The sequence below is a fragment of the Jatrophihabitans fulvus genome (assembly GCF_054781375.1).
This window is the reverse complement of the sequence record NZ_BAAGUN010000003.1, coordinates 1-223970: the sequence shown is the minus strand read 5'-3', so window position 1 is coordinate 223970 and position 223970 is coordinate 1. Positions and strand designations below refer to the sequence as shown.

Annotated in this window: 218 protein-coding genes, 1 tRNA gene, 2 pseudogenes and 2 riboswitches (1 of these 223 running past the window's edge); of the genes and pseudogenes, 81 read left to right on the top strand and 140 right to left on the bottom strand. The window is 71.9% G+C overall.

What is annotated here, in order from left to right; translation table 11 throughout:
• The 5 genes in view from ACYVP9_RS12985 to ACYVP9_RS12965 are tightly spaced (at most 58 nt apart) and all read right to left on the bottom strand, a layout consistent with a single transcriptional unit that may run on beyond the window.
• On the bottom strand, positions 1 to 185 hold the beginning of the coding sequence (locus tag ACYVP9_RS12985; protein WP_460605293.1) for an amino acid permease. 1339 nt of this gene lie to the left of the window's left edge; the window shows 185 of its 1524 coding nt (coding positions 1–185); the start codon lies at positions 183 to 185; the stop codon falls past the left edge of the window.
• Positions 186 to 201: 16 nt separating this feature from the next.
• Positions 202 to 1671, bottom strand: a complete 1470-nt coding sequence (locus tag ACYVP9_RS12980) for an aldehyde dehydrogenase family protein (RefSeq protein WP_460605292.1) — start codon at positions 1669 to 1671, stop codon at positions 202 to 204.
• A complete protein-coding gene (gene betA, locus ACYVP9_RS12975) occupies positions 1668 to 3338 on the bottom strand; it encodes a choline dehydrogenase (RefSeq protein WP_460605291.1) in 1671 nt (556 codons plus the stop codon). The genes ACYVP9_RS12980 and betA overlap by 4 nt, the downstream gene beginning before the upstream one ends.
• 58 nt (positions 3339 to 3396) lie before the next feature.
• On the bottom strand, positions 3397 to 4419 hold the full coding sequence (locus tag ACYVP9_RS12970) for a 3-isopropylmalate dehydrogenase (RefSeq protein WP_460605290.1): 1023 nt from the start codon (positions 4417 to 4419) through the stop codon (positions 3397 to 3399).
• A gap of 21 nt (positions 4420 to 4440) precedes the next feature.
• The gene (locus ACYVP9_RS12965) at positions 4441 to 5739 is read right to left on the bottom strand and encodes an MFS transporter (RefSeq protein WP_460605289.1); all 1299 of its coding nucleotides are present in this window, start codon (positions 5737 to 5739) and stop codon (positions 4441 to 4443) included.
• Positions 5740 to 5792: 53 nt separating this feature from the next.
• Between ACYVP9_RS12965 and ACYVP9_RS12960 the strand changes: the two genes are divergently transcribed.
• The gene (locus ACYVP9_RS12960) at positions 5793 to 6296 is read left to right on the top strand and encodes an ArsR/SmtB family transcription factor (protein WP_460605288.1); all 504 of its coding nucleotides are present in this window, start codon (positions 5793 to 5795) and stop codon (positions 6294 to 6296) included.
• A 33-nt stretch (positions 6297 to 6329) separates the two neighbouring features.
• On the opposite strand, the gene ACYVP9_RS12955 is transcribed toward ACYVP9_RS12960, so the two are convergent.
• The 4 genes from ACYVP9_RS12955 to ACYVP9_RS12940 all read right to left on the bottom strand — a co-directional run bounded on the left by ACYVP9_RS12955 (position 6330) and on the right by ACYVP9_RS12940 (position 10737).
• The gene (locus ACYVP9_RS12955) at positions 6330 to 7208 is read right to left on the bottom strand and encodes an endonuclease domain-containing protein (RefSeq protein WP_460605287.1); all 879 of its coding nucleotides are present in this window, start codon (positions 7206 to 7208) and stop codon (positions 6330 to 6332) included.
• Positions 7209 to 7321: 113 nt separating this feature from the next.
• A complete protein-coding gene (ilvC, locus tag ACYVP9_RS12950; RefSeq protein ID WP_460605286.1) occupies positions 7322 to 8353 on the bottom strand; it encodes an NADP-dependent ketol-acid reductoisomerase in 1032 nt (343 codons plus the stop codon).
• A 36-nt stretch (positions 8354 to 8389) separates the two neighbouring features.
• Positions 8390 to 8914 carry an acetolactate synthase small subunit gene (gene ilvN, locus ACYVP9_RS12945; RefSeq protein WP_460605528.1) on the bottom strand — a complete coding sequence of 175 codons (525 nt, stop codon included), beginning with the start codon at positions 8912 to 8914 and terminating at the stop codon, positions 8390 to 8392.
• An 11-nt stretch (positions 8915 to 8925) separates the two neighbouring features.
• Positions 8926 to 10737 (bottom strand): acetolactate synthase large subunit, encoded by a 1812-nt coding sequence (locus ACYVP9_RS12940; RefSeq protein WP_460605285.1) that lies wholly within the window; start codon positions 10735 to 10737, stop codon positions 8926 to 8928.
• A gap of 693 nt (positions 10738 to 11430) precedes the next feature.
• Between ACYVP9_RS12940 and ACYVP9_RS12935 the strand changes: the two genes are divergently transcribed.
• On the top strand, positions 11431 to 12027 hold the full coding sequence (locus tag ACYVP9_RS12935) for a CAP domain-containing protein (protein ID WP_460605284.1): 597 nt from the start codon (positions 11431 to 11433) through the stop codon (positions 12025 to 12027).
• A gap of 145 nt (positions 12028 to 12172) precedes the next feature.
• On the opposite strand, the gene ilvD is transcribed toward ACYVP9_RS12935, so the two are convergent.
• Complete coding sequence (gene ilvD / locus ACYVP9_RS12930; protein WP_460605283.1) at positions 12173 to 13885, bottom strand: dihydroxy-acid dehydratase; 1713 nt, start codon at positions 13883 to 13885, stop codon at positions 12173 to 12175.
• 43 nt (positions 13886 to 13928) lie between these two features.
• Here ilvD and ACYVP9_RS12925 point away from each other — a divergent pair, with 43 nt between their 5' ends.
• On the top strand, positions 13929 to 14435 hold the full coding sequence (locus ACYVP9_RS12925; protein ID WP_460605282.1) for a PH domain-containing protein: 507 nt from the start codon (positions 13929 to 13931) through the stop codon (positions 14433 to 14435).
• Between the two features lie 16 nt (positions 14436 to 14451).
• Here ACYVP9_RS12925 and ACYVP9_RS12920 read toward each other — a convergent pair whose 3' ends face one another.
• Positions 14452 to 16191, bottom strand: coding sequence for a glycosyltransferase family 61 protein (locus ACYVP9_RS12920; protein ID WP_460605281.1), 1740 nt, complete (start codon positions 16189 to 16191; stop codon positions 14452 to 14454).
• Between the two features lie 97 nt (positions 16192 to 16288).
• Positions 16289 to 17266: a 2-hydroxyacid dehydrogenase gene (locus tag ACYVP9_RS12915; protein ID WP_460605280.1), complete on the bottom strand. Its 978-nt coding sequence runs from the start codon at positions 17264 to 17266 to the stop codon at positions 16289 to 16291.
• A 90-nt stretch (positions 17267 to 17356) separates the two neighbouring features.
• Here ACYVP9_RS12915 and ACYVP9_RS12910 point away from each other — a divergent pair, with 90 nt between their 5' ends.
• A complete protein-coding gene (locus ACYVP9_RS12910; protein WP_460605279.1) occupies positions 17357 to 18604 on the top strand; it encodes a PQQ-dependent sugar dehydrogenase in 1248 nt (415 codons plus the stop codon).
• On the opposite strand, the gene ACYVP9_RS12905 is transcribed toward ACYVP9_RS12910, so the two are convergent.
• From ACYVP9_RS12905 to gatC, 6 genes are read right to left on the bottom strand one after another with little or no spacing between them, the layout of a single operon-like run.
• Positions 18574 to 19149, bottom strand: a complete 576-nt coding sequence (locus ACYVP9_RS12905) for a hypothetical protein (protein ID WP_460605278.1) — start codon at positions 19147 to 19149, stop codon at positions 18574 to 18576. The genes ACYVP9_RS12910 and ACYVP9_RS12905 overlap by 31 nt on opposite strands.
• 42 nt (positions 19150 to 19191) lie before the next feature.
• On the bottom strand, positions 19192 to 20322 hold the full coding sequence (locus ACYVP9_RS12900) for a hypothetical protein (RefSeq protein WP_460605277.1): 1131 nt from the start codon (positions 20320 to 20322) through the stop codon (positions 19192 to 19194).
• A 9-nt stretch (positions 20323 to 20331) separates the two neighbouring features.
• Positions 20332 to 21318 carry a DUF2332 domain-containing protein gene (locus ACYVP9_RS12895; RefSeq protein ID WP_460605276.1) on the bottom strand — a complete coding sequence of 329 codons (987 nt, stop codon included), beginning with the start codon at positions 21316 to 21318 and terminating at the stop codon, positions 20332 to 20334.
• 2 nt (positions 21319 to 21320) lie between these two features.
• Positions 21321 to 22811 (bottom strand): Asp-tRNA(Asn)/Glu-tRNA(Gln) amidotransferase subunit GatB, encoded by a 1491-nt coding sequence (gene gatB, locus ACYVP9_RS12890; protein WP_460605275.1) that lies wholly within the window; start codon positions 22809 to 22811, stop codon positions 21321 to 21323.
• Positions 22812 to 22813: 2 nt separating this feature from the next.
• Positions 22814 to 24289 (bottom strand): Asp-tRNA(Asn)/Glu-tRNA(Gln) amidotransferase subunit GatA, encoded by a 1476-nt coding sequence (gatA, locus tag ACYVP9_RS12885; RefSeq protein WP_460605274.1) that lies wholly within the window; start codon positions 24287 to 24289, stop codon positions 22814 to 22816.
• Complete coding sequence (gene gatC, locus ACYVP9_RS12880; protein ID WP_460605273.1) at positions 24286 to 24603, bottom strand: Asp-tRNA(Asn)/Glu-tRNA(Gln) amidotransferase subunit GatC; 318 nt, start codon at positions 24601 to 24603, stop codon at positions 24286 to 24288. The genes gatA and gatC overlap by 4 nt, the downstream gene beginning before the upstream one ends.
• 82 nt (positions 24604 to 24685) lie before the next feature.
• Between gatC and ACYVP9_RS12875 the strand changes: the two genes are divergently transcribed.
• Both ACYVP9_RS12875 and ACYVP9_RS12870 read left to right on the top strand, forming a co-directional pair.
• Complete coding sequence (locus ACYVP9_RS12875) at positions 24686 to 25336, top strand: ACT domain-containing protein (protein WP_460605272.1); 651 nt, start codon at positions 24686 to 24688, stop codon at positions 25334 to 25336.
• Between the two features lie 23 nt (positions 25337 to 25359).
• Positions 25360 to 26268: an SDR family NAD(P)-dependent oxidoreductase gene (locus ACYVP9_RS12870; RefSeq protein ID WP_460605271.1), complete on the top strand. Its 909-nt coding sequence runs from the start codon at positions 25360 to 25362 to the stop codon at positions 26266 to 26268.
• Here the strand turns inward: ACYVP9_RS12870 and ACYVP9_RS12865 are convergent.
• The 17 genes from ACYVP9_RS12865 to ACYVP9_RS12785 form a co-directional block, all read right to left on the bottom strand.
• Positions 26224 to 27033: a phosphatase PAP2 family protein gene (locus ACYVP9_RS12865; RefSeq protein ID WP_460605270.1), complete on the bottom strand. Its 810-nt coding sequence runs from the start codon at positions 27031 to 27033 to the stop codon at positions 26224 to 26226. The two genes, ACYVP9_RS12870 and ACYVP9_RS12865, sit on opposite strands and share 45 nt — an antisense overlap.
• Before the next feature lie 87 nt (positions 27034 to 27120).
• Complete coding sequence (gene ligA / locus ACYVP9_RS12860) at positions 27121 to 29277, bottom strand: NAD-dependent DNA ligase LigA (RefSeq protein ID WP_460605269.1); 2157 nt, start codon at positions 29275 to 29277, stop codon at positions 27121 to 27123.
• Between the two features lie 40 nt (positions 29278 to 29317).
• The gene (locus ACYVP9_RS12855; protein WP_460605268.1) at positions 29318 to 30043 is read right to left on the bottom strand and encodes a hypothetical protein; all 726 of its coding nucleotides are present in this window, start codon (positions 30041 to 30043) and stop codon (positions 29318 to 29320) included.
• Positions 30044 to 30111: 68 nt separating this feature from the next.
• Positions 30112 to 31110 (bottom strand): methionine synthase, encoded by a 999-nt coding sequence (locus tag ACYVP9_RS12850; RefSeq protein WP_460605267.1) that lies wholly within the window; start codon positions 31108 to 31110, stop codon positions 30112 to 30114.
• A complete protein-coding gene (gene mnmA, locus ACYVP9_RS12845; RefSeq protein ID WP_460605265.1) occupies positions 31107 to 32207 on the bottom strand; it encodes a tRNA 2-thiouridine(34) synthase MnmA in 1101 nt (366 codons plus the stop codon). Before mnmA ends, ACYVP9_RS12850 begins: the two co-directional genes overlap by 4 nt.
• On the bottom strand, positions 32204 to 33379 hold the full coding sequence (locus ACYVP9_RS12840) for a cysteine desulfurase family protein (RefSeq protein ID WP_460605264.1): 1176 nt from the start codon (positions 33377 to 33379) through the stop codon (positions 32204 to 32206). The genes mnmA and ACYVP9_RS12840 overlap by 4 nt, the downstream gene beginning before the upstream one ends.
• 20 nt (positions 33380 to 33399) lie before the next feature.
• Positions 33400 to 34821 (bottom strand): MFS transporter, encoded by a 1422-nt coding sequence (locus ACYVP9_RS12835; protein ID WP_460605263.1) that lies wholly within the window; start codon positions 34819 to 34821, stop codon positions 33400 to 33402.
• 107 nt (positions 34822 to 34928) lie between these two features.
• On the bottom strand, positions 34929 to 35888 hold the full coding sequence (locus ACYVP9_RS12830) for an electron transfer flavoprotein subunit alpha/FixB family protein (protein ID WP_460605262.1): 960 nt from the start codon (positions 35886 to 35888) through the stop codon (positions 34929 to 34931).
• Between the two features lie 40 nt (positions 35889 to 35928).
• The gene (locus ACYVP9_RS12825; RefSeq protein WP_460605261.1) at positions 35929 to 36708 is read right to left on the bottom strand and encodes an electron transfer flavoprotein subunit beta/FixA family protein; all 780 of its coding nucleotides are present in this window, start codon (positions 36706 to 36708) and stop codon (positions 35929 to 35931) included.
• A gap of 194 nt (positions 36709 to 36902) precedes the next feature.
• Complete coding sequence (locus ACYVP9_RS12820; RefSeq protein ID WP_460605260.1) at positions 36903 to 37565, bottom strand: hypothetical protein; 663 nt, start codon at positions 37563 to 37565, stop codon at positions 36903 to 36905.
• Entirely contained in the window at positions 37552 to 38955 is a 1404-nt protein-coding gene (locus ACYVP9_RS12815; RefSeq protein WP_460605259.1) for an Ig-like domain-containing protein, read from the bottom strand. Before ACYVP9_RS12815 ends, ACYVP9_RS12820 begins: the two co-directional genes overlap by 14 nt.
• 130 nt (positions 38956 to 39085) lie before the next feature.
• Complete coding sequence (locus tag ACYVP9_RS12810) at positions 39086 to 40345, bottom strand: sigma-54-dependent transcriptional regulator family protein (RefSeq protein ID WP_460605258.1); 1260 nt, start codon at positions 40343 to 40345, stop codon at positions 39086 to 39088.
• A 100-nt stretch (positions 40346 to 40445) separates the two neighbouring features.
• Positions 40446 to 41318, bottom strand: coding sequence for an LLM class F420-dependent oxidoreductase (locus tag ACYVP9_RS12805; protein ID WP_460605257.1), 873 nt, complete (start codon positions 41316 to 41318; stop codon positions 40446 to 40448).
• A 40-nt stretch (positions 41319 to 41358) separates the two neighbouring features.
• Entirely contained in the window at positions 41359 to 42177 is an 819-nt protein-coding gene (locus tag ACYVP9_RS12800; RefSeq protein WP_460605256.1) for a DUF1206 domain-containing protein, read from the bottom strand.
• Positions 42178 to 42239: 62 nt separating this feature from the next.
• On the bottom strand, positions 42240 to 43271 hold the full coding sequence (locus ACYVP9_RS12795) for an LLM class oxidoreductase (RefSeq protein ID WP_460605255.1): 1032 nt from the start codon (positions 43269 to 43271) through the stop codon (positions 42240 to 42242).
• A complete protein-coding gene (locus ACYVP9_RS12790) occupies positions 43271 to 43768 on the bottom strand; it encodes an SRPBCC family protein (RefSeq protein WP_460605254.1) in 498 nt (165 codons plus the stop codon). The genes ACYVP9_RS12795 and ACYVP9_RS12790 overlap by 1 nt, the downstream gene beginning before the upstream one ends.
• On the bottom strand, positions 43768 to 44271 hold the full coding sequence (locus tag ACYVP9_RS12785; protein ID WP_460605253.1) for a glutathione peroxidase: 504 nt from the start codon (positions 44269 to 44271) through the stop codon (positions 43768 to 43770). The genes ACYVP9_RS12790 and ACYVP9_RS12785 overlap by 1 nt, the downstream gene beginning before the upstream one ends.
• Positions 44272 to 44372: 101 nt before the next feature.
• Between ACYVP9_RS12785 and ACYVP9_RS12780 the strand changes: the two genes are divergently transcribed.
• Positions 44373 to 45497, top strand: coding sequence for a magnesium and cobalt transport protein CorA (locus ACYVP9_RS12780; protein WP_460605252.1), 1125 nt, complete (start codon positions 44373 to 44375; stop codon positions 45495 to 45497).
• 3 nt (positions 45498 to 45500) lie between these two features.
• Here the strand turns inward: ACYVP9_RS12780 and ACYVP9_RS12775 are convergent, their stop codons facing one another.
• From ACYVP9_RS12775 to ACYVP9_RS12750, 6 genes are read right to left on the bottom strand one after another with little or no spacing between them, the layout of a single operon-like run.
• A complete protein-coding gene (locus tag ACYVP9_RS12775) occupies positions 45501 to 46436 on the bottom strand; it encodes a tetratricopeptide repeat protein (protein ID WP_460605251.1) in 936 nt (311 codons plus the stop codon).
• Complete coding sequence (locus ACYVP9_RS12770; protein WP_460605250.1) at positions 46433 to 46981, bottom strand: hypothetical protein; 549 nt, start codon at positions 46979 to 46981, stop codon at positions 46433 to 46435. The genes ACYVP9_RS12775 and ACYVP9_RS12770 overlap by 4 nt, the downstream gene beginning before the upstream one ends.
• Before the next feature lie 9 nt (positions 46982 to 46990).
• Positions 46991 to 47644 carry an HAD family hydrolase gene (locus tag ACYVP9_RS12765; RefSeq protein WP_460605249.1) on the bottom strand — a complete coding sequence of 218 codons (654 nt, stop codon included), beginning with the start codon at positions 47642 to 47644 and terminating at the stop codon, positions 46991 to 46993.
• On the bottom strand, positions 47641 to 48420 hold the full coding sequence (locus ACYVP9_RS12760) for an enoyl-CoA hydratase/isomerase family protein (RefSeq protein ID WP_460605248.1): 780 nt from the start codon (positions 48418 to 48420) through the stop codon (positions 47641 to 47643). Before ACYVP9_RS12760 ends, ACYVP9_RS12765 begins: the two co-directional genes overlap by 4 nt.
• Before the next feature lie 11 nt (positions 48421 to 48431).
• Entirely contained in the window at positions 48432 to 49247 is an 816-nt protein-coding gene (locus ACYVP9_RS12755; RefSeq protein WP_460605247.1) for an ABC transporter ATP-binding protein, read from the bottom strand.
• Positions 49248 to 49262: 15 nt separating this feature from the next.
• Positions 49263 to 50522: a S1C family serine protease gene (locus tag ACYVP9_RS12750; RefSeq protein ID WP_460605246.1), complete on the bottom strand. Its 1260-nt coding sequence runs from the start codon at positions 50520 to 50522 to the stop codon at positions 49263 to 49265.
• Between the two features lie 98 nt (positions 50523 to 50620).
• Between ACYVP9_RS12750 and glgX the strand changes: the two genes are divergently transcribed.
• From glgX to ACYVP9_RS12730, 4 genes are all read left to right on the top strand, one after another.
• Positions 50621 to 52735 (top strand): glycogen debranching protein, encoded by a 2115-nt coding sequence (glgX, locus tag ACYVP9_RS12745; RefSeq protein ID WP_460605245.1) that lies wholly within the window; start codon positions 50621 to 50623, stop codon positions 52733 to 52735.
• 12 nt (positions 52736 to 52747) lie between these two features.
• A complete protein-coding gene (locus tag ACYVP9_RS12740; protein WP_460605244.1) occupies positions 52748 to 53521 on the top strand; it encodes an HAD-IIA family hydrolase in 774 nt (257 codons plus the stop codon).
• Positions 53522 to 53685: 164 nt separating this feature from the next.
• Positions 53686 to 54693, top strand: coding sequence for a DrrA family ABC transporter ATP-binding protein (locus ACYVP9_RS12735; protein WP_460605243.1), 1008 nt, complete (start codon positions 53686 to 53688; stop codon positions 54691 to 54693).
• Complete coding sequence (locus ACYVP9_RS12730) at positions 54690 to 55520, top strand: ABC transporter permease (RefSeq protein ID WP_460605242.1); 831 nt, start codon at positions 54690 to 54692, stop codon at positions 55518 to 55520. Before ACYVP9_RS12735 ends, ACYVP9_RS12730 begins: the two co-directional genes overlap by 4 nt.
• Here the strand turns inward: ACYVP9_RS12730 and ACYVP9_RS12725 are convergent, their stop codons facing one another.
• Together ACYVP9_RS12725 and ACYVP9_RS12720 are read right to left on the bottom strand one after the other, a co-directional pair.
• Positions 55521 to 57017 carry a bifunctional phosphatase PAP2/diacylglycerol kinase family protein gene (locus tag ACYVP9_RS12725; protein WP_460605241.1) on the bottom strand — a complete coding sequence of 499 codons (1497 nt, stop codon included), beginning with the start codon at positions 57015 to 57017 and terminating at the stop codon, positions 55521 to 55523. It abuts the gene before it with no gap.
• Entirely contained in the window at positions 57014 to 58951 is a 1938-nt protein-coding gene (locus ACYVP9_RS12720; protein ID WP_460605240.1) for an acetoacetate--CoA ligase, read from the bottom strand. Before ACYVP9_RS12720 ends, ACYVP9_RS12725 begins: the two co-directional genes overlap by 4 nt.
• 93 nt (positions 58952 to 59044) lie before the next feature.
• Here ACYVP9_RS12720 and ACYVP9_RS12715 point away from each other — a divergent pair, with 93 nt between their 5' ends.
• Together ACYVP9_RS12715 and metX are read left to right on the top strand one after the other, a co-directional pair.
• On the top strand, positions 59045 to 60361 hold the full coding sequence (locus ACYVP9_RS12715) for an O-acetylhomoserine aminocarboxypropyltransferase/cysteine synthase family protein (RefSeq protein ID WP_460605239.1): 1317 nt from the start codon (positions 59045 to 59047) through the stop codon (positions 60359 to 60361).
• Positions 60358 to 61470, top strand: a complete 1113-nt coding sequence (gene metX / locus ACYVP9_RS12710) for a homoserine O-acetyltransferase family protein (RefSeq protein ID WP_460605238.1) — start codon at positions 60358 to 60360, stop codon at positions 61468 to 61470. Before ACYVP9_RS12715 ends, metX begins: the two co-directional genes overlap by 4 nt.
• A 2-nt stretch (positions 61471 to 61472) precedes the next feature.
• Here the strand turns inward: metX and glgP are convergent, their stop codons facing one another.
• From glgP to ACYVP9_RS12695, 3 genes are read right to left on the bottom strand one after another with little or no spacing between them, the layout of a single operon-like run.
• Positions 61473 to 64037 (bottom strand): alpha-glucan family phosphorylase, encoded by a 2565-nt coding sequence (gene glgP, locus ACYVP9_RS12705; protein WP_460605237.1) that lies wholly within the window; start codon positions 64035 to 64037, stop codon positions 61473 to 61475.
• A 51-nt stretch (positions 64038 to 64088) separates the two neighbouring features.
• Positions 64089 to 65468, bottom strand: a complete 1380-nt coding sequence (locus ACYVP9_RS12700; RefSeq protein ID WP_460605236.1) for a WXG100 family type VII secretion target — start codon at positions 65466 to 65468, stop codon at positions 64089 to 64091.
• Between the two features lie 3 nt (positions 65469 to 65471).
• Positions 65472 to 65732: a hypothetical protein gene (locus tag ACYVP9_RS12695; RefSeq protein WP_460605235.1), complete on the bottom strand. Its 261-nt coding sequence runs from the start codon at positions 65730 to 65732 to the stop codon at positions 65472 to 65474.
• 105 nt (positions 65733 to 65837) lie between these two features.
• Between ACYVP9_RS12695 and ACYVP9_RS12690 the strand changes: the two genes are divergently transcribed.
• From ACYVP9_RS12690 to ACYVP9_RS12670, 5 genes are all read left to right on the top strand, one after another.
• On the top strand, positions 65838 to 67850 hold the full coding sequence (locus ACYVP9_RS12690) for an alpha-1,4-glucan--maltose-1-phosphate maltosyltransferase (RefSeq protein WP_460605234.1): 2013 nt from the start codon (positions 65838 to 65840) through the stop codon (positions 67848 to 67850).
• The gene (gene treS / locus ACYVP9_RS12685) at positions 67847 to 69616 is read left to right on the top strand and encodes a maltose alpha-D-glucosyltransferase (RefSeq protein ID WP_460605233.1); all 1770 of its coding nucleotides are present in this window, start codon (positions 67847 to 67849) and stop codon (positions 69614 to 69616) included. Before ACYVP9_RS12690 ends, treS begins: the two co-directional genes overlap by 4 nt.
• Entirely contained in the window at positions 69613 to 71013 is a 1401-nt protein-coding gene (locus ACYVP9_RS12680; RefSeq protein WP_460605232.1) for a maltokinase N-terminal cap-like domain-containing protein, read from the top strand. The genes treS and ACYVP9_RS12680 overlap by 4 nt, the downstream gene beginning before the upstream one ends.
• Positions 71014 to 71073: 60 nt before the next feature.
• Positions 71074 to 73293: a 1,4-alpha-glucan-branching protein gene (gene glgB / locus ACYVP9_RS12675; protein ID WP_460605231.1), complete on the top strand. Its 2220-nt coding sequence runs from the start codon at positions 71074 to 71076 to the stop codon at positions 73291 to 73293.
• Positions 73294 to 74107: 814 nt separating this feature from the next.
• Positions 74108 to 75370 carry an SGNH/GDSL hydrolase family protein gene (locus ACYVP9_RS12670; RefSeq protein WP_460605230.1) on the top strand — a complete coding sequence of 421 codons (1263 nt, stop codon included), beginning with the start codon at positions 74108 to 74110 and terminating at the stop codon, positions 75368 to 75370.
• A gap of 1 nt (position 75371) precedes the next feature.
• Here ACYVP9_RS12670 and ACYVP9_RS12665 read toward each other — a convergent pair whose 3' ends face one another.
• Both ACYVP9_RS12665 and ACYVP9_RS12660 read right to left on the bottom strand, forming a co-directional pair.
• Positions 75372 to 76340 carry a co-chaperone YbbN gene (locus tag ACYVP9_RS12665; protein WP_460605229.1) on the bottom strand — a complete coding sequence of 323 codons (969 nt, stop codon included), beginning with the start codon at positions 76338 to 76340 and terminating at the stop codon, positions 75372 to 75374.
• Between the two features lie 21 nt (positions 76341 to 76361).
• Positions 76362 to 77225 carry a LysR family transcriptional regulator gene (locus ACYVP9_RS12660; protein WP_460605228.1) on the bottom strand — a complete coding sequence of 288 codons (864 nt, stop codon included), beginning with the start codon at positions 77223 to 77225 and terminating at the stop codon, positions 76362 to 76364.
• A gap of 69 nt (positions 77226 to 77294) precedes the next feature.
• Here ACYVP9_RS12660 and ACYVP9_RS12655 point away from each other — a divergent pair, with 69 nt between their 5' ends.
• Positions 77295 to 78209 carry an EamA family transporter gene (locus tag ACYVP9_RS12655; RefSeq protein WP_460605227.1) on the top strand — a complete coding sequence of 305 codons (915 nt, stop codon included), beginning with the start codon at positions 77295 to 77297 and terminating at the stop codon, positions 78207 to 78209.
• On the opposite strand, the gene ACYVP9_RS12650 is transcribed toward ACYVP9_RS12655, so the two are convergent.
• Positions 78206 to 79885 (bottom strand): acyl-CoA mutase large subunit family protein, encoded by a 1680-nt coding sequence (locus tag ACYVP9_RS12650; protein ID WP_460605226.1) that lies wholly within the window; start codon positions 79883 to 79885, stop codon positions 78206 to 78208. The two genes, ACYVP9_RS12655 and ACYVP9_RS12650, sit on opposite strands and share 4 nt — an antisense overlap.
• Before the next feature lie 181 nt (positions 79886 to 80066).
• Here ACYVP9_RS12650 and ACYVP9_RS12645 point away from each other — a divergent pair, with 181 nt between their 5' ends.
• On the top strand, positions 80067 to 80975 hold the full coding sequence (locus ACYVP9_RS12645) for a hypothetical protein (protein WP_460605225.1): 909 nt from the start codon (positions 80067 to 80069) through the stop codon (positions 80973 to 80975).
• A 9-nt stretch (positions 80976 to 80984) separates the two neighbouring features.
• On the opposite strand, the gene ACYVP9_RS12640 is transcribed toward ACYVP9_RS12645, so the two are convergent.
• Positions 80985 to 81500, bottom strand: coding sequence for a MarR family winged helix-turn-helix transcriptional regulator (locus ACYVP9_RS12640; protein WP_460605224.1), 516 nt, complete (start codon positions 81498 to 81500; stop codon positions 80985 to 80987).
• 40 nt (positions 81501 to 81540) lie between these two features.
• Here ACYVP9_RS12640 and ACYVP9_RS12635 point away from each other — a divergent pair, with 40 nt between their 5' ends.
• Complete coding sequence (locus ACYVP9_RS12635) at positions 81541 to 82284, top strand: M14 family metallopeptidase (protein WP_460605223.1); 744 nt, start codon at positions 81541 to 81543, stop codon at positions 82282 to 82284.
• Between the two features lie 35 nt (positions 82285 to 82319).
• On the top strand, positions 82320 to 83489 hold the full coding sequence (locus ACYVP9_RS12630) for an acyl-CoA dehydrogenase family protein (RefSeq protein ID WP_460605222.1): 1170 nt from the start codon (positions 82320 to 82322) through the stop codon (positions 83487 to 83489).
• A gap of 13 nt (positions 83490 to 83502) precedes the next feature.
• Here the strand turns inward: ACYVP9_RS12630 and ACYVP9_RS12625 are convergent, their stop codons facing one another.
• Positions 83503 to 84411: a LysR family transcriptional regulator gene (locus ACYVP9_RS12625; RefSeq protein WP_460605221.1), complete on the bottom strand. Its 909-nt coding sequence runs from the start codon at positions 84409 to 84411 to the stop codon at positions 83503 to 83505.
• 73 nt (positions 84412 to 84484) lie between these two features.
• Between ACYVP9_RS12625 and ACYVP9_RS12620 the strand changes: the two genes are divergently transcribed.
• Positions 84485 to 85438 (top strand): EamA family transporter, encoded by a 954-nt coding sequence (locus tag ACYVP9_RS12620; protein WP_460605220.1) that lies wholly within the window; start codon positions 84485 to 84487, stop codon positions 85436 to 85438.
• Here the strand turns inward: ACYVP9_RS12620 and ACYVP9_RS12615 are convergent.
• The 3 genes from ACYVP9_RS12615 to ACYVP9_RS12605 all read right to left on the bottom strand — a co-directional run bounded on the left by ACYVP9_RS12615 (position 85375) and on the right by ACYVP9_RS12605 (position 88434).
• On the bottom strand, positions 85375 to 86952 hold the full coding sequence (locus ACYVP9_RS12615; RefSeq protein WP_460605219.1) for a cation:proton antiporter family protein: 1578 nt from the start codon (positions 86950 to 86952) through the stop codon (positions 85375 to 85377). The genes ACYVP9_RS12620 and ACYVP9_RS12615 overlap by 64 nt on opposite strands.
• 92 nt (positions 86953 to 87044) lie before the next feature.
• A complete protein-coding gene (locus ACYVP9_RS12610; RefSeq protein ID WP_460605218.1) occupies positions 87045 to 88028 on the bottom strand; it encodes a glycoside hydrolase family 18 protein in 984 nt (327 codons plus the stop codon).
• A 19-nt stretch (positions 88029 to 88047) separates the two neighbouring features.
• Positions 88048 to 88434 (bottom strand): HNH endonuclease, encoded by a 387-nt coding sequence (locus tag ACYVP9_RS12605; protein ID WP_460605217.1) that lies wholly within the window; start codon positions 88432 to 88434, stop codon positions 88048 to 88050.
• A 108-nt stretch (positions 88435 to 88542) separates the two neighbouring features.
• On the opposite strand from ACYVP9_RS12605, the gene ACYVP9_RS12600 reads away from it, so the two are divergent.
• The 3 genes from ACYVP9_RS12600 (at position 88543) to ACYVP9_RS12590 (ending at position 91330) form a co-directional block, all read left to right on the top strand.
• On the top strand, positions 88543 to 89040 hold the full coding sequence (locus tag ACYVP9_RS12600; RefSeq protein ID WP_460605216.1) for a hypothetical protein: 498 nt from the start codon (positions 88543 to 88545) through the stop codon (positions 89038 to 89040).
• 75 nt (positions 89041 to 89115) lie between these two features.
• The gene (locus ACYVP9_RS12595; protein WP_460605215.1) at positions 89116 to 90351 is read left to right on the top strand and encodes an HNH endonuclease signature motif containing protein; all 1236 of its coding nucleotides are present in this window, start codon (positions 89116 to 89118) and stop codon (positions 90349 to 90351) included.
• Positions 90352 to 90469: 118 nt separating this feature from the next.
• Positions 90470 to 91330, top strand: coding sequence for a hypothetical protein (locus ACYVP9_RS12590; RefSeq protein ID WP_460605214.1), 861 nt, complete (start codon positions 90470 to 90472; stop codon positions 91328 to 91330).
• Position 91331: 1 nt separating this feature from the next.
• Here ACYVP9_RS12590 and ACYVP9_RS12585 read toward each other — a convergent pair whose 3' ends face one another.
• The gene (locus ACYVP9_RS12585; RefSeq protein WP_460605213.1) at positions 91332 to 92114 is read right to left on the bottom strand and encodes an ankyrin repeat domain-containing protein; all 783 of its coding nucleotides are present in this window, start codon (positions 92112 to 92114) and stop codon (positions 91332 to 91334) included.
• Positions 92111 to 92725: a GntR family transcriptional regulator gene (locus ACYVP9_RS12580; protein ID WP_460605212.1), complete on the bottom strand. Its 615-nt coding sequence runs from the start codon at positions 92723 to 92725 to the stop codon at positions 92111 to 92113. The genes ACYVP9_RS12585 and ACYVP9_RS12580 overlap by 4 nt, the downstream gene beginning before the upstream one ends.
• Positions 92726 to 92755: 30 nt before the next feature.
• On the opposite strand from ACYVP9_RS12580, the gene ACYVP9_RS12575 reads away from it, so the two are divergent.
• Positions 92756 to 93940, top strand: coding sequence for an amidohydrolase family protein (locus ACYVP9_RS12575; RefSeq protein WP_460605211.1), 1185 nt, complete (start codon positions 92756 to 92758; stop codon positions 93938 to 93940).
• On the opposite strand, the gene ACYVP9_RS12570 is transcribed toward ACYVP9_RS12575, so the two are convergent.
• The 4 genes from ACYVP9_RS12570 to ACYVP9_RS12555 are packed head-to-tail and all read right to left on the bottom strand — an operon-like array spanning position 93929 to position 96665.
• Positions 93929 to 94849, bottom strand: coding sequence for an acetamidase/formamidase family protein (locus tag ACYVP9_RS12570; protein ID WP_460605210.1), 921 nt, complete (start codon positions 94847 to 94849; stop codon positions 93929 to 93931). The genes ACYVP9_RS12575 and ACYVP9_RS12570 overlap by 12 nt on opposite strands.
• A 9-nt stretch (positions 94850 to 94858) precedes the next feature.
• Positions 94859 to 95473: a class I SAM-dependent methyltransferase gene (locus ACYVP9_RS12565; RefSeq protein WP_460605209.1), complete on the bottom strand. Its 615-nt coding sequence runs from the start codon at positions 95471 to 95473 to the stop codon at positions 94859 to 94861.
• Entirely contained in the window at positions 95470 to 95673 is a 204-nt protein-coding gene (locus ACYVP9_RS12560) for a CDGSH iron-sulfur domain-containing protein (RefSeq protein WP_460605208.1), read from the bottom strand. Before ACYVP9_RS12560 ends, ACYVP9_RS12565 begins: the two co-directional genes overlap by 4 nt.
• Entirely contained in the window at positions 95670 to 96665 is a 996-nt protein-coding gene (locus ACYVP9_RS12555) for an iron-containing redox enzyme family protein (RefSeq protein WP_460605207.1), read from the bottom strand. Before ACYVP9_RS12555 ends, ACYVP9_RS12560 begins: the two co-directional genes overlap by 4 nt.
• 225 nt (positions 96666 to 96890) lie before the next feature.
• Here ACYVP9_RS12555 and ACYVP9_RS12550 point away from each other — a divergent pair, with 225 nt between their 5' ends.
• Complete coding sequence (locus ACYVP9_RS12550; protein ID WP_460605206.1) at positions 96891 to 97598, top strand: GAF and ANTAR domain-containing protein; 708 nt, start codon at positions 96891 to 96893, stop codon at positions 97596 to 97598.
• 6 nt (positions 97599 to 97604) lie between these two features.
• Here the strand turns inward: ACYVP9_RS12550 and ACYVP9_RS12545 are convergent, their stop codons facing one another.
• The 4 genes from ACYVP9_RS12545 to ACYVP9_RS12530 form a co-directional block, all read right to left on the bottom strand.
• Complete coding sequence (locus ACYVP9_RS12545) at positions 97605 to 97892, bottom strand: hypothetical protein (RefSeq protein WP_460605205.1); 288 nt, start codon at positions 97890 to 97892, stop codon at positions 97605 to 97607.
• A gap of 265 nt (positions 97893 to 98157) precedes the next feature.
• A complete protein-coding gene (locus tag ACYVP9_RS12540) occupies positions 98158 to 98487 on the bottom strand; it encodes a hypothetical protein (protein ID WP_460605204.1) in 330 nt (109 codons plus the stop codon).
• 40 nt (positions 98488 to 98527) lie between these two features.
• Positions 98528 to 99781 carry an RNA polymerase sigma factor gene (locus tag ACYVP9_RS12535; protein WP_460605527.1) on the bottom strand — a complete coding sequence of 418 codons (1254 nt, stop codon included), beginning with the start codon at positions 99779 to 99781 and terminating at the stop codon, positions 98528 to 98530.
• Positions 99778 to 100116 (bottom strand): YciI family protein, encoded by a 339-nt coding sequence (locus ACYVP9_RS12530; RefSeq protein ID WP_460605203.1) that lies wholly within the window; start codon positions 100114 to 100116, stop codon positions 99778 to 99780. The genes ACYVP9_RS12535 and ACYVP9_RS12530 overlap by 4 nt, the downstream gene beginning before the upstream one ends.
• A gap of 144 nt (positions 100117 to 100260) precedes the next feature.
• On the opposite strand from ACYVP9_RS12530, the gene ACYVP9_RS12525 reads away from it, so the two are divergent.
• From ACYVP9_RS12525 to ACYVP9_RS12510, 4 genes are all read left to right on the top strand, one after another.
• Positions 100261 to 101049 carry a DUF2127 domain-containing protein gene (locus tag ACYVP9_RS12525; RefSeq protein WP_460605202.1) on the top strand — a complete coding sequence of 263 codons (789 nt, stop codon included), beginning with the start codon at positions 100261 to 100263 and terminating at the stop codon, positions 101047 to 101049.
• Positions 101050 to 101107: 58 nt separating this feature from the next.
• Entirely contained in the window at positions 101108 to 102319 is a 1212-nt protein-coding gene (locus ACYVP9_RS12520) for an alpha/beta fold hydrolase (RefSeq protein ID WP_460605201.1), read from the top strand.
• Positions 102320 to 102403: 84 nt separating this feature from the next.
• The gene (locus ACYVP9_RS12515; protein ID WP_460605200.1) at positions 102404 to 102709 is read left to right on the top strand and encodes an ArsR/SmtB family transcription factor; all 306 of its coding nucleotides are present in this window, start codon (positions 102404 to 102406) and stop codon (positions 102707 to 102709) included.
• Complete coding sequence (locus ACYVP9_RS12510; protein ID WP_460605199.1) at positions 102706 to 103188, top strand: SRPBCC family protein; 483 nt, start codon at positions 102706 to 102708, stop codon at positions 103186 to 103188. Before ACYVP9_RS12515 ends, ACYVP9_RS12510 begins: the two co-directional genes overlap by 4 nt.
• Here ACYVP9_RS12510 and meaB read toward each other — a convergent pair.
• A complete protein-coding gene (meaB, locus tag ACYVP9_RS12505) occupies positions 103185 to 104156 on the bottom strand; it encodes an ArgK/MeaB family GTPase (RefSeq protein WP_460605198.1) in 972 nt (323 codons plus the stop codon). The two genes, ACYVP9_RS12510 and meaB, sit on opposite strands and share 4 nt — an antisense overlap.
• 1 nt (position 104157) lies before the next feature.
• Positions 104158 to 105342 carry an acetyl-CoA C-acetyltransferase gene (locus tag ACYVP9_RS12500; RefSeq protein ID WP_460605197.1) on the bottom strand — a complete coding sequence of 395 codons (1185 nt, stop codon included), beginning with the start codon at positions 105340 to 105342 and terminating at the stop codon, positions 104158 to 104160.
• Between the two features lie 204 nt (positions 105343 to 105546).
• Here ACYVP9_RS12500 and mce point away from each other — a divergent pair, with 204 nt between their 5' ends.
• From mce to ACYVP9_RS12485, 3 genes are all read left to right on the top strand, one after another.
• Positions 105547 to 105978: a VOC family protein gene (gene mce, locus ACYVP9_RS12495; protein WP_460605196.1), complete on the top strand. Its 432-nt coding sequence runs from the start codon at positions 105547 to 105549 to the stop codon at positions 105976 to 105978.
• A gap of 60 nt (positions 105979 to 106038) precedes the next feature.
• Positions 106039 to 107379, top strand: coding sequence for a crotonyl-CoA carboxylase/reductase (gene ccrA / locus ACYVP9_RS12490; protein ID WP_460605195.1), 1341 nt, complete (start codon positions 106039 to 106041; stop codon positions 107377 to 107379).
• 78 nt (positions 107380 to 107457) lie between these two features.
• Positions 107458 to 108495 (top strand): coiled-coil domain-containing protein, encoded by a 1038-nt coding sequence (locus ACYVP9_RS12485; RefSeq protein ID WP_460605194.1) that lies wholly within the window; start codon positions 107458 to 107460, stop codon positions 108493 to 108495.
• A 23-nt stretch (positions 108496 to 108518) separates the two neighbouring features.
• On the opposite strand, the gene ACYVP9_RS12480 is transcribed toward ACYVP9_RS12485, so the two are convergent.
• On the bottom strand, positions 108519 to 108794 hold the full coding sequence (locus ACYVP9_RS12480) for an ATP/GTP-binding protein (RefSeq protein WP_460605193.1): 276 nt from the start codon (positions 108792 to 108794) through the stop codon (positions 108519 to 108521).
• A gap of 50 nt (positions 108795 to 108844) precedes the next feature.
• Here ACYVP9_RS12480 and ACYVP9_RS12475 point away from each other — a divergent pair, with 50 nt between their 5' ends.
• Positions 108845 to 109198 carry a hypothetical protein gene (locus ACYVP9_RS12475; RefSeq protein WP_460605192.1) on the top strand — a complete coding sequence of 118 codons (354 nt, stop codon included), beginning with the start codon at positions 108845 to 108847 and terminating at the stop codon, positions 109196 to 109198.
• Here ACYVP9_RS12475 and ACYVP9_RS12470 read toward each other — a convergent pair.
• Entirely contained in the window at positions 109195 to 110967 is a 1773-nt protein-coding gene (locus tag ACYVP9_RS12470) for a 3-hydroxyacyl-CoA dehydrogenase family protein (protein ID WP_460605191.1), read from the bottom strand. The two genes, ACYVP9_RS12475 and ACYVP9_RS12470, sit on opposite strands and share 4 nt — an antisense overlap.
• Between ACYVP9_RS12470 and ACYVP9_RS12465 the strand changes: the two are divergent.
• Positions 110909 to 111139, top strand: a pseudogene (locus ACYVP9_RS12465) (hypothetical protein); the annotation flags it as partial. The gene ACYVP9_RS12470 and the pseudogene ACYVP9_RS12465 sit on opposite strands and share 59 nt — an antisense overlap.
• Here the strand turns inward: ACYVP9_RS12465 and ACYVP9_RS12460 are convergent.
• The 4 genes from ACYVP9_RS12460 to nucS all read right to left on the bottom strand — a co-directional run bounded on the left by ACYVP9_RS12460 (position 111031) and on the right by nucS (position 115490).
• Positions 111031 to 111846: a hypothetical protein gene (locus ACYVP9_RS12460; RefSeq protein ID WP_460605526.1), complete on the bottom strand. Its 816-nt coding sequence runs from the start codon at positions 111844 to 111846 to the stop codon at positions 111031 to 111033. The pseudogene ACYVP9_RS12465 and the gene ACYVP9_RS12460 sit on opposite strands and share 109 nt — an antisense overlap.
• A gap of 529 nt (positions 111847 to 112375) precedes the next feature.
• Positions 112376 to 113974, bottom strand: a complete 1599-nt coding sequence (locus tag ACYVP9_RS12455) for an amidase (protein ID WP_460605190.1) — start codon at positions 113972 to 113974, stop codon at positions 112376 to 112378.
• A gap of 69 nt (positions 113975 to 114043) precedes the next feature.
• Positions 114044 to 114817 (bottom strand): Clp protease/crotonase-like domain-containing protein, encoded by a 774-nt coding sequence (locus ACYVP9_RS12450; RefSeq protein ID WP_460605189.1) that lies wholly within the window; start codon positions 114815 to 114817, stop codon positions 114044 to 114046.
• 13 nt (positions 114818 to 114830) lie between these two features.
• Complete coding sequence (nucS, locus tag ACYVP9_RS12445; RefSeq protein WP_460605188.1) at positions 114831 to 115490, bottom strand: endonuclease; 660 nt, start codon at positions 115488 to 115490, stop codon at positions 114831 to 114833.
• Between the two features lie 76 nt (positions 115491 to 115566).
• Between nucS and ACYVP9_RS12440 the strand changes: the two genes are divergently transcribed.
• Together ACYVP9_RS12440 and ACYVP9_RS12435 are read left to right on the top strand one after the other, a co-directional pair.
• Entirely contained in the window at positions 115567 to 116067 is a 501-nt protein-coding gene (locus ACYVP9_RS12440) for an LURP-one-related/scramblase family protein (RefSeq protein ID WP_460605187.1), read from the top strand.
• Positions 116067 to 116561 carry a hypothetical protein gene (locus ACYVP9_RS12435; protein ID WP_460605186.1) on the top strand — a complete coding sequence of 165 codons (495 nt, stop codon included), beginning with the start codon at positions 116067 to 116069 and terminating at the stop codon, positions 116559 to 116561. Before ACYVP9_RS12440 ends, ACYVP9_RS12435 begins: the two co-directional genes overlap by 1 nt.
• Positions 116562 to 116564: 3 nt before the next feature.
• Here the strand turns inward: ACYVP9_RS12435 and ACYVP9_RS12430 are convergent, their stop codons facing one another.
• A complete protein-coding gene (locus ACYVP9_RS12430) occupies positions 116565 to 118550 on the bottom strand; it encodes a protein meaA (RefSeq protein WP_460605185.1) in 1986 nt (661 codons plus the stop codon).
• A 125-nt stretch (positions 118551 to 118675) separates the two neighbouring features.
• Between ACYVP9_RS12430 and ACYVP9_RS12425 the strand changes: the two genes are divergently transcribed.
• Positions 118676 to 118990, top strand: coding sequence for a hypothetical protein (locus tag ACYVP9_RS12425; RefSeq protein WP_460605184.1), 315 nt, complete (start codon positions 118676 to 118678; stop codon positions 118988 to 118990).
• 26 nt (positions 118991 to 119016) lie between these two features.
• Complete coding sequence (locus ACYVP9_RS12420) at positions 119017 to 119844, top strand: CDP-alcohol phosphatidyltransferase family protein (protein ID WP_460605183.1); 828 nt, start codon at positions 119017 to 119019, stop codon at positions 119842 to 119844.
• Positions 119845 to 119859: 15 nt separating this feature from the next.
• On the opposite strand, the gene murA is transcribed toward ACYVP9_RS12420, so the two are convergent.
• Positions 119860 to 121140, bottom strand: coding sequence for a UDP-N-acetylglucosamine 1-carboxyvinyltransferase (gene murA, locus ACYVP9_RS12415; RefSeq protein WP_460605182.1), 1281 nt, complete (start codon positions 121138 to 121140; stop codon positions 119860 to 119862).
• 35 nt (positions 121141 to 121175) lie between these two features.
• Here murA and ACYVP9_RS12410 point away from each other — a divergent pair, with 35 nt between their 5' ends.
• Together ACYVP9_RS12410 and ACYVP9_RS12405 are read left to right on the top strand one after the other, a co-directional pair.
• The gene (locus ACYVP9_RS12410) at positions 121176 to 121745 is read left to right on the top strand and encodes an ATP:cob(I)alamin adenosyltransferase (RefSeq protein ID WP_460605180.1); all 570 of its coding nucleotides are present in this window, start codon (positions 121176 to 121178) and stop codon (positions 121743 to 121745) included.
• 74 nt (positions 121746 to 121819) lie between these two features.
• The gene (locus ACYVP9_RS12405) at positions 121820 to 122542 is read left to right on the top strand and encodes an exonuclease/endonuclease/phosphatase family protein (RefSeq protein WP_460605179.1); all 723 of its coding nucleotides are present in this window, start codon (positions 121820 to 121822) and stop codon (positions 122540 to 122542) included.
• A gap of 51 nt (positions 122543 to 122593) precedes the next feature.
• Here ACYVP9_RS12405 and ACYVP9_RS12400 read toward each other — a convergent pair whose 3' ends face one another.
• The 16 genes from ACYVP9_RS12400 to rpmE all read right to left on the bottom strand — a co-directional run bounded on the left by ACYVP9_RS12400 (position 122594) and on the right by rpmE (position 135111).
• Positions 122594 to 122998 (bottom strand): DUF2550 domain-containing protein, encoded by a 405-nt coding sequence (locus ACYVP9_RS12400; RefSeq protein WP_460605178.1) that lies wholly within the window; start codon positions 122996 to 122998, stop codon positions 122594 to 122596.
• Positions 122999 to 123041: 43 nt separating this feature from the next.
• Complete coding sequence (locus ACYVP9_RS12395; RefSeq protein WP_460605177.1) at positions 123042 to 123419, bottom strand: F0F1 ATP synthase subunit epsilon; 378 nt, start codon at positions 123417 to 123419, stop codon at positions 123042 to 123044.
• Positions 123420 to 123426: 7 nt separating this feature from the next.
• A complete protein-coding gene (gene atpD, locus ACYVP9_RS12390) occupies positions 123427 to 124878 on the bottom strand; it encodes a F0F1 ATP synthase subunit beta (protein WP_460605176.1) in 1452 nt (483 codons plus the stop codon).
• Complete coding sequence (locus ACYVP9_RS12385) at positions 124875 to 125858, bottom strand: F0F1 ATP synthase subunit gamma (protein WP_460605175.1); 984 nt, start codon at positions 125856 to 125858, stop codon at positions 124875 to 124877. Before ACYVP9_RS12385 ends, atpD begins: the two co-directional genes overlap by 4 nt.
• A 49-nt stretch (positions 125859 to 125907) precedes the next feature.
• Positions 125908 to 127509, bottom strand: coding sequence for a F0F1 ATP synthase subunit alpha (gene atpA / locus ACYVP9_RS12380; protein WP_460605174.1), 1602 nt, complete (start codon positions 127507 to 127509; stop codon positions 125908 to 125910).
• A gap of 55 nt (positions 127510 to 127564) precedes the next feature.
• Positions 127565 to 128386: a F0F1 ATP synthase subunit delta gene (locus tag ACYVP9_RS12375; RefSeq protein ID WP_460605173.1), complete on the bottom strand. Its 822-nt coding sequence runs from the start codon at positions 128384 to 128386 to the stop codon at positions 127565 to 127567.
• Between the two features lie 13 nt (positions 128387 to 128399).
• Positions 128400 to 128957: a F0F1 ATP synthase subunit B gene (locus tag ACYVP9_RS12370; RefSeq protein ID WP_460605172.1), complete on the bottom strand. Its 558-nt coding sequence runs from the start codon at positions 128955 to 128957 to the stop codon at positions 128400 to 128402.
• Between the two features lie 65 nt (positions 128958 to 129022).
• Entirely contained in the window at positions 129023 to 129244 is a 222-nt protein-coding gene (gene atpE / locus ACYVP9_RS12365) for an ATP synthase subunit c family protein (protein WP_460605171.1), read from the bottom strand.
• A gap of 79 nt (positions 129245 to 129323) precedes the next feature.
• Complete coding sequence (gene atpB, locus ACYVP9_RS12360; RefSeq protein WP_460605170.1) at positions 129324 to 130145, bottom strand: F0F1 ATP synthase subunit A; 822 nt, start codon at positions 130143 to 130145, stop codon at positions 129324 to 129326.
• Positions 130142 to 130525: an AtpZ/AtpI family protein gene (locus ACYVP9_RS12355; protein ID WP_460605169.1), complete on the bottom strand. Its 384-nt coding sequence runs from the start codon at positions 130523 to 130525 to the stop codon at positions 130142 to 130144. The genes atpB and ACYVP9_RS12355 overlap by 4 nt, the downstream gene beginning before the upstream one ends.
• 84 nt (positions 130526 to 130609) lie before the next feature.
• Positions 130610 to 131032 (bottom strand): hypothetical protein, encoded by a 423-nt coding sequence (locus ACYVP9_RS12350; protein WP_460605168.1) that lies wholly within the window; start codon positions 131030 to 131032, stop codon positions 130610 to 130612.
• Entirely contained in the window at positions 131029 to 132183 is a 1155-nt protein-coding gene (locus ACYVP9_RS12345; protein WP_460605167.1) for a glycosyltransferase family 4 protein, read from the bottom strand. Before ACYVP9_RS12345 ends, ACYVP9_RS12350 begins: the two co-directional genes overlap by 4 nt.
• On the bottom strand, positions 132183 to 132899 hold the full coding sequence (locus ACYVP9_RS12340; protein ID WP_460605166.1) for an L-threonylcarbamoyladenylate synthase: 717 nt from the start codon (positions 132897 to 132899) through the stop codon (positions 132183 to 132185). The genes ACYVP9_RS12345 and ACYVP9_RS12340 overlap by 1 nt, the downstream gene beginning before the upstream one ends.
• Before the next feature lie 15 nt (positions 132900 to 132914).
• Positions 132915 to 133736 (bottom strand): peptide chain release factor N(5)-glutamine methyltransferase, encoded by an 822-nt coding sequence (prmC, locus tag ACYVP9_RS12335; protein WP_460605525.1) that lies wholly within the window; start codon positions 133734 to 133736, stop codon positions 132915 to 132917.
• Positions 133737 to 133747: 11 nt separating this feature from the next.
• Positions 133748 to 134818: a peptide chain release factor 1 gene (gene prfA / locus ACYVP9_RS12330; RefSeq protein WP_460605165.1), complete on the bottom strand. Its 1071-nt coding sequence runs from the start codon at positions 134816 to 134818 to the stop codon at positions 133748 to 133750.
• 71 nt (positions 134819 to 134889) lie between these two features.
• Positions 134890 to 135111 carry a 50S ribosomal protein L31 gene (rpmE, locus tag ACYVP9_RS12325; RefSeq protein ID WP_460605164.1) on the bottom strand — a complete coding sequence of 74 codons (222 nt, stop codon included), beginning with the start codon at positions 135109 to 135111 and terminating at the stop codon, positions 134890 to 134892.
• Between the two features lie 167 nt (positions 135112 to 135278).
• Here rpmE and ACYVP9_RS12320 point away from each other — a divergent pair, with 167 nt between their 5' ends.
• Positions 135279 to 137195: an alpha-amylase family protein gene (locus ACYVP9_RS12320; RefSeq protein ID WP_460605163.1), complete on the top strand. Its 1917-nt coding sequence runs from the start codon at positions 135279 to 135281 to the stop codon at positions 137193 to 137195.
• Here the strand turns inward: ACYVP9_RS12320 and ACYVP9_RS12315 are convergent.
• From ACYVP9_RS12315 to argS, 14 genes are all read right to left on the bottom strand, one after another.
• Positions 137192 to 138451 (bottom strand): ABC transporter ATP-binding protein, encoded by a 1260-nt coding sequence (locus ACYVP9_RS12315; RefSeq protein ID WP_460605162.1) that lies wholly within the window; start codon positions 138449 to 138451, stop codon positions 137192 to 137194. The two genes, ACYVP9_RS12320 and ACYVP9_RS12315, sit on opposite strands and share 4 nt — an antisense overlap.
• 8 nt (positions 138452 to 138459) lie before the next feature.
• On the bottom strand, positions 138460 to 139326 hold the full coding sequence (locus tag ACYVP9_RS12310) for a carbohydrate ABC transporter permease (RefSeq protein WP_460605161.1): 867 nt from the start codon (positions 139324 to 139326) through the stop codon (positions 138460 to 138462).
• Position 139327: 1 nt separating this feature from the next.
• Positions 139328 to 140293, bottom strand: a complete 966-nt coding sequence (locus ACYVP9_RS12305) for a carbohydrate ABC transporter permease (protein WP_460605160.1) — start codon at positions 140291 to 140293, stop codon at positions 139328 to 139330.
• Complete coding sequence (locus ACYVP9_RS12300; RefSeq protein ID WP_460605159.1) at positions 140290 to 141573, bottom strand: extracellular solute-binding protein; 1284 nt, start codon at positions 141571 to 141573, stop codon at positions 140290 to 140292. Before ACYVP9_RS12300 ends, ACYVP9_RS12305 begins: the two co-directional genes overlap by 4 nt.
• 197 nt (positions 141574 to 141770) lie before the next feature.
• Positions 141771 to 142727, bottom strand: a complete 957-nt coding sequence (locus ACYVP9_RS12295) for a carbohydrate ABC transporter permease (protein WP_460605158.1) — start codon at positions 142725 to 142727, stop codon at positions 141771 to 141773.
• A gap of 52 nt (positions 142728 to 142779) precedes the next feature.
• Positions 142780 to 143847, bottom strand: a complete 1068-nt coding sequence (locus ACYVP9_RS12290) for a carbohydrate ABC transporter permease (RefSeq protein WP_460605157.1) — start codon at positions 143845 to 143847, stop codon at positions 142780 to 142782.
• Positions 143848 to 144019: 172 nt separating this feature from the next.
• On the bottom strand, positions 144020 to 145468 hold the full coding sequence (locus tag ACYVP9_RS12285) for an ABC transporter substrate-binding protein (protein WP_460605156.1): 1449 nt from the start codon (positions 145466 to 145468) through the stop codon (positions 144020 to 144022).
• Between the two features lie 230 nt (positions 145469 to 145698).
• On the bottom strand, positions 145699 to 147114 hold the full coding sequence (locus tag ACYVP9_RS12280) for a glycoside hydrolase family 1 protein (protein WP_460605155.1): 1416 nt from the start codon (positions 147112 to 147114) through the stop codon (positions 145699 to 145701).
• A gap of 10 nt (positions 147115 to 147124) precedes the next feature.
• Positions 147125 to 149206 carry a transcription termination factor Rho gene (rho, locus tag ACYVP9_RS12275; protein WP_460605154.1) on the bottom strand — a complete coding sequence of 694 codons (2082 nt, stop codon included), beginning with the start codon at positions 149204 to 149206 and terminating at the stop codon, positions 147125 to 147127.
• Between the two features lie 193 nt (positions 149207 to 149399).
• The gene (gene thrB / locus ACYVP9_RS12270; protein ID WP_460605153.1) at positions 149400 to 150362 is read right to left on the bottom strand and encodes a homoserine kinase; all 963 of its coding nucleotides are present in this window, start codon (positions 150360 to 150362) and stop codon (positions 149400 to 149402) included.
• Entirely contained in the window at positions 150359 to 151444 is a 1086-nt protein-coding gene (gene thrC, locus ACYVP9_RS12265; protein WP_460605152.1) for a threonine synthase, read from the bottom strand. Before thrC ends, thrB begins: the two co-directional genes overlap by 4 nt.
• Before the next feature lie 8 nt (positions 151445 to 151452).
• A complete protein-coding gene (locus ACYVP9_RS12260) occupies positions 151453 to 152754 on the bottom strand; it encodes a homoserine dehydrogenase (protein WP_460605151.1) in 1302 nt (433 codons plus the stop codon).
• A complete protein-coding gene (lysA, locus tag ACYVP9_RS12255) occupies positions 152747 to 154153 on the bottom strand; it encodes a diaminopimelate decarboxylase family protein (protein ID WP_460605150.1) in 1407 nt (468 codons plus the stop codon). Before lysA ends, ACYVP9_RS12260 begins: the two co-directional genes overlap by 8 nt.
• 7 nt (positions 154154 to 154160) lie before the next feature.
• Positions 154161 to 155816 (bottom strand): arginine--tRNA ligase, encoded by a 1656-nt coding sequence (argS, locus tag ACYVP9_RS12250; protein ID WP_460605149.1) that lies wholly within the window; start codon positions 155814 to 155816, stop codon positions 154161 to 154163.
• A gap of 233 nt (positions 155817 to 156049) precedes the next feature.
• On the opposite strand from argS, the gene ACYVP9_RS12245 reads away from it, so the two are divergent.
• From ACYVP9_RS12245 to ACYVP9_RS12225, 5 genes are all read left to right on the top strand, one after another.
• Positions 156050 to 156958, top strand: a complete 909-nt coding sequence (locus ACYVP9_RS12245) for a DUF3105 domain-containing protein (RefSeq protein ID WP_460605148.1) — start codon at positions 156050 to 156052, stop codon at positions 156956 to 156958.
• Positions 156955 to 157638, top strand: coding sequence for a DUF305 domain-containing protein (locus ACYVP9_RS12240; RefSeq protein ID WP_460605147.1), 684 nt, complete (start codon positions 156955 to 156957; stop codon positions 157636 to 157638). Before ACYVP9_RS12245 ends, ACYVP9_RS12240 begins: the two co-directional genes overlap by 4 nt.
• 43 nt (positions 157639 to 157681) lie before the next feature.
• Positions 157682 to 157753 (top strand) — tRNA-Arg (locus ACYVP9_RS12235).
• Positions 157754 to 158038: 285 nt separating this feature from the next.
• The gene (locus ACYVP9_RS12230; RefSeq protein WP_460605146.1) at positions 158039 to 158278 is read left to right on the top strand and encodes a hypothetical protein; all 240 of its coding nucleotides are present in this window, start codon (positions 158039 to 158041) and stop codon (positions 158276 to 158278) included.
• A 139-nt stretch (positions 158279 to 158417) separates the two neighbouring features.
• The gene (locus tag ACYVP9_RS12225) at positions 158418 to 158603 is read left to right on the top strand and encodes a hypothetical protein (RefSeq protein ID WP_460605145.1); all 186 of its coding nucleotides are present in this window, start codon (positions 158418 to 158420) and stop codon (positions 158601 to 158603) included.
• 57 nt (positions 158604 to 158660) lie between these two features.
• On the opposite strand, the gene ACYVP9_RS12220 is transcribed toward ACYVP9_RS12225, so the two are convergent.
• The 7 genes from ACYVP9_RS12220 to ACYVP9_RS12190 form a co-directional block, all read right to left on the bottom strand.
• The gene (locus ACYVP9_RS12220) at positions 158661 to 158927 is read right to left on the bottom strand and encodes a hypothetical protein (RefSeq protein WP_460605144.1); all 267 of its coding nucleotides are present in this window, start codon (positions 158925 to 158927) and stop codon (positions 158661 to 158663) included.
• A gap of 287 nt (positions 158928 to 159214) precedes the next feature.
• Positions 159215 to 159766, bottom strand: a complete 552-nt coding sequence (locus tag ACYVP9_RS12215; RefSeq protein WP_460605142.1) for a hypothetical protein — start codon at positions 159764 to 159766, stop codon at positions 159215 to 159217.
• 9 nt (positions 159767 to 159775) lie between these two features.
• Entirely contained in the window at positions 159776 to 160396 is a 621-nt protein-coding gene (locus tag ACYVP9_RS12210) for a DUF4145 domain-containing protein (protein WP_460605141.1), read from the bottom strand.
• Between the two features lie 231 nt (positions 160397 to 160627).
• Positions 160628 to 161209 (bottom strand): Cap15 family cyclic dinucleotide receptor domain-containing protein, encoded by a 582-nt coding sequence (locus tag ACYVP9_RS12205; protein WP_460605140.1) that lies wholly within the window; start codon positions 161207 to 161209, stop codon positions 160628 to 160630.
• 47 nt (positions 161210 to 161256) lie between these two features.
• Entirely contained in the window at positions 161257 to 162159 is a 903-nt protein-coding gene (locus ACYVP9_RS12200; RefSeq protein WP_460605139.1) for a nucleotidyltransferase domain-containing protein, read from the bottom strand.
• 104 nt (positions 162160 to 162263) lie between these two features.
• Positions 162264 to 163229 carry an IS481 family transposase gene (locus tag ACYVP9_RS12195; RefSeq protein WP_460605523.1) on the bottom strand — a complete coding sequence of 322 codons (966 nt, stop codon included), beginning with the start codon at positions 163227 to 163229 and terminating at the stop codon, positions 162264 to 162266.
• Between the two features lie 167 nt (positions 163230 to 163396).
• A complete protein-coding gene (locus ACYVP9_RS12190) occupies positions 163397 to 163984 on the bottom strand; it encodes a TetR/AcrR family transcriptional regulator (RefSeq protein WP_460605137.1) in 588 nt (195 codons plus the stop codon).
• Positions 163985 to 164141: 157 nt separating this feature from the next.
• Between ACYVP9_RS12190 and ACYVP9_RS12185 the strand changes: the two genes are divergently transcribed.
• Genes ACYVP9_RS12185 through ACYVP9_RS12175 form a run of 3 tightly spaced genes read left to right on the top strand, consistent with a single transcriptional unit; the run spans position 164142 to position 166534 of the window.
• On the top strand, positions 164142 to 164939 hold the full coding sequence (locus ACYVP9_RS12185) for an alpha/beta hydrolase (protein ID WP_460605136.1): 798 nt from the start codon (positions 164142 to 164144) through the stop codon (positions 164937 to 164939).
• A gap of 1 nt (position 164940) precedes the next feature.
• Positions 164941 to 165726 carry an SDR family NAD(P)-dependent oxidoreductase gene (locus tag ACYVP9_RS12180; RefSeq protein WP_460605135.1) on the top strand — a complete coding sequence of 262 codons (786 nt, stop codon included), beginning with the start codon at positions 164941 to 164943 and terminating at the stop codon, positions 165724 to 165726.
• Between the two features lie 55 nt (positions 165727 to 165781).
• Positions 165782 to 166534, top strand: a complete 753-nt coding sequence (locus ACYVP9_RS12175) for a hypothetical protein (protein ID WP_460605134.1) — start codon at positions 165782 to 165784, stop codon at positions 166532 to 166534.
• 18 nt (positions 166535 to 166552) lie between these two features.
• Here ACYVP9_RS12175 and ACYVP9_RS12170 read toward each other — a convergent pair whose 3' ends face one another.
• On the bottom strand, positions 166553 to 167158 hold the full coding sequence (locus ACYVP9_RS12170; RefSeq protein WP_460605133.1) for a TetR/AcrR family transcriptional regulator: 606 nt from the start codon (positions 167156 to 167158) through the stop codon (positions 166553 to 166555).
• A gap of 92 nt (positions 167159 to 167250) precedes the next feature.
• Here ACYVP9_RS12170 and ACYVP9_RS12165 point away from each other — a divergent pair, with 92 nt between their 5' ends.
• The gene (locus ACYVP9_RS12165) at positions 167251 to 167982 is read left to right on the top strand and encodes an SDR family oxidoreductase (protein ID WP_460605522.1); all 732 of its coding nucleotides are present in this window, start codon (positions 167251 to 167253) and stop codon (positions 167980 to 167982) included.
• 51 nt (positions 167983 to 168033) lie between these two features.
• A complete protein-coding gene (locus tag ACYVP9_RS12160) occupies positions 168034 to 168930 on the top strand; it encodes an NAD-dependent epimerase/dehydratase family protein (RefSeq protein ID WP_460605132.1) in 897 nt (298 codons plus the stop codon).
• Position 168931: 1 nt separating this feature from the next.
• Here ACYVP9_RS12160 and ACYVP9_RS12155 read toward each other — a convergent pair whose 3' ends face one another.
• The 5 genes and pseudogenes from ACYVP9_RS12155 to ACYVP9_RS12135 all read right to left on the bottom strand — a co-directional run.
• On the bottom strand, positions 168932 to 169408 hold the full coding sequence (locus tag ACYVP9_RS12155) for a (2Fe-2S)-binding protein (RefSeq protein WP_460605131.1): 477 nt from the start codon (positions 169406 to 169408) through the stop codon (positions 168932 to 168934).
• A gap of 11 nt (positions 169409 to 169419) precedes the next feature.
• Positions 169420 to 171819 (bottom strand): molybdopterin cofactor-binding domain-containing protein, encoded by a 2400-nt coding sequence (locus tag ACYVP9_RS12150; protein ID WP_460605130.1) that lies wholly within the window; start codon positions 171817 to 171819, stop codon positions 169420 to 169422.
• Between the two features lie 331 nt (positions 171820 to 172150).
• On the bottom strand, positions 172151 to 173134 hold the full coding sequence (locus ACYVP9_RS12145) for a Rossmann-fold NAD(P)-binding domain-containing protein (RefSeq protein ID WP_460605129.1): 984 nt from the start codon (positions 173132 to 173134) through the stop codon (positions 172151 to 172153).
• Positions 173131 to 173562, bottom strand: a complete 432-nt coding sequence (locus ACYVP9_RS12140) for a MerR family transcriptional regulator (RefSeq protein ID WP_460605128.1) — start codon at positions 173560 to 173562, stop codon at positions 173131 to 173133. The genes ACYVP9_RS12145 and ACYVP9_RS12140 overlap by 4 nt, the downstream gene beginning before the upstream one ends.
• 58 nt (positions 173563 to 173620) lie before the next feature.
• Positions 173621 to 174034: pseudogene (locus ACYVP9_RS12135) on the bottom strand (SDR family NAD(P)-dependent oxidoreductase); the annotation flags it as partial.
• A gap of 87 nt (positions 174035 to 174121) precedes the next feature.
• On the opposite strand from ACYVP9_RS12135, the gene ACYVP9_RS12130 reads away from it, so the two are divergent.
• Together ACYVP9_RS12130 and ACYVP9_RS12125 are read left to right on the top strand one after the other, a co-directional pair.
• Complete coding sequence (locus ACYVP9_RS12130; RefSeq protein ID WP_460605127.1) at positions 174122 to 174376, top strand: type II toxin-antitoxin system Phd/YefM family antitoxin; 255 nt, start codon at positions 174122 to 174124, stop codon at positions 174374 to 174376.
• Positions 174373 to 174801: a type II toxin-antitoxin system VapC family toxin gene (locus ACYVP9_RS12125; protein WP_460605126.1), complete on the top strand. Its 429-nt coding sequence runs from the start codon at positions 174373 to 174375 to the stop codon at positions 174799 to 174801. Before ACYVP9_RS12130 ends, ACYVP9_RS12125 begins: the two co-directional genes overlap by 4 nt.
• Before the next feature lies 1 nt (position 174802).
• On the opposite strand, the gene cobN is transcribed toward ACYVP9_RS12125, so the two are convergent.
• On the bottom strand, positions 174803 to 178342 hold the full coding sequence (gene cobN, locus ACYVP9_RS12120) for a cobaltochelatase subunit CobN (protein ID WP_460605521.1): 3540 nt from the start codon (positions 178340 to 178342) through the stop codon (positions 174803 to 174805).
• Positions 178343 to 178403: 61 nt separating this feature from the next.
• Positions 178404 to 178473: riboswitch (cobalamin riboswitch) on the bottom strand.
• A gap of 71 nt (positions 178474 to 178544) precedes the next feature.
• Between cobN and ACYVP9_RS12115 the strand changes: the two genes are divergently transcribed.
• The 3 genes from ACYVP9_RS12115 to cobJ are packed head-to-tail and all read left to right on the top strand — an operon-like array spanning position 178545 to position 181676.
• Entirely contained in the window at positions 178545 to 179537 is a 993-nt protein-coding gene (locus tag ACYVP9_RS12115) for a precorrin-3B synthase (RefSeq protein ID WP_460605125.1), read from the top strand.
• Positions 179530 to 180162 (top strand): precorrin-8X methylmutase, encoded by a 633-nt coding sequence (locus ACYVP9_RS12110; protein ID WP_460605124.1) that lies wholly within the window; start codon positions 179530 to 179532, stop codon positions 180160 to 180162. Before ACYVP9_RS12115 ends, ACYVP9_RS12110 begins: the two co-directional genes overlap by 8 nt.
• Entirely contained in the window at positions 180162 to 181676 is a 1515-nt protein-coding gene (gene cobJ / locus ACYVP9_RS12105) for a precorrin-3B C(17)-methyltransferase (RefSeq protein ID WP_460605123.1), read from the top strand. Before ACYVP9_RS12110 ends, cobJ begins: the two co-directional genes overlap by 1 nt.
• Here cobJ and ACYVP9_RS12100 read toward each other — a convergent pair.
• Positions 181645 to 182388 carry a cobalt-precorrin-6A reductase gene (locus ACYVP9_RS12100; protein ID WP_460605122.1) on the bottom strand — a complete coding sequence of 248 codons (744 nt, stop codon included), beginning with the start codon at positions 182386 to 182388 and terminating at the stop codon, positions 181645 to 181647. The genes cobJ and ACYVP9_RS12100 overlap by 32 nt on opposite strands.
• An 18-nt stretch (positions 182389 to 182406) precedes the next feature.
• Between ACYVP9_RS12100 and cobF the strand changes: the two genes are divergently transcribed.
• From cobF to ACYVP9_RS12085, 3 genes are read left to right on the top strand one after another with little or no spacing between them, the layout of a single operon-like run.
• Entirely contained in the window at positions 182407 to 183171 is a 765-nt protein-coding gene (gene cobF, locus ACYVP9_RS12095) for a precorrin 6A synthase (RefSeq protein WP_460605121.1), read from the top strand.
• A gap of 47 nt (positions 183172 to 183218) precedes the next feature.
• Positions 183219 to 183425, top strand: coding sequence for a type II toxin-antitoxin system VapB family antitoxin (locus ACYVP9_RS12090; protein WP_460605120.1), 207 nt, complete (start codon positions 183219 to 183221; stop codon positions 183423 to 183425).
• Complete coding sequence (locus ACYVP9_RS12085) at positions 183422 to 183787, top strand: type II toxin-antitoxin system VapC family toxin (RefSeq protein ID WP_460605119.1); 366 nt, start codon at positions 183422 to 183424, stop codon at positions 183785 to 183787. The genes ACYVP9_RS12090 and ACYVP9_RS12085 overlap by 4 nt, the downstream gene beginning before the upstream one ends.
• On the opposite strand, the gene cobM is transcribed toward ACYVP9_RS12085, so the two are convergent.
• Both cobM and cbiE read right to left on the bottom strand, forming a co-directional pair.
• Positions 183772 to 184527 (bottom strand): cobalt-precorrin-4/precorrin-4 C(11)-methyltransferase, encoded by a 756-nt coding sequence (gene cobM / locus ACYVP9_RS12080; RefSeq protein WP_460605118.1) that lies wholly within the window; start codon positions 184525 to 184527, stop codon positions 183772 to 183774. The genes ACYVP9_RS12085 and cobM overlap by 16 nt on opposite strands.
• The gene (gene cbiE / locus ACYVP9_RS12075) at positions 184524 to 185729 is read right to left on the bottom strand and encodes a precorrin-6y C5,15-methyltransferase (decarboxylating) subunit CbiE (protein WP_460605117.1); all 1206 of its coding nucleotides are present in this window, start codon (positions 185727 to 185729) and stop codon (positions 184524 to 184526) included. Before cbiE ends, cobM begins: the two co-directional genes overlap by 4 nt.
• A gap of 75 nt (positions 185730 to 185804) precedes the next feature.
• Positions 185805 to 185890: riboswitch (adenosylcobalamin (AdoCbl) riboswitch) on the top strand.
• A 47-nt stretch (positions 185891 to 185937) separates the two neighbouring features.
• On the opposite strand from cbiE, the gene ACYVP9_RS12070 reads away from it, so the two are divergent.
• Together ACYVP9_RS12070 and ACYVP9_RS12065 are read left to right on the top strand one after the other, a co-directional pair.
• On the top strand, positions 185938 to 186150 hold the full coding sequence (locus ACYVP9_RS12070; RefSeq protein ID WP_460605116.1) for a CbtB domain-containing protein: 213 nt from the start codon (positions 185938 to 185940) through the stop codon (positions 186148 to 186150).
• A 17-nt stretch (positions 186151 to 186167) separates the two neighbouring features.
• On the top strand, positions 186168 to 187034 hold the full coding sequence (locus tag ACYVP9_RS12065; RefSeq protein WP_460605115.1) for a CbtA family protein: 867 nt from the start codon (positions 186168 to 186170) through the stop codon (positions 187032 to 187034).
• 8 nt (positions 187035 to 187042) lie between these two features.
• Here ACYVP9_RS12065 and ACYVP9_RS12060 read toward each other — a convergent pair whose 3' ends face one another.
• Positions 187043 to 187795 (bottom strand): (2Fe-2S)-binding protein, encoded by a 753-nt coding sequence (locus tag ACYVP9_RS12060; protein WP_460605114.1) that lies wholly within the window; start codon positions 187793 to 187795, stop codon positions 187043 to 187045.
• A gap of 65 nt (positions 187796 to 187860) precedes the next feature.
• Between ACYVP9_RS12060 and ACYVP9_RS12055 the strand changes: the two genes are divergently transcribed.
• The 6 genes from ACYVP9_RS12055 to cobS are packed head-to-tail and all read left to right on the top strand — an operon-like array spanning position 187861 to position 194737.
• On the top strand, positions 187861 to 189762 hold the full coding sequence (locus tag ACYVP9_RS12055; RefSeq protein ID WP_460605520.1) for a VWA domain-containing protein: 1902 nt from the start codon (positions 187861 to 187863) through the stop codon (positions 189760 to 189762).
• Entirely contained in the window at positions 189762 to 190373 is a 612-nt protein-coding gene (gene cobO, locus ACYVP9_RS12050) for a cob(I)yrinic acid a,c-diamide adenosyltransferase (protein ID WP_460605113.1), read from the top strand. The genes ACYVP9_RS12055 and cobO overlap by 1 nt, the downstream gene beginning before the upstream one ends.
• Positions 190367 to 191746 (top strand): cobyrinate/hydrogenobyrinate a,c-diamide synthase, encoded by a 1380-nt coding sequence (locus ACYVP9_RS12045; RefSeq protein WP_460605112.1) that lies wholly within the window; start codon positions 190367 to 190369, stop codon positions 191744 to 191746. Before cobO ends, ACYVP9_RS12045 begins: the two co-directional genes overlap by 7 nt.
• Entirely contained in the window at positions 191743 to 192762 is a 1020-nt protein-coding gene (gene cobC, locus ACYVP9_RS12040) for an Rv2231c family pyridoxal phosphate-dependent protein CobC (RefSeq protein WP_460605111.1), read from the top strand. The genes ACYVP9_RS12045 and cobC overlap by 4 nt, the downstream gene beginning before the upstream one ends.
• Positions 192759 to 193997, top strand: coding sequence for a uroporphyrinogen-III C-methyltransferase (gene cobA, locus ACYVP9_RS12035; protein WP_460605109.1), 1239 nt, complete (start codon positions 192759 to 192761; stop codon positions 193995 to 193997). The genes cobC and cobA overlap by 4 nt, the downstream gene beginning before the upstream one ends.
• A complete protein-coding gene (cobS, locus tag ACYVP9_RS12030) occupies positions 193994 to 194737 on the top strand; it encodes an adenosylcobinamide-GDP ribazoletransferase (RefSeq protein WP_460605108.1) in 744 nt (247 codons plus the stop codon). The genes cobA and cobS overlap by 4 nt, the downstream gene beginning before the upstream one ends.
• Here cobS and ACYVP9_RS12025 read toward each other — a convergent pair.
• Positions 194709 to 195287 carry a histidine phosphatase family protein gene (locus ACYVP9_RS12025; protein ID WP_460605107.1) on the bottom strand — a complete coding sequence of 193 codons (579 nt, stop codon included), beginning with the start codon at positions 195285 to 195287 and terminating at the stop codon, positions 194709 to 194711. The two genes, cobS and ACYVP9_RS12025, sit on opposite strands and share 29 nt — an antisense overlap.
• A gap of 3 nt (positions 195288 to 195290) precedes the next feature.
• Here ACYVP9_RS12025 and bluB point away from each other — a divergent pair, with 3 nt between their 5' ends.
• From bluB to ACYVP9_RS12000, 5 genes are read left to right on the top strand one after another with little or no spacing between them, the layout of a single operon-like run.
• Positions 195291 to 196991 carry a 5,6-dimethylbenzimidazole synthase gene (gene bluB / locus ACYVP9_RS12020; protein WP_460605105.1) on the top strand — a complete coding sequence of 567 codons (1701 nt, stop codon included), beginning with the start codon at positions 195291 to 195293 and terminating at the stop codon, positions 196989 to 196991.
• Entirely contained in the window at positions 196988 to 197887 is a 900-nt protein-coding gene (locus ACYVP9_RS12015) for a CobD/CbiB family cobalamin biosynthesis protein (protein ID WP_460605103.1), read from the top strand. Before bluB ends, ACYVP9_RS12015 begins: the two co-directional genes overlap by 4 nt.
• Positions 197884 to 199392 carry a cobyric acid synthase gene (locus ACYVP9_RS12010; RefSeq protein WP_460605102.1) on the top strand — a complete coding sequence of 503 codons (1509 nt, stop codon included), beginning with the start codon at positions 197884 to 197886 and terminating at the stop codon, positions 199390 to 199392. The genes ACYVP9_RS12015 and ACYVP9_RS12010 overlap by 4 nt, the downstream gene beginning before the upstream one ends.
• Before the next feature lie 50 nt (positions 199393 to 199442).
• Positions 199443 to 201503, top strand: a complete 2061-nt coding sequence (locus ACYVP9_RS12005; protein ID WP_460605100.1) for a SpoIIE family protein phosphatase — start codon at positions 199443 to 199445, stop codon at positions 201501 to 201503.
• Between the two features lie 34 nt (positions 201504 to 201537).
• The gene (locus tag ACYVP9_RS12000; protein ID WP_460605099.1) at positions 201538 to 201924 is read left to right on the top strand and encodes an ATP-binding protein; all 387 of its coding nucleotides are present in this window, start codon (positions 201538 to 201540) and stop codon (positions 201922 to 201924) included.
• Between the two features lie 20 nt (positions 201925 to 201944).
• Here ACYVP9_RS12000 and ACYVP9_RS11995 read toward each other — a convergent pair whose 3' ends face one another.
• On the bottom strand, positions 201945 to 202871 hold the full coding sequence (locus tag ACYVP9_RS11995) for an aldose 1-epimerase family protein (RefSeq protein WP_460605098.1): 927 nt from the start codon (positions 202869 to 202871) through the stop codon (positions 201945 to 201947).
• Positions 202872 to 202919: 48 nt separating this feature from the next.
• On the opposite strand from ACYVP9_RS11995, the gene ACYVP9_RS11990 reads away from it, so the two are divergent.
• Positions 202920 to 203936 carry a LacI family DNA-binding transcriptional regulator gene (locus ACYVP9_RS11990; protein ID WP_460605096.1) on the top strand — a complete coding sequence of 339 codons (1017 nt, stop codon included), beginning with the start codon at positions 202920 to 202922 and terminating at the stop codon, positions 203934 to 203936.
• Here the strand turns inward: ACYVP9_RS11990 and ACYVP9_RS11985 are convergent.
• The 4 genes from ACYVP9_RS11985 to ACYVP9_RS11970 form a co-directional block, all read right to left on the bottom strand.
• The gene (locus ACYVP9_RS11985; RefSeq protein WP_460605095.1) at positions 203933 to 204982 is read right to left on the bottom strand and encodes an ABC transporter permease; all 1050 of its coding nucleotides are present in this window, start codon (positions 204980 to 204982) and stop codon (positions 203933 to 203935) included. The genes ACYVP9_RS11990 and ACYVP9_RS11985 overlap by 4 nt on opposite strands.
• Positions 204979 to 206022, bottom strand: a complete 1044-nt coding sequence (locus tag ACYVP9_RS11980) for an ABC transporter permease (protein WP_460605094.1) — start codon at positions 206020 to 206022, stop codon at positions 204979 to 204981. The genes ACYVP9_RS11985 and ACYVP9_RS11980 overlap by 4 nt, the downstream gene beginning before the upstream one ends.
• Positions 206019 to 207578 carry a sugar ABC transporter ATP-binding protein gene (locus tag ACYVP9_RS11975; RefSeq protein ID WP_460605093.1) on the bottom strand — a complete coding sequence of 520 codons (1560 nt, stop codon included), beginning with the start codon at positions 207576 to 207578 and terminating at the stop codon, positions 206019 to 206021. Before ACYVP9_RS11975 ends, ACYVP9_RS11980 begins: the two co-directional genes overlap by 4 nt.
• Before the next feature lie 150 nt (positions 207579 to 207728).
• Positions 207729 to 208913 carry a type 1 periplasmic-binding domain-containing protein gene (locus tag ACYVP9_RS11970; RefSeq protein ID WP_460605092.1) on the bottom strand — a complete coding sequence of 395 codons (1185 nt, stop codon included), beginning with the start codon at positions 208911 to 208913 and terminating at the stop codon, positions 207729 to 207731.
• A gap of 293 nt (positions 208914 to 209206) precedes the next feature.
• On the opposite strand from ACYVP9_RS11970, the gene araB reads away from it, so the two are divergent.
• From araB to araA, 3 genes are read left to right on the top strand one after another with little or no spacing between them, the layout of a single operon-like run.
• Positions 209207 to 210913 carry a ribulokinase gene (gene araB / locus ACYVP9_RS11965; RefSeq protein WP_460605091.1) on the top strand — a complete coding sequence of 569 codons (1707 nt, stop codon included), beginning with the start codon at positions 209207 to 209209 and terminating at the stop codon, positions 210911 to 210913.
• On the top strand, positions 210910 to 211581 hold the full coding sequence (locus ACYVP9_RS11960; RefSeq protein ID WP_460605090.1) for an L-ribulose-5-phosphate 4-epimerase: 672 nt from the start codon (positions 210910 to 210912) through the stop codon (positions 211579 to 211581). Before araB ends, ACYVP9_RS11960 begins: the two co-directional genes overlap by 4 nt.
• Before the next feature lie 17 nt (positions 211582 to 211598).
• A complete protein-coding gene (gene araA / locus ACYVP9_RS11955; RefSeq protein ID WP_460605089.1) occupies positions 211599 to 213101 on the top strand; it encodes an L-arabinose isomerase in 1503 nt (500 codons plus the stop codon).
• 3 nt (positions 213102 to 213104) lie between these two features.
• Here the strand turns inward: araA and ACYVP9_RS11950 are convergent, their stop codons facing one another.
• From ACYVP9_RS11950 to ACYVP9_RS11940, 3 genes are read right to left on the bottom strand one after another with little or no spacing between them, the layout of a single operon-like run.
• The gene (locus ACYVP9_RS11950; protein WP_460605088.1) at positions 213105 to 213812 is read right to left on the bottom strand and encodes a ferredoxin reductase domain-containing protein; all 708 of its coding nucleotides are present in this window, start codon (positions 213810 to 213812) and stop codon (positions 213105 to 213107) included.
• Entirely contained in the window at positions 213805 to 214410 is a 606-nt protein-coding gene (locus tag ACYVP9_RS11945; RefSeq protein ID WP_460605087.1) for a sulfite oxidase-like oxidoreductase, read from the bottom strand. The genes ACYVP9_RS11950 and ACYVP9_RS11945 overlap by 8 nt, the downstream gene beginning before the upstream one ends.
• 33 nt (positions 214411 to 214443) lie before the next feature.
• Positions 214444 to 215073 (bottom strand): nitroreductase family protein, encoded by a 630-nt coding sequence (locus ACYVP9_RS11940; protein ID WP_460605519.1) that lies wholly within the window; start codon positions 215071 to 215073, stop codon positions 214444 to 214446.
• 60 nt (positions 215074 to 215133) lie between these two features.
• On the opposite strand from ACYVP9_RS11940, the gene ACYVP9_RS11935 reads away from it, so the two are divergent.
• Entirely contained in the window at positions 215134 to 215610 is a 477-nt protein-coding gene (locus ACYVP9_RS11935; protein WP_460605086.1) for an SET domain-containing protein, read from the top strand.
• Positions 215611 to 215623: 13 nt separating this feature from the next.
• Here the strand turns inward: ACYVP9_RS11935 and ACYVP9_RS11930 are convergent, their stop codons facing one another.
• The 4 genes from ACYVP9_RS11930 to ACYVP9_RS11915 all read right to left on the bottom strand — a co-directional run bounded on the left by ACYVP9_RS11930 (position 215624) and on the right by ACYVP9_RS11915 (position 218924).
• A complete protein-coding gene (locus ACYVP9_RS11930; RefSeq protein WP_460605085.1) occupies positions 215624 to 216346 on the bottom strand; it encodes a S1 family peptidase in 723 nt (240 codons plus the stop codon).
• A 118-nt stretch (positions 216347 to 216464) separates the two neighbouring features.
• A complete protein-coding gene (locus ACYVP9_RS11925; RefSeq protein WP_460605084.1) occupies positions 216465 to 217463 on the bottom strand; it encodes a helix-turn-helix transcriptional regulator in 999 nt (332 codons plus the stop codon).
• A gap of 245 nt (positions 217464 to 217708) precedes the next feature.
• Entirely contained in the window at positions 217709 to 218044 is a 336-nt protein-coding gene (locus ACYVP9_RS11920) for a DUF6221 family protein (protein WP_460605083.1), read from the bottom strand.
• Between the two features lie 76 nt (positions 218045 to 218120).
• Positions 218121 to 218924, bottom strand: coding sequence for an ANTAR domain-containing protein (locus tag ACYVP9_RS11915; RefSeq protein ID WP_460605082.1), 804 nt, complete (start codon positions 218922 to 218924; stop codon positions 218121 to 218123).
• A gap of 95 nt (positions 218925 to 219019) precedes the next feature.
• On the opposite strand from ACYVP9_RS11915, the gene ACYVP9_RS11910 reads away from it, so the two are divergent.
• Positions 219020 to 219358 (top strand): hypothetical protein, encoded by a 339-nt coding sequence (locus ACYVP9_RS11910; protein WP_460605081.1) that lies wholly within the window; start codon positions 219020 to 219022, stop codon positions 219356 to 219358.
• Here the strand turns inward: ACYVP9_RS11910 and ACYVP9_RS11905 are convergent.
• The 5 genes from ACYVP9_RS11905 to ACYVP9_RS11885 are packed head-to-tail and all read right to left on the bottom strand — an operon-like array spanning position 219333 to position 223531.
• Positions 219333 to 219845, bottom strand: a complete 513-nt coding sequence (locus ACYVP9_RS11905; RefSeq protein ID WP_460605080.1) for a DinB family protein — start codon at positions 219843 to 219845, stop codon at positions 219333 to 219335. The two genes, ACYVP9_RS11910 and ACYVP9_RS11905, sit on opposite strands and share 26 nt — an antisense overlap.
• Positions 219842 to 220699 carry an alpha/beta fold hydrolase gene (locus tag ACYVP9_RS11900; RefSeq protein WP_460605079.1) on the bottom strand — a complete coding sequence of 286 codons (858 nt, stop codon included), beginning with the start codon at positions 220697 to 220699 and terminating at the stop codon, positions 219842 to 219844. Before ACYVP9_RS11900 ends, ACYVP9_RS11905 begins: the two co-directional genes overlap by 4 nt.
• Positions 220696 to 222381 (bottom strand): FAD-binding dehydrogenase, encoded by a 1686-nt coding sequence (locus tag ACYVP9_RS11895; RefSeq protein WP_460605078.1) that lies wholly within the window; start codon positions 222379 to 222381, stop codon positions 220696 to 220698. The genes ACYVP9_RS11900 and ACYVP9_RS11895 overlap by 4 nt, the downstream gene beginning before the upstream one ends.
• 21 nt (positions 222382 to 222402) lie before the next feature.
• Positions 222403 to 222633 carry a hypothetical protein gene (locus ACYVP9_RS11890; RefSeq protein WP_460605077.1) on the bottom strand — a complete coding sequence of 77 codons (231 nt, stop codon included), beginning with the start codon at positions 222631 to 222633 and terminating at the stop codon, positions 222403 to 222405.
• Positions 222634 to 222643: 10 nt separating this feature from the next.
• Entirely contained in the window at positions 222644 to 223531 is an 888-nt protein-coding gene (locus tag ACYVP9_RS11885) for an aldo/keto reductase family oxidoreductase (RefSeq protein WP_460605076.1), read from the bottom strand.
• Positions 223532 to 223970: the final 439 nt, after the last annotated feature.

Here is a 223970-nt window from a genome sequence, read left to right as displayed (position 1 = left end):
GTCCACCAGTAGGCGGGACCGCCGAAGCCGTAGCCGAAACCGAAGAGCTGGAAGACACCGGTCAGGATCGAGATGTAGCTGAACCCGGCGGCGAACGACGAGAACTTGCCCAACGAGCGGTCGAGCTCCTGCTTGTACCCGAACCCGGCGAGCTCGTCGTGGTCGGCGTTGTTCGTGGTGCTCACTGCTGCCTCCGCTGCGTCAGGGACGGGGGAACCAGTACTGCGGCTGTGGGTCGACGTTGTGCCAAATGTGCTTCGTCTCGCGGTACTCCGCCAGGCCCGAAGGGCCCAACTCGCGGCCGATGCCGGAGTGCCCGTAGCCACCCCACTCGGCCTGCGGGACGTACGGGTGGAAGTCGTTGATCCACACGGTGCCGTGGCGCAGCCGGCCCGCGACCCGCTGCGCCTTGCCGGCGTCCTGCGTGAAGACCCCGCCGGCGAGGCCGTAGTCGGTGTCGTTGGCGATGCGGACCGCGTCGTCCTCGTCGGTGAACGTCTCGACCGTCAGGACCGGTCCGAACGACTCGTCGTGCACGCAGGCCATCTGCTGTGTGCAGCGGTCGAGGATCGTCGGTAGGAAGTACCAACCGCTCTGCAGCGATTCGTCCGTCGGCGCGCGCCCGCCGCAACGGAGGGTGGCGCCGTCCGCGACCGCCTTCTGCACGTACGTGTCGACCTTGTCGCGATGGGCGGACGAGATCAGCGGTCCGGTCTGGGCGTGCTCGTCGAACGGGCCGCCGAGCACGATGTCACCGGCACGGCGGACGAGCTCGTCGACGAACTCGTCGTGGATCGTCTCCTCGACGACCAGGCGAGCGCCGGCGGAGCAGACCTGTCCGGAATGCAGGAAGACCGCGGTGAGGGCGTAGTCGAGTGCGAGCTCACGATCGGCGTCGGCGAACACGACGTTGGGGTTCTTGCCCCCGAGCTCCAGTGCCACCTTCTTGACCGTGGCGGCCGCGGCCGCGGCGATCGTCCGACCGGTGTCCAGCCCACCCGTGAACGACACGAGGTCGACGCGGGGGTCGTCTGCGAGTGGCGCGCCGACCACCGCACCCGCGCCGAGCACGAGGTTGGCGACCCCGTCGGGCAGCCCCGCCTCGGCCAGCGCCTTCATCAGCAGGATCGCGGTCGACGGCGTCAGCTCGCTGGGCTTGAGCACGAAGGTGTTGCCGGCGACGAGCGCGGGCGCGACCTTCCACGCCGTCTGCAGCAGGGGGTAGTTCCACGGGGTGATCAGCCCGCACACGCCCACGGGCTCGTGGACGATGCGGCTCACGACCGCGGGATTGCCCGTGTCGACGACGCGTCCGGCGTCGGATCCGGCGATGCCGCCGAACCAGCGGAAGCAGGCGGCGATGTCGGCCATGTCGTACTCGGACTCGACCAGCCGCTTGCCCGTGTCGAGCGACTCGGCCCGGGCGAACGCGTCCGCGTCGCGCTCGATGATGTCGCCGACGCGCGTGACGAGCGCGCCCCGCTCGCGCTCGGGCGTGCCCGGCCACGTGCCCTCGTCGAAGGCGGCGCGGGCGGCCGCGATCGCGGCACGGGCGTCGTCGCCCGTCCCCTCGGCCACGGTGGCCACCAGCGACCCGTCCGCCGGGCAACGGATCTCGCGCGTGCCGCCGTCGCCGGCGTCGCGCCACTCACCACCCAGGAACAGGGTCACGCGGGCTGCCCGGGGGTGGCGCGGTAGAAGTCCATGGGCTGGGGCGGCAGCGGCGTGTTGCCCAGGATGATGTCGGCGGCCTTCTCGGCCGACATCATGACCGGCGCGTAGATGTTGCCGTTCGGGATGTACGGGAAGACGGACGCGTCGACGACCTTGAGGTTGTCGATGCCGTGCACGCCCATGGTGAGCGGGTCGACGACGGACATCTCGTCCGTACCCATCTTCGCCGTGCAGGACGGGTGCAGCGCGGTCTCGCCGTCGTTGCGCACCCACTCGAGGATCTCCTCGTCGGTGCTGACCTTCTCCCCCGGCGAGATCTCCCCGCCGTTGAAGGCGGCCATCGCGGGCTGGTTGAGGATGTGCCGCGCGACGCGGATCGCCTCGACCCACTCGCGCCGGTCCTGGTCGGTCGAGAGGTAGTTGAAGCGCAGTGCCGGTTTGGCCTTCGGATCGGTCGAGGTGATCTTCACCGACCCGCGGGTGTCGGAGAACATCGGCCCGATGTGCACCTGGTAACCCTCGCCGCCGGCGGGCTGCGAGCCGTCGTAGCGCACCGCGATGGGCAGGAAGTGGAACATGAGGTTCGGGTAGCGCTCGTCGACGTTGCTGCGCGCGAAACCGCCGCCCTCGAAGTGGTTGGTGGCGCCGGGACCCGAGCGCAGGAACAACCACTGCGCACCGATCGGCAGCTTGTAGCGGTGCTTCATGTACTTCTGCATCGACACCGGCTGCGTGCAGGCGTACTGGATGTAGACCTCGAGGTGGTCCTGCATGTTCTCGCCGACGCCCGGCAGGTCGGCGCGGGCGGTGATGCCGAGCCGCTGCAGTTCCGACGCGTTGCCGATGCCCGACAGCTGCAGCAGCTGCGGGGTGTTGATCGCGCCCCCGCACAGCACGACGGTGTCGGCGTCGACGCGGATCTTCCTGCGGCGGTGCAGGTACTCGACCCCCGTCGCCCGCGTGCCGTCGAACAGCACCCGCGTCGCGTGCGCGCCCGTGACGAGGTCGAGGTTGGGGCGGTGCAGCACCGGGTGCAGGTAGGCGCGGGCGGCCGACCAGCGCCGTCCGCGCTTCACGTTGCGGTCGAAGGGCGCGAAACCCTCCTGCCGCTCACCGTTGACGTCGGTGGTGCGCGGATACCCGGCCTGGACGGTCGCCTCGAAGAACGCGTCGAACAGCGGGTTCGTGGCGGGTCCGCGTTCGAGGGTGAGCGGGCCGTCCTTGCCGCGGTAGGGGTCGTCCGGGTCGGCCGCGACGCACTCCTCCATGCGCTTGAAGTACGGCAGACAGTGCGCGTAGTCCCAGGTCTCCATGCCCGGGTCGGCGCCCCAACGCTCGTAGTCCATCGGGTTGCCGCGCTGGAAGATCATGCCGTTGATCGAGCTCGAGCCGCCGAGGACCTTGCCCCGGGCGTGATACACGCGCCGGCCGTTCATGTGCGGCTCGGGCTCGGACTCGTACTTCCAGTCGTAGAACCGGTTGCCGATCGGGTAGGTCAGCGCCGCCGGCATGTGGATGAAGACGTCGAACTTCCAGTCACGGCGGCCCGCCTCGAGCACCAGGACCCGGTTGCCCGGGTCGGCGGAGAGACGGTTCGCGAGGGCACACCCCGCGGACCCACCACCGACGACGACGTACGTGTACCGACCGGCTGCGGCTGTCACGCTCGGGAATGTAGACCCGAACGGGACGCCCGCGATACGTCCGAAGGACACCTACCGCTCAGGAGGCGGCGGCCTTCGCCAGGCGCTCGCCGACCTCCGAGGTCGAGCCGGGGTTCTTCGGGTCGCGCGAGGCCAGGTCGGCGGCGACGGCGCGCTCGATGCGCGACGCCTCGTCGGTGTGCCCGAGGTGGGCCAGCAACATCGACACCGACAGCACCGCGGCGGTCGGGTCGGCCTTGCCCTGGCCGGCGATGTCGGGAGCCGACCCGTGCACCGGCTCGAACATGGACGGATTGGTGTTGCTGACGTCGAGGTTGCCGCTCGCGGCGAGCCCGATGCCACCGGCGATCGCGGCCGCGAGGTCGGTGATGATGTCGCCGAACAGGTTGTCGGTGACGATCACGTCGTAGCGCGCCGGGTCGGTGACCAGGTAGATGGTCGCGGCGTCGACGTGGTTGTAGGCCACGCTGACGTCCGGGAACTCGTCGGCGACGGCCTGCACGGTGCGGAACCACAGGTCGCCGGCGTTGGTCAGCACGTTGTTCTTGTGCACGAGCGTGAGGTGCTTGCGCGGACGGGCCTGCGCCCGACCGAAGGCGTCGCGGACGACCCGCTCGACGCCGTAGGCGGTGTTGACGCTGACCTCGGTCGCGATCTCGTGCGGCGTGCCCTTGCGCAGCACGCCGCCGTTGCCCGCGTACGGACCTTCGGTGCCCTCGCGCACGACCACGAAGTCGATCGCCGGCTCGTTCGCCAGCGGCGTCGCCACCCCGGGGTAGAGCTTCGCCGGGCGCAGGTTCACGTGGTGGTCGAGCGCGAAGCGCAGCTTCAGCAGCAACCCGCGCTCGAGCACGCCGGACGGCACGGACGGGTCGCCCACCGCGCCGAGCAGGATCGCGTCGTGCCCGCGGATCTCGTCGAGCACCGAGTCGGGCAGCACCTCGCCGGTGTCGTGCCAGCGCTTCGCGCCGAGGTCGTAGTGGTCGGCGTCGACGTTCGGGTGCACCGCCGCGAGCACGCGCAACGCCTGCTCGGTGACCTCGACGCCGATCCCGTCCCCTGGTACGACCGCAAGTCTCATGCGCGGCAGCCTACCGGCGCATCATCCGCGACTCTCAACTGGTGGGCTGACCGTCTCACCATTCGGGACGTAGACCGGGAGCTCGCGCATCGTCCGCAACGGCGAGAGGAAGACGGGCAGGAACGCGAGACTGGCGCCCACCGCCACGACCAGCAGCGCCGGCCGCACGCCCAGCCACGACCCGATCAGCCCGCCGAGGACGCCGCCCAGCGGCATCGTCCCCCAGACGAAGAACCGCATCGTGGCGTTCATGCGGCCGAGCAGGTGCGGCGGGCAGAGCGACTGCCGGAAGCTGACCTGCGTGATGTTGTAGACGACAGCACCGGCGAACCACCCGAGCTCGGCGAGGGCGTAGAGCGCGAGCGTCCAGTCGCGATGCACGAACGGCAGCACGAAGGTGAGCGGCGCCGTGCACGCGGTCGACAGCCAGATGGCCGGTCCCTGCCCGACGCGGCGCGCGAACCGGGAGGCGAGCAATGCTCCGAGCAGCCCGCCGATCGCGGCGGTGGACGTGATGAGGCCGATGACCCCGGGTGAGAGGTGCAGCTCGCGGGCCAGCAGCAGCAGCGCGAGTCCGGTGCCCATCGAGCTGAACAGGTTGGACGTGCCCGTGCACGCGGCGATCGAGCGCAGCAGCCGGTTGCCGAAGACGAACGCGACACCTTCGCTGATCTCCCGGCCCAGGTGCCGGTCGGGTCTGCGCTCGGGCTTCGGCGGACGGGTGCGGATCGCGGTCAGCCACGACGCCGACCACAGGAAGCTCAGCGCGGTGACGAGCACGGCGTACGGCGCGGTGATGACCTGGATCAGGGCGCCGCCGAGGCTGGGTGCCGCGACCTGGCTGACCGACTGGCTGGCCTGCAGTTTCGCGTTGCCCTCGACCAGGTGCTCGCGGTCGACGAGGGCGGGCAGGAACGACTGGTACGTGACGTCGAAGAACACCGTGCTCGTGCCCACCACCAGCGCCACGGCGTAGAGCTGCTCGATCGTGAGGACGTCCGCCAGTTGCGCCGCGGGGATGGTCGCGAGCGCGACCGCGCGGATCACGTCGTTGACGATCATGACCCGCCGGTGGCGCATGCGGTCGACCCACGCGCCGGCAGGCAGGCCGACCAGTAGGAAGGCCAGCGTCTCGAACGTGGTGAGCAACCCGACCTCGAACGTGCTCGCGTCGACGGCGAGGATCGCGACCAGGGGCAGGGCGAGCTGGCCCACCATCACGCCGAACTGGCTGACGGTGTCGCCGATCCACAGCCGGCGGAAGTCGCGGTGGTGCCACAGCCCGCCCCTCCGCCCGGCCCGCCGTCGCGGTTCCCTCACGCCGCACAGCGTCCGCCACTGATTGGGAAGTGTCAATCGGTTAGGGTCGGCGCGTGCCCCGACCGGACCCTCGCCGCGAGGCGACCGCCGCCGAGGCGCGGGCCCTCGCCTCGCCGCTGCGGCTGCGCATCCTGCGCGTCTGCCTGCACGAGCCGCGCACGAACAAGGAGATCGCCGGCCTGCTCGACCGCGACCCGGCCAGCACGCTGCACCACGTGCGCACGCTCGTCGACACCGGATTCCTCGAGGCGCTGCCCGCCCGCCGCGGCACGCGCGGGTCCCGGGAGATCCCGTACCGCGCGACGGGCAAGTCGTGGACGGTCGCGAATCCGGGCGCGTCCCGCACCTTGCTGGACACGTTCCTCGACGAGGTTTCGGCGGTTCCGGCCGAACACCTCGACACCACCCGGCTCGGCTTGCGCCTCACCGAGGACGAGCACGCCGAGTTCGTCGACCGGCTGCGGGAGCTCTTCGAGGAGTTCCACGCCCGCACCAGCCCCGACGGCACCGCCTGGTCGGTCTTCTTCGCGATGCACCCCGACCCCAACAACCCCTGACCCGCGTTTGGCGCCTTTCCTTGGTATCCCGGGTCATGCGGCCACAAGCGACCGGACGGAGGCCGCGACGTAGTCGGGCCGGTCGACGATGTCGGTCCAGGTGAAGCGCAGCACCTGCCACCCGGCGGCCAGCAGCGCGTTCTGGCGCGTCCGATCGCTCTGGAACCGTCCCTCGCGCGAGTGGTACTCGTACCCGTCGACCTCGATGGCGAGGCGCAGGTGCTCGAATGCGACGTCGACGCGGAAGCGCCCCGCAGGGGTGTCGACGGGGAACTGCGGCCGCCAGCCCGTGAGACCCGCCCGGCGCAGCACGAGATGGAGCCGACGCTCGCTCTCGGCGTCCGCTCCGCGTTCGAGGATCGTCAGGATGCGGCGCAACTGCCGGTTGCCCCATCGGCCCGGCGCCTCGTCGAGCCGGGTCTCGATGTCACGCGGGCGCATCCACCCTTGTTGGACGGCACGGTCCGCGAACACCATCGCCTGGCCGAACGGCAGCCATCCGGCGCAGTCGAGCGCGGTGACCCGGCGGGTCGTCACGGGGAGCCCGCGCACCTCCGTCACGTCCCCGGCGTCGAGGGCGACCCGGTGCACCCGCACGCCCGCGGGCCAGGCGAGCCGCCGTCGGTCGAAGCGGGTGATGTGCAACAGGCCGTCGGCGGGGACGGTCATCCCGCACCACGCCGCAGCGGTCGTGTAACTGACGGGCGAGCGCGTGGACAGTGTGGCGAACCATGCCGGGGTGCGCTCGCTGTCGTCGGCGCCACCCACGCGGTAGACCCCGGCCGCCCGGGTGGGCTCGAGCCGGCGCGTGCTCAACCAGAGGTCGGCGGTGCCACCCGGCACCCCGGCGGCCACGAGCTGCCGACGCGTGATGAGCCCGGCCTGCGAGCGGGCCAGCGACGTCCACGACATCGCATCAGACTGCTGCGGTACCGCGCGGCGGAACGGGTTGTCCACAGCCCTAGACGCAATTGGCGCGATGACCCGGGATACCAGGTCATCGCGCCAGAAGCGGGTGGGTGGGGTCAGCGCGCGGCGGTGCCCTCGGTGTAGTCGTCGGCGCCGCTGTCGACCCAGGACATCAGCCCGCGGAGCTTGCGGCCGACCTCCTCGATGGGGTGCTTCTCGCCCTTGGCGCGCAGCTCGGCGAACTCGGGGCCGCCGGCGTCCTGGTCCTTGATGAACCGTTCGGCGAAGGCGCCGTTCTGGATGTCCTTGAGGACGTCCTGCATGTTCGCCTTCACGTGCTCGTCGATGACGCGCGGGCCGGACACGTAATCGCCGTACTCGGCGGTGTCGGACACCGACCAGCGCTGCTTGGCGATGCCGCCCTCGTACATCAGGTCGACGATGAGCTTGAGCTCGTGCAGGCACTCGAAGTACGCGATCTCGGGCGCGTACCCGGCCTCGGTGAGCACCTCGAAGCCGTACATGACCAGCTGCGACGCGCCGCCGCAGAGCACGGCCTGCTCACCGAACAGGTCGGTCTCGGTCTCCTCGGTGAACGTGGTCTCGATGGCGCCCGCGCGGGTGCCGCCGATGCCCTTGGCGTACGACAGGGCGAGAGCCTTGGCCGAGCCGGACGCGTCCTGCTCCACCGCGATCAGCACCGGCACGCCCTTGCCGTCGACGAACTGCCGGCGGACGAGGTGACCCGGACCCTTCGGCGCCACCATCGCGACGTCGACGTTCGCCGGCGGCTTGATGTAGCCGAAGCGGATGTTGAAGCCGTGGCCGAAGAAGATCGCGTCGCCGTCCTTGAGGTTCGGCTCGATCGACTCGGCGTAGAGCTTGCGCTGCGCGGGGTCGGGCGCCAGCACCATGATCACGTCGGCCTCGGCGGACGCCTCGGACGGCGTGAGCACGCGCAGTCCCTCGTCCTCGGCCTTCGCGCGGCTGCGCGAGCCCTCCGGCAGCCCGACGCGGACGTCGACGCCCGAGTCGCGCAGCGACAACGCGTGCGCGTGGCCCTGGCTGCCGTACCCGAGGACGGCGACCTTGCGTCGCTGGATGACCGACAGGTCGGCGTCGTCGTCGTAGTAGATGTCCACTGCCATGTGTTTCGTAGCCTTCTCTCTGGGAACGAACGGGGATCAGGCGCTGCGCTCGACGGAGCGCAGCGCGGCCTGGGTCATCGAGCGCGGGCCGCGGCCGAGCGCGACGGTGCCGGACTGCACCATCTCGCGGATGCCGTGCGGCTCGAGCATCTTGAGCATGGCCTCGAGCTTGTCGGGCCTGCCCGTGAGCTCGACGGTCAAGGCCTCGCTGCCGACGTCGGCGACCTTGGCCTTGAACAGTTCGACGACCTGCAGCACGTCGCGACGATTGGTGTCGTCGGCCCGCACCTTCACCAGCAGCAGTTCACGCTGCACGGCCTGCTTGTCCTCGAGTTCGACGATCTTGATGACGTTGATCAGCTTGTTGAGCTGCTTGGTCACCTGCTCGAGCGCGGCGCCCTCGACGCCGACCCGGATCGTGATGCGGGAGATCTCGTCGTGCTCCGTGGGTCCGACGGCGAGGGACTCAATGTTGAAGCCGCGACGGGCGAACAGCCCTGCGACCCGGGTCAGGACACCGGGCTTGTTCTCGACGAGCACGGACAGCGTGTGGGAGGTCATCGTCACGGCGCTCACTCCTCGCTGTCCCAGGTCGGACGGATGTCCCGCGCGGCCTGGATGTCGTCGTTGCTGGCCCCGGCGGCGACCATCGGCCACACCATCGCGTCCTTGCCGACGGTGAAGTCGATGACGACGGGCTGGTCGTCGATGGCCATGGCCTGCTCGATCACGGCGTCGACGTCCGCCTTGGCCTCGCACCGCAGACCGACGCAACCGTAGGCGTCCGCGAGCTTCACGAAGTCGGGGATGCGGTGCTTGTGGGTGCCGAGCTCGGTCTGGCTGTAGCGCTCGCCGTAGAACAGCGTCTGCCACTGCCGCACCATGCCGAGGTTGCCGTTGTTGATGACGGCGACCTTGATCGGGATGCCCTCGATCGCGCAGGTGGCGAGCTCCTGGTTGGTCATCTGGAAGCAGCCGTCGCCGTCGATCGCCCAGACCAGCTTGTCGGGGCAGGCGACCTTGGCGCCCATGGCGGCCGGCACCGAGTAGCCCATGGTCCCGGCGCCGCCGGAGTTGAGCCAGGTGTTCGGGTTCTCGTAGTTGATGAACTGCGCGGCCCACATCTGGTGCTGCCCCACGCCCGAGGCGTAGATCGCCTCGGGTCCGGCGATCTGCCCGAGCCGCTCGATGACGTACTGCGGGGCGAGGGTGCCGTCCGAGGGCTCGTCGTAGCCGAGCGGGTACGTGTCGCGCCACTGGTCGATCTGCTTCCACCACCCGGTGAGGTCGGCACGGTGGCCGGCGTCGAACTCGGCGGTGAGCGCGGGGACGAGGTCGGTCAGCACCTCGCGCACGTCGCCCACGATGGGGACGTCCGCGGCGCGGTTCTTGCCGATCTCGGCCGGGTCGATGTCGGCGTGGATGATCGCCGCACCGGGCGCGAAGGTGTCGAGCCGTCCGGTGACACGGTCGTCGAAGCGGGTGCCGAGCGCGATGAGCAGGTCGGCCTTCTGCAGTGCCGTGACCGCCGACACCGATCCGTGCATGCCGGGCATGCCGAGGTGCTGCCGGTGGCTGTCGGGGAACGCGCCCCGGGCCATCAGCGTGGTGACCACGGGGATGCCGGTGAGCTCGGCGAGCTGCCGCAGCTGCGCGGTCGCGCGCGCCTTCAGCACGCCGCCGCCGACGTACAGCACCGGACGGCGCGCGCCCGCGATGAGCCGGGCGGCCTCGCGGATCTGCTTGCCGTGCGGACGGGTCACCGGCCGGTAGCCGGGGAGGTCGAGCCGCGGCGGCCACGCGAACGTGGTGTCGGCCTGCAGCACGTCCTTGGGCAGGTCGACCAGCACCGGGCCCGGGCGCCCGGTGGACGCGAGGTGGAACGCCTCGGCGATGGCCCGCGGGATGTCGGCGGCGTCCTGCACCAGGAAGTTGTGCTTCGTGATCGGCAGCGTGATGCCGCTGATGTCGGCTTCCTGGAAGGCGTCGGTGCCGATCATCGGACGGCCGACCTGACCGGTGATGGCCACGATCGGGACGGAGTCCATGTAGGCGTCCGCGATCGGGGTGACGAGGTTGGTCGCGCCGGGGCCGGAGGTCGCCATGCAGACGCCGACGCGGCCGGACGCCTGCGCGTACCCCTCGGCCGCGTGGCCGGCGCCCTGCTCGTGCCGGACGAGGATGTGCCGGACCCGGGTGGAGTCGTAGAGCGGGTCGTAGGCCGGGAGGATCGCGCCGCCGGGGATGCCGAAGACGACCTCCGCCCCGACGTGCTCCAGGGAACGGACGAGCGACTGCGCGCCGGTGAGCCCGGCGGAGTCGGTGGCGGAGGCCGGCGCGGATGCGGCCGCCGGCCCTGGTGTCGGGCTCGAGGTCGTCGCCATGACCACGGTGCCTTTCGCTTGTCGGTGAACGGTCCTGCTACGGCGTCCGCACGGTCGGCCGGGCGTCGGTTGCAACAAAAAACCCCCCGTGCCAGGCACGAAGGGTCAGCGCGTCGTCGGGTCTGGTTCAGGCCCGAGCGACGCGCTCGGTAACGAGTACGAGGTGGTGGCTCGACACGCCCGCGACAGTACACGCCGCCCTGAACACCGACCAAGGCCACCTGCCCGTCCGGACGGACCGCTCGTCACCGTCCGTGACCGGACGGGCACCCGTTAGTAACGCCGAAACATCCATGCCATAGGCTTTCGCGACCCCCGGGACGATGGTCCCGGCGACCACGGACCGGAGCGCCGAAAGGCCCGCTGGTCCCGACCACGACATTCCGCCCGGAGGCCGCAGACCACCTCGAAACAACACATCGACATCACCTCGCGGCCGCTAGCGTGTCCGCTATGTCGAACTTCGAACGTCCTTCCTGAGCGCGTACCCCCAGCGTCCAGGGACGGAAGTCCTGACTTCTCGAAACTTTTGTCATCGCTGCACTTGTGAACCAAGCGTGAGGTGTGTTTACTCATGTGCAGCAGGCCCGCCTGGGGAGGTGGGCCACCCGCCCGAGGCGGGAGCACCACCACCTGCGGGGGAACGCAGTCCGACCGTCCGAATGACCGCTCCGTCCCCCCCGGAGGATCCCGATGGCCCCCACCGCGCTCCGCAGCTCGATCCGCACGCACGGCGTCCGCATCGCCCACCGCCTGTCGCGCCGCGTCGTCGTCACCCTTGCCGCGCTCGCCGCGATGCTCGCCCCGTTCGTCGTCTCGGCCGCCCCGGCCCAGGCCGCCGGCCTCTACATCAAGCCCCGTGTGGCGTACGAGGTCTCGGTGCAGAAGTCGGTGCTGAAGCTGATGAACCAGCAGCGCGCCGCGCACGGCCTGCCCAAGCTGGTGATGAACTGGCGGCTGCAGAAGTCCGCGCGCTACCACAACGCGATGATGGCCCGGTACAACACGATGTCCCACCAGCTGCGCGGCGAGGCCGACTTCAGCCGGCGCATCTCGGCCACCGGCTACAACTGGTCGTGGGTCGGCGAGAACATCGGCTGGAACGGCTCGCAGCGCAACCGCGCCGGCGTCCTGGCCCTGCAGAAGCTGATGTACAACGAGAAGGCCCCGTACGACGGGCACCGCCGCAACATCCTCAGCCGCAACTTCAAGAACGTCGGGGTCGACGTCTACTTCGACTCCCGCCACCACAAGGTGTGGCTGACGACCGACTTCGGCCGCTGGCGCTGACCGGCGCCCGATACCCGGACCCGCGTCCCGCGGTCTCCGCGAGGGCCATGGACGACACCTGACCGTCCCGGCCCCCGCAGGTGGGGGGAAACGGGGCCGCTGCGAATCTGCATTCGCAGCGGCCCCGTTTTCTTGTTCAGGGTTCTCAGTCGCAGACCGCGCCTTGCGCGGCACTGCCCACGAGCTTGGCGTACTTGCGCAGGACGCCGAAGTCGAACTGCGGCTCGACGGGCTTCCAGTCGGCGCGGCGCTGCTCGAGCACCTCGTCGGACACCAACAGGTCGAGGGTGCGGGCGGCGAGATCGAGGCGGATGCGGTCGCCGTCCTCGATGAGCCCGATCGTGCCGCCCGCGGCGGCCTCGGGGGCGATGTGGCCGATGCACGGCCCGGTGGTGCCGCCGGAGAACCGTCCGTCGGTCAACAGCAGGACGTCCTTGCCGAGGCCGGCGCCCTTGATGGCGCCGGTGATCTGCAGCATCTCGCGCATGCCGGGGCCACCCTTCGGACCCTCCCAGCGGATGACGATGACGTCGCCCTTGGTGAGGGTGCCGGCGGCGAGCGCGTCCATGGCGGCCTGCTCGCGCTCGAACACCTTGGCGGTGCCCTCGAACACGTCGTAGTCGAGCCCGGCGCTCTTCACCACGGCGCCGTCGGGAGCGACGGAGCCCTTGAGGACGGTGATGCCACCGGTGCGGTGGATCGGGTCGCTCATCGCCCGGATGATCTTGCCGTCCGGGTCGGGCGGCGCGATCTCGGCGAGGTTCTCGGCGAGCGTGCGGCCGGTGACGGTGAGGCAGTCGCCGTGCAGCAACCCGGCGTCCAGCAGCGCCTTCATGACGACGGGGACGCCGCCGATGGCGTCGACGTCGGTCATGACGTACTGCCCGAACGGCTTGACGTCGGCCAGGTGCGGCACCTTGTCGCCGATGCGGTTGAAGTCGTCGAGGGTCAGCTCGACCTTGGCCTCGTGCGCGATCGCGAGCAGGTGCAGCACGGCGTTGGTCGAACCGCCGAGCGCCATGACCACCGTGATCGCGTTCTCGAACGCCTCGCGGGTCAGGATGCGGCGGGCGGTGATGCCGGCGTCGACGAGCTCGACGGCGGCGCGTCCCGAGCGGATCGCGTACTCGTCGCGGCGGCGGTCGGGGGCGGGCGGCGCAGCGCTGCCGGGCAGCGACATGCCGAGCGCCTCGGCCGCGGACGCCATCGTGTTGGCGGTGTACATGCCGCCACAGGCGCCCTCGCCCGGGCAGATGGCCTTCTCGATCTCGGTGACCTCGTCGCGGGTCATGCGCCCGGCGAGGCAGGCGCCGACGGCCTCGAACGCGTCGATGATCGTGACGGTGCGGTCGTTGTACCTGCCGGGAAGCGTCGAGCCGGCGTAGAGGAACACGGCGGCGACGTCGAGACGGGCCGCGGCCATGAGCATGCCGGGCAGCGACTTGTCGCAGCCGGCGAGCAGCACGCCACCGTCGAGCTGCTCGGCGCGGAACACCGTCTCGACGGAGTCGGTGATGACCTCGCGGGACACCAGCGAGTAGTGCATGCCGCTGTGGCCCATCGAGATGCCGTCCGAGACGGAGATGGTGCCGAACTCGAGGGGGTAGCCGTCCGCCTCGTGCACGCCCTGCTTGCTGGCCTTGGCCAGCCGGGCGAGCGACAGGTTGCACGGGGTGATCTCGTTCCACGACGACGCGACGCCGATCTGCGGCTTGCGCCAGTCGTCGTCGCCCATGCCGACGGCTCGGAGCATGCCGCGGGCGGCGGCGCGCTCGAGACCGTCGGTGACGATCGAGCTGTGCGGTTTGCGGTGTTCCTTGGGTGCCGGGCTGGGCGTGTCGCCGGTCTCGCTGCTCACGGGCCAACCCTACGACCACGCGCCAGCGGCGTACGGTCGAGCCATGACCTCGGAGGCGGGGAAGGACGCCGCGGCCGCGCCGGCCGACGTGCCCGCCGAACCGGTCGCCATCCGCCTGCCGCGCACCAGCTACCTCATCGTGCTGTTCCTCGTGCTGGGCTGCATCCCGGTCGCGTTCGCGGGCAGTGGTCAGAGCGTCGCCGACAAGGTCACCTCGCCCGACGGCCAGGGCACCACCGTCGGACCGCAACTGCTCGTCCTGCTCGTGCCCGTGATCGTGGCGCTCTTCGTGGCGCGCACCGCGACGTTCGTGACGAAGGACGGTCTGCGGGTGCGGGCCGCGTTCGGGTCCCGTGATCTGCCGTGGTCCTCGATCCGCGGCCTCGCCGTGCGTGGCCGCTCGATCTACGCGGTGCAGGCCGACGGCAGCGTCCGGCTGCCGTGCGTGCGGCTCGCGCACCTCGGCCCGATCTCACGCCTGAGCGGTGGCGCGCTGCCGACGTTGCGCGACGCCGTGCCGAAGCCGGCACCGTCCAAGCGCCGCCGCTGACGTCACAGCGCCCGTTCTACAGCGCCCGCAGCACGTCCTCGAGGTCTGCGCGGTGTCGCGCGAAGTCGAACTCCCATTCCGACTGGAACGCGTCGAGGCGCCAGCCGTCCGCCGGCTGCGCGATGTCGGGACGCGACCAGAAGTAGTGCACCTCGTCGGCGCGCAGCAGCGCGTACAGCTGCTCGTTGCGCGCGGTGTACGCCTCGTGGTTCAGCACGATCACCGTCCGCACGTTCGCCGCGTACATCAGGTTGAACATCGCCGAGCCGCCGAAGCCGGCGACGACCCGGGCGCGCCCGAAGATCCCGGCCTGCTGTCCGAGCGACAGCGTCTCGGGGCGGACGACGGCGAAGCCGTGCGCGGCGAACAGCTCCTCCACCGCCCGCGCGTTGCGGCAGCGTCGCCGGGAGATCGAGTCCGGACGCGTGACGAAGACGCGCTCGTGCACGGGTGCGGACGGGTCGACGAGCGCGGCGGCGAGGCGGTCCCACACGCGGACGACGTCGGGGTGCGCGCACTGCGGCGTCCAGTTGTGCCACATGGGCGTGGCGGCCACGACCGACCGGAGGCGGACGGGTCCGCGCACCACGGCGACGTCGTCGTCGGCGATGCCGTAGGCGCGCAGGAACTGCCGTTCGAGCCGGGCCTGCCCCCGGTCGACGACGAGCAGCGCCTTCAGCCCGGGCAGCCGGGCCTTCGCCTCGTCCCACCCCCACAGCCGCGTGACCAGCTCGGTCATGATGTGGCCGAAGTGCGCCCGGTACTGCGGGTCGACGACGAAGAAGTCGCCGTCCAGGGTCGCCACCGGTTCGGCCTCGGGCCGGACCCGGACGAACCGTCCGCCGGCGTTGAGCACGAGCGGGTGCACCGGGTCGGGGGCGTTCCAGAACCGGAACGACTCGTTCAGCACCGAGTGCGGCGTGACCATCAGCGCCTGTCCGCCGTAGGCGACCGGGCCGCGGTAGTGCGTCAGCGTCATGGGCGGCACGTCCAGAGCCGTGGCGAGACCGGCAGGCGTGCCGCCGTGGGAGTGCACCACCGTCCGCGACTCGACCCGCTGCGCCGGCAGCCGCGCGAGCGTGCGCGCCGACACCTGCGGGTCGCGGGCGCGCAGCACGGTCGACGCCTCGCCGGGACGCAGCTTGACCCGGTGCTGCAACTGCTTGCGCACGACGAGCAGCTCGGGTCCCGCGACGAGGGCACCCACCGAGCGCCAGCGTTCCGCCTCCTCGATCGGGGCGTCGAACGTCTCCCCCGCCGCGGCCCGCAGCAGCCGCGCGAGCCAGTCGCGTTCGGTGCGGCGCAGATCGCCGGTGCCGAGCCGCGACACCACCCACGAACCCTCCGGGCGCAGCAACAGGAAGAGCCGGTGCCACCGCCGCTCGCGCGTCTCGTCGGCCACTCCCCGCACGTCGACGACGACGTCGAGCGGTCCGAGCGGCAGCAGCGTGTCGATCTCGTCCGCGGCCGACGGCGCGACGAGCAGGCGGCGGCCCCGCCCGGACGGTGCACCGCCGTCCGACAGCACGGTGACCGCGTCGTCGTGGCGCCACGACGCGAACCGCGACAGCAGCGCCGGAGGGGTGTGCCCGTCCGCCAGCACGACCACCGTGCGGCGGTGGCGGCGGGGCACGAGCGGCGCGATCGCGGCCAGGGGTCCCTCCGGCCTCGTGGCCGCCGACGAGGCGAGCATCGCGAGGCCGCGGCCGCGGACCCACGCGTCGGACGCGCGCCGCCTCAGCAGATGCGTCCCCATGCCGCCGGACGCTAGGAAGGTGCGGCTGGCAATCGGCTGCGCGTCGGCCCGGGAGGTCGGTGACTTCTCAGGCCGGCGTCCCGGGCCCGCCGCGCGCTCAGTAGTCGCCCACCTGGTTCACGAGCGACTCGCCCGCCAGGTAGCGGCGCACCTGGGCCACGAGCAGGTGGTGCACGCGCTGCTCCCACCCGTCCGTGCCGCCGCCGACGTGCGGTGTCAGCAGCAGGTTCGGCGCCGACCACAGCGGATGGCCCGCGGGCAGGGGTTCGGGCTCGGTGACGTCGAGGACGGCGTGCAGCCGGCGGGAACCCAGCTCGGCCGCCAGCGCGTCGGTGTCGACATGGCCACCGCGCGACACGTTCACCAGCACGGCCCCGTCGGGCATCGCGGCGAGGAAGTCGCGGTCGACCAGCCCCTGCGTCTCGGGCGTCAGCGGCAGCGCCAGCGCGACCACCCGGTGCCCCGGCAAAAGCTCGGGCAGGTCCGACAGCGGGCGGACGCCCTCGCGGGCGGTCCGGGCGACGTAGGTGACCTCGGCGTCGAGCAGCTCGGCGATGCCGCCGATGCGGCGCCCGATGTCGCCGGCGCCGACGACGAGGACCGCCGAACCGGCGAGGCCCGCGCTCCGGCGCGGCTGCCACACGCCGTCGCGCTGCTGGTCGCGGTAGCGCGGCAGGTCGCGCAGGGTCGCGAGCAGGCCGGCGACCGCCAGCTCGGCGGTGGAGCTGCCGTGCACGCCGCGCCCGTTGCACAGCTGGACGCCGGCGGGCACGACCGGCAACCAGGGCTCCACGCCAGCCGACATCACCTGCACCACCCGCAACCGCGGCAACCCGGCGAGAACCTCCGCGGGCGGCGGGGAGGCGTTGTAGCGGCCGACGAAGAACTCGATGCGGTCGGCGCCGTCCGGCGGGGTGCCGGAGCCGTCCCAGACGAGCACCTCCACGGCGCCGTCCGGGACTGCCTCGAGCAGCGCGTCGCGCGCGTCGTCGACGGGCACGCTGATCGTGACGGGGTCGGTGGTCGGGTCGGTGGTCGGGTCGGTGGTCGGGTCGTCGGTCGGGTCGGTGGTCAAGCTGCGAGCGTATCGACCGTCCGGCTGGGAGCCTGTTCAGTGATCACGCCCGGTACGGCGCGCCCGGGCGGCGGCAGGCACACTGGACGCGTGGTGCGAGCCGGACGACCGTGGCGGACCCGGCGTGCCCGGCTCGCCCTCCCCGTCCTCGGCGCCGTCGGCGCGGTCGTGCTCGCGAGTTGCTCGAGCTCGGCGGACGACCGCGCGCCGGACTACCGTCCGAGCCCACCGCCGAACGCGATCGCGCCCAGCCCGGGCGTCCGCATCTCGCCGATCCTGCCCGTCCCCTCGCTGTCCGGTCCGGACGAGAACGGCGGCGGGGGCGGCGGCGGACAGGGCGGACAGGGCGGCGGCGGCAGCAGCAGCTCGGGGTCCTCGAAGCAGGACCCGCTCGTCGTCGCGACCCGGCTGAGCTACCCCGTCGGGCTGACGCTGCTGCCCGACAACACCGCGCTGGTCGGCGAGCGGACGACCGGACGCATCGTGCGGGTGCAGCCGCGTGCCGGACAGCCCGTCCCCACCGTCCGGACGCTGCCTGGCATCGACGCCGCGGGCGGCGGGGGGCTGCTCGACCTCGCCCTGTCGCCGACCTACGACCAGGACCAGCTGATCTACGCCTACATCAGCACCCGCACCGACAACCGGGTGGTCGCCTTCACCTTGAACGGGCCCGTCACGCCGGTGCTCACGGGCATCCCCCGCGGCGACGGCGGCAACACCGGCCGGCTCACCGTGTCACCGACGGGCACGCTGCTGCTCGGCACCGGCGACGCCGGGCGGGCCTCGCTCGCCACCCGTCAGCGCAGCCTTGCCGGCAAGGTGCTGCGGTTCACCGACATCGGACAACCGGCGGCGGGCAACCCGTCCGCGTCCTCGCCCGTGTACGCGAGCGGCCTACGCCGTACCGACGGGCTGTGCGGCACGGCGGACAACAGCACGCTGTTCCAGCTCGAGACGTCACCCGACGGTGCCGGCGAGGTCAACCTCGTGCGCCGGGCGGGCAACTACGCCTCGACCCCGCCGTCGGCCACGACTCCCGCGAAGGCCGGTGCCGTCGGTGACTGCGCCGTGCTCGACAACACCCTGTACGTCACCTCCCTCGACGGCAGGCAGCTGCTGTCGGCGCCCGTCACCGGTTCGTCGTCGGCGCCGCGCATCGGCAAGTTCACCGCCACGCTGACGAACCGGTACGGACGGCTGCGCACGGTCGTCGCGGCCGCCGACGGCGCGCTGTGGCTCACGACCTCGAACAAGGACGGCAAGGGCAAACCGGTGCCGGCCGACGAGCGGGTGATCCGCTACGTGCCTCAGGGCGGCGGGGGCGGCTCGACGGCGTAGCGCGGGCTGGTCGGGTCCGGCGGGTCCGGTGGCGGCATGTTCTTGTACTCGCGCGAGCGCACCGTGGCCCGGATCTGGTCGATGTTGTCGCGCAGCACGTCGGAGAACAGCTCGTCGGTGCGCGGGTCGGCGAGCACCTCGAGGATCACGCGGATGGTCGTCTCGCACGCGTTCTCGATGAGCTTGTCGTGGAACGGCACGAGGCTGATGTGGCCGGCCGCCGGATCCTCCTTGATCTTCTCCGCCACCATGGCCTTGATCTCGGCGCGGTTCTCCTGGATGCCGGACGCGATGTTGCGCGTGTAGTGGCCGGTGCGCAGCACGTCGGCCACCTCGTCGAGCACCGCGATCGTGATCGGGCGCTTCACGATCTCGACCACGCCCTCGGACGCACGGTTGATGAGGCGGACGACGAACGGCTGCCGCTTGCCGCGTCGGATGAACGCGCGTCCGAGGAAGCCGGCGACGACGGCGAGGACGACCGACCCGCCGACGATCCACAGCGTGATCGTGGTGGCCGACCAGCCGGCGGCGTCGGTTCGCATGCGGTCATCCTGCCCACATCGGGGCCGGATGCACGGACCCGCCTAGGTGCGCCGGTTCCGGCGGTGCAGCCACGTGTAGCTCAGCCCGCCGAGCACGATGACCACACCCGCCCCGATCACGTAGCGCAGGTTCGACGGCCCCGTCGGGTCGTCGTCGGCGGGATCGTCGATCGTGCCCGACGAGGCCGGTGCGGACGACGGTGCAGACGGTGTTGTCGACGGTGCTGCCGACGGTGCTGTCGACGGCGCGCCCGTCCGGCTTGTGGGGACCGCCGCGATGCGCGGCAGCGGCACGGACCACACCGGTTCGGACGTCCCCTCGGAGTCGACGAGCAGGGTCGTGCCGGCCGCGTCCGCGAACGCGATCCCCTCGCCCTGCCGCTGGCGGGGCAGCGCCACCCGGACGGGTGCGCGGCGCAGCGCCGAGGCGAGATCGCCGCCGGAGACCGCCCACACGTAGGCGTCGGTGTACGTGCGCACCGCGAAGCGGCTACCGCCGGCGGAGAACGCGGCGCCCGTCACCGAGAGCTGCGCGAGCGCTCCCAACTCGGACGGCCCGCCGCGGGTGCCGCTGGGTCGCACCGTCAACTCGGCCACCCGGGCGAGGGTCCCCCTGCCGGCCGCCTTCGGCAGGCGGTAGACCACCGACGCGCCCAGGTAGCTCTTGGTGACGACGTACGCCGTGCCGCCCGGCGCGACGGCGAGGGCCTCGGCGTCGACCGGCCCGTCCGGGTAGGTGAGCCGCCACGTCACCGCCCGGGTGGTGACGTCCGCGGACGCGAGCCGCGGCTCGGGCACCCGGTAGACCCGCACGTCGCGGCGCTCGGCGTCGTTGTCGCCGGTGTCGGCGATCCAGACGGACGGCACACCCGCGGCGTCGCGGGCGACGGCGAGGTCCTCCCAGTCGACGTTCGTGGCACCGGCGACGGTGACGACGGCCCGCGTCCGTCCGGTGGCGCGCGACACGGCGAAGACGCGGTTGCCGTCACCGCTGTCGTTCTGCACGTAAACCACGCCGGGGTTGCGCAGACCCGGGGCGATGCCACTGGCCTCGGCGATGCGCGGGTCGTCGAGGGTGAACGCAACCGCCGGGCGATCGGCCGCCCGGGCGGGCGGGGCGACGAGCAGCACCGCGGCGCCCGCGGCCAGCGCGGCGGCGGCCCGGACGATCATCGCTCCTGCCTACCAGCCGGACGTGGGAGCGGCGAGCGTCCGGTACGAACCGCCGTGCGGCGCGGTCAGGGCGACGGGGTGTCCGTCGCGGCTGAGCACGAACTCGTGGTGCGCGGTCTCGACGTCCGCGGTGCCCGGTACGACGCCGCGACCCTCGTTCGCGAGCCACACCGTCGGCCGTCGCGCGGCGAGATCACGCACGGCGTCGACGAACGAGGTGCGGGCGTCGTCGGGTACGTAGGCGAGCACGGCGGTGTGGAACACGACCAGCGTCGCGTCGTCCGGTGCTTCGTCGGCGAGCGCGGTCAGGTCGCGGGTGAGGTCGCCCCGGACGATGCGGGGCGGGTCGGCCCGCGCGACCGCGACCGCCTGCGCGAGCGTCTCGAACCGGTGGGTGTGCTCGGGCCAGATCAGCGCCTCGAGCCAGCGGACGTCCTCGTCGGACGACACGTCGAGGGGGTTGAGGTCCAGCCCGGCCCGCCACACGACGTCGGGCAGCCGCGCCGGGGCAGCTGCACCGACGAGGTCGCAGGAGAACACCGGCGGACCGTCGCCGAGCCGGGTGCCGCCGTAGTCGTAGCCGTACCGGTCCGGGTACAGACACAACCCGGCGGACGTCCCCACCTCGAGCAGTGCGACCGGACCGTCGATCGTGGCGAGCTGCGGAAGCAGTGTGGCGCACCGGTGCGGTTCGTTGGTCTGCGTGGCGTGGGTGAGCACGACCTGCTCGACGTCCGCCCACGATTCGCGCACGAACGCGCGAAAGGCGGCGTAGTCGCCGACCGGCCCGCCGAGGTAACGCACCGCGCCGAGCACCAGGTTGGGCTGCCGCTTAGACCGCGGCAGGGTGTCGATCAGGGCGCAGAGCCCGGCGTCGTCGGAGATGCCCAGGCCGAGCACCTCGTACGACGCCGAGACGCCGGCGAACTGGTCGAGCGCCATGCGCCGGTAGGTCTCGGAGGTCGAGCGGCCGTCGCCGCCGATCCAGTCGGGCACGTCTACTTCGCGCCGAGGCGTTCCAGCAGGATGTCCTTGACCGCGGCAGCGTCCGCCTGGCCCCGCGTGGCCTTCATGACGGCTCCGACGAGCGCGCCGACTGCCGCGACCTTGCCGCCGCGCACCTTCTCGGCGACGTCCGGGTTGGCGGCGATGGCCTCGTCGGCCGCCTTCTCGAGCGCGCCGCTGTCGGACACGACCTTCAGCCCGCGCTCGGCGACCACCTCGTCGACGTCCTTGCCGGTCTCGAGCACCCCGTCGACCGCCTGCCGGGCGAGCCCCGTGGTGAGCGACCCGTCGGCGACGAGCGCGATCACGCGGGCCACCTGCACCGGCGTGATGCCGAGCTCGACCGCCTCGACGTCGCGCTCGTTCGCCTGCTGCGCCAGATAGCCCATCCACCAGTTGCGGGCCTCGCCCGCGGGCGCGCCCGCATCGGCGGTGGCACCCACGAGGTCGACGACGCCCGCGTTCGTCATCTTGGCGAGGTCGTCGTCCGACAGACCCAGCTCGTCGCGCAGCCGCGCGCGGCGGGCGGCGGGCAGCTCGGGCAGGCCGGCGCGCAACTGCTCGACCCAGGCCGGGTCGGGCGCCATGGGCACCAGGTCGGGCTCGGGGAAGTACCGGTAGTCGGTCGCCTCCTCCTTGCTGCGCCCGCTGCGGGTGTCGCCCGTCTGCTCCTGGAAGTGACGGGTCTCCTGCAGGATGCGCTGCCCGGCGTCGAGCAGCTCGGCCTGGCGCACCATCTCGCTGCGGACGGCCCGCTCGACGCTGCGCAGCGAGTTGACGTTCTTCGTCTCGGTGCGGGTACCCCACGGCTCGCCCGGCTTGTTCAGCGACGTGTTCACGTCGCAGCGCAGCGAGCCCTGCTCCATGCGCACGTCGCTGACGTCGAGCGAGCGCAGCAGGTCGCGCAGCGCGGTGACGTACGCCTTCGCGACCTCGGGCGCGAGCGCACCCGTGCCCGGCACCGGCTTGGTGACGATCTCGACGAGCGGGATGCCGGCGCGGTTGTAGTCGACGAGCGAGTAGTCGGCGCCGTGGATGCGTCCGGAGAGACCGACGTGCGTGTTCTTGCCGGTGTCCTCCTCGAGGTGCACCCGCTCGATGCCGATGCGGTGTGTGACCCCGTCGACGTCGACGTCCAGGTAACCCTCGACGCACAGCGGTTCGTCGTACTGCGACGTCTGGAAGTTCTTCGGCATGTCGGGATAGAAGTAGTTCTTGCGCGCGAAGCGGCACCACTCGGCGATGGAGCAGTTCAGCGCCAGCCCGATGCGGATGGTCGACTCGATCGCCTTCTCGTTGGCGACCGGCAGCGCGCCGGGCAGGCCGAGGCACACCGGGCAGGTGTGGGTGTTCGGCTCGGCACCGAACTCGGTCGAGCAGCCGCAGAACATCTTCGACACGGTGCCGAGCTCGACGTGCGTCTCGAGGCCGAACACCGGCTCGTAGCGGGCGACGACGTCCTCGTAGGTGACGGTGGCGGTCATGGTCACAGCTCCTGGGGGCCGGTGAGCACGGGGCCGGCGGCGGCCTCGAAGGCGGCCGCCACCCGGTAGCAGCGGTCGTCCGCCTGCGCGGGCGCCATGATCTGCAGGCCGACGGGCAGCCCGTCGGACAACCCGCTGGGCACGGAGATCGCGGGCGTGCCCGCCAACGAGGCCGGCAGCGTGCAGAGGTCGTTGCGGTACATGGTCAGCGGGTCGACGACCTCGCCGATGCCGAAGGCGGCCACCGGCGTGCTCGGCGACACCAGCACGTCGGCCTGCTCGAAGGCGGCGGCGAAGTCGCGGCTGATGAGCGTGCGCACCTTCTGGGCCTGGCCGTAGTAGGCGTCGTAGTAGCCGGACGACAGCGCGTACGTGCCGATCATGATGCGGCGCTTCACCTCGGGCCCGAAACCGGCCTCGCGAGTGCGGGACATGACGTCCTCGAGCGAGGTCGCCCCGTCGTCGCCGACCCGCAGGCCGTAACGGACGGCGTCGAAGCGCGCGAGGTTGGACGACGCCTCGCTGGGCGCGATCAGGTAGTACGCCGCGAGGGCGTAGTCGAAGTTCGGGCAACTCACCTCGACCACCTCGGCGCCGAGACCGCGCAGCGTCTCGACGGCGCCGTCGAACGAGGCGGTGACGCCCGCCTGGTACCCCTCGCCACCGAGCTCGCGGACGACGCCGACGCGCACGCCCTTCAGGTCACCGGACGCGCCCTCACGGGCGGCCGCGGCGAAGCCGCCGACGGGCGCCGCGATGGACGTGGAGTCGAGCGGGTCGTGGCCACCCATCACCTCGTGCAGCAGCGCGGCGTCGAGCACGGTGCGCGCGAAGGGGCCCGCCTGGTCCAGCGAGGACGAGAACGCGATGAGGCCGTAGCGCGACACGCTGCCGTACGTCGGCTTGTGGCCGACGATGCCGGTCACGGCGGCGGGCTGGCGGATCGAGCCACCGGTGTCGGTGCCGATCGACAGCGGCGCCTGGTAGGCCGCGACCGCCGCGGACGACCCGCCCGACGAGCCGCCCGGAGTGCGGGTGAGGTCCCACGGGTTGCGCGTCGGCCCGTAGGCGGAGTTCTCGGTCGAGCTGCCCATGGCGAACTCGTCCATGTTGGTCTTGCCCAGCATGACGACGCCGGCGTCCTTGATGCGGCGGGTGATGGTCGCGTCGTACGGCGGCCGCCAGCCCTCGAGGATCTTCGAGCCCGCCGTGGTGGGCAGGCCCTCGGTGACGACGACGTCCTTCATCGCGAGCGGGACGCCGGCCAGCGGGCCCAGCTCCTCACCCGCGACGCGACGGTCGTCGACCAGCTTGGCGGCGGCGAGCGCACCGTCGGTGTCGACGTGCAGGAACGCGTGGACGGCCGGGTCGGACGACGCGATGCGCTCGAGATGCTCCTGCGCGACCTCGACGGCACTCGCCTCACCGGACGCGACCAGACCGGCCAGGTCGGCGGCGGTCCTTCCGTACAGGCTCACGCCTCCTCCCCCAGGATCTGCGGCACGCGGAACTTGTCGTCCTCGACGGACGGCGCCCCGGCGAGCACGGCGTCGCGCGGCAGCGACGGGCGCACCTCGTCGGCGCGGTAGACGTTCGTCATCGGCACCGCGTGCGACGTCGGGGGGATGTCGTCGGCGGCGACCTCGGCCACCCGGGCGACCGAACCGAGGATCACCTCGAGCTGGCCGGCGAACACGTCCAGCTCGTCGTCGGTGACCGCGAGGCGGGCCAGCCGGGCCAGGTGCGCGACGTCGGCGCGCGTGATGCGGGGGTCGGGAACAGCGTGTGCCACGACCGACGAGTCTACGGGCCGCCGTGGCGGCCCCGCGGACCCCGTAACCGCTCGGTCACACGGGTGCGGCAGGCTGTGCGCCGTGGCATTCCTGCTCCGCGTCAGGCTGCCCGACCGCCCCGGCGCGTTGGGCGCCGTGGCGACCGCTCTCGGCACCGTCGAGGCCGACATCCTCAGCGTCGACGTGATCGAGCGCGGCGAGGCCCACGCGACCGACGACTTCGTCGTCGAGCTGCCGGTGGGCCGGCTCGCCGACACGCTCGTGTCCGCGGCGGCCACGGTGCCGGACGTCGTCGTCGAGTCGATCCGTCCGTACATCGAGCAGCCCGACCCGCACCGCGAGCTGGCGCTGCTCGACCAGCTCGGCCACGACGGGGCGACCCTCGACACGCTCGCCGACGGCGTGACCGACATCGTCCGGGCGAGCTGGGCCCTCGTGCTCGCGGAGCCCGTCTCGGGGCAGTCGGCGGTGATCGCGTCCGGTGGCGCCGCCCCCGAGATCGAGTCGCTGCCGGTGCCGTGGTGGCCGCCGCGCCCGAGCCGGTCCCTCGACCCGGACACCTCCTGGGCCCCGCCCGACTGGGGCCGGCTCGACACCGAGCTGTGCGTCACCGAACTCGGTCGGGCCGCACTGCTCGTCGGGCGTCCCGCACTGCGGTGGGTGCCGTCGGAGCTGGTGCGCCTGCAGTACTTCGCCACCATCGCGGCCGGGGTCGTCCCGCTGCCGGAGTGAGCCGCGGCCAATACGCTGCACACATGGCCTCTCCCACCGTCGACGCCCGCCGCTGGACCCCCGCCGACATCGCCGACCAGGACGGCCGGACGTTCGTCGTCACCGGCGCCAACAGCGGTCTCGGCGCGGCGGCCGCGCGACGGTTGGCCGAGCACGGCGCGCACGTCGTGCTCGCCTGCCGCAACACCGACAAGGGCGAGGCCGCGGCCGCACGCATGTCACCGCGGACGCCCGGCTCGGTCACCGTCCGCCGGCTGGACCTCGCCGATCTCGCCTCGGTGCGGGCGTTCGCCGACGACCTCGGCCCGGTCGACGTCCTGGTCAACAACGCCGGCATCATGGCCGTCCCGCAGGGCCGCACGGCCGACGGGTTCGAGTCGCAGGTCGGCACCAACTTCCTCGGCCACTTCGCGCTGACCGGTCTGCTGCTGCCGACCCTGCGCGACCGTGTCGTCACGCTGTCGTCCGGGGCGCACCGCATCGGACGGATCGCCCTCGACGACCTGAACTGGGAGCGCCGGCGGTACCGGCGGTGGGGTGCGTACGGGCAGTCGAAGCTGGCCGACCTGATGCTCGCCCTCGAGCTGGCGCGGCGGCTCGAGCGCGACGGCTCGCCGCTGCGGTCGGTGGCGGCCCACCCCGGCTACGCGGCGACCGAACTGCAGTCGCACACCGAGACGTTCCAGGACGCCGTCATGGGCCTGGCGAACCGCGTGATCGCCCAGGACGCCGATCACGGCGCGATACCGACGCTCTACGCGGCGACGTCGCCCGACGCCGCCAACGGCGGCTACTACGGTCCGTCCGGCCCGGGCGAGATCCGCGGCGCCCACCCGCGACCGGCCGCCACGAGCCGGGCCGCGCGCGACGAGCAGGTCGCCCGCCGGCTATGGGACCGGGCGTCGGAACTGACCGGCGTCACCGTCGGCTGAGGTACGCCCCGCGGCGATCGCGGACCGCAGCCGCCGCGGCACGATGCGTGCGCCGTAGCGGTCGTATGCGCGCACCGTGAGCCGTTCGACGGCCGGCACGACCCAGGGCAGCGCGAACAGCACCAACCCGCCGGCGAACCAGCCACCGACGATGTCGCTGAACCAGTGCGTGTTGATCATGACGGTGCCGATGCCGACCGAGAACGACACCCAGATCGCGATCGCCGTCCACACCCGTCGCCACTTCGGCGTGACCGACAGTGCGAGCAGGCCCCAGATGACCACGGCGTTCGACACGTGGCCGGACGGGTAGATGTTGCCGCCGTCGAACACGCGGAAGACGTCGGCCGTCTCCTTCGGACCGATGCGGCCGGTGCCGAGTTTGACCACGCCGACGCTGAGGTTCAGCAGCAGCTGCGCCACGACGAACGTGACGAGGGGCGTGATCGTTCGCCGCCGCCAGGTGATCCAGGCGAAGTAGGGAGCGAAGGCCAGCAGCACCGGAGCCCGCTGGCCGATGGTGAGGTACCAGTAGACGGTGCGGTACTCGCCGTGCGTCAGGTGGTCACGCTTGATGTGGACGTCGTAGATGACGCGGTCGAGGTCGCCCACCCACGACTTCGTGACGACGAATGCGCTGTAGACCGCGTACAGCACCAGCAGCATCGCGAACAGCACGGCGCGGCGGTCGTACCGGCCCCGCCGGGACGCCGGCGCCGCTGACGCGGACGCCGCCCCGGAGGTGCGTGGCCGTACCGAAGTCACCCGATCAACTTTCCCTACACAGCTGTGCGTCTCGTAGCCGATGGTGCCCGAATGCGGGCCGTGTCGCCCCTCGCGCTGGGATCGTCATCAGGTGGTCGCGTCGGGTTCACCCCCGGTCGCCGGCGGTTCATCCGCGGGCGGCGGACCGTCGGCGAGCAGGGCGCGGAACCCGTCCTCGTCGAGAATGGTGAGGCCGAGCTGCTCGGCCTTCTCGGCCTTGGTGCCGGCGTTCTCGCCGACCACGACGTAGTCGGTCTTCTTCGACACCGAGCCCGACGCCTTGCCGCCGCGCGAGACGATCGCCTCCTTGGCCCCGTCACGGGAGAAGCCCGCCAGGGAGCCGGTGACGACGACCGTGAGACCGGCCAGGGTCTTCGGGGTCGTGTCGGCCTCGTCGGCCATGCGGACGCCCGCGGCCGCCCACTTGTCGACGATGGCCGCGTGCCAGGGATGCGTGAACCACTCGACGACGGCGTCGGCGATGATCTGGCCGACCCCCTCGGCCTCGACGATGCGCTCGGCGGTGGCCTCGCGCAGGGCGGACATGCTGCCGAAGTGCGTGGCCAGGGCCCGCGCGGCCGTCGGGCCCACGTGGCGGATCGACAGCGCCACGAGCACCCGCCACAGCGGACGGGCCTTCGCCTGGTCGAGGTTGGCGACCAGCTTCTCGCCGTTGGCCGACAGCACGCGCCCGTCGTGGACGGCGTCGGCGGGGTCGGACCGCTTCGCCGCGCGGGTGTACATCGGCACCCGGGCGAGCGTCTCGGGGGTGAGGTCGAACAGGTCGCCCTCGTCGGTGAGCACACCCGCGTCGAGCAGGGCCACCGCACCCTCGTAGCCGAGCGCCTCGATGTCGAACGCCGACCGGCTCGCCAGGCTGGCCAACCGCTCGCGCAGCTGCGAGGGGCAGGACCGGCTGTTGGGGCAGCGGATGTCCTTGTCGCCCTCGCGTTCGGGCGCCAACGGCGTGCCGCACGAGGGGCACTCGGTCGGCATCACGAACGGCCGTTCGCTGCCGTCGCGCAGCGCCTCGACCGGCGCGACGATCTCGGGGATGACGTCGCCGGCCTTGCGCAGCACCACGGTGTCACCGATGAGCACGCCCTTGCGTTCGACCTCCCACTGGTTGTGCAGGGTGGCCATCTCGACGGTGGAGCCCGCGACCTTCACCGGCTCCATGACGCCGTAGGGCGTGACCCGGCCGGTGCGTCCCACGTTCACGCGGATGTCGAGCAGCTTCGTGTTCACCTCCTCGGGCGGGTACTTGAAGGCGATCGCCCAGCGCGGCGCGCGGCTGGTGGAGCCGAGGCGGCGCTGCAGGCCGAGGTCGTCGATCTTGACGACGACGCCGTCGATCTCGTGCTCGGGGCCGTGGACGGGGTCGTGCCGGTGCTCGCCGTACCAGGTGATGAACGCTTGCACCTCGTCGGCGCCGTCGACGACCTTCGCGCGGCTCGAGGTCGGCAGCCCCCAGCGGGTGAAGTGCTCGTACCAGCCCGACTGCGTCGCGACCTCGGGACCGCCCTCGACCCGGCCGACACCGTGCACGACCATCGACAGCTGCCGCTGCGCGGTGATGCGCGGGTCCTTCTGGCGCAGCGAGCCGGCCGCGGTGTTGCGCGGGTTCGCGTACGGCGTCTTCCCCGCCTCGATCAGCGCCTCGTTCAGCTCGGTGAACCGCGCGACCGGGAAGAACACCTCGCCGCGCACCTCGAGCACGTCGGGCACCTCGGGCGAGTCGGGATCGCCGCGCAGCGTGTCGGGCACGACGCCGATCGTGCGGATGTTGCCGGTGACGTCCTCCCCCGTGCGCCCGTCGCCGCGGGTGAGGCCGCGCACGAGCCGGCCCTTCTCGTAGAGCAGGTTGACCGCGAGCCCGTCGACCTTGAGCTCGCAGAGGTAGCGCGGCGCGACGCCGGCGTCGCGCTCGGCCCGCACCATCCACGCCGACAACTCGTCCTGCGAGAAGACGTTGTCGAGGCTGAGCATGCGCTCGAGGTGGTCGACGGCGGTGAACAGCGTCGAGTACGTGCCGGCGATCCGCTGGGTGGGAGACGCGGGCGTGCGCAGCTCGGCGAACTCGTCCTCGAGCTCGGTGAGCCGGCGCAGCCACCCGTCGTAGTCGGCGTCGCTGACCGTCGGCTCGTCGAGGACGTAGTACCGGTAGGCCGCGTCGTCGGCGAGCTGGGAGAGGTGCGCGTGCTCCTCGCGCGCGCTCTCGGGGACGGGGTCTACCGCGGTCATGCCCCGAATCTAGTGAGCGGGTACGACAGGTCCGGAGGCGCTACAGCGCGGCGTCGACCCGCGCGACGCCCTTCTCGACGATCGGCCGGGGCTGCAGCTCGTTCGCCGCCGCGTTCGTGGCGATGAAGGTGAACGCAACGATCTTCTCGTCGAGCCGCACCAGCGCGAGCGTCCCCTTGAAACCGGAGGTCGCGAGATCCCAGCCGATGGCGTCGTCGGAGTCGGTGCCCGTCGAGAACCGGGTGCCCGCCGAGATCTTGAAGCTCTCGTTCCCGATCCGCCCGCTGCCGCAGCCGAGGCCCTTCTGCGCGGCGGCGACGTAGCGCTCGGCGGCCGAGTCGTCGGCGAACACGAACACGTTCTCGGTCACCTGGATCGCGCGGTCGGTGCGGACGTAGGTGCCGTTGAGGTACTGCTGCGGCGGCACCTGCTGCACCAGCGGCGGGTCGTTCGGCGTGCACGGAAGCGGGTCGCGGTCGCCGGTGTCTCCGACCTCGCGGCGGTAGTCCGACCCGAAGTCCGACGCCGGCAGCAGCGCCGGCTCGAGCGCGGCGCTGCCCGACGACGCCCCCGACGAAGCCCCCGACGACGACTCCGACGAAGCCGCCGTCCCCGACGACGGAGCGGACGACGGTGCGGACGACGCGACGGAGGGCGCCGACGACGGGGGTGCGCCGCCGTCGCCGTCGGAGGAGCAGGCGCTCAGCACGACGGCGGTGGTGAGCAGCAGCGCGGCGGTGCCGGCAACTCGGGTCGGACGGCGCACGGGGTCTCCTGTCGCGGGGTGATGTCGCGGTGAGGCTTACCCGGGTGGATCATGGCCGAACCTGTGGATCAGCCCTCGTCCACGAGGCTGCGGCCGACGTCGCGGACGGCGCGCAGCGCCCGCCGCGCCCGGTCGTGCGGCACCCCGGCGAGCCCGCACGCCGGCGTCGGGACCACCGCGCCCGGCAGCTCGGCCGCACCGAACCCGAGCTCGCCCCACAGGGTGCGCGTCCGCTCCCGCGCCTTCTCGTAGCCCACCTCGGGTCCGGTCGTCGGGACGACACCGAGCCACAGCGCGCCACCGCCGTCGACGAACTCACCCAGCGCGTCGTAGCCGGCGGACGTGATCAGCGCCGCGTCGAGCGAAACCGCGTCCGCCCCGGCCGCCGCGAACAGCCCGACGGGCGCGGACGGCGCGCAGCAGTGCACGACCCGTCCGCCCTCGGGTGCCACCGCGAGCACGTCCCGCAGCCGCTGCTCGACCACGGCGCGGTCGACGGCGCGGACGGTGCCGTACCCCGAGGGCGTGGGGACGTGTCCGTCGAGCACGGGGGCGATGCCGGGCTCGTCCAGCTGCAGCACGGGCACGGCTCCGGGCAACCGGGACACGACGTCGGCGAGGTGGGCGCGCAGCCCCTCGGCCAGCGACTCGGTGAGGTCGCGCACCGCCCCGTGATCGGACACGACCCGATGGCCCGAGGGCAGCTCGAGCGACGCGGCGAGCGTCCACGGGCCGGTGGCCTGCAGCTTGAGCGCACCGGTCCACCCCGACCCGTGCTCCTCGAGCGCGTCCAGGTCGCGGGCCAGCAGGTCGCGGGCGCGGGTGAGGTCACGCCCCGGACGGCCGGCCAACCGCCAACCGGAGGGCGCGATCTCGACGGGCAGCTCGACGAGCAGCGCGGCGGCGCGGCCGATCATCTGGGCGCCGGGACCGCGGGCGGGCAGCTCGGCGAGGTGGGGCAGCTCGGGCAGCTCGCCGAACACCAGCGCGGCCGCCTCGCCGGCATCGGTGCCGGGCAGCGATCCGATGCCGGTGGCCGCCCCCGCGGGCCAGGGACGTTCGCTCACGCCGGCGCCGCGGCGGTGGCACCGGAGGCGGCGGTGATGGTGCCGGCCCCGAGAACGGCCGCGTCGGGTCCGTCGCCGTCGTACATGACCATGGCCTGCCCGCCGGCGACCCCGCTCTGCGGTGCGTGCAGCTCGGCCGTGACGCCGTGGTCGGACACCCGGACGGTCGCCGGGCTGGTCATCCCGTGCGCGCGCAGCTGAACCGTGCAGTCGAACTCGAGACCGGGAACGGCCCCGGACGTCCAGACGACACGGTCGGCCTCGATGTGGGTGGCGTCGAGCAGCGAGCGCGGGCCGACGACGACGGTGTTGTCGGCCGGACGGATCGACAGCACGTAGCGCGGCTCGCCGTCGGCCGCGGGCTGCGCGATGCCCAGGCCGCGGCGCTGGCCGACGGTGTAACCGTGCGAACCGGCGTGCCGCCCCAGCTCGTCGCCCGAGACCGCGTCGACGATTGGCCCGTCCGCCGTGCCGAGACGGCGGGCGAGGAAGCCGCGGGTGTCGCCGTCGGCGATGAAGCAGATGTCGTGCGAGTCGGGTTTGGCGGCGACCGCGAGGCCGCGCTCGGCCGCCTCGACCCGCACCTGCTCCTTGGTGGTGTCCCCCAGCGGGAACATCGCCCGGGACAGCTGCTCCCGGGTGCAGACGGCGAGCACGTAGGACTGGTCCTTCGCCGCGTCGACCGAGCGGCGCAGCACGCCGTTCTCGAGGCGGGCGTGGTGACCGGTGACGATGGCGTCGAACCCGAGCGCGACGGCGCGGTCGAGCACCGCCGAGAACTTGATCTTCTCGTTGCACCGCAGGCAGGGGTTGGGGGTGCGACCGGCGGCGTACTCGCCGACGAAGTCGTCGACGACGTCCTCGCGGAAGCGCTCGGCGAGGTCCCACACGTAGAACGGGATGCCGAGCACGTCGGCGGCGCGGCGCGCGTCGTTGGCGTCCTCGAGGGTGCAACAGCCGCGCGCCCCGTGGCGCAGCGTCGCCGGCGCCGGCGACAGCGCGAGGTGCACCCCGGTGACGTCGTGGCCCGCGTCGACCGCACGCGCGGCCGCGACCGCGGAATCGACGCCGCCCGACATGGCGGCGATGACCTTCACCGCGTCACCGCCAGTGACGCCTTGCGGGCCCGCTCGACCGCCGGCCCGATGGCCGCGACGACGGCGTCGACGTCGGCGGACGACGAGTCGTGGCCGAGCGAGAAGCGCAGCGAGCCGCGCGCCTCGGCCGCGTCCGCACCGAGCGCGGTGAGCACGTGGGACGGCTGCGCGACGCCGGCCGAGCAGGCCGAGCCCGTGGAGCACTCGATGCCGTGGGCGTCGAGCAGCATGAGCAGCGCGTCGCCCTCGCAGCCGGGGAACGCCAGGTTCGCGATGCCGGGCAGCCGCAGCGCGGCGTCGGCGGGGCCGTGCACGATCACATCGGGCACGGCACCGGCGATGCCGGAGACCAGCCGCTCACGCAGGTCGCGCACCCGCTCCCCCGTCGCCGCACGGCGCGCGGCGCACGTCGCCGTGGCGACCGCGAGCCCGGCGGCGCCGGCGACGTCGAGGGTGCCCGAGCGGACGTCGCGTTCCTGTCCCCCGCCGTGCAGCAACGGGACGCACGCCGCGGTGCGCCGCAGCAGCAGCGCGCCGGTGCCGACGGGGCCGCCCAGCTTGTGTCCGGTCATGGTGAGCGCATCGACGCCGCTGGCGGCGAAGTCGACCGGCAGCGACGGCACTGCCTGCACCGCGTCGGTGTGGAAGGGCACGCCGACCTCGTGGGCGAGCGCGGCCAGCTCCGCGATCGGGTTCACGGCCCCGACCTCGTTGTTGGCCCACATGACGCTGACCACGGCGACGTCGTCGCCGGAACCGAGCGCGTCACGCAGCGAGGCGGGGTCGACCCGGCCGTCGGAACCGACGTCGAGCCAGGTGACCGTCGCGCCCTCGTGCTGCTCGAGCCACTCGGCGGCGTCGAGGACCGCGTGGTGCTCGACCCGGCTCGTGACGATGCGGGTTCGGCGGGGGTCGGCGTCCCGGCGGGCCCAGAAGAGGCCCTTGAGAGCGAGGTTGTCCGACTCGGTGCCGCCGGCGGTGAAGACGATCTCGGACGGGCGGGCGCCCAGAGCCTCGGCCAGCTGCTCGCGGGACTCCTCGATCGAGCGGCGCGCGCGCCGTCCGGAGCCGTGCAGGGACGACGGGTTGCCGACCCGGCCCATCGCCTCGGCGACGGCGGCACGGGCCTCGTCGAGCATCGGCGTCGTCGCGGCGTGATCGAGGTAGGGCATCGCCTTCCGAGTGTAGAGAGCTACACCGGCGCCGCCGCGACTTCCTCCTGCGTGACCGTTGCCGCAGCGTCCGGCGGGCGCAATCGTCCGGCAGCGACGACGCCGAGCACCGCCAGCACCGCCATGACCGCGCCGATCGTGACGAACGCGGCGGTGTAGCCGATGGTGCCGCGGGCGGCGGCGGCCACGAGCACGCCGCCGACGCCTGTGGTCAGCGCGGACGTGGTGGCGTCCGACAGCTGCAGGGCGGCGGAGTCCTGCCCGCGGGTGGCGTCGCTCGTGTGGCGCAGCAGCACCACCCCGAGCGAGGCCATGGCGAGGCCGGCGCCGAACCCGCCGGTGAGCCAGACCGGGTAGACGACCCAGCCCGGGGTGTCGGGCAGGACGGTCACGGTGAACCCGATCGCGGCGGCGGTCACGAAGCAGAACCCGGCGCGGACGAGCGCGATGCGCCGGCGATTGCCCGCCTCGTCGCGGGCGCGGCTCTGCCACCACGAGCCCACCGCCCAGGTCAGACCGGTGATGGTCAGGGGCAGTCCGGCGGCGGTGGCGCTGAAGTCGTGCTGCACAGACAGGGCCAGCGGCAGGATCGCCTCGAGGCCGAAGAAGGCGCCGGCCAGCAGGCCGCGCAGCGCGACGGGCGCGGGCACCCCGGGACGGGCGCTCATCGTGCCCGGCGGCAGCAGTCCGCGCAGCCCCCACACCATGGCCACCAGGCCGGCGAGCGCGACGACGCCGAGCACGGCGGACGGGTGCTGACCGGCGGCCTCGAGCAGGGCGATGCCCCCGGCGACCGCGACGGCCAGCAGCAGCCGGCGCAGCGCCCCCGGACCGGTCGTGGCCTCCGGGCGCGCGAGCGTGCGGAGCACGGGCAGGAGCAGCACGCCGCCGAGGACACCGAACGGGACGATGGCGAGGAACACCAGCCGCCACGTGAGGTGCTGCGTGATCGTGCCCGACAGCAGTGGTCCGACCAGGCCGGGCACGACCCATGCGGACGAGAACGCCGCGAACAGCGAGGGCCGCAGCTCGTCGGTGTAGGCCTGGCCCACGATCACGTAGATCGCGGTGATCATGAGGCCGGAGCCGATGCCCTGCACGACGCGTCCGGCGATGAGCATCGGCATGGTGACCGCGGCGCCCGCCAGCGCGAGGCCGGCGACGAACGCGACGAGGCCGCACGCCAGGGGCAGTGCCGCGCCGCGCCGGTCGCTCAGCTGGCCGGACATCACCATGCCGATGATGTTCGCGACGAGGAAGCCGGTGAAGGCCCACCCGTAGGCGCCGACGCCGTTCAGTTCGCGCGCCGCGGTGGGCAGGGCGGTCGAGACCGCCATCGCCTCGAAGGCGATCAGGCTGACGAGGATCAGGATGCCGATCGTCGTGGCCCGGACCCGTCCGGAGAAGATCGACCGCGGCTCGTCGTCGAGTCGCAGGTTCATGTGTCCACTATCCGACCTCAACCGCGGTTGAGGTCAAATCCGCTGTGCCGGGAGCACGAAACGGGCCGGCCGCCCGAAGGCGACCGGCCCGTGATCGAGCGCTGAGGTCAGCTCTTGCGCTTGGTGATCTCGTCCGTCAGCTGCGGGGCGACGGCGAACAGGTCACCGACGACGCCGTAGTCGGCGATCTCGAAGATGGGCGCCTCGGCGTCCTTGTTGATCGCGACGATCGTCTTGGACGTCTGCATGCCCGCGCGGTGCTGGATGGCGCCGGAGATGCCGACGGCCAGGTACAGCTGCGGCGAGACGGTGACGCCGGTCTGACCGACCTGCATCGCGTGGGGCACCCAGCCGGCGTCGACGACGGCACGCGAGGCGCCGACGGCCGCGCCGAGCGAGTCGGCCAGCTTCTCGATGATCTCGAAGTTGTCGGCCTTGCCGATGCCGCGGCCACCCGAGACGACCACGGACGCGTCGGCGAGCTGCGGGCGCGAGCCCTTCTCCTCGACGACGGTGTCGACGATCTTCGCGGCCTTGGCGGCGTCGGACAGCTCGACGCCGACCGAAACCTCCTCGGCGGCGCCGGTCTGCGGCTCCGGCGCGAAGGAGTTCGGGCGCACCGTGATGACGGGCGTGCCCTTGCTGACCTTCGAGGTGACCTCGACGGCGGCACCGAAGATCTGCTGGTGCACGTTGCCCTCGGCGTCGAAGCCGACGGCGTCGTAGATCAGGCCGCTCTCGAGCTTGAGCGCGAGGCGGGCCCCGATCTCCTTGTTCTCGGAGTTCGACGAGACGAGCACCGCGGCGGGCGACGCCTGGGCGGCCACGGCGGCGAGCGCCTCGGCCTTCGGGGCGACGGAGTAGCCGGCGATCTCGTCGCTCTCGGCGACGTAGACCTTGGCGGCGCCGAACTCGGCGAGCTGGTCCTTCAGGGCGGCGGCGTCGCCGGGCTTGCCGACGACGACGGCGCTGGGCTCACCGAGCTGGCGGGCGGCGGTGAGCAGTTCGAGCGTGGGCTTCTTGACCTTGCCGTCGAGCGAGTCGACGAGGACGAGAACCTCGGCCATGTCAGTGTCTCCTTCGGTTGTCGTCAACGAGCGCGGCGGCTCAGATCAGCTTCTTGGACGCGAGGAAGTCGGCGATCTTCGCGCCGCCGTCGCCCTCGTCCTTGACGGTCTGGCCCGCCTCGCGCGGCGGGGCGTTCTCGAAGGACGCGACCTGCGTCCACGAGTTCGCCAGGCCGACCTCGCCGGCGTCGAGGCCGATGTCGCCGAGGCCCTTGACCTCGATCGGCTTGCTCTTCGCGGCCATGATGCCCTTGAAGGACGGGTAGCGCGGGTCGTTGATCTTCTCGACGACGCTGATGACGGCCGGCGTCGAGGCCTGGACCTTCTCGTACCCGGTGTCGGTGACGCGCTCGATCGTGATCGTCGAACCGTCGACCTCGACCTTGCGGGCCTGGGTCAGCTGCGGGGCGCCGAGGACCTCGGCGAGCAGCGCCGGGACGACCGCGCCGCGGGCGTCGGTGGCCTCGGAGCCGGCGATGGCGACGTCCCACTCGACGCTGCCGAGCGCCTTGGCGAGCACCTTGGCGGTGCCGATGGCGTCGGAGCCGTGGATGGCCTCGTCCTGGATGTGGACGGCCTTGTCGGCGCCCATCGAGAGCGCCTTGCGGATCGACTCGGTGGCCCGCTCCGGCCCGACGGTGAGGATGGTGACCTCGCCGCCGTGGGCCTCCTTGAGCAGCAGGCCCTCCTCGATCGCGAACTCGTCGATGTAGTTGATCACCGGATCGACCGCGTTGCGGTCGACGGTGTTGTCGGACGAGTCGAGCTTGCGGTCGCCCTCGGTGTCGGGCACCTGCTTCATCAGCACGACGATGTTCATGCGTTCGCTGACCCCTTCGGTTGCACTGGGTCCCGGCGACACCGCGTCGCCAGAAGGTGGTCGGACGGTTCGCCGATGCGGAACGTCACGACACGTTCTCGTAACACTCTGCCGAAGTTACTGGCGAGTAGCAATATGACGGTGCTCTCCCAGGCGGCAGCTGTGTGTTCCGTTCTACCCACCTCGCGCATGGCTCAGTCCGGCTGGTCACCCGGTGTCATCGGTGGCGCGACATGGGTGAGGTCGGCCGTGCGGTCACGCCACACCGACCCGGCGCGCAACGCCTCTCCCAGCGTCGTCCGCTGACCGTCGCCCCACAGCCGCGGCCACCGTCGCGCCATGCTCAACGTCGACGCGCCCAGGGTCAGCACGGTGGCGACGGAGCGGCGGCGCCACGCGGGCTGCACGTACACCTGGTCGACCTCGCCGGTGCCGGGGTACCACCGGATCGCGCCGAGCTGGTCCTCCGACGTCACGGGTACCTCGCGCAGCGCCGCCCGGTCGAGCACGGCGCCGGTGGGCGTTCCGGCGCCCGTGAAGGCCAGCAGGTTCACCGCGGGCGGACGGGCCGCGCTCTCGCGCAGTTCGGCGAACCAGACAGGCGGCGCCGCCGGCGCGAAAGCGGACGTCACGTGCAGCCGGGTGACGACCCCGTCCTCGTCGTAGGTCGCGATCGCGACGGCGTCGTCCCCGACGAAGCGTTCGGCGTCGCGGCCGCCGAGCTCGACCCGTTCGGAGTCACCGTGCCGCTCGTTGGCGACGAACACGAAGCGGACGGGGCGCCCGGCCTCGGTGACGATGCACTGCCACCGCGGGCCGGACGCGGCCCGGCGGGCGGGTGCGTCAGCGGGCGGCATGCCGCGCGCGGCGGCGGCGACGCGTTCCGGCGCCGATCGCCAGACCGCCGCCGATCACCAGGGCGGTGCCGTAGCCGACCAGCTCGGCCGACTGCGTGCCGGTGTCGGCGAGCTCGTCACGCTTGTCGCGCTTCTTCACCTTGGCGTCGACGCCGAGGCCGGTGACCGTCACGGTCACGGTGGCGGTGTCGGTGCCGTAGGGCGTGTCGATCGTGTACCGGAACGTGTCCGTGCCGGTGAAGCCCTTCTTCGGCACGTACTTCAGCTCGAAGCCGGGCGCGTCGGCGAAGTCGCCGTGCTTCGGCCGCGTGATGCCGCTGATCTCGGGCGTGCCGTTCGGGTAGTTGGCGCTGTCGTTCGCGAGCACCTTGATGACGACGGCCTTGCCCTCGCTCGTGCTCGCCCTGTCGTCGACCGCGGTGGGCGGCGGCCCGTCGACCGTGACGGTCGCGGTCGCAGTGGCGGTGCCGTTCGCGGTCGTGATCGAGTAGGTGAAGCTGTCGGTGCCGATGAAGCCCTTGTCCGGCGTGTACTGCGCGGCGTAGCTGCCGATCCCGTCCGCGCCGTCGTCGGTGAGCCCGAAGCCGACCTTGCCGTGCTTCGGCTTCGTCACCGGCTCGAAGTTCTTGACCGGCGCCTTGGGGGTGTCGTTGTCGCTGAGCGGGATCGACACCTGCGTGCCGTACTTCGTCGTCGCCGAGTCGTCCTCCGCCACCGGCGGCAGGCCCGCGTCGTCGAACACGACGTCGGTCGACTTCTCGTACGGATTGTCCGGGGTGAAGCAGAAGAAGTCGCCGGCCTCGGCGACCTCACATGGCTCGATGGTCGCGGTGGCCGGGTCGATCAGGAGATTCTCGTTGACCGTGACCTGCTTGATCGTCACCGTCTCACCGGCGTTCGCGTACCAGGTCTGGTCGGAGGGCAGCATGCCCTGGGTCGGCGTCTGGTGCAGCGCGGCGCGGCGCTCGAGCTTCGACTGGGGCGCGAGGCAGTAGCTCGCCGTGCTGCCGTCCTCGACGGTCGACTGGCTCGTCGTGCAGGTCTCGCTGCGGCTTCCGCTCTCGATGTCGTCACCCGTCCACGTGATGGTGATCTTCGTGCCTACCGTCGAGGTGCCGTCGGGCACGTACGAGCCGTCCTTCACCTGCACGCCCACCCGAAACTTCTGACGCCCGAAGTGCGGCTCGACATCTGGGCTGGTGGACTCCTGCGAGCTCGGCGCGATCTTCGGCCGCACCTTCTCCGGCGCTTGTGCCTTCGGCGCGTCGGACGACGCCGGCGCGGCGTGCGCGGCCGGCGCGAGACCCAGGACGGCAGCGAGGCCTGCGGCGCCGGCGGCACCCGCCCCGATCAGTGTGGTGGTCGAGCCGGAACGTCGGCGAGCAGACAAGAAGATCCCCCCGGATCTGTCACAACGCCGTCACCCCCGTGCACGGCCTGTGGATCGTGTCGCCCCCGGGAGGTCAACTCAACGGGGAATAGGTCCTGACCCGGGGACGGACGGGGTGTGCTACTCGCGCTCAGGCGCTGCCGAACTCCCGGTCGAGGCGGGCGACCTCGGTGGCGGCGACGGTGCGCAGCGGCGAGTCGTCCGGCGCGAGCTCCAGCTGCCGCTGCCAGACGTCGCGGTCGTCGGCGCCCCAGCGCGAGCGCGTCCAGGCCGCCATCAGGTCGATCTCGCCCGACGCGAGCACGGCGTTGCGCAGCTGCCGTTCGAGCCGGTCGCGGTGCTCGACGACGCCCGGGGCGTCGGAGTGCGGCAGCAGCGGTCCCTTGTAGTGACGCAGGGCGGCACCAGGACGTCCGGCGTCGAGCTCGCGCTGCACGGTGACCCAGTCGCAGACCAGCTCACCGCCGAGGCGGTAGGGCCGGGACGCGAGCAGGTCGCCGCCGAGCAGCGAGCGCAGCCGGGTCAGCTCGGCCCGCATGGTCGAGGTGCGCACGTCGTCGCGATAGATCTGCACGGCCAGCTCGTCACCGCTCATGCCCGCGGGCGCACCGGAGAGGATGACGACGATCTCGCTGTGGCGCGGGCTGAGCCGCACCGACCGTCCGCCCCGTTCGATGACGCAGTCGGGACGGCCCAGACCTTCGGCGCGGACGCCGGCCGGGGGCGGCGTCCACAGCCGGTGGCGCCCGGACTGCGCGGTCAACCGGCCCAGCTCGGCCTCGGCCATGCGCGCCGCCGCGCGGATCATCGCCAGGGTCTGCGGTGAGGCGACGTCGTCGCCGCCGGTGATGTCGACGATGCCCAGGATCGCCTGCGTGCTCGGGTCGTGGATGGGGGCCGCCGAACAGCTCCAGTGCTGCACCGGGCGGGCGAAGTGCTCGGACGCGTGGATCTGCACCGGCGAGTCGAGCTGCAGCGCGGTACCGGGGGCATTGGTGCCGGCGTGCACCTCGTCCCAGCGCGAGCCCTCGACGAAGTTGATGCGCTGGGCGGCGTCGAGCACTGCCGGGCGTCCGCAGATCCAGAGCAGCTGGCCGTGGGCGTCGCCCACCGCCATCACGGCGTCGCACTCCTCGGCGGCGCGGCCGAGCACGTCGTAGAGCAGCGGGAACACGCGCGACAGCGGATGGGCCTCGCGATAGCCGGCGAGTTCGGCGCCGTCGAGCGACACCGGCGGCAGGGGTGAGTCGACGTCGACACCCGCCGCGGCCGAGCGGCGCCACGACGCCGCCACCAGGTCACGGACCCCCGGCGCCGTGCCCGACTCGAGGAACGTCGTGTGGGCAGAGCGCACCGCGCGGATCGCGTCCGCGTCGCGGGTCGGGGTCAAGGGTGCGATGCGGTCAAGATAACCAGCGTGCTGGCACGTGTCACCGTCTCCCGCGTCCCGTTCGCCCGGGCGTCGGCCCGGACCCGCCCGGGACCTCGGTTCAGAACGCGGCCGCCTGCGGGATGACCCGTTCGGCGTAGACGGCGATGCGGCGGCCGTCGGTGACGTCCGGGATCTGCGTCTGCACGTGCTGCACGCCGAGGCCGGCGAGACGCTGCAGCTCCTCGAGGGTCGCGTCGACGTTCTCGCCGTCGGCGCCCGGATCGAGCTGGGTCATGACGGTCTTCTCGATCTCGTCGTAGTCGCGGCCCAGGTCGTCGCAGTGACGCTTGAGCACGTCGAGCTTGTGCTCGAGCTCGGGACCACCGAACAGGTTGCACGCCTGCGCGTACTGCGCCACCAGGCGCAGAGTCTTCTTCTCGCCGCCTCCGCCGATGAGGATCGGCGGGTGCGGCCGCCGGATCGCCTGCGGCACGTTGAGGGTGCGCTCGAGCGTGTAGTGCTTGCCGCGGTACGCGTCCTGCGAGGCGCTCCACATCTGCAGGCAGATCTGCAGCGCTTCCTCGAGCCGCTCGAACCGCTCGGCGGTCCCGGGGAAGAACAGGCCCAGGCCCCGGGACTCCTCCTCGTTCCACGCCGCGCCGATACCCAGCCACGCGCGACCCTTCGACAGCACGTCCAGGGTGGTGACGATCTTCGCCAGCAGGCCGGGCTCGCGGTACACCGCGGCCGTCACCCACGACAGCAGTTCGATGCGCTCGGTGTGCGCCGCGAGGAAGCCGAGCGTCGTGTACGCCTCGAGCATGTCGGTGTCGATCGGGCCGACGGGGCCGATCTGGAACACGTGGTCCATGACGCTGAGCTTCGTGAAGCCGGCGTCCTCGACCTGCTTCGCGACGCGGGCCAGGTCGTCGGCCAGTCCCTCGGGACCGGCGGGGTAGGTCAGATTTGCGAGGTGCACTCCGAGCTGCATGAACCGAACGTAACCCCCCGCAGCAACCTCGGGGACGGTGTCAGCGGGTGCGCCGCCACCGCGCCTCGGCGAAGCCGAACACGCCGAAGGCCAGCAGGCCGAGGGCGATCACGACGAGCACGACGGTGCCGAACCCGTTCGAGGCGAGCTTGCGCAGCGCCTGGTCGAGGCCGCCGGCCTCCTTCGGGTCGGCTTGCACCGCAGCGAGCACGACCAGCACGCCGGTGATGACGACGGCGGCGCCGCGCGCGGTGTTGCCGACGACGCCGAGCACCTCGACCGTCCGCCGCTCACGCGGTCGCATCTCACCGAGCTTGAAGTCGTCCTCGAATTTCTTCGCGAGCCCCTCGTACGCCAGGTAGCACCCGACGCCGGCGACGACGACGCCCACGACGCCGACCAGCCAGCGTCCGCCGTTGGCCTGCAGCACGTCCGCGGTGAGCCCCTTCGACTTGCCCGATTGGCTGCCGCGGGATCCGGCCGCGACCTGCACCGCTGTCACTCCGAGGAACCCGTAGATCACCGCGCGGATCGCGCACTGCGCGCGTCCCTTGGCGTCCTCCCCGTCGACCGCGGACCCGAACACCGCCTGGACCAGGCGCCACAGGGCGTAGGCGAACAACCCGATGGCCAGGATCCACACCAGCACGGTGCCGCCGCTGTGCGACGCGAGCTCCTCGAGCGCGCCGCGCTGGTCGGTCTCCTGGCTGCGCTCGCCGAACGCGAGGGCGAGGGCGAGGATGCCGATGAGCACGTACACGGCGCCGTGCGCGGTGAGTCCGACCCGGGCCACCCGGTCGACGGCCCGGCCGTTGCTCGCCTGCTCCGCCCTCGCCTTCGTCTGCTGCGCGGTGGTCATGGACGGTGGCTACCCCGGCATCCCGCCCGCGAACCCGGTGCGGCACGCAGGCACCGGGTCCGTCAGAGCGATCGCACGAGATCGATGGCCCGCCCGAGCGTGTCGAGCCTCGCGGCGACCGTGTGACCGGCCGGGTACAGGCGGACGGTGTCGACGCCCGCGTCGCGCCAGACCGTCAGCCGCTCACGCACCATCGGCTCGGTGCCGATCAGCGTCGTCGCGAGCACCATCTCGTCGGTGACGACCGCGGCGGCGGCGTCCCGGCGGCCGTCCTGCCACAGCCGCCGCACCTCTACGGCCGCCTCGCCCCATCCCTGCCGCGAGTAGGCGTCGTTGTAGAAGTTGGTCGTCGCGCTGCCCATGCCGCCGAGGCTGAACGCGAGCTCGCGGCGCCGCGGGGCGAGCAGCGCGGCGAGGTCGTCCTCGTCGTCGACGAACGCCACCTCGGCGCCCTGGCACAGGTCGAGGTCGGCGAGGGTGCGGCCGGCGGACTCGGCACCGGCACGCAGCGGGTCGAGGTAGGCAGCCGCCGCCTCGGGCACGAAGCTGGTGCCCAACCATCCGTCCGCCAGCTCGCCGGTGAGCCGCAACATGCCGGGCGCGAGGGCGGCGAGGTACACCGGCACCGCGACCGGCTCGCCCGACAGCTTCATGGGGCGCGCCTCCCCCGGCAGCGGCACGGTGAGCGTGGCGCCCTCGTGTGCCACCCTCTCCCCAGCCAGCGCCGCGCGGACGACGGCGACGGTGTCGCGGGTGCGGGCCAGCGGGCGGCCGAACGGCACCCCGTGCAGGCCCTCGAGCACCTGGGGTCCGGACGGGCCGAGGCCGAGCAGGAAGCGTCCGCCGCTGAGGTGCTGCAGCGTGCGCGCCGCCATCGCCACCGCGGCGGCGGTACGCGTGCCGACCTGCAGCACGGCGGACCCGAGCAGCATGCGCTCGGTGCGTGCCGCCAGCCAGCCCAGCGGCGCGACGGCGTCGGCGCCCCAGGCCTCGGCGACCCAGCAGACGTCCAGGCCTAGTTTTTCGCATTCGCGCGCGAATTCGCCGGTGCCGTGGGGGTCGTCGCCGAACTCGACGGTGGTGGCCGTCCGCACTAGCGTCCGGACTCCGCCCGGTCCTTCACCGTCGCGAGCGTGCGTTCCATCGCGCGGCGCCACTGCTTCAGACGGGAGGCGACGATCGCCTCCTCCTTCTCCGGGTAGCGCGTGATGGCGATGTGCATGCCCGACGGGCCGTACCCCAGCTGCGCCCACTGGGCGACGGTGCAGCCGGTCGCGGTCGGTTCGACGCGGAACCGCCACCGACTGTTCGGCTCGTCGAGATCGCCGACGTCCCACCCGAACTCGCGGGGCGGGTCGCAGACCACGACCGTCGCGGAGGTCTCCCACTCGCCGAAGACGTCGTTGCGGTTGCTCCCGACGAACGTCCGGCCCAGGGCGGCGGGCCCGTCGCCGTCGGACCAGCGGACGGCGACGAGCTCGTCGCTCGCATCGACCGGCAGGCCGATGTCGCTGATCAACGGCCACACCGCCTCGGGCGGTGCGGCGACCTCGAGCGCGACCTCGACGGTGGGCCGGTCGGCGTGGCGCATCAGGCGCTCGGGGCGGTGTCGCCCAGGGCCTCCTCGATCGCCGTGGTGACGGTGGGGTCGAGCGGTTCGGTGCGCGGGCGGAAGCGGTGCAGCACGGTGCCGTCGCGGTCGAGCAGGAACTTCTCGAAGTTCCACTGCACGTCGCCGGCCTCGCCGGAGTCGTCCGCGGCCTCGGTCAGCTGCGCGTACAGCGGGTGCCGGCCGTCGCCGTTGACGTCGGTCTTGGCGAGCATCGGGAACGTCACGGAGTAGTTGGTCGAGCAGAACTGCTGGATCTCGTCGGCCGTGCCCGGCTCCTGCCCCATGAACTGGTTGCAGGGCACGCCCACCACGGACAGGCCGCGGTCGCGATAGGTGTCGTACAGCTTCTGCAGCCCCTCGTACTGCGGGGTCAGACCGCACTTCGAGGCGACGTTGACGACGAGGACGGGACCGTCGGCGAGGGCGGCCAGCGTCGTGTCGTCACCGGTCAGGGTCTGCACGGGGGTGTCGAGGATGCTCACGTCTCAACCCTGCCAGACGGCGGCCCGGCAGCGGCCGCGCCGGGGGTGAAGATCCCGTGGGACTTCTTCGTCCGTTCACCGGATCTGGTTAGGGTCGGCCCATGAGTGAGCGTCGTCTGGCCCCGCGGGTGCCTCTCGCGCGGCGCCGCCGGGCGCCGTCCGACCCGCCCGCGCCGTCCGAGGAGACACCGCCGACGACGGGACGCGGCGGCGTGATCGACAGCGCGGTGTACTGCGGCGGACGCCGCGACTGCTCCCCCGCCACGCTGGCCGACACGTTCGAGGCGCTCCGCGAACGCCGGGACGGCATGGCGTGGATCGGCCTGTACCGCCCGAACGCCGACGAGCTGGCGTCGCTCGCCCACGAGTTCGACCTGCACCCGCTCGCGGTGGAGGACGCGATCACCGCGCACCAGCGTCCGAAGCTGGAGCGTTACGGCGACACGCTGTTCGTGGTGCTGCGGGCCGCCCGCTACCTCGACGACGTCGAGGAGGTCGAGTTCGGCGAGCTGCACGTGTTCCTCGGCCGCGACTTCGTCATCACCGTCCGGCACGCCGAGTCGCCGGACCTGTCCGACGTGCGGCACAGGCTCGAGGACGATCCCGAGCTGCTCGCCAAGGGCACCGAGGCGGTGCTGTACGCGATCCTCGACGTCGTCGTCGACGGTTACGTCCCCGTCGTGAAGGGTCTCGAGAACGACGTCGACGAGATCGAGACGCAGGTGTTCGACGGCGACCCGGCGGTGTCGCGGCGCATCTACGAGCTCTCGCGCGAGGTCATCGAGTTCCAGCGCGCGGCCCAGCCGCTCACCGGCATGCTCGCCTCGCTGACCGCCGGCTTCGAGAAGTACGACGTGGACGAGGAACTGCGCCGCTCGCTGCGCGACGTCGACGACCACGTCACCCAGGTGACCGAACGCGTCGACGGGCTGCGGACCTCGCTGCGCGACATCCTGCAGGTCAACTCGATCCTCGTGGCCCAGAAGCAGAACGAGGAGATGACGGCGCTCAGCCGCACCAGCAACGCGCAGAACGACGAGGTCAAGAAGATCTCCGCCTGGGCCGCGATCGGCTTCGCGCCCACGACCATCGCGTCGATCTACGGCATGAACTTCGAGCACATGCCCGAACTGTCGTGGGTGCTCGGCTACCCGTTCGCGATCGCACTGATGGTCCTCGCCGCGGTCGTGCTCTACGCGCTGTTCAAGAAGCGCGGCTGGATCTGAGCCTCAGCGCAGGACGAGCGTGGCCGCCACGCCGTCCGGGCCGGGACGCAGGTCGAACCCGAGCCGGCGCAGCAGCGCGACGGCCGCGGCGTTCTGCGGCGTCGTGTCGGCGACGATCTCCCGTCCGCCGAGCGAGCGCACGAGCCGGACGGCCGCGTGCACGGCGGCGCGCCCGAGACCCCGTCCGCGCGCGGCGCGGACCAGCCAGAGACCGGTCTCGAACCGCCCGTCCCCGAGGTGCCTGAGACGCACGACCCCGAGCACCGCCTCGTCCCCGATCGCCCAGGTGCCCTCGGCCGTCGGGCCGAGAAGGCCCGTGAACCGCTTCCGGTGGTAGGTGCGCAGCCAGTCGAGGCGTGCGTCCGTCCACCCGTCGCCGAGCGGCGGGGTGACGTCGTCGGGGTCGGCGTCCGCCGCGGCCGCGACCACGGCGCCGAGCGCGTCCTCGTCGGCGACGGGACGCAGGACGGCGTCGGCGGGAAGTGCCCCGGCGTAGTAGCGCACCGAACCGGCGTACCGCGGCAGGTGCGGCGCCAGCGCCGGCAACAGCTCGCGCACGGCGTCGCGGGGACGGTCGAGGTCGACGAGCGCCAGCGCGCGGAACGCGGTGATCGCGTCGGGCAGCCCCGGCACGTCGGTGAGCAACGCGAGCGCCTCGTCGGGACGGCCGAGGTTGCGCAGCGTGCTGGCCAGCTGGACCGTCGCCTGCCCGCGCCGGTCGGCGTCCAGGTCGGGCGAGGCGAGCGCCGCGCGGTACTCGGGTTCGGCCTCGCCCTCGCGGCCGGCGAAGTCGAGGGCCGACGCCCACTCGAACCGTGCGGCAGCGTCGTCCGGGCGTTCGTCGACCAGCGCGCGGACGTCGGCGACCACCGCGTCCTCGTCCCGCTCGTCCGCGGACGCCCAGACCGCCGCGACCCGGTCGTCCCAGGAACCGCTCACTGCGTGCCGGACACCCGGCGCCGGCGCACGGCCGACAGCAGCAGGGGCAAGCCCACGACGAGCAGGCCGGCGCCCGCGAGCAGCGCGTACCCCGACCAGTCGGGTTCGCTGTCGACCGCGTCGTCGACGAAGATCGCACCGGCGCCCGGGCACTGGACCGCGGCGCGGCCGCCCTGGGGCGCGGCGAACCGCGCGAGCCGGTTCACCGCCCGCGTGCCGTCGGACTCGACGGTCAGGGCGAGGCTCGCGGGCGCGCCGCCCACCGGGGTGAATGTGCACGCCAGGTCGGTGAGAGCGAGCCCGCGGTCGCGCAGTGCGCCGACGCCACCGGGGATCGCGATGCTGTAGGTGCGGCCGGCGTCGAACTCGTAGCTCGACGGCGCGGACGCGCCGGGGTCCCACGAGTGCTCGCCGCCGGTGGCGATCAACCGCGAGCCCACCCACAGCAGCAGTCCGAGCACGGTGAGCAGCACCGCCACCGCGAGCCGCCGATCGGCCGTCCACGGCGCGGGGCGCGGGGCGACGGGCGTGAGCGGGTCGGACACGGGGGCAGCCTACGAGAGCAGGGCGTGCAGGTCCGCCGGGGTCGCGCACACCGTGAACGGGTCGCACTGGTCGAGTTCACCGGCCGGCGCGTAACCCCACCCGGCCCCGACGGTCGCGATGCCGTGCTCGCGCGCGCCGACGACGTCGTGCGACCGGTCGCCGACCATGAGCACGCTCGCGGGGTCGGGACGGCCCAGCCGTTCGAGCACGGTGCCGATCACGAGCGCCTTGGTGGCGAGGGAGCCGGCGAGGTCGTCGCCGCCGATCGTCTCGAAGTGCTCGGCCAGCCCGAGGTGCTGCACGATCGGCACCGCGTACGGCTCGGGCTTGCTCGTGGCGACCGCGAGCCGGGTTCCGCGCGAGCGCAGCAGCTCGAGCACCTCGGGGATGCCCTCGTACACCGACGTGTCGAACATGGCGCCGTCGCCGTAGTGCAACCGGTACGACGCCAGCACCGGCGGCAACTTCGCCACTCCCCCGATCAGCGGCGGGATCGACTCGTAGAACGGTGGGCCGAGCAGGCCGCGCTCGACCTCCGGGTCGAGCGGCGGCAGGCCGTTCTCGGCGAACGCGGCGCGCAGCGAGGCCAGGATGCCGGGCGCGGAGTTCGACAGCGTCCCGTCGAGGTCGAACAGCACGACCTCGGGACGCAGCGGCGTCACGCGAAGGTGGCCTTGCCGGGGCCGTTCTCGAGGAACGACTGCATGCCGGTCGTGCGGTCCTCGGTCGCGAACAGCGAGGCGAACAGGTACGCCTCGAGGCGCAGCCCGTTCGCCAGGTCCCCGTCGAGCCCGCCGTCGATGGCCTGCTTGGCGGCCGCGAGCGCGAGCGCGGGTCCCTTGGCGAACTTGGCCGCCATCTTCAGCGCCGTCGGGTACACGTCGGCGGCCGGCACGACGGCGTCGACGAGCCCGATCTCGAGCGCCTCGTCGGCGTTCACGAACCGTCCGGTGTAGATCAGGTCCTTGGCCTTCGCCGGTCCGACGAGCCGCGGCAACCGCTGCGTGCCGCCGGCGCCGGGGATGATGCCGAGCAGGATCTCGGGCTGGCCCCACTTGGCGTTGTCGGCGCTGACACGGAAGTCGGCGGTGAGCGCGAGCTCGCAGCCGCCGCCGAGCGCGTAGCCCGTCACCGCGGCGATGACCGGCTTCGGGATGCGCGCGAGCGCGTCGAGCGACGAGGTCAGGCGCAGCGCGTCCCGGCTCATGTGGGCGTGGTCCTGGCCGGCGAACTCCTTGACGTCGGCGCCCGCCGCGAAGACCTTCTCGCCGCCGTAGATCACCACGGCCCGCACACTCGCGTCGTCGCCGACCTGCTGCGCGGCGGCCCGCAGTTCCTCCTGCAGGGCGGTGTTCAGCGCGTTCATCGGCGGACGGGACAGCCGGATGGTCGCGACGCCGGGTTCGTCGGTGTCGATGCGGACGAGCGGTTCGGTCACTGCGTTCTCCTCTACACGGCGCGGGCGTACCAGCGCCCGCCCCGGCGTTCGACGGTCAGGGACAGCCCGAAGGTCTCGGACAGGGTCTCGGCGGTGAGCACGTCGCGGGCGAGGCCGGCGGCGACGGCGCGGCCCCCGCGCAGCAGCAGCACGTGGGTGATGCCGGGCGGGAGTTCCTCGACGTGATGGGTGACGAGCACGGACGCGGGCGCGTCGGGGTCCTCGGCGAGTGCGGACAGCCGGCGCAGCAGGTCCTCCCGGCCGCCGAGGTCCATACCCGCGGCCGGCTCGTCGAGCAGCAGCAGCTCGGGATCGGTCATCATCGCCCGCGCGATCTGCACGCGCGCCTTCTCGCCCTGGCTCAGGGTGCCGTAGCGGCGGGTGCCGAAACCGGCCACACCGAAGCGCCGCAGCAGCGCGTCGGCCTGGGCGACGTCGAGCTCGTCGTAACGCTCGCGCCAGCGTCCGAGCACGGAGTAGCCGGCACTGACCACGACGTCGGAGACCAGTTCGCCGCCGGGGATGCGCTCGGCGAGCGCGGCGCTGGCGAACCCGACGCGCGGGCGCAGCTCGAAGACGTCGACACGGCCCAGCTGCTCGCCGAACACGTAGGTGCGCCCGGCGCTCGGGTGCAGCAGGGTCGCCGCGACCTGCAACAGCGTCGTCTTGCCAGCACCGTTGGGGCCGAGCACGGCCCAGCGCTCGTCGACCTCGACCGTCCAGTCGATCTCGTCGAGCAGCGTCGCCGAGCCGCGCCGCACCGACACGCGGTCGAACTGCAGCACGGCATCGGGATTGATCTCGGCGGGGGCGCCCACGTGACCCATCCAAGCGCACCCGGCTCAGTCGGCGGGCCCGACCCCGAGTGTGACGGTCGCGGTGCGCGACCGGCCGCCCGGATCGGTCCACGTGACCGACGCGCGGGTGCCGGGATCCTTGCGGGTCAGCACCGCGCGCAGGCCGTCCGCGGAGCGCACCGGCCGTCCGTCGACTTCGGTGATCACCGAGCCGACGCGGATGCCCGCGTCGTTGGCCGGGCCGCCGTCGAGCAGCGCGGCGACGGAGGCGCCGCCGTTGTTCGGCGCGTCGCGGGTGCTGACGCCGAGGAAGCCCGGGTAGCCGATGTGGATGGCGTCGGTCTCGACGCCCGAGGCGATGCGGTCGCGGATGGCGAGCGCGTCCTCGATCGGGATCGCGTACGCGCGCGGTGTCGAGGAGCGGGCGGACGCCGCCGTGTTGATGCCCACGACCTCGCCCCGGGCGTCGTAGAGGGGCCCGCCGGAGTCGCCGGAGATGATGCGGGCGTTGACCTCGATGAGGCCGTTGAGCCGCTCGGACTCCTGCCCGGAACCGTCGGACGCGGTGATCGACCGGTCGAGGCCGGTGACCCGGCCCGGGGCCGCCGTGAGCCGGCCGGTGCCGCCCGCGTTGCCGACGCCGACCACCCGGTCGCCGACGCGCACGTCGCCCGCGTCGTCGGCGAGCCTGGCGGTGTCGAGGCCCCGGGCACCCGTCAGGCGGATGACGGCCACGTCGGAGCCCGGCGCGGTGCCGACGACCCGGGCCCGGTAGCGGTCGCCGGTCGACTCGACGGTCACCTGGATGCCGGTCGCGCCGCGGATGACGTGGTTGTTCGTCAGGACGTCACCGCGGGGCGAGACGATCATGCCGGTGCCCGCGCTCTGCGCGCGCTGGTAACCCAGCGTCGAGACGATCGTGACGATGCCGATCTGTTGCGTCGCGTTCGCCGGGCCCGTCCGCCCGGACGCGTCCGGGACGGTGCTGCCCGACCCGCCCGGGTCGGGCTGCGCCGGGACCGTGGGGGCCGGCTGCACCGGCCCACCCGGGTCGGCGGGCAGGGCGATCGCGCCGCGGCCGTCGACGGTGCCGTAGCCCCCGGACGTCAGCCCCACCCCGCCGACCAGCAGCGCGAGCGCGACCAGGACGACGCCCAGGCCGACGAGCAAGCTGCGCCCCGTGCGCGCCGGCGGACGGTAGCGGGGCGGCGGCACCGGCTGCCACCCGTACGCCCCGCCCGTCCAGCCGCCCTGCGGCGGCGCGGTCGGCGGCGGGCCGACGTAGCGGTACGGGTCGTCGCTCATGCCTTGATTGAACCCTTTTCCGGTCGGACGCGACTGGGCCCGGCCCGTGTCTGCGCTGAGACCGCCGACCGGGCCGGTCACCGACTAGGGTCCGGGCAATGCGCCCCGAGGACCTCCCCGCCTCGCTGGCCGCCCAGCTGGACCTCGCCTGGCCGGGCAGCCCCTTCCCGCTCGGTGCCCACTGGGACGGCGAGGGCACCAACTTCGCGCTGTGGTCCTCGACGGCCACCGGGGTGTCGGTGTCGTTGTTCAACGGCACCCACGAGACCGAGATGCCGCTCGGCGAGACCACGTACCACGTGTGGCACGGCTACCTGCCCGGCGTCGGGCCGGGACAGCGCTACGGGTTCCGTGTCGACGGGCCGTTCGACCCCGCCAAGGGCCTCTTCCACAACCCGAACAAGCTCCTGGTCGACCCGTACGCCCGCGCGCTCGAGGGCGACTTCGTCGACGACCCGTGCGTCTACCCGGGCACCGACGCCGACTCGGCACCCTGCGTGCCCCGTTCGGTGGTCACCCACGACGCCTTCCCCTGGGGCGACGACCCCCGCCCCAAGCGGCCGTGGGAGGACACGGTCATCTACGAGCTGCACGTGCGCGGCTTCACCATGCAGCACCCGGACGTGCCCGCCGAGCTGCGCGGCACCTACGCCGGGCTCGCGCACCCCGCGGTCATCGACCACCTCGTGTCCCTCGGCGTGACGGCGGTCGAGCTGCTGCCCATCCACCACTTCGTGTCCGAACCGCACCTGCAGCGCGGTGGCCGGCGCAACTACTGGGGTTACAACACGCTCGGCTTCTTCGCCCCGCACGCCGACTACGCCGCCCGCGCCGGCGACCAGGTGCGGGAGTTCAAGGCGATGGTCCGCGCGATGCACGCGGCCGGCCTCGAGGTGATCCTCGACGTCGTCTACAACCACACCGCCGAGGGCGGTCCGGACGGGCCGGTGCTGAGCTTCCGCGGCATCGACAACGGCTCGTACTACCGGCTGGCCGACGACCCGGCGCACTATGTCGACTACACCGGCTGCGGCAACACGTTCGACGCCCGCCGCCCGTTCCCGCTGCAGCTGATCACCGACTCGCTGCGGTACTGGATCACCGAGATGCACGTCGACGGGTTCCGCTTCGACCTCGCGTCCGCGCTCGCGCGCTCGCTGCACGACGTCGACAAGCTGTCGTCCTTCTTCGACACCATCCACCAGGACCCGGTGATCTCGCAGGTCAAGCTCATCGCCGAACCCTGGGACGTCGGCGCGGGCGGTTACCAGGTCGGCGAGTTCCCGCCGCTGTGGACCGAGTGGAACGGCGTGTACCGCGACACCGTCCGCTCGTTCTGGGCGCACGGCGCCGACGGCGTCCGCGACCTGGCCTTCCGGCTGTCGGGCTCGTCCGACCTCTACGGCGACGACGGACGGCTGCCCATCGCGTCGATCAACTTCGTCACCGCCCACGACGGCTTCACGATGCGCGACCTCGCGTCCTACGAGCGCAAGCACAACGAGGCCAACGGCGAGGGCAACCGCGACGGCACCGACGACAACCGTTCGGTCAACGGGGGCGTCGAGGGCGAACCCGCGCCGCCCGAGGTCGTCGGGCGGCGGCTGAAGCAGGTGCGCGGACTGCTCACCACGCTGCTGCTGTCGACCGGCGCGCCGATGCTCGTCGCCGGCGACGAGATGTGGCGCACGCAGGGCGGCAACAACAACGCCTACTCGCAGGACGGTCCCGTCTCGTGGGTCGACTGGACCGGCGGTCCCGAGGCCGACGACGTGCTCACCCTCGTCCGCCGGTTGCTCACGCTGCGCCGCAACCACCCGGTGCTGCGGCAGAGCGCGTTCTTCGAGGGACGGCCCGTGGTCGGCGGCACCAAGGACCTCGCCTGGTTCCATCCCGACGGCCGCGAGTTCCGTGACGGCGACTGGTTCGACCACGGCCTGCGCACGATCGGCATGTATCTCGACGGGCGCGGCCTGCGGCACCGCGACCGGCGCGGCAACCGCGTCACCGACGAGTCGTACCTGTTGCTGCTGCACACCGGCGACGCCGACGTCGCGTTCACGCTTCCGGCGGCCCCGTGGGCGGACGGGTACGTCACCGAGGTCGACACCACCCGTCCCGGCGGCGTGCCCGAGGACGCCCGGCGCGACGCGGGAACCGTGCTCCCGGTGCCCGGCCGCTGCGCCGTCCTGCTCCGGGTGCTGCGCGACTGACAGACTGGGCCCATGCGCCTCGAGACCGAGTGCTGGCTCAGTGACATGGACGGCGTGCTCGTGCGCGAGGAGACCGCGATCCCGGGCGCGGCCGAGTTCCTGGCGCGGCTGCGCGAGAAGCAGCGCCGCTTCCTCGTCCTCACGAACAACTCGATCTTCACGCCGCGCGACCTCTCGGCGCGGCTCGCCCGCTCGGGGCTCGACGTGCCCGAGGAGTCGATCTGGACGTCCGCCCTCGCGACGGCGACCTTCCTCGCCGACCAGCTGCCGGGCGGGTCGGCGTACGTCATCGGCGAGGCGGGCCTCACCACCGCACTGCACCACGTGGGCTACACGATGACCGACACCGATCCCGATTTCGTCGTGCTGGGCGAGACCCGCACGTACTCCTTCGAGGCGCTGACGCGAGGCATCCGCCTGATCGAGAAGGGCGCGCGCTTCATCGCCACCAATCCCGACGTCACCGGACCGTCCGAGCAGGGCCCGTTGCCCGCCACCGGGTCGGTCGCCGCCATGATCACCAAGGCGACCGGGCGCGAGCCGTACTTCGTCGGAAAACCCAACCCGATGATGCTGCGCAGCGCGCTGAACCGCATCGAGGCGCACTCGGAGAACACCGTCATGGTCGGCGACCGCATGGACACCGACGTGGTGGCCGGCATCGAGGCCGGGCTCGACACGATCCTCGTGCTCTCGGGCTCGACCCGGCGCGCCGACGTCGAGCGCTACCCCTGGCGGCCCGCCCGGGTGCTCGAGTCGATCGCCGACGCCGTCGAGCTGGTCTGACGCTCCGCAACCAATCCGGTTGCCCCCGCACGGCCACAATGTCTACAGTGTGAACACCTTCGGGCCGGACGTCCTCACCTGAGAGCCGTTTAAGCGCTCGCCGTTGTCGGTGGAGCTTCCTAGGCTCGGGGCACCGCACCCGCCGACCACCCAGGGAGAACCCCATGGCCGACGTCATCCGCGCGCAGGGCCTCGTCAAGACCTATGGCGAGCTGCGCGCGCTCGACGGGCTCGATCTCGCCGTCCCCGAGGGCACCGTCCTCGGCCTGCTCGGCCCCAACGGCGCGGGCAAGACCACCGCCGTCCGGGTGCTCACCACCCTGCTCGTGCCCGACGCCGGCTCCGCCGAGGTGGCGGGCATCGACGTGGTGCAGAACCCCACCGGGGTGCGGCGGCGCATCGGCCTGTCCGGCCAGTACGCCGCCGTCGACGAGTACCTCACCGGTCTCGAGAACCTCGAGATGATCGGGCGGCTCTACGGCTACCGTGGCAAGGTCGCCCGCGCACGGGCGTCCGAGCTGCTCGAACGCTTCACCCTCACCGACGCGGGCAACCGTCCCGTGAAGACGTACTCCGGAGGCATGCGGCGGCGCCTCGACCTCGCCGGGTCGCTGGTCGCCGCTCCCCCGGTGCTGTTCCTCGACGAGCCGACGACGGGCCTCGACCCCCGCAGCCGCAACGACATGTGGGACGTCATCGTCGAGCTGGTCAAGGGCGGCACGACGCTGCTGCTCACGACCCAGTACCTCGAGGAGGCCGACCGCCTCGCCGACAACATCGTCGTCATCGACCACGGTCAGGCCATCGCCGAGGGCACCGCCGACCAGCTCAAGGCGCAGGTGGGCGGCGAGCGCATCGAGGTCGTCGTCGCCGACGCCGCCGACCTGCCCGGCGCCCAGCAGGTGCTGTCCAGGTTCTGCGAGGGCACGACCATCGAGGTGAACGACCACGCCCGCCGGCTCACGTTGCCGGTCAGCGGCGGCGCGCAGACGCTCACCGAGGCACTGCGCGAACTCGACGCCGCGAGCGTGAAGCTGCACGACGTCGCGCTGCGCCGTCCCACGCTCGACGACGTCTTCCTCACCCTCACCGGCCACGCCGCCGAGGACGCGCAGGCGTCCGACGAGACCACCGACCACACCGACCGCGACCTCGTGGAGGCAGCGAAATGAGCGCGATCGACGGCGCCGACGTCCGCACCGGCCCGCTCAAGGCGTTCAGCGACGGCGCGGCCGTCGCCCGGCGCAACCTGATCAAGATCAAGCGCGTGCCCGACCTGCTGGTCTTCTCCACGCTCTCGCCGATCATGTTCATCCTGCTGTTCGCGTACGTGTTCGGCAGTCAGATCTCGGTGCCCGGCATCAACTACAAGGAGTTCCTGATCCCGGGCATCTTCGCCCAGACGGTGATCTTCGGCGCCACGATCACCGGCGCCGGCCTGGCCGAGGACATCCAGAAGGGCATCGTCGACCGCTTCCGCTCGCTGCCGATGTCCCGTTCGGCCGTGCTCGTCGGACGGACGACCAGCGACGTGCTCAACAACGTGCTCGTCATCACGATCATGTCGGTCACCGGCCTGATCGTGGGCTGGCGCATCCGCACCTCCGTCGGCGAGGCGATCGGCGGGTTCCTGTTGCTGCTCGCCTTCGCCTATGCGATCAGCTGGATGATGGCGCTCGTCGGTCTGCTCGTGCCCAGCCCCGAGGTCGTCAACAACGCCTCGTTCATGCTGATCTTCCCGCTGACGTTCATCGCGAACACCTTCGTGCCGACGAACAAGTTCCCGAGCGTGCTGCGCACCATTGCCGACTGGAACCCGGTGTCGTCGGTGACGCAGGCGTCCCGCGAGTTGTTCGGCAACACGAGCCCGCAGTTCCCGCCGCACGACAACTTCCCGGGGCACCACCCGGTGGTCTATTCGCTGATCTGGATCCTGGTCATCCTGGCGATCTTCATCCCGCTGTCCGTCCGCCGGTACAAGAAGGCCGCCAGCCGCTGATCACCGGCGTACCGGCCGCGGCGCGACCACCCGCACCGCGGCCGGGCGCACGGCGAACTCGGCGGGCAGGGCACCGATGACCTCGCCGTCGACGGCCACGTCGTGCGGCTCGTCGCCGGTCACCCGCAGGCTCGTCACGCGCATCGCGTGCACCCCGTGCACGGGGCTGTGCCGTCCGACGAACGCGTCGGCGACGGCGAGGACCGTTCGCGCGATCGACAGCCGCTCGATGGCGATGACGTCCAGCAGGCCGTCCGTCAGCGAGGCACCCGGAACCCTGATGCCCAGTACCCCTCCGAACACGGGCGCGTTGCTGACCGACAGGTGCACGAGCGAGAACGTGCGGCTCTCGCCGTCGCGCTCGATCGTGCACTCGAAGGGCACGTAGCGGCGCACCGCGCGCGCGGCCGCGACCGGATAGGTGAGCGCGCCGAACCGGTTGCGCATGGACTTCTCGGTGGCGAGCTCGGCGAAGGCCACGTTGAGCCCGACCGTGGTGGCGTTGAGGAAGGTGACGCCCTGCCGTCCGCCGTCGATGCCGACCCGTCCGGCGTCGACCGCGACGACGCGGTACGACATCAGCTCCTGCGCCGCCTCGACCGCGTCGGGCGGGATGCCGAGTGAGCGGGCCACGTCGTTCGACGTGCCCAGCGGCAGCGGGAACAGCACCGCCGGCGTGTCCGCGACGACGCCCGCGGCGAGGCCGACGGTGCCGTCGCCCCCGGCCGCGATGACGAGCGGTGCGACGTCACCGGCGTCGTCGACGTAGCGCTCGAGCTCGGCGATCTCGTCGACGCCGTACTCGCGCACGATCGAGATGCCTGCTTCGCGCAGCGCGGCCTTGGCGGGATCGAGGTCGTCCGCGGCCCCGGCGCCAGGGCTGACGAGCAGCACCGCCTGCGTCGGCACCGGCACCTCGAGCTCGGGTGCGTCGACCCGGTGCACCGACCTGGCCCGCACGCGCTTGACGACGGCCGCGGCGACGAGCCCGGAGGCCGCGCCGACGGCCGCGCCCACGACGACGTCGCTCGGGTAGTGGACGCCCGTGTGCACCCGCGAGTACGCGACCGTCGTGGCGGCGGGCAGGGCCGCGACGCCCGCCGGGGGCAGCGCGCTGGTCACACCGGCGGCGAAGGCGAACGCCGACGCGGAATGGCCGGACGGGAAGGAGAACGTCCGCGGCAGGGGCAGCAGCGGCTTCGCGCCGGCGAGCTCCGGCGGCCGGTCACGGCGCCACGCGAACTTCAGGGGCCCGTTGACGAGCCCCGCCGCGATGCCGATGCCGAGCATGCCGCTCGCGGCGGCGGTGCGGGCACGACGACGTCCGGTGACGACCAGGACACCCGCGGCGGCCGTCCACACCAGGGACCGGTTCGCGACGGTGCTCGCCACGGTCGCCACCCGGTCGGACACCGGGTGCCGGCGGCGCGTGGCCGCGGCGAGCAGGCGACGGTCGTAACGGCTGAAGGTCGCGCGGACGCCGGAGCGCCGCCTCACCCGGACGACCGCTCGACGAACGGCCGCATCGCCTCCGGGTTCGCCAGGGCGCCGACGCTGACCGCCTTCTCCAACGGCACCCCGGACAGCACGCGCTTGACCGGTACCTCGCACTTCTTGCCGTTGAGGGTGCGCGGCACCTCGGCGATCGCGATGACGTCGTCGGGCACGTGCCGGGGAGAGAGCGCGCTGCGGATCGTGCTGCGCAGCCGGCCGCGCACGTCGTCGAGGTCGGCGCCGTCCTGCAGCACGACGAACAGCAGCAGGTCGCCGGTGTCGACGACCAGCGAGTCGGCCACCTCGGGCAGCTGCTCGACGACGCGGTAGAACTCGGCCGTCCCCATGCGCACCCCGCCACGGTTCAGCGTCGAGTCGGACCGGCCGTGGATCACGCACGACCCGCGCTCGGTGATGGTGATCCAGTCGCCGTGCCGCCAGACGCCCGGGTACATGTCGAAGTAGGCCTCGGCGAAGCGGGAGCCGTCCGGGTCGTTCCGGAAGCCGACCGGCATCGAGGGCATCGGCGCCGTGACCACCAGCTCCCCCACCTCGCCGACCAGCGGGCGTCCGTCGGGGTCGAAGGAGTCGACTGCGCAGCCGAGCATGCGGCACGCGAGTTCGCCGGCGTGCACCGGCAGTGTGGGCGCGCCCCCGACGAAGGCGGTGCACACGTCGGTGCCGCCCGACAGCGAGCTCAGCAGCACGTGGTCGCCGAGCTGGTCGTAGACCCACTCGAATCCTTCGGGGGCCAACGGCGCCCCGGTGGAGCCCACCGTCCGCAGGCCGTCGAGCGCGAGGTCGGACGGGCGCACGTCCGCACCCATGCACGCCTGGATGAACGGTGCCGACACCCCGAAGGCGGTGATGCCCGCACGCTCGGCCAGTCGCCACAGCGCTCCGAGGTCGGGGGTGCCGGGGTTGCCGTCGAACAGGACGATCGCGGAGCCGACGGTCAGGCCGCTGACGAGCAGGTTCCACATCATCCAGCCGGTGGTGCTGAACCAGAAGAAGCGGTCACCCTCGCGCAGATCGAGGTGCAGGGCGAGCTGCTTGGCGTGCTCGAGCAGGATGCCGCCCTGGCAGTGCACGATCGCCTTGGGCAGGCCGGTCGTGCCGGACGAGTAGAGGATCCACATCGGGGCGTCGAACGGCATCGGCTCGAAGGCGAGTTCGCCCGCGACGGCGACCAGGTCGGGCCAGCGGACGGTGCCCTCGAGCGTGGCGTCGGCGTCGACGTAGGGCACGAGCACGACCGTGTGGGCCGTCGGCAACTTGCCGATCAACTGCGTCACCGTGTCGCGGATGTCGAACGCCTTGCCCCCGTAGCGGTAACCGTCGACCGCGAACAGCACCGTCGGTTCGATCTGCGCGAAGCGGTCGACGACCGCCTGGACCCCGAACTCGGGCGAACAGGACGACCAGACCGCGCCGAGCGACGCCGCCGCTAGCATCGCCACCAGCGCCTCGGGCGCGTTCGGCAGCAGGGCGGCCACCCGGTCGCCCGCACCGACCCCGCGGCGCACGAGCTCGCTGCGGACGGAGGCCACCTCGGCCCGCAGCTCGGCGAACGTCATGGTGCGGGCGAGGCCGTCCTCGCGTTCGAACACGACCGCGGTCGCGTCGTCGTCGACCCCGCACGGCGGGAACAGGGCGTGCTCGGCGTAGTTGAGCCGTCCGTCCGGGAACCACCTGGCGCCCGGCATGCTCGCGTCGGCGAGCGCGCACGTGGGCTCGGCGTGCCACCGCACCCCGTACCAGCGCGCGAAGGCCGACCAGAACGCGTCCAGGTCGGCGATCGACCAGCGCCACAACTCGTCGTACGTCCCGACCGGGATGCCGCCGTTCTCGGACAGCCAGCGGCCGAACTCCGTGATGCGCGCGGCCGCGAAGCGGTCGGCGTCCGGCTGCCAGAGCAATTGCCCCTCGTCGGTCATAGGAGGAACCTACCGATGCCGCGACGCCGGTCTCTTTCCTAGCGATACGCTAGACAAGAGACAGCCACCGACACCACGTCACGAGGAGCCGATATGTCCGCAGAGTGGTCGTTCGAGACCCGCCAGATCCACGCCGGGCAGACGCCCGACGGCGAGCAGCACGCCCGCGCGTTGCCGATCTACCAGACCACGTCGTACACGTTCGACAGCACCGAGCACGCGTCGAACCTGTTCGCGCTCAAGGAGTTCGGCAACATCTACACCCGCATCATGAACCCGACGCAGGCGGCGGTCGAGGACCGCATCGCCTCGCTCGAGGGCGGCGTCGGGGCGCTGCTGACCGCGAGCGGCCAGGCGGCCGAGACCCTCGCGCTGCTCAACATTGCCGAGGCCGGCGACCACATCGTGTCCAGCGCGCGGCTCTACGGCGGCACGTACAACCTCTTCCACTACACGTTCCCCAAGATGGGTATCACCGTCGACTTCGTCGCCGACCCGGACGACATCGAGCAGTGGCGGGCCGCGGTCAAGCCGAACACCAAGGCCTTCTTCGCCGAGACCATCAGCAACCCGCAGATCGACGTCCTCGACATCGAGGCCGTCGCCGGCGTGGCGCACGAGAACGGGGTCCCGCTGGTCGTCGACAACACGATCGCCACGCCGTACCTCATCCGCCCGTTCGAGCACGGGGCCGACATCGTCGTCCACTCCGCGACGAAGTACCTCGGCGGCCACGGCACCGCGATCGGCGGCGTCATCGTCGACTCGGGCAACTTCGACTTCGCGCAGGACCCGGAGAAGTTCCCGAACTACAACCAGCCCGACCCGAGCTACCACGGCCTCGTCTACGCCCGCGACCTCGGCGTCGGTTCCCCGCTCGGCGCCAACCTGGCCTTCATCCTCAAGGCCCGCGTGCAGTTGCTGCGCGACATCGGCGCCGCGATCGCGCCGTTCAACGCCTTCCTGCTCTCGCAGGGCATCGAGACGCTCAGCCTGCGCCTCGAGCGGCACGTGCAGAACGCGCAGGCGGTCGCCGAGTGGCTGTCGCAGCGCGACGAGGTGTTGTCGGTGAACTACGCCGGCCTGGCGTCCAGCCCGTGGCACGAGCGTGCCCAGAAGTACGCCCCGCGCGGCACCGGCGGCGTGCTGGCCTTCGAGATCCAGGGCGGCGTCGACGCCGGCCGCCGCTTCGTCGAGGCGCTCGAGCTGCACAGCCACGTCGCCAACATCGGCGACGTGCGCAGCCTGGTCATCCACCCGGCGTCGACGACGCACTCGCAGCTGACCGTCGACGAGCAGGCAGCCACCGGCGTGACGCCGGGCCTGGTGCGCCTGGCCGTGGGCCTGGAGCACATCGACGACATCCTCGCCGACCTCGACGCGGGGTTCCGGGCGGCCAAGTCCGAGTGACGACACGTTCCGGCGGCTGGCGCGACGGCGACCCCGTCGCGCAGCGCCGCTTCGCCGGGCTCGGGGCGATCGACCTCGAGCTCGGCGGGCGGCTGCCCGACGTCCGCGTCGCCTACGAGACCTACGGCAGCCCCCGCCGCGACGCGTCGGGGGCCGTCACCAACGCCGTGCTCGTGTTGCACGCCCTCACCGGCGACGCGCACGCGCACGGTCCTGCCGGACCCGGGCAACCCACGCCGGGCTGGTGGGACGGCGTCGTCGGGCCGGGCCGTCCGCTCGACACCGACGAGTGGTTCGTCGTCAGCAGCAACGTGCTCGGCGGGTGCCAGGGCACGACCGGACCGTCCTCCCCGGATCCCGACGGCCGTCCGTGGGGGTCGAGGTTCCCCTCGGTGACCATCCGCGACCAGGTCGCCGTCGAGGCGCGCCTGGCCGACGAGCTCGGCATCGCCGGCTACGCGTCCGTCCTCGGCGGGTCGATGGGCGGTATGCGCGCGCTCGAGTGGGCGCTGATGTTCCCCGAGCGCGTCGGTACCGCGCTCGTGCTCGCCGTCGGCGCCGCGGCCACCGGCGACCAGATCGGCACGCAGTCGACCCAGGTCGTCGCGGTCACGGGTGACCCGCGCTGGGAGGGCGGCGACTACCACCCGGGCCCGGGCCCCGTGCACGGTCTCGGCGTCGCCCGCCGCATCGCCCACCTCACCTACCGCGGCGAGCAGGAACTCGACCTCCGCTTCGGCCGCGAGGTGCAGTCGGACGGCCGCCGCGCGGTCGCGTCCTACCTCGAACACCACGCGTCCAAGCTCGCCGCCCGCTTCGACCCCGGCAGCTACGTCGTGCTCACCGAGGCCATGAACACCCACGACGTCGGACGCGGCCGCGGTGGCATCGAGGCGGCCCTCGGCGCCTGCACCGTCCCCGTCGTCGTCGCCGGCATCGACACCGATCGGCTGTACCCGATCCGGCTGCAGCAGCAGATCGCCGATCTCACGCCCACCGCGGACGGCCTGCACACCGTCACGTCCGACCACGGGCACGACGGCTTCCTGGTCGAGTCCGCCCAGGTCGGCGAACTCGTCACCCACACGCTGAAACGCGCGGGCGCCTGAGCTCAGGCGATCGCGACGACGCCCAGCTCCGCCGGGTCGGCCAGCAGCTCGGAGTGCGGAAGCACTCGCACGGTGTAGCCGAAGCTGCCGGTGCGGTCGAGCGGGACCTCGCCCTCGTAGCGGGTGGTGCCGTCGACCTGCTCGACGACGCGCAGCTGTGACACGGTCGTGTCAGTGATGCGGTCCTCGGTGTCGACCGCACCCCAGACGGCCTCGACGATGACGTCCTCGGGGGCGAGCCCACCCAGCGCCACTTCGGCTCGCAGGGTCAGCGTCTCGCCGACCTGGGCATCGCCCTCGCCCGACAGCTGCGAGTCGACGTGCAGCACCGACACCGCCGGCCACGAGCCGACGACGGTGCTGCCCCAGCTCGCGAGCCGCTTGGCGCCGGCGAAGTCGTCGGCGAGCATGCGCCGCGCCGAGACGCCGGCGGGCGCGTAGAGCCGGCGCACGTACTCGCTCACCATCCGGGTGGCGAGCACCTTCGGCCCGAGCGACTTCAGCGTGTGCCGCACCATCTGCACCCAGCGGGTCGGCACGTCCTTCGTCCGCTTGCCCTCGCGGTCGTAGAAGCGGGTCGCGACGTTGTTCTGGATCAGGTCGTACAGCGCGTCGGCCTCGAGGTCGTCGCGCCGGTCGGGGTCGTGCAGTCCGTCGGCGGACGGGATGGCCCAGCCGTTCTCGCCGTCGAACCACTCGTCCCACCAGCCGTCGAGGATGGAGAGGTTGAGCGCGCCGTTCAGCGCGGCCTTCATGCCCGACGTGCCGCACGCCTCGAGCGGGCGCAGCGGGTTGTTCAGCCAGACGTCGACACCCCAGTAGAGGTAACGCGCCATGCCGATGTCGTAGTCGGGCAGGAACGTGATGCGGTGCCGGACGGCCGGGTCGTCGGCGAAGCGCACCATCTGCGCGATGAGTTGCTTGCCACCGTCGTCGGCGGGGTGCGACTTGCCGGCGATGACGATCTGCACCGGACGCTGCGGGTCGAGCAGCAGCGCCTTGAGCCGCTCCGGGTCGCGCAGCATCAGGGTGAGCCGCTTGTACGACGGCACCCGCCGGGCGAAACCGATCGTCAGGACGTCCGGGTCGAAGGCAGTCGCCGTCCAGGCGAGTTCGGCCTCGCTCATGCCGCGCTGCAGTCCGGACGCGCGCATGCGCCGCCGGATCTCGCCGACGAGCCGGCCACGCAGGGTGTTGCGCACCTTCCACAACTCGCTGTCGTCGACCTTGTCGAGCGCGTCCCAGCCGCCGCCCTCGGCGATGGCCTCGGCGCCGACCTCGCGCTCGGCGATGTCGAGGATGTCGCGCGACATCCAGGTGGGCGCGTGGACGCCGTTCGTGACGGACGTGATCGGCACGTCGGCCTCGTCGAACCCGGGCCACAGCCCCTTGAACATGCCGCGGCTGACCTCGCCGTGCAGCAGCGAGACGCCGTTGGCGCGCTGGCCGAGCCGCAGGCCCATGTGCGCCATGTTGAAGATGGACGGGTCGTCCTCGGCGCCGAGAGCGAGGATGCGCTCGACCGGCAGCGGCGCCATCACCGACATGTGGCTCGCGACGAGGTCGCGGGAGAACCGGTCGATGCCGGCGGGGACGGGCGTGTGCGTCGTGAAGACGGTGCCGGCGCGCACGGCCTGCAGCGCCTCGTCGAAGCCGAGGCCGTCGTGCTGGACCAGCTCGCGGATGCGCTCGACCCCGAGGAACCCGGCGTGACCCTCGTTCATGTGGAACACCTCGGGCGCCGGGGCCCCCGTGGACGCGCAGTAGGCGCGGATGGCGCGGACGCCACCGACGCCCAGCAGCAGTTCCTGCTCGAGCCGGTGCTCGGCGCCGCCGCCGTAGAGCCGGTCGGTGACCTGGCGGGCGTCGGCGTCGTTCTCCTCGATGTTGCTGTCCATCAGCAGCAGCGGCACGCGGCCGACCTGCGCGATCCAGACCTGCGCGTGCAGCGTCCGGTCATCGGGCAGTGACACCGAGACGCGCACCGGGTTGCCGTCGGCGTCGTGCAGGGCGCTGATCGGCAGGCCCTGCGGGTCGAGGGACGGGTAGGTCTCGAGCTGCCAGCCGTCGCGCGAGAGCGACTGGCGGAAGTACCCGGCGCCGTAGAGCAGGCCGACGCCGACGATCGGGACGCCCAGGTCGCTGGCCGCCTTCAGGTGGTCACCGGCGAGGATGCCGAGGCCGCCGGAGTACTGCGGCAGCACCTCGGTGATGCCGAACTCGGGCGAGAAGTAGCCGATGGACGACGGGAGGTCCTCGCCCGCCTCCTGCTGCTTCTGGTACCAGCGCGGCTGCTCGAGGTAGTCGGTCAGGTCGTCGGCGATGTCCTCGAGCCGACGCAGGAACTTGCGGTCGCGCGCCAGCGCCGCGAACCGCTCGGCCGAGACCTCACCCATCATCCGGGCGGGGTCGTGGTCGCACGCCTGCCACAGCTCGGGGTCCACGGACTCGAACAGATCCAGGGACTCGGCGTGCCAAGACCACCGCAGGTTGGACACGATGTGCCCGAGCGGTTCCAGGGCGGACGGGTAGGCGGCACGGACCGTGAGTCGACGAAGAGCCTTCACGGACGCCGACCGTAGCAGCACCGGAAGGGCTTACGGTGCCCGGAAGCCGACTCACTTGCCGAAGATCGGCACCTTGAGGCCGACGGAGGGCAGCCCGCCGTCGAACTTCACGGTGACGGGCGACAGATCCCTGCCCACGTTGGCCATGATCTTCTGCCGGACGGTGAGCACGTCCTTGACCACCTCGGGCGCGGATGCGCCGTCCGCGAGGTCGTACGCGGGCTCCAGGATCGGGGTGACCGCCAGTCGCGACACCTTGTCGGTCACGAACCGTCCGGCGGGGGTGGCGGCCAGCGCGCCGCCCGCCTTCGACCCGGCGTAGCCGCACGCGGTACCCGCGACGAGGCCCGGCGAGCAGGCGAGCCCACCCGCGACGCCGCCGCCGAACTCGCCGAGGACGCGGTTGACGACGAGATCCTGCTTCTCCTGGCGCGACAGCGTCGGGTCGTTCGCGACCTTCGCGACGTTCGTCCCGATCGAGAGCGCGCCGGACAGCGCGTAGTTCGCCTTCGTCAGGCGGCCGCCCCACTTCTCGATGGTCGACAGGGCCGTGGCCTGTTTCGGCGTCAGCGGTCCGAAACCTCCCCCCGAGTCGAGCGCACGCAGCGTGCGGACGTCCGACAGCGACACCCCCTTGCGCAGCAGCAGGCGGGCCTGGTCGCTCAGCGACAGCACCTTGCCGACATCCGCGGTCGAACGGGCGACGAGCAGCTGGACGTCCAAGGCGGCCTTGATCGCCTGGCGGCCGTAGCCCAGCACCGTCAGGTCGTGCACGGCGGACGACACCGGCGCCACTCCCGGCACGGGCGGTGGACTCGCGGCGGCCTGCCGGACGATCGTCTCCTGCGATCGCAGCAGGTGCGCGAACGCCTCGCTGCGCCGTTGCCGCGTCTCCTGGGCCTCGGTGAACGCCGTGTTCGCCCGCGTGTACGCCCGCTCGGCCTCGTCCTGCTCGCCCTTCGCCCGGTCGCGGCGCCGCTCGGCCGCGCGCAGCACCTCCTCGGCCCGCGCGGTCGCGTGACCGGACCCGAGCACGTCGCGCACCACGGCCGCCGCGAGCGCCGCCGCCGCCTGCGCGACCTCCAGTTCGCAGCGGGTGAGCTCCCGAGCGGCCCGCTCGAGTTCCCGCTGCGCCGTGTCACGACGACGGGCGGCCTCCTTGGCCTGCTGGATCGCGTCGGCGACGGACGGCGCCGCGTTGCCGATCTGCTGGTAGGCCGCCCGCATCGCCGTCGCCGTCCGCAGGGTGTCGGACAGGAACAGACGCATCGCGTCGCCCTTCGCACCCCGGAACGACGTCGCCGGCAGCGAGTCGCGGATGCTCGTCAGCCGGTTGACCTGCCGGTCGTAGGCCGCCGCCTCGTGGCCCCAGCGCCGGGCCTGGGTGCGCAGCCGGTCGGGGTCGCCCTCGACCTGCGTCGTGTCGGTCACGGCTCAGCCCGCCGCGTGGTGGAAGGCGAGCGCGAATCCGCGCAGGGTGTCGGCGCCTGCACGGCCGTGGTCGGCCAGCTGCTGCCGGCCCGCGCGGGCCGCGGCGGAGAACCCGCGCAGCGCGTCCTCGGCACCGGCATGGCCCAGATCGGACGCGTCGTCGGCGTCGGACGTCGTGGAGAAGGTGGCGGCCAGGTCGCCGGCCGCGGCGTTGAGCGCCGAGAGGTCAGCGGCGACGATGAGGCCCGGGCTGATGCTGGACATGCCTCGACTCTGGCCCCCGCAGTGCTCGGACGACATGGGAAACGCTCCCCAGCGGGTTGCCCGCGAGTTGTATGACCGGAAGCGGTTGTGGGTAGCGTCGTCCTCGTGGTTGGACGATTCGGACTGACCGAGGTCTCCCCCGTCGTCGGCTCCACCGTCTCGGGCGAGTTCCCCGCCCGCACGACGGTCGGCGAGCCCTTACCCGTCTCGGCGCGGGTGTTCCGGGAGGGGCACGACGCCGTGGCCGCGAGCGTGGTGGTGCGCGATGCGGCCGGCAAGAAGACCGAGGTGGTGCGCATGCGCCGCGGTGCCCCGGGCACCGATCGGTGGCACGCCGATCTCGTGTTCGCGGAGCCCGGCGCCGCGTCGTTCCAGGTCGAGGCCTGGAGCGACCCGATGTCGACATGGCATCACGCCGTCACGGTGAAGATCGAGGCCGGCCAGGGCAGCGAGGAGCTGGCCAACGACCTCGAGACCGGCGCGCAGCTGTTCGAGAAGCTGACGAAGACGCTGCCCAAGAACGAGCGCGCGCGAGCCGTCGCCGCCGCCCGCGCGCTGCGCGACACCAGCCTCGACGTCGCCCACCGGGTGGCACCCGCGCTCGACCCGTACCTGCAGCAGCTCGCCCACGACCACCCCGTGCGCGAGCTCGTGACCGCGTCGCCCCGCTACCCGTTGTGGGTCGACCGGCCGCGCGCACTGTTCGGCAGCTGGTACGAGTTCTTCCCCCGCTCGATCGGCGCCGAGCTCGCCGGCGATCCGGCGGCGCCCGCGAAGCCCGCCCGGCACGGCACCTTCCAGGACGCCCTCGCGCACCTCGACTACGTCGCCGACCTCGGCTTCGACGTCGTCTACCTGCCGCCCATCCATCCCATCGGCGAGGTCAACCGCAAGGGCCCGAACACGCCGGACGCCCCGGGCGGCACCACGGTCGCCAACCCCTGGGACGTCGGCTCGCCGTGGGCGATCGGTTCCAAGCACGGCGGCCACGACGCGGTCCACCCGGAGCTCGGCACCATGGCCGACTTCAAGGCGTTCGTGAAGCGCGCCAACAAGCTCGGCATGGAGGTGGCCCTCGACTTCGCGCTGCAGTGCGCGCCCGATCACCCGTGGGTCGCGGCCCACCCCGAGTGGTTCACCTCGAAGCCGGACGGCACCATCGCGTACGCCGAGAACCCGCCGAAGAAGTACCAGGACATCTACCCGCTCAACTTCGACAACGACCCCAAGGGTCTGTACGCCGAGTGCCTGCGGGTGGTGCGGCACTGGATCGCGGCGGGCGTCCGCATCTTCCGCGTCGACAACCCGCACACGAAGCCGATCAACTTCTGGCAGTGGCTCATCGGCGAGGTGCGCAAGACGGACCCGGACGTGCTCTTCCTGGCCGAGGCGTTCACCCGCCCGGCGATGATGCACGAGCTCGGCAAGGTCGGTTTCCACCAGAGCTACACGTACTACACCTGGCGCACCGCCAAGGACGAGCTGGAGGAGTACGTCGACGAGCTCGTCGATGCGAGCGCCTACATGCGGCCCAACTTCTTCGTGAACACGCCCGACATCCTGCACGCGTACCTGCAGAACGGCGGGCCGGGCGCGTTCGCCATCCGGGCGGTGCTGGCGGCAACTCTGTCGCCGACGTGGGGTGTCTACTCGGGCTACGAGCTGTACGAGCACCTGCCGGTCAAGCCGGGCAGCGAGGAGTACCTGAACTCCGAGAAGTACCAGCTTCGGCCGCGAGACTTCGCCGGTGCGATCGCGGACGGACGGTCTCTGGCCCCGTTCGTCCGGCTGCTCAACCGCATCCGTCGCGAGCACCCCGCGCTGCAGCAGCTGCGCAACGTGACCTTCCACCAGGTCGACAACCCCGACATCACCGTGTTCAGCAAGCGCGACGCCGCCACCGGCGACACCGTGATCGTCGCGTGCACCACGAACCCGCACGAGTGGCGCGAGGCCACCGTCACGCTCGACCTCGAGGCGCTCGGTCTCGACTGGACGACCGGTTTCACCGTCCGCGACCTGCTCGACGGCACCGAGTACCAGTGGGGCGAGCACAACTACGTCCGCCTCGATCCCTACTCCCGGTCCGCGCACGTCTTCGAGGTGGTCGGCAAGTGAGCACTGTCTCCGACGAAGGTTTTCTCGACGTCGACACCACCGACACCACCGAGCGCACCGAGCCCGACTGGTTCAAGCGCGCGGTCTTCTACGAGGTGCTCGTCCGCGGCTTCTCCGACTCCAACGGCGACGGCTCGGGCGACCTGCGCGGGCTGACCGACAAGCTCGACTACCTGCAGTGGCTCGGCGTCGACTGCCTGTGGCTGCCGCCGTTCTTCCAGTCGCCCCTGCGCGACGGCGGGTACGACGTCAGCGACTACACCGCGGTCCTGCCGGAGTTCGGGACGATCGACGACTTCAAGAACTTCCTCGACGCCGCCCACGAGCGCGGCATCCGCGTGATCATCGACTTCGTCATGAACCACACGTCCGACCAGCACCCGTGGTTCCAGGCGTCGCGGTCGGATCCCGACGGCCCGTACGGCGACTTCTACGTGTGGAACGACGACGATCAGCGCTACCCCGACGCGCGCATCATCTTCGTCGACACCGAACCGTCGAACTGGACCTGGGACCCGGTGCGGCAGCAGTACTTCTGGCACCGGTTCTTCAGCCACCAGCCCGACCTGAACTTCGAGTCCGAGGCGGTGCAGGAGGCGATCCTCGAGGCGCTGCGGTTCTGGCTCGACCTGGGCATCGACGGCTTCCGGCTCGACGCCGTGCCCTACCTCTACGTCCGCGACGGCACGAACGGCGAGAACCTGCCCGAGACCCACCAGTTCCTCAAGCGGGTGCGCAAGGAGGTCGACCGCGACTACCCCGACCGCATCCTGCTGTGCGAGGCGAACCAGTGGCCGGCCGACGTCGTCGAGTACCTCGGTGACCCTGCCGTCGGCGGCGACGAGTGCCACATGGCGTTCCACTTCCCGGTCATGCCGCGCATCTTCATGGCGGTGCGGCGCGAGTCGCGCTACCCGATCTCGGAGATCATGGCGCAGACGCCGGCCATCCCGGACAACTGCCAGTGGGGCATCTTCCTGCGCAACCACGACGAGCTGACGCTCGAGATGGTGTCGGACGAAGAGCGCGACTACATGTGGGCCGAGTACGCCAAGGACCCGCGCATGAAGGCCAACATCGGCATCCGCCGCAGGCTGGCCCCGCTGCTCGAGAACGACATCAACCAGATCGAGCTGTTCACCGCGCTGCTGCTGTCGCTGCCGGGCTCGCCCGTCCTCTACTACGGCGACGAGATCGGCATGGGCGACAACATCTGGCTGGGTGACCGCGACGGCGTCCGCACGCCGATGCAGTGGACCCCCGACCGCAACGCCGGCTTCTCGACCGCCGACCCCGGACGGCTGTACCTGCCCGCCAACCAGGACTCGATCTACGGCTACCAGGTCACCAACGTCGAGGCGCAGACGCGCAACTCCTCGTCGCTGCTGCACTGGACACGCCGCATGATCGCCGTCCGCAAGGCCAACCCGGCGTTCGGAACCGGCACGTTCACCGACATCGGTGGCAGCAACCCCAGCGTGCTCAGCTTCGTGCGCGAGTTCGGCGACGACATCGTGCTGTGCGTCAACAACCTCAGCCGTTTCCCGCAGGCCGCCGAACTGGACCTGCGGCCGTGGCAGGGCGCCTGCCCGATCGAGCTGACCGGCGGTGCGCAGTTCCCCGAGATCGGCGAGCTGCCCTACCTGCTGACCGTCGCGGGCCACGGCTTCTACTGGCTGCGCATTCCGCGGGCGCCGCAACCGACCGAGGAGCCGGCGGCGCTCGAACCGGAGTCGTCGGCCCCCGTCGAGGACGGTGGCCTGTGACCGCCGACGGCCCGGGCGCCGACGTCCAGGGCGCGGTCACCGAGCTCGTGCGGGCGTGGCTGCCCGGCCAGCGCTGGTTCGCCGGCAAGGGACGGGACGCGACGCTCGAGGTCGAACGCCTCGGCGAGCTGAGCGCGAGCCCTCAGGTCACGCTGTGGGTCGCCCGCGCGACGTACGCGGACGGCGATTCCGAGACCTACCAGGTGCCGCTGACCGCCCACGGCGAGCCCGTCGAGCACCTCGAGCACGCGCTGCTCGGCACCGTCGAGACCGCCACGGGCACACGCTGGGTCTACGACGCGCCGCAGGACAAGGACGCCACGGGCGCGTGGCTGATCGGCGTCCGTGACGAGGCGACCGACGGGGTCGTCCGGTTCTCCCGTTACGTCGACGCGGAGGCCATCCCGGTCGACGAACCGAGCCTCGCCATGTCGGGCGAGCAGTCGAACACCTCGTTGGTCTTCGGCGACGCCGCCATCATGAAGGTGTTCCGGCGGCTGCAGCCGGGCGTCAACCCCGACATCGAGATCGGCGGGGAACTCAGCCGTCGCGGCGCGGCCAATGTGCCCGCCCTGCTCGGCTCGGCCGAGGCGGACATCGCCTTCGACGGCGAGCCCGAACCGACGTCGCTGGCGATGGTGCAGGAGTACCTGTCGAGTGGAACCGACGGATGGGTGCTGGCCACGGCCAGCGTCCGCGACCTCATGGCCGAGGCCGACCTGCACGCCGACGAGGCGGGCGGCGACTTCGCCGGCGAGGCGGAGCGGCTGGGCGCCGCGGTGGCGCAGACCCACGCCGACCTGGTCGCCGCCTTCGGCACGCGGGAGGCGTCGGCGGACGAGATGGCCGGGCGGTCGCAGGCCATGCAGGACCGCTTGACGCACGCGCTCGAGATCGTCCCCGAGCTCGGCGAGGTGGCCGACGGCCTGCGAGCCGCGTTCGCCGCCGTCGCGCAGCTCGCCGGTGGGGTGACGCTGCAGCGCATCCACGGTGACCTGCACCTCGGCCAGGTGCTGCGCACATACTCGCGCTGGGTGCTCATCGACTTCGAGGGCGAGCCCATGGCCGCCATCGACGCACGACGGGCGTTCGACTCGGCGCTGCGCGACGTGGCCGGCATGCTGCGCTCCTTCGAGTACGCCGGGCACCACCGGGCCGCCGAGGCGCCGAACGACACGCAGCTGGCCTACCGCGCCAAGGAGTGGTCGACCCGCAACCGGGACGCGTTCTGCGACGGCTACGCCGAGGCGGCCGGTGCCGATCCCCGCGAGCACGCCGTGCTGCTGCGCGCCCTCGAGGCGGAGAAGGCGGTCTACGAAGCGGTGTACGAGAGCCGTAACCGGCCGACGTGGCTCCCCATCCCGCTCGCGACCCTCCGCCGCCTGGCCGGCGACTGACCTGCCGACCGAGCGGCCGACCAGACCATCGACCGATCCCGAGGGACGGAGACCCACCCCATGACCAGCACGTCCACCCCCGCCCGCGAGGAGCTGGACCGGCTCGTCGGCGGCACGCACCACGACCCGCACAGCCTGCTCGGCGCCCACCCGGGGGCGAAGCCCAAGGCGAAGAAGGGGGCGAAGGGCGGGCCGGCCGAGTCGACCGTCATCCGCACCCTGCGCCCCGACGCCTCGTCCGTCGCGGTCGTCATCGGCGACGAGCGCATCGCCATGGACCGTGTGCACGACGGGGGCGTCTTCGAGGCCGTCCTGGACGGACCCGAGACCGACTACCGCCTCGAGGTCACGTACCCGGCCGGGACGTACACCGTCGACGACCCGTACCGCTGGCTGCCCACGCTGGGCGAGATGGACCTCCACCTGATCTCCGAGGGCCGGCACGAGAACCTCTGGGACGTGCTGGGCGCACACGTGCGCAGCTACGACACCCCGGGCGGCAGCGTCAGCGGCACGTCGTTCGCCGTGTGGGCACCGAACGCGCGCGGCGTGCGCGTGACCGGCGACTTCGACTACTGGTCGGCGCGGTCGCTGCCCATGCGCGCCATGGGCTCGAGCGGCGTCTGGGAGCTGTTCGTGCCGGGTGTCGGCGACGGCGCCCGGTACAAGTTCCAGATCCTCGGCGCGGACGGCCAGTGGCGGCAGAAGGCCGACCCGATGGCGTTCGCCACCGAGGAGCCGCCGGCCACGGCGTCCGTCGTCCACACCGCACGGCACGAGTGGAACGACGCCGAATGGATCGAGCGGCGGGCGAGCACCGAGTGGCACAAGGCGCCCATGTCGATCTACGAGGTGCACCTCGGCTCGTGGCGGGTTGGACTCTCCTACCGAGAGCTCGCCGAGCAGCTCGTCGACTACGTGCGCGAGCACGGTTTCACCCATGTCGAGTTCCTGCCCGTGGCCGAACACCCCTTCGGCGGCTCGTGGGGCTATCAGGTGTCGTCGTACTACGCACCGTCCTCCCGCTTCGGTGACCCGGACGATCTCCGGTACCTCATCGACACCCTGCACAACGCCGGCATCGGCGTGATCGTCGACTGGGTGCCCGCGCACTTCCCCAAGGACGAGTTCGCGCTCGGCCGCTTCGACGGCACGCCGCTCTACGAGCACGGCGACCCGCGCCGCGGTGAGCAGCTCGACTGGGGCACCTACGTCTTCGACTTCGGGCGCCGCGAGGTGCGCAACTTCCTCGTCGCCAACGCGCTGTACTGGCTCGAGCAGTTCCACGTCGACGGGCTGCGGGTCGATGCCGTCGCCTCGATGCTCTACCTCGACTACTCCCGTCCCGAGGGCGGCTGGGCACCGAACAAGTTCGGCGGCCGCGAGAACCTCGAGGCGGTCGAGTTCCTGCAGGAGATGAACGCGACGGTCTACAAGCGGGTGCCGGGCGCGGTCACCATCGCCGAGGAGTCGACCTCGTGGCCCGGGGTCACCCGTCCGACGCACCTCGGCGGGCTCGGCTTCGGCTTCAAGTGGGACATGGGCTGGATGCACGACACCCTCGGCTACATCGCCCACGAGCCGATCCACCGCCAGTGGCACCACAACGAGCTGACCTTCTCGATGATGTACGCCTACACCGAGAACTTCGTGATGCCGCTGTCGCACGACGAGGTCGTGCACGGCAAGGGATCGCTGCTCAACAAGATCCCGGGCGACCGCTGGCAGCAGTTCGCAACGCTGCGCTCGATGTACGCCTACATGTGGGCCCACCCGGGCAAGCAGTTGCTCTTCATGGGGCAGGAATTCGCGCAGAGCCGCGAATGGTCCGAGGCGCGCTCGCTCGACTGGGAGCTCTGGGACGACCCGGGCCACCGCGGCGTCGGTCGCCTCATCGGCGACCTCAACCGCGCCTACGTGGACACCGGGGCGTTGTGGAGCCGCGACACGAGCCCCGAGGGCTTCCACTGGATCGACGCGAACGACGCCGCCGGCAACACGTTCTCGTTCCTGCGCTTCGGCGACGACGGTTCGGTCCTGGCGTGCGTCAGCAACTTCTCCCCGGTACCCCACGAGAACTACCGGCTCGGCCTGCCGTTCGCCGGACGCTGGGACGAGATCGTGAACACCGACGCCGACGCCTACTTCGGCTCCGGCGTCGGCAACTTCGGCGCGGTGCACGCCGACGACACGAGCTGGCACGGACAGCCGGCCTCGGCGGTCGTCCGGGTGCCGCCGCTCGGCACGATCTGGCTCCGTCACGCACGCACGACCGACTGACGCCGTCGCGCGAGCGCGAGGCCGCCAGAACGCGTCGTCCAGTTCGCGCATGCGTGAGGTTTGGTCCCGACAAGGGTCCCCGCATCCGGGGTCCTAGGTCCTCCCCACACGGACGTCACACGGCCGTAACCTTCGCTCTGTCGCACTGGGAACGTCCTGTGAGTCGGACGGCCCGGGCGAGGGGAACGCCGGCTCGGCGTGAGCCAGCAGCACCGTGACGATCCGCGGGGGATGTCACGGATGGACGACCGGGGGATCGCGTGCCAGGCCGCGGGGGCGGCGAACGTACGCGAGGTCGATGCTCACGCCGGGCGGCGCCTGACGCCCCGAACGGTCCACAATGGCCGATTCGCGATGTAACAACCCCGAAAGCGCTGTCGATAAACCGCATTTCGGTCGTTCCGGACCTTCGGTTGCGGGCGCAATAGCGCGCACATCACACCGGCCATACGCTCGGCCCATCGTGACTCGAACGCGAGGAGCGATCGGGTGGGGACCACGATGCAGGGCCGGTCCGCACGACGACGAGGGGTTGCGAGCCACTGCCGGAGGTGGGGCCGAGGCAGCCGCCGCACCTCGAACCGTCGTCGTGCGGGCCGCGCCGCAGCGTCTCCCTCCCGCACCGTAGTCGTCGGCACCGCGCACCGGGTCCCCCGTCCGGCCAGCGGTACCGCGCCGCGGTGCGCCGGCTGCCGCTCCCCCGACGGCAGCCGGCGCACCGTCTACGGAGGCCCCGGCGCCCACATGCCAGCACCCCCTGCGGCCACCGGCTGACTCCCTGACCACGCGGGAGCCCTGTGCCGAGACTCGTCCCATGAGCCGCGCAGCGTTCGTCGCCACCGCCGCCGTCGTGATCGCCGGGTGCGGGGGCGTCGCCGTGCTCGCCACCCAGGGCGGTTCGGCGTCGTCACGAGCAGACGGGGTGACCTGGTCGGTGCCCGACCGGACGACCTCCGCCGGCGTGACCGCGACCGTCCGCCCCGACAGCTGGCCCGTCGACCTGACCGCCTGCACCGGGGACGGGCGCGTCCGCTGGCAGATCACCGGCACGGCGCTGACCACGCCGATCGACGTGACCGCCGGCTGCCGCACCCGACAGTCGCTACCGGCGCTGGACGCGTACCGCGTCACGGCGACGACGGACACCGGCACGCGGAGCGCGGACGTCGAGCTGCGCGACCTGCTCGTCGTGTCGGTCGGCGACTCCGTCGCCAGCGGCGAGGGCGACCCCGACTCCCCCGCCGGCTCGGACGACGGGCTGCGCTGGCAGGACGCCCGCTGCCACCGCAGCGCCCTCGCCGGGCCCGCCCAGGCGGCGCTGCGGCTCGAGCGCCGCGACCCGCACACGTCCGTCACGTTCGTCGGCCTGGCGTGCTCGGGCGCGACGATCGACGAGGGCCTCATCGGTCCGTACCGCGGCATCGACGCGGACGGCACCGACGCACCGCTGCCGCCGCAGCTCGACGCGGCGGTCGCGCGCGCGGCCGGCCGTCCGATCGACGCGCTGCTCGTGTCGATCGGCGCCAACGACCTGGGCTTCGGCGCCATCGTGCGCGACTGCGTGCTGCTGCCCGACTGCAGCCGGGGACGCGGCGCGCAGCGGTACGCCGAGGGCGTGCAGCGGGCACCGGCGGGCTTCGTCCGCCTCGATGCGCGCCTGGACGAACTGGCCGGCCGCGGGCTGCTCCGGCACGCGTTCAGCACCGGATACTTCGACGTCGCCACGCGCGACGACGGACAGCTGTGCCCCGGCCCGGACGACGGCCGGTCGCAGGACGGCATCTCCCGCACGGAGTTCGGCTGGACGCACGAGGTCGTGTCCCCGGGGCTGAACGACCTGGTGCGCGACGCCGTGCGCCGGGCGGACGGCGGCGCCGACTGGCACTTCGTCGGCGGCATCGCCGAGGCCTTCGACCGACACGGCTACTGCGCGCAGGACTCGTGGGTGCGGACGGCGTCCCAGTCGCTGCGCGGCCAGCACGACCTGACGGGCTCGTTCCACCCGAACGAGAAGGGCCAGCAGCTCGGCTACGCGGTGCGCATCGAGGCGGCGCTGGCGCCGCTGCTCACGAGCTGACTCAGAACAGCGCCCGGGTCAACCGGCGGCGGGCGGGGCCGACGCGGGGGTCGTCCGGCCCGAGCAGGTCGAAGAACTCGATCAGCCGCTGCCGCAGCCGGTCCCGGTCGTCGCCCGCGACGGCGCTCACCGAGGTGAGCAGCCGGTCGAGCGCGCCGTCGACGTCGTTGGCCGCGAACGACAGGTCGGCGGCGGCCAGTTGCGCGTCGACGTCCGCCGGGGCGGCGTCGGCCTTCGCGGCCGCGTCCCGGTCGACGTTCTCGAGCCGCCGCAGCAGGCGTACCTGACCCAACGCGAGCTGAGCGTCGGCGTTCGCGGGCTCCTGGTCGAGGATGGCCTTGTAGCGCTGCTCGGCGAGGTCGTAGTCGCCCGCTTCGAGCGCGTCCTCCGCGGCGGTGAACCGCGGGTCGTCGGGCACCTCGGGCTCGGCCGCGGACGGCTCGGCGCCCTCGGCCGGCGCGGCGGCGCCGCTCAGCCCCGCCTGCTGGCCGGCCTGCAGCACGGCGGCGATGAACTCGCTCGCCTGGTCGTCGGGGATCGCGCCCTGGAAGCCGGGGACGACCTGACCGCCGATGACCGCGTACACCACCGGCACGGCCTGGGCTTGCAGGGCCTGCACGATGCGTGGTTGGGCGTCGGCGTCGACGCGGCCGAGCACGAGCGCGCCGGCCTGCGCGGTGACCAGCTTCTCGAGGCCCTCGGCCAGCTGGCTGCTCGAGGGCGCGCGCTGCGAGGTGAGCACGAGCAGCACCGGCACCTGGAAGGACCGGTCGAGCACGTCGCTCTGGAAACCGGCCTCGGTGACGTCGAAGGCGTACTGCGCGGCGGTCGGCGCCGGCGCCTGGGCGGCGCGGGCGGCGGCCTCGTTGCGCGCCTTGAGGGCGGCGAGGTCGACGGCGCCGGCCATCGCGGCGGCCGATGCCGGGACGGACTGGGGCTGACCACCGCGTCGCGGTGCACCGGGTCGCATGACACCCAGTTTCCCAGAAGGTCAGCGGCCGGCGACGACCCGGGCGACCAGCTCGGCGAACGCGGGGACGGCCGGGTGGGTGTTGAGCACCGGCCAGGCCAACTGGACGGCGACCCACTCGGCGTCGTCGACGGGCACGAACGCGACTCCGGGATGCGCGTGCTGCACGGCCGTCGACTCGACCGTGACCCCGATGCCCATGCCGCCGGCGATCTCGGTCAGCCACTCGTCGGTGTTGTCGACGGACACGATCGAGCGCGGCCGCCCGTCCGGCGGCCACAGCTCGAGCCGGGTGAGCCCGTACGCCGACGTGACCACCGTGTCGTGCCGCAGATCGCCGAGCAGCACCGACGGCCGGCCGGCGAGCGGGTGGGCGACGGGCAGCGCGGCGACCCGCGGCTCGCGGAACACGAGCTGGGTGACCGCGTCGGAGCGCTCGACGTCGCCGCGGACGACGGACACGTCGGCGGCGCCGCGCGCCAGCCCGCCGTCGACCGCGTCGACCCGGTGCACCTCGAGGGCGACGTCGGGGTTCTCGCTGCGCCATCGCCGCAGCACGTCGCTGGTGTGGCGGCCGAGCGCGGCCCATGCATAACCGAGCCGCAGCGGTCGCACCTGGCCGCTCGCGGCGGCGGCGACCTCGTCCGCGGCCGCCAGCGCCGCAACCGCCGCGCGGTAGGTGCGCACACCCACGTCGGTGAGGGTGACCGAGCGCGTCGTCCGGGTCACGAGCGCCTGTCCGAGCAGGGCTTCCAGCGCGGCCAGCGTGCGGGAGACGGCCGGTTGCGACAGGCCGAGGCGGACGGCGGCACCGGTGAAGCTGCCCTCCTCGGTGACCGCGACGAGCACGCGCAGCTGCCGCAGTTCCAGCCCGTCCGCATTCATGATGCGAGAGCATAAGTCGGCCGCGAAGAACATTTCCGTAGCGCCCCGGGGCCGACCTACCGTCGACCCATGCCCACGACCGCGGACCGCGACGTCACGACCGGCGCCGGCCTGGCCGTCGTCAGCGTGTTCTCGGTGCAGTTCGGCGCCGCGCTCGCGGCGCACCTGTTCGACCGCATCGGCGCGCTCGGCACGGTCGGGCTGCGCCTGGTGGTCGCCGCCGTCGTCCTCACCGCCCTCACCCGCCCGTGGCGATCGATCCGTACCGCAGCCGACCTGCGGGCCGCCCTGGTGTTCGGCGCGGTCTTCACCGGCATGAACACGTCGCTCTACCTCGCCATCGAGCGGTTGCCGCTGGCCACGGTCATCACCCTCGAGTTCCTCGGCCCGCTCTCGGTCGCGGTCGTGACCGCCCGGTCGTGGACGACCCGAGCGTGGGCGCTGCCCGCGCTCGCCGGCGTCGTGTTGCTGGCCGGACGGCTACCCGCGGGTGACGCGCTCGGCATCGCGTTCGCGCTCGGCGCGGCGTGCTGCTGGGCGGGCTACATCGTGCTCAGTGGCCGGCTCGGACGCGAGGGCTCCGGTCTGGCCGGGCTGGCCGTCGGCTGCCTGGCCGGCGCCGTCGTGATGCTGCCGGTGGGTGCCGCCACCGCGGGCACCGCCCTGTGGCGTCCGGAGGTGCTGCTGATCGGCCTCGGGGTCGGCGTGTTGTCCAGCGCCGTGCCGTACTCGCTGGACCTGCTCGCGCTGCGCCGCCTGCCGACCGCGGTCTTCGGCGTGCTCACCAGCCTGAACCCGGGTGTCGCCGCGCTCGCCGGCCTGCTGCTGCTGTCGCAGGTGCCCGGGGCCACGCAGGCGGTGGGCATCGGGCTCGTCATGATCGCGAGCGTCGGCGTCACCCTGACCGCCGGACGGAAACGGGCGGCGCCACCGTTGCCGGTGGCACCGCCCGTCCCTGCGTCGGTTCCCGTGTCCTCGAGCTAGAAGCGCACCGGCTCCCGGTACTCGCCGAACAGCGGGCGGAAGGCGTTGCAGATCTCGCCGAGCGTCGCCTCGGCCCGCACCGCGTCGAGCATGGCGGGCAGGGTGTTGGCGTCGTTCTTCGCGGCCTCGACCATGCGCTCGAGCGCGCTGTCGACGGCGGCCTGGTCACGCTGCGCCCGCCGGGCGATGACGGCCTCGCGCTGCTCGAGTTCGACCTCGTGCGAGACGCGCAGGATCTCGAGCGGCTCGCCGATGTCGCCGGTGAGGGTGTTGACGCCGACGACGCGCTTGTCGCCCTTCTCGAGCGAGATCTGGTACTCGAACGCGGAGTCGGCGATCTCGCCGATGAACCAGCCCTCCTCGATGCCGCGCAGCAGGCCCGCGGTGATCGTGCCGTCGCCGCCGATGTCCTTGATGCGCTCGAAGATGCGCTCGGCGTCCGCCTCGATCTTGTCGGTGAGCGCCTCGACGTACCACGAGCCGCCGAGCGGGTCGGCGACGTTCAGCACGCCGGTCTCCTCGGCGATCACCTGCTGCGTGCGCAGAGCGATCTGCGCGGCCTTCGCCGACGGCAGGGCGAGCACCTCGTCGAGGGCGTTGGTGTGCAGCGAGTTCGTGCCCGCGAGCACCGCGGCGAGCGCCTCGACCGCGGTGCGGACGATGTTGTTGTCGGGCTGCTGGGCGGTGAGCGAGACGCCCGCGGTCTGCGTGTGGAACCGCAGCCACTGCGCCTTGTCGGTCTTGGCGCCGTAGACGTCGCGCATCCAGCGCGCCCAGATGCGGCGGGCCGCGCGCAGCTTCGCGATCTCCTCGAAGAAGTCGATGTGCGCGTCGAAGAAGAACGACAGGCCGGGCGCGAAACGGTCGACGTCGAGGCCGCGCGACTTGCCGAGCTCGACGTAGCCGAAGCCGTCGGCGAGGGTGAACGCGAGCTCCTGCGCGGCCGTCGCCCCGGCCTCACGGATGTGGTACCCGGAGACCGACAGCGGCTTGTACGCCGGCACGTGCTCGTCGACGTACTCCATGAGGTCGCCGATCAACTTCAGGTGCGGCTCGGGCGGGTAGACCCACTCCTTCTGAGCGATGTACTCCTTGAAGATGTCCGTCTGCAGCGTGCCGTTGAGCTTGCGGGTGTCGGCACCCTGGCGCTCGGCGGCGACCACGTACATGCAGAACAGCGGCACCGCCGGACCGGAGATCGTCATCGAGGTGGTGGTCGCGGCGAGGTCGATGCCGTCGAACAGCACCTCCATGTCGGCCGCCGAGTCGATGGCCACGCCGCAGTGCCCGACCTCGCCGAGCGAGCGCGGGTCGTCCGAGTCACGGCCCATGAGGGTCGGCATGTCGAACGCGACCGACAGGCCGCCACCGCCCTCGGCCAGGATCATCTTGTAGCGCTCGTTGGTCTGCCGCGCGTTGCCGAAGCCCGCGAACTGACGGATCGTCCACGGCTTGCCGCGGTACCCGGTGGCGTGGATGCCGCGCGTGTACGGGAACTCGCCCGGCCAGCCGATGCGCGCCATGCGCTCGTCGGCGTCGGTCGGGCCGTACACCGGCTCGACCTCGACCCCCGACAACGTGGTGAAGTCACGGTCGGCGACCCGGCCGGCCTGCTCGGCGGCCTCGTAGCGCTGCTGCCAGCGCGCTCGTCCGGCGGCGATCTCTTCGGCGTCCATGTCACGACCTTAAGGAGGAGGGAACGGCACGGGATTCGGACTACGTCCGAGAAGTGTTCCCACCGCAACTTACTAGGACGTCCTACTAAATGCACCGTGATCTGGGTAATCGACAGCCGACACCCGGGAAAGTTCACGACGCCGGGGTGACGCGGAGCCATCGGCGCTTTACGGTGATCTCATGGCTTCCCCCCGGCCAGCACCGCGCTCCACCCTGTTCCGCGAGCCCCCCGTGCACCCCGCCGCCCACCCCGCCGCCCACTCCCCCGCCCGCTTCGCCGTCGTCCGCGCCGTCGTCCCCGCCGTTCTCGCCGTCGCGACGCTGGTCGCGTCCGTGCTCGGCCTGACGCTGCACCCGACCGACCGCACGCCGGGACCCGACGTCCCGGTCGCCGCCGCAGCGGGGCCGCCGGCGTACGCGCGGACCGCCCCGCCGGCGCGCGCCGTGCCCGCGCCCGTGCGGCCCGCTACGCCGCGCTCGGCCGCGCCGCCCGCCGCCGTGGCCGCGGGCCGGGTCGTCCGCCCGTCCCACGACCCGGTCGCCCCCGCGACCCCGACCCGGTTCCGCTTCGTCGGTCCCGGCTTTACCGCGACGGCGAACGTGTGCCCGATGTGGGACGCGCTCGCCCTCGACCCGCCCGGCGACCCGGACACGACGGTCTGCTGGGTGCGCAACAACTTCGGCGTCGCGCCGGGCAGCAACACCGCGACGAGCTACGTCCTCGGCCACTCGTTCGCCAACGATCCGGACACCGCCCTGGGCCGGCTCTCGCGCACCGCGAGCGCGCAGCTCGTGAAGGCTCCGACGGTCTACCGCGACGGCGTGCCGACGCGGCCGATCACCGTGCTCGACGGCTCGACGCTGACGCTGTGGACGGCGAACGGCCGGCTCGACTACAAGGTGCGCACCGCGTACGGCGTCCCGAAGCCGCAGTTCGGGCTGGTGCAGAACATCGTCGACGACACCATCGCCAAGCGGGTGCTGCTGGTGACGTGCTCGGTGCACGCCGGCCAGGACCTCGACTACAACGTCATCGTCGACGCGTACCTGTACTCCTCGACGTCCGCCCGACCGTCGACACGGGGCTGACCGACCGCGTCAGTCGGCGAAGTCGCCGGCCGCGACACGCACCCGCCGCAGCACGGTGAACAGTGACTCCAGCTCGTCGTCCGGCATGCTGCCGAGCGCGAACCGCGACGCGTTGAACGTGGCAGTGGCCCGGCGAGCGACGTCGCGGCCCTCGTCGGTGACGACCGCCAGCGTGCCGCGGCCGTCGCGCGGGTTGGGCTCGCGTCGCACCAGGCCCGCGGCCTCGAGCCGGTCGATCACGTTGGTCACCGACGTGGCGTGCACCTGCAGCCGCTCGCCGATCTTCGACAGCGGCAGGGCGCCCGCGCTCGAGTGCACCAGCAGCACCAACGCCTCGTAGCGGCTGAAGGTGATGCCGTGCGGGCGCAGCAGCGCGTCCAGTTCGGCGACGAGGATCTGGTGGGCGCGCATGATCGAGGTGACGGCGCGCATCGAGGCATAGACGCCGGGGTCCTCCCCGGGCCACTGCTTCTGCCACAGTTCCCCGGCGCGTTCGATCGGGTCGAACGGCAGTGGACTCGGCACGGCCCCGAGATTAGGGCATCGCAGGTACGCTCCGGCCACCATGCGAGCCCTCTCCCGCGTTCTCGCGATCGCCCTGCTGACCGTGACGTCCGCGGTGGCCGTGCCGTCCGCCTCGGCCACGCCCGCCGATCCCGCGCTGATCGGCAGCCGCGTCATCGGCCACAGCGTCCAGGGGCGACCCATCGTCGCGTACCACCTCGGCAACCCGCGACTGCGTCCGACGCTGGTGCTCGGCCAGATGCACGGCGACGAGTGGGCGGGAGTCCGCGTCGCCAAGGCGCTGGTGCACGGCCGTCCGATCCGCGGGCTCAACCTCTGGGTCGTCCCCAGCATGAATCCGGACGGGCGGGCCCGCGGCGTGCGGCAGAACGCGCGCGGCGTCGATCTCAACCGCAACTTCTCCTACCGGTGGGCGCGGCTGACCGGCTACAACTACTCCGGCCCGCGGCCGCTGTCCGAGCCCGAGTCGCGCGCGGTGTGGCGGTTCGTGACCACGGTGCGGCCGTACCGCATCGTCTCGCTGCACCAGCCGCTGTACGGCGTCGACTCCGGCGACGGCGGCGCCCGCGACCCCGCGTTCCACAACCGGCTCGCCCGCAACCTCGCCCTGCCCGTGAAGCGGTTCGTGTGCTGGAGCGAGTGCCACGGCTCGCTCACCCGCACCGTCAGCGCGCGCAGGCTGGGCATCGCCATCACCGTCGAGTTCGGCGCGCGGCCGTCCGGGTCGAGGCTCGCCGCGGCGCCCGGCGCGATCGTCCGGGCCATGGGCGGACGCTTCGGCTGAAGCCGTCCGGCCGCCGCGCGGGTAGCGTCCATCGCATGACCGACGCTCTTGACCGGCTGGACCTGCTCGATCTCGACGACGACCTCGACGGGGACGACCGCCTGCTGCGCGACACCGTCCGCAAGTTCGCCGACGACCGGTTGCGGCCGAACATCCGGCAGTGGTTCGAGGACGGCACCCTGCCCGCGCGCGAGCTCGCACAGGAGTTCGGCGCGCTCGGCGTCCTCGGCATGCATCTGGAGGGTTACGGGTGCGCCGGCGCCAAGGCCTCGCAGTACGGCATCGCATGCGCCGAGATCGAGGCGATCGACAGCGGGTTGCGCTCGCTGGTGTCGGTGCAGGGGTCACTGGCGATGTACGCGATCCACGCCTACGGCAGCGAGGAGCAGAAGCAGCGCTGGCTGCCCGGCATGGCCAAGGGCGAGCTCATCGGCTGCTTCGGCCTCACCGAGCCCGACGCCGGCTCCGACCCCGGCTCGATGCGCACGAACGCCAAGCGCGACGGCGACGACTGGATCCTCAACGGCTCGAAGATGTGGATCACGAACGGCTCGCTCGCCGACGTCGCCGTGGTGTGGGCGCGCACCGAGGAGGGCGTCCGCGGCTTCCTCGTCGAGAAGGGCATGCCGGGCTTCACCAGCCAGAACGTGCACCACAAGATCTCGCTCCGCGCGTCGGTGACGTCGGAGCTGGCGTTCGACGACGTGCGGGTCCCGGAGTCCAACCGACTCGACGTCGAGGGGCTGCGCGGTCCGCTCGGCTGCCTCACCGAGGCGCGCTACGGCATCGTCTGGGGCGTCACCGGCGCGGCGCGCGACGCGCTGGCCTCGGCGCTCGACTACGCCGGCGAGCGCACCCAGTTCGGCAAGCCGATCGCCGGCTTCCAGCTCACGCAGAAGAAGTTCGCCGACCTCGCGGTGTCGGTGCAGCAGATGCAGTTGACCGCCCGCCGCATCGGCGAGCTGAAGGACGCCGGACGGGTGCGCCCCCACCACATCAGCTTTGGCAAGTTCGCCAACGTGCGCGGTGCGCTCGACGTCTGTCGCGAGGCCCGCTCGATCCTCGGCGGCAGCGGCATCACCACCGAGTACCCCGTGCTGCGCCACGCCGTGAACCTCGAGACCGTCTACACCTACGAGGGCACCCACGAGGTGCACACGCTGGTGCTGGGCCAGAAGCTGACCGGGCTCGACGCCTTCCGCTGACATCGTCCGCCGGTCACCGGGTGACGGCGGCCGCCTCCGCCCGCAGCACCCGCAGCACCGTCCGGACGATGCGCCGTTGCGCGCGGTCGTGCCGGTACAGCGCCTCGACGGTGCGTCCGGCGCGCAGTCCGCGCACCGGTCGCAGCACGAATCGCGACCCGTCCCGGTCGTCCGCGGCGTAGCGGGGCACGAGCGCGAGACCGTGACCCGCGGCCACCATCGCCTCGGTGACGTGGAAGTCGTTGATGCGGTGCCGCACGTCGAAGGGCCGTCCGGCCCGGCCCTCGAGTTCGCGCAGCACGTTCACGATCGGGAAGCCGTCCTGCACCGTGATCCAGCGCTCGTCCGCGAGGTCGGCGGGCGTCAGTTCGTCGCGCGCGGCGAGCGGGTGTCCCACCGGGAGCGCGACGTCGAGCGGTTCGTGCAGCAGCGTCGTCACGCCGACGCCCTCGACCTGCCACGGCGCGCTGCGCCGCGGGCGGTGCCCGATCACGATGTCGGCGTGGGCGGTGACGGCCGGGAACTCGTCCTGGGCGACGTCGTACTCGGCGCACTCGACGGTGATGCCCTCGTGCTCGGCCGCGATGCGCGCGAGCACCGGCGGGAAGAACAACTCCCCCGCGCTCTGGAAGGCCGACACCCGGACCGTCCCGGTCGGCCTGCTGACGTACTCGTCGCACACGGAGCGGGCCCGCTCGACCGCGACGGCGACGTCGCCCGCGGCGGCGGCCAGCGCCCGTCCGGCCGGAGTCGGTCGCAACCCGCGACCGTCCTTCTCGACGAGCGCGGTGCCCGCGGACCGTTCGGCGGCCCGCAACTGTTGCGACACGGCGGACGGGGTGCAGTGCAGCACCTGCGCCGCGGCGGTGACGCTGCCGGTGCCGACGACCTCGCGCACGACCTCGAGCTGCCGAAAGTCCATGTAGCAACGCTACAACGTCGATGCAGAAGTATTCGCTGGTCCTGAAGAGCCGGCCGGGCGGACCATCGAGGGCGTGACCACCCGCGACCGCCTGCTGGCCCTGCTCGTCGCCGCGACCTGGGGCGTGAACTTCCCCGCCACGCACTACGCGCTCGAGCAATTCCCGCCGTTCCTGCTGGTGGCCGTCCGCTTCGCCCTCATCGCCGTGCCCACGGTGCTGTTCGTCCCCCGGCCGGCCGTGCAGTGGTGCTGGCTGCTCGGGTACGGCACCGGATTCGGAGTGCTGCAGTTCGCGTTCCTCTACCTCGGCATGGCGAACGGCATGCCGAGCGGCCTGGCTTCGCTGGTGCTGCAGAGCTCGGCCCCGTTCACGGTGGTTCTCGGCGCCCTGCTGCTGCGCGAGCGGGTGTCGGGCCGGCAGGCACTCGGCATCGCGGTGGCCCTGTGCGGCCTGGGCGTCATCGCCGTCCACCGCTCGACCGGCGGGTCGGCAGCCCTCGTTCCCGTGCTCCTGACCATCGCGGGCGGGTTCGGCTGGGCGCTGGGGAACCTGGCCAACCGGCAGGCGCGCAGCGACAGCCCGCTGCGCCTGACGCTGTGGATGTCGATCGTCCCGCCGCTGCCGATGCTGGCGCTGTCGTTCGCGGTCGAGGGACCGCACGAGATCTCCCGGTCGATCACCGGACTCGCGCACCCGGCGGCGATCCCCGCCGTGCTCGGGTTGCTGTACATCGTGCTCGTCGCGACCATCGTCGGGTCGGGCATCTGGACGACCCTCATGGCCCGCAACCCGGCCGGGGTCGTGGCGCCGTTCTCGATGGCCGTGCCGGCGGTGGGTCTGGTCGCGTCCTGGGCGATGCTGGGCGAGACCGTCGACGCCGTCGAGGCCGTCGGCGCGGTGGTCGTCGTCGTCGGCATCCTGCTCGCGGCACGGTCCGGGCGGCGGACGCGGCGCCGGAGGGACTACTCGATGACGGCAGAGCGGGAGAGCCGGACCTCCTCGATGTCGAGCGCGGCCTGCACCTGACGCAGCACGATGTCGTCGATCTGCTGCTCGTCCCGCAGCTGGATGAGCGTGGCCCGCTTGTGCGCCAGGACGGCCAGCTGCAGCGCCGTGTACTGGTCGTCGTGCTGCACGATCGGGTCGTCGGACGCGCCGTCGGCCGCGAGCAGCTTGCGCCGCTTGTCCATCTCGTGCCGCACCCGCTCGACCACCCGCTCCGCGCTGCCGAGCTCGGCGGCGAGATCGTCCAGCGCCTCGTAGGCGGCGTCGGACGTCTGCGTCCGCGCCAGTCTGAGCTCCTCGGCGACCGAGCCGTCCTCGGGCAGTCGCGCGAAACGGACGACCGCCGGCAGCACGAGGGCCTGCAGCAGCGTCAGCACGATGACACCGGACGTGGTGACGATGATCAGGTCGCGGCCGGGGAACGGCTGACCGTTGTCGAGTTCGCGCGGAATGGCGAGCGCGGCGGCGAGCGACACGGCGCCCCGGAACCCGGCGATCGCGTTGACGGTGCGCTGGCGCGCGCCGACCCGGCGCAGGCGCTGCTGCGGGCGTCGGTCGAGCGCGCGCACGATGTAGGGCGTCGTGTACAGCCAGGCCCAGCGGACGCCGATCACGACGCCGGTGACCGCGAAGATGTAGGCGAACGCCTCCCCCGTCGAGGAACTCGTCAGGTTGTGCGCCGCCGTGACGGCCTCGAGCCCGACGAGCACGAACAGCGCGCTGCTGAGCACCGTGGTGGCGAGCACCCAGAACCCGCTCATCTGCTGGCGGGCGGCGGCACCGGTGATGCGGGGGGCGAGCTGACTCATCATGAGCCCGCACAGCACCACTGCCAGCACCCCCGACGCGTGGACGGACTCGGCGAGCAGGAACGCCGAGAACGGCGTCACGAGGATCGCGATGTTCTCGAGCACCGGGTCCTCGAGGCGCTTGCGCAGCTGCCAGCTGAGCCACGCGACGATCGCGCCCGCGAGGGCGCCGCCGCCGTAGGAGACGACGAACAACCACGACACGTGCAGGGTGTCGAGGGTCTCGGTGCCGACAGTGACGCCGACCGCGAGACCGTAGACGACGAGCGCGGTGCCGTCGTTGATGAGGCTCTCCGCGCGCAGCACCGTCACCGTGCGCCGCGGCAGCGCCCGGGCCAGCACGCCGACCGCCGTCGCGTCGGTGGGCGCGACGGCGGCACCGAGAACCCAGGCCGGTCCCCACGGCAGACCGAGGGCGTGGGCGACGGCGGCGACCGCGCCCGCCGTCGCGACGACGAGGGCGGTGCTGGCGAGGACCACCGCGCGCAGGTTGTTGCGGATCTCCCGCAGCGAGGTCGTCAGGCTCTCCCAGTACAGCAGCGCCGGCAGGAACAGCAGCAGGACGACCTCGGGCGGCAGCTCGGCCTTGCGGAACTCGGGCACGAGCCCGGCGGCGGCACCGATCGCCAGCAGCACCAGCGCGGGCGCGATCGGGAACCGCTTCGCGAGCAGACCGCCCACCAGCAGGGCGACGCCCAGCAGGACCACCATTTCGAGACCCAGCACGCTCTACGTCCTCACACCGGCGACCAATGCTCCTCGCACATTCTTGCTGCCGGACGCAACGTGCGGGGCCGGGTCGCTCAATTCCGCGTCGGTCAGCGCAGCGGGTCGGACTGCCCGAGCACCCACAGCGCCAGGCCGTACAGGTGATGACGCCGGGCGAGGTCGACCCGCAGGTTCCACGACCGCCGGTCGGACCACCACAGCGTGGAGCCGTCCGCCAGACGCGCGGTCCACTCGCCGCGCCGGGTGTCGAACCGCGCGCGGTGGCCCGCGAGCGCGCGGGCGCGCGCGACCGACAACTGGACGTTCGCGTGGGGGCGCCACGCATAGCCGTACCCGGCGACACCGAGTTCGAGCTTGCGGCGCGGCACGTCCTTGACCGCGGCGGCGATGCCCGCCCACTGCCATCCGAGACCGCCGATCGGGCCGGGCGTGTCCTCCCACGGACCGTGCTGGTCGTACGCCATGAGCGTCACCCGGTCGACGACGCGCGAGAGCGCCGGCAGGTCGTAGCCGCTCGCCCGGTAGCCGGCGCGGGTGGTCGAGTTCGAGATCGCGATCGACAGGCTCGCCCGTCGCGGCAGTGCCGCGGCGAGGGCGCGGACGAAGGCGGTCAGACCCGCCGTGTCGCGGCGCGTCAGGGCCTCGAGGTCGACGCCGATGCCGTCCCACCCACGGTGGGTGACGTCGTACACGAGCGACCGGATCACGGTGGCCCGGTGCCGGGCACTCGACAGCAGACGGTGGGCGACAGGCTCCGAGAAGTCCCCGACCGCGTCGCTGAAGTTGCTGACGAGCAGCTCGGCACGCAGGTGCCGCCGGTGCGCACGCACCCGCTGCCGCTCGGCACCGGCGTCCGGACGGCCGACGCTCGCGCCGTCGCCGGCGACGACCACGCCGTCGACACCGACGATCGCGATCGCCTTCGCGCTCCGGTCGATGAGGGACGGCGAATCTCCCCCGAGCTGGAACGCCGTCACCGGGAGCCGCGGCGCGGTGGCGTCCGCGGGCATGCCGATCGTCGCGGCGACGGTCGCTGCCATCGCGAGGACGGCGGCACGGCGGGCGATGCGCATGGGCGGAGCCTAGGGCCGCTCAGGCCGCGCGGGCGAGCCGCCTCAGCTGGCCGGCGAGGTACGGACGGGCCCGCCGCTGGCCGCCCCGGCGCGCGATCGCGTCCTCGAGCGCACGCAGGCGTCCGACGATCCTCGCGACGTCGGGGTCCCACCCACGGCGCCGGCACTCCTCGACCCAGTGCGCAAGGGGGACGTGCCCGCGCTCGCCGTTGCAGCGGCGGCAGGCGGCGACCTCGTTCTCGGCCCACGACGGACCACCCTTCACCCGCGGCACGAGATGCTCGGTGGTCGGTCGGACGAGATCGCCGAACGCACGTCCGCACCAGACGCAGGTGGCGCCGTCACGCGTCAGCGCGGCGTCCAGTCGCGCGGCCCGTGAGGGCTGGGCCGGGTGGACGGCGGTCACGCCAACCCACGGTAATCCGCGATCCGGCCGGTTGCGACGCGGCCGCGGTTCGGTCACGACCGGGCTGCGACGGCCCCACCCGTCCGCCCGTCGGGCGAGAGTCGGCACGTGGAGTCGTCGGGGCGGCGTCCGAGAGCGCGGCGGGTCGTGCGTCGCGCGCTCGTCCTCGTCGCGGTGGTGATCGTCGGCGTGGTGGCCGTGTTCGCGGTCGACCTGTGGCGGCTCGGACGTCTGGCCGACGACAACGAGCGTGGCGCCCGGGCCGACCTGGACACGGCCGTCAGCGACTTCGTCGAGGCCGTCCGCGGTGCGTTGCAACGAGGCCCGGTGACTCCCGCCGCACTGACCGCCCTGCGCGGCGGCGGCCGGGTGCGACCGGGCGTCGGACAGGTCGACGTGCGGGCGGACGGGCAGACCGTCGTGCTGACGTTTCGAGCCCTCTCCGTCCGCGGTGGCGGATGGACCGAGGTGTCCGACGTCCGGTGCGCCCGTGCGACCTCCCGTGTGAACCCGGCCGGCCGGGTGACGGGCCAGGTCGACGACCTCGACTGCGCGTCGCTGCCGACCGACGTCCGCCCGACCCCGACCATTGCCCTGGACCGGTGACCTTCGAGATTTTTGCGCACTATCACGCAAATCAAGCCCTGGCGTTCGGAACGCGAATCGAATAAAATCGAATACGTGACGGTGATCGAGCTGCGTCCCTCGGTGGTACCCGAGGTGTTGGACGTGCTCGAACAGCACCGCACGCTGCGCGCCCAGCTCGACGCTATCGACGTCGAGCACCTCGCTTCGTTGATCATGGATCCCGACCCGTACCGCAACGGGGTGCCGGCGCTGGACAAGGAGTTCATCGTCGAGGACGTCGCGCTCGCTCTCGGGGTCGCCTCGTCCACCGCGGCGCGCAAGCTGCACTACGCCGAGACGGTGGTGCTGCGCTTTCCCGAGACGCTGGCCGCGATGCATGCCGGGCGGTTGAACTGCACCTACACCGACCGGTTGATCGAGCTGACCGGGCACCTGTCCGACGAACAGGCCGCCGCTGTCGAGGCCGCGGTGCTGCCGGGCGTGGAGCAGCAGACCGTTCCCCAGTTCAAGCGGGCTGTTGCCCGCGCCGTCGCGAGAATCGCTCCGGTCGAGGACGAGCAGCGCCGCGAACGCGGCGAGGCCGACCGCCGCGTCGCGTTCACCCCGCAGAACGACGCCACCGGTGAGCTGTGGGCGTTGCTGCCCATCGAGCAGCTCACCGCCATCGAATCCCTCGTCACCCAGCACGCGAAGACTCTCGGCGAGCAGGACCGCGCCGCCCACCGCCTCGAATGCCCCGACTGTGCCGACGCCTCCCCCGCCGAGTTCGGGGCCTGTGGGGTCGAGCTGCGCACCCTCGACCAGCGGCGGGCCGACGCGCTGTGCGCCCTCGTTCGCGGCGAGATCGGCGGGCTGTGCCCGAAGGTGAACGTCACCGTCTCGCTCGCCACCCTGCTCGAGCTGTCCGACGCCCCCGGCGAGCTGGAGGGCCACGGCCCGATCCCCGCCGCGGTCGCCCGCGCGATCGCCCTCGACCCCACCGGCTCGTGGCGCCGGTTGGTGACCGACGAGTGCGGCCGACTGGTCGACGTCACCTCCACGACCTACCGACCGCCGCGCCCCATGGCAAGGTTCGTCGAACTACGAGACCGCACCTGCAGATTCCCCACCTGCAACCGCAACGCCGCCAGCTGCGAACTGGACCACGTCCGTCCCTGGCCCGCCGGACCCACCGCCCCACGCAACCTCATCCCGCTGTGCAGCCGACACCACCACCTCAAACACGACGCCCGCTGGCACGTCCAACGCCAACGCGACGGCACCGTCCACTGGACCAGCCCCACCGGCAAGACCTACGACCGCCCACCCGAACCACCCCTGGTCACCTAGACCACCCCACCGACCCATACGACGAACGACCCGTACGCGAGCAGCCTCGTGCTGCCCGCGCACGGGTCGTTGTCGTCTCGTGCTGGACTCGACTTCGCGGTGCCGTCACGCTTCCCGCATGCGGAGGGGCAGGCGGACGGTCGTGCTCGCGCTGTCCTGTCTGCTCGCGGGCACGGCCGCGACGGCGTGCGGCTCGGACGGGCCGCCCGCCGAGTCCGGACGATCCACCCGTGTCCCGTTCGACGGTCCGCTCTTCGTCGCGAAGCCCGCATCGGCTCAAAAACCGTGGACGGGTGCCGCCGGCACCGTCGTGCAGTGCACCGGTCGGGTCGCGCCGGGCTCGGGCGTCAACACGGCACCGTTCCGCGAGGGCTCGGTCGGCGACACGCCCGAACGCGCCTTCGCCGATTCCGGCTTCACCGGGTCGGTGTCGACCTCGTTGCTGCGGCTCGAACGGCGGGACGGCGACCGTGCCCTCTTCACCTCGGTGTACGGCGGCAAGGTCGTCCAGGCCCTCGTCGCCCGGTACGGCCCCGCCGTCGACGGCACCGGACGGGACAGCAGCGGCCGGGGCTGGTGGCCGGAGTCGTGGGCTTCCTGCGACCTGTCCGAGTGGCCCGCGATGATCTCGGACGCCTCGCACGTCAACGTCTGGACCGACCGCGACGGACGTCGCGTCGACACCCGCAGAGTCATCTCGTGGGTCGTCGATGACGACGACGACAAGTGCCTCGGTGACGACACGGTCGAGGTGGGGAAACGCAGGTTCGTGCGTGCACCCTTCGACGGCACGCGTCAGTACTTCCGCGAGCCGTTCCGGACCGGGATGCCGCTACCGTCCGACGCCCGTGACACCGGCTGGTCGTTGGACGGCGTGCGGTTGTGGCTCTCGTCGTCCCGTCCGCGCGCATATCTCGGCAGAGACGCGTCCGACGTGGAGTTCTGGCCCGAACTGGTCGAACCGGTCGGGTGCGGGTGACTCAACCACCGAGGATGCGGCTGATCTCGGTGTAACCGCGGTCGCGCGCGTGCTGCAGCGCGGTGATGCCCTGGCTGTCGGCGATCGAGGTGTCGACCCCGGCGTCGACGAGGATGCGGACGACCTGCTGGTGCCGCGGGCCACCGTCGCCGAGGATCACCGCTTCGAGCAGCGCGGTCCAGCCGGAGTCGTTGACGTGGTCGAGGTCGACGTCCGTACGCACCACCCGGCGGATGTACTCGACGTGGCCGCGCTCGGCGGCGGGAATGGGCGACAGCCCACCGAACCGGTTGCGAATCGTCAGGTCGGGGTTCGCGGGCAGCAACGTCTCGAGCATGCGGACGCTGCCGGTGACACCGGTGACCAGCCACGGGGTGTCGTGGCGGTAGTCGAGCGCATCCGGGTCGGCACCGGCGGCCACGAGAACGCGCGCCACCGCCACGCGGTCGAACGTCGCCGCGACGAGCAGCGGCGTCTGTTGCAGGTCGTTGCGTGTCTCGGTTTGCGCGCCTGCGCGCAAAGCCGTGCGGGCGGCCCGGACGTCGCCCGATTCAGCAGCGGCGAGCAGGTGCGCGTTCGCCTTGCGGCGCTGCTCGGGCGTGACCGGGCGTGAAGTCGAGGTCGACGTGGACGGCGACACCGATGAGGCCGACGGCGCACTGGACGTCGGCGTCGGGCGGGACGGTGTCGGGCGGGACGGTGTCGTCATCTCGGGCTCCGGTTCGGACGTCGTACAGGCGGCACAGGCGATCACGACAGCGGCCGCGGCCACCAGGCGCCTCATTGCGCGTCCTGGGCGGCGAGCGTGGTGGCGGCATGCGCCCGCGCCAGCCGTCCGGCGCGGCGGGCGTCGCCCGCGGCGATCGCCTCGACCAGCGCGCGGTGCTCGGCGTGGATCGGCGCCGGTTCGGCGTGCTGCCGCATCAGCCACGCGATGCGGGGGCCGAGGGTGGCGGCGAGTTCCGCGGCGATGTACCCCTCGCCCGCCCGGACGAGCGCCTCGTGGAAGGCGGCGTTGGCCGCCACGGCGGCGCCGGGTCGGCCCCGCGCGAGCGCTCGCTCGGTGACCGCGATCGCCGCCTCGAGCACGGCGAGCCGGGCCGCGTCGCGCGAGCGCGCGAGCCGCATGACGATCAGCCTCTCGAGCTCGCGGTTGGCCTCGACCAGCTCCGCGACCTCGGCGTCGGAGTACCTGCGGACGCTCACCCCGCCCGTCGTGCGCACGGAGGCGAACCCCTCGGCGACGAGCTGACGCAGCGCCTCCCGCACGGGCACACGCGAGACGTCGAGCTCGGCGGCCAACGTCCGCTCGACCAGGCGGTCGCCCGGCGCCCAGACGCCGGACACGATCCGTCCGCGAATGGCGGCCGCTGTCTCGTCGACCGTGTCCGACACCTTTGGCATACCAAACGCTACCATCGCGCCATGACCGCTCTCACCGTCGCGAACGTCCGGCTCGGCGACGGCAGCGCCGTCGACATCCACGTCGACGGCGACACCATCCGCAGCGTGGTGCCGACCGGCGGTCCGGTCGACGGCAACCGTGTCGACGGCCGCGGCCGCCTCGCCCTGCCCGGGTTCGTCAACGCGCACGCCCACGTCGACAAGAGCTGGTGGGGCCGTCCGTGGGTGTCGTACGGCGGCGAGCAGACGACGCAGGGCCGCATCGCGCACGAACGCGCGCACCGCGACGAGCTGGGCATCCCGAGCGAGCGGACGACGACGGCCGTGCTGCGCGAGTTCCTGCGCCACGGCACCACCGCGGTGCGCAGCCACGTCGACGTCGACCTGGGCGTCGGGCTGCGGGGCATCGACCACGTGCGCGCCGCGGTCGAGGGCCTCGGCGGCGCGGTGCAGGTCGACATCGTCGCCTTCCCGCAGGACGGCGTGCTGCGCCGTCCGGGCGTGATCGACCTGCTCGAGCAGGCGGCGGCGCGGGGCGTGACCCACATCGGCGGTCTCGACCCCGCCGGTATCGACCGCGATCCGGTCGGCCAGCTCGACGCACTGTTCGCGATCGCCGAGCGGCACGACGTCGGTCTCGACCTGCACCTGCACGACGGCGGCGAGCTGGGCGCGTTCCAGATCGAGCTGATCGTCGAGCGCACCCGGCGCCACGGTCGAGGGGGCCGGGTCACCGTCTCGCACGGCTTCGCGCTCGGGGAGGTCCCGGCCGCCCGTCAGAACGCACTCGTCGCCGAACTCGCGGACGCCGGCATCAGCTGGGCCACGGTCGCTCCCGTCCGCACCGCCCCCCTGCCGTGGCGGACGATGCGGGACAACGGCGTCGGCATCGGCCTCGGCACCGACGGCATCCGCGACCTCTGGTCGCCCTACGGCGACGGCGACCTGCTGGGCGTGGCGCGCACGTTCGCGCAGCTGCACGGCCTGCGCCACGACGACGACCTCGCTTTCGCCGTCGAGCTCGCCACGTCGCGCGGCGCGGCCTTCGTCGGACGGACGACCCACGACATCGTCGCCGGCGCGCGCGCCGACATCGTGCTCGTCGACGCCGAGAACGTGCCGGACGCGCTCGTGCGGGTGCCGCGTCGCGAGGTCGTCGTGGCGGGCGGGCGGCTCGTCGTCGTTGACGGCGATCTAGTGATCTGAGCGCATCCGCGCAAATTGGTCGCGCTGCGCGGTCGGCAGTACCGCGTGCACACCCCACGTGCCGTTGGCGACCTGCGTGACCCGCACGTCGACGCAGCTCGACGCCAGCGCCAACGCCGTCGCCCGGGACAACCCGCTCAGGTGCTCGAGCCAATCGAGCATGGCGGCGAGCGCGTCCCCGGTGGCGACGTTCAGGTCGGCGTCGAAGCCGAAGGTGACCGCTCCCGCCGGCGTCTCGGCGTGCACCCCGTCGACGGGGGCCGCGTCGAGCAGGTCGACCGTGAGGGTCGTCGTCATGCCGGTCTCGATCGCCGTGCCGGCGATCTCGCCGTCGCCCTGGGCGGCGTGCCCGTCGCCGACGAACAGACACGCGTCGGGAACGGTGACGGGCAGGTACAGCGTCGAACCCGCGACCAGTTCCCGGCAGTCGATGTTGCCTCCGCCGCGGGCACGCGGCGGGACGGTCGAGTGCTCGCCGTCGGCGTCCGGCGGCATGCCGACGACGCCGAGGAACGGCCGCACGGGCACCCGGATCCCGTGAGAGCTCACGGCCTCGCGCTCGTCGATGTCCCAGTGCACCGTCACCGGGTCGACGGCCGCGGTGCCGAGGCGGCGGTGCGGCTCGGTGTCACGCCCGCCCGTCCGGGTGAAGCCGCGACGGTCCGGGACGAGTTTCTCGAACGTCACGGCGAGGACCTGCCCCGGCCGCGCGCCCGCCACCGCGATCGGCCCGGCGAGGCAGTGCCCACGCGGGTCGGGCAGCAACTGCGAACCGTCCGGCAACCCGCCGGCACAGTCGAGCGTGCGCACCGTCGCACGGTCGCCGGGCTGCAGGGTGACGACGGGCGGACGGCACACGAGCACGTCGCACACCGTGTCCGGACGAGGTTCGAGTCGGTGGTCGGGCACGGGCAGGTCCTACCCGGTTGGCCCCCGCGTCATGAGCACGACGGCCCGCTCGGGGTCGTGGCGGCGGACGTCGACGAGCGAGAACGGCGACCGCAGGCCCGCGAGCGCCTCGACCTGCCGGTCGCCCGCCACCTGCAGCAGCAACGGCGCACCCGGGGCGGTGTGGTCGGCCGCCACCCGCAGGCAGGTGCGCACGACGTCGAGCCCGTCCGGACCGCCGTCGATCGCCAGCACCGGGTCCGCGGGCCACTGCGCCACCTCGCGTGACGGAAGGTAGGGCGGGTCGGCGATCACGAGCGGGAAGCGCTCGTCCGGATGCAGGGCGTCGAACAACGAGGCCTCGCGCACCCGCACCCGCTCGGCCATCCCGGCCGCCGACGCGTTGGTGCGCGCGAACCGCGCCGCGACGGGCGAGACCTCGACCTGGACGAGTTCGCGCCCGCTGAGCACCGCGGCCGCCAGCCCGATGTGCCCTGCTCCCGCGCACAGTTCCAGCAGCGGGCCGGCACCCGCCCCGCCGGCGAGCTCGGCGGCCCACTCGCTCTGCAGCAACGTCCACGGGCGGGGCTCGAGCACCCGCTCGTCGTAGGCGAGCGTGAGCGGTCCGAACACGCACGTGGTCACGACGGCACCGAACCGGTCTCGCGGCGACGGCGGATCTTGTGGCTGCCGTCGCACAGCGGCTTGGTGGCCGAGCGTCCGCACCGGCACAGGGCCACCGTCCGACCGGTCGCGAGTTGCTCCCCGTCCACCCCGTCGACGACGAAGTCACCGCGCACGACCAGCGGCCCGTCCGGGTAGGCGGTGATGCGTGCGCCGGTCACGCCGCCACCGCAGCCGTCCGAGGACGCAGCGAGGTGCGGCCGTCGGCCCAGGCCGCGAGCACCTCGCGCGCAAAGCGGCCGTCGACGTGGAGACACGCCGCGGCACCGAACGCGATGTCGTCGCTCAGCTCGGGCTCGTCGTCGGCGAGGCCCTCGCACAGGTCGTACGCCGCCACCTGCTCGTGCAGCGCGTCCGCGGTCACGTGCGCGTCGTAGAAGGCGCACGCCCGGTCGTTCTGCCCGAGCCTGCGCAGCCCCTGCGCATACCGGCGGCACGGTGCGGACGAGGTCATCTCGTACGCGGCCAGGTGGCCCACGAGGGCCCCCCGCAGGTCGCGGCGCAGCCCGAACAGCGACATGACGTTGCCGACCGCGAGCGTGATGCCCGGGACGTCGTCGACGTATGCGCCGTAGGTGTCGTCGAGACCCAACTCGCGTAGCAGGTCGCGGTACAGCTGCGAGTGCATCTGCGCGAGATCGCCCCCGCCGTACTCGTCGATCTGGATCTCCATGAGCGCCGCTTTCGCCCGCCCGGCGAGCCGGGGCACGGCCCACGTGTGGGGGTCGGCCTCCTTGAGCTGGTAGATCGAGCGGTGACGCGCGAACTCGAGCACCTGGTGCAGCTCGGCCTCGCGCTGCACGAAACGGGCGACGGACGGGCTGTCGTCGGCCGCGACGATGCGCTGCAACCGGTCGGCGAGCCGGCGACCGTCCTCGGGAACCGCCACGTCACGGCGCAGCGCGTCGAGCACGACGTCCTCGAGCTCACGCCGCAGCCCGATCACCGAGGGCTCCCACTCCCATCGGTCGGGCACGTCGTCGAACCCGCGGTAGTGCAGCTCGAAACATGCCCAGAGCGCGATCTGCACGTCGTCGTCGGCCAGCGGGTCGGCAGGCGCATCGACGTGGTGCGGCACCCGTGCGGGTGTCTGCGTGGCGAGGGCGGTGAACAACTGCTGCGACAGCGGGCCTCGGGCTGGAGGCAGGCGCATGGTCATCCTTCGTCGGACCGGGCGCGTGACTGCACCTGCTCTGCCGGTACCCCGACACCCCCGCCGCCAAACCCTCACGGTCGAGGTATCGACCCGCGGCCCCGGCGGGTTGCACGGGGGTGCAGACTCGTTGACACCGCACGTATCCCAGCCGCGTGCGGGTCCGTGAGGGTTCAACCGGCAGCCCCCCGTCCTCCGACCGTCGGTCGGGCCCGGGAGTGATCTGTGTCGTTGGACGCCGCCGCTGCTGCCGACCTCGCGCGACGGTTCGTCGCGCTGAACGCGCAACTGCCCGACCAGGGGATGCCGGCGACGCTGGAGCGCGTCGCCTCCCTCGCCGTCGAGACCGTGCCCGGGTGCCGCTGGGCGGATGTCTCGTCGTGGTCGTCCGACTCCGCCGCCCGCACCCTCGCGAGTTCGGGCGGCGTCGCGCAGGAACTCGTCGCGCTGCAGGCCGCGCTGCGCCAGGGCCCGTCACCGTCCGCCGCGTCGCGCAGCGAGACGATGGTCCTGCCCGACGTCCGCACCGCCCGGCGGTGGAACGAGCTGGCCCGCCGTGTCGCGGCGGAGACACCGGTGCGGGCCATGGTGTCCGTGCCGCTGCAGGGCGGGCCGGCAGGCGCCGTCCTCGGCCTGGCCGGCGACCGGCCTGACGCCTTCACGGTCGGCGCGGGAGGCGCGGCGGAACTGTTCGCCTCTCACACGACCGTCGTGCTCATGAACGGCACGCACGCGAGCAAGGCCACGAACCTGCGGCGCGCGCTCGAGACGGCGCGCCACATCAGCATGGCGGTCGGCATCCTCAGGACCGTGCACCGGGTGGACGAGGCCGCCGCCTTCGGCATGCTGCGCGAACGCAGCCAGGCGCTGCACCGCAAGCTGTTCGACGTGGCCGACACGGTCAACCGGACCGGCGCCCTGCCCGAGGAGTGAGCGCGCTCAGGCGGAGCGGTCGACCTTCGCCTCCGCCGCCGGTGCCAGGCACGCCGGGCACAGGCAGCCGGACGCCGCGCCCGATGCCATCGGCGGCCGCGACGCCACGGCGACCAGCACGGGCGTGCGTTCGAGCTGCGGCCAGACGCTGTCCTGCCAGGTCGCGTCGTCGCGGTGGTCCCAAGTGCCGCACGCGACGTCCCGCGCGATCACGGATCCGTCGAGTCGGGCGACGGGGGCGAGGTCACGGTCGGGAAGGTCCGCGGAGCGGCCGAACAGGGAGTTACCGAGCACGTCGATGGTGCCTTTCTGGCAGGAAGGAGCGTGTGCGTGGCCGTGCGCCGAGGCGGGCACGGGGTCGACGGGAGCGGGCGTCATCGGGGGTGCTCCGGGTGGGTCGTCGCGGAGGGGGCGTCCGCCGTCGGGCCGTCAGGTGTGGTCCACCACCGGCCTCGACGCCCGATCCACACGCGACTCCTGCATGTGTGAGATCGAGGTGAGACGACCTCACCACACCGTCCGGACGGGAAACAAGTTGAGCAAGCAATTTGCGCCATGATCAGGACCAAGGTCCCCTCCCGCCCTCCGGGCGACCCGGTTCGCATCGGCGTGGCGAGCCCTCGGCAGGCGTGGTGGCGGCGACGTCGCGCTCGATCCGACCGGCGTGCACGACCTGCACCTCGGCGTGACCGTCGTGGAAGGTGAGCACCACCTCGAGCAGGCCGATCGCCCGTCGGGGCAGCCGGGACGCGAGCGACGAGGCCAGCGTTGCGACCCGGTGCGTCGACGCCCGGTCGACCACCCGGTCGGCGCGACGGTCCAGGAACCCGGCGACGGCGTCGGGGAGGTCGGCGGTGCGGTCGAACTCGGAGAACACGGTCAGACACATCGCGGAACCTCGCCCCCCGTCCAACGGCTTCGCCGATCGGCTACTCCCCCACCATCGGCGAATGATCGGCACTCGTGAGTGACCGGCGGGTGACGAGGAACGCACGCTCGACCTCGTTGGCCGTCAACGCGATCGCCTCGTCGTAGGCCAGCCGGGCGTCGTCCGACCGGCCGAGCCGGCGCAGCAGGTCGGCCCGCGCGGCGGCGAGGTAGGGATACGTGGACAGCAGGGGCTCGGCGCCGAGTGGTTCGAGCTCGCGCAACCCCGCCTCGGGACCGAGCGCGAAACCGATCGCGACGGCGCGGTTCAGCGACACCACCGGGGACGGGTAGAGGTCGCGGAGCAGGTCGTAGAGCCCGGCGATCTCGTGCCAGTCGGTCGCGTCCCACGTCGGCGACTCGGCGTGGACCGCGGCGATCGCCGCCTCGAGCGCGTACCGCCCGGGCGGGCGTCGGCGCAGCGCCTCCCGCACCAGGGCGACGCCCTCGGCGATGCCGTCACGGTCCCAGCGCGAGCGGTCCTGGTCGGGCAGCAGCACGAGCTGCCCCGCGGCGTCCGTGCGCGTCTCGCGGCGGGCGTCGGTCAGCACCACGAGTGCCAGCAACCCCGCGACGTCCGCGTCGTGCGGCAGCAACCGGCGCAGCAGGCGGGCGAGGTCCAGCGCGCGCTCGACGAGTTCGCCACGTCGCAACCGGTCGCCGACCGGAGCCGTGTGGCCGGTCGTGAAGATGAGATGCACGACCGCGAGCACGGCCGCCAACCGCTCCGGCAACTCGTCCGCGGCCGGCACGCGGTACGCGATGCCGGCCGCAGCGATCTTCTTCTTCGCCCGGGTGATGCGCGCGGCCATCGTCGGCTCGGCGACCAGGAACGCGCGCGCGACCTCCGCTGTCGTGAGTCCGCAGAGCAGGCGCAGGGTGAGGGCGATGCGCGCCTCGGCGGCCAGCGCCGGGTGGCAGCACGTCATGATCAGCCGCAGCCGGTCGTCCGGGATGCCGTCGTCGGGTTCCGGCGTCACCTGCTCGACCACCAGCATCGGCGCGAGCCGTTGGAACGTCGACGCCCGGCGCAGGACGTCGAGCGCGCGGTTGCGTGCCGCCGTGGTCAGCCAGGCGCCCGGACGGGCGGGCACGCCCCGCTGCGCCCAGGTCGTGAGCGCACTCGCGTACGCGTCCTGCACGCATTCCTCGGCCAGATCGAGGTCGCGGGTGACGCGCACCGTCGCGGCGAGCACGAAGCCCCACTCGCACCGGTGCGCGTCGGCGACGGCGGCCGCCGCCGCGGTCGGGTTCAGCTGAACACCATGATCGGACGGATCTCGATGCCGCCTCCGACCGTCGGGATGTCGCGGGCCATCGCGATCGCGGCGTCCAGGTCGTCGGCCTCGACCAGGTAGTAACCGCCGAGCGCCTCCTTCGACTCGGTCCACGGACCGTCGGTCACCAGACCGTCCTCGGTCCGCACCGTCGTCGCCGTCGCCGGTGACTGCAGGGCGTTGCCGCCGCGGATCGCGTCGGCGTACTTGCGTCCGAACGCTTCGTGGCCGGCCATGATCTCGGCGTTGCGTTCGTCGGTCATCGCCTCGTAGTGGGCCTCGTGTCCGAAGATCAGCAGCAGGTACTGGGCCATCGTGGTTCTCCTTCGCTCCGCGACCCGTCCGTCCGGGCCGTCATTGTCCCGACGGACGGGACCGGGCGGAATCGACAGCCGGCACGACTCGGACGGGACTTCTGCCGTCGCGCCCACAGGGCACAGCTGGCACCCTGCGAACTCATGGACTGGAACCTGCGTACCTGCTCCCGCCGCGGGCACGTGACCTACGCGCCGGACGAGCAACGCTTCCGCGAGAAGCTCGAGGCGAGCACACCGCTCGGGGACGCCTGGCGCTGCCTGCGCTGCGGCACGTACGTGCTCGGCGGACCGCACGGCACCGGCCCCGCCGAGGACGCGCCGGTCCTGTTGCGCGGCAAGGCGCTGCGCAGCGCGTTCGTCCTGCGCGCTCTGGCGATCGAACGCTGGGCGCGCGGGGTGATCCTGCTGCTGCTCGGCGTCGCGGTCTACGAGCTCAAGAGCACGCAGGTCAGCCTGCAGCAGCTGTTCGAGAAGGACCTCAAGGCGCTGGACCCGTTCTTCCGGCAGATCCACTTCCAGGTCAAGGACTCCGCGACCGTCGAGTCGATCGAGAAGGTGCTGCACGCCAAGTCGTCCACCCTCACCCTCATCGCGACCGGCATCGTGCTCTACGGCCTGCTGCAGATCGCCGAGGGCATCGGCCTGTGGTCGCTCAAACGCTGGGGCGAGTACGTCGCCGTCGTCGGCACCACGCTGTTCATCCCGCTCGAGGTCTACGAGATCGTCGAGAAGGTCTCCTGGCTCAAGATCGTGGTGCTGCTGATCAACGTCGCCGCGGTGCTGTACCTGCTGCTGTCGAAGCGGCTGTTCGGCATCCGCGGTGGCCACCGGGCCTACGAGGAGTCGCTGCACGAGGTGTCGCTGCTCGAGGTGGAGGAGTCCTCGGAGGTCGGGGACGGGTCAGCGGCACGCGTCACGTCCGCCGGATAGCGCCTGCGCCCGTGGCAGACTCGGGCACGAGGCGACGGGCGAGAGCGGAAGGCGGCGTGTGACCGAGAACGACCTGCTACCGCTGCTCGAGCAGCGCCTGCGGGGCGGTTTCCACCCGCTGCTGGCCGACGTGCAGGCGGCCATCGTGTTCACTGCGGGCGGCCTGGCGACGTGGACGGTCGAGATCGACCGGGGCCGTCCGACGGCACGGCGCGGCGGCCCACCGCACCCCACGACGACGGTGCGAGCGTCGCTCCCCGTGCTCGACGAGGTCGTGGCCGGACGCCGCAGCGGCGTGCAGGCCTTCCTCGACGGTGACCTGACCGTCCGCGGCAACCTCGCCCTCGCGCTGCAGCTCGACGGCCTGTTCCCGGGCGACGCGGACGACGACAGCCGCACGTTCACCCGCTCGGCGCGCGCCGCCGGCATCGACACCTTCTACCTCGAGTCCGGCCCGGTCGACGCGCCGCCGATCGTGCTCGTGCACGGCCTGTCGGCGACGAACGCGTCAATGCTGCCGCTGATCCCGGCGCTGTCGAAGGAGTACCACGTGCTCGCGCCGGACCTGCCCGGTCACGGCGGCACCGAGGCCCGCAGCGGCGCGCACGGCGCCCCCTACCTCGGCGAGTGGCTGACCGAGTTCCTGCGCGAGACGTGCGCCGGCCGCCCGGCCGTCCTCGTCGGCAACAGCCTGGGCGGACGCACGTCGCTCGAGGCCGCGATGATCGCCCCCGACCTGGTGCGCGGTCTCGTGCTGCTGTGCCCGGCGGTGGCGTTCCGCAAGCTGCGGCAGCTCGTGCCGTTCGTCCGCATCGTGCCCGACGAGATCGCGTCGCTGCCGGTCCGCGTCCCGCGGCGCATGGCGATGCGCGGGTTGCGCAACCTGTTCGCGCACCCCTCGCGCATTCCCGAGGCGTGGCTCGACGCGGCCCTGGACGAGTTCATCCGCGTGGTCTCGATCCGCGCGAACCGGTTGTCGATCTTCTCGGCGCTGCGGCACATCTACCTCGACGAGCCGTTCGGCGAGCAGGGATTCTGGGACCGGCTGCCGGCGCTGCGTCCGCCGGCACTGTTCATCTGGGGCGAGAAGGACGTGCTCGTGCCCGCCGGTTTCGCGCGCTTCGTGTCCGAGGCCCTGCCCGAGTCGGGTTCGGTCATCCTCGAGGACTGCGGTCACGTGCCCCAGTTCGAGTTCCGGGAGCGGACGGCCGACCTGACGCTCGAGTTCCTGGCCGGGCTGCCGGACGACGAGATGCGCCGTCGGGACTGAGCTCGACGGCGTCGGCCCGGGGCCTGCGGCGTCGAGCCGTTACATGCCCTTGACGGCATATGCCTGCGCACGTATACACCAGGAGTGGACGTCTTCGCGGCCGTGGCCGACCCGACGCGACGCCGGCTGCTCGAAGCCCTCCGGGACGGCGAGCACACGGTGGGCCGGCTCGTCGAGACGCTGGGCATAGGGCAGCCCACGGTCTCCAAGCACCTTCGGGTGCTCCGGGAGGCGCGACTCGTGTCGAGCCGGGTCGATGCGCAGCGGCGCAGGTACCGCATCGAGCCCACGGGCGTACGCGAACTCGACGAGTGGGTGCGTGCCTTCGACCGGGTCTGGACGCACCGCTTGGACGCCCTCGAAACCCACCTCGACAGGAGGACCGAATGACCGACACCGAGGATCGTCCGGCCGACCGGATCGTCCTGCGCTACGAACGCTTCCTCCCGCACCCTGTCGAGGCGGTCTGGAGCGCCGTCACGGACCCCGCCGAGATCGGCGCCTGGTGGGGCCACCGTCCCGAGATCGACCTGCGCGTCGGCGGCGACTACGTCAGCCATCACAAGAGCGGCGACCGGGTGGTCGATCGCGTGCTGAGGGTGGAGCCGCCGCACCTGTTCGCCCACACGTACTGGCACCACCTCAACCCCGACGCGGTGGTCACCTACGAGCTCACCGCCGTGTCCGGGGGGACCCTGCTCGTGCTCACCCACGAGATGAGTGAGCACGACCTGCACGTCGCAGCGCGTTCGGTGCCGGGTGACCTCGACGTCTACGAGCTTCTGTCACGTACGGCCGGGGGGTGGCCACGACTTCTCGGCAAGATCGCCGAGTCGCTGGGCGCGGCGGCCGATCGTCGGTCGGGCTAGAGCTCGGCGACCAGCGCGTCGGCCGCGGTGTAGGGGTCCGTGCCGCCCGCGACCACGCGGGCGGCCGCCTCGTCGAGTGCGGCGCTGCCGTGCACCTGCTCGAGCTTCAGGCGGACGGTGCCGAGCGCGATGGCCTCGATCTCGGCGGCGGCGCGGGTGCGGCGTCGCCGCTCGAACTCGCCCGACTCCTCCATCCACGACCGGTGCTTGTCGATGGCGGCCACGACGTCGTCGACGCCCTCGGAACGGGACGCGACGGTCTTGACGATCGGCGGACGCCACGCGCCGGCCGCCGAGTGGCGTCCGCCGAGCGACTGCATGCCCTTGAGGTCGCGCACGACCTGGTCGGCGCCGTCACGGTCGGCCTTGTTGACGACGAAGACGTCGGCGATCTCGATGATGCCGGCCTTCGCGGCCTGGATGCCGTCACCGAAACCGGGCGCCACGACGAGCAGCGTGGTGTCGGCGAGCGAGGCCACCTCGACCTCGGCCTGCCCGACGCCGACGGTCTCGACCAGGACGACGTCGCAGCGGGCGGCGTCGAGCACGCGCAGCGCCTGCGGCACCGCCGCGGACAGGCCGCCCAACTGCCCGCGCGACGCCATCGAGCGGATGAAGACGCCCTCGTCGGTGGCGTGGTCCTGCATGCGGACGCGGTCGCCCAGCAGCGCGCCGCCGGAGAACGGCGACGACGGGTCGACCGCGAGCACGCCGACGCGCTTGCCGTCGGCCCGCAGCGCGGCGACCAGCGCGGACGTCGACGTCGACTTGCCGACGCCCGGCGAACCCGTGAGGCCGACGACCTGCGCGTGACCGCCGTGCGGCGCGAGCGCGGCGGCGATGTCGCGCAGCGCGGGCGAGTCGTTCTCGACCAGCGAGATCAACCGCGCGACGGCGCGCGGCTCACCCGCACGCGTCCGCTCGACGAGGTCCGCGACGTCGGGTGCGCCGCGACGCGACCGTGCCAACTCAGGCGGGGACGTGCAGCAGCAGCGCGTCGCCCTGCCCGCCGCCGCCGCACAGCGCCGCCGCACCCAGGCCGCCGCCGCGACGCTTGAGCTCGAGCGCGAGGCTCAGCGCGAGACGCGCCCCGGACATGCCGATCGGGTGGCCGAGGGCGATGGCACCGCCGTTGACGTTGACGATGTCGTCGCCGACGCCGAGGTCCTTCATCGACTGCAGACCCACGGCGGCGAAGGCCTCGTTGATCTCGATGAGGTCGAGGTCGGACACCTGCTTGCCGGCCTTCTCGAGCGCGTGCTTGATCGCGTTCGACGGCTGCGACTGCAGCGAGTTGTCCGGACCGGCGACGTTGCCGTGGGCACCGATCTCGGCCAGCCAGGTCAGGCCCAGCTCCTCGGCCTTCGCCTTGCTCATCACCACGACCGCGCAGGCGCCGTCGGAGATCTGGGAGGCGGAGCCGGCGGTGATCGTGCCGTCCTTCGTGAACGCCGGGCGCAGCTTGGCGAGGCTCTCGGCGGTGGTGTCGGCGCGGATGCCCTCGTCCTCGCGGAACTCGATCGGGTCACCCTTGCGCTGCGGGATCGACACGGGCGCGATCTCGTCGTCGAACACCCCGTTCTTCTGCGCGAGGGCGGCACGCTGGTGCGACTGCGCGCTGAACGCGTCCTGCGCCTCCCGGGTGAGGTCGAGCTTCGCGTTGTGCCGCTCGGTCGACTCGCCCATCGGGATGTGGTCGAACACGTCGGTGAGGCCGTCGTACGCCATCGCGTCGAGCATCTCGATCGCGCCGTACTTGTAACCGCTGCGCGACTTCGGCAGCAGGTGCGGCGCCTGGGTCATCGACTCCTGGCCACCGGCCACGACGATGTCGAACTCGCCGGCGCGGATGAGCTGGTCGGCCAGCGCGATCGCGTCGAGACCCGACAGGCACACCTTGTTGATGGTGAGCGCCGGGACATTCATCGGGATGCCGGCCTTCACCGCGGCCTGGCGGGCGGGGATCTGGCCGGCGCCGGCCTGCAGCACCTGGCCCATGATCACGTACTGGACCTGCTCCGGCGACACCCCGGCGCGCTCGAGCGCGGCCTTGATGGCGACGCCGCCGAGGTCGGCGCCCGAGAAGTCCTTGAGCGAGCCGAGCAGGCGCCCCATGGGCGTCCGCGCACCGTGGACGATGACGGATCCGGTCATACCGATGGCCTCCTGATGCGGCGGATTGAGTTGCCGTCACTGTAACGAGGACGTTGCGCGCCCGCGTGTGAACCTGGGCACGGGGTCGCCGTTCCGGGTGGCCCGTAAGCGGTTGGGATTGCCACGATGACCCGCATTGCCGCGACCGGCGGACGGGCATCCGTTCTCGTTCCCCGCGCATCTCGTCAAGGAGCTGGAGACCTCATGAGCGAGCCCCTGTTCACGAAGATCGACCACGTCGGCATCGCCGTCCCCGACCTGGACGACGCGATCGCCTTCTACCGCGACACGTTCGGCGTCGTCAGCGTGCACGAGGAGGTCAACGAGGAGCAGGGCGTGCGGGAGGCCATGCTCGCCGTCGGCGACGGCGCCACGCGCATCCAGCTGCTCGCGCCGCTGAACGAGACGTCGACCATCGCGAAGTTCATCGACCGCAACGGTCCGGGTGTGCAGCAGGTGGCCTACACCGTCGAGGACATCGACACGGTCTCGGCCGAGCTGCGCGAGCGCGGCATGCGCCTGCTCTACGACCAGCCGAAGCGCGGCACGTCCGACAGCCGCGTCAACTTCATCCACCCCAAGGACGCCCGTGGCGTGCTGGTGGAGTTGGTGCAGCCCGCCACATCAGCCCACTGAACTGCGTTACCCGCCGGTAACATCCGTCCGAGCCCGACCCCGACCCGAAAGGCCGCAGCCGTGGACGACATCCGCAACGCCATCCTCGCCGGAGACACGCCGCAGGACGATTTCGCCGGGCTCGCCCTGCCCGAGTCCTACACGGCCGCGACCGTGCACAAGGACGACGTCGGCATGTTCGAGGGCATCGCGACCCGCGACAAGGACCCCCGCAAGTCGATCCACGTCGAGCAGGTGCCGCTGCCCGAGCTCGGCCCGGGCGAGGCGCTGGTCGCCGTCATGGCGTCCGCCATCAACTACAACACCGTGTGGACGTCGATCTTCGAGCCGGTCTCGACCTTCGGCTTCCTCGAGCGTTACGGACGGCTGTCGCCGCTGACCAAGCGCCACGATCTGCCGTACCACATCGTCGGTTCCGACCTCAGCGGCGTCGTGCTGCGCACCGGACCCGGCGTGACGAAGTGGAAGCCGGGCCAGGAGGTCGTCGCGCACTGCCTGTCCGTGGAGCTCGAGGCTCCCGACGGCCACGACGACACCATGATGGACCCGGAGCAGCGCATCTGGGGTTTCGAGACGAACTTCGGCGGCCTCGCCGAGATCGCCCTGGTGAAGGCCAACCAGCTGATGCCCAAGCCCGACCACCTGACGTGGGAGGAGGCCGCCTCGCCCGGACTGGTCAACTGCACCGCCTACCGCCAGCTCGTGAGCAAGAACGGCGGCAGCATGAAGCAGGGCGACAACGTCCTGATCTGGGGTGCCTCCGGCGGCCTCGGCGGATTCGCGACGCAGTACGTGCTCAACGGCGGCGGGACGCCCGTGTGCGTCGTCTCCAACGACGAGAAGGCCGACATCTGCCGCTCCATGGGTGCCGAGTTGATCATCAACCGGTCCGAGGAGGGCTACAAGTTCTGGAACGACGAGGGCACCGAGCAGGACCCGCGCGAGTGGAAGCGGTTCGGCAAGCGCATCCGTGAGCTCACCGGCGGCGAGGACATCGACATCGTGTTCGAGCACCCGGGCCGCGAGACCTTCGGCGCCTCCGTCTACGTCACGCGCAAGGGCGGCACGATCACCACCTGCGCGTCGACCAGCGGGTACATGCACGAGTACGACAACCGCTACCTGTGGATGAACCTCAAGCGCATCATCTCCTCGCACTTCGCGAACTACCGCGAGTCGTGGGAGGCGAACCGGCTCATCGCCAAGGGCAAGATCCACCCCACGCTGTCGCGCTCGTACCCGCTCACCGAGGTCGGCCAGGCCACGCTGGACGTGCACAGGAACGCCCACCAGGGCAAGGTCGGCGTGCTCTGCCTGGCGCCCGAGGAGGGCCTGGGCGTTCGCGACCACGAACTGCGCGCCCAGCACGTCGACGCGATCAACCGGTTCCGTAACCGTTAGGCAACCGATGGGCGGCAGCCCGGTCCCGGGTCGGGCACCGGGCTGTCGTCCGCCGGGCCACTTTGCGAGGATGGGGTGATGGGCGAGCCGAACGCGCACTCCGACCTGTTGCCGCTCTACGACGCGAGCCGCGGCTTCGACACGGTGCTGCGCGGCTACGACAAGCCCCAGGTCGACCGGGAACTGGGCCGCCTCGACGACGACCTGCGCGCGACCGCGTCCGAACGCGACGCCGCCGCGGCCCGCAGCGCCGATCTCGCCGCGCAGCTCGCCAGCGCGCAGGCCCAGATCGAGTCGTTGCGCCGGCAGCTGCGTGCCGCGAGCGAGACCGTCACCGAGGCCAACGTCGACGACAAGGTCACGCAGATCCTGCAGACGGCCGCGTCGGACGGTGCGAAGGTCCGCGCCGACGCCCAGGCCCGCGCCGAGCAGATCACCAACGGCGCCGCCGACGCCGCCGCGCGCACCCGCGCGGCCGCGCAGGCGGAGGCCGAACGCATCACCGGCGAGGCCACCGAGCGGCTGCGCGAGGCCGAGGAGACCTACAAGCGGCGCATCGCCGAGTCCGAGGCGCACAAGGCCGAGGTCGAGGCGTCACTGGCCGAGAGCGAGCGCGCCACCCGCGAGGCCGAGGCGCGGCTCTCGGCCGAGGCGCAGCGCGAGCGGGAGCGGCTCGACGCCGAGTCCGCCGCCGAGCGGCAGCGTCTCGACGCCGAGTCGCTGGCCGCGCGCACGCAGGCGGACGAGGACTTCGAACTCGCCCTCCGCGCCCGGCGCACCAGTGCGCACCGGGAAGCCGCCGAGCAGAAGCAGGCCGCCGACGACAGCGCCCGCCGCACCGGCGAGGAGGCCCGGGCCCGGGCCGCGCAGCTCGTCGCCGACGCGACGCACGAGGTGCGCAGGCTGCACGCCGTGCGCGACGACGTGCACGCGCAGCTCGAACGGCTCACGGCGGGGCTGCGGGCGTCGTTGGACGAGTCGCGGGCGGCCACGCCCGAGGAGCCCGCGCTCCCGCGGTCCGGCACGGCCGAGCAGCCGTCCGGCACGGCCGAGCAGCCGTCCGGCACGCCCTCGGTGCCCACCGATCTGCCGCCGCAGCCCCGGCCGGCGGGCTGACACCCGACCCAGCGGGGCTTGGCCTACCGGGCTGTGCGGCGGTCGCGGGCGCTCCAGCACGCGCGGTGCCAGTGCCGGCGGTCGGCGGCGTCGAGGTCGCCGTACGGCCAGACGACGACGTGCGGAGTGCCCGGCGGTATCAGCTGCGCGCAGCCGGGGCACCGGTAGGCCTTCGTCGCCGACTGCCCCGAGACGCTGCGCACGGTGTACGTCTCGCCCGCGAACCGCTCGGACGTCTGCACGCTGCCGCTGCCCAGGCTGCGCGCGTGTGCCGTCCGGCGCGCGTTCTTCCTGGGCATGTGGTCCAACCTACGGTCCGCCGGTCGGGCGGGACGGGTAGCAGCCAGGTATGGGTCTCTGGGACTGGTTCCTGACGGTCACCGGCAGCAACGACACCACCGGCACCTGGTACGGGTTCTGGTCGGGCTTCGGGTCCGACCTCGGTGAGTTCGCGATCGTCGGCAGCGTCATCGGCCTGTACCGCTCCCGCGTCTGTCACGCCCGGTGGTGCTGGCGGGTCGGACGGGTGGAGCTGGAGGGCACGAGCTACACGGTGTGTCACAAGCACGACCCGCGCGATCCGGGTGACGACGACGCGCCGACGGCGGAGGAGATCGCCGAGGAGTACCACGAGGTGGTCAAGCGGCGCAGGCTGGCCCGTCCGCACCGCTCACGCACCGGCACGTCCGCCGGCGGCTCCTAGTAATCCCGGAAACCCTTGCCGGTCTTGCGGCCGAGGCGACCGGCGGTGACGAGCTGTTCGAGCAGCGGGGCGGGCGCGAAGCCCGGGTCGCGGAACTCGCGGAACAGCTCGCGCTGGATCGCGAGCGAGACGTCGTTGCCCACGACGTCGAGCAACTCGAAGGGCCCCATCGGGTAGCCGCAACCGACCTTCATGGCGGCGTCGATGTCGTCGGCGGTCGCGTAGTGCGCCTCGAGCATCTTGATCGCGTCGTTGAGGTACGGGAACAGCAGCGTGTTGACGATGAAGCCGGCCCGGTCGCCGCAGCGCACGGCGTGCTTCTTGATGCTGGCGGTGACCGCCAGCACGGTCGCCTCGACCTCGGGTGCGGTCGACACGGTCGAGACCACCTCGACGAGCTTCATCACCGCGGCCGGGTTGAAGAAGTGCATGCCGATGACGTCCTGCGGACGGGAGGTCGACGCGGCGATCGCGATGACCGGCAGCGACGAGGTCGTCGTGGCGAGGACGGCGCCCGGCTTGCAGATCTCGTCCAGCGCACCGAACGTGGCCTGCTTGACGGCGAGGTCCTCGGCGATGGCCTCGACGACCAGGTCGACGTCGCCGAGGGCGTCGAGGGAGCCGGCGCCGGTGATGTTGCCGAGAACGGCATCGCGCCTGGCCTCGTCGAGCTTGCCGCGCGCGATCTGCTTGTCGAGGCCCTTGGTGATGCCCGAGATGACGCCGTCGATCTTCGTCTGGCTGCGCGCGACGAAGGTGACGTCGTAACCGGCCTGCGCGAAGACCTGGATGATGCCGCTGGCCATGGTGCCGGAGCCGACGACGCCGACCTTCTCGACGGTGCGGGCGCCGTCGGCGTCGAGCGTGGCGGGCGGCGTGAGGGCGTCGTCGACGACCTGCGGCGACCCGGCCTCCTCGTAGGTGTAGAAGCCCTGGCCCGACTTCCGTCCGAGCAACCCGGCCATGATCATCTGCTTGAAGATCGGGCGGGGGGCGTGCAGCCGGTCGCGCGACTGCGCGTACATCGTGTCGAGGATCTCGTACGCGGTGTCGAGGCCGATGAGGTCGAGCAGGGCCAGCGGTCCCATGGGCAGGCCGCAGCCGAGCTTCATCGCGGCGTCGATGTCCTCACGGCTCGCATAATGCGACTCGTAGAGCGACACCGCGTGGTTCAGGTAGCCGAACAGCAGCGCGTTGGCGATGAACCCGGCGCGGTCGCCGACGGTGACGTCGACCTTCCCGAGCCGCTGCACGAGGGCCTCGACGTCGTCGACGACCTCCTGCTCGGTGACGACCGAGCGGATGACCTCGACGAGCTTCATGACCGGCGCCGGGTTGAAGAAGTGCATGCCGACGACCTTGCCGGGACGCCCGGTGGCGACGGCGATCTGCGTGATCGACAGCGAGGAGGTGTTGCTGGCGAGGATGGTGTCGGGCTTGCACACCTTGTCGAGCTCGCCGAATATCGCCGTCTTCAGCTCGAGGTGCTCCGGCACCGCCTCGATCACCAGGTCGGCCTCGGCCAGCGCCGACAGGTCGGTGGTGAAGTTGATGCGCTCGACCAGCGCCTGCTGGTCGGCCTCCGAGAGCTTGCCGCGGCGCACCGCGCGGCCCGTCGAACCCTCGACGTGGCCCCGGCCCCGCTCGAGCGCGGCGTCGTCCTTCTCGAGGGCCACCACGCTGAGTCCGTTGCGGGCGAACACCTCGACGATGCCGGCACCCATGGTGCCGAGTCCGACCACGCCGACCTGCCGGAAGTCTCGTGCCATGCCCGGGACCCTAACGCCACCGTCGCGGATATCGCCCGCCGGACGTCTCCGGCGGGACGGAGGTCACCCGAGGCCCGGAAGCGGGGGCAGCGGGAGCGGCAGCAACGACGACGGCAGCAGCGTCGGCAGCTTGGTGGGCAGCTTGGTGGGCAACTTCGTCGGGAGCTTGGTCGGAAGCTTGGTGGGCAGCTTCGTCGGCAGCTTCGTCGGCAGCTCGATCGGCAGCTTCGCAGTCGAGGACGGCAGCGGGTTGGCGCGGGTCGTCGCTCCCCCACCGCCTGCGGCCCCACCGCCACCGCCACCGCCACCGCCGGTTCCGCCGGAGCCCTTGCGGGGCGCCGTGGACGTGCGGGCGGACGGCTTCTTCTTCTTCTTCGCCGTCGACTTGCCGTTGCCGGCGGGACGTGACGACCGGCCGGCGGCCGCGGCCCCGGTGGTGGCGCCGCCCTGCGGGCCCGTGCCGGTGCCGGTGCCGACGGGAATGGTCGCGTTGGGGTCGGGAGCGGCGACCGCAGGCAGCTTGCCGCCATGGGAGCGCTGGTAGCCGACGACGTAGTCGACGGCGCGCTGGGCGATCGCCAGGAACGACTGGTACGTGCCGCGGGTGTAGGTCGTCCACGGGTTCCAGTCGGTGCACCCGCTGGAGATGGCGTACATGGCGGCCGCGTTCTTGGCCGGCTGGTGGTTGGCGATGGAGTCACGCACGGAGCCGGAGCCCCGCTCGGCCTTGAGGCCGCGGATCTGCCAGAGCCCCGCCGACCAGTCCCACGTGCCGTCCATCAGGGTGGTGTCGCCCTGGGCGGACGGGCTGCCGCCCGACTCCGCCATGGCCACCGCGGTCGCGATCGCGGCGGAATCGGCCGAGCATCCGGCCGCCATCGCCAGCGTCGCGATACCGACGGGCGTCAGGGTGCCGGGACCGCCGCCGTAGGTGCTCACCTGACCGGCGTCCGCGGGCGGGTTCTTCACTGGCGTCGTCGGGCGCGGCGGGGTGCCCTTGGGCACGCCCGCGTCGCCCTGGTCGCCCGACAGCGCGGGCCGCGGCAGGTCGTTGTCGCCCCGCAGCAGGTCGCCGACCGGCTGCAGCGCCGAGTTCTGCGTCTGGGACGCGGGCTTGCCCGCGGCATCCGCCGGCTTGTCACCGACGGCGCCGACGAGGCCGACCGCGGCCGTGGCGGCCACCGCCACGACGACGAGGGCGGACCCGACGGCGAGCGCCGGACGCTTCGCGAACTGCGCGCTGATGCGCCCTGTGAAGCGCGAACCACCGGAGGCCGGCAGCTCGGGCTCGGCGTCCGGTACTGCGTCCGGCTGGTGGGCGTGCTCGTCCGACGTCATCGTCATCGACCGCCTTTCGTCGGCGTATCGATGCCCTGCTGGGGCCAGGTGCTAAACCGTCGTGATTCCGTTACGGGATGCTTGCCCGGAAGGTCGGTTTCACCCGGACGCGCGTGGCCTGCTCCCAGGAGTACGCGAGGCCGAGCAGCCCGGCCTCGTCCCACCGTCCGCCGAGGAACGACACGCCGACGGGAAGCCCCGACGCGTACCCCGCGGGCACCGTGACGCTCGGGTAGCCGGAGACGGCGGCGGGGGTCGACGAGCCGAGCAGGAAGTGGTCGCCGTTCACGAGGTCGGTCGTCCAGGCCGGCGAGTTGGTCGGCGCGATGACCGCGTCGAGGCGGTACTTCGCGAGCACCGAGTCGATGGCCTTGCGGGCGGTGTCCGTGGCCGTCCGCCGGGCGGTGACGTACTCGGGGTCGGTGAGCGGGCCGCGCTGCTGCGCCTGCAGGAAGATCTCCTGACCGAACCATCTCAATTCCCGGGCGGCGTGCTGCCGGTCGAAGCGGATCAGGTCGGCGAGCGTCTTCGGGTACTTCGGCGCCGTCCCGGCGAGGTAGGCGCGGATGTCGTGCTTGAACTCGTACTGCAGCGCGGTGTTCTCGGGGTCGTAGGCGGCGTCGATGGCGATGTCCGCCGGGTCGACGACCGTCGCGCCCAACTTCGTCAGCCGGGCGATCGTGCGCGCCATGATCGCGTCCGTCTCGGGACTGACGCCGACGTTCCCCTCGCGCCACACCCCGATGCGGGCGCCCTTCAGCGCGGTCGCCTTCAGGGCGCCGGTGTAGTCGCGGCGCACGTGGCCGCGCTGGTCGGCGGTCGCGGGGTCGTCCTTGTCGACGCCGGTGAGGGCGCCGAGCACGACCGAGGCGTCCGTGACGTTGCGGGTGATGGGGCCGGCGGTGTCCTGCTGCGCCGAGATCGGCACGATTCCGCTGCGGCTGGCGAGCCCGAGGGTCGGCTTCACGCCGACGACCCCGTTCTGGCCGGACGGGCACACGATCGAGCCGTCCGTCTCGGTGCCGACGGCGACGGTGGCGAGGTCGGCGGCCGCACCCACGGCGGAGCCGGACGACGAGCCGCACGGATTGCGATCGAGCGCGTACGGGTTGTTGGTCTGGCCCCCGACGGCGCTCCACCCGGACGAGCTCTGCTCGCCGCGGTAGTTCGCCCATTCCGAGAGGTTCGCCTTGCCGATGACGAACCCGCCCGCCGCGCGCAGGCGCTTCACGATGAACGCGTCCGGCGGCGTGCTGCCCTTAAGCGCGAGCGAGCCCGCGGTGGTCGGCATGCCGGTGGTGTCGATGTTGTCCTTGACGAGGATCGGGATGCCGAGCAGCGGACGCCGGTCGCCCCGCTTTCGCGCCCGGTCGGCGGCTTTGGCCTCGTCCAACGCCGAACGGCTGGTGGTGATCACGGCGTGCAGCTTCGGGTTCAAGCGTTCCATGCGCTTCACGTAGAAGCGGGTGAGCTGAACGGACGTGAGCCGCCCCCTGTCCATCGCGCGTTGCAGCTGCGGCACGGTGGCGCGGTCGACGTCGATGCCGGCGACCGTGGTGTCGGTCAGGGCCTTCGGCGCGGCGGTGGGCCGTTCGGCCGTGGCCGGGACGGCGACGACGGCGGCGGCCGCCGCGGCGAGGCAGACCTGGGCGAGGTGGCGTGCGCGCATGGAATCTCCCGTTTCGTCCGTTTCACCCTCGCCCGGCGCGCCGCGGGTGTCAACGGGGCTACGGCGGGCTCAGCGCGACGAGAACCGCGCGATCGCCGCGTCGAGCTGCGGGTTGTCGCGGGTGGACGCCGCCTGCGCCCACGTCTCCAGTTCGAGGGTGCCGGCGAAGTCGTTCGCGGCGGCCGACGCGATCGCGCGCTTCATGTCCCGGACAAGCGGCGGCGGCAGCGCCGCCCACTCCCCTGCCCGCTCGAGAGCACGGGCGAGCGGGTCGTCGACGACCTCGAGCACGAGCCCGAGCCGTTCGGCCTCGTCGGCGTCGAGCGTGGCCCCGTCGAGGATGATCGCGGTGGCGCGCTGCCGTCCGAGGGCCTGGACGAGGAAGTAGGTGCACCCGCCGCCCGGATGGAGCCCGAGCTTGGCGAACGTGATGCCGAACTTGGCCCTCGGACCCGCGACGCGCACGTCGCAGCACATCGCGAGGTTGACGCCCGCGCCCACAGCGGCGCCGTTGACCGCCGCAACCGTTGGGATCTCCAACCGACGCACGCGCAGGAAGCTGTCGTAGATGTCGGACAGTCGTGCGCGCATCTCGGCGATGGGGCGCTCGCCGGCCCCGCCGAACATCGCCGGCAGGTCCGCCCCGGCGCTGAACGCCGGACCGGCGCCGGTCACGACCAGCACGCGCGCGTCCGCGTCCTCGGCGACCGACTGCACCGCGTCCGCCAGAGCGGTCTTCAGCGCCGGCGACATCGCGTTGCGGCGGTCGGGGTCGTCGAGCGTCAGCACGCGGACGCCCGGGGTGTCACCGGGTTCAACGGTCACCAGGTTCGCAGCTGCCATGGCCCGGATGGTGTCAGAACAGCCGCGCGCTCGGGTCGTCGATGCCGCGCAGGACGTCGTAGTCGAGGACGACGCAGCGGATGCCGCGGTCCTCGGCGAGCGTGCGCGCCTGCGGCTTGATCTCCTGTGCGGCGAAGACGCCCTGCACCGGCGACAGCAACGGGTCGCGGTTGAGCAGGTCGAGGTAGCGGGTGAGCTGCTCGACGCCGTCGATCTCGCCGCGCCGCTTGATCTCGACGGCCACCGACATGCCGCCGGGGTCACGGGCGAGGATGTCGACCGGTCCGATCGGGGTGGGGAACTCGCGGCGCACGAGGCGGTACCCGTCGCCGAGGGTCGTGATGTGCTCGGCGAGCAGCTTCTGCAGGTGCGCCTCGACGCCGTCCTTGACGAGTCCCGGGTCGACACCGAGATCGTGCGCCGAGTCGTGCTCGACCGACTCGAGGGTGACGATGAGCTGTTCGCCCGCCTTGTTGGTGACGGTCCAGGTGTCGTCGCCCTCGACGAGGGTGCAGGGCGGGCTCATCCAGTTCAGCGGCTTGTACGACCCACCGTCGGAGTGCACGAGCACCGACCCGTCCGCCTTGACGAGCAGCAGCCGCTTGGCGAGCGGGAGATGAGCGGTCAGCCGTCCGACGTAGTCGACACTGCACCGGGCGATCACGAGACGCACGGCGCGAGGCTACCCGGCGCCCGGAGGGGAGTCGTTCCCGGCGACAGGCGGCCGGAGCACCGGTAGAACCGAAGGCATGAGCGAATCACTCGAGATCTACGGGTTCGTCGACGAGCGGGAGAACGGCGCCTTCCCCGTGTACGACGTGCAGGGCGCGGTCGTCGCGCGCATCGAACCGTCGTTCTGGACGCGCAAGTTCACCGCCTACGCCGCGGACGGGAGCGTCCTGTGCGAGGGCCGTGCCGTGCCGATGTCGCAGGCGTTCGACGTCACCGACGCCTCCGGAAACGTGCTGATCGAGCTGGCAGGCAGCTTCTGGAGCAGCAAGAAGCGCACGATCACCCTCGGCACCGGTGCGGAGTTCGAGCTCCGGGGCGAGCCGTGGCCCAGCCGCGACTGGAACGTCACCGACGCGTCCGGACGGGTGGTGCTCGACATCGACGCGACCGCCGGCTTCTGGTCGTTCCACCCGGACGCGTACGCGGTGCAGGTCGCCGACCCGGCGCTGACGCTCGCGCACGTCGTGGGCATCGTCGAGTCCAACCGCATCCTCGTGAAGCAGGCGCGGGCGAACTGATGACCCTCGTCTTCGGCGACCTCGAGCAGGGGCCCGGGCGCGAGCGCCGCCGCGGCATCACGGACGGGGCGGGTCGTCTGCTGGCGTTCGTCGCGGTGCGGTCGGGTCGCCGGTACGACGTGTGGACGACCGACAACCGACTGCTCTGCCAAGGGCGGCCGCGGCCGTTCCGGCGACGCTACGACGTGCTGGACGGGACGGGCGCGTTCGTCCTCCGCGTGCGTACCGCCGCGTTCAGCGCTCGACGCCGGCGCATCGTCCTGGCCGACGGCCGCCGCCTGCACATGCGCGATCAGGTGTGGCCGCGGCAGACGGTGCTCACCGACGACGACGGCACCGTGCTGGTCACGATGGAACGCGCGAACCGGCGCTGGACCAGTTCGTCCGTCGTCGTCAGGCCGAACGGTCCGGTCGGGGATCTCGGCTTCCTGGCCGCCGTCGTCGTGGGCGACTGGGGCGAGGTCGAGCGTCCGAAGCTGGACTCGTGGTCGTGACGGTCAGGCGCGGGCTTCCTCGATGGCGTCGACGATCTGGCCGAGCACGTCGGTGATCTCGAAGTCCTTCGGCGTGAACACCCGGGCCACGCCCTGCTCGCGCAGCACGGCGGCGTCGCGCTCGGGAATGATGCCGCCGGCGATGACGGGCACGTCGTCGAGGCCCGCCTCGCGCAGGCCGTTCAGGACCTCGGGCACCGCCGACAGGTGCGAGCCGGACAGGATCGACAGGCCGACGACGTCGACGTCCTCCTCGACGGCGGCGCTGATGATCTGCGCGGCGGTGAGGCGGATGCCGGAGTAGACGACCTCGAAGCCGGCGTCGCGCGCGCGGACGGCGATCTGCTCGGCGCCGTTCGAGTGCCCGTCGAGGCCGGGCTTGCCGACGAGGAACTTCAGCGGACGGCCGAGGTCCTGGCCCAGCCGGCGCACGCGCTGCTGCACGTCGCTCAGCGAGCCCTCGTGGCCGCCGCCGCTGGCGCCGGACACGCCGGTCGGCGGGCGGTACTCGCCGAACACCTCGCGCAGCACGCCCGACCATTCGCCGACGGTGACGCCCGCCTTCGCGCAGCGCATCGAGGCGGCCATCAGGTTCTCGTCCGTCTTGGCCGCGTCGCGCAGGGCGTTGAGCGCCTCGTCGACCTCGAGGGCGTCCCGGTCCTTGCGCCACGCGGCGATCGCGTCCTTGGCCGACTGCTCGACGGCCGGGTCGACGGTGAGGATGCCGCCGTCCTCGGAACCCTGCAGTGGGTTCGGCTCGGTCTCGGTGTACTTGTTCACGCCGACGACGGTGTCCTCGCCGGACTCGAGCCGGCGGCGGCGCTGCGCGAGCGACGACACCAGCGCCGACTTGAGGTAGCCGGACTCGACGGCGGCGACCGCGCCGCCCATGCCGAGGATGGTCTCGATCTCGGCCTTCGCGCCCTGCTTGATCTCGGCGACCTTGGCCTCGACCACGTGCGAGCCCGCGAACAGGTCGTCGTACTCGAGCAGGTCCGACTCGAACGCGAGCACCTGCTGCATGCGCAGCGACCACTGCTGGTCCCAGGCGCGGGGCAGGCCCAGCGCCTCGTTCCAGGCCGGCAGCTGCACGGCGCGGGCGCGCGCGTCCTTCGACAGCGTCACCGCCAGCATCTCGAGCAGGATGCGGTAGACGTTGTTCTCCGGCTGCGCCTCGGTGAGTCCCAGCGAGTTGACCTGCACGCCGTAGCGGAACCGCCGGTGCTTCGGGTTCTCGACGCCGTAGCGCTCGCGGGTGATCTCGTCCCACAGCTGCCCGAACGCGCGCAGCTTGCACAGCTCCTCGACGAAGCGGACGCCCGCATTGACGAAGAAGGAGATGCGGGCGACGACGTCGCCGAACTGCTCGTCCGGCACCTGCCCGGACTCCTTGACCGAGTCGAGGACGGCGATGGCGGTGCAGAGCGCGAACGCGACCTCCTGCACCGGCGTCGCGCCGGCCTCCTGCAGGTGGTAGCTGCAGACGTTGATCGGGTTCCACTTCGGCACGTTCGCGACGGTGTAGGCGATCATGTCGGTGATCAGCCGCAGCGACGGCGCGGGCGGGAACACGTAGGTGCCCCGCGACAGGTACTCCTTGATGATGTCGTTCTGGGTGGTGCCCGACAGCTTCGCGAAGTCGGCGCCGTGCTCCTCGGCGACGGTCAGGTAGAGCGCCAGCATGTACATCGCCGGCGCGTTGATCGTCATGGAGGTGTTCATCTGCTCCATGGGGATCTCGTCGAACAACGTGCGCACGTCACCCACGTGCGACACCGGGACGCCGACCTTGCCGACCTCGCCGCGCGCCAGTTCGGCGTCCGGGTCGTAACCGGTCTGCGTCGGCAGGTCGAAGGCGACCGACAGCCCGGTCTGGCCCTTCGACAGGTTGCGGCGGTAGAGCTTGTTCGACTCGACCGCGGACGAGTGGCCCGCGTACGTGCGCATGAGCCAGGGGCGGTCACGCTGGTCGTCGGTCGGGAACGGCACTGCGGCACCTCCGGTGTCGGCAACCCACCGACCATAGGCGCGACACGGTGTCCGTGCCTCCCGGACGTGGCGGACTTCGCAACCGCAGCTTCGCGGAGACGCCACATTTCAGGCACCATGAATGCATGGGCAACAATCCGAGTTCGGGCATCGCCGCCGTTCTCGTCGTCCTGGCGCTCGGCCTGATCCTGCGATGGGTGTTCAAGCCGTCGCGCAAGCACCGCATCACGCAGCTGCCGCCTGACGCGTCCGAGTCGTCCGCGCTGGGGCTGCTGTCGGTCATCGAGAGCGGCCTGTCCCGGCAGGACGCGCTGCGGCAGCGCGCCACGCTGCAGGACGCCGGCATCCGGTCGTCCATGTCGAAACGCCGCGACGGGCGCCTCGACGTGCTCGTCTTCCACGGTGACGTGGACGCCGCGCGGCTGCTGCTGCACGGCTGAGACCACCGGAGGCTAGGGTTCTGGTGGTGAATTCGCCGCACCCGCCGCTGTCGTGCACCCGTGCCGAACGCGGCCAGGCCTGGGCCGTGCACATCTTCACCACGATCGGCGTCGTCTTCGGCGCCCTGTCGCTGCAGGCCGTGCTCGACGGCCGCCCCGACCTCGCGATCATCTACCTGATGGCCACGCTCATCATCGACGGCGTCGACGGGCCCGTGGCCCGGGCGCTGGGCGTCAAGGAGCGGTTGCCGCAGATCGACGGCTACGTGCTCGACCTCATCATCGACTTCGTCTGCTGCGTCATCGTCCCGGCGGCGTTCATGTACCAATTCGGTGTCGTGCCGAACAACTGGTTCGGCCTGGCCGTGCTGGGGCTCATGGTGCTGACCTCGGCGATCTGGTTCTCGCGCACCGACATGATGACCGACGACAACTTCTTCCGCGGCTTCCCCGCCGCGTGGAACATGGTGGGCCCGCTGCTGTGGCTGGTGGGTGCGAACACGTGGGTCGGCGCCGTCATCACCATCGTGTTCTCGGTGCTGCAGCTGTCGAACATGCCCTACCCGCACATCGTCCGCGCGAAGTTCTTCAGGCCCGTCACCGCCCTCGCCGCCACCGGCTGGCTGGGCGGGCTCATCGTCGGGGCGGTGCTCTACGACGAGAACCCGGACGTGCTCGCCGACCCCGACATGCCCACATGGCTGATCGTCGTGCTGCTGGCCAGCGCGCTGTACTACGTGGCCCTGGCTGCCATCAAGGCCATGTACGACCGCCGCGAGCGGCACCGCGCGGCGGGCACCGTGCTAACCGGCAGCGAGGACGCCGAGCCCAAGGACGTGGCGCTCGGCTCCTGAGCGGCTAGTCCCGGCTCAGGACCCGAAGGTCGTCGACTCGAGCCGCTGCACGTCGGCTCCGAGCCCGCGCAGCTGTTCCTCGAAGCGCACGTACCCGCGGTCGATGTGGTGGATCTCGGCGACCTCGGTGACGCCCTCCGCGACCAGGCCGGCGATGACGAGACCGACGCCCGCGCGGATGTCGGTGGCCCGCACCGGGGCGCCCGACAGCCGCTCCTGGCCGCGCACGACGGCGTGATGGCCGTCCGTGCGCACGTCGGCGCCCATGCGCGCGATCTCGTCGCAGAACATGAACCGCGCCTCGAAGAGGTTCTCGGTGATCATGGCGGTGCCGTCGGCCACCGAGAGCGCGGCGATCGCCTGCGGTTGCAGGTCGGTCGCGAGGCCCGGGTAGGGCAGCGTCACGACGTCGAAGCTCTTCGGGCGGTCGGGCTGCACCACTCGGAAGCCGTCGGCCTGCACCTCGACCTCGCCGCCGGCCTGGGTGACCTTGTCCAGCAGGATGCGCAGGTGGTCGGCCTTGGCGCCGCGGACGGTGACGTCGCCGCGGGTCGCGACCGCCGCCATCGCCCAGGTGCCCGCCACGATGCGGTCCGGGACGGCGTCGTGGGTGGTGCCGTGCAGCCCGTCGACCCCGGTGATCTCGAGGGTCGAGGTGCCGATGCCGTCGATCTGCGCCCCCATCGCCACGAGCATGCGGCACAGGTCGACGATCTCGGGCTCGCGGGCGGCGTTGTCGATGACCGTCGTGCCGTTGGCCAGCACCGCCGCGGTCATGATGTTCTCGGTGGCACCCACGCTCGGGAAGTCGAGCCAGATGGACGCGCCGTGCAGGTCGCGGGCCTCGGCGACCACGAAACCGTGCTGGATGCTGATCTCGGCGCCCATGCGCTCGAGCCCGGCGAAGTGCATGTCGAGCGGCCGGGTGCCGATCGCGTCGCCGCCGGGCAACGCCACCTTCGCGCCCCCGGTGCGCGCGATGAGCGGCCCGAGCACGCAGATCGACCCGCGGATCTTGCGGACGAGCTCGTACGGCGCCTCGGACTGCAGCACCTCGGGCGTCGTGATCGTCACCCGGTCGGTGGCACCGTCGGCCGACTCGGTCACCGTGCAGCCCATGCCCTCGAGCAGTTGCCGCATGATCGTGACGTCCGAGATCGCGGGCAGGTTGCCCAGGGTGGTCTCCCCCGGCGCGAGCAGGGCTGCCGCCATGAGTTTGAGGACGCTGTTCTTGGCTCCCACGACCTCGACGCTGCCGTCGAGGCGGGCGCCACCGGTGACCCGCAGTACTTGCACGACGACCAGCCTAGTTCGCGCATTAGGGTCGCCTCATGGTGCATCTGACCCGGATCTACACGCGGACGGGCGACGACGGGACGACGGCCCTCGGCGACATGTCCCGCGTCCACAAGACCGACCCCCGGGTCGAGGCGTACGCCTGCTGCGACGAGACGAACGCCGCGATCGGCGTGGCGCTGGCGCTGGGTGGCCTGCCGGAGCGGGTCGCGGCCGTGCTGCGCACCATCCAGAACGACCTGCTCGACGCCGGCGCCGACCTCTGCACCCCGGTCGTGCCCGACCCGCAGTACCCGCCGCTGCGCATCGAGGCGGAGTACACCGCCCGGCTCGAGGGCTGGTGCGACGAGTTCAACGCCGAGCTGCGCAAGCTCGACAGCTTCCTGCTGCCGGGCGGCACGCCGGGTGCGGCCCTGCTGCACGTCGCCCGCACCGCCGCCCGCCGCGCCGAGCGCGCCGCCTGGACGCTGTGGGAGGCCGACGCCGAGCACACCAACCGCGAGGCGCTGCTGTACCTCAACCGGCTGTCCGACCTGTTGTTCATCCTCGGCCGGGTCGCCAACCCCGACGGCGACGTGCTGTGGAAGCCCGGCGGCGAACGCTGAGCGCTCGCCCGACCGTCCTCGTGGGTTAACCCGGACGTCGCCGCCGATCGACCTGCGCTCGCCACTGTGGCGGCATGTCACGGATAGTCCGATATGTCGTTGTTGCACTTCTCGCTCTCGCGGTGGTCGTCCCGGCGGTGCCCGCGGCCGCCCGTCCGGCGCACGTCAGCTTCCGGATCGGCACCCACAACACCCTGCACGGCACGTCGGGGTACACGCCCTTCGCCGGCATCATCGGCTGGCAGGAACTCGACGGGGCGGACGACATCGCGCGCATGAGGCGTTCGCTGCCCGGCTTCGCGCACTACGTGCCGCGCGACGTCTCCGCCGCCGCCGACTCGATCTCGTGGCGGCGCTCGCTGTTCACGCTGCGGTACGCCCGCGCCGTGTTCACCCACAGCGGGCAGGCGCACGTGACACCCAGTCGCTGGGTGACGTACGTGGTGCTGCGGGTGCGCGCCACCGGCCGCACGATCGCCTTCGTCAACACGCACTTCATCTCGCACGCGTTCACGTCCCACGCCGAGCGGCGCGGCCGCTGGTACCGGCACGAGGACGTCCTGGAGAAGGTCGTGCGGCAACTGCGAGCCCACGGCTGGCCGGTGCTCGCCGTCGGGGACTACAACAGCCGCGCCGGGGTTCCGTTGACGGGCCTGTCACGCTTCCGGGTGCGGACGGGTGACCCGACGCCCATCGATCAGCTCTACGCGCCCCGCGGAGCGCATCGCAGCCTCGCGCACCGGCTGTGGCGCAACGGGTCGGACCACCACGCCTACCGCGCCTGGGTGCGGATCTGACGTGGCACGTGCCCGACGGCGCCACGCGCCGTCCGGGTCTGCAGAGCCGGGCTACGCCCGCGGGGCGCTGGACTCCAGCCACGACACGAAGCCGGTGTAGGCGGAGTCGCCGAACGCGAGGGTTACGGTCTCACCCTCGACTCGACAGTCGACCACCACCACGGACGGGGGAAGCTGCTTGGCCTCGGCCTCGGTGCGGGAGCGCCGTCCGAGGACCTCGACCTCGCCGCGGCGCAGCACCCGCGAGGGCGAGGTGCCGATGCCGAGCGCGCGGTACCAGCGCAACTCGGTGCCCTGGTAGCGGCCGATGCCGTAGATCCAGCGCTGGCCGCGCAGGACGGCCAGGGGCACGGCACCGGAGGCGCGCAGCATGTGCCGCTGCCGCGCCAGGATCGCCGCGAACGCGACGAGCAGCACGACGACCACGCACACCGCAACGACGTCGACGGTGTGCATGGTCGTCAGCAGCAGTGCTGCGGGTGGCGGTACACGGCGTGCGTCAGACCTCTTCGCCGGCGGCGCGCAGCCGCGACATCGCCCTCAGCCGCGCCGGTTCGTCGTCCTCACCGTCGGAGGAGTCGAGCGCCTGCCGGGCGCGCTGGACGTCGATGTCGTCGGACAGCTCGGCCTGCTCGGCCAGGACCGACACGCCGTCGGTGCGGACGGACAGGAATCCGCCGTGCACCGCGACGCTGATCGTCTCGCCGCCCTCGGCCTCGATGCGGACGGGGAAGCCCGGCTCGAGTTCGCCCAGCAGGGGCGAGTGCCCCGGCAGGATGCCGATCTCGCCATAGACCGTGCGGCCGTAGACGGCCGTGGCCTCCCCCGACCAGATCGGCGCCTCGATGGAGACGAGCTCCACGTGCATGGTCGCCATGAGTGGATCAGGCCTTCTTGAGCTCGTCGGCCTTGCGCTCGAGGTCCTCGAGGCCACCGCACATGAAGAACGCCTGCTCGGGGTACTCGTCGAACTCGCCCGCGGTCAGCCGCTTGAACGCGTCGACGGTCTCCTCGACCGGCACGAACGAACCCGGGATGCCCGTGAACTGCTCGGCCACGAAGGTGTTCTGCGACAGGAAGCGCTCGATGCGCCGCGCCCGCTGCACCGTGACCTTGTCCTCCTCGGACAGCTCGTCGATGCCGAGGATCGCGATGATGTCCTGCAGCTCCTTGTAGCGCTGCAGGATCTGCTTGGTGCGCTGCGCGACGTCGTAGTGCTCCTGGCCGATGTACTGCGCGTCCAGGATGCGCGAGGTCGAGTCGAGCGGGTCGACGGCCGGGTAGATGCCCTTCTCCGACACCGGACGCGACAGCGTCGTGGTGGCGTCGAGGTGGGCGAACGTGGTGTGCGGCGCCGGGTCGGTGATGTCGTCGGCGGGCACGTAGATCGCCTGCATCGAGGTGATCGAGTGACCACGCGTCGAGGTGATGCGCTCCTGCAGCTGGCCCATCTCGTCGGCCAGGGTCGGCTGGTAGCCCACCGCGGACGGCATGCGGCCGAGCAGCGTCGACACCTCGGAACCGGCCTGGGTGAACCGGAAGATGTTGTCGATGAACAGCAGCACGTCCTGCTTCTGCACGTCGCGGAAGTACTCCGCCATCGTCAGAGCAGACAGGGCGACACGCAGGCGGGTGCCCGGCGGCTCGTCCATCTGGCCGAAGACCAGGGCGGTCTTCTCGATGACACCGGACTCCGTCATCTCGGCGATGAGGTCGTTGCCCTCGCGGGTGCGCTCGCCGACACCGGCGAACACCGACACACCACCGAAGTTCTCGGCGACGCGGTAGATCATCTCCTGGATGAGCACCGTCTTGCCCACGCCCGCACCGCCGAACAGGCCGATCTTGCCGCCGACCACGTAGGGGGTCAGCAGGTCGATGACCTTGATGCCGGTCCAGAACGGCTCGGTCTTGGACTCGAGCTGGTCGAAGGCCGGGGGCTCGCGGTGGATGGACCACCGCTCCTTGATGTCGAGGTCCTCGGCCTTGACGTCCAGCGGCTGGCCGAGCGTGTTGAACACGTGGCCGAGCGTGCCGTTGCCGACCGGCACCGTGATAGGCGAACCGGTGTCGGTGACCGCGGCGCCGCGCACCAGACCGTCGGTCGGCTGCAACGCGATCGTGCGCACCATGTCGTCGCCGATGTGCTGCGCGACCTCGAGGGTCAACGTCTTGGACAGCTCACCCAGCTCGATCTCGGTCGTGAGCGCCTGGTTGAGCTCGGGGATGGTGTTGCGCCCGAACTCGACGTCGACCACGGGGCCGATGACGCGGACGACGCGGCCGGAGGCCGTCCCGCCCTCGGTGGTGGACTTCTCGTCCTGTACAGCGGTCATTCGTCGCTCCCTGTCGAGGCGAGCGCGTCGGCGCCGCCGACGATCTCGCTGATTTCCTGGGTGATCTCGGCCTGGCGGGCCTCGTTGGCCAGCCGGGTGAAGGTCTTGATGAGCTCGGTCGCGTTGTCACTGGCGGACTTCATCGCGCGCCGGCGGGCCGCCGACTCGGACGCCGCAGACTCAAGCAGCGCGGAGAAGATCCGCGAGCTGACGTACTTCGGCAGGATCGCCGCGATCAGCCGTGACGGCTCCGGCTCGAAGTCGTACAACGGCTGCGGGCCGTCCGACTCGTCCTCGGTGTCGTCGTCCTCGTCGTTCTCGTCGTCACCGTCGGTCGCCTGCTTGACCGGCGAGATCTGCACCGCCACCGGCGACTGCGTGACCGAGTTGACGAACTTGGTGTAGACGAGCCACAGCTCGTCGATGCCCGGACGTTCCGGGGTGGCGGCCTCGTCGTCGTCCGACTGCCCACCGACCGTGCCCTCGCTGGTCGCCTCGAGAGCGGCGGTGACCGCCTCGGTCGCCCCGCGGGCGTCGGCGAAGTTGGGCTGCTCGGAGAACCCGGTCCACGACCCGGCCAGCTCGATGTTGCGGAACCGGAAATAGCCGACACCCTTGCGTCCGATGACGAAGCGGTCGACCTCCTTGCCGTCGCCCTCGAGTTCGGCCGCGAGCTGGTTGGCCCGTCGGATCGCGTTGGCGTTGTAGCCACCGGCCAGGCCACGGTCGCTGGTGATGACCACGATGCCCGCGCGGCGCGGGTTCTCGACGCCGGTGAGCATCGGGTGGGTCAGCGTCGTGTCGTTCAGCAGCGCCCGCAGGGCACGGCTGAGCTCCTTGGCGTAGGGCTTGGCGCTGTTCATCCGCGCCTGCGCCTTGACGATGCGCGAGGCGGCGATGAGTTCCATCGCCTTGGTGATCTTCTTGGTCGAGTTGACCGAGCGGATGCGGCGCCGGTAGACGCGGAGCTGGGCTCCCATTTACGCCTCCTGCCTGGTCGTCCGGGTGCGAGCACTCATGCTGGTGGACCTACTTCGCGGACTTCTGCGTGGAGGTCTTCTTGTCCGACCCCTCGGCCTTGTCGGCGTCCGCGGGCTGGAACTCCTTCTTGAAGTCGTCGAGCAGGCCGCCGAGACGCTCGGCGTGCGCGTCGTCGAAGCCCTTCGCCGCGGCCAGCTCCTCGAAGAGGCCGTCGGCGTTGCGCTGCACGTAGTCGAGGAACTCGCCCTCGAAGCGCCGGATCTCGCTGACCTCGACGTCGTCGAGCTTGCCCGAGGTACCGGCCCAGACCGAGACGATCTCGCGGCCGACCGGGAACGGCGAGGCGGCGGGCTGCTTGAGCAGCTCGACCAGCCGGGCGCCGCGGGCCAGCTGCTGCTGGCTCGCCTTGTCGAGGTCGGAACCGAACGCGGCGAACGACTCGAGCTCGCGGTACTGCGCGAGGTCGACGCGCAGGCGGCCGGCGACGGCACGCATCGCCTTGGGCTGCGCCGAACCACCGACGCGCGACACCGAGATGCCGACGTTGATCGCCGGACGGACACCCGCGTTGAACAGGTCGGTCTCGAGGAAGCACTGGCCGTCGGTGATCGAGATGACGTTGGTCGGGATGTAGGCCGACACGTCGTTGCCCTTGGTCTCGATGATCGGCAGGCCGGTCATCGAGCCGCCGCCCATGTCGTCGGAGAGCTTCGCGCAGCGCTCGAGCAGCCGGCTGTGCAAGTAGAAGACGTCGCCCGGGTAGGCCTCACGGCCCGGCGGGCGGCGCAGCAGCAGCGACACCGTGCGGTAGGCCTCGGCCTGCTTGGTGAGGTCGTCGAACACGATGAGGACGTGCATGCCCTGGTACATCCAGTGTTGGCCGATGGCCGAGCCGGTGTAGGGCGCGAGGTACTTGAAACCGGCCGAGTCGGACGCCGGGGCGGCGACGATGGTCGTGTACTCGAGCGCGCCCGCCTCCTCGAGGGTGTTGCGCGCCGCGGCGATCGTCGAGCCCTTCTGGCCGATCGCGACGTAGATGCAGCGCACCTGCTGCTTCGGGTCGCCGGTCTTCCAGTTGTCGCGCTGGTTGATGATCGCGTCCAGGGCGACGGTGGTCTTGCCCGTCTGCCGGTCGCCGATGATCAGCTGGCGCTGGCCGCGGCCGATGGCGGTCATCGAGTCGATCGCCTTGATGCCCGTGAGCAGCGGCTCGCGGACCTCCTTGCGCTGCACCACCGTGGGCGCCTGCAGCTCGAGCGCGCGGCGCTCGTCGGACTCGATCTCGCCCGCGCCGTCGATGGCCACACCGAGCGGGTTGACCACGCGGCCGAGGTAGGCGTCGCCCACCGGGACCGAGAGGATCTCGCCGGTGCGCTTGACCGGCTGGCCCTCCTCGATCTGCGAGGCGTCACCCAGGATGACCGCGCCGATGTCGCGGACGTCCAGGTTCAGCGCGAGGCCGAGCGTGCCGCCCTCGAACTCGAGCAGCTCGTTGGTCATCGCGCTGGGCAGGCCCTCGACGCGAGCGATGCCGTCGCCGGTCTCGGCGACCACGCCGACCTCCTCGCGGGAGGCCTTCGGGGTGTACGACGAGACGTAGCCCTCGATCGCGCTACGGATCTCGTCGGCGGAGATCGTCAGCTCTGCCATGGGTGTCCTCTTCGATTCGTTCGGTACGGGGCGTTCAGGAGTGTGGGGATCGGGGTCAGCCGCTCAGCGCGGCCCGGGCGGCGGCCAGACGGCTGGCGACGCTGCCGTCGATGACCTCGTCGCCGACGCGGACGACGAGCCCGCCGCGCACCGACGGGTCGATCGCGGTGCGTGCGGAGATGGGACGGCCGTACAGGTCGCTGAGCGCGGACGTGATGCGCTCGACCTGCTCGGACGAGAGCTCGACCGCCGAGGTGACGCGGGCGACGGAGCGTTCCTGCCACTTCGCGGCAGCCTCGAGCAGGTCGTCGATCGCGAGCACGACACTACGCTTGCGGCCGCTGCGGACGGCGTTGTGCAGCAACGCCAACGTGAGCGGCGAGACCTTCTGCGCGACGATGCTGTCGAGCAGTTCGACGCGGCGGGACCCGTCGACGGCCTGCTCGTCGAGCAGTGCCACCAGGTTGCCGTTGGCGTCGAGCACCCGCTCGAGGCGGAACAGCTCGTCCTCGACGGTGTCGAGGGTGCCGTCCTTCTCGGCGGCGCGGAACACCGCGTCATCGCCGGCGCTCTCGAGAGCGTCGGCGAGGTCCCACGGTGTCGACCACCGCAGGTCGACGGCGGCCTTGACCACCTTGAGGGTGTTCGCCTCGACCTGGCCGCCGAACAGCTGCTGGGCGAGGTCGCTGCGCCGGTCGGACTCGGCGGCCGGGTCGGCGAGGGTGCGGCGCAGCTTCGGCTGCGCGGAGAGCAACCGCGCCACGGCGTACAGCTCGTCGGCGAGCCGTCCGAGCGACTCCGAGGAGACCCGTCCCTCGAACACCTCGTGCTCGACGCGACGGAGCTCGTCGAGGGCCCGGCGACTGGCGGCGTGCATCATGACGACCCGCTCACTGAGCCGACGACGAGTCGGTCTCGGCGCGGTCGCGGGCCTCGAGGCCGGCGATGAAGGCATCGACCGTGGCCGACACCCGGGCGTCGTCCGCCAGTCGCTCGTCGACGATCTTCTCCGCCAGCTCGACGGCCAGCATGCCGACCTCGGCGCGCAGTTCGCGCACGATCGCAGTGCGCTGCCCGGCCAGCTGCTCCTCGCCACGGGCGACGATGCGGGCCGACTCCTCCTGCGCCTGCTGCCGCAGCTCCTCGATCGTGCGCTGCGCCTCGGCGCGCGCGTTCTCGCGGATCTGCGCGGCCTCGACTCGGGCCTCGCGCAGCTGCTCCTGGTACTGCTCGATCATGCGCTGCGCCTGCTCCTGCGCCTGCTCCGCACGTTCGATGCCGCCCTCGATGGCCTCACGCCGAGCGGCGAAGGTCTTCTCGAAGTTGGGGACGACGAACTTGCGGACCAGGTAGAAGAGGATCGCGAAGATGATCAGCACGAGGACGAACTCGGACCACACGAAGCCGAGCGGGTTCGGCTCCTCGGCTGCGAGTACGTGGTGCGTCATCGATTACTCCTTCACCATCGATCGTGCTGACGATCGCGGACGAGTCGGAACGGTCCGGACGTCGATCAGGTGGTGTTGCCGGCCTTGAGGACGAAGGCGAGCGCGATGCCGATGATGGCGAGCGCCTCGGAGAGCGCGAAGCCGAGGAACGCGATGGTCTGCAGTCGGCTCTGCATCTCCGGCTGGCGTGCGGTGCCGTTGATGTACGCGGCGAAGACGATGCCCACGCCGATACCCGGGCCGATCGCGGCCAGGCCGTAGCCGACCATGTTGAGCGTGCCGCCCATGTGCTTTCTTCCTTTCGTCGCGGTCAGATGACCGTGTGAGGTGGTGCGGTAGGACGAGAAGTCGTTGTCGTGCGCCGGCTCAGTGGTCGTGGGCCTTGGCGCCGGCGATGTAGCTCGCCGTCAGCAGGGTGAACACGTAGGCCTGCAGCGTCGCCACGATGACCTCGAGGAACCCGATGCCGATGCCCATGAGGTAGGCCAGCACGCCGGCCGGCTTCACGACCGGACCCTCGGCGTCGAGCAGCAGGTAGGCGCCGCCGGTGGCGAACAGGATGATCAGCAGGTGGCCCGCGAACATGTTCGCGAACAGTCGCAGCGACAGCGTGATCGGCCGGACGATGATGTTCGACAGGAACTCCAACGGCACGATCAGCGGCAGCAGCCACTTCGGCACGCCCGACGGCACGGTCACGAACTTCAGGTAGCCCAGCGGGCCCTTGTCCATGATCCCGACGACGTTGTAGATGATCCACACCATCGCCGCGAGACCGAATGCGTAGTTCACCCGCGAGAACGACGGGAACATCAGGAACGGCGTGATGCCGAACAGGTTGTTGATGACGATGAAGAAGAACAGCGTCACCAGCAGCGGCACCCAGCGCATGTAGTCGCTGCCACCGAGCACGTCGCGGCCAACGCCGTTGCGCACCAGGGTGTAGGCGTTCTCGCCGATGTACTGCCAGCGGGTCGGCACGAGCCGACGCTTGCTGCTGGTGCTGCGCAGGAACACGAACGTGAGGATCGCGCCCAGCACGAGCAGCGCCGCGGGCTTGGTGAGGACGGGGACGTAGGAGTCGGAGTTCCAGCTGTTGTCGCTGAAGTCCGGGAGGAAGAACTCCAAGGGGCCGGGCGCGGTGAAGCCTTCGCCGCCGCCTTCGGCCGCCACCAGGAGGGTGGTCATGTAACTCCTCGGTCATCGCGGTCGGCCGACGACCCGGGGTCGTGTCCCGTGGCCGGCCGATCGTGGTCGATCGGGGTCGTTCTGTCTGTGGACTGCTGGGTGGCGCGCCCGGTGCTCGCGCCGGTGGTGCGACCCGGACGCGAGCCGGTGTCACCCGGAACGCCGCGAAAGCGGTACCGCGCGAACACGAGGTACACACCGAACGCCGCCCCGACGAGGATCCCGACCGGGACCAACCACGGAGCATCGAGCCAGACGCTGAGCACGTACCCGATGACGCCGTAGAACGCCACGCCGGCAACCAGGTACCCGAACGCCGCCCAGGGATCGCCCTCCGGCGGTTGCTCGCCGGGTGGAGGAGAGGTGGGGTTCGGACTCATCGCGTTGCGGCGAGCGTAACAAAGCGCTGAGACACTCCCGGCGGCGGCCCGGGCCGTCGCGCGCGGGCCTGTGTCACCGGCGGCTCAGCGCACCCAGGCGTTGCGGACGACGCCGGTGACCCAGACGACGACCGCCGCCACGGCACCGGTGAGCACGGCCGCGCCGTCGACCTTCGCGGGGTCGGCGAGCAGCCACGCGAACGACAGCACGGCGATGGTGAACGCGTAGCTGAGCATCGCGGCGAGGAACATCGTCCCCGGCGAGATGCGGCTGGCGATGCGGATCATCATCGTGGCCATGCCGAAGCAGGCGACCACCGCCGCCCACGCCGCCAGGTAGCTGCCGACGGCGCGGCCGGGCGGGTCGCCGAACAACGCCCACAGTCCCGCGCCGAGCGCGGCCGCCAGGGCCAGTGCCGGCCAGGTCGAGCGGGTGGGCCGTCCGAGGACGCGATTGCGCGCGACCGGCATGCGGTCGGGCACGGACAGGTCGCGGGGCGCCCTCACGGCGCGTCGCTCTTCGCCGGGCGGCGCCGGGAGCGCAGCTGCACCTTGGGGACGAACAGCATGAGCAGGCCGATCGCGGCGGCCACGGACAGCACCGTCAGCACGAGGCCCCTCCCGTCGCCGTAGGACAGGCCGACGCCGGTGAAGGCGATCAGCGCGGACCAGAAGTACAGCAGCAGCACCGCGCGCCGGTGGCTGTGCCCCATCTCGAGCAGCCGGTGGTGCAGGTGCTGCTTGTCGGGCGCGAACGGCGAGCGTCCCTTGCGCACCCGCCGCACGATCGCCAGCAGCAGGTCGACGAACGGCAGCGCCAGCACCGACAGCGGCACCAGCAGCGGCAGGAACAGCGCCAGCGAGCCGGGGGTGTTCTTCTCGAACGCCTGCGGGTCGGACGTCGTCGTCGCGGTGACCGCGGACGCCGACAGCATCATGCCGACCAGCATCGAACCCGAGTCGCCCATGAAGATGCGGGCGGGGTTGAAGTTGTGCGGCAGGAACCCGACACAGGCGCCGGCCAGCGCCGCGGCCAGCAGCGTCGAGGCCGCGCCGTCGGCCTGGAACCCCTGCTCGCTGAGGTGGAACGAGTACAGGAAGAACGCCCCGGCCGCGATGGCGCTGACGCCCGCGGCGAGCCCGTCCAGCCCGTCGATGAAATTCATCGCGTTGATCGTCGCCAGGGTCAGCAGGATGGTCATCGGCGTCGAGAGGTCCTGGCCGAGGATGAACGTGCCGTCGCCGAACACGTTGGGCAGGTAGCCGAGCTGCACACCGCCGAGGTTGACGAGCAGCGCGCAGGCCAGCACCTGGCCGGCCAGCTTGGTCAGCGAGTCGAGTTCCCAGCGGTCGTCGATCACGCCGATGGCGCAGATCAGGGCGCCGGCGGCGACGACCCGTCCCATCTCGGGCCCGGAGTTGAACGCCTGGTTCAGGGTCGGCAGCCGCGTGGCGACGAACAGCGCCAGCGCGAACCCGCCGAAGATGGCGACCCCGCCCATGCGCGGCGTCGCCACCGCGTGCACGTCCCGGTCCCGCGGTGCCGCGAGCGCCCCCGAGCGGATGGCGACCCGGCGGGCGATCGGCACCAGCAGGAAGGTGACGAGCGCGCCTATGCACCCGATCAGCAGGTACTCGAGACTCGGATGGGTGGGCATCAGGGGCGGCCGCTCCCGGGTCCGGGGCGGGGACGCGCGCGGGGCGCCTGGTCGGCGGGGGTCTCCGGCTCGTCCGACCGGATGTCCGGCACCACCGAGCGCAACTGCGCGAGCGAGACCCCGCCGGCGCGCAGCACGCGCGGGATCGCCTCGGTGACGTCGACGATCGTCGACGCGACCCCCTCGCCGACCACGGGCCCGTCCTCGAGGTAGACGGCGACGTCCTCCCCCAGCTGGTCGCGGGCCTCGCGGGCGGTGCGGGCCGGGGGATGTCCCGAGCGGTTGGCGGACGACACCGCCATCGGCCCGGTCTGTTCGAGCAGCTCGATGGCGACCGGGTGCAGCGGCATGCGCAGCGCCACCGTGCCGCGCGAGTCGCCGAGATCCCAGGTCAGCGACGGTGCGTGCGTCACGACGATCGTGAGCGCGCCGGGCCAGAAGGCCTCGACCAGCGCACGGGTGCGTTCGTCGACGGCCGTCACCAGCCCGTCGATGGTCGACCAGGAGCCGACGAGCACGGGGACGGGCATGTCCCGACCCCGCCCCTTGGCGCGCAGCAGGTCGGTGACGGCGACGGCGTCGAACGCGTCGGCACCGATGCCGTAGACCGTGTCGGTGGGCAGCACGACGAGCTCGCCGGCCTGCACGCTGTGCGCGGCCGTCTCGATCGCGTCCGCCCGGACGTCGGGGTCGTCGGTGTGGAAGAACAGGGCCACGGCAGTGATCCTGCCTCAAGCCCCGCTGCGGACGGCGGTGGCGTACCGCGGACGACCCGCGAGATCCCGGTGCGCCGTGATCGCGGCGAAGCGTCCGTCGGTTGCGAGCAGCCCGGGGACGGCCTCGCCGTGGGTGTCGTCGTGCTCGATCGCGACCACTCCCCCGGGCCGGAGCAGCAGTGCGGCCGCACGGATGACGCTCGACATCAGGTCGAGGCCGTCCGGGCCGCCGAAGACCGCGACGGCCGGGTCGGCGCGGACCTCCGGGCTCACCTCGGACGCGGACGGAACGTAGGGCGGGTTGCTGACGACCGCGTCGGCGCGGCCCGCGTACCCGGCCAGGGCCTGGTCGTCGCGGACGTCCGCGTCGAGCACGGCGACGCCGTCGCCGGCGTTGCGGCGCAGCCACGGCAGGGCGTCCGGGCTGTTCTCGACCGCGACGACGGTGGCCCCGGGCACCTCGTCGGCGATCGCGGCGGCGAGGGCGCCCGAACCGGCGCAGAGGTCGACCGCCAGGGGGTGGTGCGCCGACCGCAGGTGCTGCAGCACGGCGTCGACGAGCAGCTCGGTCTCGGGGCGGGGCACGAACACCCCGGGTCCGACGGCGAGCTCCAGGTGCCGGAACGGGGCGCGTCCGGTGAGGTGCTGCAGCGGCTCGCGTGCCGCGCGCCGCGCCACCCAGGCCTCGAAACGCTGCGCGGCGGACGGGTCGACCGCGTCGAGGGTCACGAGCCCGCTGCGGGTGGTGCCCACGGCCGCGGCCAGCAGCAGTTCGGCGTCGACGCGGGCGCTGTCGACGCCGGCCGCGGCCAGCCGGGCGGTGGCGTCGCGGAGCAGGTCCCGGGGGGTCAGTCGCTCGTCCCGGCGAGCAGGGCCTCGGTGTCGGCGTGCTGCAGCGCGGCGATCACGTCGTCGAGGGCGCCGTCGAGCACCTGGTCGAGGTTGTAGGCCTTGAACCCGACCCGGTGGTCGCTGATGCGGTTCTCCGGGAAGTTGTACGTGCGCACCCGCTCGGACCGGTCGACGGTGCGCACCTGCGAGCGGCGGGCGTCCGAGGCGGCAGCGTCCGCCTTCTCCTGGGCGGCGGCGAGCAACCGCGCCCGCAGCACCCGCATGGCGGCCTCACGGTTCTGCAGCTGGCTCTTCTCGTTCTGCATGCTGACGACGGTGCCGCTGGGCACGTGGGTGATGCGGACGGCGGAGTCGGTGGTGTTCACGCTCTGCCCGCCGGGCCCGGACGATCGGTACACGTCGATGCGCAGGTCGTTGGGGTCGATGTCGACGTCGACCTCCTCGGCCTCGGGCAGGACGAGCACCCCGGCCGCGGACGTGTGGATGCGGCCCTGCGACTCGGTGGCGGGCACCCGCTGCACGCGGTGCACGCCGCCCTCGTACTTCAGCCGGGCCCAGACCTGCTGGTCGGGACGGCGGGCGCGGACGGCCACGGTCACCGACTTCGTGCCGCCCAGGTCGGTGGGTTCGTCGTCCAGGGTCTCGGTCTGCCAGCCCTGGCGTTCGGCGTAGCGCAGGTACATGCGCAGCAGGTCGCCGGCGAACAGGGCCGACTCCTCGCCGCCCTCGCCGGCCTTGATCTCGAGGATGACGTCCTTGCCGTCGTTGGGGTCGCGCGGCAGCAGCAGCTCGCGCAGCCGTGCCTCGATGTCGCCGATGCGGGCCTCGAGGGCGGTGGCCTCGGCCGCGAACGACGCGTCCTCGGCCGCCAGCTCGCGGGCCGCGGCGAGGTCGTCGCGGGTGGCGGTCAGCTCGTCCGAGGCGGTGCGGACGGGCGCCAGCTCGGCGAACCGGCGTCCGAGGCGGCGGGCCAGCGCGGCGTCGCCGTGCACGGACGGGTCGGAGAGCTGCTTCTCGACGTCCGCGTACTCGGCCAGCAACTCGGCCAACTTGCCCAACTCGGACACGGCCGGCCCTCCCCTTCGCTCGACATGACACAGGCGCCCGCCCCCAGCGGGGACGGGCGCCTGCGGTGAAGCTACTTGGTGGTGCGCTCGCGCTTGCCGTAGCGGCGCTCGAACTTGTCGACGCGGCCGCCGACGTCCATGATCTTCTGCTTGCCCGTGTAGAACGGGTGGCAGGCCGAGCACACGTCGGCGTTCAGGACGCCGTTCTTGGCGGTGCTGCGGGTGGTGAACGTCGTGCCGCAGGAGCAGGTCACCTGGGTGACGACGTAGTCGGGGTGGATGCCTTCGCGCATGTCTCTGGTTCCCTCGTCGTGAGGCTCCGGGTCCGCACTGCGGGATCGCGAGGCGGTGAACCGGCGCCGGGTGGTGATGTCGGCGCACGCGCGCCGATCGTGCAGTCTAACCGACTCCCGGCCCCGGGCATTCCCGATCGTCCCGGGGCGGATGGAAGGATCGTCGGATGCACCCGGACGTCGACGGCGCGCTGCAGGAAACGTCCGCCGACCGGCGCGAACTGTTCGGCGTGCGCACCGAACGCTGGTCGCCCGACCTGCGCGCCGCCCTGCACGCCGTCTACCCGCACGACGCCGGGCTCGAGGACCGCGTGCTGGCGGCGGCCGCGCGCGCCTACGCCGACCGCTCCCCCGCGCTGCACCGTCGCGACCAGGAGCGGACGTTGCGTCCCGACTGGTTCCAGCGCCCGGACATGCTGGGGTACGCCGCCTACGCCGACCGCTTCGGCGGGGACCTCGCGGGGGTGCGGGCACAGATCCCGTACCTGTCCGAGCTCGGCGTCACCTACCTGCACCTGATGCCGCTGCTGCTGCCGCACGACCACCCGCACGGCGACAGCGACGGCGGCTACGCCGTGAGCGACTACCGCACCGTGCGTCCGGACCTCGGCACCGTCGACGACCTGGCCGCGCTGGCCGGCGACCTGCACGACCACGGCGTCAGCCTGGTGCTCGACCTCGTGCTGAACCACGTGGCGGACGACCACGAGTGGGTGCGCCGCGCCCGTGCCGGTGAGCAGCGCTACCGCGACTACTTCCACGTCTTCGCCGACCGCACCGGGCCGGACGCCTACGAGCGGACGCTGCCCGAGGTGTTCCCCGACTTCGCGCCCGGCAACTTCACGTGGGACGACGAGCTCGCCGCGTGGGTGTGGACGACGTTCAACGCCTTCCAGTGGGACCTGAACTGGGCCAACGCCGCGGTGTTCGAGGAGTTCGTCGACCTCGTGCTGTTCTTCGCCAACCTCGGCGTCGACGTGCTGCGCCTCGACGCGATCGCGTTCCTCTGGAAGCGGCTCGGCACGAACTGCCAGAACCAGCCCGAGGTGCACGCGATCACGCAGGCCCTGAAGGCCGTCCTGCGCATCGCGTGCCCGAGCGTGCTGCTCAAGGCCGAGGCGATCGTCGCGCCCGACGACCTCGTGCACTACCTCGGCACCGGACGCCATCACGGCAAGGTCAGCGACCTGGCGTACCACAACGTGCTCATGGTGCAGATCTGGTCGATGCTGGCCACCCGCGACGTGCGGCTGACCACCCACACCCTGCGCTCGCTCCCGCCGGCGCCGAGCACGACGGCATGGATCTGCTACCTGCGCTGCCACGACGACATCGGCTGGGCCATCGGCGACGCCGACGCCGCCGCCGTGGGACTGAACGGCTTCGCACACCGCTCGTTCCTCTCGGACTTCTACACCGGCGCCTACCAGCCGTCCTTCGCGCGCGGGCTGGTGTTCCAGGCCAACCCCGCCACCGGAGACCGGCGGGTCAGCGGCATGACGGCGTCGCTCGCGGGCCTCGAGAAGGCATTGTCGGACGGCGATGCCGACGGCGTCGACGTCGCCGTCGCGCGCGTGCTGCTCGCCTACGCGATCGTCCTCGGCTGGGGCGGCGTGCCGGTGCTGTGGATGGGCGACGAGCTCGCGCAGCCGAACGACGATCACTGGGCCGACGAGCCCGACCATGCCGCCGACAACCGCTGGGCACACCGTCCGGTGCTCGATGGCGTCGCGCAGGAACGCCGAAGCGACCTCACCACCCCGGCCGGACGGGTGTTCGCCGGGCTGCAGCGGTTGGTGCGGCTGCGGGCGTCACTGCCGGGACTGCACGCGGCGACGGCGAGCGAGGTGCTGGAGCCGAGCGACCCCGCCGTACTCACCGTGCGTCGTGACCACCCCGAGCAACTGATGCTGCTGCTGTTCAACGTCAGCGAGTCGCCGCGCACGTGGCCGTTCCACCGCATCGCCGAAGCGGGCCTGGGCGGCGCGCTCGACCGGATGACCGGACGGGTGCCCGAGCCGGACGTCGACGGCGACGTGCGGCTCGGGCCCTACCAGGCGATGTGGCTGGTGCTCGACCGTTAGGCGTTCGCGGGCTCCTGCCGCTGCTGCGCGCGCTCGAGCTCGCGGCGGCGGTCCTCCTCGGACTCCTTCGCGATCTGCTGCGCCTTCTCCTCGTCCCGGGTCAGATTCTCCTCGGTCTCGGGGTCGAAGACGTGCACGGACGCCGGGTCGAACCACAGCCGCGCCTCGTCGCCCTGCTTGACCTTGCTGGCGCCGTCGAGGCTGACGACGAGCTGCGTGCGCATCGCCTCGCCGTCGAGCTCGCGGTCGAGCTCGTCCAGGGCGGCCTGGACGTCGGAGTTCGGCTCGAAGGGCAGGTAGGCGTACTTCTCGTTGCCCAGCCATTCGGTGACGTCGACGCCGGCGCTGAACTCGATGCCCTTGCCACGCTGCGCATCCTCGACGAGGTTCGCGTCCTCGAACGCCTCGGGACGCACGCCGACGACGACGAAGTCACCCTTCTTCTTGCGGGTCGCGACCTTGTTCGGGATCGGGATGTTCGTGAACGGCATCTCGAGCACGCCGTCGCCGACGGTGGCGGGCAGGAAGTTCATCGGCGGCGAGCCGATGAAGCCGGCCACGAACAGGTTCACCGGCTGCTCGTAGAGCTCGCGCGGGCTGGCGACCTGCTGCAGCACGCCGCGGCGCAGCAGCGCCACGCGGTCGCCGAGCGTCATGGCCTCGGTCTGGTCGTGGGTGACGTAGACGGTGGTGACGCCGAGGCGCCGCTGCAGGCGCGCGATCTCGGTGCGCATCTGGCCGCGCAGCTTGGCGTCGAGGTTCGACAGCGGCTCGTCGAACAGGAACGCGTCGGCCTTGCGGATGATCGCCCGGCCCATCGCGACACGCTGCCGCTGGCCACCGGACAGGTTCGCCGGTTTGCGCTCGAGGTGCTCGCGCAGCTCGAGGACGTCGGCGATGTCGTCGACCATCTGCTTGATCTTCGACTCGTCCATCTTGTTCTTCGACAGCCGCAGCGGGAACGCGATGTTCTCGAAGACGGTCAGGTGCGGGTAGAGCGCGTAGTTCTGGAACACCATCGACAGGTTGCGGTCGCGCGGCGCGCGGTCGTTGACGCGCTTGCCGTCGATCATCATGTCGCCGCCGGAGATGTCCTCCAGGCCGACGATCATGCGCAGCAGCGTCGACTTCCCCGAGCCGGACGGGCCGACGAGGATCAGGAACTCGCCGTCGGCGACGTCGATGTTGACGTCGGTGACGGCCTTGAACCCGTCGCCGTAGATCTTGGTGATGTGCTTCATCTCGATCGTGGACACGGTTGCACCTAACCCTTCACGGCACCGGCGGTGAGGCCCGCGACGATGCGTTTCTGGAAGACGAGAACGAGGATGACGACGGGGACCGTCACGACCATGGAGGCCGCGGCGACGTACCCCGTCGGCGGGATGAACTGGGACGGGCCGCTGAACTGGCTCAGCGCGGCAGGCACGGTCTGAGAGCCGTTGAACTTGCCGGCCTCACCCGTGGTCGACGACAGCGACGTCGAGTAGACGAAGTCGTTCCACGCGGTGAAGAACGCGATGATCGCGGTCGTGAAGACGCCCGGTGCCGCCAGCGGCAGCACCACCTTGCGGAACGCCTGCCAGCTCGTGGCGCCGTCGACCTGAGCGGCCTGCTCCATCTCCCAGGGGATCTGCCGGAAGAACGCGGTCAGCGTCCAGATCGACAGCGGCAGCGTCAGCGACAGGTACGGGATGATGAGGCCGGGCCAGGTGTTGTACAGCCCGATCTCCCGCCAGAGGTTGAACAGCGGGGTGACGACGCTGATCACCGGGAAGAACGCCGTCAGCAGGGCCGCGTTCAGCACCAGTCGCTTGCCGGGGAAGTCGAGCCGGGCGATGCCGTAGGCGCAGAACGCCGACAGGATGACCGCGATGAGGGTCGCGATGAGGCAGATGCCGATCGAGTTGATCAGCGCCGGGACGAAGATGTCGCTGCCGCCGCCGGTGAAGATGTACTTGTAGTTCTCCCAGCTGAACGTGCTGGGGATGTACCGGCGGTCGGTGATCTCGGAACTCGGCTTGAGCGACAGCGAGACGAGCCAGCCGATCGGCACCAGCGTGTAGAGGATGATCGGCACGGCCGCGACGGCCAGCCACGCCTTCGCCTTGGGTGAGATGTCGGCGGCCATGTCAGTCTCCGCTCACGCGTGCGAGGTCGGTCTTGAAGAACTTGATGAAGACCGTGCTGATGATGATCACGCAGATGAACAGCAGGATCGAGATCGCCGAGCCCAGGCCGATCTGGCTGCGCGTGATGGTCTGGCTGTAGGCGAGCACACCGACCGAGGTGGTGTCCTGCGAGCCGCCGGTCATGATGAAGATGTTGTCGAAGATGCGGAACGCGTCGAGGGCGCGGAACAGCAGTGCCACCATGATCGCCGCCTTCATCGACGGCAGCGTGACCCGGAACAAGCGCTCCCAGAACGTCGCGCCGTCGACCTCGGCCGCCTCCTGCAGCTCGCCCGGCACCTGGGCCAGCCCTGCGAGCAGCAGCAGCGACATGAACGGCGTCGTCTTCCAGATCTCCGACACCATGATCGCGATCAGCGACGACCAGTGCCCGCCGTACCAGTCGTAGTTGGCGTCGAACCCGCCGAACGTGATCCAGTGCAGCCACTTGCTGATGAAGCCGGTGTTCGGGTCGAACGCGTACAGGAACCCGTACGCCGACACCACGGTGATGATCGAGTACGGGATGAGCACGATCGTGCGCAGCGTCCGCCTGGGGATCACGATCTTGTTCATCACCATGGCCAGCGCCATGCCGAGGACGAACTCGATGGCGACGGTGATGACCATGATCAGCGTGCTGACCAGGACGGCGTCCCACCACTTCGAGTCGGCCAGGATCACCGCGTAGTTCTTGAACCACAGGAACGCCCGCCCGTTGGGGTCGGTGAGCCGGTAGTTGAAGAACGACAGGTACAGCGCGTTGAGGATCGGGTAGCCGACCACGAGCATCATCGCGACGAACGCCGGCGCGGCGAGCTTCCAGCCGAGGTTGCGTTCCTGCCGCGCGCGGTCGGAGAGCTTCGACTTCTTCTTCGGCTCGTCGGCCGGGCGGGACGACGACGGCTTCTCGAGTGTGGTCGTCACAGCAGCTTCTCCCCCTTGAGCACCTGCAGGATGAACGTCTGCGCGTCCTTGGGCGTCGAGGACGTCACCGACTGCGGCGGGCTGAACGACTGCTGCAGCGCGGACGACAGGTCTCCGTAGTACTGGGTCTGCGGGCGCGGGGCGGCACGCTGCAACGACTGCTTGATGAGATCGGCCATCGGATAGGCCTTGCGCACCTTCGGGTCGTCGAAGGACTTCGTGTTCGCGGGCGGGTTGCTGGAGCCGAGGAAGTACTCCGCCTGGTGGTCGGCGGTGCGGATGCACTTGATCGCGTCCCAGGCGAACTTCTGGTTGTCGGCGAAGGCGCTGACGCCGAGCTCGATGCCACCGAACGGCGGGCGGGACTGCTTGCCCTGAACCGTCTCCGGGTAGTAGGTCCAGCCGACGTCGGAGTCACGGAACTTCACCTTGTCGGCCTTCATGGCGCCCCACACGTAGGGCCAGATGGCCATGAACATGCTGGTGGCCGGCCGCTCGAACAGGCCCAGCGCGGCGGCCTCGTCGGTCGAGGAGAGCGCCGGGCCGCCGACCTTGTCGGACGCCAGTCGCTGGATGACGGCGGCGGCCTTCTTGCCGGCGGCGGTGTCCAGGCCGAGCTTGAGGTTCTTGGCCACGGTGCCGTTGGGGCTTTCGATGATCTTGCCGCCGGCACCCTCGATCAGGGCGTTGATCCAGACGGCGTATCCCTCGTACAGCTTGGCCTGCACGCCGACCGTCTTGCCCTCCTTCTTGGCCGCGTCGATGATCTGGTCCCAGGTGACGGGCTTCGACATGTCGAGCCCGGCCTTCTTGGCCAGCGACTTGCGGTACCAGAGCAGCTGCGTGTTCGCCCAGAACGGCGCGGCCACCAACTTGCCCTTCCACGTCGAGGCGTCGACGGCGGGTTTGACGATGTTCTGCGTGAATTCCGACTTGTACTGCGAGGGCACGTCCGCCAGGAAGCCGGCTTCGGCGAACTCGCTCACGAAGACCGGGTCGAGACTCATGAGCGAGATGGACGAGTCCTTGGCCGCGAGCCGTGTGACCAGCTGCTGGCGCTGCGCGCTCGCGTCGGTCGGCAGGGTCTGCGTGGTGATCTGGTACTTGCCCTTGGCCGCGGTCGTGCACTCCTTGGCCAGCTGGGCCTGGCCGCCGCTGTCGGGATTGATGAACCAGGTGATCGTGGGTGGACCGTCGGAGCCACCGCAGGCACTGAGCACCGACGCAGCCATGATCGCGACCACCCCCGCCCTCAAGGTCGTGCGGGAGTTGCGCTTCATGGAAACTGTGCCCCTCTTCTGCGATCGGGTCGCCGACCGGCATCGACGCAAGGGGTTGTTCCCCCCGTTATGCCGTGGTTCACATGCCCTCAATCGCAACGTAACCGGGCAGCCCCACGGCAGCAAGCATCCCGGCCGTCACGATTCGGGTGCGACGACCGGGATGGTCGGAATGCCGGGATGCTCGGCTGTGTGCCCTACCCCTTGACGCTGCCCGACAGCAGGCCGCGCACGAAGTAGCGCTGCAGGGCGATGAACACGGCCAGCGGGATGATGATCGACAGGAACGCGGCCGCGGGCACGGACTCGCCGCCGGCGCCGGACGTGTTGTTCTGCAGGCCGCTGATCGCGACGGTGATCGGCGAGATGCCGGGGTCGCCGCCGGACATCACCAGACCGACGAACAGGTCGTTCCACACCCAGAGGAACTGGAAGATGCCGAACGCCGCGAGAGCGGGGCGAAGCAGCGGCAGCATGATCGTGCGGAAGATCTGGCCGTGGCTGGCGCCGTCGATGCGCGCCGCCTCGAGCAGGTCCTTCGGGATCTCGGACATGAAGTTGTGCATGAGGAAGATGGCCAGCGGCAGCGCGAAACAGGCGTGCGCGAGCCACACCGCGCCGACCGTGCCGGCCAGGCCGGTGGCCGGGAAGATCGTGACGCCGCCGAGGTGCACGCCGTTCACCACGAAGCGCAGCAACGGCACGATGGCCACCTGCAGCGGCACGATCTGCAGCGCGAAGATGGCCACGTAGACCCAGTCGCGGCCCTTGAAGTCGATCCACACCAGCGCGTAGGACGCCATCGCCGCCACCGCGATCGGGATCAGCGCCGCCGGGATGACGATGACGATCGAGTTCACGACGTTGGGCAGGATGTTCTTCGCGCCGCTCGTGACCGTCTCGTAGTTGTCCAGGGTCAGGCCGCTGAAGGTCCACCAGCCCTTGGTGTCCTGGGCCTCCTTGTCGCGGAACGACTGCACCAGCAGGCCGATCGTCGGGATCGTCCAGAGGATGCCGATGACGAGCGCGATGATCGAGGCCACGGGGTTGTTGAGCGCCGCCGCGGTCTTGCCGACCTTCGTGGTCGGCTCCTGGGGGCCCAGACCCTCCGGAGGGGTCGGCGCGTTGCCGGTCGGATCGATCACCGTGGTCATCGTGCGACTCCTTCGGACGGGTGCGGCTGCGGGCGGGACGTGATCGGCCGGCTCACCGGGCCCTCGCCTTCACCATCTGCCGCACCTGGTAGGCCACGAACGGGATGACCAGGATCAGGATCACCATTGCCAGCGCGGACGACCTGTGCACGCTGATGCTGTTCTCGTCGACGCCGCCGATCAGCAGTGTCGTGTACATCAGGTTGGCGAGCGTGTCGCCGTCGTACTTGTCGGCACCGAACGTGCGGATCAGGTCGAAGACCTTCAGCGTGGCGACGGAGATGGTCACCAGCACGACGATCAGGGTCGGCTTGATGTTCGGGATGACGACCCGGCGGAACGCCTGGCCGTTGGTGCAGCCGTCGATCTTGGCGGCTTCGGCGAGCTCGGCCGGCACGGCCTTGATCGCGGCCGACAGGACGACGGTGGCGAACCCGGCCTGGATCCAGATCATCACGATGATCATCAGCATCGTGAGCTTGAAGCCGCCGTCGGTCGGGAATCCCAATGGACCGAGGCCGAACCAGTTCAGCACCTCGTTGACCAGACCGGACGCGCCGTTTTCGGTCGGCTGCTGGTACATCAGGCCCCAGATGAACGCCGCGCCGACGAACGAGATCGCGGTGGGGAGGAACACGAGGGCCTTGGCGAACGCCTCGCCGCGGATCTTGTCGATCGCGTAGGCGTAGCCGAGGCCGATGAGGGTGGCGACGATCGGCGTGATGATCGTCCACAGGAGGGTGTTGCGCAGCGCCTCGAGGGCGCCGTCGTCGGTGAAGGCCCACTTGAAGTGCTCGAACGTGAAATTGCCGCCGCTGTCGAGCACGCAGCGGCCGGGGTCGCTGGGGCGCGGCACGCAGTCGGGGCGGTTGCGCGACGCCGACGTCAGCGACGAGACCGCCGTACGGAAGATCGGCCCGACGAGCCCGATGCCGAGCAGCACCAGCGCCGGCAGCAGGAACACGAAGGCCTGGATGGGCTCGCGTCCGCGCCGCGGCGCGCGATCGACGATCAGCAACAGGATGCCCAGGACGGCGAAGAACAGCGCCACCACCAGCACCGCGAACGAGATCTTGCCGAACGTCGAGGTCGAGTGGGCGAGGTCGTACAACCAGTCCACGTGGGTCCCTTTCCCGTTGTTCCAGGGATGCGCGTCAGAAGGATGAGGTGGTGCGCCGGGGCGCCGGGGCGCCGACACAGGGTCGGACGGCCGGGCAGCTCCGTGGGGAGCTGCCCGACCGTCCGGGTGGAGCAGGGTCCGGATCAGCGGATCCGGAGGTGGAACCGGACGATTACTTCGGCCAGGTCTTCTCGATGTTGTCGAGCGCCTGCTGGTCGCTGACGTTGCCGAGGATCCACTGGGTCATCTGCTTGAAGAAGGAGCTCGTCCCGACCGCCGCCGGCATCAGGTCGGAGGCGTCGAAGCGGGCCGTCGAGCTGGGGTCGGTGAGGATGTCGACCGACAGCTTGTCGATCGGGTCCTTGAACACCGACTTGTCGACCGCACGGTTGGACGTCGCCCAGCCGGAGGTGTTGGCAGCCGCGTTCAGCTTGGCCTTCGTGGTCGCCCACTCGCCGCTGGCGAGGTAGAGCTGCACGGCCTGGACCTCGGGACGGTTCGCGAAGGCGCCGACGAACTCGCCGCCGACCTCGGTCACCTTGCCGAACTTGTCGCTGATGGTGGGCTCGTAGAAGGCGAAGACGTCGCCGTCCTCGGCCACCTTGGTGCCCTTGTTCCAGTTCGCGGCGTAGAAGTTGGCCTGTGCGTGGAAGACGCACTTGCCGGTGGCGACCGGCAGGCCGCCCTTCTGGAACGGCGTGGTGGCGATCGACTTCACGTCACCGATGCCGGCGTTGACGTACTTCGGGTTCTTGACGATCGAGCCGACCTTCTTCAGGACCGCGAGCACCTTCGGGTCGTTGAAGGGGATCTTGTGCTGCGTCCACTGGTCGTAGACGTCGGCGCCGTACATGCGCAACATGAGCTCCTCCATCCAGTCGGTGAGGACCCAGCCGGTCGCGTCACCGGACTCGATGCCGAGGCACCACGGCTTGTTGCCGTCGGCGGCGGCCTTGTCCGACATCTTCTCGAGCTCGTCGAAGGTCGTCGGGACGCTGTAGCCCCACTTCTTGAAGTACTTCGGCGAGTACCAGACGAGGGACTTCAGGTTGGCGCCGAGCGGGGCGCCGAAGTAGAGACCGTCGACGGTGCCGTAGGAGAGCCACGACGACACCCAGTTCTTCTGGGCGAGCTTGGTGAGCTCCTGGGTGGCCGGCTTGAGCTTGCCGTTGGTCGCGAAGCTCTGCAGCAGGCCCGGCTGCGGGAACAGCGCGATGTCGGGAGCGTTGCCGCCGTTGACCTTGGTGGTCAGCGCGGCCTCGAACTCCTTGCTCGGCTGGTACTGCACGTCGATGCCGGTGCACTTCTCGAACTGCTTGATCGCGTCGATGTGGTAGTCGATCTCCGGCGCGGTGATCGAGGTGTAGATCGTCACCTTCTTGCCGGAGTACTTGCCGTACTGGCCGTAGTCGGCGCAGTCGCCGCTCATCGTGACGGCCTTGATGGTGCTCTTCGGCTGGTCGGCCAGGTTGATGCCGCCACTGCTGCTTCCGGTGCCGCCGTCGCTCGGCGCCTTGCTTCCGCCGCCGCCGTCGCCGCCGCTGTCGCTACCGCACGCCGCCAGCGCGCCGGCGGCCAGGACGGCCGCGACGAAGGCCGTGACCGGCCTCGTGATCTTCATCGATGTGTCTCCCGCGGGTCTGCTGGGCGACGGAGGATCCGTCACGCAGAGTCGTGTGGTCCGCGGCACACTGACACATCTCTCAGGGCTGCCACAACCTTTTGGTTCGGGGACGTTACAAAGATGTTGTTTCTTCGGTGCGTTCGTCGTCAGGTCCACGTTGTCCGGCCCCGCCACCTCGGGTCCTTCGGCCCTGTTGTCGGACCGAAAACGCTTTCGAGCGGACGCACTCAGTCGAGGGCGTTCGCCGACGCCACGGCCGCGTAGAAGCGGCCGGAATCCTTGACCGTCCGCCGCTGATCGGCCTCGTCCGACCCGCCGGGCCGCTCGACCCGCACGAGGCCGAAGCGCTTGCCGTACCCGTGCGCCCACTCGAAGTTGTCCATCAGCGACCACGCGAAGTAACCGCGGACGTCGGCACCGCCGTCGAGGGCGTCGAGCACGGCGCCGAGGTGACCACGCAGGTAGTCGACCCGGTCGGCGTCGTGGACGGAGCCGTCGGCCTCGACCACGTCGTCGAACGCGGCGCCGTTCTCGGTGACCACGATCGGCACCTCGGGGTGGTCACGCGCCACCCGCAGCAGCAGGCGGGTGAAGGCGGCCGGCTCGATGCGCCAGTGCATCGCGGTGTGCGGGCCGGGCTGCGGCATGGCCAGGGCGAGGTCGCTGCCCGGGTACGGCGACGGCGCGTCGCCCGCGCCCGGGTCGGCAGCCGGACGAACGGCCTGCGCCGCCGGGCCTGCGTTCGCGGTGACGACGGTGGGCGTGTAGTAGTTCACGCCCAGGAAGTCGATCGGCACGTTGATCGCGGCGAGGTCGCCGTCACGCACGAAGCCGAAGTCGGTGATGTGGCGGACGTCGTCGAGCACGTCCTGCGGGTACTCGCCCCGCAGCATCGGGTCGAGGAAGACCCGGTTGGACAGGCCGTCCACGTGGCGGACGGCGTCGTCGTCGCCCTCCCCGTACGGCTCGACCTGTGCGAGGTTCAGCGTCACCGACACCTCGCCCGAGGCCGGCAGCACCGAACGCAGGGCGGTGGCGCCGAGGCCGTGCGCGAGGTTCAGGTGGTGCACCGCCGTGAGCGACTCGGCGTGGTCGGTGTGGCCGGGCGCGTGCACCCCGGCGGAGTACCCCAGGTACGCCGAGCACCACGGCTCGTTCAGGGTCGTGAACTGGCCGACGCGGTCGCCCAGGGCCCGTCCGACGATCCCGGCGTACTCGGCGAAGCGCTGGGAGGTGTCGCGATTCGTCCAACCGCCCTGCTCGTGGAGCGCCAGAGGCAGGTCCCAGTGGTACAGCGTCACGAGCGGCGCGACGCCCTGGGCGAGCAGCTCGTCGACGAGACGCGAGTAGAAGTCGAGCCCGGCCTGGTTGACCGCCCCCGCGCCCGTCGGCACGATGCGCGGCCACGCGACCGAGAACCGGTACGCGGGCAGGCCGAGCTCGGCCATGAGCGCGACGTCCTCGGCGACCCGGTGGTAGTGGTCGCACGCGACGTCGCCGGTGTCGCCGTTGGTCACCCGCCCGGGCGTGTGGCTGAACGCGTCCCAGATGGACGGCCCACGGCCGTCCTCCTGGGCAGCGCCCTCGATCTGGTACGACGCGGTGGCCGAACCCCAACGGAAGCCGGGCGGGAAGCTGCGCACCGGCGAGACGCTACCGGTCGTCCTGCCCCGGGGTCGTCTTCGCGATGTTCATGAGGAACTCGAAGTTCGTCCGCGACTTGCGCAGCCGGTCGAGCAGCAGCTCGATCGCCTGCTGCGAGTCGAGCGCGTGCAGCACGCGACGCAGCTTGATCGTGACCGCGAGCTCGTCCGGCGACAGGAGGATCTCCTCCTTGCGCGTCGACGACTGGTCGACGTCGACGGCCGGGAACACGCGCTTGTCGGCGATCTTGCGGTCGAGCTTGAGCTCGGCGTTACCGGTGCCCTTGTACTCCTCGAAGAACACCGTGTCGCCGGCCGAACCGGTCTCGACGAGCGCGCTGGCGATGATCGTCAGCGAGCCGCCGTTCTCGATGTTGCGCGCCGCGCCGAGGAACCGCTTCGGCTGGTACAGCGCCGTCGAGTCGACACCACCGGACAGGATGCGTCCGCTGGCCGGGGCCGCGAGGTTGTAGGCGCGGCCGAGACGGGTGATCGAGTCGAGCAGCACGACCACGTCGTGGCCCATCTCGACGAGCCGCTTGGCCCGCTCGATCGACAGTTCGGCGACCATCGTGTGGTCGTGCGGACGGCGGTCGAAGGTCGAGGCGATGACCTCGCCCTTGACCGACCGCTGCATGTCGGTGACCTCTTCGGGCCGCTCGTCGACGAGCACGACCATCAGGTGGCACTCGGGGTTGTTCGTGCTGATCGCGTTCGCGATCGCCTGCATGATCATCGTCTTGCCGGCCTTGGGCGGCGACACGATGAGCGCGCGCTGGCCCTTGCCGATCGGCATGACGAGGTCGATCACGCGGGTGGTGAGCAGGTGCGGCTCGGTCTCGAGGCGCAGCCGCTCCTGCGGGTACAGCGGAGTCAGGCGGGTGAACTCCTTGCGGGCGCGGCCGTCGGCGTCGCCGCCGTTCAGCGTGTCGACGCGGACGAGCGGGTTGTACTTCTCCTTGCGCTCGCCCTCGCGGGGCTGGCGGACGGCGCCGGTGATCGCGTCACCGCGGCGCAGGCCGTGCTTGCGCACCAGCGCGGTCGAGATGAACACGTCGTCGGGGGTGGCGAAGTAGCCGCCCACGCGCACGAACCAGGTGTTCTTGTCCTCGATGCAGTCGACGATGCCGGCGATCGGGACGAGCACGTCGTCCTCGTTGACGGTGGGCTCGGCATCGTTGCCGCCGCCACCCTGGCCGCCGCCCTGGCGATCGCGGGTGCGGCCGCGGCGGTCGCGGTACCGGCGGCCACGCCGACGGCCGTTGCCGTCGTCGTCGTCGTCGTTGCGGTTGTCGTTCTGGCGGTTGTTGTTCTGGTTGTTCTGCTGGTTGTTCTGGTTGTTCTGGCGGTTCTGGTTGCCGCCGTCGTTCTGGCGGTTCTGGTTGCCGCCGTCGTTCTGGCGATTCTGGTTGCCGTCGTTCTGGCGGTCACCACGGTTGTCGTTCTGGCGGTTCTGGTTGCCGTCGTTCTGGCGGTCACCACGGTTGTCGTTGCCGCGGTCGTTCTGCCGGTTGCTCTGCTGACCGCCGTTGTTCTGGGCGTTGTTCTGGCCGTTGTTCTGGCCGTTGCTCTGGCCGTTCGCGTTGTGGCCGTTGGCGTTCTGGTCGCCGGCGGTCTCCTGCTGGCGGTTGCGCTCGCGGCGGCGGCCGCCCTGCTCGGTGTCCTGGGCGGGCGGGGCGGACGCCTCGATCGCGGGGGCGGACGCCTGGGGAGCCTGGGTGGTCCGGGCCGGGGCGGACGACGCCGGCGGCTGGGCCTGGGTCGGCGCCTGCGCGGCCGTCTCGGCGGCGGCCTTGGGGGCGCGGGAGCGTCCGCCGCCGTCACCGGACGGGCCGGACGGGGCGGACGGGGCGGACTGGCCGCCGCCCTGCGCGGCCTGGATCGCGGCGACGAGGTCGCTCTTCTTCTTCTTGCTGATGTCGATGCCGAGGCCGCCCGCGATCTGCTGCAGCTCGGGCAGCAGCTTCGAGGAGAGGGAGCCTCGCTTGGCGGCGGGCCGGCCGGTACGGGCGGCTCCACGGCCGGCAGCGCTGCCGTCGGACGGGGATTCCGCGTCCGGGGTGGGCAGGGTCTGCTGCTCGGTGTCGGTCAAATGAATCGGATCCTTCCGAGGGGGCCGGCGCACGCCTGCGGTGCTGCACGGCCGGTCATGATCTGTCAGGCACACCGACGATGGGGTCCGGAGCTAGCGCTGCAGGTGTTTGCGCAGGGGCGAGAGTCCGGGAAACCGCGAGGGTGGGACTGTGAGCCGGATGATCTCGGCTCGACGCCTGACGAGGACGAGCCTAGACGCTCGTTCTGGAGGCAGCAACACCAGGGCCGTCCGGCGTGTTCCCGGCAGTCGCGGCGTGCGCTCCGAGCAGGTCGACGGCGACCGGCGGCACGACCCACCCCGGCGGCGCGGCGCGGCGGGCGCGCTCGGCCTCGACCTCGCCCCGGGCGAGCACGAGCACGGTGGGTCCGGCGCCGGAGACCACGGCCGCCAGGCCGTCCGCCCGCAGCGACGCGACGAGCGCAGCCGACTCGGGCATCGCGGGCACGCGGTACTGCTGGTGCAGCCGCTCCTCGGTGGCGTCGACGAGGGCCTGCGGGGTGCCGGTGAGCGCGGCGACGAGCAGCGCCGAGCGGGCGGCGTTGAAGGCGGCGTCGGTGTGCGGCACCTGGGCGGGCAGCAGGCCGCGCGCCTGCGCGGTCGACGCGGCGAACGGCGGCACCATGACCACGGGCACGATCGAGGGGTCGGGTTCGCGGCGCACGGCACGGGCGCCGCCGCCGGTGGCGGTCCAGGCGATGGTGAGCCCGCCCAGCAGGCACGGCGCCACGTTGTCGGGGTGCCCCTCGAGGGCGGCGGCGAGGTGCAGCACCGCGGTGTCGTCGAGGGCGGTGTCACCGTCGACGACGAGCGCGCGGGCGAGCAGCAGGCCGCCGACGATCGCGGCGGCGGACGATCCCAGCCCCCGGCTGTGCGGGATGCGGTTCTCGCAGTGCAGCGCAAATCCCGGCGGCGGGCCACCCAGCAGGTCGAACGCGGCGTACATCGCGCGGACGACGAGGTGCGACTCGTCCTGGGCGACCTGCCCCGCGCCCTCGCCGTGGACGTCGACGGCCAGGCCGCCGTCCGTCACCCGCGCGACGAGGTCGTCGTGCAGTGTCAGGGCCAGTCCGAGCGCGTCGAAACCCGGCCCGAGGTTGGCGCTCGTCGCGGGAACGCGGACCCGGACCGTCCCCTCGACGAACCGGGACGTCACGCGAGGCCGAGGCGGACGGCGGCGGCGTGGGCGTCGACCGGCACCGTGATCGGCTTCGGCGCTCCCGAGATCGCCCAGTCGGGATCCTTGAGGCCGTTGCCGGTGACGGTGCAGACGACGGTCGAACCGGGCGCGATATTGCCCACGGCGGCCGTCATGAGCAGGCCGGCGACGCTCGCGGCCGAGGCGGGCTCGACGAAGACCGCCTCGCTGCGGGCGATGAGGCGGTAGGCCTCGAGGATCTGCTTGTCGGTGACGGCCTCGATGACGCCCTCGGACTCGTCGCGGGCCTGCTCGGCCAGCGACCACGACGCCGGGTTGCCGATGCGGATGGCGGTCGCGATCGTCGTCGGACGGGTGACGGGCGCGCCCATCACGATGGGCGCGGCGCCCGCGGCCTGGAAGCCGAACATGCGGGGGGTGGACGGCACCACGCCGTCGCGGGCGTACTCGCGGTACCCCATCCAGTAGGCGGTGATGTTGCCCGCGTTGCCGACCGGGATGCAGTGCACGTCCGGGGCCCGGCCGAGCACGTCGCACACCTCGAACGCGCCCGTCTTCTGGCCCTCGAGGCGGTACTTGTTCACCGAGTTGACGAGCGAGACCGGGTAGTCGACGGCGAGCTTCTGCGCGAGCTCGAGGCAGTCGTCGAAGTTGCCGTCGACCTGCAGCAGCTGCGCGCCGTGCACGAGCGCCTGGGCGAGCTTGCCGAGCGCGATCTTGCCCTGCGGCACGAGCACCGCGCAGGTCATGCCGCCACGCACCGCGTAGGCGGCGGCGCTGGCGGACGTGTTGCCGGTGGAGGCGCAGATGACGGCCTGCGCGCCCTCCTCCGCAGCCTTCGAGATGGCCATCGTCATGCCGCGGTCCTTGAACGACCCGGTGGGGTTCGCGCCCTCGACCTTGAGGTAGACCTCGCAGCCGGTGCGCTCGGACAGCACCGGCGCGGGCAGCAGCGGCGTGTTGCCCTCGTGCAGCGTGACGACAGGTGTGGCGTCGGTGACCGGCAAGCGGTCTCGGTAGGCCTCGATGAGGCCGGGCCAGCCCGGGGTGGTGCCCCGCTGGATCACTGGTCGCGTCATTGCGCGGGTCACTCCCCCGTCATGCCTTCGACGCGCATGACGCTCGCGGCGCGACCCACGAGCGACATGCCGGCCAGCTTCTCGACGGTGCGCGCCAGTGCGGCATCGCGCGCCGGGTGCGTGACGAGCACGAGGGTGGCGGCGTCGCCGCGTCCCTCCTGGCGCACGGTCTGGATGCTCACGCCTTCTTCGGCGAAGGCGTTCGCGACCCCGGCGAGCACGCCGGGCTGGTCGGCGACGTCGAGGGCCACGTGATAGCGCGTGACCGCCTCGCCCATCGGCTGCACGGGCAGGTCGGCGTAGGCGCTCTCGCCCGCGCCGCGGCTGCCGCTGACCCGGTTGCGGGCGACGGCGACGAGGTCGCCGAGCACGGCGGACGCGGTCGGAGCGCCGCCCGCGCCACGTCCGTAGAACATGAGCGATCCGGCCGCCTCGGCCTCGACGAAGACAGCGTTGAAGGCGTCGTTGACCCCGGCGAGCGGGTGGCTGCGCGGGATCATCGCCGGGTGGGTGCGCACCGACACCGACTCGGTGCCGTCGTCGGCGGTGGTGCGGGTGCAGATGGCGAGCGCCTTGACGGTGCAGTCCATGGCCTTCGCGCTGGCGATGTCGGCGGCGGTGATCTCGCCGATGCCCTCGCGGTGCACGTCGCTCATCGTCACGCGGGTATGAAAAGCCAACCCGGCGAGGATGGCGGCCTTGGCGGCGGCGTCGTACCCGTCGACGTCCGCAGTGGGGTCGGCCTCGGCGTAGCCCAGGTCGGTGGCCTCGGCGAGGGCCTCGTCGAAGCCGGCGCCGGTGGCGTCCATGCGCGACAGGATGAAGTTCGTGGTGCCGTTGACGATGCCCATGACCCGGGTGATGCGGTCGCCGGCGAGCGACTCGCGCAGCGGGCGCAGCAGCGGGATCGCGCCGGCGACGGCGGCCTCGTAGTAGAGGTCGACACCGCTGCGCCGGGCGGCGTCGTGCAGGGTCGCCCCTTCGTCGGCGAGCAGTGCCTTGTTCGCGCTGACGACGGCCTTGCCCGAGTCGAGCGCGCTCAGCAGCAGGGTGCGGACGGGTTCGATGCCACCGACCACCTCGACGACGACGTCGATGTCGTCCCGGGCGACGAGGGCGGCCGCGTCGGTGGTGAGCAGGTGCTGCGGGACGTCCGCGTGGCGGGCCGGACGGCGGACGGCGATGCCGGCCAGCTCGAGCTTCGCGCCGACGCGCGCGGCGAGGTCGTCCGCCTGCTCCTCGAGCAGCCGTACCACCTCACTGCCGACGACGCCGCAGCCGAGGAGGGCGACCTTGAGCGGATCAGCCACCGGACACCCCCGCGTCGAGGCGCAGCAGATCGTCCTCGGTCTCGCGGCGGACGATCACCCGTGACGTGCCGCCGCCGACCGCGACGACCGGCGGACGGGGCACGTGGTTGTAGTTGCTGGCCATGCTGTGGCAGTACGCGCCGGTGGCGGCGACGGCGAGCAGGTCGCCGGGGCGCAGGTCGCCCGGCAGCCAGACGTCGCGCACGACGACGTCGCCGCTCTCGCAGTGCTTGCCGACCACGCGGGTGAGCACGGGCGGCGTGACGGACGCGCGGTTGGCGACGACGCAGGTGTAGCTCGCGTCGTAGAGCGCGGTGCGGATGTTGTCGCTCATGCCACCGTCGACCGAGACGTAGCGGCGGCGCGCGCCGCCGTCGAGGGTGACGTCCTTGACGGTGCCGACCTCGTACAGGGTGACACCGCCCGGCCCGACGATCGCGCGGCCCGGTTCGACCGACAGCCGCGGCGGCTTCAGCCCCACGGACGCGCACTCGACCTCGACGATGCCGGTGAGCCGTTCGAGGATCTGCTTGGGCGTCTCGGGGTCGTCGCCGGCGACGTAGGCGATGCCGAGGCCGCCGCCGAGGTTGATCTCCTCGACGACGACACCGTGCACGTCGCGGATCGTGGCGGCGAAGCTGACGACGCGGTGGGCGGCGACCTCGAACCCGGCCGTCTCGAAGATCTGCGAGCCGATGTGCGAGTGCAGGCCGGCGAGCTTCAGCGAGCCGGACGCGAGCACCGCGGCGACCGCGCGGGCGGCGGAGCCGTCGCGGATCGAGAACCCGAACTTCTGGTCCTCGTGGGCGGTGGCGATGAACTCGTGGGTGTGCGCCTCGACGCCGACGGTGAGGCGGACGAGAACCCGCTGCACGACACCCGCGGTCTCGGCGACGGCGGCGAGCCGGTGGATCTCGTCGAAGGAGTCGACGATGACGAGCCCGACGCCGGACTCGACGGCGCGGGTGAGCTCGGCCGCCGACTTGTTGTTTCCGTGCATCTCGATGCGCTCGGCCGGCAAGCCGGCCGCGAGCGCGACCCGCAGCTCGCCCCCGGAACAGACGTCGAGGCCGAGCCCCTCGTCGGCGATCCAGCGGGCGACCGTCGTGCAGAGGAAGGCCTTCCCGGCGTAGTAGACGTCGACGCCCGGGAAGGCAGTCGAATAGGCGCGGGCCCGCGCGCGCACGTCGCCCTCGTCGAGCAAGAGGGCGGGCGTGCCGTGCTCGGCCGCCAGCGCGGTGGCGCCGACGCCGCCGAGCTGCAGCTCACCGTCGACACGGGCGGCCGACTCGGGCCAGATCGCCGGGTCGAGCGCGTTGACGTCGGACGGGCGCTCGTGCGGCGCGCCGTGCGGCAGCACCTCGCCGTAGCGGGGTCCGGCGGGATGGGCCCTGGTCATCGCGCGATCACATCCGGTCCGGGGCGGTGACGCCCAGCAGCGCGAGTCCGTTGGACAACACGACCTTGGTGGCCTCGTTCACCCAGGCACGGGTGCGGTTGGCGGCCGTCACCGGATCGTCGCCGCGCGGCGTGACCCGGCACTCGTCCGTGTCGTACCAGCGGTGGAACGTGCCCGCGAGGCTCTCGAGGTAGTGCGCGACCCGGTGCGGAGCGCGCAGCGAGACGGCCGCCTCGAGCACCCGCGGGTACTCGCCGAGGGCGGTGAGCAGCGCGGCGTCCGCCGGGTTGGTGAGCAGGTCGGGCTGGAACTCGTCGAGCGCGATGCCGTGCGCCTCGGCGTTGCGGGTGACGTTGCAGGTGCGCGCGTGGGCGTACTGCACGTAGAAGACGGGGTTCTCGTTCGAGCGCTTCGACAGCAGGTCGAGGTCGACGTCGAGCGAGCTGTCGATGGCCGAGCGGGCCAGCGAGTAGCGGGCGGCGTCGATGCCGACCGCGTCGACGAGGTCGTCGAGCGTGATGATGTTGCCGGCTCGCTTGCCCATGCGGACGGGGGCGCCGTCCTTCACCAGGCGCACCATCTGGCCGATGATCACCTCGACGACGGCGGGGTCGTCGCCGAAGGCGGCCGCGGCGGCCTTCAGCCGGGCGATGTAGCCGTGGTGGTCGGCGCCCAGGATGTAGATGAGCAGGTCGAACCCGCGGCTGCGCTTGTCGCGGAAATAGGCGAGGTCGCCGGCGACGTACGCGGGGTTGCCGTCGCTCTTGATGACGACGCGGTCCTTGTCGTCGCCGAACTCGGTCGAGCGCAGCCACCAGGCGTTGTCGTCGAAGTAGAGCCGGCCCGACTCCTTGAGGATGTCGACCGCCTTCTCGACGGCGCCGGAGTCGTGCAGCGAGCTCTCGAGGAAGTAGGTGTCGAATTCGACGCCGAACGCGGCGAGCGACCGCTTGACCTCGCCGAACATGATGTCGACGCCGTCGCGGCGGAACGTCTCCTGGGCCTCGTCGCGCGGGCTGTCGAGCACGCCGGGGTTGGCCGCCACGACCTGGGACGCGACCTCGTCGACGTACTGGCCGGGGTAGCCGTCCTCGGGAGTGGGCTCGCCGTGGGCGCGGGCCAGCAGCGACCGGGCGAACCGGTCGATCTGGTTGCCGTGGTCGTTGAAGTAGTACTCGCGGCTCACCGACCCGCCCGCGGCCTGCAGGAGGCGGGCCATCGAGTCGCCGACCGCCGCCCAGCGGGCGCTGGCCAGGGTGACGGGACCGGTCGGGTTCGCCGACACGAACTCCAGGTTGACCCGGGTGCCGTCGAGCGAGGTGGTGCGGCCGTAGGCCGTCCCCGCCTCGACGATCGTGCGGGCGAGCGCGCCCAGGGTGCCGGTGGCGAGCGTGACGTTCAGGAAGCCCGGACCCGCGACGTCGACCTTCTCGATGCCGGACGTCTCGCGCAGCCGGGCGGCGAGGGCCTCGGCGACCTCGCGGGGCGGCTTGCCGGCGGGCTTGGCGAGGCGCAGGGCGACGTTGGTGGCGTAGTCGCCGTGCTCGGGGTTCTTCGGTCGTTCGACGACGACGTCGTCGGGGACGGTGCCCGCGAAGTCGCCGGCGTCGATCGCGGCGGCCACGCAGGCGCGGACGACCGCGGCGAGATCGGCAGGGGTCACCGGGTAATCGTAGGGGCGAGGGGCCTGCCGTTTCGCACCGCGGGTGATCGGCGGACCGCCCGCGCACCGGCGGCTCCCAGCTCGCCACAGCGCCACCTCATACCGGCTGCACCTACACTCGGAGGTCGGCCCCGCACCGTTCGTGCGTCTCGAGCCCCTTTCAGGCGCCGCGGGCGACGCAGGCGGCCGGTCACCCCCGGGTGGCGTCCAGAGCCCCGTACAGAAGGCGAACCATGGCCGAGCGCAAGTCCAGCCCGTCGGGCAAGTCCGGGGGCAGCACCCGCCCCGCGAACCGGTCCCGGCAGGGTGGTGGCGGCGCCAAGAGCGGCCCGTCCAAGCCCGGCTCCTCGCGCGGCGTCGACACCTCGAAGCGTCCGGCCGGTTCCGGCTCGAAGCCCGCCGCCAAGAGTGCGGCGAAGCCGGCCGCCGCCGGGGGCCGTCCGCCGAACCGCAAGAAGCCCAAGTCGATCGTCAACCAGAAGCAGACTCCCTGGGGCCTGATCGCCACCACCATCGCGGTCGTGCTGTTCGCGGCGGCCGTCGTCGTCGTCGTGATCGCGACGCGCCCGGGGTCGGACGACTTCGACGGCACCTCGGCCGGAGGCCAGCCGGTGGACACGTCCGACCCGTACCGCCAGCCGGAGCTGGCGGCCGCCGCGGCCATCAAGGGCGTGACCTACCGGGTGCAGGGCAACCACAACCACGAGCAGGGGACGATCAAGTACGACACCACTCCCCCGACCGGTGGTGACCACAACGCCTACTGGGCCGACTGCGCCGGCACCGTCTACGGCAAGGCGATCGCCAACGAGAACGCCGTGCACATGCTCGAGCACGGCGCCATCTGGATCACCTACAACGCGAACCAGGTCAAGGGCGCGCAGCTGGCGAAGCTGAAGAGCTACGTGGCGGGCAAGGACCGCATGGCGATGTCGCCGTACCCGGGCCTGAAGACGCCGATCTCGCTGCAGGCGTGGGGCTACCAGCTGAAGGTGTCGAGCGCGAGCGACCCGCGCATCGCGCAGTTCATCAAGGTGCTCGACAACAACCAGAAGACGACGCCCGAGTACGGCGCCACCTGCTCGCAACCCACTTTCAAGGACAAGCCGAGCTCGTTCGGAGACCCGAAGGACGGACCGTGACGCTCACCGAGGACCGCGAGATCACCGAGGACGGCGGGCAGCCGGCGTCCGCGCCGAACGGCCTGCGCCGGGTGCTGATCGTCGTCATCGCGGTCGCGGCCCTGGTCATCGCCGCCGGAGGCGGGTGGCTGCTGCGCGGCACCGACTCGTCGTCGTCGACCGACCCCAATGCCGTCGACGTCGGGTTCGCGCAGGACATGACGACCCACCACGTGCAGGCCGTGACCATGGCCGGCATCGAGCGCGACGGCACCAGCAACAGCACGCTGCGCATCCTCGCAACCGACATGGAGACCGGGCAGCAGTTCCAGGTCGGCCAGATGGCCGGCTGGCTGCAGAACTGGGGCAAGGGCCGCACGAACGAGAACCAGATGGGCTGGATGGGTCACGACCACATGTCCATGGGGTCGGACGGTCTGATGCCCGGCATGGCGACCGCCGCGCAGATGGACAAGCTGGTCAAGCTCAAGGGCAAGGCGCTGGACATCCTCTTCCTGCAGCTGATGATCCACCACCACCAGGGCGGGCTGCCCATGGCGCGGTATGCGGTGGAGCACGCCTCGCAGCGGTACGTGCGTGATCTCGCGCAGTCGATGATCAGCGCGCAGTCGTCCGAGATCGTCTACATGGAGCAGCTGCTGCGCCAGCTCGGCGGCACTCCGCTGCCGCCGCCTGCCTGACGGTCGACCCCGGACGGGCCGCTGCTAGGCTCGTTCAGGTTTGGCCCCCGTAGCTCAGGGGATAGAGCACCGCCCTCCGGAGGCGGTGGCGCAGGTTCGAATCCTGCCGGGGGCACCCAGGTCCTGATCGGCCGGCACCATTCACGCGCAGCGCGAAGGTGTCGGCCGACTGCTTTTGCGAAGGTGGCCGCCGGCCCGCGCCAAGTAGACCTCGACGTGGGACTAGTGCAGTCCTGCTAAGCCAGCGCGGTCTTCCCTGCGCTGCATAACGCCGATTCTGTGCGGAAGGCGGTGCTTCTGGATGGGGGACTGCGTCAGGCTCGGGAAGCACCAAGCGCATCAGGACCGCCGAGGCCGACAGTGGGGCAACATCTGCGACGTCCCGGCGTAGCGTCCACGCATGACCAACGACGACCAGCCCGGCTACTCCGGCCAGCACCTCATGCAGGGCGCCAGCGCCGCGATCGACCGACGCCCGGACTTCGCCAACCGCATTCGCGAACTGATCCGCAGCATCTCGAACCGAGAAAATATTGGGGGCGACGACCCGGCCGTGCAGGAGCTGCTCAAGCTGATCGAGGACGCTGGCGTGCCACCCGTTCCGCTGCTCAACAACAAGGGCGAGGCGCCCCAGTCGTAGGTCCCGACCGCGGGCGGTGACTTGCGCCGCGACGAAACTACTTTCATGGGCATGGCGGGCGTCTGCCCGGAACCCAAAGGTGAAGCCCTCACTGACTGCGAATCGGCCCGGGGTTTCGTCGTTCCCGGGGGGGTGGATCGTGGCCGACCCGACACGCGCCGAAGGGGCCGTGTTCCACCGCTACTGGACCACCGGCAGGGGCCGCGGACGGTGGAACACCTGGACCGAGCTATACCACCACCTCGCGAAGCACATGCCGCCCGAGAAGGCGAAGCGCACGGCGGCGCAGTGGTTCCAGGACGTGAAGGGCTACTTGGCCGGGTGACGACCGCAACCGGGTCGCCGACGGGAAGCCGCCGCGCGGGAAGTTCGTTGGCGGCGGCTAGCTCTGCGTGCTGTTCCGCTCGGGCAAGCCAGCCTCAGAGCGGATCTTGTCGATCGCCGGCCACACGCCCTCGTGGCTGCGGTCCAGCTTGTTGAAATCGGCCTTCGCGACAGTCCGCTGGCCGAGAGCTCGCAGCTCGTCGGTCAGGTTGACGTCGACGTTCCTGATGCGCTCCTCGATGTCTGCGTGCCATCGGTTGTGCAAAGCGCGATCGACCAACGCAGCGCCGCACTGTTCGCATGTCGTCATTTCTGGCTCACCCATCGGGGGAACGTACCGCCGCCGCTCGACGGTAGGGAGGGTGGAAAAGATGAGCGAACCGATCGCAACGCCGCCGGAGCACGCCAGACCCGTCGAGAAGGACCGGCTCACGAAGTCCGCGCTGGGGAAGGCGCTGTCCGCGCTCGGCCTCAACGACCTCGGCGGCCGGCTCGAGTCCGTCGTCATCGCCCCTAGTGAGGGGTTCGTCGACGTTCACACCCGCAACGAGGACAACACGACCACCACGAAGCGGCTGACGATCGGGAACCTGACAGCCGGTGACCCCGGAACTACTTCCGCTCGGAAGCGCCCTGCGGGTCGCCGTTGTCTACGCGGACCCAGTCAGTGCCGGCACCATCCCGCCATCGCAAGATCAGCTTGATGTCCTGCGTTCGCAGCTGACTGATCGTGACAGTCGTGCCTGCGCCGACGAGCTTGGCGTTACCGACGCGCGTCTTCGCGTTGCCACCGAACACGTACCCGTACCAGCCGTTGTCCTCAGGAGCTTTCCACCTCCACCGCATCGGATCGGGATGCGCCGTGCTCGTGTAGAAGTCGACGTTGAGCTGCACGTTCGTGATGGCCTGGTCGGACCCGTTCGCGACTTCAAAACCGGGTACGTCGAACACCCTGACAGCGCCCGCTCGAATGGAGTCCGCGACGGGAACGAACTCGACAACGACCTGCCGCGCCCGCTCGAGCTGCGCTCGGTTGCGGGTGCGCCGATCCTGCACGATCGCGCGCACGCCGAGTGCCGCAGCGACGATCCCGGTTGCGGCCGACACGATCACGCCGATCGTCTGAATCAGCAGCTGATGGTCGTAGTAGTCAGCGGGCGGCACGCGAGGTTCCTACGGCGCCGGCGGCGGCGCAAACTGTTGCGCGAGATGCTCCATCTCGTACACGTTGCGCAGCAGGTGTTGAGTCAGAAGCACGATGCCCTCCGCCTGCTTCTTGGTTGTGGCAGGAAGTTCGTGCACCGCCGAGTTGCCGCGCTTACGAATGATGTCGACCCACGGCTTCATGGGCGGAGTCACGAACCCGTTCTTCTCGAGGTAGGAGACGTAAGCGGCGAAGTTGTCGCCTGTCTTCGCTCCTTTGTCGACTGCGACGTGCATCAAGATCTTGCGGCAGATCATCTCGCAGCCGGACCATGAATTCACGCTGGTGCAACGCCGAGCCTCCATATAGGCGTCGTACGTGTCGGCCGGAACTCCGCTGATGTCATCGCCGAAAGCTACCGCCGGGTATTGCCTGCCGTCACTGACTACTGAGGCGTGGCGGCAGTTCGAGCAGCGAAACCAGACCTCGCCCCCAAGGGTCGACGGATTTGGTCCGTCGTGGGCGATGACGGCCGCCGGGACGCTGGTTCCGCAATGTCCGCACACCAATGAGAGCCAGGCAGAGTCAAAGCTCGTGCTGAACGTCCCGTCTGACGGGCCGTGACTGATGCCGCCGTGTGCTGTGGCCATCGCAGCATCCTCGCACCATCCCGGGCCAGGTGCCCGGCACGCCGCACCTGGCCAGGCGCCTGCGGCACCGCCCCAAGCACAGCGAGGTCCGCCGTGCCCCCATCGAAGCACGCGCACGCTCTGTCGGACGCTCAGAGCAGGCGCCGTCCAGCCGCAGATCGATGTGCTTCCAATCGCCGCACTCCGCGTTAATCTCCGTTGCGAAGGCTGACGCGGGTCCGTGCCCGCCGACTATGAGCCAGCAACGTGTGTTTGAATGGATGTGAAGTCACCCAAACCCGTCTGGCGATCGACGAAAGCCAAGGTTATGTCGCCTTTGGTGTATCGATCGGTGAAGTACTCCCCGGCCATCGTCATCGGACGCAGCCCTACAACATCAAGTGACGACGTGCCCAGATGCGGTCGACTTCGAGACTCGAGCTGTTGCTTCGGCCGGTTGCCGTACATGAAGATCAGCCGGTACTCGCCACCCGACTCGGCCCACACCGAGGCAATCGACTCGCTTCGACTTTCGGCGGTGTACTGGCGAACGGATGTAAACCAGAACGACTGTTTGATGATCACGTAAGCCTCAACTGGCCCGCGGTTACCGCCAGTAGGGATGTGACTGGCCGAAGTCGGCGAGAGTGTGGCCCTCCAAGTTCCCGCCACCCAGGGTCGCTTTGACAGCCGCTGAATCCCCGGCAGGTGCCAGGCGTACCCGTCCCACAACGCGAGTGCCAACGTCGCAAGGGTGGGCAGATAACCGACGGCCTTGCGCCAGCCGTCTTGGAGGTGAACGCCGCTCAGATACAAGACCACGGCATACGCCACGCCGACGAGCGTCGCCGTGAGCCGCACGGTGTTAGCAGGTCTGGCCATTAGTAGTCCAAGTAGCGCCAGGTCTCGAGCACGACTTCCTTCGCGTCGGCTCGTGACCACTTCTGCCCACCACGCAGGACGTACTTGAGCTGGTTAGGCTCCGTCCAATTCTCCCAACCTCCATCGTCCTTGAGCCCTTGCCAAAGTTCCACGAGCGTGGCGCGGAAACCGTTGTCTAGCGTGCCGGATTTCAGCGTCCAGTCACTTACATTCCAGACCAGGCATTCCATGAGATACGAAGGCTTCGCCGAGATCGTTCCGGCTATTGCCAGTAAATTTTCCGCGTTCTTCAGGGCTCGGACGTAATTCTTGTACCGCGAACCTGTGCGCTGGTTCTTAGCGCGGCCGTTTGTGAGCTGCTGGTCCGGCCAATTGACAATCTTGGCTCCAGAGGTCGGGAACACGCAGCTTCCTCGATGCGAGACGGTGCGATACGGATCGTCGTATCGGAAGTAGTCGAAGCTAGGAACGACGTCGATGCTGGGCCGGCTTCCCGGCACAGCCGATATGGCAAGAGCGACCGTGCCGGACGTAACGTTCGATCTTCCGAAGGCGTTGTTGATAGCGGCAGTCACTTCTGCGCGAAACTTGGAGGGCGTCCAGTCGCCTTCGTACGGCGTCAACGTCGGGGTTGCAGCCCGTACCCCGGGCAGGAAATCGTAGTAAGCGCAGTCCTGACACTCGACGACAATGTCGACGTCGCTGTCCCGCCGAACGTTCGTGTTATTGGCGTAAGACCCCTTCGCGTACACGTACAGATTGGCGCCGCTGAGGGGCGCGTGTGCCTTCACAGCATCAGTAACCATCCGCTTCGCCCGGTCCTGCTGCGTTTGCTCGTCCGCGCTGGACGGCCGAATCCATTGTGAAAGCAGCCGCGCCCGATCTGTGGTCGTCAAGGTCATCCGCGTCCCCCCGTCGTCGAGCTAGAACTTAGCCGCAGGGTCTGACACTTCGAGGCCGTTCGGTCTCGCCGCACGGACTAGCTGTCGTGACCTGACACGTTGTGTCAGGCGGCGAGCCGGCTGATGGGTGGTCGGCCGCCGAGGGCGGAGTGGCCGCGTCGAGTGGTGTAGTAGCGCAGGAAGCGGTCAAGACCGCGGCGGCGGAGCTGGTTGCTGGTCCAGGGGCGGGCGTAGGCCCACTCTTGGAGCAGGGTGCGGTTGAAGCGTTCGGCTTTGCCGTTGGTCCAGGGGCAGCCGGGTTTGGTGAAGCGCCGTCGCAGCTGCCAGGCGGTGCAGACCGCGCCCCATTCGGTGCCGTGGCGATAGACGAGGGCGTTGTCGGTGAGCACGCGGACGACGGTGATGCCGTGGGCGGCGAACCAGGCCAGCGCGCGGTGCAGGAATCCGGCGGCGGTGGCGTCTTTCTCGTCGTTGTGGATCTCGGAGTAGGCCAGGCGGGTGTGGTCGTCGATGGCGGTGTGGACGAAGTCGTATCCGATCTTGACCCGCTTGTGTTTGTGGGCGACGGTCGCCTCGCGACAGTGCAACCGCCATCCGCCGCCGGTCGGGATCTTGCCGAGTTTCTTGACGTCGACGTGGGTCATCGCCCCCGGTGTGGGGTGTTCGTAGCGGTTCTCGCTGCGCCGTGACGCCCGAACCCGCGCGCCGGTGATGGGGTCGATCGCGGCCAGGTGCGCAACCCGGTGCCGGGCCAGAATCCGGCCGACGGTGGAGGCGTTCAGGCCCAGCTCGGCGCCCAGCACGACCGCGCCCCGCTGGCGGCGGCGACGGGCGGCCAGCACCCGCTGTTCGAGACGTTTCGGGGTGCGCCCAGGCATTCGATGCGGTCGCGACGAGCGATCGGCCAGCGCCGCTTGGCCGCCCTCGGCGAAGCGACGCACCCACTTGTGCACCGTCGCCCGCGAGACGCCGAGCCCTTCGGCGACATGAGCCGGCGGCCAACCGGCCGCGACACGCTCCACCATCAGACGACGGGCATGAACGGTGGTGCGGGCATTAGCGTGAACCATCGAGGACCTCCTGCGGGTTGATGCCAGACACATCCACTCCGCCAGGAGGTCCTCCCACGTTCAAGCAGGCACGCCGTCAACAACGTCCCGGGTCACGACAACTAGCCGCGCATAACGACGGATATCGAGCGCTGCTGAAAGCGCGGGACATCCTCCTGGTCGCGCCGTCAGGCCGGGTTCGGCAGCCCGTCGTCGATCAGCCGGTTCCAGCAGTCGAGAAAGTGAGCGTTCAGCTCGTCGTCCTGATCGAGAGCACCGGACACGACCGCGCCAGTGCGCACCATCATGAGCTGCTGGGCCGTGGCGCGCGGGCTGCGGTGTCCGAGTTGCGTCAACAGCTGTTCGAGTCTCTCGACGATCCACGCCCGGATCTCCCCCGCTTCGACGCGCGCCGGGTGTCCACCCGTGAACTCCGCGGAGGCGTTGATGAAGGGGCAACCGCGTCGCACACCGGCGAAGTTGTCCTCGGTGAGCGCGGTCGCGAGTTCGGACAGCACGCGCCGAGGGTCGTCGGGCAGGGCAGCCATGCGGCCCTCGACCTGCTCGCGGTCGGCACGCGCCCGCCGCTGCAGGTAGGCCTTGATTAGGTCGTCCTTGGACGGGAAGTGCCGGTACAGGGTCACCAGCGTGACGCCGGCGTCCGCGACGATGCGGTTGATGCCGACGGCGTGGATGCCCTCGTCGTAGAACAACCGGTCGGCGCTGGTGAGAATGCGCTCCCGCGCGGCGGACGGTCGGCGTTCTGAACCTGACATCCGGTGCCCGACACCCCTTCGATCGTCACGTGGCTGGCGTCGGCTCTTGCCACGGCGCCTGGCTGCCCCTAGCTTACCGATTCAGTAGGTAGAGCGATCTATCTACATTCGGACGCGGCGCGACAGATGCTCCGCGCACTCGCCCAGGGAGCAGCGCATGACCGCACGACCGCCCATCGTCTTCATCCACGGCTTGTGGCTGCACAGCACGTCGTGGCAGCCGTGGCTCGACCTGTTCGGCGGCGCCGGGTTCGACGTGAGCGCGCCCGGCTGGCCGGGCGTTCCCGAGACCGTGTCGCACGCTCGCGCGAACCCCGAGGCCATCGCCGACCACGGCATCCAGGAGGTCGTCGACCACTACGCCGGCGTGATCGCCGCGCTGCCCACCAAGCCGATCGTCATCGGACACTCGTTCGGCGGCATGATCGCGCAGCGCCTGCTCGGCGACGACCTGGCGGCCGCTGCCGTGGCCATCGACGCCGCCCAGATCAAGGGCGTGCTCCCGCTCCCCCTCTCGGCGCTGCGCGCCACGTTGCCCGTCTTCAAGAACCCCGGCAACAGGCACCACGCGGTGTCTCTCACCGCAGACCAGTTCCGCTTCGCGTTCGGCAATGCGATCCCGGCCGAGGAGTCGGACGAGCTGTTCGAGCGCTGGGCGATCCCGGCGCCCGGCAAGCCGCTGTTCGAGGCGGCGGCGGCGAACTTCAACCCGCACTCCCCCGCGAAGGTGAACACCGGGAACCAGAGCCGAGGACCCCTGCTGCTCGTCATGGGCGGCAAGGACCACACGGTGCCCGAGGCGGTCACCCGAGCGACCCTCAAGCAGTACCGCCACACCGAGGCCGTCACGGACCTGCTGGAGTTCGAGGACCGAGGGCACTCGCTCACCATCGACCACGGCTGGCGCGACGTCGCCGCAGCGAGCCTCGCGTGGCTCGAGAAGCAGGGTTTCTGACATGGACCTTCACCTGTCCGGCAAGGTCGCAGTGGTCACCGGCGCGAGCAAGGGCATCGGGTTGGCGATCACGCGGTCGTTGGTCGACGAGGGAGTGTCCGTCGTCGCGGGCGCGCTGACCGGCAGCGCCGAACTCGACGCGCTCGCCGCCGGCGGGAAGGTCGCGTCCGTGGCGGTCGACCTCACCACGCCGTCGGGTCCGGACGACCTGATCCGCCACGCGATCGAGACGTTCGGCGCCGTCGACATCCTGGTCAACAACGTCGGAGCGGTGCGTCCGCGGTTGGACGGGTTCCTTGCTCTGACCGACGAGGACTGGGACTGGGGGCTGACGATCAACTTCATGGCGGCCGTCCGCACCATGCGGGCCGCACTGCCGCACCTCACCACACGTCCCGGCGCCGCCATCGTCACGATCAGCTCGGTCAATGCCTTCCTGCCCGACCCGGGCGTGATCGACTACAGCGCGGCGAAGGGCGCCCTCACCAACCTCTGCAAGTCGCTGTCGAAGGAGTTCGGCTCCACGGTCCGCGTCAACACCGTCAGCCCCGGCCCCGTCGCGACCGATCTCTGGCTGGCGGACGACGGCGTGGCCGCCGCCGTCGCTCGCGCCACCGGCACCGATGCGGACGCTGTCGCCGAACGGCAAGCGGCACAGGCCGCCACGGGACGCTTCACCTATCCGCACGAGATCGCCGATCTCGTGCTCATGCTGGCCAGCGACCGCAGCGCCAACGTCACCGGCAGCGATTTCGTCATCGACGGCGGCCTGATCACGACACTCTGACGAGACGTGCTGCCGCGGGGACGGGGTTGTCTGCAGGGTGATCTAGTTTGGCGGCATGGCGCCAGGACTGACCGACGAGCAGATAGCGCAACTGCGTGACGAGGTGAGCGCGGGCAAGTCGCCGCGGGTGCGCATCGCCGGCCCGCAGTTCGACACCGGCGCCGTCCGCTCCGTGGGCGACCCGGCGGTCGACGGCAACGACTACGTGACCGTGCGGGTCAAGGTCGACGGCGTGACGGACGACCTGCGCTTCGCACCCCGCGAACTGTCGCGCGGCAAGGACGCTCCGGCGAAGCGAGCGTCCAAGAAGACGCCGGCTCGTGCCGGTGCGACACCCGCGCGACGGCGCGAGACGGCGCCGGTCACGCGCGCGACGCCGGAGCCGGCCGCTGCCGCGCGTCCGGCCAGGCCCCGGCGCAAAGCCGCCGCTGCCCCCGCTGCGCCCGCTGCCCCGGCGCCCGCTGCTCCCGCTGCTTCCGCGGCGCGCCGACCGACCGCGTCCGAGACGACTGCGAAGCGCGGTGGGCGCAAGACGGCTCCCGGCGCCTCGGTCACGATCACGCTCAAGTCGGCCGGCACCTCGTGGACGGTGAGCGCGCAGCGCGGGGCCAAGTCGGTCGCCAAGAACGTCGACGTCAACCCCGGCGTCGTGTCGGCGGTCGCCGGCCTGCTGCAGGTGCCCTCGCTCGACGAGGCGGTGGCTGCCGTCAACGACGCCGCGCGCGTCGAGGCCGAGGCCCGGGCCGAGCAACTGCGCGCCGAGCTGGCCCGCATCGAGTCCGTCCTCGACAGCCACCGCCTGCCCTGACCACGACGCCGGCGGGTCTCACAGCCTGCTTCCGCGCGCGAGAGCTTCGCTCGCCTGTCGCGCACGATCGGCGACCGCCACCGTGCTGTGCCGGGCCTGATCGAGAAAGCCGTCGCGGTTCAGCGTGCTGAATCCCTGGGCCATTGCGAGGTGGGCCTCGATGAGACTCAGTCCTTCGGCGGAGCCGACGCCGGTCGCCGCGTCGGCCAGTTCTCGCAGCAGGCCGATCAGTTCACGACCTGCCTCGGCGAGTTGGCGATCCTGCAGGTGCCGCAATGCCGGAGCGAACACGAGCTCCAGGCCGGCGCCCCGCTCGCTGACGAACGTCACGTAGACGGCGGCGGTGACAGCGAAGCGCTTCACCGGGTCGGGCCCGGCCGCGTCGACCGCGGAGCGCATCGCTGCCGTGAGTTCTCGAGCGGCCTGCTCCGCGACCCGCGCCAACAACTGGCTGCGGTCGGAGAAGTGTCGATACGGAGCAGCCGTGCTGACGCCGAGTCGGCGAGCCAACGCCGCCACCGAGAACCCTGCAAGACCCGTCTCGCGCAGCAGCCCGAACGACTGCTCGATGAGCGCCGAGCGCAGGTCGCCGTGGTGGTACGGCGCGGACGGTCTGTCGGGCATCGTCACACCCTCGTGGGTTCTGCGAGTGATAGGCCTCTTACACTACTGAGTGATAGGCCACTTACATTGACGAGAGTGGGAAGACGAAGACCATCGACGGCAAAGTTGTCGCCATCACCAGCGCGAGCAGTGGCATCGGTGCCGCCGCCGCGCGACTGCTGGCGGACAAGGGGGCCGCCGTCAGCATCGGCGCCCGCCGGACCGACCGGTTGGACGCGCTCGCGAGCGAGATCCGGCAGCGTGGGGGTCGGGCGCTCACATGCCGACTCGACGTGACGCAGCGGCTCGATGTCGAGAAATTCGTCGACGACACCGTCCGCGAGTTCGGGCGTATGGACGTGCTGGTGAGCAACGCGGGCCTCGCGCGGATCAGCCCCATGAGCGCGCTGGACCTCGATGGCTGGACCTCGATGATCGACGTGAACCTGCGCGGGGTCCTGCACGGGATCGCCGCAGCGCTGCCGGTATTCCATCGACAGGGCGAGGGGCACCTGGTCACCACCGTGTCGACATCGGGTTTGAAAATCGTACCGACTCAAGCCGCCTACGCGGCCACGAAGAACGCCGTCCGCACCGCTCTGGAAGCATTGCGGCAGGAATCGACCGACGGCACGGTGCGGACGACATCCATCTCACCTGGTTACGTACGCACCGAGATCGCGGACCACATCGACGACGAGCAGGTGCGCGAGCAGGCCCGGCTCAACGCCGAGAGAGTCGCGATCCCGGCCGAGAGCGTGGCCGCTGCGATCGCATTCGCCATCGACCAACCGCACGACGTCGAGATCGGCGACATCACCATTCGACCGACCGTCCAGAGCTGACGTCGCCGAGCCCACTGCGCGAACACCTGCACTGACGGGTAGGACTGGCGCATGCGCATCTTCTTCACCGGCGGCAGCGGCAAGGCCGGCAAGTACGTCGCCCCGTACCTCGCCGAGCAGGGTCACCAGGTCACCAACGCCGACCTCGTCCCCCTGAAGCATCCGGACGTCCAGGACCTGCGGATCGACCTGACCGACGCCGGCGAGGTGTACTCGGCGATGGCGGGGCTGGCGACGCAGGCGGAATTGGACCTGCCCGAGCAGCCGAGCTACGACGCGGTGGTGCACTTCGCGGCGGTGCCGGCGATCCTGCTGACGTCCGATGCCAAGACGTACGCCACGAACACCGTCAGCACGTTCAACGTGCTCGAGGCGGCGACCCGGCTGGGCGTCCGCAAGGTGATCTTCGCGTCGTCGGAGACGACGTACGGCATCTGCTTCGCCCAGGGCGAGCGCAGGCCGCTGTACCTGCCGGTCGACGAGGAGCACCCGACGGTGCCCGAGGACGCGTACGCGACCTCGAAGGTCTCCAACGAGGTCACGGCGCGGTCGTTCCAGGCGCGCACCGGGTTCGACATCTACGGCCTGCGCATCAACAACGTGATCGAGCCGCACGAGTACGCCGAGAAGTTCCCCGCGTTCCTCGAGGACCCGGCGCTGCGGCGGCGCAACGTGTTCGCCTACATCGACGTCCGCGACCTCGGGCAGATGACGCAGCGCTGCCTCGAGACCGACGGCCTCGGCTACGAGGTCTTCAACGTCGCCAACGCCGACATGTCGGTGGCGGCGACGACCGACGAGATCCGCGAGCGGTTCTACGACGGCATCGAGGTCCGCAAGGAGCTGGGCCGCGACGAGACCTTCTACTCGATCGACAAGGCGCGCGAGATGGTCGGTTTCGACCCGCAGCACTCGTGGCGTGACGTCCTGGACGACCCCAACCGGTAGGTCACATGCGTGCGGCGCCGGCCTGCACCGCCTCGCGGACGCGGTGATAGGTGCCGCACCGGCAGACGTTGCGGATCTCGTCGAGGTCGGCCTCGGTGATCGACCGTCCCGACTTCTTCACCTCGGTGACCAGGGCGACGGCCTTCATGATCTGGCCGGGCTGGCAGTAGCCGCACTGGGCTACGTCGGTGTCGAGCCACGCCTCCTGCATCGGGTGCAGGTCTTTGCCGACGGTGGCGGGCAGGCCCTCGATGGTCGTGATCTCGTCGTCCGCCTCGATGTCCTTGACCTGCACCGAGCATGGGTTGAACGCCTTGCCGTTGACGTGCGAGGTGCAGGCCTTGCAGACGTTCAGTCCGCAGCCGTACTTCGGGCCGGTGACGCCGAGCACGTCGCGAAGCACCCACAGCAGCCGCACGTCGTCCTCGACGTTCACGGTGACGCGTTCGCCGTTGAGCACGAAGGTGTGTGAAGGCATGTCGTCTCCTGTCAGCGGCTGATGTCGGTGGTGAGCCCGTCCGTCGGGCTCTGCGGGGTGGACGGGACGGTCGGGATCGTCCGGAAGTGCGACGGCGCGTCCGCGTGGTTGATCGGGAACGTGGTCGGCATCGTGCCGACGGCACGCCCGTAGGCGCACGCCGTCGCCGCCATCGACGCAGCGACACCGAATTCACCGGCACCGCCGGGCTCGTCTCCGGTCGGCGGCATGATGATCACGTCGATCTGCGGCGGGACGTTCCACTGGCGCGTGTAGTAGTAGTTGTCCCACGAGCCCTCGAGGAAGTAGCCGTCCTTCAGGTGCAGGCTCGAGGTCAGCGTCTGCGCGATGCCGTCCATGATCCCGCCCTGCATCTGCGCCTCGAGCCCCTTCGGGTTCAGCGGCAGGCCGACGTCGACCGCGAACACGACCTTGGTGACGCGGGGACCGGTGTAGGCCTCCTCGATCTTGCGTCCGGTCTGCGAGGTGCGGGTGTCGATCTCGACGAGGCAGGCGCACCAGCCCTTGTACTCGTTGTGCACCGCGATGCCCTGCGCCGTGCCGGCGGGCATCGCGCGTCCCCAGTTGCCGACCTGCGCGACCTTGTCGAGCACCGCCTGGCCGCGCGGGTGCTTCACGAACTCGCGGCGGAACTTGTAGGGGTCCTTGCCCGCGAGCTTCGCCAGCTGGTCGGTGATCAGCTCCTGCGCGGTGCGCGCGTCGGGCGAGTAGATGTTGCGCATGCTGCCGGTGTTGAAGCCGGCGTCGACCTCGTTCAGCAGCTGGGTCGTGACGCCGTAGTCGTACGACACCGTCTGGGTGAGCAGGAAGATGCTCTGCGCGATCGAGTAGTTGCCGGCGAAGGGCAGCCGGGACGCGAGCGCCGAGAGCATCTCGCCCAGGCCGTGGCCGAAGTCGGTCGAGACGCTGGTGTGCCGCTGCTCGTACGTCAGGACGTTGCCGGCCAGCCACGTGGCCCGCACCCGCGAGGTCGCGGCCGGGTGCACCCGTCCCTGGCGGAAGTCGTCCGTGCGGCTCCACATCAGCTTGACCGGCTTGCCGAACGCCTTCGACGCCTCCACGGCCTCCAGCGCGGCGTCGCTGAACAGGTGGCGTCCGAACGAGCCGCCACCGGTGGTGACGTGCACCTTCACCTTGTCCAGCGGCAAGCCGTACTTCTTCGCCACGTCGTCCTGGAACACCAGCGGCACCTTCAGGCAGCTCCACACCTCGATGCCGTCGGGCGTGTAGCTCGCGATCGCGGCGCCGGTCTCCAACGGCGAGTTGCTGCGGAAGTTGAAGCGGAACTTGGCCTCGACCGTCTTCGTCAGCAGCGGCACCTGCGGCACCACGAGCGGCAGCTCGGCGGCGTCGAGCTCGCGCATGACGTCGGCGTCGGACTTCGTGCCGGCGGTGCCCGCCGTCCAGGACGCCTTGACCGCGCGGATCGCGTCGATGCACTGGCCGTAGGTCTTGGCGCGGATCGCCCAGCCGGTCGAGATCTTCGCGACGTCGGTGACGCCGGGCATGGCCTTCACCTGCGCGAGGTTGGACATCGCGACCGGCTTGCCGTTCAGTGTCGGCGGCCGCGCGACCATCGTCGGCAGCGCGCCGGGCACCTCGAGGTCGAGCGTGAACTTCTTCTTGCCGGTCACGGCCGCGAGCGCGTCCACCCGGTTGTGCGGACGTCCCAGCACGGTGAACTGTCCGGGAGTCTTCAACGTGCCGCGCAGCACCGCGGTCTTCGTTGCCGCGGCCGCCGTGGCCAGCGACCCGTACGAGGCCTTGCGGCTGTTGGGGCCCAGCACGAACCCGTTGCCGGTGCGCAGCGTCGAGGCGTCGACCTTCCACTGCGCCGCGGCGGCCTGGACGAGCCGTTCGCGCGCCAGCGACGCCGCCGTGCGGATGGCCTGGTACGTCGACGTGGTCGTGTTCGAACCGCCGGTCAGCTGGTTGAACAGCAGCTCGGGCCGCGCGTCCGCCAGGGTGACCCGCACGTGCTCGATCGGGATGTCCAGGTCCTCGGCGATGATCATGGACGTCGACGTCGTGATGCCCTGGCCGACCTCGGCGCGCGGGATCGCGAAGTGGGCGAGGCCGGCGGTGTCGACGGTGATGGTGATCAGGTTGGACGTCGGCAGGGCCGCGAGGTCCTGCAGGTCACCGAGGTCGAACGCGTCAGCGGGCTCGGGCACCGCGGGGATCGCGGCCGACGCCTTCTCGGCGCCGACCGTGCCGGCGAGCAGCGAGGTGCCGACCATCAGCGTGGGCGCCGCGATGGCCCAGCTCAGGACGCTGCGGCGCGCAGGCCCGGTCACCTCGGCGGGCGCCTCGGGCCGATGGGGCGCCGGGCGCGGGTAGGGCCGGGGACGGTCGTCGTCGTGGCCGGAGCGGGCGCGTGTGGACGTCATGCGATGGGGTCCTCTCGCCGGGGCCGGGTTCAGAACCGAAGCCGCTGAACCGCGTGGTTCATCACGCAACCAACCACCGCATTGCCCGCAATACAACTTGAACACGGGCGAAACGGACCTGCGACATCGCCGGGTTGCGGCGTCACCTCGATGTCGCGCGAATGCGCTGTCGGCCTGGCATACCGGGAGGTATGGAGCACGGATCAGGGAAGCAGTTGATCCGCAGCTGCGGGCGCAATGCGAGCCCCGACCCGAATCTGCGAATATTCCGAAGTGACACGAGGTGTCGTCGTGTCCAACCCGACGGCCGGGCCCGGACCTGGCCGATCGGTCAGGCGCCCGGCCCGGGGGGCAGCAGGCCGAGCTCGAGCAGGCTCCGTCCGGTGTCGACGATCGTCTCGACGGACGGACGGGGCTGCCAGCCCAGTTCTGTCCGGGCGCGGTCGTTGTGGATCACCGGCGCGGGACGGTCCTCCCCCGGCGCCTCCTCGACCGGCACGCGGGACGCGACGTCGCCGAGGTGCTCGCGCAGCACGGCAGCGAACGCCAGGAAGTTGGTCGCCGGGTCATTGCTGACGGCGAGGAACCGCTTGCCGGCCGCCGCGGGCGAGGCCATCGCACGCCGGTGCAGGTCGGCGACGTCGCGGACGTCGGCGATGCCGAAGCGGGCGCGCGGAGCGACGGCCATCGTGCCGTCGAGCATCGCCTTCACCAGCTGCATCGACGACCCGAGCCGCGTGGTCAGCGTCGGCCCGAACACGCCCGTCGGGTTGACGACCACCAGCTCGGTGTCGCCGCCGTCGGTGGCCATGACGTCCCACGCCGCGCGCTCGGCGATCGCCTTCGAGCGCGGGTAGGGCGGCAGGCCGGGGGTGTCGGGATCGGTCCAGTCGTCCTCGGTGAACTCCGGCGGGGTCTTGGGCGAGTAGCCGACCGCAGCGAACGACGACGTGAGCACGACCCGGCGCGCGCCCGCGGCGACGGCGGCCCGCAGCACACGCAGCGTGCCGTCGCGGGCCGGCCCGATCAGTTCGTCCGGGTCGGACGGTTGCGCCGCCGGAATGGGGGACGCGACGTGGTGCACGTCGGTCACGCCGGAGAGCGCGTCGGCCCACCCGTCGTCGGACGAGAGATCGGCGCGGACGACGTGCAGCCCGGCGTCGTCGGCGCCGCCGCGACGGACCGCGGCGCGGATCTCGTCCGCACCGGACAGCGAGCGGACGGTCGTGCGCACCTCGTGACCCTCGCGCAACAGGTCCGCGATCAGGTGGGTGGCGACGTAGCCGCTGCCGCCGGTGACGAGCGTCGGCGTCATCGGGCCAACCCGGCCATCGTGAGCAGCACCTGCTCGGTGGCCTCGGCCTCGGCGGCGGCGTCACCGCGATCGCGGGCGTCCCACATCGCGGCCTTCGCGCGCAGGTAGGCGAGCCGCCGGCGTTGTGCGGCGATCTCGGCCTCGATGCGCTCGGCGTGACGCAGCAGCAGGTCGCGCTGCGCGCCCGCCGCCTCGCGACCGCGTGCCCGGTTGGCCTGATAGGCGCGCATGTCGGCGATGCCGACCCCGGTGGCGCGCAGGCAGGCCAGCGATTCGAGGTCCTGCACGTCGTCGTCGCCGAAGCGGCGGTGACCCGACTGCTCGTCGCGCTCGATCGGCCCGATGAGGCCGACCTGCTCGTAGTACCGCACCGTGGGCTCGGGCAGGCCGCTGCGGCGCGACACCTCCTGGATGGTGAATGCGGTCATGAATCGAGCGTGGCAGACCTCAAGCGCTTGAAGTCAACGCCGACGGCCGGGTCCGTGGTCACGCGGCGTCCGGCTGCAACGCGGGCCCGAGCAGCAGGCCGCCGTCGACCACGTACTCGGAGCCGGTCACGAACGACGCGTCGGACGACGCGAGGAACAGCACCAGCCGGGTGACGTCCTCGGGCTCGCCGAGCCGCGGAACCGCGAACGGCTCGGGTGAGTAGAAGTCGGCGATCGCCGCGGTGGCACCGGCGGCCGGCTCGGTGATGAACGGGGTCGCGATGACGCCGGGGTGGACGGTGTTCACGCGGATGCCGTCACGCCCGAGCTCGAGGGCGGCGGTGCGGGTGAGGCCGCGCAGCGCCCACTTGCTCGTGACGTAGGGCGCGTAGTGGGCGGTGCCGCCGAGGCCCATGACCGAGGCGATGGTGACGACCGCTCCCCCGCCCGCGCGGCGCAGCGCTCCTCGCGCGCACGGCGATGACGTGGACCCGGCCGCGTCGATCCGTCTCGTGTGGCCACAACAGCTATGCTGATTGTGCCCACACAGGAGGAGTCCATGAGCATCGGTGTGCGTGAGCTGCGCGACGGTCTGAGCAAGCACCTCGCCGAGGTGCGCGCGGGCCACACCCTCACCGTGACGGACCACGGTGTCCCGGTGGCACGCATCGTCCCGATCGGGGTGCCCACCGCCCTCGAGCGTTTGATCGCCGAAGGCCGGATCGAGAGTGCGCCTCAGCGCAAACGGCCCGCCGGGCGGCGGATCCGAGCGTCCGGGACCGTGAGCGACCTGGTCGCCGAGCAAAGACGGTGATCGTCTACCTCGACACATCGGCTCTCATCCCGCTGCTGATCGAGGAACCGGCGTCGGAGACGTGTGAGCGGCTGTGGGACGACGCGGACGATGTCGTGACCGTGCGTATCGCCTATGTCGAGGCCGCCGCAGCACTGGCCCAGGCTCATCGGCTCGAGCGGTTGACGGCGGCGCAGCATCGCGACGCACTACGCGTGCTCGACGACGCCTGGAGCCAGGTGCAGATCATCGACGTCGACGACGCCCTGATTCGCCGGGCGGCGACGTTTGCCGCCAGTCACGTACTGCGCGGCTACGACGCGACACACGGCGCCGGCGCGGAGGCGGTGATGGACGACGAGACCGTCGCGGCGAGCGGCGACAAGCAACTGCTGACCGCCTGGCGCGGGATCGGCCTGAACGTCGTCGACGTCAACGGCCGCTGAGTCAGCGGTCCTCGAGGTCGCCTTCGGTGTCGAGGTAGGCCTGGCGCAGCGCGTCGAGGGTGTCGGGGTCGGGTGAGTCCCAGAGCTTGCGGTCGGCGGCCTCGAGCAGGCGCTCGGTGATGCCGTGCAGCGCCCAGGGGTTCGACTTCTCGAAGAACGCCCGCGTCTCGGGGTCGCGCACGTAGCTGTCGGCGAGCTTCTCGTACATCCAGTCCTCGACGACGCCGGCGGTGGCGTCGTAGCCGAACAGGTAGTCGACGGTCGCGGCGAGCTCGAACGCGCCCTTGTAGCCGTGGCGCTTCATCGCGTCGATCCAGCGCGGGTTCGTGACGCGGGCCCGGAAGACCCGGGCGGTCTCCTCCGACAGCGTCCGGGTGCGGATCGAGTCGGGACGGGTCGAGTCGCCGATGTACGCCTTCGGCGAGCGCCCGGTCAGCGCACGAACGGTCGCGATCATGCCGCCGTGGTACTGGAAGTAGTCGTCCGAGTCGGCGATGTCGTGCTCGAGCGTGTCGGTGTTGTGCGCGGCCACGGCGATGCGGCGGTAGGCGGTCTCCATGTCGCCGCGGGCCTCGCGGCCGTCGAGACCCCGTCCGTACGCGTAGCCGCCCCACGCCGCGTACACCTCGGCGAGGTCGTTGTCGTCGCGCCAGTTGCGCGCGTCGATGAGCGGCAGCAACCCGGCGCCGTAGGCACCCGGCTTCGACCCGAAGATGCGGGTGGTGGCGCGGCGCTCGTCCCCGTGGTCGGCCAGGTCTTTGCGCATGTGCGCGCGAACGAAGTTCTGCTCGTCCGGCTCGTCGAGACCGGCGACCAGACGGACGGCGTCGTCGAGCATCGCGACGACGTGCGGGAACGCGTCGCGGAAGAACCCCGAGATGCGGACGGTCACGTCGATGCGCGGCCGGGCGAGCTCGTCGAGCGGGATCGCCTCGAGGTCCGACACCCGGCGCGACGCCTCGTCCCACACCGGGCGGACGCCGAGCAGCGCGAAGATCTCGCCGATGTCGTCGCCGGACGTCCGCATGGCCGACGTGCCCCACACAGACAACCCGACCGACGCGGGATACGAACCGGTGTCGGCGAGGTGCCGTTCGAGCAGCGAGTTGGCCATCGCCTGCCCGGTGTCCCAGGCCAGGCGGGACGGCACGGCGCGTGGGTCGACGGTGTAGAAGTTCCGTCCGGTCGGCAGCACATTGACCAGCCCGCGCAACGGCGAGCCGGACGGACCGGCGGGCACGTACCCGCCGTCGAGCGCGTGCAGCGTGTGGGTCATCTCGTCCGCCGTGCCGGCCAGCCGCGGCACCACCTCGGTGGCCGCGAAGCGCAGCACCTCGGCGACGGCGCCGTCCGCGACGGTGTCGACGTGCGCGGCGTCCCAGCCGGCGTCCTCCATCGCCTGCACCAGCGCACGCGCCTCGGCCTCGTGCGCGTCGGCGTCGACACCGGCGCCCTCGACGAGTCCGAGCGCCTCACGCAGGCCGGGCAGCGACCGCGCGCCGGACCACATCTGCCGCGCCCGCAGGATCGCGAGCACCAGGTTGACCCGCGCCTCTCCGGTCGGGGCGAGGCCGAGCACGTGCAGGCCGTCGCGGATCTGCGCGTCCTTGATCTCGCACAGCCAGCCGTCGACGTGCAGCAGGAAGTCGTCGAACTCGGCGTCGTGCGGCCGGTCGTCGAGTCCCAGGTCGTGGTCGAGCTTGGCGGCCTGGATGAGCGTCCAGATCTGCGCCCGGATCGCCGGCAGCTTCGCCGGGTCCATCGCCGCGATGTTGGCGTGCTCGTCGAGCAGCTGCTCCAGACGCGCGATGTCGCCGTAGCTCTCGGCCCGTGCCATGGGCGGCACGAGGTGGTCGACGACGGTGGCGTGCACGCGGCGCTTGGCCTGCGCGCCCTCTCCCGGGTCGTTGACGAGGAACGGGTAGACGAGCGGCAGGTCACCGATGGCGGCGTCGGTGGCGCACGCCGCCGACAGTCCCGCGTTCTTGCCGGGCAGCCACTCGAGGTTGCCGTGCTTGCCGACGTGCACGACCGCGTGCGCGCCGAACTCGTCGCGCACCCAGCGGTACGCGGCGAGGTAGTGGTGCGACGGCGGCAGGTCGGGGTCGTGGTAGATCGCGACCGGGTTGGCGCCGAAACCGCGCGGCGGCTGCACCATCACCACGACGTTGCCGCTGCGCAGCGCAGCCAGCACGATGTCGCCGCGGTCGGTGTAGAGCTCGCCGGGCGCCGCGCCCCAGTGCTGGGTGACGGCCTCGCGCAGCGACGGGTCGAGCGTCCCGAACCAGGCGGCGTAGGCGTTGCCGTCGATGCGGACGGGGTTGCCGGCGAGCTGCTCCTCGGTGAGCCACTGCTCGTCCTGGCCGCCGGCGGCGATGAGCGCGTGCATCAGCGCGTCGCCCTCGAGCGGCAGCTCGTCGCCGATGTCGTAGCCGGCCGCGCGCAGCTCGCGCAGCAGCGACACCGTCGAGGCGGGGGTGTCGAGGCCGACCGCGTTGCCGATGCGGGCGTGCTTGGTCGGGTACGCCGACAGCATCAGCACGATGCGCTTCTCGGCGTTCGGCACATGGCGCAACCGGCCGTGCTTCACCGCGATGCCCGCCACGCGGGACGCCCGCTCGGCGTCGGCGACGTAGCGGGTGAGCCCGTCCGTCCCGATCTCCTTGAACGAGAACGGGACGGTGATGATGCGTCCGTCGAACTCGGGGATCGCGATCTGGTTCGCCGAGTCGAGCGGCGTCAGCCCCTCGTCCGACTCGCTCCACTCCTCGCGCGACGAGGTCAGGCACAGGCCCTGCAGCAGCGGCACGTCGAGCTCGGCGAGCGCGCCGACGTCCCAGTCCTCGTCCGCCCCGCCGGCCTGTGCCGCGGCGGGGGTCGTGCCGCCGGCCGCGAGCACGGTGACGACCACGGCGTCCGCCGGGCGCAGCGCGTCGATCAGCGCGGGGTCGGCGGTCCGCAGCGAGGAGCAGAAGAGCGGCAGCGGACGTCCGCCCTGCTGCTCGATCGCGTCGCACAGCGAGTGCACGAACGCGGTGTTGCCCGACAGCTCGTGGGCCCGGTAGTAGAGGACGGCGACGGTCGGGCCGTCCACCTCGGACGCGGCGCGCGTCAGGTGGCCCCACGACGGCATCGGCGCGGGCGGGTCGAAGCCCTCGCCCGTCATGAGCAGCGTGTCGGACAGGAACGCGTGCAGGTTGCGCAGGTTCGCCGGGCCGCCCTCGGCCAGGTAGCGGTGCGCCTCGGCCGCGACGCCGACGGGCACGGTCGACAGCGCCATCAGCTCGGCGTTCGGCTGGGTCTCGCCGCCGAGCACGATCATGGGCTTGCCGGTGGCGCGGATGCGCTCGAAGCCGGTGCAGAGGTCCTCGGGCGAGCCGAGCAGCCGCACCACGATCAGGTCGGCCGACTCGATCGTCTCGGCGAAGTTCGTGTGGTCGGGTCCGCCGTTCGGACGGGCGGGATTGGCCAGCCAGTAATCGGCGCCGCTCGCCCTCGCGGACAGCAGGTCGGTGTCGGACGTCGACAGCAGCACGATCACGGCGGTACTCCTCACGGCCGGAGTTTCCGCGCCCCGGCATGGTGGCGATGGCGCACCGGAACAGTCTCTGGCTCGCCGGCCGGGGCCGGCTGACAGTGGCGGGACCGCGCTGGACTCTCACCAGCTTCCTGCGACCCGATGCGTGCGCAGCCTCTCACAACGACCCCGCACGTGGCCGGTGCGGGTGGTTACCATCGCCGCCGTGCCGACCGACGACCGCTGCCCGGGCGTGCTGCGCACCCTCGACGCGGCCGACGGGCGCCTCGCCCGGGTGCGCCTGCCCGGCGGCCTGCTCGACGCCACGCAGCTGCGCGGGCTCGCCGACGTCACCGACGAGTTCGGCGACGGCCGGCTCGAGCTGACCTCGCGCGGCAACGTCCAGGTGCGGGGGTTGCGGGCGTCCGCAACGTCCGCGTTCGAGGCCGCGGTCGCCGCCGCCGGGCTGCTGCCCACGCCGTCGCGCGACCAGGTGCGCAACGTGCTCGCCTCCGCGCTCGCGGGCATCGACACGCCGCTGTCGCTGGTGCCGTTCGTCCGGGCCCTGGACGTCGCCCTGCGGACGGAACCGGGTCTCGACGAGCTCAGCGGACGGTTCCTGTTCGGCCTCGACGACGGCCGCGGCGACGTCGCGGGGTTGCGACCCGATGTCCTGACCGTGGTCTCGTCGGCGGACGTCCCCGAAGACGTCGCTGCGGCGATGATCGACTCGGCGCGGGCGTTCCTGGCGTCGTCGGACGGTGCCTGGCGCCGTCCGGTCGCCGAGCGGACGTGGTCGCTGCCCCCGACCGGCGCCCCGCCTCTCGGGCCGGTCGGCGCGGGTCTCGTGGTGTCGCCGCCGCTCGGGCGGGTGACGTCCGAACAGGCGCGGTGGCTGGCCGGGCACGCCGACGAGGTGCGGGTGACACCGTGGCGCTCGCTGGTGCTGCCGGTCGCGCCGTCCGCCGACCCGTCCGCGGCGGGGTTCGTCACCGAGCCGGACTCGCCGTGGCGGCTGGTGTCGGCGTGCGCCGGACGGCCGCGCTGCGCCAAGGCGCTGGCCGACGTGCAGGCTGACGCCGAGCGGCACCTCGGCACCCATCCCGGCGCCCGGCTGCACTGGGCCGGCTGCGAGCGCTGCTGCGGCCGCACCGCAGACGTCGACGTCACCCTGATCGCCACCGCCACCGGCTACCGGACGGAACCCGCCCATGCTTGAGACCAGCTACGACTACGTCGCCGACGGCGCCGAGATCTACCGTCGCTCGTTCGCGACCATCCGCGCGGAGACCGACCTCACGGGCCTGCCCGACGACGTCGCGCGCGTGGTCGTCCGCATGATCCACTCGTGCGGGATGGTCGATCTCGTCGGCGATGTGGGCTACTCGCCCGACGCGGTGAGCGCAGCCCGCAAGGCCCTGCTCGACGGTGCGCCGATTCTCTGCGACGCCAAGATGGTGGCGTCCGGCATCACCCGCTCGCGACTGCCCGCGAACAACGACGTGGTGTGCGAGTTGGACCATCCAACCGTGCCGGCGCTCGCGAAACAGTTGGCGACCACCCGGTCGGCCGCCGCGCTCGACCTGTGGCTGCCCCGGCTCGAGGGGTCCGTCGTCGCGATCGGCAACGCACCCACCGCCCTGTTCCGACTGCTCGAGATGGTGGCCGCCGGGGCACCCCGTCCGGCCGTCGTCATCGGCATCCCGGTCGGGTTCATCGGTGCCGCCGAGTCGAAGGCCGCCCTTGCCGACTCGGGGCTCGAGCACCTGGTCGTGCACGGGCGTCGCGGCGGCAGCGCCATGACGGTCGCGGCCGTGAATGCGATCGCGAGCGAGGAGGAGTGATGGCCGACCCCACACCCGGAACCCTGTACGGCGTCGGGCTCGGACCCGGCGACCCCGACCTCGTCACCGTCAAGGCCGCCCGCCTCATCGGGTCGGCGGACGTCGTCGCCTACCACTCGGCGCGCCACGGCCGCTCGATCGCCCGCGGCATCGCCGCGCCGTACCTGCGCGAGGGGTGCACCGAGGAGCAGCTCGTCTACCCCGTCACCACCGAGACGATCGACCACCCCGGCGGGTACGAGGGCGCCATCGCCGACTTCTACGAGCAGGCCGCCGAGCGGCTCGCCGAGCACCTGCGCGCGGGCCGCGACGTGGTGCTGCTGGCCGAGGGCGACCCGCTGTTCTTCAGCTCGTACATGCACATGCACAAGCGCATCGCCCCGCACTTCCGCTGCGAGATCGTCCCCGGCATCACGTCGATCTCCGCCGCGGCCGCCGCCCTGGGACAACCGCTGGTCGAGGGCGACGACGTGCTCACGGTGCTGCCCGGCACGCTGCCGTCCGAGGTGCTCGCCGAACGCCTCGCCCACACCGACGCCGCCGCGATCATGAAGGTCAGCCGCTCGTTCGACGGCATCCAGACCGCGCTCAAGCAGGCCGGCCGCAGCGAGGACGCGTTCTACGTCGAGCGGGCCTCGCACCCGACGCAGCGCACCGAGCGTGCCGGCGACGTCGACCCGTCGACGGTGCCCTACATGTCGCTGGTGATCGTCCCCGGGCACGAGGCGGCGCAGTCGGCGCGCGAGCCCGTCGCCCCCGAGCAGACCCAGGGACGCGTCGACGTCGTCGGCCTCGGCCCGGCCGGGCGCGACTGGATGACGCCGCAGGCCGCGGCCGTACTCGCCGCCGCCGACGACATCGTCGGCTACTCGACCTACGTCGACCGCGTTCCGGTCAACGCGCGGCAGCGACGGCACGCCAGCGACAACAAGGTCGAGGGCGAGCGGGCCGACTTCGCGCTCGACCTCGCCCGCCGCGGACGCCGCGTGGCCGTCGTGTCGTCCGGCGACCCGGGCGTGTTCGCGATGGCGAGCGCGGTGCTCGAGGCCGCCAGCGCGCCGGGCGTGTCCGTCCCGGTGTCGATCGTCCCGGGACTCACCGCCGCGCAGGCCGTCGCCAGCCGGGCCGGCGCCCCGCTGGGCCACGACTACGCGGTCATCTCGCTGTCGGACCGGTTGAAGCCGTGGGACGTCGTCGCCGACCGCCTCGACGCCGCCGCCCGCGCCGACCTCGCGATCGCGATCTACAACCCGGCGTCGCAGACCCGCCGGCAGCAACTGGCGGACGCCCGCGACGTGCTGCTGCGCCACCGCTCCCCCGAGACGCCCGTCGTCGTCGGACGGGCCGTGGGCGACGACGCCGAGTCGATCGCGATCACGACGCTGGGCGAGCTGGACCTCGACAGCGTCGACATGCGCTGCCTGCTCATCGTCGGCTCGTCGCAGACGCGGACGTTCGAGGTCGACGGGCAGCGGCAGGTCTTCACCCCGCGGCGGTACCCGGCAGCGCACTGAGCGCCGCGTCGACCGACGCGACCACCTCGACCCCGTCGGGCGGCGGCGGCCGGTCGACGACGACCACGGGCACGCCGAGCTCGCGGGCGGCGTCGAGCTTGGCGACGGTCAGCGCGCCGCCGCTGTCCTTCGTGACGAGCAGGCGGACGCCGTGCGCCCGCATCAGCGCGCGCTCGCCGTCGAGGTCGTACGGGCCGCGGTCGAGCAGCAGCGTCGTGCGCGGCGGCATCGCGACGTCGGGCGGGTCGACGGTGCGCACCACGTAGTCGTGGTCAGCGTCCGCGGCGAAGGCGGCGAGGTCGCGCCGTCCGGTGGTGAGGAAGACCGTCCCCGGGCCGCTGTCGCGGGCGACGGCAGCGGCGTCGACGACGGTCGGCACGCGTCGCCAGTCGTCCCCCGGACGCTCGGTCCAGCCCGGCCGGCGCAGCACGACCAGCGGCGTGCCGGTGGCCGCACAGGCGCGCGCGGCGTTGGCCGTGATGGTGGCGGCGAACGGGTGCGTGGCGTCGACGACGGCGTCGGGACTGTTCTCGCGCAGGTAGGTCGCGAGACCGTCCGCACCGCCGAAACCGCCGATGCGGACCTCGCCCACCGGCAGTGCGGGGTTGGTCACCCGCCCGGCCAGCGAGCTGGTCACGGGCACGCCGTCCGCGACGAGACGCGCGGCGAGGGCACGCGCCTCGCCCGTCCCCCCGAGCACCAGGATCCGCACGTCCGTGACACTAGGGCCGTGCGCGAACTGCTCGTGATCGGCATCGGACCGGGTCACCCCGACCAGATCACCGTCGAGGCCGTCAACGCCCTCAACCGGGTCGACGTGTTCTTCGTCGTCGACAAGGGGAAGGCGAAGAGCGGGCTGCTCGACGTGCGCGACGAGATCCTGCGCCGCCACGTCACCGACCCGGACGGGTACCGGGTCGTCGAGATCGAGGAGCCGTACCGCGACCGCAGGCCGGCGGACTACGAAGCAGCTGTCGCGGCGTGGCACGCCGCCCGCGCGGAGCGGTTCGCGGCCGCGATGACGTCCGAACTGGCGGACGACGGCGTCGGCGCGTTCCTGGTCTGGGGCGACCCCGCGCTGTACGACAGCACGCTGCGGGTCATCGACGACATGCACGCGGCGGGTCACGAGTTCACGCACTCGGTGATCGCGGGCGTGACGAGCGTGCACGCGCTCGCCGCCGCACACCGCATCCCGCTCAACCGCATCGGCGAGCCGATCCACATCACCCCGGCGCGGCGCATCGCCGACGGCCTGCCGGACGGGCTCGACAGCGCGGTGGTGATGCTCGACGCCGGCTTCACCGCCGCCGGGCTCGATCCCGACCTCGAGGTGTTCTGGGGTGCCTACCTCAGCACGCCCGACCAGGTGATCGTCGCGGGCCGGCTCGGCGACGTCGCGCCCGAGATCGAGCGACTTCGCGCAGAACTGCGCGAACGGCACGGCTGGATCATGGACACCTACCTGCTGCGGCGGTCGCGCTCCGCCGAGTGAATCATCGAGCGCATCATCAGTGCGTATTTTGATGTACCATTGGCTCCATGAGGACCACGGTCACGCTGGACGACGATCTGCTCGCACGGGCGCGAGAGATCACCGGGACGCAGGAGAACAGCGCCCTCATCAATGAGGCGCTGCGCTCGGTGGTTGCCGCCGATGCCGCACGGCGGCTCATCGCGCTCGGTGGCACCATGCCCGACCTCGTCGTACCGGACGACGAGCGGGATGACCCGACCGCGTCGCCGTGATCCTGGTCGACACGTCCGTCTGGATCGATCACTTCCACGCCAGCGAAAAGCATCTGGTGGCACTGCTGACTGCCGGCGCCGTGCGAATGCATCCAGCGGTGATCGGCGAGTTGGCGGTCGGCAACCTGAGCGACCGGTCGACGACGCTGCGAGATCTCGGATTGCTGCCGGCGATTCGCGGAGCCAGTGACTCCGAGGTACTCGCGATGATCGAGGCGCACATGCTGTTCGGGCGCGGCATCGGGTGGGTCGACATGCATCTGCTCGCCGCGGCGCTGGCGGCGGGAACGCGCATCTGGGTTCGCGACAAGCGGACGCTCGCCGCTGCAACCGAACTCGGCGTTGCCTACGAGCCGCGCTGACCCGTCTCTCGTTCCCGCTCCGCCGAGTAGAGGTGGCTGTCGGCGCCGTCGGTGCCGAGGGCGTGGCCGACGAGCACGACGGCGGTGCGCTTGACGCCGGCCTCGTGCACCAGGGACGCGATGGTGTCGAGGGTGCCGCGCAGCACGAGCTCGTCGTCGCGGCTGGCCCGCGCGACGACGGCGACCGGAGTCGAGGGGCCGTACACCGGCACCAGCTGCGCGACGATCTCGTCGATCGCCTGCACGGCCAGGTGCAGCACGAGCGTGGTGCCGGGCGTGGCGTGGGTGGTGACGTCCTCGCCCGCGGGCATCGGCGTCGCCCGCTGCGCCCAACGGGTGAGCACCACGCTCTGCGCGACCGTGGGCACGGTGAGCTCGCGGGCGAGGGTGGCGGCGGCGGCGGCGAACGCGGGCACGCCGGGCGTCACGTCGTAGGCGACGCCCGCGGCGTCGAGGCGGCGCAGCTGCTCGGCCACCGCGCTGAACACCGACGGGTCGCCCGAGCACAGCCGCACCACGTCGTCGCCGCGCGCGTCCGCCTCGACCAGCTCGCGGACGATCTCGTCGAGCGTGAGGTCGGCGGTGTCGACGAGGCGGGTGCCGGGCGCGCAGTGCGACAGCACCTCGTCGGGCACCAGCGATCCGGCGTACACGCAGGTGCCGCACGACGCGAGCAGCCGCTGCGCGCGCAGCGTGATGAGGTCGGCCGCGCCGGGACCGGCGCCGACGAAGTGGATCATGGCTTGGTCCAGCTCCACTGGGTGACGGGCATGGCGGGACGCCAGCCGGTGAAGCCGCCGACCGGCGAGGCCCGTTCGACGTGCAGGCGGGTCAGCGTGCCGCCGTGGTCTCGGTACGCGGCGGCGAGAAGGGTCTCGGTCTCGACGGTGACCCCGTTGGCGACGAGCCGGCCACCGGGGCGCAACCGGGCGATGCAGGTCGCGAGCACGTCGGGTGCACTGACCCCACCGCCGACGAAGACCGCGTCCGGGGTGGCGAGCGCTGCGAGCGCGTCGGGAGCCTTGCCCGCGACGACGTCGAGCGCGGGGACGCCGAGCCGCTCGGCGTTGCGGACGATGCGCTCGCGCCGCTCGGCTCGCGGCTCGACGCCGCTCGCACGGCAGGACGGGTGGCTGCGCAGCCACTCGATGCCGACGCTGCCGGAGCCCGCGCCGACGTCCCAGAGGTAGGCGCCGGGCAGCGGGCGCAGCGCCGCGAGAGTCACCGCGCGCACCTCCTGCTTGGTCAGCTGCCCGTCGTGCTCGAACGCCTCGTCGGGCAGCACGGCCGTGCGCGACCACGCCTCCCGTCCGGCGTCGGGACGGCACTCGACCGCGACGACCGCGAGTGGGTCGTGCGCATCGGTCACCGGCCCGACCGTCTCGTCCGGACCACCGAGTCGAGTGAGGACGGTGACCTCGCTGGCGCCGTACCCGGCGTCGTCGAGCAGGGCCCGCACGTCGCGTCCGCCGTGGGCGTCGGGGGTCAGCACCAGCACGCGACGTCCGGGTGCGAGTTCCGCACGCAGGGTGGCGAGCGGGCGTCCGACCGCGCTCACGACGGCGACGTCGGGCAGCGACCAGCCGAGGCGGGCCGCGGCGAGCGACACCGACGACGGCACCGGCAGCACGTGCACGCGCTGCGCACCCAGCAGCCGCACGAGGGTCGCGCCGATGCCGAAGAACATCGGGTCGCCACTGGCGAGCACGACCACGCGGCGTCCGGCGTGCCGCGCGAGCAGGTCGTCCAGCCCGGGGTGCAGCGGCGACGGCAACATCTCGGCCTCGCCGGCGACGAGGTCGCGAACGAGCGCGACCTGGCGCTCGCTGCCGACGACCACGTCGGCCGAGGTCAACGCCTCACGCGCCGACGCCCCGAGTTCGTCCGCGCCGGACGCGCCCACCCCGACCACGGTCACGACGTCGGTGGCGGTGGGCGGCACCGCACGAGTGTGCCGCACCGCATCGCGACCCCTCATTGCCCACCCGACGTGGGTGCCCCTAGGGTGAGCGACGCACTGCAGCGCTGGAATCCGGTGAGAGTCCGGAACGGTCGCGCCACTGTGAGCCCGGGTCACCGGGTGAGTCAGGTCAGGCGCTGCAGCCGCTGCCCGTCGATTGGGGACGCAAGATCCCCTGAGGAGGCTCCTCATGAGCACCGTGACCCCGTCCGCGCCCGCGACCCCCGTCGTCGTCTCGCTGCCGCGCGCGATCCTGCAGCTCGCCGCCGTCGCGCTGTTCGGCCTGGTCGTCTACTACTTCGTCGGCCTCGACCAGAGCATGACCTCGGTCTTCGGCAACAACACCGCGGTGCACGAGTTCGTGCACGACGCGCGGCACTTCCTCGGCTTCCCCTGCCACTGACCAGCAGCGGACAGCACATGGAATCCCGCATCGTCGCGCGGGGCATGATCGCCGGCCTGGTCGGCGGCGTTCTCGCCTTCGTCTTCGCGCGCATCTTCGCCGAACCCAAGATCCAGTCGGCCATCGACTACGAGTCGGGCCGCCACGAGGCTCAGGAGCGGCTCGACGCCGCCGCCGGCCTGGCCGGCGGTCACGAGCACGAGCACGAGCTGTTCAGCCGCGCCGTCCAGGGCAACCTCGGCCTCGGCGTCGGCATCGTCGCCTTCGGGTTCGCGATGGGCGCGTTCTTCGCCGTCGTGTACTCGATCTGCCTCGGCCGGGTCGGCCGGCTGCAGCCGCGCCCGCTCGCGCTGCTCGTCGCCGCCGGCGGCTTCCTCGGCTTCTTCCTCGTCCCGTTCCTCAAGTACCCGGCGAACCCGCCGGCCGTCGGGCACGAGGAGACCGTGCAGCAGCGCGGGGCGCTCTTCCTGGTGATGACGGCGTGCTCGGTGGTTTTCCTCGTCGGGGCCGTCGTGCTCGGACGCCGTCTGCACCGCCGCTACAGCGGCTGGACGTCGGCGCTGCTCGCCGGCGCCGCGTTCGTCGTCGCCATCGGCGTCGTGATGATGCTGCTGCCCTCGACCGGCGAGCTGGCCGCCAATCGTGCGGCCGGGTACGGCGACGTGGGCAGCGAGACGCCCCTGCCGCTGCGTGCGCCCGACGGCACGATCGCGTTCCCCGGGTTCGACGCCGACCTGCTCTTCTCGTTCCGGCTCTACTCGGTGGGTGCGCAGCTCGTGCTGTGGACCGCGATCGGCCTGGTCTTCGCGCCGCTGGCCGAGCGCCTGCTGGGCCGCGCCCCGGGCCGGGTCGTCGAGCGACAGGCCGATCCCGTCCTCTCGTGACGCTGTCGTCAGCCGGTGGCGCGCCAGAGGTCGTGGCGCGCCACCTCCGGCACCAGCACGCAGTCGCCACACCGACCGGCCGCGGGCACGCGGTAGAACAGGCAGCAGTTGTGGCGCACGAAGTGACGCCGTCCGTCGAACGGCTCGTACCGTCCGGTGCGGGCCAGCGGCGCACGGTCCAGCAGCGCGGCCACGACGTCGACCGGGTCGAGCACGGTCCGGGCGCCGGAGAGCATGCCGGCCGCACCGTTCAGGGCGGACGAGACGTTGCCCCACAGCGTCCGCGGCGAGAGCCGGAACCGGTCGCGGTAGGCCGAGACGACCGGACGGACGACGGGTTCGAGCACGAGCCCGGCGATCGCGTCCGCGGCCTCGTCGGCCGTCGCGACCCGCACCCCGGTGACGTCGGCGATCGCGAGCGGCACGGGTCCGCCCGGCACGGCCTGCCAGCCGATCGCGTCGACGGTCAGGCGCGGCACGACGCCGCCGAGCGTGGCGGTCGCCAGCGCCGGCGAGACGAGCCGGCTCGTGAACCCCAGTGCGTTGATCGACGCGCAGGCACGCAGCTCGACGTCGCCGCCCGTGCGCGCGACGAGGAAGTCGCGGGCCACGCCGACCCGCTCGAGCAGCACGCCGGCGTCCGTGATCAGCTCGTGCAGCGGGCGCCAGTCGGCGTCCGAAGACGCGACGGCGAAGTAGCCACCGGCGGCCGAGGCCGCGTCGAGCGCCGCACGCGTGGTTGCGCGATCGGCCGGGAGCATGGGCACAGGGTGCCAGTAGTGGAGACAGGGTCGTGACGCAGTTCCCCTTCAGCGCCGTGGTGGCGATGGACGACATGCGGCTCGCGCTGCTGCTCAACGCCGTCTCCCCCGCCATCGGCGGAGTGCTCGTGCGCGGCGAGAAGGGCACCGCGAAGTCGACGGCGGTGCGCGCGCTCACCTCGGTGCTGCCGCCCGTCGAGGTCGTCGCCGGGTGCCGGTTCGGGTGCGACCCGTCCGCCCCCGACCCGACGTGCCCGGACGGTCCGCACGAGGGCGGGTCCGAGACGCGTCCGACCCGTCTCGTCGAACTGCCCGTCGGGTCGACCGAGGACCGGCTCACCGGCTCGCTCGACATCGAGTCGGCGCTGACCCGCGGTGTCACCGACTTCCGTCCCGGGTTGCTCGCCGCCGCGCACCGGGGCGTGCTGTACGTCGACGAGGTCAACCTGCTGCACGACCATCTCGTCGACCTGCTGCTCGACGCCGCCGCGCTCGGCACCAACTACGTCGAGCGCGACGGGGTGTCGGTGCGGCACGCGGCCCGGTTCCTGCTCGTCGGCACCATGAACCCCGAGGAGGGCGAGCTGCGCCCGCAGCTGCTCGACCGCTTCGGGCTCACCGTCGAGGTGGCCGCACCGCGCGAGTCGGCCGAGCGCGCCGAGGTGGTGCGCCGCCGGCTCGCGTTCGACGACGACCCCGAGACGTTCGCGGCCCGGTTCGCCGACGACGAGCGCGCGCTGGCGCAGCGCATCACCGACGCGCGCGAGGCGCTGGCCCGCATCGTGCTCGACGACGAGGCGCTGACCCGTATCGCCGACGTGTGCGCGGCCTTCGACGTCGACGGCCTGCGCGCCGACATCGTCATCGCCCGCACCGCCGTCGCGCACGCCGCGTGGAGCGGGCGCACGGCCGTCACCGTGGACGACATCCGGGTCGCGGCGCGGCTCGCGCTGCCGCACCGGCGCCGGCGCAACCCCTTCGACGCACCGGGTCTGGACGAGGACCAGCTCGACGACGCGCTGAGCGGACCGGACGACGACGAGCCACCGCCCGACGGGCCGGGCGGGGCGCCCGAGACCCCGTCCGACGAGCCGGCCGCACCCGGCGACGGTGCCGAACCGTCCGCACCTGCCGCCTCCGGCAACGGCGGCGGCAGCGAGCAGAAGGCGCCCGTCGGCGAGGCCTTCCGGGTGCGCCGGCTCGAGGCGCCCGGCGTCGGACGCGGCGCGGCGGGCCGCCGCTCGCGGGCCGAGACCGACACCGGACGGGTGCTGGGCGCCCGCCCCGCCGGCGCCGACGTGCGCCGCGTGCACCTGCCCGCGACGCTCGCCGCCGCCGCACCGCACCAGCTCGCCCGAGGGCGCACCGGTGCGGGGCTCGTGCTGCAGCGCACCGACCTGCGTGACAGCCGCACCGAGGGACGCGAGTCGAACCTGGTGCTGTTCGCGGTCGACGCCAGCGGGTCGATGGCGGCACGTCGGCGCATGACCGCGGTCAAGGGAGCGGTGCTCTCGCTGTTGCTCGACGCCTACCAGCGCCGCGACAAGGTGGGCATGGTCGCGTTCCGCGGCGCGGGCGCCGAGACGCTGCTGCCGCCGACCTCGTCCGTCGAGGCCGGCGCCGCCCGGCTGACGTCCATGGCGACGGGCGGACGGACGCCGCTCGAAGCGGGCCTGCTCGAGTCGCTGGCCGTGCTGCGGCGCGAGCGGCTGCGCGACCCCGAACGGCGCGCGCTGCTCGTGGTCGTGACCGACGGGCGGCACACGTCCGGCGGCGACCCCGCCCGCGCGGCGGCGCTGCTGCAACGCGAGGGCGTGACCTCGATCGTGGTCGACTGCGAGTCGGGTCCGGTGCGGCTCGGCCTCGCCGGTGCGCTCGCGACCGCCCTGCAGGCGACGCTGCTGCCGCTGGGCGAACTGGCCGCGGATCGGCTCGCCGCCGCCGTCCGGGAAGCGCGGGCCGCCTGATGCCACAGGGGGTTCCCGAGAGCGTCCCGGACGACGGGCTCACGACACGGCAGCGGCGCAACCGTCCGCTGCTGATCGTGCACACCGGCCCCATGAAGGGGAAGTCGACCGCCGCGTTCGGGCTCGCGCTGCGCGCCTGGAACCAGGGCTGGGACATCGGCGTCTACCAGTTCGTCAAGAGCGCGAAGTGGCGCGTCGGCGAGGAGGCCGCGTTCCGCGCGCTCGGCCGGCTGCACGACGAGACCGGCGAGGGCGGCGCGGTCGCGTGGCACAAGATGGGCGAGGGCTGGTCGTGGATCCAGCGCGGACCGTCCGAGGACCACGCCGCGAACGCGCGCGACGGGTGGGAGCAGATCAAGCGCGACCTCGCCGACGAACGGTTCGGCTGCTACGTGCTCGACGAGTTCACCTACCCGATGAAGTGGGGCTGGATCGACGTCGCCGACGTGGTGTCGGCGCTGCGCGAGCGTCCCGGGCGGCAGCACGTCGTCATCACCGGACGCGACGCCCACCCGGACCTGATCGAGGCCGCCGACCTGGTCGTCGAGATGACCAAGATCAAGCACCCGATGGACGCGGGACAGAAGGGCCAGCGGGGCATCGAATGGTGACCCTCCCCCGCGTCGTCGTGGCCGCCCCGGGCAGCGGCCAGGGCAAGACCTCGGTCGCCACCGGCCTGCTGGGCGCGCTGCGCGGCGCCGGGCTCGAGGTGTCGCCGCACAAGGTGGGTCCCGACTACATCGACCCCGGCTACCACGGGCTCGCCGCCGGGCGTCCCGGCCGCAACCTCGACCCGTTCCTGGTCGGCACCGGACGGATCCGGGAGCTGTTCGTGCACGGCGCGACGACCCCCCGGACGGCCGATGTCGCCGTCGTCGAAGGGGTCATGGGGCTGTTCGACGGGGCGTCGACGCCGCTCGAGGGGGTGCGCGACTTCGCGTCGACCGCGCACGTCGCGCGCCTGCTCGAGGCGCCGGTCGTGCTCGTCGTCGACGCGTCCGGCATGGCCCGCTCGGCGGCCGCGGTCGTGCACGGCTTCACCACCTTCGATCCCGCGCTGCGGCTCGGCGGAGTGATCTGCAATCGCGTGGGCTCCCCCGCCCACGAGGCGCTGCTGCGCGACGCGATGGTGCCGCTCGGCATCCCGGTGCTCGGCTGCGTGCCGCGGCGACCCTCGCTGTCGGTGCCGTCGCGCCACCTCGGACTGGTGCCCGCGGCCGAGCGCAGCGCCGCCGCGCTCGACGTGGTGGCCGAGCTGGCCGAGACCGTCCGCGGGCACGTCGACCTGGAAGCCGTCGTGCGCATCGCCCGCACGGCGCCGCCCCTGGACATCGACGCCGCCCCGGTCGAACTCCCCCGCCCCGACGTGCGGGTCGCGGTCGCCTCGGGCGCCGCGTTCACGTTCGGCTACGCCGAGCAGCCCGAGTTGCTGCGCGCCCGCGGCGCCGAGGTCGTCCCCTTCGACCCGCTGACCGACGAGGACCTCCCGTCCGACGTCGCGGGCATCGTCATCGGCGGCGGCTTCCCCGAGGAGCACGCGGCCGATCTCGCCGCCAACGCGCCGCTGCGCGCCCGTATCGCCTCGATGGCCCGTGCTGGCGTGCCGGTCGCCGCCGAATGCGCAGGACTGCTCTATCTCGGACGCACGCTGGACGACCACGAGATGTGCGGCGTGCTCGACGTCGACACCGCCATGACCGGACGGCTCACCCTCGGCTACCGCGAGGCGGTGGCGGCGTCCGGTTCGGTGCTCGCCGACGCGGGCACGCCGGTGCGCGGGCACGAGTTCCACCGCACCGCGGTCGTCCGCAGTGGCGAGACCGACGCCGCCTGGACCTGGACCACCCGCACCGCCGACGTCACCGAGGGCGTCGCGCGCCGCAACGTGCACGCCTCGTACCTGCACCTGAACTGGGCCGGGCGGCCCGAGATCGCCGACCGGTTCCTCGCCGCGTGCCGCCACCGGGTGCGGGTGACGGCGTGAGTCTCGTGCAGGACCTCGACCTGCGGCACCACGGCGACCGGGACGTCGTGCCCGGGCTCGTCGACCTCGCCGTCAATGTGCGGCACGGCGGGCCGCCGGCGTGGCTGGCCGACCTCCTGCGCGACGTCGACCTCGCGGCCTACCCCGACGCGACGGCCGCCACCGCGGCGGTCGCGGCCCGGCACGGCCGTCGTGTCGACGAGGTGCTGCTCACGGCCGGCGCGGCCGAGGCCTTCGTGCTGCTCGCCCGGGCGCTGCGGCCGCGGCACGCGGTGGTGGTGCACCCGCAGTTCACCGAACCCGAGCTCGCGCTGCGCGCCGCCGGGCACGAGGTCGACCGGGTCGTACTGGCCCCGCCGTTCACACTCGAGCCCGCGCTCGTGCCGGAATCCGCCGACCTCGTCGTGATCGGCAACCCGACGAACCCCACGTCGGTACTGCACCCGGCCGCGACGCTGCGGGCGCTCGTCCGCCCCGGACGGCTGCTGGTCGTCGACGAGGCGTTCGCCGACTGCGTGCCCGGCGAGCCCGACTCGCTGGCCGGCGGCGACCTCTGCGACCTCGGCGGCGTGGTCGTCGTCCGCAGCCTGACCAAGACGTGGGGGTTGGCCGGCCTGCGCACCGGCTACGTGCTCGGCACCCCGGACCTCGTCGACCGGTTGCGCGACGCCCAGCCGCACTGGGCGGTGAGCACGCCCGCCCTCGTCGCGGCCGAGGCGTGCTCGTCGGCCCGGGCCGTGGCCGAGGCGACCGCCTGGGCGACCGCGCTCGCGGGCGTGCGCGAGCGGTTCTGCGCACAGTTGCGCGAATTCGACCTGGTGACGCCCGCGCGGGCCTCGTTCGTGCTGATCCGCACCCCGTGGCCCGACGCCCGCCGGCGACTTCTCGACCGGGGCTTCGCCGTCCGCCGCGGTGACACGTTCCCCGGCCTCGGACCGGAATGGATCCGCGTCGCCGTCCGCGACGACGCGGTGTCGGACGCCTTCGCGGCCGCCCTGCGGGAGGTCGCGTCGTGACCGGGCACGTGACCCTCGTCGGCGGCGGCCCGGGCGCCGACGACCTCATCACCGTGCGGGGCCTCGACCGGCTGCTCGCGGCGGACGTCGTCATCTACGACCGGCTCGGCCCGACCTCGCTGCTCGACCGGCTCGGACCCGACGTCGAGCGCATCGACGCCGCCCGCGCGCCCGGCCGCCGCACGCTCACCTACGACGAGATCGCCGGTCTCATGGTCGAGCGCGCCCGGGCCGGCAAGCACGTCGTCCGCCTCAAGGGCGGCGACCCGTTCGTGTTCGCGCACGGTGCGCAGGAGGTCGCGTCGTGCACCGAGGCGGGCGTGCCCGTCGAGGTCGTGCCCGGCGTCACCAGCGCCACGGGCGCGGCCGTGCTCGCGGGCGTGCCGCTGACCTCGACCGTCGGCGCGGTCGGCTTCTCGGTGGTGTCGGGACATCTCGCTCCCGACGACCCCGCCAACCGGCTCGACTGGACCGCACTCGCCCGCTCCGGCACGACGATCGTCGTGCTGATGGGCATGCGGCACCTGACCGCGATGGTCGAACGGCTGCGGCGTGACGGCGTGCCCGGCGACGCGCCGTGCGCCTGCATCGCCGATGCGAGCCTGCCGACGCAGCGGCACGTCACCGCGACGCTCGACGGGTTCGCCGACGCCGTGGCGCGGGCGGGCCTGAGCAACCCGGCGGTGCTCGTCGTCGACGCCACCCACCGGCCCGCGACGTCCCGGCGGGTGCTCGTGCTCGGCGGTTCCCGCTCGGGCAAGTCGCGCTTCGCCGAGTCGCTCGCGGCCGCGTCCGACCGGGTCACCTACGTGGCCACGGCACCCGACCGTCCGGACGACGCCGAGTGGCAGCAGCGGGTCACGAAGCACCGCGAGCGGCGGCCGGACTCGTGGCGGACCGTCGAGACCGGCGAGCTCGCGGCCGTGCTTGCGGAGCCCGGCCTCGCGCTCGTCGACAGCGTCACCACCTGGCTGGCCCGCGCGATGGACGAGACCGGGGTCTGGGAGTCGGGCGACCGCACGGCACTCGACGCCCGCGTCGGCGCATTCGTCGACGCCTTCGCCGCGGCCCGCGACGTCGTCGCGGTCAGCGACGAGGTCGGGTCCGGGATCGTGCCGGCCACGCCGTCCGGACGGCTGTTCCGTGACGTGCTCGGCGAGCTGAACCAGCGGCTCGCGGCCGTGGCGGACGAGGTGCACCTGGTCACCGCCGGCATCGCGCGGCGGCTCGCGTGATCACCGCCCTCGGCATGTTCTCGATCGTCCCCGTGCCGGCCCGCACCTGGGCGGACGGCGACGGGCGGCGCGCGCTGCGGTGGTTGCCGGTCGTCGGGCTCGCGCTCGGCGCCGTCGCCGGGTTGCCGCTCACCGCCGTCGCCGCCGCGACGCCGCACGCGACCCTGCTCGGCGCGGTGCTCGCCGTCGCCGCGCTCGCCCTGCTCACCCGCGGCCTGCACCTCGACGGCCTCGCCGACACCGCGGACGGGCTCGGCAGCCGTGCCCCCGCCGCCCGGGCGCTCGAGATCATGCGGCAGTCGGACATCGGCCCGTTCGGCGTCGTGACCCTCGTGCTCGTGCTGCTCGCCGACGTGGCGTCCCTCGCGACGCTCGACGGGGTCTGGACCGGGTGCGCCGCGCTCGCCGTCGCGGCCGCCACCGGACGGGTCGCGGCGCTGCAGGCGACGTCCGCGCCGCCCGCCCGTCCGGACGGGTTCGGCGCCCTCGTGCGCGGTGCGGCGGCACCGCCGCTGCAGGCCGTCGCGGCCGGCGCCGTGCTCGTCGTCGGCGGTCTGCTCGCGGTCGCCGTCGACGCCGGCTGGTGGCGGTGGCCGCTCGCCCAGCTCGTCGCGCTGGTCGTCGCGTTCGCGCTGCGGTGGCACACCACACGGCGCTTCGGCGGCACGACCGGCGACGTCTACGGCGCGGTCATCGAGACCGCCACCGCGGTCACGCTGGCGGGGATGTGCCTGCGGTGACGACCTCGTACCGTCCCGGCTCGGGCAGCGCGAACACCGCGGCGCGGCCGATCGCGATCCACGGCCCCTGCGCGGGTTCGTGGCCGCACCAGGCGTTGAGCGCGGTACGCATCGCGTCACCGTGGCTGACGGCCACAGCCGTTCGCCCGGCGAGATCGGCGAGCGCGGCGCTCATGCGCCCGGCCACCTCGCGGGCCGACTCGCCGCCGCCCGGGCGCGCGTCGGGGTCGGACCAGTCGAGCCCCTCGACGGCCGCGTACGCGTCCGCCTTCGACAGCCCCTGCACCGAACCCATGTGCCACTCGCGCAGCCGCGGGTCGAGGGTGACCGGGGTTCCGACGACCTCCGCGGTCTCGCGAGCCCGACGCAGGTCGCTCGCGACGACGCCGTCGAGCGTGAGGCCGCGTTCGCGCAGAAACGCGCGAATGGCTTCACGAGCCGCGACCGCCTGCTCCCGTCCGGCGTCGGTGAGCGCGAAGTCGCCGAGCTGGCCCATGACGAGCCCGTCGCGGTTGCCCTCGGACTCACCGTGCCGCACGAGAAGGATCACGCCATGAGTGTGGCCGACCCCGATCACCGGTGGCCGCGGCCCGTCCCCACCGTCGGCGACCGGACCTCCGCGGGCGAGCGTGCCGCCGACCCGTCCGGTTGGGCGATGGGCGACGACGTGCGCGCGACCCTCGACGCGGTGCTCACCGCGCGACGGGACATCCGCCGCTACCGTCCCGACCCGGTGCCGGACTCGCTGCTGCGCGACGTGCTCGCCGCCGGCCACACCGCACCGTCCGTCGGGCACTCCCAACCGTGGCGGTTCGTCGTCGTGCGCGAGCAGGCGAGCCGCGACCGCGCCGCGGCGATGAGCGACCGTGAACGGCTGCGGCAGGCCGAGCAGCTCACGCCCGACCGTCGCAGGCGGCTGCTCGACCTGCAGCTCGAAGGCCTGCGCGAGGCGCCCGTCGGCATCGTGGTCGCGTGCGACCGGCGGACGGCCGCGGCCGGCGTGCTCGGCCGCGCGAGCTTCCCCGACACCGACCTGTGGAGCTGCGCCTGCGCCATCCAGAACATGTGGCTCGCCGCCCGCGCGGCCGGGCTGGGCATGGGATGGGTGACGCTGTTCCGTCCCGACGACCTCGCCGGACTGCTCGACCTGCCCGACGGCGTCGAGACGCTGGGCTGGCTGTGCCTCGGCTGGCCCGACGAGCGCCCGCCCGAACCCGGGCTCGAGCGGCGCGGCTGGTCGTCGCGGCTGGCGCTCGACGACGTGATCGTCACCGAACGGTGGCCGTCCGACCACGCCCCCGAGGCCCCGCCGTCGCATCTCGCGCCGCCGCCGGCCGCGGTGGTGGCGGCGCGGGACAGCGGCGACGACCTGCTCGCCCCGCCGGGCGCGCTCGGGGTGCTCGACACCGCGGTCGACCGGGTGCTGGCCCTGCCCGCGCCCGCGCCGCGGACGGGCACGCTCGTGCTCGCGGCCGGACGCCACCCGGTCACCCGGCACGGGGTCTCGGCGTACGCCGACCACGTGGTCGACGACGTGCTGGCCGCGACGGCCGCCGGCGAGTCGCTCGCCGCCGTCACCGCACGGACGGCCGGGCTGCGGCTCGTGGTGGCCGATCCGGGCACGACCCGGGCGCAGGGCGACCTCGTCGCCACCGACGGCCTGCACCCCGGCGACGTGCGGCAGCTGCTCGACCACGGACGCGAACTCGGCCGCACCGCCGCCGGGCACGGTCTGGTCTGCCTCGGCGAGGTCGGCGTCGGCAACACGACGGTGGCCGCCTCGCTGGCGAGCGCGCTGCTGCGCCGGCCCGCCGACGAGCTCGTCGGGCTCGGCGCGGGAGCCGACACCGCGATGCTGCGTCGCAAGATCGAGGTCGTGTCCGCGGCGGTGGCCCGTGCGGACGGGCCGACCGACCCGCTCGCCGCGCTGGCCGCCCTCGGCGGACCCGAGTTCGCCGTGCTCACCGGCGTGGCCCTGGGTGCCGCCGGTGCCGGTGCGGCCGTCGTGCTCGACGGCCTGGCGACCTCGGTCGCGGCGCTGCTGGCGGTGCGCCTCGAACCCGCCGTCCGCGCGTCGCTGGTCGCCGGGCAGCGCAGCCGCGAACGCGGCCACGGTGCCGTGCTCGTCGAGCTCGGGCTCGAACCGCTGCTCGACGTCCGGTTGCGCGCCGGCGAGGGCGTCGGCGCCTGCCTCGCCGCGCAGATGCTGCTCGCCGCGCTGGCCGTGCGGCACGACGCCGGGCGCACCGGGTGAGCACGGCGCTCGGGCTGCTGCTCGGCGTTGCCGCCGACCGCGCGATCGGCGACCCCCGGCGAGGTCATCCCGTGGCCCTCTTCGGTACCGCTGCGAGTCGGTTGGAGAACGCGACCTACGCGGACGACCGGGTGCGCGGCGCGTTGTTCGCCGCCGTGTGCGTCTGCGCAGCCGGGCTGCTCGGGTCCCGGTTGCGGGGTACCGCCGCGACCGCTGCGGCGACCTGGGCCGTGCTGGGCGCGCGCACCCTCGGCGACGAGGCGCTCGCGGTGCACCGCCGACTGGCGTCCGGCGACCTGCCCGCTGCGAGACAGCGGTTGACGCATCTCGTCGGGCGCGACACGTCCGTGCTCGACGAGGCGGGCGTCAGCCGCGCGGTCGTCGAGTCGGTGGCCGAGAACGCGTGCGACGCGGTCGTCGCGCCGCTGCTGTGGGGCGCGGTCGCGGGTGTCCCCGGCCTGCTCGCCTACCGCGCGGCGAACACGCTCGACGCGATGGTGGGTCACCGCTCGCCGCGCTACGAACGTTTCGGCTGGGCGTCCGCACGGCTCGACGACGTCGCGAACCTCGTGCCCGCGCGGTTCACCGCGCTGCTCGCGGCGGTGGCTGCTCCGCTCGTCCGCGGTTCCGCCGCCACCGCGCTCGCGACCGCGCGCCGGGACGGTCGCGCACACCCGAGCCCCAACAGCGGCATGAGCGAGGCCGCGTTCGCCGGTGCGCTCGGCCTGCGGCTCGGCGGAACCAACGTGTACGAGGGGCGGACGGACGACCGTCCGGTCATGGGTGACGGCCGCGCCCCGAACCCCGACGACATCGGACGGGCGGTGCGCCTGCTGCAGCTGGTGACCGCGGGCGCCGCGGTGGCCGCGGCGCTGATCGCGCGGGCACGCGCATGAGCGGGGCGCTGCTCGTCGCGGGCACGACGTCCGACGCGGGCAAGAGCGTGGTGACCGCCGGCCTGTGCCGCTGGCTCGCGCGTCAGGGCGTCAGCGTCGCGCCGTTCAAGGCCCAGAACATGGCGCTGAACTCCGCGGTCACCCGCGACGGCGCCGAGATCGGGCGCGCGCAGGCGATGCAGGCCGCGGCGTGCGGCATCGAGCCCGAGGCCGTGATGAACCCGGTGCTGCTCAAGCCCGGCAGCGACACCCGCTCGCAGGTCGTGCTCCTCGGACGGCCGGTGGGCGACGTCGGCGCCCTCGACTACCAGGCCTACAAGCCCCGCCTGCTCGAGGCGGTGACCGCCTCGCTCGACGAGCTGCGCGGCCGCTTCGACGCCGTGATCTGCGAGGGCGCCGGCAGCCCGGCCGAGATCAACCTGCGCGAGCGCGACATCACCAACATGGGGCTCGCCCGGCGCGCGGGCCTGCCGGTGATCGTCGTCGGCGACATCGACCGCGGCGGCCTGTTCGCCGCCCTGTTCGGCACGCTCGCCGTCCTCGACGCCGACGACCAGCGCCACGTCGCCGGGTTCGTCGTGAACAAGTTCCGCGGCGACGAACGGCTGTTGCGACCGGGCATCGACCAGCTCGCTGCGCTCACCGGGCGGCCGACCTACGGCGTGCTGCCGTGGCAGAAGGACCTGTGGCTCGACGCCGAGGACTCGCTCGACCTCGACTCGCGCCCCCGCACCGCCCTGCCTCCGCTCGGCCGCGACTCGCTGCGCATCGCGGTGGTGCGACTGCCGCGCCTGTCGAACGTGACCGACCTCGACGCGCTGTCGGCCGAGCCCGGCGTGGCGGTGTCGCTGACGACCTCGCCCGACGCCGTGGCCGAGGCCGACCTCGTGGTGCTGCCCGGCACGCGCGCCACCGTGAGCGACCTGGACTGGCTGCGCCGCACCGGCCTCGCCGACGCCGTCACCGCGCGCGCCGCGGCCGGCCGTCCGGTGCTCGGCATCTGCGGCGGCTACCAGATGCTCGCCCGCACGATCGTCGACGACGTCGAGAGCCGCGCCGGAACCGTCGCGGGCCTCGACCTGCTGCCGTGCGACGTCGAGTTCGGACGGGAGAAGACGCTGCGCTGGTCGTACGGCGACGCGCTCGGCGCGCCCGTGGCCGGGTACGAGATCCACCACGGCGTGGTCGCCGTGCGCGGGGGCACGCCCTTCCTGGACGGCTGCGAGCACGGAGCGGTGCGCGGCACCACGTGGCACGGCGTGTTCGACAACGACGCCTTCCGGCGGGCGTTCCTCGCCGACCTCGCCGCCCGCACCGGCCGTGACGTCACCGTCGCCGCCGACGTCGAGTTCGCCGCGGTGCGACGGCGCCGCTTCGACGTCATGGCCGACCTGGTGGCCGACCATCTCGACACCCACGCGCTGCGCCGGCTGTTGCAGACGGACGCGCCGATGCCGCTGCCCGTGCTCACGAGCGCACTGACCGCTCCGGAGGCCGGACGGTAGCGTGGTCGCACGGCCGAGCCCAGGCCGTCCGCCGACCCGAAGGTGGTGACGTGCCGCCACCGCACAGACCGATCGCGCTGTACGAGCTGGCGCTCGACGCCGCGGGCATCGGCACCTTCGACTGGGATCTCGTCAGCGGACGGCTCGTCTGGGACGAACGGCTGATGACGCTGTTCGACTACGACCCCCAGACGTTCACCGAGTCGATCGAGGCGTTCAACGCCCGCCTGCACCCGGACGACCTGCCCCGCATCACCGCCGACCTCGACCGGGCGATCGCCGCGGTCGGGGTGTTCGACGCCGAATACCGGCTGCTGCTGCCCGACGGCAGCCAGCGCTGGATCGGCGCCCGCGGCGAGGCACTGCCCGGACCCGACGGCACCGCCGTCCGCCTCATCGGCGCGGCGTACGACACCACCGACCGCCGCGCCGCCGAGGCGCAGGTCGCAGCGGTGCTCGAATCGATGACCACCGCGTTCTTCTCCCTCGACACCGACTGGCGCTTCCGTTACGTCAACGCCGAGGCGACCAAGCTGCTCGACCGCACCCGGGACGACCTGCTGGGTGGCGTGATCTGGGACCTGTTCCCCGCCGCGAACGGATCGGACTTCGAGACCCACTACCGGCAGGTCATGGACACCGGCGAGGCGGTCACCTTCGACGCCTACTACCCGGAGCCGCTCGACGCCTGGTACGAGGTGCGGGCCTCGCGCACCCCGGACGGGCTCGCGGTCTACTTCGTCGACGTCACCACCCGCCGCCGCGTGCAACAGGAGGCGGCGAACGCCGCGGAGCGCGCGGACCTGCTCAGCCGCATCACCATCGACCTGGTCGGCACCCTCGACCACCGCGAGGCCGCCGCACGTCTCGCCGGGCTCCTCGTACCCACGTTGTGCGACTGGTGCGTCGTGACCCTCGTCGACGACATGGCCTCGCCCGGCAGCCGCGACGGGCTGCGGGCCATCGGCGTGCGGCACCGCGACCCCGCCCTGCAGCCGGTCGCCGCGGAGTACGCCACCTCGCGCCTGGACGAGCTCGCGGACGACGACGTCGTGGTGACCGTCGTCGAGACCGGCCGTCCGCAGCACATCCCCCGCGACGCGACCGCGCAGGTCCGCCGCATGTTCGGCCCCACCCGCGCGCGCGACCTGCTCGACCGGCTCGCCCCGGACGCCGTGCTGATCCTGCCGCTCACCGGGCCGGCCGGGCCGGTGGGCATGGTCAGTCTCGCGAACGGGGCCGACCGCGGCGACTTCGCGGCCGCCGACGTGGTCAGCGCCCACCACGTCGCCGCGCGCGCCGGGCTCGTGCTCGACAACGCCCGGCTGTACCGCCAGCAACGTGAGCTGGCCGAGACGCTGCAGCGCTCGATGCTGTCGGCGCCCGTCGAGCCCGAGCACAGCGAGATCGTGGTCCGCTACTCCCCCGCCGCGCAGGGGGCGCAGATCGGCGGCGACTGGTACGACGCGTTCGTCCAGGACGACGGCGCGACGGTGGTGACGATCGGCGACGTGAGCGGCCACGACGTCGCCGCCGCCGCCACGATGGGCCAGCTGCGCTCGGTGCTGCGCGGCATCGCCGTCTCCGGTGCCGGGCCCGCGGCCATCCTGCGCGGGGTCGATCACACCATGCAGTCCTTCCGGTTCCCCGCCACGGCGACGGCGATCGTCGCCCGGCTCGACCACCTGGACGACGGCAACACCCGGCTGCGCTGGTCCAACGCCGGGCACCTCGAACCGCTGCTCGTCACCGCCGACGGCCGGGTCGAGTGGCTCGAGACCCCGCGGCCGGAGCTGCTGCTCGGGTTCCGCGCCGACGCCGCGCGCACTCAGAGCGAACGCCTGCTCGCGCCCGGCTCGGTGGTGCTGCTGTACACCGACGGCCTCGTCGAGCGCCGCGACGAGGACATGGAGGACGGTCTCGGCCGGTTGCGTGACGCCGTGGCGCAGCTGTCCGCGGAACTGCTCGCCGGCCGCCTCGACCTGTCCGCCCTGTGCGACCGGCTGCTCGCGGGCCTGATGCCCGACGCGCCCCAGGACGACGTCGCGCTGCTCGCCGTCCGGCTGCGGCACCGTGATCGTCCGCCGGGCGAAGCACAGCCGCCCCGGTGACGCCCCGGTCGTGTGGCGTGGGCACACCGTGGAGGTGGAACAACCCCAGGACGTGAGCATCGAGCTCGACGCCACGAGCACGGCCCCCGTCATAGCCCGGCGCTTCGTCGACGAGCACGCCGACGACCTGCCCGCCGAGGTCGTCGCCGATGCCGAGTTGCTCGTCAGCGAGCTGGTGACCAACGCCGTGCGTCACGGCCTGCCGGCCATCACCGTGCGCCTGCGCCTCGACCCGCCGCGCCTGGGCGTGCAGGTCAGCGACCGCGGACCCTCGCTGCCGCCCACCCGGCCGCTCGATCCGGGTGAGAACGCCCCGGGCGGGCGCGGCCTGCTCATCGTCGACCGGGTGTCGTCGCAGTGGGGTGTGCTTCCGCACGAGAGCGAGCCCGGCAAGACCGTGTGGTTCGAGCTGGAGACGTAGCGCACCGCCCGACCGGTCCGTCAGACGGCGCCGATCGTCGCCGCCATCGACATCGAGTCGCCCGGGTCGAGCACGACGAGGCCGGCGCCGGAGTTGAACGCGTCCGGCGCGCACGTCATGGGTTCGAGCGCGACCGCGCGCCGGTGCATCGGGTCGCCCGGGGCGTGCAGCGTGTAGACCTGCACCCAGTCGCAGCGGGTGTCCCACCCGACCCGCACGCCGCGGCCGTCCGGGCCGGTGAGCGTGGCCGCCGCGTGGCCGTCGGCGAACGTCACGCCGCCGAACGCGTGGTCGAGCGAGGTGTCGCCGAGGCGGACGGGGACCCGGAAGTCGAGGCCCGCGTCGGCGACCGGCACCACCTCGCGCGGCAGCAGCCGCTCGTCGGTGAGCACCACGCGCTCGCAGGGCAGCTCGAGCGTCCAGTCGTCGAGCCGGCTGCCGTCGCCGACGGTCAGGTACGGGTGGGTCGACAGGCCCACGGGCGCGGCGTCCGGGCCCGCGTTGCGGGCGGCCAGCCCGACCGTCAGCCCGTCTGTCGTGAGGGTGTACTTGGCGCGGACCTCGACGGTGAACGGGTAGCCCGGCCGCGGCAGGATCGTGTACCCGAGGGTGACCGACGCCGGCTCGCACGCCACGACGTCCCACCGCTCCCACAACGCGAGGCCGTGCAGCGCGGTGTCGGTGGCGACCTCGGTCACCGGCAGCTGGTGCGTCTCACCGCCGAAGTCGTAGCGGCCGCCGGCGATGCGGTTTGGCCACGGCGCGAGCGCGGCGCCGGCGAACGGGGGCACCGGCACGCGTCCCGGCGCGCGGTGCACGAGGCGCCGGCCGTCGTGCCACAGCGCGTGCAGCGCGGCTCCCTGCAGGCCGACGTGGGCCCGGTGGCCGTGTGCCTCCAGGCCGATCACCTGCGGCGGCACCGGTCCGCCGTTGTCGAATTCCGACATGATTTGTCCAACGCTCCCAACTCGTCACAACGTGGCTATCCTGACCCGGTGAACCGGCCCCCCGCCCTGCAGGACGTCGCCGCGCGCGCCGGGGTCTCGGCACAGACTGTCTCGCGGGTGCTCAACGATCACCCGCACGTGTCGCCCGCGACACGCGCCAAGGTGAAGCAGGCGATCATCGACCTGGGCTACCGGCGCAACATGTCCGCCCGGTTGCTGGCCACCGGACGCAGCAACGTCATCGGTGTGATCGCGCCGAGCTCGATGCTCTACGGACCGTCGTCGATGGTCGACGGCCTGAGCCGGGCCGCCCGCGCCGCCTCGATGTCGTTCTCGGTCGACCACCTCGTCGACTTCGACGAGGCCGCGGTCGGCGAGTCGATCGACCGGTTGCTCGGCCAGGGCGTCGCAGGTCTGCTCGCCGTGCTCCCCCTCGACTCCGCGGTGGCCACCGCCTCGACGCTGCTGCCCGGCGGCACCCCGCTGGTCACCGTCGACGGCCTGCCCGACGCGCGCGGCGCCTCGGTGAACGTCGACCAGTACGGCGGCGCCGTGCTGGCCACCGAGCACCTGCTCGCCGCCGGGCACGACACGGTGTGGCACGTCGCCGGCCCGGCCGACTGGAACGACAGCCGGGCCCGCGAGGCGGGGTGGCGCGACACCCTCGAGAAGGCGGGTGCCGAGGCGCCGCCCGTGGCCCGGGGCGACTGGAGCCCGGCGTCCGGCTACGAGGCGGGACGCATGCTGGCCCGCATCCCCGACTGCGACGCGATCTTCGCCGCCAACGACCACATGGCGCTCGGCGTGGCCCGGGCGCTGCGCGAGCACGGCCGGCGGGTGCCGGAGGACGTGCGCCTGGTCGGCTTCGACGACGTGCCCGAGTCGGCGTTCTACGCGCCGCCCCTCACCACCGTGCACCAGGACTTCGCCGCCGTCGGACGGGCGGGTCTCGAACTGCTCATCGAGCAGATCGAGACGCCCGGTGCGCCGGTGCGTTCGGTGCTGATCCCGGCGACGCTCGTGCCGCGGGCCTCGAGCGCCGGGCATCGTCAGCACACACCCTAGGTGCCCGGCGGCGCCGTCCGCCTGCTGATCGTCGCCTGCACGACCACCACGGCGAGCAGGAACGCACCCGACACCACCTGCTGCACGTAGGAGTTCAGGTTCGCGCCCTGCACGATCAGGTTCTGGATCACGAACAGCAGGCTGATGCCCGCGAGCGTGCCCAGGATGGACCCGACGCCGCCGGCGAGCAGCGTGCCGCCGATGACCACGGCCGCGATCGCCTGCAGCTCGTAGGAGTCACCGATGCGGGCCTCCTGACCGCCGCCGCTCTGCGCGGTGGTGAGGATGCCGGCCAGTGCCGCGCACACGCCGCTGATGACGTAGACGAGCGTGGTCGAGCGCCGCACCGGCAGGCCCATGAGCTCGGCCGCCGGCTGGTTGCCGCCGATGGCCTGGATGTTCTGGCCGAACGCGGTGCGGTTGAGCAGCACCCAGCCGAGGCCGAACACGACGAGTGCGATCCACACCGGCGTGCCGATGGTGGCCAGCGCACCGGTGCCCAGCGCCTCGAACGCCTTGTCGCCCGGCACGCGCGGCACGGCGTTGCCCTCGTCGGTGATGAAGAAGACGATGCCGCGCACCCCGCCGAGACCGGCCAGCGTGACGATGAAGGCGGGCAGCCGCGTGTAGCTGATGATCAGGCCCTGCACGAGGCCGACGAACGCGCAGGCGAGCAGTGGGACGAGGATCGCCGTAGCCGAGCCGTAGATCGAATATTGCGCGCTCAGGATCACCGCGAGCGCGTAGGTCGACCCGACCGACAGGTCGATGCCGCCGCTGATGATCACGAACGTCATCCCGGCCGCGATGATGGCCAGGAACGACGCCGCCAGCGCCACGTTGCGGAAGTTGTCGGCCGAGCCGAACGTCGGCACGATCACCACGCCCAGCACGACGACGACCGCCAGGGCGACCACCGCGCCGTTGCGCAGCAACAGGGACGTGACGCTGCGGCCGCGGGCGAGCGCCGCCTCGCGTCCGCCGTTGTCGGCGGGGGTGGTGACCGGCCGGTCGCCGTCGAGCTCCACCGGGCGCATCTCGGTCATCGGTTCCTCCAGGGACGCTGCAGCAGCACGGCCGCGATGATGATCAGGGCCTCGACGATGCGCGCGACGGAGTCGCGGATGCCGTGCGAGACCAGCGTGTTCTCGAGCACCTGGATGAGCAGCGCGCCCGCCATGGTGCCGAGTACCCGCACCCGCCCGCCGGTCAGCAGGGTGCCGCCGATGACCACCGCGGTGATGGCAGTCAGTTCGATGTTCAAACCGACATACGACGGGTCGGCCGCGCGGATGCGCGCGGTGCTGATGACCCCCGCGAGACCCGCGAGCAGTCCCGAGATCGCGTAGACGGTGACGAGCGTGCGGCGCACGGGCACACCGGCGAGCCGGCTGGCCCGCAGGTTGCCGCCGACCGCGAGCAACCGGAAGCCGAACGCGGTGCGGCGCAGCAGCACGGCTGCGAGCACGGCCAGGACCACGACCAGCCAGAAGATGTCCGGCAGGGCGAGGAACTTCGACTCGCGGATGGTGCCGAAGAACGGCGGGAACAGCTCGACCAGCGCGCCGCCGGTGATGACCAGCGCGATGCCGCGACCGCCGACGAGCATCGCCAGTGTCGCGACGATCGGCTGCACCCGTCCGACGGCCACCACGAGACCGTTGAACGCCCCCACCGCAGTGGCCAGCACCACCGCCATTACGATGGCCACACCGATCGGCAGGCCGAACCCGTCGGGCGTGAACGCCTTGGCGGTCATCGCGGCGGCGATCGCCATGACCGCGCCGACCGACAGGTCGACGCCACCGGTGCCGATGACCAGGGCCATGCCCAGCGACACCATGGCGACGACGGTCACCTGCACCGCGAGCAGCTGGATGGTCTCGAGGGTGACGAAGTTGTTGGTGGCGACGACGTTGAACAGCACGAGCAGCGCGAGCGCGACGTAGACGCCGCGGTCGCGGAGCCAGGTGGCGACCGACCCGACGGACACCCGGCGGGACGGCGGTGCCGCACCGCCGTCCGGCGCGGCCGGCGGCGCCGTCGTGGCCTTGGTCAGCGAGCCGGTCGCCTCGGCCGGGGTCACCGCGCCACCTCGGCCGCGCCGGCGGGTGCGCTCTCGGCGGCGGCGCCCGCGATGGTGTCCATGATGTGGTCCTCCGTGATGTCGTCACCGAACAGGGACGCGAGCTGGGCGCCGTCGCGCAGCACGACGACGCTGTCGCTGCCCTCGACGACCTCCTCCAGCTCCGAGCTGATGAGCACGACGGCCATGCCCTTCTCGGCGAGCTCGGCGACCAGGCCCTGGACCTCGGCCTTCGCGCCGACGTCGATGCCGCGGGTCGGCTCGTCGAGCAACAGCACCTTCGGGTTCAGGCACAGCAGCCGGGCCAGCAGCACCTTCTGCTGGTTGCCGCCCGACAGCTCGGACACCTTCTGGCGCGGGCTCGAGGCCTTGATGCGCAAGCGACGGAAGAAGACGTCGACGATCTGGTCGAGCTTCGAACGGCTCACGAACCCGGCGCGGGTCAGCTGGGGCAGGGCGGCCAGACCGATGTTGTCGCGGATGGACAGGTCGGGGATGATCCCGTCGGCCTTGCGGTCCTCGGGCAGGAACGCCACCCCGCGCCGCAGCCGGGACGCGGGGGTCTGCCGGCCCACCGGCCGTCCGTCGATCGTGATCGTGCCGGAGTCGAGCGGCAGGGCCCCGAACAGGGCGCGCGCGGTCTCGGACCGGCCCGAGCCGAGCAGCCCCGCCAGGCCGACGACCTCTCCCGGACGCACCCGGACCGACACGTCGTCGAGCACGAGCTTGCGGCTCAGGTGGTTCGCCTCGAGCACCGGTGGCGCGTCGGCGACCGGCGGACGCCCGGCCAGCCGGGTCAGGTGGCCGTCGTCGAGTTCGGCGGCGTCGCGCCCGAGCATGCGCGAGACGAGTTGGCGGCGGTTGGTGTCGGCGGTCGGCCCGCTCCAGACGAGCGCACCGTCGCGCAGCACCGTGATCGTGTCGCACGCGCGGAACACCTCGTCCAGCTTGTGCGACACGTAGAGCACGGCGACGCCGTCGGCCCTGAGCAGGTCGACGACGGCGAGCAGCTTCTCGACCTCGCGGGGTTCGAGCGAGGACGTGGGCTCGTCCATGATCACGACGCGGGCCGCCGTCGACACGGCCCGCGCGATCGCGACCATCTGCTGGATGCCCAGGCCCAGCTCGCCCAGCGGGCGGCGGACGTCGACGGCGATGCCGAGTCGGTCCAGCTGCTCGGACGACTGCTGGTTCATGCGCCGCAGGTCGAGCATGCCGAGCCGGCTCAGCTCGCGTCCGAGGAAGAAGTTGCGCGCGACCGAGAGCTGCGGGGCGAGGTGCACCTCCTGGTAGATGGTCGCCACCCCGGCCTGCTGCGCGGCGCGCGGCGAGGAGAACTCGACGTCCGCGCCGTCCAGGGTGACGGTGCCGGAGTCGGGCGTGTACACGCCGGTGGCCAGCTTGATCAGCGTCGACTTGCCCGCGCCGTTCTCCCCGACCAGGGCGTGCACCGAGCCCGGCAGGAGGTCGAGCGAGACCTCCCGCAGCGCCTGCACACCGGCGAAGCTCTTGCTCAACGCCCGGACGGACAGTGCCGGTGTGACACCTCGCGTCATGTCTCGCTCCTCTCGTGCCGTGCCGTGCCGTGCCGTGCCGATCGGACGCGCGCCGGCCCGGGCCTCGTGGGCAGCCGGGCCGGCGCGGTTCCTGGTCCCGCGGCTTCCGTGGGGACGGCGCCGGGGTCGGGGGGCCGTGGGGCCGGACCGTCAGTAGGCGGTGCCGCTGGCCAGGGCCTGCTTGGCGTTGCTGCTGTCGTACTGGTTGTCGGTCGTGATGGTGACAGCCGGGGCGCCGTCGCCGTTCACGTACTCGACGAGGGCGGCCTGCGCGGCGGGGCCGAACGCCGGGTTCGACTCGATGACGGCGTCGAAGTTGCCGTCGACGATCGCCTGGACCGCACCCTTGGTGCCGTCGATCGAGACGATGTGCACCTTGTCGGTGCCGGCCTTGCCGGCGTCCTCGAGCGCGGCGAGGGCGCCCAGGCCCATCTCGTCGTTCTCGGCGTAGATCGCGTCGACCTCGGGGTGGGCGCGCAGCAGCGTCTCGGTGACGCTCTGGCCCTTCTCACGGGTGAAGTCGGCGGTCTGCTGGAAGATCACCTTGATGCCGCTGGCCTTCTTCGCCTTGAGCTGGTCGAGGAAGCCCGCGGTGCGGTCGTCGGTGACGTTGACGCCCGACGCGCCGAGCAGGATCGCCAGGTTCGCCTTGCCGCCCGTCGCCTTGATCATCGCGTCGGCGGCGCGGCGGCCCTGCTCGACGAAGTCGGAGCCGAGCTGCGGGCCCACGCTCTGGCAGCCCTTGACGCCGGTGATGTTGCGGTCGACCGGGATCATCGCGACCTTCTTCTTCTTGGCGTACGCGATGGCGTCGCCGAGGCCGGTCGAGTTGATCGGCGAGAAGATGATCGCCTTCGCACCCTTGTCGATCATGCCCTTGATGTCGCTGTTCTCCTGCTGGACGTTCGACTGCGCGTTGGTCGTCAGCAGCTTCCAGCCCTTCTGCTTCGCGGCCTGGATCTGCGACTTCGTCGAGGCGATGCGGAACGGGTTCGCCTCCTTCTCCGACTGCGCCCAGCCGATGGTGTCCTTCTTGAAGTCGATCTTGCCGATGCCGAGCTGCGACGCCTTGCACATCGGCCCGTACTGCGCCGAGACGCCCTCGGGCTTGGGGGTGGTGAGCAGCTGCGTGCCGCCGGCGGCGACGATCGCCGCGGGGACGCCGTTCTGCGAGGCGCCCAGCGACTGCTGGGCCGCCTGCGAGCCGGACGGCGCGGCACTGCCGCTGCCGCCGCCGCCGTCACCGGTGTCGCCGGTGGTGCAGCCGGCCATGAGCGCGAGGGCGGCGACCGCGGCGCAGGCCGAGGCGGTACCGCGCGTGGACAACCTGATCATGGAATGGTCCTCATCTGGTTCTGGTCGCCACACTCGCGGCGGCGGACGTCGGACGGTGCCTGGGTGTTGGTGAGCGATAACATCCAGCGCCGCGCGGCCGTTGTCAAGGACAAGTTTCGGGCTCGTTACACCATCGGTACCTCGAGGCCTCTGGAGACACCCCCGCGCCCTAGAGGCCTGTCGCTACGCCGGATCGCCCGTTGCGAACGGATGGCGCGACGTCCTTGACAGGCCCTGCCCCACGCCTAGACTGCGACCACTGTTTGCGATAACAGAAATGTGAGGGCGCAACCATGAGCGCACGTCCGGGCGCGCTGACCGTCGGCGTCGACTTCGGGACGCTGTCGGGCCGCGCCGTCGTGGTGCGGGTGGCCGACGGCGCCGAGCTGGGCTCGGCCGTCCACCCCTACGCCCACGGCGTGCTGACCGACCGGCTGCCGTCCGGCGACCGGCGGCTGCCGCCCGATTGGGCGCTGCAGGTGCCGCAGGACTACCGCGACGTGCTGCAGCAGGCGGTCCCGGCCGCGCTCGCCGCCGCGGGCTGCGACCCGGGCGACGTCGTCGGCATCGCCACCGACTTCACCGCCTGCACCGTGCTGCCCACGACCGCCGACGGCACCCCGCTGTGCGAGCTCGACGCCTTCATCGACCGTCCGCACGCGTACGTCAAGCTCTGGCGGCACCACGCGGCGCAACCGCAGGCCGACCGCATCAACGCGCTCGCCGCGAAGCGCGACGAGCCGTGGCTGCCGCGCTACGGCGGGCTCATCAGCTCCGAGTGGGAGTTCGCGAAGGCGCTGCAGGTCTACGACGAGGACCGCGAGGTCTACGACGCCATGCGGCACTGGGTCGAGGCCGCCGACTGGATCGTCTGGCAGCTGTGCGGCGAATATGTGCGCAACGCCTGCACCGCGGGCTACAAGGGCATCCGCCAGGACGGCGTCTACCCCTCGCGTGACTACCTCGCCGAACTCGACCCGGGCTTCGCCGGCTTCGTCGACGAGAAGCTCGATCACCCGATCGGCGAGCTCGGTGCCGCGGCAGGCCGGCTCGGCGCCGAGGCCGCCGCCTGGACCGGGCTGCCCGAGGGCATCGCCGTGGCCGTCGGCAACGTCGACGCCCACGTCACCGCCCCCGCGGCGCAGGCGGTCGAGCCCGGCCGGCTCGTGGCGATCATGGGCACGTCGACGTGTCACATCCTGAACTCCGACGTGCTGCGCGAGGTGCCCGGCATGTGCGGCGTCGTCGCCGGCGGCGTCGTCCCCGGGTTGTGGGGGTACGAGGCCGGCCAGAGCGGCGTCGGCGACATCTTCGGCTGGTTCGTCGAGAAGTGCGTGCCGCCCGCCTACGTCGAACGGGCCGCCGCCGAGGGACGCAGCGTGCACGACCTGCTCGCCGAGCTGGGCGGCGCCCAACCGGTCGGGGCGCACGGGCTGCTGGCCCTCGACTGGCACTCGGGCAACCGCTCGCCGCTCGTCGATCACGAACTGTCCGGCCTGGTCGTCGGGCAGACCCTCGCGACCAGGCCCGAGGACGTCTACCGGGCGCTCGTCGAGGCCACCGCCTACGGCACCCGGGCCATCGTCGAGACCTTCCGCGACGCCGGGGTGCCGGTCACCGAGTTCGTCGTCGCCGGCGGCCTGACCAGGAGCGACTTCGTCATGCAGATCTACGCCGACGTGCTGCGCATGCCGCTGTCGCTGCTGGAGTCCGAGCAGGGACCCGCGCTCGGGTCGGCGATGTTCGCGGCCGTCGCCGCCGGCGGGCACCCCGACATCGCCGCGGCCTCCCGCGCGATGGGCCGGCGGCGTACCGGGGCGTGGATCCCGGACGAACGCGCTGCCGATCGCTACGACCTGCTCTACGCGGAGTACGCCGCGCTCGCCGACCACTTCGGGCGGACGGACGACGGCGTCATGCACCGCCTGCACCGGCTGCGCCGCGAGGCGTACTCCGACACGGCCGCCGCGTCGACCGACCACCCCACGGAGGACGCGTGACCGCCACCGTCGACGCGGACGTGCTGCACCGGGTGCGGGCCGAGGTCGCCGCCCTGCACGCCGAGCTCGTCCGCTACGAACTCGTCGTCTGGACCGCCGGCAACGTGTCGGCCCGGGTGCCCGGCGCGGACCTGTTCGTCATCAAGCCGTCCGGTGTCTCGTACGACGAGCTGGACGCCGACGCGATGGTCGTCTGCGACCTCGACGGCACCCTCGTCGACGGCAGCCGCTCGCCCTCGTCCGACACGGCCGCGCACGCGTACGTGTACCGCCACCGTGCCGACGTGGGCGGACAGGTCCACACGCACTCGACCTACGCCTCGGCCTGGGCCGCGCGGGGCGAGGAGGTGCCGTGCGTGCTGACCGCGATGGCCGACGAGTTCGGCGGCCCGATCCCGGTGGGGCCGTTCGCGCTCATCGGTGACGACAGCATCGGACGCGGCGTCGTCGAGACGCTGGCCGGGTCCCGGTCCCCCGCCGTGCTCATGCGCAACCACGGCGTGTTCACCGTCGGACCCGACGCCCGCGCGGCGGTCAAGGCGGCCGTGATGTGCGAGGACGTCGCCCGCACCGTGCACATCGCCCGCCAGCTCGGCACTCCCCTGCCCATCGAGGCGTCCGCCGTCGACCGGTTGTACGACCGCTACCAGAACGTCTACGGCCGTTGAGCCGGGAGGGATTCCCCATGACCAGCAACGCCCCCCACCTGTGGTTCCTCACCGGCAGCCAGGGCCTCTACGGCGACGACGTGCTCGCGCAGGTCGCCGAGCAGTCGCAGCGGGTCGCCGCCGATCTCGACGAGGCGTCGGAGGTGCCACTGCCGGTCGTGTGGCAGCCCGTGCTGACCGGTGACGCCGGCATCCGGGCCGTGATGACCGCGGCCAACGCCGACCCGAACTGCATCGGCGTCGTGGCGTGGATGCACACCTTCTCCCCGGCCAAGATGTGGATCGCCGGGCTCGACGAACTGCGCAAGCCGCTGCTGCACCTGCACACGCAGGCCAACCAGGCGCTGCCGTGGTCGACCATCGACATGGACTTCATGAACCTGAACCAGGCCGCGCACGGCGACCGCGAGTTCGGTTACATCCAGACCCGGTTGCACGTGCCGCGGGTGACCGTGGCCGGCCACGCCACCGACCCCCGTACCCGCACCGCCGTCGGACGCTGGGCCCGGGTCGCTCTCGGCATCGCCGACCTGCGCTCGCTGCGGCTCGCCCGCTTCGGCGACAACATGCGCGACGTCGCCGTCACCGAGGGCGACAAGGTCGAGGCGCAGCGCAAGTTCGGCGTCTCGGTCAACACGTACGCGGTCAACGACCTCGTGGCGCGGGTCGACGCCGTCGAGCCGGCCGAGATCGACAAGCTGGTGGCCGAGTACGCCGACGTCTACGACGTCGCTCCCGAGCTGCGCGCCGGTGGCGACCGGCACGAGTCGCTGCGCTACGCGGCGCGCATCGAGGCCGGCCTGCGCGGCTTCCTCGACGACGGTGGGTTCCGCGCGTTCACCACCAACTTCGAGGACCTCGGCGGCCTGCGTCAGCTGCCCGGTCTCGCCGTGCAGCGGCTCATGGCCGACGGCTACGGCTTCGGCGGCGAGGGCGACTGGAAGACCAGCGTGCTGCTGCGCACGATGAAGACCATCGGACGGGGACTGCCCGGCGGCACCTCGTTCATGGAGGACTACACGTACCACCTCGGCCCGGGCCCGCAGCGCATCCTCGGCGCCCACATGCTCGAGGTCTGCCCGACCATCGCCGCCGGCCGTCCGTCGGTCGAGATCCACCCGCTCGGCATCGGCAACCGCGAGGACCCCGTGCGGTTGCGCTTCACCGCCGCCCCGGGACCGGCCGTCGTGGTCGGCATGTGCGACCTCGGCGAACGGTTCCGTCTCGTCGGCAACGCGATCACGGTCGTCGCGCCGGACGAGCAGCTCTCGTCACTGCCGGTCGCGGCCGCGGTGTGGGAGCCCGAGCCCGACCTGCCGACCTCGGCGGAGTGCTGGCTCACCGCCGGGGGTCCGCACCACACGGTGCTGAGCACGCAGGTCGACGCCGCCACCGCGGACCAGTTCGCCGAGCTGACCGGAGTCGAGCTGGCCATGATCGACGCCGACACCGACCCGCGCCGGTTCCGGCAGGAGCTGCGCTGGAACGCGGCGTACCACCGATTGGCCGCCGCCCTCTGACGGTCAGCCGGACGGGCCGAAGCTCTCGACGCGGATGGTGTTCGTCGCGACACCGAGCTCCTGCAGCCAGCCGACGGCTGCGGACGAGAACGCCGTCGAGCCGCACACCAGGTGGGTCTGCCCGCTCCCGCGCAGCGGGAGCAGGTCGGTCGCGGCGAACCGGTGGCCGTCGGCGGTCAATCGCACGAGCGCGCCCGCTGCCTCGAACTCGTCCGCGTACGGGAGCCCGGCACGGGTGCGCGCCGACAGCGCGAGACGGACGAGATCGGTCGTCCCCGTGTGGCGCGCGTGTCGCAGCATCGCGGCGAACGGCACCGCACCCGAGCCGCCGGCGACGCCGAGCAGCGGCGTGACGCCGTCCCAGACGAACCAGCCGCCGATCGGCCCGCGGACGTCGAGCTGGTCGCCGACCTCGACGACGTCGGCCAGGAACCCCGACACCTCGCCGTCGGGCAGCCGGTCGATCCAGAACTCGACCTCGTCGTCCGACGGCGCCGACGCGACGGAGTACGACCGCTGCGCCACGTAGCCGTCCGGTGCGGTGAGCCGGATGACGTAGTGCTGGCCGGGCAGGTGGTCGACGCGGTCGGGCACGGCGAGGCGCAGCACGACCGCGCGGTCGGACGGATGCGCCACCGAGGTGACCGTCGCCGTCCGCTTCACGCTCTGCGGCAGCGACGACCCGCCGGTAGGAGAACCGAACTCAATCACCCTGGTACCGCTGTTCCTGCCACGGATCGCCGAGGTCGTGGTAGCCGTTGCGCTCCCAGAATCCCTGCTGGTCGTGCTCGAGCAGGGTCAGCTGCGTGACCCACTTGGCGCTCTTCCAGAAGTACAGGTGCGGCACGAGCAGGCGCACCGGCCCGCCGTGCTCGCGCGGCAACGGGCGACCGTCGTACGTCCAGACCAGCCAGGCCTTGCCGCCGCGCACGTGCTCCAGCGGCAGGTTGGTGGTGTAGCCGGTGGTCGAGGTGGCGAGGACGAACGCGGCCCCGGGCGAGGGTTGCACCGCGTCGAGCAGCACGTCGACCGACACCCCGCCGAAGCGGGTGTCGAACTTCGACCACGTGGTGACGCAGTGGATGTCGCCGCGGTACTCCGACGGCGGCAGCGCGTGCACGTCCGCCCACGTCCACGTGTGCGGGTTCTCGACCAGGCCGTCGACCGTCATCGTCCAGCGGTCGGGGTCGAAGCGCGGGGTGGCCTCGGCCGTGAGCACCGGCCACTCGTCGCCCACGTCGTACTGCCCGGGGGGCAGGCGCCGGTCCGGTGCGTTGCGTGCCCGTCCGACGAATCCTCGCGTCGCCATGCCTCTCCTCGTCTCTCGTCCGGTCCGAGTCTGTCACCAGCCGTCGACGTGCAGGACCTCGTCGAGCGGCACGCGCGGCGCCGGCTTGAAGGTCTCCCCGGTGTAGAACGCGGTGGGGATCAGCGCCCCCTGGTGCACGCCCTCGGGCACGCCGAGCAGGTCGGCGACCTCGCGCTCGCGCTGCAGGTGCAGCGTGGTCCACGCGGTGCCGAGCCCCCGGGCGCGGGCGGCGAGCGCGTAGCTCCACACGGCCGGCAGCAGCGAGCCCCAGAGACCGGCCTGGTTGCCGCGCGGCAGCTCGGGACTCTCGATGGCGGCGATGACGAGCACCGGCACCTCGCCCATGTGCTCACCGAGCCAGGCGGCACTGCTGCCGACCCGCTGCTGCACCGCGTGGCGTTCGGCGTCGCCCGGGTGCAGGCTCGCGGCCGACGCCCCCGACGCGAGGTAGCGGCGGGTCACCTCGCCGTAGATCTCGCCGACGGCCCGCCGCTTCTCGGGGTCGGTGACGACCAGCCAGTGCCAGCCCTGCCGGTTCGAGCCGGACGGAGCCTGCAGCGCGATCTCCAGGCATTCGCGCACGAGCGCCATCGGCACGGGGCGGGTGAGGTCCAGCCGCTTGCGGACGGTGCGGGTGGTCGTGAGCAGTTCGTCGTTCGTCAGCGTGGGCACGATGCCGAGCGTGGCACACCGGACGATCGGCGTCGGTGATTGGATCGAGGGGTGACGAGACGACGACGTGATGCCGGCAGCACGGACAGCACCCTCGAGCCGCTGGAGGTCCGCGACTCCGGAGTGCACGGCCTCGGCGTCTTCGCACTGACCGATCTGCCCGCCGACCGGGTGCTGCTCGAGTACGCGGGCGAGCGCATCAGCTGGGAGCAGGCGTGCGCCGACCACGAGGCGGCCGGCACGGCAGGCCACACGTTCTACTTCGACCTGGGCGACGGAACCGTGATCGACGGCGGCGCCAACGGCAACACCGCCCGCTTCATCAACCACGGGTGCGACCCGAACTGCGAGACCGAGAGCGACGGCGAGCAGGTGCTCGTCCGCACCGTGCGCGACATCCGCGCCGGGGACGAGCTGTTCATCGACTACAACCTCGTGATCGACGAACCGGCCGACCCCGAGGAGCGCGCGCTGTACGCGTGCTCCTGCGGGGCGGCCGGCTGTCGGGGAACGATGCTCGCGGAGTGAACCGCGGTGCGGGTCAGACGCCCGCGGTGCTCGAGATCCAGCTGCCGCTCTGGCTCAGGATCGCGTAGTTCGAGCCGGCGTTGATGTTCGAGCCGGGGTCGGCGGTGTCGCCGGTCGAGCAGACGCCCACGACGCTGCCGTTCACGACGAGCGCGCCGCCGGAGTCACCGTGGTTGGACGCGCCGTCGATGCCGGTCACGTGCTGGGCGTTGCCGCCGTAGGCGTCGGTGCTGCCGCCGGTCAGGCTGACGGACGCCTTGTACAGACCGTCCGACTGGGCGCCGTTGGCGCGGGCGCCGTACCCCATGACGGTGCCGGTGCCCGAGGAGCGCGCGCCGTAGCTCAGATTGAGCGGGGCGTAGCTCGACAGCGACGCGGGCGACGCGAGGTGTGCGAGAGCGATGTCGCCGCTCGGCGCGTAGTACAGCGCGTCGACGGCGTGCGCCGGGCCGCGATTGGTCGTGCTGTTGCTCTGGTAGACGTCCATGGCCGTGGTGCCGTCGGCGCAGTGCAGCGCGGTGAGCACCCAGCTGGCGTTGAGCTGCTCGCCGGTGCAGCCGTAGGTGCCGCCGCCCTGCTCGAAGATCAGCTGCACCTCCCACGGCACCGACGCCGAGGACCCGCCGATGATGTTCGGCTTCGCCGGGGCGGCCTGGGCGGCGGGCGCGGTCGCGCCCGCGCCGACGGTCAGGGTGGCGGCGGCCAGTGCGGCCAACGCAAGGAGCTTGGTCTTCATCCGGTGTCCCGTCCGATCGAGTGGGGTGGCTGGGAAGTGGTCTAGACCCTGCCATACCTGGTCGAAATCGGACAATACGGAACACGCGGGAAATTTCCGGAAGTCTTCCGGACGGGAGCTACGTCCGCAGGACCTCGTGCGGCGCGTGGCCGTACCGCTCCCGGTAGCGGGCGGCGAACCGTCCGACGTTGCCGAACCCCCAGCGGGCGGCCACGGCGGCGACCGTGTCGCCCCGGCTCGGGTCGGCCGCCTGCAGCTCCCGGTGGGCCCGCTCGAGTCGCACCGAGCGCAGGTAGGCCGTCGGCGTGGTGTTCCACAACCGCCGGAAGCCGTGCTGCAGCGAGCGCGGCGTGACCCGGGCGGCCGCGGCGATGTCGCTCATGGTGATCGGCTCGCCCGCGTGGCTCTGGATGAAGTCGACCGCGCGCCGCAGCGCCGCCGGCGGCACGGACTCGGTGCTGGGGGCCACGGCGTAGTCGCCCGAGGTGGCGGTGTTGGGGAAGGCGTGCAGCAGCGCGATGCCCAGGAGCCGCCCGACCGAGCCCTGGACGATCGGGCTGGTCACGGCGTACGGGTTGGGCAGCACCTCGCGGTTCACGAAGCGGACGGTCGCCTGCCAGTACCGCTCGGCCTCGGGACTCACCGGCCGCGACTGCAGGAAGCGCAGCGAAGCAGGGTCGACGTGCCACTGCTCGGCGGCGATCGTCTCGATCTCGCCGAGGCTGAAGCGCACGAGGCCGACCCGGACGTCCTCCCAGACGGCGTCGACGTCGGCGTGCGCCTGCACCAGGTGGCTCTCACCGCGCTGCACGACGGTCTCGCGGTCGCGGTGGCAGATCTCGAGGTTGCCGCTGAGCAGGTGGGCCACGGCGACGGAACCGCTGGGCACCACCGTGGCGCGGGTGCGCATGGTGTGTTCGAGCGACTGGATACGGAACCCGTCCAGGGCCACCGACGTGACCCGGAAGCGGAAGTTCTCCGCCGACCCGGTGATCTGCGGCTCGTGCGGCGCGAAGACCTTGTCCAGGAAGTCCTTGGCGGCGTCCGGGTCGGTGGTCGCGTACTCGAAGCGGTCCGCACCCTGCCTGTCGTCGCTTCCCGTCGCGGCGATCGGCATCCCCAACCCCAGTCACCTCCGAGCCCGGCGCTGGCGGGCACCGGGATTACCCCGGTCGTCGGCCGAGCATGGCTCGTCGGCATCGGAACGCAACGGCCGTCGGGGTCACGACCGCTGGCACCATCAATCCGGACCAGTATGTGGCCCGCAACCTGGCTTGTCGCCATGCGGCTGGCGGGTTCGCACTGAGGCCGGGGTGTGAGAACGGCGGACGACCCCGGCCGCAACGGCCCGGGGCCCCGTGATCACCGGCGTTTGGGCGCCCGCCACTCGCTGCGGTAGCTGCGGTGCTCGGCGTACGGCGCGGCCAGCGCGCGCAGCGCCTGGATGGCGGCGTCGCGCACGGTCTTCTCCGCGGGAAGGTCGCGCAGCACCAGCAGCTGCTGCAGGTCGCCGATCACGTGGCGCTTGGCGATGATCTCCGCGCGCAGTCGCTCGGTGGCCCGCAGGCCGTCGGCCGAGATGTCGGTCTTGGCGTCCTGACGGCTCAGGCGACGCAACTCGTCGTCGTCCTCGTCGATGCGGTCGAGCAGGAATCGGACGATCTCGTTGGCGGTGGTGACGGGAAGGGTCAGCGACACGGGTAACTCCGGACGATCTGCAGGTCGGCCGCTGCTGGACCTAACCCGACCTTACTCGCACTTCCGTGCGAGCCGGTCAGCGGGCGCGGGAGCCCGGCTCCAGCAGTTCGCCCGTCTGCACGAGGTGATCGGCCACCGTCGCGACCTTCGTGTTGGTGATCTGCGAGGCCTCCGACAGCCGGCGGAACGCCTCGTCGGCGCCGATGCGCAGTCGTTCCATGAGGATGCCCTTGGCCTGCCCGAGCACGTCCCGGCTGGTCATCGCGGTGCGCAGCTGCGCGGCGCGCTGCGCCTCGGCCAACGCGAGCGCCGCCATCGTGGCGAACAGCTTCACGAACTCGAGCTCGACGTCGTCGAACACGGCCTCGCGCGCGCTGTACAACGACAGCGCGCCCGTCGTGCGCTCCCCCACCCGCAGCGGCAGGCACACCATGCTGACCACGCCGAGCTCGGCGGCCGCCTGCTGCAGGGTGGGCCATCGGCCGTCGCGGTGCAGGTCGGCGACGACCACGACCTCCTGCAGCGACGCCGCGTCGTAGCAGGGACCCTCGCCCACCTTCAGCTGCAGCTCGTCGAGCACGGACGGCTTCGGGCCGGTCGTGGCCACCGGCTCGAGCACGCCGCGCCGGACGACGATGAGGCCCGCGTCGTCCGTCCCGGGCACCGTTCGCACCGCGGCCTGGACGATCGCGTCGAGCGTGGGCTGCAGCTCGTCGGACGTGACGTGCAGCGCACGAGCGAGCTGGCCGAGGAGCGAGAACGTCTCCTGGTGGTCGCCGAGATCGACGGTGTCCTCGGACGCGTCGGTGGCGTCGGTGGCGCCGGTGGCGTCGGTGAGGACCGAGGGACGGGCGGCCGTGTCGGGCATGTCGTCGAGCACGGGTGCTCCTTTCTGCTCGCGCGTGCTCATTGTGACGGGAGAGGGGTTCGCTGTGGACCCCACCCGGTGGTTTGGCGGTCGCGCACACCGGTTACGTGATCGACATGAGCCTGACGATGCCGGAGCGCCGCATCGAGGTGCCGGCGCCGAACCCGGTCGACATGCGGTGCAGCACCGGCCTGCTCACCCCCACGGGCAGCGCGCCCGGGGCCGGCGGCCGGTGCCAGTTGCTCGCCGGACATCACGGGGCGCACGCCGTCATGTACGCCGACGGGCGGGAGCGGGCCGTGCTCGCCTGGCACGGGAACGACGAACCGACCCGCTTCACCGACGGCTGGCAGCAGCTGCCCTGGATGCGCGGGTACCCGGTGCCGGCCTGGTACGAGGGCCCGGCCGATCTCGACCACGTCACCGCCGCCGCAGCACGCCTCTGACGAACGCCGCCTGCCCGGCGTGCTCGAGATCGTCGTCGACCACGCTCATCAACCGCACCGCCAGGGTCACGGGCGGGTCCCAGTTCTCGTCCACGACGCGCGCCAGGTCGTCGTCGCGCAGCGTCCGCAGGTACGCCTCCGTCGCGTCGAGCACGTCGTCGGCGTAGCCCCGGAAGTCGGCCACGGGCACGTCCCGCACCTGCGCGACGTCGTCGCTGCTGTGCCCGTAGCCATGTGCCTCGGGCGCGAACGGCAGCCCGAACCGCTCGTGCCAGCCCTTCGACGTCCACACCTGCTCGGTGCCCGCGACGCCGGCGACGTGGTCGTCCTGCACGCGCAGCAGATGCCAGACCAGCCAGCCGACGGTGTTGGCCTCCGGATCGAGGCGCGCGGTCAGCACGGTCTCGTCGGCGTCCTCGAGCACGGCGTGCACGCGCTCGCGCACCCGTCCATACGCGTCCAGCAACAGATCGATCGCGGCGGTCACGCCGACCGTCCTACCCGCGACGACACGAACTCGCGCAACAACCGGGTGATCACGTCCGGGTGCTCGTACTGGATCGAGTGCGTGCTGTCGGGCACGACCTCGACGCGGGCCCCCGCCGCGCGGTACCGCGACGCCGAGCGATCGCCGTAGAACCCGTCGCGACCGCCCAGCACGACGAGCGCGGGTTTGCCCGCCGCCCGCAGTTGGGTGTCGAGCGGACGCTGCGCCAGCCGGTCCGGACGGGTGCGCAGCACCGTCACGAACATCGCGACGTCGACCGCGCGGAAGTCGGCGATCGCCAGGCCGACGAGCCGCTGCGTGCGCGGGTCGGACGGGCGCCGGATCACCCGCGACACCCCGCCGATCGCGCTCGCCAGCCCGTGGCCGGTGGCGAGCAGCGCGGGTCCGACGACGCGGCGGGTCATGAGCAGGTTGCCGCGGGGCAGGGTCGCGTCCGAGTAGTCGGGGGCCTGGCAGACGAGCGCGACCGCGACCACGCGGTCGTCCGTCTCGGCCAGCGCGGCGGCGACGTCGGCACCGAAGGAGTGCCCGGCGACGGTGACGTCCTGGAGTCCGAGCCGGTCGAGGACGGCGACGGCCACCTCGGTCTGGGCGGGGGCGTCGGCCGACCGTCCGCCCGTCAGGCCGTGTCCGAGCAAGTCGAAGCGGACGACCCGGTGGTCGGTCGCGAGGGCCGCCGCGGGCACGTCCCACCAGTCGCTCGACCCCGTGAAGCCGTGGACGATCAGCAGCACGGGCGCGTCGCGCGGACCGTCGTCGCGTACCCGCACCCGGCGTCGCTCGCCGTCGACGGTGACGTCGAGGAACCGTCCGGGCCGGTCGAGCGGCCTCACGCGAGGTCCCGGGCGAGCGCGCGCCCGGCGGCCCGTCCGCTGAAGATGCAGCCGCCGAGGAACGTGCCCTCGAGCGCGTTGTACCCGTGCACGCCGCCACCGCCGAAGCCGGCGACCTCGCCGGCCGCGTACAGGCCGGGGAAGGCCGACCCGTCCTCGCGCATGACCTGCGAGTCGAGGTTCGTCTCCAGCCCGCCGAGCGTCTTGCGGGTGAGGATGTTCAGCCGGACGGCGATGAGCGGGCCGTGCGCCGGGTCGAGGATGCGGTGCGGCTTGGCCACCCGCGCCACCTTGTCGCCGAGGTAGCGGCGGGCGTTGTCCATGGCCATGACCTGCAGGTCCTTGCCGTACTTGTTCGTCAGCTCGCGGTCGCGCGCGACGATCTGCCGTTCGAGGTGGTCGGCGTCCAGCTGTGGTCCGCGGGCGATCTTGTTCATGCCCGCGACGAGGCCGGCCAGGTCGTCGGCGACCACGAAGTCGACGCCGTGCTCCTTGAACGCCTCGACCGGCGCGGCGGCTCCCTTGCTGACGCGGGTCTTCAGCGTCAGTCTCAGGTCCTTGCCGGTGATGTCGGGGTTCTGCTCCGAACCCGACAGCGCGAACTCCTTCTCGATGATCGTCTGCGTGAGCACGAACCACGAGTAGTCGTAACCGGTCGCGAGGATCGCCTTGAGCGTGCCGTTGGTGTCGAAGCCGGGGAAGTTCGGCGCCGGCAGGCGGTCGCCGTTGGCGTCGAACCACAGCGACGACGGCCCGGGGATGATGCGGATCGCGTGGTCGGGCCAGATCGGGTCCCAGTTGTTGATGCCCTCGGTGTAGTGCCACATGCGGTCGCGGTTGATCACGTGCGCGCCGGCCTTCTCGCTGATCGCGATCATGCGCCCGTCGACGTGCGCGGGCACGCCGGAGATCATCGTCTCGGGCGGGTTGCCGAGACGGTCCACCGGCCAGTTCTTCCGGATGAGCTCGTGGTTGTGGCCGATGCCGCCGCTCGTCACGACGACGGCCGCGGCACGGTGCTCGAACTCCCCCGTGACGTCGCGGTTGGAGGCGACGCCGCGCTCGGCGTCGTCCGGGGCGAGCGTCGCGCCACGCACGCCGACGGCCCGGTCGCCCTCGACGAGGATCTCGTCGACGCGATGCCGGAAGGCGAAGCGGACGAGTCCGCGCTTCTCGGCCTCGAGGACGGGTTCGGCGAAGATGCGGACGACCTCCGGGCCGGTGCCCCACGTCAGGTGGAAACGCGGCACGGAGTTGCCGTGCCCGGTGGCCAGGTGCCCGCCGCGCTCGGCCCACCCGACCACCGGCGTGATGCGCAGGCCCAGGTCGTGCAGGTACTGCCGCTTCTCCCCCGCGGCGAACCGCAGGTAGGCCTCGGCCCACTCGCGCGGCCAGTAGTCGACCGGGCGGTCGAACCCGGCGCTGCCGAACCAGTCCTGGCGGGCGAGCTCGAGGGAGTCCTCGACGCCGAGGCGGCGCTGCTCGGGGGTGTCGACGAGGAACAGGCCGCCGAGCGACCAGAACGCCTGCCCGCCGAGGTTGGCGCGGTTCTCCTGCTCGACCACGAGCACGCGCCGGCCCGCCTGCGTGAGCTCGTAGGTGGCCACCAGGCCGGCGAGGCCCGCCCCCACCACGATGACGTCGGCTGGGTCGGGGTTCGAGGCGCCGTCGGTGTCGGTCATCCCCCGATTCTGCCCTCGCCCCTACACGACGGCAGCGATGACGCCGACGACGACCGCGTACACCGCGGCCGCGCCGAGGACGCGGCGGTACCAGACCCGCGTCCGCCCGTCGGGACGGCGCCACGCCACCAGCGCGCACGCGCCGCCCGTGAGCAGCGCCAGCACGACGAACGCCCCGACCGGACTGGCCGGGGCGATCGACGCGGGGACGGCCAGCATCAGCACGGCGGCCAACAGCGTGGTGCACCCCATGCGGCAGTGCTTACCCGCCGATGGCGTCCAGTTCGGTGATCACCTCGGCGGGCAGGTCGAGGCCGGCGCCGGCGACGTTCTCGTGCAGGTGGTCGACCGACGACGTGCCCGGGATCAGCAGGATGTTGGGCGAGCGCTGCAGCAACCAGGCGAGCGCCACCGCCATGGGCCGCGTGCCCAGACGCGCGGCGATGTCGTCCAGGGTCTCGGACTGCAGCGGCGAGAACCCGCCGAGCGGGAAGTAGGGCACGTAGGCGATGCCCTGCCGGGCGAGGTCGTCGACGAGCGCGTCGTCCTCGCGGTGCGCGATGTTGTACATGTTCTGCACGCAGACCACCGGCGCGATCGACTGCGCCTCGGCGACCTGGTCGGCGTTCACCGTGCTGACGCCGAGATGGCGGATCTTGCCCTGCTGCTGCAGTTCGGCGAGGGTCTCGAACTCCCGAGCGATGGAGCCCGGCTCGGGTCCCTCGGGGGCGCCCATGCGCAGGTTGACGACGTCGAGCACGTCGAGGCCGAGGTTGCGCAGGTTGTCGTGGACGGCGTCGGTGAGCTCCTGCGGCGACCGGGCGTGCGGCCAGTTGCCCTGCTCGTCGCGCCGCGCGCCGACCTTGGTGACGAGGTGCAGGGTCTCCGGGTACGGGTGCAGGGCCTCGCGAATGATCTCGTTCGTCACGTGCGGGCCGTAGAAGTCGGACGTGTCGATGTGGGTGATGCCGAGCGCGACCACCTCGCGCAGCACCGCGATCGCCGCGTCCCGGTCCTTCGGCGGGCCGAACACGCCGGGTCCGGCCAGTTGCATGGCGCCGTAGCCGACGCGGGTGAGGTCGAGGTCGCCCACGCGGTACGTCCCGCCCGGCAGTTCAGATGTCTGTGTCACGTCTTCTGTCTGTGTCATGTCCTCGACTGTGCCCGCGCCGCGTGCGCCGAGGCAGGGATGGTGGGTCCCTGTCTCGCGCGAGGGCGACGACGTCGGGCGGCCCGGGGGCCGGCACGCCTGCCGGCGTCGCGGAGCTTCCGCGAAAACAATTGAGGACCCTTCACGAGACCCCTTCACGAGACCCCTTCACGAGACCCCTTCACGAGACCCCTTCACGAGACCGCTTCACGAGACCGCTTCACGAGACCCATTCACGAGACCCCTTCAGGGCTCGCTCGGCGCGAGCGGCCGGCTCCGGACGCGATCTTCATGGCCCGGCGACGGCACAGCGACGCCAGGCCCTCAACGTCGGCGGCCGACCTCGTGAAGCCCACTCGTGAAGCCCACTCGTGAAGCCCACTCGTGAAGCCCACTCGTGAAGCCCACTCGTGAAGCCCACTCGTGAAGCCCACTCGTG

What these genes read in the sequence shown, in the direction of transcription:
- lysA (WP_460605150.1), bottom strand. Translation starts at nt 154,153, where the DNA reads ATGACCAGGGCCCATCCCGCCGGACCCCGCTACGGCGAGGTGCTGCCG.
- ACYVP9_RS12695 (WP_460605235.1), bottom strand. Translation starts at nt 65,732, where the DNA reads ATGTCCAGCATCAGCCCGGGCCTCATCGTCGCCGCTGACCTCTCGGCG.
- ACYVP9_RS12375 (WP_460605173.1), bottom strand. Translation starts at nt 128,386, where the DNA reads ATGCACGCCGCCAGTCGCCGGGCCCTCGACGAGCTCCGTCGCGTCGAG.
- ACYVP9_RS12300 (WP_460605159.1), bottom strand. Translation starts at nt 141,573, where the DNA reads ATGAAGCGCAACTCCCGCACGACCTTGAGGGCGGGGGTGGTCGCGATC.
- mce (WP_460605196.1), top strand. Translation starts at nt 105,547, where the DNA reads ATGAGCGAGCCCCTGTTCACGAAGATCGACCACGTCGGCATCGCCGTC.
- ACYVP9_RS12650 (WP_460605226.1), bottom strand. Translation starts at nt 79,885, where the DNA reads ATGGACGCCGAAGAGATCGCCGCCGGACGAGCGCGCTGGCAGCAGCGC.
- ACYVP9_RS12530 (WP_460605203.1), bottom strand. Translation starts at nt 100,116, where the DNA reads ATGGCCCAGTACCTGCTGCTGATCTTCGGACACGAGGCCCACTACGAG.
- ACYVP9_RS12970 (WP_460605290.1), bottom strand. Translation starts at nt 4,419, where the DNA reads ATGAGACTTGCGGTCGTACCAGGGGACGGGATCGGCGTCGAGGTCACC.
- ACYVP9_RS12460 (WP_460605526.1), bottom strand. Translation starts at nt 111,846, where the DNA reads ATGGCGGCCGGATGCTCGGCCGATTCCGCCGCGATCGCGACCGCGGTG.
- ligA (WP_460605269.1), bottom strand. Translation starts at nt 29,277, where the DNA reads ATGACCGCGGTAGACCCCGTCCCCGAGAGCGCGCGCGAGGAGCACGCG.
- ACYVP9_RS12670 (WP_460605230.1), top strand. Translation starts at nt 74,108, where the DNA reads ATGAGCCGCGCAGCGTTCGTCGCCACCGCCGCCGTCGTGATCGCCGGG.
- ACYVP9_RS12450 (WP_460605189.1), bottom strand. Translation starts at nt 114,817, where the DNA reads ATGGCAGCTGCGAACCTGGTGACCGTTGAACCCGGTGACACCCCGGGC.
- ACYVP9_RS12440 (WP_460605187.1), top strand. Translation starts at nt 115,567, where the DNA reads ATGAGCGAATCACTCGAGATCTACGGGTTCGTCGACGAGCGGGAGAAC.
- glgX (WP_460605245.1), top strand. Translation starts at nt 50,621, where the DNA reads ATGCGCCCCGAGGACCTCCCCGCCTCGCTGGCCGCCCAGCTGGACCTC.
- glgB (WP_460605231.1), top strand. Translation starts at nt 71,074, where the DNA reads ATGACCAGCACGTCCACCCCCGCCCGCGAGGAGCTGGACCGGCTCGTC.
- ACYVP9_RS12400 (WP_460605178.1), bottom strand. Translation starts at nt 122,998, where the DNA reads ATGCACACCGTCGACGTCGTTGCGGTGTGCGTGGTCGTCGTGCTGCTC.
- ACYVP9_RS12625 (WP_460605221.1), bottom strand. Translation starts at nt 84,411, where the DNA reads ATGGACTTTCGGCAGCTCGAGGTCGTGCGCGAGGTCGTCGGCACCGGC.
- ACYVP9_RS12295 (WP_460605158.1), bottom strand. Translation starts at nt 142,727, where the DNA reads ATGACCACGGTGATCGATCCGACCGGCAACGCGCCGACCCCTCCGGAG.
- ACYVP9_RS11885 (WP_460605076.1), bottom strand. Translation starts at nt 223,531, where the DNA reads ATGACACAGACAGAAGACGTGACACAGACATCTGAACTGCCGGGCGGG.
- ACYVP9_RS11890 (WP_460605077.1), bottom strand. Translation starts at nt 222,633, where the DNA reads ATGGGGTGCACCACGCTGTTGGCCGCCGTGCTGATGCTGGCCGTCCCC.
- ACYVP9_RS12160 (WP_460605132.1), top strand. Translation starts at nt 168,034, where the DNA reads ATGCGCATCTTCTTCACCGGCGGCAGCGGCAAGGCCGGCAAGTACGTC.
- thrC (WP_460605152.1), bottom strand. Translation starts at nt 151,444, where the DNA reads ATGACGCGACCAGTGATCCAGCGGGGCACCACCCCGGGCTGGCCCGGC.
- ACYVP9_RS12170 (WP_460605133.1), bottom strand. Translation starts at nt 167,158, where the DNA reads ATGCCCGACAGACCGTCCGCGCCGTACCACCACGGCGACCTGCGCTCG.
- ACYVP9_RS12195 (WP_460605523.1), bottom strand. Translation starts at nt 163,229, where the DNA reads ATGGTTCACGCTAATGCCCGCACCACCGTTCATGCCCGTCGTCTGATG.
- rpmE (WP_460605164.1), bottom strand. Translation starts at nt 135,111, where the DNA reads ATGCGCGAAGGCATCCACCCCGACTACGTCGTCACCCAGGTGACCTGC.
- ACYVP9_RS11995 (WP_460605098.1), bottom strand. Translation starts at nt 202,871, where the DNA reads ATGTCGGAATTCGACAACGGCGGACCGGTGCCGCCGCAGGTGATCGGC.
- atpD (WP_460605176.1), bottom strand. Translation starts at nt 124,878, where the DNA reads ATGACCGCTGTACAGGACGAGAAGTCCACCACCGAGGGCGGGACGGCC.
- ACYVP9_RS12285 (WP_460605156.1), bottom strand. Translation starts at nt 145,468, where the DNA reads ATGAAGATCACGAGGCCGGTCACGGCCTTCGTCGCGGCCGTCCTGGCC.
- ACYVP9_RS12090 (WP_460605120.1), top strand. Translation starts at nt 183,219, where the DNA reads ATGAGGACCACGGTCACGCTGGACGACGATCTGCTCGCACGGGCGCGA.
- ACYVP9_RS12750 (WP_460605246.1), bottom strand. Translation starts at nt 50,522, where the DNA reads ATGAGCGACGACCCGTACCGCTACGTCGGCCCGCCGCCGACCGCGCCG.
- ACYVP9_RS12925 (WP_460605282.1), top strand. Translation starts at nt 13,929, where the DNA reads ATGACCTCGGAGGCGGGGAAGGACGCCGCGGCCGCGCCGGCCGACGTG.
- ACYVP9_RS12940 (WP_460605285.1), bottom strand. Translation starts at nt 10,737, where the DNA reads ATGGCGACGACCTCGAGCCCGACACCAGGGCCGGCGGCCGCATCCGCG.
- ACYVP9_RS12525 (WP_460605202.1), top strand. Translation starts at nt 100,261, where the DNA reads ATGGACTGGAACCTGCGTACCTGCTCCCGCCGCGGGCACGTGACCTAC.
- ACYVP9_RS12825 (WP_460605261.1), bottom strand. Translation starts at nt 36,708, where the DNA reads ATGAACATCGTCGTGCTGATGAAGCAGGTGCCCGACACCGAGGGCGAC.
- ACYVP9_RS12140 (WP_460605128.1), bottom strand. Translation starts at nt 173,562, where the DNA reads ATGACCGCATTCACCATCCAGGAGGTGTCGCGCCGCAGCGGCCTGCCC.
- cobM (WP_460605118.1), bottom strand. Translation starts at nt 184,527, where the DNA reads ATGATCCACTTCGTCGGCGCCGGTCCCGGCGCGGCCGACCTCATCACG.
- ACYVP9_RS12210 (WP_460605141.1), bottom strand. Translation starts at nt 160,396, where the DNA reads ATGGCCACAGCACACGGCGGCATCAGTCACGGCCCGTCAGACGGGACG.
- ACYVP9_RS12410 (WP_460605180.1), top strand. Translation starts at nt 121,176, where the DNA reads ATGGTGCATCTGACCCGGATCTACACGCGGACGGGCGACGACGGGACG.
- ACYVP9_RS12805 (WP_460605257.1), bottom strand. Translation starts at nt 41,318, where the DNA reads ATGCAGCTCGGAGTGCACCTCGCAAATCTGACCTACCCCGCCGGTCCC.
- bluB (WP_460605105.1), top strand. Translation starts at nt 195,291, where the DNA reads ATGAGTGTGGCCGACCCCGATCACCGGTGGCCGCGGCCCGTCCCCACC.
- araB (WP_460605091.1), top strand. Translation starts at nt 209,207, where the DNA reads ATGAGCGCACGTCCGGGCGCGCTGACCGTCGGCGTCGACTTCGGGACG.
- ACYVP9_RS12610 (WP_460605218.1), bottom strand. Translation starts at nt 88,028, where the DNA reads ATGCGCATCGCCCGCCGTGCCGCCGTCCTCGCGATGGCAGCGACCGTC.
- ACYVP9_RS12220 (WP_460605144.1), bottom strand. Translation starts at nt 158,927, where the DNA reads ATGGGTGAGCCAGAAATGACGACATGCGAACAGTGCGGCGCTGCGTTG.
- ACYVP9_RS12740 (WP_460605244.1), top strand. Translation starts at nt 52,748, where the DNA reads ATGCGCCTCGAGACCGAGTGCTGGCTCAGTGACATGGACGGCGTGCTC.
- cobO (WP_460605113.1), top strand. Translation starts at nt 189,762, where the DNA reads ATGCCACAGGGGGTTCCCGAGAGCGTCCCGGACGACGGGCTCACGACA.
- ACYVP9_RS12310 (WP_460605161.1), bottom strand. Translation starts at nt 139,326, where the DNA reads ATGGCCGCCGACATCTCACCCAAGGCGAAGGCGTGGCTGGCCGTCGCG.
- atpE (WP_460605171.1), bottom strand. Translation starts at nt 129,244, where the DNA reads ATGGGCGGCACGCTCAACATGGTCGGCTACGGCCTGGCCGCGATCGGC.
- ACYVP9_RS12320 (WP_460605163.1), top strand. Translation starts at nt 135,279, where the DNA reads ATGCACCCGGACGTCGACGGCGCGCTGCAGGAAACGTCCGCCGACCGG.
- ACYVP9_RS12190 (WP_460605137.1), bottom strand. Translation starts at nt 163,984, where the DNA reads ATGTCAGGTTCAGAACGCCGACCGTCCGCCGCGCGGGAGCGCATTCTC.
- ACYVP9_RS12425 (WP_460605184.1), top strand. Translation starts at nt 118,676, where the DNA reads ATGGGCAACAATCCGAGTTCGGGCATCGCCGCCGTTCTCGTCGTCCTG.
- ACYVP9_RS12735 (WP_460605243.1), top strand. Translation starts at nt 53,686, where the DNA reads ATGGCCGACGTCATCCGCGCGCAGGGCCTCGTCAAGACCTATGGCGAG.
- ACYVP9_RS12060 (WP_460605114.1), bottom strand. Translation starts at nt 187,795, where the DNA reads ATGCTCCCGGCCGATCGCGCAACCACGCGTGCGGCGCTCGACGCGGCC.
- ACYVP9_RS12230 (WP_460605146.1), top strand. Translation starts at nt 158,039, where the DNA reads ATGACCAACGACGACCAGCCCGGCTACTCCGGCCAGCACCTCATGCAG.
- ACYVP9_RS12130 (WP_460605127.1), top strand. Translation starts at nt 174,122, where the DNA reads ATGAGCATCGGTGTGCGTGAGCTGCGCGACGGTCTGAGCAAGCACCTC.
- ACYVP9_RS12715 (WP_460605239.1), top strand. Translation starts at nt 59,045, where the DNA reads ATGTCCGCAGAGTGGTCGTTCGAGACCCGCCAGATCCACGCCGGGCAG.
- ACYVP9_RS12800 (WP_460605256.1), bottom strand. Translation starts at nt 42,177, where the DNA reads ATGACCACCGCGCAGCAGACGAAGGCGAGGGCGGAGCAGGCGAGCAAC.
- ACYVP9_RS12405 (WP_460605179.1), top strand. Translation starts at nt 121,820, where the DNA reads ATGTCACGGATAGTCCGATATGTCGTTGTTGCACTTCTCGCTCTCGCG.
- araA (WP_460605089.1), top strand. Translation starts at nt 211,599, where the DNA reads ATGACCAGCAACGCCCCCCACCTGTGGTTCCTCACCGGCAGCCAGGGC.
- ACYVP9_RS12590 (WP_460605214.1), top strand. Translation starts at nt 90,470, where the DNA reads ATGCGGAGGGGCAGGCGGACGGTCGTGCTCGCGCTGTCCTGTCTGCTC.
- ACYVP9_RS12180 (WP_460605135.1), top strand. Translation starts at nt 164,941, where the DNA reads ATGGACCTTCACCTGTCCGGCAAGGTCGCAGTGGTCACCGGCGCGAGC.
- atpA (WP_460605174.1), bottom strand. Translation starts at nt 127,509, where the DNA reads ATGGCAGAGCTGACGATCTCCGCCGACGAGATCCGTAGCGCGATCGAG.
- ACYVP9_RS12730 (WP_460605242.1), top strand. Translation starts at nt 54,690, where the DNA reads ATGAGCGCGATCGACGGCGCCGACGTCCGCACCGGCCCGCTCAAGGCG.
- cobJ (WP_460605123.1), top strand. Translation starts at nt 180,162, where the DNA reads ATGGCCGACCCCACACCCGGAACCCTGTACGGCGTCGGGCTCGGACCC.
- ACYVP9_RS12150 (WP_460605130.1), bottom strand. Translation starts at nt 171,819, where the DNA reads ATGACGTCCACACGCGCCCGCTCCGGCCACGACGACGACCGTCCCCGG.
- ACYVP9_RS12200 (WP_460605139.1), bottom strand. Translation starts at nt 162,159, where the DNA reads ATGACCTTGACGACCACAGATCGGGCGCGGCTGCTTTCACAATGGATT.
- ACYVP9_RS12470 (WP_460605191.1), bottom strand. Translation starts at nt 110,967, where the DNA reads ATGGCACGAGACTTCCGGCAGGTCGGCGTGGTCGGACTCGGCACCATG.
- ACYVP9_RS12635 (WP_460605223.1), top strand. Translation starts at nt 81,541, where the DNA reads ATGCGAGCCCTCTCCCGCGTTCTCGCGATCGCCCTGCTGACCGTGACG.
- ACYVP9_RS12395 (WP_460605177.1), bottom strand. Translation starts at nt 123,419, where the DNA reads ATGGCGACCATGCACGTGGAGCTCGTCTCCATCGAGGCGCCGATCTGG.
- ACYVP9_RS12455 (WP_460605190.1), bottom strand. Translation starts at nt 113,974, where the DNA reads ATGCGCGCACGCCACCTCGCCCAGGTCTGCCTCGCCGCGGCGGCCGCC.
- ACYVP9_RS12110 (WP_460605124.1), top strand. Translation starts at nt 179,530, where the DNA reads ATGCTTGAGACCAGCTACGACTACGTCGCCGACGGCGCCGAGATCTAC.
- ACYVP9_RS12655 (WP_460605227.1), top strand. Translation starts at nt 77,295, where the DNA reads ATGCCCACGACCGCGGACCGCGACGTCACGACCGGCGCCGGCCTGGCC.
- ACYVP9_RS12345 (WP_460605167.1), bottom strand. Translation starts at nt 132,183, where the DNA reads ATGCCCACCCATCCGAGTCTCGAGTACCTGCTGATCGGGTGCATAGGC.
- ACYVP9_RS12830 (WP_460605262.1), bottom strand. Translation starts at nt 35,888, where the DNA reads ATGGCCGAGGTTCTCGTCCTCGTCGACTCGCTCGACGGCAAGGTCAAG.
- ACYVP9_RS12935 (WP_460605284.1), top strand. Translation starts at nt 11,431, where the DNA reads ATGGCCCCCACCGCGCTCCGCAGCTCGATCCGCACGCACGGCGTCCGC.
- ACYVP9_RS12485 (WP_460605194.1), top strand. Translation starts at nt 107,458, where the DNA reads ATGGGCGAGCCGAACGCGCACTCCGACCTGTTGCCGCTCTACGACGCG.
- gatB (WP_460605275.1), bottom strand. Translation starts at nt 22,811, where the DNA reads ATGACCGCCACCGTCACCTACGAGGACGTCGTCGCCCGCTACGAGCCG.
- ilvC (WP_460605286.1), bottom strand. Translation starts at nt 8,353, where the DNA reads ATGGCAGTGGACATCTACTACGACGACGACGCCGACCTGTCGGTCATC.
- ACYVP9_RS12755 (WP_460605247.1), bottom strand. Translation starts at nt 49,247, where the DNA reads ATGGGTCACGTGGGCGCCCCCGCCGAGATCAATCCCGATGCCGTGCTG.
- ACYVP9_RS12955 (WP_460605287.1), bottom strand. Translation starts at nt 7,208, where the DNA reads ATGTCGTGGACGTCGCTGGCCCGCTCGCAGGCCGGGCTCATCACGCGT.
- ACYVP9_RS12010 (WP_460605102.1), top strand. Translation starts at nt 197,884, where the DNA reads ATGAGCGGGGCGCTGCTCGTCGCGGGCACGACGTCCGACGCGGGCAAG.
- ACYVP9_RS12920 (WP_460605281.1), bottom strand. Translation starts at nt 16,191, where the DNA reads ATGGGGACGCATCTGCTGAGGCGGCGCGCGTCCGACGCGTGGGTCCGC.
- ACYVP9_RS11985 (WP_460605095.1), bottom strand. Translation starts at nt 204,982, where the DNA reads ATGACCGAGATGCGCCCGGTGGAGCTCGACGGCGACCGGCCGGTCACC.
- ACYVP9_RS12835 (WP_460605263.1), bottom strand. Translation starts at nt 34,821, where the DNA reads ATGAACCTGCGACTCGACGACGAGCCGCGGTCGATCTTCTCCGGACGG.
- ACYVP9_RS12510 (WP_460605199.1), top strand. Translation starts at nt 102,706, where the DNA reads ATGACCGACACCGAGGATCGTCCGGCCGACCGGATCGTCCTGCGCTAC.
- ACYVP9_RS12820 (WP_460605260.1), bottom strand. Translation starts at nt 37,565, where the DNA reads ATGCCGCCCGCTGACGCACCCGCCCGCCGGGCCGCGTCCGGCCCGCGG.
- ACYVP9_RS12435 (WP_460605186.1), top strand. Translation starts at nt 116,067, where the DNA reads ATGACCCTCGTCTTCGGCGACCTCGAGCAGGGGCCCGGGCGCGAGCGC.
- ACYVP9_RS12645 (WP_460605225.1), top strand. Translation starts at nt 80,067, where the DNA reads ATGGCTTCCCCCCGGCCAGCACCGCGCTCCACCCTGTTCCGCGAGCCC.
- ACYVP9_RS12790 (WP_460605254.1), bottom strand. Translation starts at nt 43,768, where the DNA reads ATGCGCCACGCCGACCGGCCCACCGTCGAGGTCGCGCTCGAGGTCGCC.
- ACYVP9_RS12780 (WP_460605252.1), top strand. Translation starts at nt 44,373, where the DNA reads ATGAGTGAGCGTCGTCTGGCCCCGCGGGTGCCTCTCGCGCGGCGCCGC.
- ACYVP9_RS11945 (WP_460605087.1), bottom strand. Translation starts at nt 214,410, where the DNA reads ATGGCGACGCGAGGATTCGTCGGACGGGCACGCAACGCACCGGACCGG.
- atpB (WP_460605170.1), bottom strand. Translation starts at nt 130,145, where the DNA reads ATGACCACCCTCCTGGTGGCGGCCGAAGGCGGCGGCGAAGGCTTCACC.
- ACYVP9_RS12585 (WP_460605213.1), bottom strand. Translation starts at nt 92,114, where the DNA reads ATGAGGCGCCTGGTGGCCGCGGCCGCTGTCGTGATCGCCTGTGCCGCC.
- ACYVP9_RS12540 (WP_460605204.1), bottom strand. Translation starts at nt 98,487, where the DNA reads ATGTGTCTGACCGTGTTCTCCGAGTTCGACCGCACCGCCGACCTCCCC.
- ACYVP9_RS12900 (WP_460605277.1), bottom strand. Translation starts at nt 20,322, where the DNA reads ATGATCGTCCGGGCCGCCGCCGCGCTGGCCGCGGGCGCCGCGGTGCTG.
- ACYVP9_RS12185 (WP_460605136.1), top strand. Translation starts at nt 164,142, where the DNA reads ATGACCGCACGACCGCCCATCGTCTTCATCCACGGCTTGTGGCTGCAC.
- ACYVP9_RS12480 (WP_460605193.1), bottom strand. Translation starts at nt 108,794, where the DNA reads ATGCCCAGGAAGAACGCGCGCCGGACGGCACACGCGCGCAGCCTGGGC.
- ACYVP9_RS11895 (WP_460605078.1), bottom strand. Translation starts at nt 222,381, where the DNA reads ATGACCGACACCGACGGCGCCTCGAACCCCGACCCAGCCGACGTCATC.
- ACYVP9_RS11930 (WP_460605085.1), bottom strand. Translation starts at nt 216,346, where the DNA reads ATGAAGACCAAGCTCCTTGCGTTGGCCGCACTGGCCGCCGCCACCCTG.
- ACYVP9_RS11970 (WP_460605092.1), bottom strand. Translation starts at nt 208,913, where the DNA reads ATGATCAGGTTGTCCACGCGCGGTACCGCCTCGGCCTGCGCCGCGGTC.
- ACYVP9_RS12175 (WP_460605134.1), top strand. Translation starts at nt 165,782, where the DNA reads ATGGCGCCAGGACTGACCGACGAGCAGATAGCGCAACTGCGTGACGAG.
- ACYVP9_RS12555 (WP_460605207.1), bottom strand. Translation starts at nt 96,665, where the DNA reads ATGCGCCTGCCTCCAGCCCGAGGCCCGCTGTCGCAGCAGTTGTTCACC.
- ACYVP9_RS12065 (WP_460605115.1), top strand. Translation starts at nt 186,168, where the DNA reads ATGGAATCCCGCATCGTCGCGCGGGGCATGATCGCCGGCCTGGTCGGC.
- ACYVP9_RS12870 (WP_460605271.1), top strand. Translation starts at nt 25,360, where the DNA reads ATGGCCTCTCCCACCGTCGACGCCCGCCGCTGGACCCCCGCCGACATC.
- ACYVP9_RS11925 (WP_460605084.1), bottom strand. Translation starts at nt 217,463, where the DNA reads ATGCCGATCGCCGCGACGGGAAGCGACGACAGGCAGGGTGCGGACCGC.
- ACYVP9_RS12245 (WP_460605148.1), top strand. Translation starts at nt 156,050, where the DNA reads ATGGCCGAGCGCAAGTCCAGCCCGTCGGGCAAGTCCGGGGGCAGCACC.
- ACYVP9_RS12355 (WP_460605169.1), bottom strand. Translation starts at nt 130,525, where the DNA reads ATGAGTCCGAACCCCACCTCTCCTCCACCCGGCGAGCAACCGCCGGAG.
- ACYVP9_RS12660 (WP_460605228.1), bottom strand. Translation starts at nt 77,225, where the DNA reads ATGAATGCGGACGGGCTGGAACTGCGGCAGCTGCGCGTGCTCGTCGCG.
- ACYVP9_RS12155 (WP_460605131.1), bottom strand. Translation starts at nt 169,408, where the DNA reads ATGCCTTCACACACCTTCGTGCTCAACGGCGAACGCGTCACCGTGAAC.
- ACYVP9_RS12500 (WP_460605197.1), bottom strand. Translation starts at nt 105,342, where the DNA reads ATGACCGGATCCGTCATCGTCCACGGTGCGCGGACGCCCATGGGGCGC.
- ACYVP9_RS12905 (WP_460605278.1), bottom strand. Translation starts at nt 19,149, where the DNA reads ATGCGAACCGACGCCGCCGGCTGGTCGGCCACCACGATCACGCTGTGG.
- ACYVP9_RS12145 (WP_460605129.1), bottom strand. Translation starts at nt 173,134, where the DNA reads ATGACGCCGACGCTCGTCACCGGCGGCAGCGGCTACGTCGCCACCCAC.
- ACYVP9_RS12475 (WP_460605192.1), top strand. Translation starts at nt 108,845, where the DNA reads ATGGGTCTCTGGGACTGGTTCCTGACGGTCACCGGCAGCAACGACACC.
- ilvN (WP_460605528.1), bottom strand. Translation starts at nt 8,914, where the DNA reads ATGACCTCCCACACGCTGTCCGTGCTCGTCGAGAACAAGCCCGGTGTC.
- ACYVP9_RS12575 (WP_460605211.1), top strand. Translation starts at nt 92,756, where the DNA reads ATGACCGCTCTCACCGTCGCGAACGTCCGGCTCGGCGACGGCAGCGCC.
- ACYVP9_RS12070 (WP_460605116.1), top strand. Translation starts at nt 185,938, where the DNA reads ATGAGCACCGTGACCCCGTCCGCGCCCGCGACCCCCGTCGTCGTCTCG.
- ACYVP9_RS11975 (WP_460605093.1), bottom strand. Translation starts at nt 207,578, where the DNA reads ATGACGCGAGGTGTCACACCGGCACTGTCCGTCCGGGCGTTGAGCAAG.
- ACYVP9_RS12370 (WP_460605172.1), bottom strand. Translation starts at nt 128,957, where the DNA reads ATGACGCACCACGTACTCGCAGCCGAGGAGCCGAACCCGCTCGGCTTC.
- ACYVP9_RS12665 (WP_460605229.1), bottom strand. Translation starts at nt 76,340, where the DNA reads ATGCGACCCGGTGCACCGCGACGCGGTGGTCAGCCCCAGTCCGTCCCG.
- ACYVP9_RS12720 (WP_460605240.1), bottom strand. Translation starts at nt 58,951, where the DNA reads ATGACCGACGAGGGGCAATTGCTCTGGCAGCCGGACGCCGACCGCTTC.
- ACYVP9_RS12840 (WP_460605264.1), bottom strand. Translation starts at nt 33,379, where the DNA reads ATGCCCTACCTCGATCACGCCGCGACGACGCCGATGCTCGACGAGGCC.
- ACYVP9_RS12385 (WP_460605175.1), bottom strand. Translation starts at nt 125,858, where the DNA reads ATGGGAGCCCAGCTCCGCGTCTACCGGCGCCGCATCCGCTCGGTCAAC.
- ACYVP9_RS12045 (WP_460605112.1), top strand. Translation starts at nt 190,367, where the DNA reads ATGGTGACCCTCCCCCGCGTCGTCGTGGCCGCCCCGGGCAGCGGCCAG.
- ACYVP9_RS12055 (WP_460605520.1), top strand. Translation starts at nt 187,861, where the DNA reads ATGGACGACATGCGGCTCGCGCTGCTGCTCAACGCCGTCTCCCCCGCC.
- ACYVP9_RS12630 (WP_460605222.1), top strand. Translation starts at nt 82,320, where the DNA reads ATGACCGACGCTCTTGACCGGCTGGACCTGCTCGATCTCGACGACGAC.